General features: G+C 71.9%; 199 protein-coding genes, 1 tRNA gene and 1 pseudogene (1 of these 201 cut by a window edge). 83 read left to right on the forward strand and 118 right to left on the reverse strand.

Going from position 1 to position 230,686, the window contains the following annotated elements:
* Positions 1–123 precede the first annotated feature (123 nt).
* Positions 124–2,220 (reverse strand): DEAD/DEAH box helicase, encoded by a 2,097-nt coding sequence (locus AB0N84_RS06650; RefSeq protein ID WP_363544557.1) that lies wholly within the window; start codon positions 2,218–2,220, stop codon positions 124–126.
* Between the two features lie 266 nt (positions 2,221–2,486).
* The gene (locus AB0N84_RS06655; protein ID WP_069712458.1) at positions 2,487–3,341 is read right to left on the reverse strand and encodes a PPK2 family polyphosphate kinase; all 855 of its coding nucleotides are present in this window, start codon (positions 3,339–3,341) and stop codon (positions 2,487–2,489) included.
* A gap of 115 nt (positions 3,342–3,456) precedes the next feature.
* Here AB0N84_RS06655 and AB0N84_RS06660 point away from each other — a divergent pair, with 115 nt between their 5' ends.
* Complete coding sequence (locus tag AB0N84_RS06660; RefSeq protein WP_363544560.1) at positions 3,457–4,476, forward strand: alpha/beta hydrolase; 1,020 nt, start codon at positions 3,457–3,459, stop codon at positions 4,474–4,476.
* Positions 4,477–4,554: 78 nt separating this feature from the next.
* Positions 4,555–4,809, forward strand: coding sequence for a hypothetical protein (locus AB0N84_RS06665; RefSeq protein ID WP_069712456.1), 255 nt, complete (start codon positions 4,555–4,557; stop codon positions 4,807–4,809).
* 48 nt (positions 4,810–4,857) lie between these two features.
* Here AB0N84_RS06665 and AB0N84_RS06670 read toward each other — a convergent pair whose 3' ends face one another.
* Complete coding sequence (locus AB0N84_RS06670; protein WP_363544562.1) at positions 4,858–8,304, reverse strand: efflux RND transporter permease subunit; 3,447 nt, start codon at positions 8,302–8,304, stop codon at positions 4,858–4,860.
* A 52-nt stretch (positions 8,305–8,356) separates the two neighbouring features.
* Positions 8,357–9,799, reverse strand: a complete 1,443-nt coding sequence (locus AB0N84_RS06675) for a PLP-dependent aminotransferase family protein (RefSeq protein ID WP_363544564.1) — start codon at positions 9,797–9,799, stop codon at positions 8,357–8,359.
* 62 nt (positions 9,800–9,861) lie between these two features.
* Between AB0N84_RS06675 and AB0N84_RS06680 the strand changes: the two genes are divergently transcribed.
* Together AB0N84_RS06680 and AB0N84_RS06685 are read left to right on the forward strand one after the other, a co-directional pair.
* On the forward strand, positions 9,862–10,590 hold the full coding sequence (locus AB0N84_RS06680; RefSeq protein ID WP_363544566.1) for a hypothetical protein: 729 nt from the start codon (positions 9,862–9,864) through the stop codon (positions 10,588–10,590).
* Positions 10,533–11,402 (forward strand): sugar phosphate isomerase/epimerase family protein, encoded by an 870-nt coding sequence (locus AB0N84_RS06685; RefSeq protein WP_289459404.1) that lies wholly within the window; start codon positions 10,533–10,535, stop codon positions 11,400–11,402. Before AB0N84_RS06680 ends, AB0N84_RS06685 begins: the two co-directional genes overlap by 58 nt.
* A gap of 130 nt (positions 11,403–11,532) precedes the next feature.
* On the opposite strand, the gene AB0N84_RS06690 is transcribed toward AB0N84_RS06685, so the two are convergent.
* Genes AB0N84_RS06690 through AB0N84_RS06705 form a run of 4 tightly spaced genes read right to left on the reverse strand, consistent with a single transcriptional unit; the run spans position 11,533 to position 15,789 of the window.
* The gene (locus AB0N84_RS06690; RefSeq protein WP_363544568.1) at positions 11,533–12,564 is read right to left on the reverse strand and encodes a Gfo/Idh/MocA family oxidoreductase; all 1,032 of its coding nucleotides are present in this window, start codon (positions 12,562–12,564) and stop codon (positions 11,533–11,535) included.
* A complete protein-coding gene (locus AB0N84_RS06695; protein ID WP_363544570.1) occupies positions 12,561–13,574 on the reverse strand; it encodes a Gfo/Idh/MocA family oxidoreductase in 1,014 nt (337 codons plus the stop codon). Before AB0N84_RS06695 ends, AB0N84_RS06690 begins: the two co-directional genes overlap by 4 nt.
* Entirely contained in the window at positions 13,571–14,572 is a 1,002-nt protein-coding gene (locus AB0N84_RS06700; protein ID WP_289459407.1) for an ROK family protein, read from the reverse strand. Before AB0N84_RS06700 ends, AB0N84_RS06695 begins: the two co-directional genes overlap by 4 nt.
* Positions 14,569–15,789: an ROK family transcriptional regulator gene (locus AB0N84_RS06705; RefSeq protein WP_289459408.1), complete on the reverse strand. Its 1,221-nt coding sequence runs from the start codon at positions 15,787–15,789 to the stop codon at positions 14,569–14,571. The genes AB0N84_RS06700 and AB0N84_RS06705 overlap by 4 nt, the downstream gene beginning before the upstream one ends.
* A 139-nt stretch (positions 15,790–15,928) precedes the next feature.
* On the opposite strand from AB0N84_RS06705, the gene AB0N84_RS06710 reads away from it, so the two are divergent.
* The 9 genes from AB0N84_RS06710 to AB0N84_RS06750 all read left to right on the forward strand — a co-directional run bounded on the left by AB0N84_RS06710 (position 15,929) and on the right by AB0N84_RS06750 (position 22,993).
* Entirely contained in the window at positions 15,929–16,885 is a 957-nt protein-coding gene (locus tag AB0N84_RS06710) for a sugar ABC transporter permease (protein WP_083263861.1), read from the forward strand.
* Between the two features lie 10 nt (positions 16,886–16,895).
* A complete protein-coding gene (locus tag AB0N84_RS06715; RefSeq protein ID WP_363544573.1) occupies positions 16,896–17,798 on the forward strand; it encodes a carbohydrate ABC transporter permease in 903 nt (300 codons plus the stop codon).
* A gap of 84 nt (positions 17,799–17,882) precedes the next feature.
* Positions 17,883–19,187 (forward strand): ABC transporter substrate-binding protein, encoded by a 1,305-nt coding sequence (locus tag AB0N84_RS06720; protein WP_363544575.1) that lies wholly within the window; start codon positions 17,883–17,885, stop codon positions 19,185–19,187.
* A gap of 145 nt (positions 19,188–19,332) precedes the next feature.
* Positions 19,333–20,178, forward strand: coding sequence for a DUF4097 family beta strand repeat-containing protein (locus AB0N84_RS06725; protein WP_182047431.1), 846 nt, complete (start codon positions 19,333–19,335; stop codon positions 20,176–20,178).
* The gene (locus tag AB0N84_RS06730) at positions 20,175–20,756 is read left to right on the forward strand and encodes a PadR family transcriptional regulator (RefSeq protein WP_363544577.1); all 582 of its coding nucleotides are present in this window, start codon (positions 20,175–20,177) and stop codon (positions 20,754–20,756) included. The genes AB0N84_RS06725 and AB0N84_RS06730 overlap by 4 nt, the downstream gene beginning before the upstream one ends.
* Positions 20,757–20,874: 118 nt before the next feature.
* Complete coding sequence (locus AB0N84_RS06735) at positions 20,875–21,639, forward strand: hypothetical protein (protein WP_069712446.1); 765 nt, start codon at positions 20,875–20,877, stop codon at positions 21,637–21,639.
* Between the two features lie 84 nt (positions 21,640–21,723).
* Entirely contained in the window at positions 21,724–21,993 is a 270-nt protein-coding gene (locus AB0N84_RS06740) for a DUF3072 domain-containing protein (RefSeq protein ID WP_289459412.1), read from the forward strand.
* 157 nt (positions 21,994–22,150) lie between these two features.
* Positions 22,151–22,591, forward strand: coding sequence for a DoxX family protein (locus tag AB0N84_RS06745; protein WP_363544580.1), 441 nt, complete (start codon positions 22,151–22,153; stop codon positions 22,589–22,591).
* Between the two features lie 180 nt (positions 22,592–22,771).
* A complete protein-coding gene (locus AB0N84_RS06750; RefSeq protein ID WP_069712443.1) occupies positions 22,772–22,993 on the forward strand; it encodes a DUF3073 domain-containing protein in 222 nt (73 codons plus the stop codon).
* A 648-nt stretch (positions 22,994–23,641) separates the two neighbouring features.
* Here the strand turns inward: AB0N84_RS06750 and purM are convergent.
* Positions 23,642–24,742, reverse strand: a complete 1,101-nt coding sequence (gene purM / locus AB0N84_RS06755) for a phosphoribosylformylglycinamidine cyclo-ligase (protein WP_363544582.1) — start codon at positions 24,740–24,742, stop codon at positions 23,642–23,644.
* 71 nt (positions 24,743–24,813) lie between these two features.
* On the opposite strand from purM, the gene purF reads away from it, so the two are divergent.
* A complete protein-coding gene (gene purF, locus AB0N84_RS06760; protein WP_069712441.1) occupies positions 24,814–26,271 on the forward strand; it encodes an amidophosphoribosyltransferase in 1,458 nt (485 codons plus the stop codon).
* Positions 26,272–26,358: 87 nt separating this feature from the next.
* On the opposite strand, the gene AB0N84_RS06765 is transcribed toward purF, so the two are convergent.
* On the reverse strand, positions 26,359–26,802 hold the full coding sequence (locus AB0N84_RS06765; RefSeq protein ID WP_363544584.1) for a hypothetical protein: 444 nt from the start codon (positions 26,800–26,802) through the stop codon (positions 26,359–26,361).
* Between the two features lie 200 nt (positions 26,803–27,002).
* Here AB0N84_RS06765 and AB0N84_RS06770 point away from each other — a divergent pair, with 200 nt between their 5' ends.
* On the forward strand, positions 27,003–29,609 hold the full coding sequence (locus tag AB0N84_RS06770; protein ID WP_363544586.1) for a LuxR C-terminal-related transcriptional regulator: 2,607 nt from the start codon (positions 27,003–27,005) through the stop codon (positions 29,607–29,609).
* Between the two features lie 287 nt (positions 29,610–29,896).
* On the opposite strand, the gene AB0N84_RS06775 is transcribed toward AB0N84_RS06770, so the two are convergent.
* Positions 29,897–30,259, reverse strand: a complete 363-nt coding sequence (locus AB0N84_RS06775) for a sterol carrier family protein (protein ID WP_182047438.1) — start codon at positions 30,257–30,259, stop codon at positions 29,897–29,899.
* A 57-nt stretch (positions 30,260–30,316) separates the two neighbouring features.
* Between AB0N84_RS06775 and purD the strand changes: the two genes are divergently transcribed.
* The gene (gene purD / locus AB0N84_RS06780; RefSeq protein WP_182047439.1) at positions 30,317–31,585 is read left to right on the forward strand and encodes a phosphoribosylamine--glycine ligase; all 1,269 of its coding nucleotides are present in this window, start codon (positions 30,317–30,319) and stop codon (positions 31,583–31,585) included.
* Positions 31,582–32,451, forward strand: coding sequence for a phosphoribosylaminoimidazolesuccinocarboxamide synthase (locus AB0N84_RS06785; RefSeq protein WP_182047440.1), 870 nt, complete (start codon positions 31,582–31,584; stop codon positions 32,449–32,451). Before purD ends, AB0N84_RS06785 begins: the two co-directional genes overlap by 4 nt.
* A gap of 81 nt (positions 32,452–32,532) precedes the next feature.
* Here AB0N84_RS06785 and AB0N84_RS06790 read toward each other — a convergent pair whose 3' ends face one another.
* Positions 32,533–33,729 carry a GAF domain-containing SpoIIE family protein phosphatase gene (locus tag AB0N84_RS06790; RefSeq protein WP_363544588.1) on the reverse strand — a complete coding sequence of 399 codons (1,197 nt, stop codon included), beginning with the start codon at positions 33,727–33,729 and terminating at the stop codon, positions 32,533–32,535.
* Between the two features lie 79 nt (positions 33,730–33,808).
* Here AB0N84_RS06790 and AB0N84_RS06795 point away from each other — a divergent pair, with 79 nt between their 5' ends.
* Complete coding sequence (locus AB0N84_RS06795) at positions 33,809–34,129, forward strand: hypothetical protein (protein WP_141718912.1); 321 nt, start codon at positions 33,809–33,811, stop codon at positions 34,127–34,129.
* A 51-nt stretch (positions 34,130–34,180) separates the two neighbouring features.
* Here AB0N84_RS06795 and lepB read toward each other — a convergent pair whose 3' ends face one another.
* Together lepB and AB0N84_RS06805 are read right to left on the reverse strand one after the other, a co-directional pair.
* A complete protein-coding gene (gene lepB, locus AB0N84_RS06800; protein WP_363544590.1) occupies positions 34,181–34,804 on the reverse strand; it encodes a signal peptidase I in 624 nt (207 codons plus the stop codon).
* The gene (locus AB0N84_RS06805; RefSeq protein ID WP_182047443.1) at positions 34,801–35,355 is read right to left on the reverse strand and encodes a hypothetical protein; all 555 of its coding nucleotides are present in this window, start codon (positions 35,353–35,355) and stop codon (positions 34,801–34,803) included. The genes lepB and AB0N84_RS06805 overlap by 4 nt, the downstream gene beginning before the upstream one ends.
* A 110-nt stretch (positions 35,356–35,465) precedes the next feature.
* Between AB0N84_RS06805 and AB0N84_RS06810 the strand changes: the two genes are divergently transcribed.
* From AB0N84_RS06810 to AB0N84_RS06820, 3 genes are all read left to right on the forward strand, one after another.
* Positions 35,466–36,257: an SDR family oxidoreductase gene (locus AB0N84_RS06810; RefSeq protein ID WP_363544592.1), complete on the forward strand. Its 792-nt coding sequence runs from the start codon at positions 35,466–35,468 to the stop codon at positions 36,255–36,257.
* Between the two features lie 52 nt (positions 36,258–36,309).
* Positions 36,310–37,182, forward strand: a complete 873-nt coding sequence (locus AB0N84_RS06815) for a VOC family protein (RefSeq protein WP_363544594.1) — start codon at positions 36,310–36,312, stop codon at positions 37,180–37,182.
* Positions 37,183–37,314: 132 nt separating this feature from the next.
* On the forward strand, positions 37,315–37,881 hold the full coding sequence (locus tag AB0N84_RS06820) for a GNAT family N-acetyltransferase (protein WP_363544596.1): 567 nt from the start codon (positions 37,315–37,317) through the stop codon (positions 37,879–37,881).
* A gap of 72 nt (positions 37,882–37,953) precedes the next feature.
* Here AB0N84_RS06820 and AB0N84_RS06825 read toward each other — a convergent pair whose 3' ends face one another.
* Positions 37,954–39,477: a catalase gene (locus tag AB0N84_RS06825; RefSeq protein WP_363544598.1), complete on the reverse strand. Its 1,524-nt coding sequence runs from the start codon at positions 39,475–39,477 to the stop codon at positions 37,954–37,956.
* A gap of 51 nt (positions 39,478–39,528) precedes the next feature.
* Complete coding sequence (locus AB0N84_RS06830) at positions 39,529–39,972, reverse strand: Fur family transcriptional regulator (RefSeq protein WP_182047447.1); 444 nt, start codon at positions 39,970–39,972, stop codon at positions 39,529–39,531.
* A gap of 248 nt (positions 39,973–40,220) precedes the next feature.
* Here AB0N84_RS06830 and AB0N84_RS06835 point away from each other — a divergent pair, with 248 nt between their 5' ends.
* A complete protein-coding gene (locus AB0N84_RS06835; protein WP_363544601.1) occupies positions 40,221–41,081 on the forward strand; it encodes a cytochrome c oxidase assembly protein in 861 nt (286 codons plus the stop codon).
* A 252-nt stretch (positions 41,082–41,333) separates the two neighbouring features.
* On the opposite strand, the gene AB0N84_RS06840 is transcribed toward AB0N84_RS06835, so the two are convergent.
* Together AB0N84_RS06840 and AB0N84_RS06845 are read right to left on the reverse strand one after the other, a co-directional pair.
* Positions 41,334–42,974 (reverse strand): DHA2 family efflux MFS transporter permease subunit, encoded by a 1,641-nt coding sequence (locus AB0N84_RS06840; RefSeq protein ID WP_363545012.1) that lies wholly within the window; start codon positions 42,972–42,974, stop codon positions 41,334–41,336.
* Positions 42,975–42,994: 20 nt separating this feature from the next.
* The gene (locus AB0N84_RS06845; protein ID WP_363544603.1) at positions 42,995–43,609 is read right to left on the reverse strand and encodes a PadR family transcriptional regulator; all 615 of its coding nucleotides are present in this window, start codon (positions 43,607–43,609) and stop codon (positions 42,995–42,997) included.
* 145 nt (positions 43,610–43,754) lie between these two features.
* On the opposite strand from AB0N84_RS06845, the gene purS reads away from it, so the two are divergent.
* Genes purS through AB0N84_RS06865 form a run of 4 tightly spaced genes read left to right on the forward strand, consistent with a single transcriptional unit; the run spans position 43,755 to position 48,072 of the window.
* Entirely contained in the window at positions 43,755–44,006 is a 252-nt protein-coding gene (gene purS, locus AB0N84_RS06850; protein WP_363544604.1) for a phosphoribosylformylglycinamidine synthase subunit PurS, read from the forward strand.
* A gap of 5 nt (positions 44,007–44,011) precedes the next feature.
* Positions 44,012–44,707: a phosphoribosylformylglycinamidine synthase subunit PurQ gene (purQ, locus tag AB0N84_RS06855; protein WP_182046108.1), complete on the forward strand. Its 696-nt coding sequence runs from the start codon at positions 44,012–44,014 to the stop codon at positions 44,705–44,707.
* A gap of 17 nt (positions 44,708–44,724) precedes the next feature.
* On the forward strand, positions 44,725–47,106 hold the full coding sequence (gene purL / locus AB0N84_RS06860; RefSeq protein WP_363544606.1) for a phosphoribosylformylglycinamidine synthase subunit PurL: 2,382 nt from the start codon (positions 44,725–44,727) through the stop codon (positions 47,104–47,106).
* A gap of 45 nt (positions 47,107–47,151) precedes the next feature.
* On the forward strand, positions 47,152–48,072 hold the full coding sequence (locus tag AB0N84_RS06865) for a 2-hydroxyacid dehydrogenase (RefSeq protein ID WP_363544608.1): 921 nt from the start codon (positions 47,152–47,154) through the stop codon (positions 48,070–48,072).
* 38 nt (positions 48,073–48,110) lie between these two features.
* On the opposite strand, the gene AB0N84_RS06870 is transcribed toward AB0N84_RS06865, so the two are convergent.
* Genes AB0N84_RS06870 through AB0N84_RS06880 form a run of 3 tightly spaced genes read right to left on the reverse strand, consistent with a single transcriptional unit; the run spans position 48,111 to position 49,977 of the window.
* Positions 48,111–48,587, reverse strand: a complete 477-nt coding sequence (locus tag AB0N84_RS06870; protein WP_363544610.1) for an N-acetyltransferase — start codon at positions 48,585–48,587, stop codon at positions 48,111–48,113.
* A complete protein-coding gene (locus AB0N84_RS06875; RefSeq protein ID WP_363544612.1) occupies positions 48,551–49,660 on the reverse strand; it encodes a beta-propeller fold lactonase family protein in 1,110 nt (369 codons plus the stop codon). The genes AB0N84_RS06870 and AB0N84_RS06875 overlap by 37 nt, the downstream gene beginning before the upstream one ends.
* Positions 49,657–49,977, reverse strand: a complete 321-nt coding sequence (locus AB0N84_RS06880; RefSeq protein WP_069712421.1) for a chorismate mutase — start codon at positions 49,975–49,977, stop codon at positions 49,657–49,659. The genes AB0N84_RS06875 and AB0N84_RS06880 overlap by 4 nt, the downstream gene beginning before the upstream one ends.
* A gap of 112 nt (positions 49,978–50,089) precedes the next feature.
* Here AB0N84_RS06880 and AB0N84_RS06885 point away from each other — a divergent pair, with 112 nt between their 5' ends.
* The gene (locus AB0N84_RS06885; protein ID WP_182046034.1) at positions 50,090–50,497 is read left to right on the forward strand and encodes a DUF1304 domain-containing protein; all 408 of its coding nucleotides are present in this window, start codon (positions 50,090–50,092) and stop codon (positions 50,495–50,497) included.
* Here AB0N84_RS06885 and AB0N84_RS06890 read toward each other — a convergent pair.
* The 6 genes from AB0N84_RS06890 to AB0N84_RS06915 form a co-directional block, all read right to left on the reverse strand.
* Positions 50,410–51,750, reverse strand: coding sequence for an O-antigen ligase family protein (locus AB0N84_RS06890; protein WP_363544615.1), 1,341 nt, complete (start codon positions 51,748–51,750; stop codon positions 50,410–50,412). The genes AB0N84_RS06885 and AB0N84_RS06890 overlap by 88 nt on opposite strands.
* Positions 51,747–53,003: a hypothetical protein gene (locus tag AB0N84_RS06895; protein WP_363544617.1), complete on the reverse strand. Its 1,257-nt coding sequence runs from the start codon at positions 53,001–53,003 to the stop codon at positions 51,747–51,749. The genes AB0N84_RS06890 and AB0N84_RS06895 overlap by 4 nt, the downstream gene beginning before the upstream one ends.
* Positions 53,000–53,524, reverse strand: coding sequence for a glycosyltransferase (locus tag AB0N84_RS06900; RefSeq protein WP_182046037.1), 525 nt, complete (start codon positions 53,522–53,524; stop codon positions 53,000–53,002). Before AB0N84_RS06900 ends, AB0N84_RS06895 begins: the two co-directional genes overlap by 4 nt.
* A complete protein-coding gene (locus AB0N84_RS06905; protein ID WP_220456192.1) occupies positions 53,521–53,994 on the reverse strand; it encodes a UDP-N-acetylglucosamine--LPS N-acetylglucosamine transferase in 474 nt (157 codons plus the stop codon). Before AB0N84_RS06905 ends, AB0N84_RS06900 begins: the two co-directional genes overlap by 4 nt.
* A complete protein-coding gene (locus AB0N84_RS06910) occupies positions 53,973–55,079 on the reverse strand; it encodes a glycosyltransferase (protein ID WP_363544620.1) in 1,107 nt (368 codons plus the stop codon). Before AB0N84_RS06910 ends, AB0N84_RS06905 begins: the two co-directional genes overlap by 22 nt.
* Before the next feature lie 185 nt (positions 55,080–55,264).
* Positions 55,265–56,281 carry an iron-siderophore ABC transporter substrate-binding protein gene (locus AB0N84_RS06915; RefSeq protein WP_363544622.1) on the reverse strand — a complete coding sequence of 339 codons (1,017 nt, stop codon included), beginning with the start codon at positions 56,279–56,281 and terminating at the stop codon, positions 55,265–55,267.
* Between the two features lie 60 nt (positions 56,282–56,341).
* On the opposite strand from AB0N84_RS06915, the gene AB0N84_RS06920 reads away from it, so the two are divergent.
* Both AB0N84_RS06920 and AB0N84_RS06925 read left to right on the forward strand, forming a co-directional pair.
* Positions 56,342–57,208, forward strand: a complete 867-nt coding sequence (locus AB0N84_RS06920; protein ID WP_363544624.1) for a shikimate dehydrogenase — start codon at positions 56,342–56,344, stop codon at positions 57,206–57,208.
* A gap of 35 nt (positions 57,209–57,243) precedes the next feature.
* Positions 57,244–58,365: a hypothetical protein gene (locus tag AB0N84_RS06925; RefSeq protein ID WP_363544626.1), complete on the forward strand. Its 1,122-nt coding sequence runs from the start codon at positions 57,244–57,246 to the stop codon at positions 58,363–58,365.
* On the opposite strand, the gene AB0N84_RS06930 is transcribed toward AB0N84_RS06925, so the two are convergent.
* Positions 58,356–58,742: a YchJ family protein gene (locus tag AB0N84_RS06930; RefSeq protein WP_363544628.1), complete on the reverse strand. Its 387-nt coding sequence runs from the start codon at positions 58,740–58,742 to the stop codon at positions 58,356–58,358. The two genes, AB0N84_RS06925 and AB0N84_RS06930, sit on opposite strands and share 10 nt — an antisense overlap.
* Before the next feature lie 54 nt (positions 58,743–58,796).
* Between AB0N84_RS06930 and AB0N84_RS06935 the strand changes: the two genes are divergently transcribed.
* Genes AB0N84_RS06935 through AB0N84_RS06945 form a run of 3 tightly spaced genes read left to right on the forward strand, consistent with a single transcriptional unit; the run spans position 58,797 to position 60,918 of the window.
* A complete protein-coding gene (locus AB0N84_RS06935; RefSeq protein ID WP_363544630.1) occupies positions 58,797–59,429 on the forward strand; it encodes a hypothetical protein in 633 nt (210 codons plus the stop codon).
* Complete coding sequence (locus AB0N84_RS06940) at positions 59,426–60,121, forward strand: hypothetical protein (RefSeq protein ID WP_363544631.1); 696 nt, start codon at positions 59,426–59,428, stop codon at positions 60,119–60,121. The genes AB0N84_RS06935 and AB0N84_RS06940 overlap by 4 nt, the downstream gene beginning before the upstream one ends.
* A 53-nt stretch (positions 60,122–60,174) precedes the next feature.
* Positions 60,175–60,918 (forward strand): SOS response-associated peptidase, encoded by a 744-nt coding sequence (locus AB0N84_RS06945; protein ID WP_363544633.1) that lies wholly within the window; start codon positions 60,175–60,177, stop codon positions 60,916–60,918.
* A 138-nt stretch (positions 60,919–61,056) separates the two neighbouring features.
* On the opposite strand, the gene AB0N84_RS06950 is transcribed toward AB0N84_RS06945, so the two are convergent.
* Together AB0N84_RS06950 and AB0N84_RS06955 are read right to left on the reverse strand one after the other, a co-directional pair.
* Complete coding sequence (locus AB0N84_RS06950) at positions 61,057–66,477, reverse strand: Ig-like domain-containing protein (RefSeq protein ID WP_363544635.1); 5,421 nt, start codon at positions 66,475–66,477, stop codon at positions 61,057–61,059.
* Positions 66,478–66,763: 286 nt separating this feature from the next.
* A complete protein-coding gene (locus AB0N84_RS06955; protein ID WP_289459437.1) occupies positions 66,764–67,093 on the reverse strand; it encodes a hypothetical protein in 330 nt (109 codons plus the stop codon).
* Here AB0N84_RS06955 and AB0N84_RS06960 point away from each other — a divergent pair.
* Complete coding sequence (locus AB0N84_RS06960) at positions 67,092–67,220, forward strand: hypothetical protein (RefSeq protein ID WP_259346089.1); 129 nt, start codon at positions 67,092–67,094, stop codon at positions 67,218–67,220. The genes AB0N84_RS06955 and AB0N84_RS06960 overlap by 2 nt on opposite strands.
* On the opposite strand, the gene AB0N84_RS06965 is transcribed toward AB0N84_RS06960, so the two are convergent.
* Positions 67,201–67,527 (reverse strand): hypothetical protein, encoded by a 327-nt coding sequence (locus AB0N84_RS06965; protein ID WP_069712411.1) that lies wholly within the window; start codon positions 67,525–67,527, stop codon positions 67,201–67,203. The two genes, AB0N84_RS06960 and AB0N84_RS06965, sit on opposite strands and share 20 nt — an antisense overlap.
* Before the next feature lie 271 nt (positions 67,528–67,798).
* Here AB0N84_RS06965 and AB0N84_RS06970 point away from each other — a divergent pair, with 271 nt between their 5' ends.
* Positions 67,799–68,659, forward strand: coding sequence for a VanZ family protein (locus tag AB0N84_RS06970; RefSeq protein WP_289459438.1), 861 nt, complete (start codon positions 67,799–67,801; stop codon positions 68,657–68,659).
* A gap of 252 nt (positions 68,660–68,911) precedes the next feature.
* Here the strand turns inward: AB0N84_RS06970 and AB0N84_RS06975 are convergent, their stop codons facing one another.
* The 13 genes from AB0N84_RS06975 to AB0N84_RS07035 all read right to left on the reverse strand — a co-directional run bounded on the left by AB0N84_RS06975 (position 68,912) and on the right by AB0N84_RS07035 (position 84,243).
* The gene (locus AB0N84_RS06975) at positions 68,912–69,478 is read right to left on the reverse strand and encodes a hypothetical protein (RefSeq protein WP_069712410.1); all 567 of its coding nucleotides are present in this window, start codon (positions 69,476–69,478) and stop codon (positions 68,912–68,914) included.
* A 449-nt stretch (positions 69,479–69,927) separates the two neighbouring features.
* Entirely contained in the window at positions 69,928–71,670 is a 1,743-nt protein-coding gene (locus AB0N84_RS06980; protein WP_363544639.1) for a DUF4012 domain-containing protein, read from the reverse strand.
* Positions 71,671–71,781: 111 nt separating this feature from the next.
* Positions 71,782–72,750 carry a GDP-L-fucose synthase gene (locus tag AB0N84_RS06985; RefSeq protein WP_363544641.1) on the reverse strand — a complete coding sequence of 323 codons (969 nt, stop codon included), beginning with the start codon at positions 72,748–72,750 and terminating at the stop codon, positions 71,782–71,784.
* Entirely contained in the window at positions 72,750–73,778 is a 1,029-nt protein-coding gene (gene gmd / locus AB0N84_RS06990; protein ID WP_363544644.1) for a GDP-mannose 4,6-dehydratase, read from the reverse strand. Before gmd ends, AB0N84_RS06985 begins: the two co-directional genes overlap by 1 nt.
* Before the next feature lie 96 nt (positions 73,779–73,874).
* Complete coding sequence (locus AB0N84_RS06995) at positions 73,875–75,203, reverse strand: O-antigen ligase family protein (protein WP_363544647.1); 1,329 nt, start codon at positions 75,201–75,203, stop codon at positions 73,875–73,877.
* 199 nt (positions 75,204–75,402) lie between these two features.
* Positions 75,403–76,605 (reverse strand): oligosaccharide flippase family protein, encoded by a 1,203-nt coding sequence (locus tag AB0N84_RS07000; RefSeq protein WP_363544650.1) that lies wholly within the window; start codon positions 76,603–76,605, stop codon positions 75,403–75,405.
* A 160-nt stretch (positions 76,606–76,765) separates the two neighbouring features.
* Positions 76,766–77,884, reverse strand: coding sequence for a glycosyltransferase (locus tag AB0N84_RS07005; RefSeq protein ID WP_363544653.1), 1,119 nt, complete (start codon positions 77,882–77,884; stop codon positions 76,766–76,768).
* On the reverse strand, positions 77,881–78,231 hold the full coding sequence (locus AB0N84_RS07010; protein WP_363544656.1) for a hypothetical protein: 351 nt from the start codon (positions 78,229–78,231) through the stop codon (positions 77,881–77,883). Before AB0N84_RS07010 ends, AB0N84_RS07005 begins: the two co-directional genes overlap by 4 nt.
* A gap of 212 nt (positions 78,232–78,443) precedes the next feature.
* The gene (locus AB0N84_RS07015) at positions 78,444–79,553 is read right to left on the reverse strand and encodes a glycosyltransferase (RefSeq protein ID WP_363544659.1); all 1,110 of its coding nucleotides are present in this window, start codon (positions 79,551–79,553) and stop codon (positions 78,444–78,446) included.
* A 17-nt stretch (positions 79,554–79,570) separates the two neighbouring features.
* A complete protein-coding gene (locus AB0N84_RS07020; protein ID WP_363544662.1) occupies positions 79,571–80,236 on the reverse strand; it encodes a WecB/TagA/CpsF family glycosyltransferase in 666 nt (221 codons plus the stop codon).
* A gap of 137 nt (positions 80,237–80,373) precedes the next feature.
* Complete coding sequence (locus AB0N84_RS07025) at positions 80,374–81,858, reverse strand: sugar transferase (protein ID WP_363544665.1); 1,485 nt, start codon at positions 81,856–81,858, stop codon at positions 80,374–80,376.
* Positions 81,837–82,727: a hypothetical protein gene (locus tag AB0N84_RS07030; RefSeq protein WP_363544668.1), complete on the reverse strand. Its 891-nt coding sequence runs from the start codon at positions 82,725–82,727 to the stop codon at positions 81,837–81,839. The genes AB0N84_RS07025 and AB0N84_RS07030 overlap by 22 nt, the downstream gene beginning before the upstream one ends.
* Positions 82,728–82,797: 70 nt before the next feature.
* Positions 82,798–84,243 (reverse strand): polysaccharide biosynthesis tyrosine autokinase, encoded by a 1,446-nt coding sequence (locus AB0N84_RS07035; protein WP_363544670.1) that lies wholly within the window; start codon positions 84,241–84,243, stop codon positions 82,798–82,800.
* A gap of 153 nt (positions 84,244–84,396) precedes the next feature.
* On the opposite strand from AB0N84_RS07035, the gene AB0N84_RS07040 reads away from it, so the two are divergent.
* Positions 84,397–85,116: a CPBP family intramembrane glutamic endopeptidase gene (locus AB0N84_RS07040; protein WP_363544673.1), complete on the forward strand. Its 720-nt coding sequence runs from the start codon at positions 84,397–84,399 to the stop codon at positions 85,114–85,116.
* Positions 85,117–85,143: 27 nt separating this feature from the next.
* Here the strand turns inward: AB0N84_RS07040 and AB0N84_RS07045 are convergent, their stop codons facing one another.
* Entirely contained in the window at positions 85,144–86,094 is a 951-nt protein-coding gene (locus AB0N84_RS07045) for a hypothetical protein (protein ID WP_363544675.1), read from the reverse strand.
* A gap of 138 nt (positions 86,095–86,232) precedes the next feature.
* Here AB0N84_RS07045 and AB0N84_RS07050 point away from each other — a divergent pair, with 138 nt between their 5' ends.
* Positions 86,233–87,231 carry a nuclease-related domain-containing protein gene (locus tag AB0N84_RS07050; RefSeq protein WP_363544678.1) on the forward strand — a complete coding sequence of 333 codons (999 nt, stop codon included), beginning with the start codon at positions 86,233–86,235 and terminating at the stop codon, positions 87,229–87,231.
* Between the two features lie 26 nt (positions 87,232–87,257).
* Here the strand turns inward: AB0N84_RS07050 and AB0N84_RS07055 are convergent, their stop codons facing one another.
* Both AB0N84_RS07055 and AB0N84_RS07060 read right to left on the reverse strand, forming a co-directional pair.
* On the reverse strand, positions 87,258–87,815 hold the full coding sequence (locus AB0N84_RS07055; protein WP_363545015.1) for a low molecular weight phosphatase family protein: 558 nt from the start codon (positions 87,813–87,815) through the stop codon (positions 87,258–87,260).
* A gap of 2 nt (positions 87,816–87,817) precedes the next feature.
* Complete coding sequence (locus AB0N84_RS07060; protein WP_363544681.1) at positions 87,818–89,122, reverse strand: adenylosuccinate synthase; 1,305 nt, start codon at positions 89,120–89,122, stop codon at positions 87,818–87,820.
* 319 nt (positions 89,123–89,441) lie between these two features.
* Between AB0N84_RS07060 and AB0N84_RS07065 the strand changes: the two genes are divergently transcribed.
* From AB0N84_RS07065 to AB0N84_RS07075, 3 genes and pseudogenes are all read left to right on the forward strand, one after another.
* Positions 89,442–90,782 (forward strand): hypothetical protein, encoded by a 1,341-nt coding sequence (locus AB0N84_RS07065; RefSeq protein ID WP_182046069.1) that lies wholly within the window; start codon positions 89,442–89,444, stop codon positions 90,780–90,782.
* Between the two features lie 77 nt (positions 90,783–90,859).
* On the forward strand, positions 90,860–91,738 hold the full coding sequence (locus AB0N84_RS07070) for a L,D-transpeptidase (RefSeq protein ID WP_363544685.1): 879 nt from the start codon (positions 90,860–90,862) through the stop codon (positions 91,736–91,738).
* Positions 91,739–91,789: 51 nt separating this feature from the next.
* Positions 91,790–91,873, forward strand: a pseudogene (locus tag AB0N84_RS07075) (Rv0909 family putative TA system antitoxin); the annotation flags it as partial.
* A 284-nt stretch (positions 91,874–92,157) separates the two neighbouring features.
* Here AB0N84_RS07075 and AB0N84_RS07080 read toward each other — a convergent pair.
* Together AB0N84_RS07080 and AB0N84_RS07085 are read right to left on the reverse strand one after the other, a co-directional pair.
* Positions 92,158–92,328 (reverse strand): hypothetical protein, encoded by a 171-nt coding sequence (locus tag AB0N84_RS07080; RefSeq protein ID WP_189319565.1) that lies wholly within the window; start codon positions 92,326–92,328, stop codon positions 92,158–92,160.
* A 132-nt stretch (positions 92,329–92,460) separates the two neighbouring features.
* Positions 92,461–96,144 (reverse strand): S8 family serine peptidase, encoded by a 3,684-nt coding sequence (locus tag AB0N84_RS07085; RefSeq protein ID WP_363544688.1) that lies wholly within the window; start codon positions 96,142–96,144, stop codon positions 92,461–92,463.
* Between the two features lie 148 nt (positions 96,145–96,292).
* On the opposite strand from AB0N84_RS07085, the gene AB0N84_RS07090 reads away from it, so the two are divergent.
* The 4 genes from AB0N84_RS07090 (at position 96,293) to AB0N84_RS07105 (ending at position 101,034) form a co-directional block, all read left to right on the forward strand.
* Positions 96,293–96,970, forward strand: coding sequence for a TetR/AcrR family transcriptional regulator (locus AB0N84_RS07090; protein ID WP_363544691.1), 678 nt, complete (start codon positions 96,293–96,295; stop codon positions 96,968–96,970).
* Entirely contained in the window at positions 96,967–97,743 is a 777-nt protein-coding gene (locus tag AB0N84_RS07095) for a hypothetical protein (protein WP_363544694.1), read from the forward strand. The genes AB0N84_RS07090 and AB0N84_RS07095 overlap by 4 nt, the downstream gene beginning before the upstream one ends.
* Positions 97,740–99,809: a YhgE/Pip domain-containing protein gene (locus tag AB0N84_RS07100; protein WP_363544697.1), complete on the forward strand. Its 2,070-nt coding sequence runs from the start codon at positions 97,740–97,742 to the stop codon at positions 99,807–99,809. The genes AB0N84_RS07095 and AB0N84_RS07100 overlap by 4 nt, the downstream gene beginning before the upstream one ends.
* A 205-nt stretch (positions 99,810–100,014) precedes the next feature.
* On the forward strand, positions 100,015–101,034 hold the full coding sequence (locus AB0N84_RS07105; RefSeq protein ID WP_182046077.1) for a LacI family DNA-binding transcriptional regulator: 1,020 nt from the start codon (positions 100,015–100,017) through the stop codon (positions 101,032–101,034).
* 113 nt (positions 101,035–101,147) lie between these two features.
* On the opposite strand, the gene AB0N84_RS07110 is transcribed toward AB0N84_RS07105, so the two are convergent.
* The 3 genes from AB0N84_RS07110 to AB0N84_RS07120 form a co-directional block, all read right to left on the reverse strand.
* Entirely contained in the window at positions 101,148–101,777 is a 630-nt protein-coding gene (locus tag AB0N84_RS07110) for a TrmH family RNA methyltransferase (protein ID WP_363545018.1), read from the reverse strand.
* 115 nt (positions 101,778–101,892) lie between these two features.
* Positions 101,893–102,549, reverse strand: coding sequence for a hypothetical protein (locus tag AB0N84_RS07115; protein WP_363544700.1), 657 nt, complete (start codon positions 102,547–102,549; stop codon positions 101,893–101,895).
* Positions 102,550–102,588: 39 nt separating this feature from the next.
* Positions 102,589–103,245: a TetR/AcrR family transcriptional regulator C-terminal domain-containing protein gene (locus AB0N84_RS07120; protein WP_289459145.1), complete on the reverse strand. Its 657-nt coding sequence runs from the start codon at positions 103,243–103,245 to the stop codon at positions 102,589–102,591.
* Positions 103,246–103,378: 133 nt separating this feature from the next.
* Here AB0N84_RS07120 and AB0N84_RS07125 point away from each other — a divergent pair, with 133 nt between their 5' ends.
* Positions 103,379–104,176, forward strand: coding sequence for an HAD-IIA family hydrolase (locus tag AB0N84_RS07125; RefSeq protein ID WP_069712381.1), 798 nt, complete (start codon positions 103,379–103,381; stop codon positions 104,174–104,176).
* A gap of 92 nt (positions 104,177–104,268) precedes the next feature.
* On the opposite strand, the gene AB0N84_RS07130 is transcribed toward AB0N84_RS07125, so the two are convergent.
* A complete protein-coding gene (locus AB0N84_RS07130) occupies positions 104,269–106,086 on the reverse strand; it encodes a phosphatase PAP2 family protein (RefSeq protein ID WP_363544705.1) in 1,818 nt (605 codons plus the stop codon).
* Positions 106,087–106,248: 162 nt separating this feature from the next.
* Entirely contained in the window at positions 106,249–107,130 is an 882-nt protein-coding gene (locus tag AB0N84_RS07135) for a CPBP family intramembrane glutamic endopeptidase (protein WP_182046081.1), read from the reverse strand.
* Between the two features lie 22 nt (positions 107,131–107,152).
* On the opposite strand from AB0N84_RS07135, the gene AB0N84_RS07140 reads away from it, so the two are divergent.
* Complete coding sequence (locus tag AB0N84_RS07140) at positions 107,153–107,842, forward strand: metal-dependent transcriptional regulator (RefSeq protein ID WP_363544708.1); 690 nt, start codon at positions 107,153–107,155, stop codon at positions 107,840–107,842.
* A 209-nt stretch (positions 107,843–108,051) separates the two neighbouring features.
* On the opposite strand, the gene AB0N84_RS07145 is transcribed toward AB0N84_RS07140, so the two are convergent.
* Positions 108,052–109,329, reverse strand: a complete 1,278-nt coding sequence (locus AB0N84_RS07145) for a sodium:proton exchanger (protein WP_289459148.1) — start codon at positions 109,327–109,329, stop codon at positions 108,052–108,054.
* A 351-nt stretch (positions 109,330–109,680) separates the two neighbouring features.
* Entirely contained in the window at positions 109,681–110,325 is a 645-nt protein-coding gene (locus tag AB0N84_RS07150; protein ID WP_182046083.1) for a HEAT repeat domain-containing protein, read from the reverse strand.
* Between the two features lie 82 nt (positions 110,326–110,407).
* Here AB0N84_RS07150 and AB0N84_RS07155 point away from each other — a divergent pair, with 82 nt between their 5' ends.
* A complete protein-coding gene (locus AB0N84_RS07155) occupies positions 110,408–111,361 on the forward strand; it encodes an aldo/keto reductase (protein ID WP_289459149.1) in 954 nt (317 codons plus the stop codon).
* Between the two features lie 68 nt (positions 111,362–111,429).
* Here the strand turns inward: AB0N84_RS07155 and AB0N84_RS07160 are convergent, their stop codons facing one another.
* Positions 111,430–113,583 (reverse strand): hypothetical protein, encoded by a 2,154-nt coding sequence (locus AB0N84_RS07160; RefSeq protein ID WP_363544713.1) that lies wholly within the window; start codon positions 113,581–113,583, stop codon positions 111,430–111,432.
* Positions 113,580–114,131 carry an orotate phosphoribosyltransferase gene (pyrE, locus tag AB0N84_RS07165; protein WP_069712374.1) on the reverse strand — a complete coding sequence of 184 codons (552 nt, stop codon included), beginning with the start codon at positions 114,129–114,131 and terminating at the stop codon, positions 113,580–113,582. The genes AB0N84_RS07160 and pyrE overlap by 4 nt, the downstream gene beginning before the upstream one ends.
* A gap of 96 nt (positions 114,132–114,227) precedes the next feature.
* Here pyrE and AB0N84_RS07170 point away from each other — a divergent pair, with 96 nt between their 5' ends.
* The 3 genes from AB0N84_RS07170 to AB0N84_RS07180 all read left to right on the forward strand — a co-directional run bounded on the left by AB0N84_RS07170 (position 114,228) and on the right by AB0N84_RS07180 (position 118,327).
* The gene (locus tag AB0N84_RS07170; protein WP_363544716.1) at positions 114,228–115,904 is read left to right on the forward strand and encodes a hypothetical protein; all 1,677 of its coding nucleotides are present in this window, start codon (positions 114,228–114,230) and stop codon (positions 115,902–115,904) included.
* 73 nt (positions 115,905–115,977) lie between these two features.
* Positions 115,978–117,342, forward strand: a complete 1,365-nt coding sequence (locus AB0N84_RS07175) for a M23 family metallopeptidase (protein WP_363544719.1) — start codon at positions 115,978–115,980, stop codon at positions 117,340–117,342.
* Positions 117,343–117,490: 148 nt separating this feature from the next.
* Positions 117,491–118,327 carry an exodeoxyribonuclease III gene (locus AB0N84_RS07180; RefSeq protein ID WP_069712372.1) on the forward strand — a complete coding sequence of 279 codons (837 nt, stop codon included), beginning with the start codon at positions 117,491–117,493 and terminating at the stop codon, positions 118,325–118,327.
* Positions 118,328–118,444: 117 nt separating this feature from the next.
* On the opposite strand, the gene AB0N84_RS07185 is transcribed toward AB0N84_RS07180, so the two are convergent.
* Positions 118,445–119,368: an AEC family transporter gene (locus AB0N84_RS07185; RefSeq protein WP_069712371.1), complete on the reverse strand. Its 924-nt coding sequence runs from the start codon at positions 119,366–119,368 to the stop codon at positions 118,445–118,447.
* A gap of 107 nt (positions 119,369–119,475) precedes the next feature.
* On the opposite strand from AB0N84_RS07185, the gene AB0N84_RS07190 reads away from it, so the two are divergent.
* Positions 119,476–120,060, forward strand: a complete 585-nt coding sequence (locus tag AB0N84_RS07190; RefSeq protein WP_259346093.1) for a nitroreductase family protein — start codon at positions 119,476–119,478, stop codon at positions 120,058–120,060.
* 93 nt (positions 120,061–120,153) lie between these two features.
* Positions 120,154–120,912 (forward strand): HAD-IIB family hydrolase, encoded by a 759-nt coding sequence (locus tag AB0N84_RS07195; protein ID WP_182046089.1) that lies wholly within the window; start codon positions 120,154–120,156, stop codon positions 120,910–120,912.
* A 79-nt stretch (positions 120,913–120,991) separates the two neighbouring features.
* Here AB0N84_RS07195 and AB0N84_RS07200 read toward each other — a convergent pair whose 3' ends face one another.
* Together AB0N84_RS07200 and AB0N84_RS07205 are read right to left on the reverse strand one after the other, a co-directional pair.
* The gene (locus AB0N84_RS07200) at positions 120,992–121,615 is read right to left on the reverse strand and encodes a phosphoribosylanthranilate isomerase (protein ID WP_182046090.1); all 624 of its coding nucleotides are present in this window, start codon (positions 121,613–121,615) and stop codon (positions 120,992–120,994) included.
* 61 nt (positions 121,616–121,676) lie between these two features.
* On the reverse strand, positions 121,677–122,729 hold the full coding sequence (locus tag AB0N84_RS07205; RefSeq protein ID WP_289459154.1) for a serine/threonine-protein kinase: 1,053 nt from the start codon (positions 122,727–122,729) through the stop codon (positions 121,677–121,679).
* A 199-nt stretch (positions 122,730–122,928) separates the two neighbouring features.
* Between AB0N84_RS07205 and AB0N84_RS07210 the strand changes: the two genes are divergently transcribed.
* A complete protein-coding gene (locus tag AB0N84_RS07210) occupies positions 122,929–123,132 on the forward strand; it encodes a DUF2945 domain-containing protein (RefSeq protein ID WP_069712366.1) in 204 nt (67 codons plus the stop codon).
* A 3-nt stretch (positions 123,133–123,135) separates the two neighbouring features.
* Here the strand turns inward: AB0N84_RS07210 and AB0N84_RS07215 are convergent, their stop codons facing one another.
* From AB0N84_RS07215 to AB0N84_RS07285, 15 genes are all read right to left on the reverse strand, one after another.
* A complete protein-coding gene (locus tag AB0N84_RS07215; RefSeq protein ID WP_363544726.1) occupies positions 123,136–123,894 on the reverse strand; it encodes a DedA family protein in 759 nt (252 codons plus the stop codon).
* A 309-nt stretch (positions 123,895–124,203) separates the two neighbouring features.
* Positions 124,204–126,330, reverse strand: coding sequence for a fructose-specific PTS transporter subunit EIIC (locus AB0N84_RS07220; protein WP_363544729.1), 2,127 nt, complete (start codon positions 126,328–126,330; stop codon positions 124,204–124,206).
* Positions 126,331–126,404: 74 nt separating this feature from the next.
* Positions 126,405–127,430, reverse strand: coding sequence for a hexose kinase (locus AB0N84_RS07225; protein ID WP_363544732.1), 1,026 nt, complete (start codon positions 127,428–127,430; stop codon positions 126,405–126,407).
* Positions 127,427–128,215, reverse strand: coding sequence for a DeoR/GlpR family DNA-binding transcription regulator (locus AB0N84_RS07230; RefSeq protein WP_182046095.1), 789 nt, complete (start codon positions 128,213–128,215; stop codon positions 127,427–127,429). Before AB0N84_RS07230 ends, AB0N84_RS07225 begins: the two co-directional genes overlap by 4 nt.
* 140 nt (positions 128,216–128,355) lie before the next feature.
* Positions 128,356–128,910: a DUF2231 domain-containing protein gene (locus AB0N84_RS07235; protein ID WP_363544735.1), complete on the reverse strand. Its 555-nt coding sequence runs from the start codon at positions 128,908–128,910 to the stop codon at positions 128,356–128,358.
* Between the two features lie 93 nt (positions 128,911–129,003).
* The gene (locus AB0N84_RS07240) at positions 129,004–130,248 is read right to left on the reverse strand and encodes an ABC transporter permease (protein ID WP_363544738.1); all 1,245 of its coding nucleotides are present in this window, start codon (positions 130,246–130,248) and stop codon (positions 129,004–129,006) included.
* Entirely contained in the window at positions 130,245–130,952 is a 708-nt protein-coding gene (locus tag AB0N84_RS07245) for an ABC transporter ATP-binding protein (protein ID WP_363545021.1), read from the reverse strand. The genes AB0N84_RS07240 and AB0N84_RS07245 overlap by 4 nt, the downstream gene beginning before the upstream one ends.
* 77 nt (positions 130,953–131,029) lie before the next feature.
* On the reverse strand, positions 131,030–132,076 hold the full coding sequence (locus AB0N84_RS07250) for a peptidoglycan-binding protein (RefSeq protein WP_182046096.1): 1,047 nt from the start codon (positions 132,074–132,076) through the stop codon (positions 131,030–131,032).
* Positions 132,073–132,552: a hypothetical protein gene (locus AB0N84_RS07255; protein ID WP_363544741.1), complete on the reverse strand. Its 480-nt coding sequence runs from the start codon at positions 132,550–132,552 to the stop codon at positions 132,073–132,075. The genes AB0N84_RS07250 and AB0N84_RS07255 overlap by 4 nt, the downstream gene beginning before the upstream one ends.
* Positions 132,553–132,612: 60 nt before the next feature.
* Positions 132,613–133,119 (reverse strand): hypothetical protein, encoded by a 507-nt coding sequence (locus AB0N84_RS07260; protein ID WP_363544743.1) that lies wholly within the window; start codon positions 133,117–133,119, stop codon positions 132,613–132,615.
* 48 nt (positions 133,120–133,167) lie between these two features.
* Positions 133,168–134,337, reverse strand: a complete 1,170-nt coding sequence (locus AB0N84_RS07265; protein WP_363544745.1) for a HAMP domain-containing sensor histidine kinase — start codon at positions 134,335–134,337, stop codon at positions 133,168–133,170.
* On the reverse strand, positions 134,319–134,972 hold the full coding sequence (locus tag AB0N84_RS07270; protein WP_069712034.1) for a response regulator transcription factor: 654 nt from the start codon (positions 134,970–134,972) through the stop codon (positions 134,319–134,321). Before AB0N84_RS07270 ends, AB0N84_RS07265 begins: the two co-directional genes overlap by 19 nt.
* A 23-nt stretch (positions 134,973–134,995) precedes the next feature.
* A complete protein-coding gene (locus tag AB0N84_RS07275; protein WP_284445386.1) occupies positions 134,996–135,118 on the reverse strand; it encodes a hypothetical protein in 123 nt (40 codons plus the stop codon).
* A gap of 54 nt (positions 135,119–135,172) precedes the next feature.
* Positions 135,173–137,341, reverse strand: a complete 2,169-nt coding sequence (locus tag AB0N84_RS07280; RefSeq protein ID WP_363544748.1) for an AAA family ATPase — start codon at positions 137,339–137,341, stop codon at positions 135,173–135,175.
* Between the two features lie 53 nt (positions 137,342–137,394).
* Positions 137,395–138,789 carry an MFS transporter gene (locus tag AB0N84_RS07285; protein WP_363544751.1) on the reverse strand — a complete coding sequence of 465 codons (1,395 nt, stop codon included), beginning with the start codon at positions 138,787–138,789 and terminating at the stop codon, positions 137,395–137,397.
* Positions 138,790–138,865: 76 nt separating this feature from the next.
* Here AB0N84_RS07285 and AB0N84_RS07290 point away from each other — a divergent pair, with 76 nt between their 5' ends.
* Positions 138,866–140,083, forward strand: coding sequence for a heparan-alpha-glucosaminide N-acetyltransferase domain-containing protein (locus tag AB0N84_RS07290; RefSeq protein WP_363544754.1), 1,218 nt, complete (start codon positions 138,866–138,868; stop codon positions 140,081–140,083).
* A gap of 107 nt (positions 140,084–140,190) precedes the next feature.
* Here AB0N84_RS07290 and tatA read toward each other — a convergent pair whose 3' ends face one another.
* The 3 genes from tatA to AB0N84_RS07305 form a co-directional block, all read right to left on the reverse strand.
* The gene (tatA, locus tag AB0N84_RS07295) at positions 140,191–140,475 is read right to left on the reverse strand and encodes a twin-arginine translocase TatA/TatE family subunit (RefSeq protein ID WP_069712031.1); all 285 of its coding nucleotides are present in this window, start codon (positions 140,473–140,475) and stop codon (positions 140,191–140,193) included.
* Positions 140,476–140,695: 220 nt separating this feature from the next.
* Positions 140,696–142,162: a sugar transferase gene (locus AB0N84_RS07300; RefSeq protein WP_363544757.1), complete on the reverse strand. Its 1,467-nt coding sequence runs from the start codon at positions 142,160–142,162 to the stop codon at positions 140,696–140,698.
* A gap of 72 nt (positions 142,163–142,234) precedes the next feature.
* A complete protein-coding gene (locus AB0N84_RS07305) occupies positions 142,235–144,994 on the reverse strand; it encodes a glycoside hydrolase family 2 protein (RefSeq protein ID WP_363544760.1) in 2,760 nt (919 codons plus the stop codon).
* Between the two features lie 279 nt (positions 144,995–145,273).
* Between AB0N84_RS07305 and AB0N84_RS07310 the strand changes: the two genes are divergently transcribed.
* A complete protein-coding gene (locus AB0N84_RS07310; protein WP_182046106.1) occupies positions 145,274–145,672 on the forward strand; it encodes a pilus assembly protein CpaE in 399 nt (132 codons plus the stop codon).
* 54 nt (positions 145,673–145,726) lie between these two features.
* Here AB0N84_RS07310 and AB0N84_RS07315 read toward each other — a convergent pair whose 3' ends face one another.
* From AB0N84_RS07315 to AB0N84_RS07325, 3 genes are all read right to left on the reverse strand, one after another.
* Positions 145,727–149,872 (reverse strand): hypothetical protein, encoded by a 4,146-nt coding sequence (locus tag AB0N84_RS07315; RefSeq protein ID WP_363544763.1) that lies wholly within the window; start codon positions 149,870–149,872, stop codon positions 145,727–145,729.
* Positions 149,873–150,135: 263 nt separating this feature from the next.
* Positions 150,136–152,943, reverse strand: coding sequence for a hypothetical protein (locus AB0N84_RS07320; RefSeq protein WP_363544766.1), 2,808 nt, complete (start codon positions 152,941–152,943; stop codon positions 150,136–150,138).
* Positions 152,940–154,145: a hypothetical protein gene (locus AB0N84_RS07325; protein ID WP_363544769.1), complete on the reverse strand. Its 1,206-nt coding sequence runs from the start codon at positions 154,143–154,145 to the stop codon at positions 152,940–152,942. Before AB0N84_RS07325 ends, AB0N84_RS07320 begins: the two co-directional genes overlap by 4 nt.
* Before the next feature lie 307 nt (positions 154,146–154,452).
* Here AB0N84_RS07325 and AB0N84_RS07330 point away from each other — a divergent pair, with 307 nt between their 5' ends.
* Together AB0N84_RS07330 and AB0N84_RS07335 are read left to right on the forward strand one after the other, a co-directional pair.
* Entirely contained in the window at positions 154,453–155,283 is an 831-nt protein-coding gene (locus AB0N84_RS07330) for an aldo/keto reductase (RefSeq protein ID WP_289459172.1), read from the forward strand.
* A gap of 193 nt (positions 155,284–155,476) precedes the next feature.
* Positions 155,477–157,960 carry a hypothetical protein gene (locus AB0N84_RS07335; protein WP_363544772.1) on the forward strand — a complete coding sequence of 828 codons (2,484 nt, stop codon included), beginning with the start codon at positions 155,477–155,479 and terminating at the stop codon, positions 157,958–157,960.
* Between the two features lie 57 nt (positions 157,961–158,017).
* Here the strand turns inward: AB0N84_RS07335 and AB0N84_RS07340 are convergent, their stop codons facing one another.
* Entirely contained in the window at positions 158,018–159,166 is a 1,149-nt protein-coding gene (locus tag AB0N84_RS07340; protein ID WP_363544775.1) for a methyltransferase, read from the reverse strand.
* Between the two features lie 146 nt (positions 159,167–159,312).
* Here AB0N84_RS07340 and AB0N84_RS07345 point away from each other — a divergent pair, with 146 nt between their 5' ends.
* Entirely contained in the window at positions 159,313–159,969 is a 657-nt protein-coding gene (locus tag AB0N84_RS07345) for a GntR family transcriptional regulator (protein WP_182046392.1), read from the forward strand.
* Between the two features lie 252 nt (positions 159,970–160,221).
* Here the strand turns inward: AB0N84_RS07345 and AB0N84_RS07350 are convergent, their stop codons facing one another.
* The 5 genes from AB0N84_RS07350 to dnaK all read right to left on the reverse strand — a co-directional run bounded on the left by AB0N84_RS07350 (position 160,222) and on the right by dnaK (position 166,072).
* Entirely contained in the window at positions 160,222–161,928 is a 1,707-nt protein-coding gene (locus AB0N84_RS07350) for a hypothetical protein (RefSeq protein ID WP_363544779.1), read from the reverse strand.
* Positions 161,929–161,998: 70 nt separating this feature from the next.
* The gene (locus tag AB0N84_RS07355; protein WP_363545025.1) at positions 161,999–162,409 is read right to left on the reverse strand and encodes a MerR family transcriptional regulator; all 411 of its coding nucleotides are present in this window, start codon (positions 162,407–162,409) and stop codon (positions 161,999–162,001) included.
* Positions 162,410–162,525: 116 nt separating this feature from the next.
* On the reverse strand, positions 162,526–163,527 hold the full coding sequence (locus tag AB0N84_RS07360) for a DnaJ C-terminal domain-containing protein (RefSeq protein WP_363544782.1): 1,002 nt from the start codon (positions 163,525–163,527) through the stop codon (positions 162,526–162,528).
* Between the two features lie 23 nt (positions 163,528–163,550).
* Positions 163,551–164,198, reverse strand: coding sequence for a nucleotide exchange factor GrpE (locus AB0N84_RS07365; RefSeq protein ID WP_363544785.1), 648 nt, complete (start codon positions 164,196–164,198; stop codon positions 163,551–163,553).
* A 2-nt stretch (positions 164,199–164,200) separates the two neighbouring features.
* The gene (gene dnaK / locus AB0N84_RS07370) at positions 164,201–166,072 is read right to left on the reverse strand and encodes a molecular chaperone DnaK (protein WP_363544788.1); all 1,872 of its coding nucleotides are present in this window, start codon (positions 166,070–166,072) and stop codon (positions 164,201–164,203) included.
* A 246-nt stretch (positions 166,073–166,318) separates the two neighbouring features.
* On the opposite strand from dnaK, the gene AB0N84_RS07375 reads away from it, so the two are divergent.
* The 5 genes from AB0N84_RS07375 (at position 166,319) to AB0N84_RS07395 (ending at position 174,526) form a co-directional block, all read left to right on the forward strand.
* Positions 166,319–170,461, forward strand: coding sequence for a hypothetical protein (locus AB0N84_RS07375; RefSeq protein WP_363544791.1), 4,143 nt, complete (start codon positions 166,319–166,321; stop codon positions 170,459–170,461).
* A 102-nt stretch (positions 170,462–170,563) separates the two neighbouring features.
* Positions 170,564–171,946, forward strand: coding sequence for a polysaccharide biosynthesis tyrosine autokinase (locus tag AB0N84_RS07380; RefSeq protein WP_289459180.1), 1,383 nt, complete (start codon positions 170,564–170,566; stop codon positions 171,944–171,946).
* Positions 171,947–171,988: 42 nt separating this feature from the next.
* Positions 171,989–172,423 (forward strand): hypothetical protein, encoded by a 435-nt coding sequence (locus AB0N84_RS07385; RefSeq protein WP_363544795.1) that lies wholly within the window; start codon positions 171,989–171,991, stop codon positions 172,421–172,423.
* 74 nt (positions 172,424–172,497) lie between these two features.
* On the forward strand, positions 172,498–173,400 hold the full coding sequence (locus AB0N84_RS07390) for an ankyrin repeat domain-containing protein (RefSeq protein WP_363544798.1): 903 nt from the start codon (positions 172,498–172,500) through the stop codon (positions 173,398–173,400).
* 40 nt (positions 173,401–173,440) lie between these two features.
* Positions 173,441–174,526 (forward strand): acyltransferase, encoded by a 1,086-nt coding sequence (locus tag AB0N84_RS07395; protein WP_363544801.1) that lies wholly within the window; start codon positions 173,441–173,443, stop codon positions 174,524–174,526.
* A 198-nt stretch (positions 174,527–174,724) separates the two neighbouring features.
* On the opposite strand, the gene AB0N84_RS07400 is transcribed toward AB0N84_RS07395, so the two are convergent.
* The 7 genes from AB0N84_RS07400 to AB0N84_RS07430 form a co-directional block, all read right to left on the reverse strand.
* Positions 174,725–175,909, reverse strand: a complete 1,185-nt coding sequence (locus AB0N84_RS07400) for a family 1 glycosylhydrolase (RefSeq protein ID WP_220456208.1) — start codon at positions 175,907–175,909, stop codon at positions 174,725–174,727.
* Between the two features lie 34 nt (positions 175,910–175,943).
* Positions 175,944–176,804: an alpha/beta hydrolase gene (locus AB0N84_RS07405; protein ID WP_363544804.1), complete on the reverse strand. Its 861-nt coding sequence runs from the start codon at positions 176,802–176,804 to the stop codon at positions 175,944–175,946.
* Positions 176,801–178,570, reverse strand: a complete 1,770-nt coding sequence (locus AB0N84_RS07410; protein ID WP_289459184.1) for an ABC transporter ATP-binding protein — start codon at positions 178,568–178,570, stop codon at positions 176,801–176,803. Before AB0N84_RS07410 ends, AB0N84_RS07405 begins: the two co-directional genes overlap by 4 nt.
* Positions 178,567–179,493, reverse strand: a complete 927-nt coding sequence (locus tag AB0N84_RS07415) for an ABC transporter permease (RefSeq protein WP_289459185.1) — start codon at positions 179,491–179,493, stop codon at positions 178,567–178,569. Before AB0N84_RS07415 ends, AB0N84_RS07410 begins: the two co-directional genes overlap by 4 nt.
* A gap of 120 nt (positions 179,494–179,613) precedes the next feature.
* Positions 179,614–180,594, reverse strand: a complete 981-nt coding sequence (locus AB0N84_RS07420) for an ABC transporter permease (RefSeq protein ID WP_289459186.1) — start codon at positions 180,592–180,594, stop codon at positions 179,614–179,616.
* Positions 180,591–182,300, reverse strand: coding sequence for an ABC transporter substrate-binding protein (locus AB0N84_RS07425; protein WP_363544809.1), 1,710 nt, complete (start codon positions 182,298–182,300; stop codon positions 180,591–180,593). Before AB0N84_RS07425 ends, AB0N84_RS07420 begins: the two co-directional genes overlap by 4 nt.
* Before the next feature lie 139 nt (positions 182,301–182,439).
* Positions 182,440–183,543 (reverse strand): LacI family DNA-binding transcriptional regulator, encoded by a 1,104-nt coding sequence (locus AB0N84_RS07430; protein WP_289459188.1) that lies wholly within the window; start codon positions 183,541–183,543, stop codon positions 182,440–182,442.
* Between the two features lie 205 nt (positions 183,544–183,748).
* On the opposite strand from AB0N84_RS07430, the gene AB0N84_RS07435 reads away from it, so the two are divergent.
* Positions 183,749–183,904: a hypothetical protein gene (locus tag AB0N84_RS07435; protein ID WP_182046406.1), complete on the forward strand. Its 156-nt coding sequence runs from the start codon at positions 183,749–183,751 to the stop codon at positions 183,902–183,904.
* A gap of 65 nt (positions 183,905–183,969) precedes the next feature.
* Here AB0N84_RS07435 and AB0N84_RS07440 read toward each other — a convergent pair whose 3' ends face one another.
* Positions 183,970–184,710, reverse strand: a complete 741-nt coding sequence (locus AB0N84_RS07440; protein ID WP_363544814.1) for a GntR family transcriptional regulator — start codon at positions 184,708–184,710, stop codon at positions 183,970–183,972.
* A 130-nt stretch (positions 184,711–184,840) separates the two neighbouring features.
* Between AB0N84_RS07440 and AB0N84_RS07445 the strand changes: the two genes are divergently transcribed.
* Positions 184,841–185,989: an MFS transporter gene (locus tag AB0N84_RS07445; protein ID WP_363545029.1), complete on the forward strand. Its 1,149-nt coding sequence runs from the start codon at positions 184,841–184,843 to the stop codon at positions 185,987–185,989.
* 146 nt (positions 185,990–186,135) lie between these two features.
* On the opposite strand, the gene AB0N84_RS07450 is transcribed toward AB0N84_RS07445, so the two are convergent.
* Together AB0N84_RS07450 and AB0N84_RS07455 are read right to left on the reverse strand one after the other, a co-directional pair.
* Complete coding sequence (locus AB0N84_RS07450) at positions 186,136–187,302, reverse strand: Vms1/Ankzf1 family peptidyl-tRNA hydrolase (RefSeq protein ID WP_363544817.1); 1,167 nt, start codon at positions 187,300–187,302, stop codon at positions 186,136–186,138.
* Positions 187,302–187,607, reverse strand: a complete 306-nt coding sequence (locus AB0N84_RS07455) for a hypothetical protein (protein WP_182046408.1) — start codon at positions 187,605–187,607, stop codon at positions 187,302–187,304. The genes AB0N84_RS07450 and AB0N84_RS07455 overlap by 1 nt, the downstream gene beginning before the upstream one ends.
* Positions 187,608–187,869: 262 nt before the next feature.
* Between AB0N84_RS07455 and AB0N84_RS07460 the strand changes: the two genes are divergently transcribed.
* Genes AB0N84_RS07460 through AB0N84_RS07475 form a run of 4 tightly spaced genes read left to right on the forward strand, consistent with a single transcriptional unit; the run spans position 187,870 to position 194,235 of the window.
* Positions 187,870–189,207 carry an extracellular solute-binding protein gene (locus AB0N84_RS07460; RefSeq protein ID WP_182046409.1) on the forward strand — a complete coding sequence of 446 codons (1,338 nt, stop codon included), beginning with the start codon at positions 187,870–187,872 and terminating at the stop codon, positions 189,205–189,207.
* Positions 189,204–190,292, forward strand: a complete 1,089-nt coding sequence (locus AB0N84_RS07465; RefSeq protein WP_363544822.1) for a sugar ABC transporter permease — start codon at positions 189,204–189,206, stop codon at positions 190,290–190,292. The genes AB0N84_RS07460 and AB0N84_RS07465 overlap by 4 nt, the downstream gene beginning before the upstream one ends.
* 23 nt (positions 190,293–190,315) lie before the next feature.
* Positions 190,316–191,224, forward strand: coding sequence for a carbohydrate ABC transporter permease (locus AB0N84_RS07470; RefSeq protein WP_182046450.1), 909 nt, complete (start codon positions 190,316–190,318; stop codon positions 191,222–191,224).
* Complete coding sequence (locus tag AB0N84_RS07475; RefSeq protein WP_363544825.1) at positions 191,221–194,235, forward strand: glycoside hydrolase family 2 TIM barrel-domain containing protein; 3,015 nt, start codon at positions 191,221–191,223, stop codon at positions 194,233–194,235. Before AB0N84_RS07470 ends, AB0N84_RS07475 begins: the two co-directional genes overlap by 4 nt.
* 147 nt (positions 194,236–194,382) lie before the next feature.
* On the opposite strand, the gene AB0N84_RS07480 is transcribed toward AB0N84_RS07475, so the two are convergent.
* The gene (locus AB0N84_RS07480; protein WP_182046412.1) at positions 194,383–194,808 is read right to left on the reverse strand and encodes a DUF3151 domain-containing protein; all 426 of its coding nucleotides are present in this window, start codon (positions 194,806–194,808) and stop codon (positions 194,383–194,385) included.
* Between the two features lie 284 nt (positions 194,809–195,092).
* On the opposite strand from AB0N84_RS07480, the gene AB0N84_RS07485 reads away from it, so the two are divergent.
* Complete coding sequence (locus tag AB0N84_RS07485; protein WP_363544829.1) at positions 195,093–196,667, forward strand: ABC-F family ATP-binding cassette domain-containing protein; 1,575 nt, start codon at positions 195,093–195,095, stop codon at positions 196,665–196,667.
* Between the two features lie 6 nt (positions 196,668–196,673).
* Here AB0N84_RS07485 and AB0N84_RS07490 read toward each other — a convergent pair whose 3' ends face one another.
* From AB0N84_RS07490 to AB0N84_RS07500, 3 genes are all read right to left on the reverse strand, one after another.
* Positions 196,674–197,372, reverse strand: a complete 699-nt coding sequence (locus AB0N84_RS07490; RefSeq protein ID WP_363544832.1) for an SDR family oxidoreductase — start codon at positions 197,370–197,372, stop codon at positions 196,674–196,676.
* 67 nt (positions 197,373–197,439) lie between these two features.
* The gene (locus tag AB0N84_RS07495) at positions 197,440–198,501 is read right to left on the reverse strand and encodes a YihY/virulence factor BrkB family protein (RefSeq protein ID WP_363544835.1); all 1,062 of its coding nucleotides are present in this window, start codon (positions 198,499–198,501) and stop codon (positions 197,440–197,442) included.
* A 3-nt stretch (positions 198,502–198,504) separates the two neighbouring features.
* The gene (locus AB0N84_RS07500; protein WP_182046415.1) at positions 198,505–199,026 is read right to left on the reverse strand and encodes a hypothetical protein; all 522 of its coding nucleotides are present in this window, start codon (positions 199,024–199,026) and stop codon (positions 198,505–198,507) included.
* 63 nt (positions 199,027–199,089) lie between these two features.
* Here AB0N84_RS07500 and AB0N84_RS07505 point away from each other — a divergent pair, with 63 nt between their 5' ends.
* Entirely contained in the window at positions 199,090–199,830 is a 741-nt protein-coding gene (locus AB0N84_RS07505) for an MBL fold metallo-hydrolase (RefSeq protein WP_289459198.1), read from the forward strand.
* Positions 199,831–200,187: 357 nt separating this feature from the next.
* Here the strand turns inward: AB0N84_RS07505 and AB0N84_RS07510 are convergent, their stop codons facing one another.
* From AB0N84_RS07510 to AB0N84_RS07540, 7 genes are all read right to left on the reverse strand, one after another.
* Positions 200,188–201,231, reverse strand: coding sequence for a Gfo/Idh/MocA family oxidoreductase (locus tag AB0N84_RS07510; RefSeq protein ID WP_363544840.1), 1,044 nt, complete (start codon positions 201,229–201,231; stop codon positions 200,188–200,190).
* A gap of 102 nt (positions 201,232–201,333) precedes the next feature.
* Complete coding sequence (locus tag AB0N84_RS07515) at positions 201,334–202,260, reverse strand: prenyltransferase (RefSeq protein ID WP_182046418.1); 927 nt, start codon at positions 202,258–202,260, stop codon at positions 201,334–201,336.
* Positions 202,257–202,637, reverse strand: a complete 381-nt coding sequence (locus tag AB0N84_RS07520) for a lycopene cyclase domain-containing protein (RefSeq protein WP_182046419.1) — start codon at positions 202,635–202,637, stop codon at positions 202,257–202,259. The genes AB0N84_RS07515 and AB0N84_RS07520 overlap by 4 nt, the downstream gene beginning before the upstream one ends.
* A complete protein-coding gene (locus tag AB0N84_RS07525; protein ID WP_363544845.1) occupies positions 202,634–202,978 on the reverse strand; it encodes a lycopene cyclase domain-containing protein in 345 nt (114 codons plus the stop codon). The genes AB0N84_RS07520 and AB0N84_RS07525 overlap by 4 nt, the downstream gene beginning before the upstream one ends.
* A 3-nt stretch (positions 202,979–202,981) precedes the next feature.
* Positions 202,982–204,613, reverse strand: coding sequence for a phytoene desaturase family protein (gene crtI, locus AB0N84_RS07530; RefSeq protein WP_363544848.1), 1,632 nt, complete (start codon positions 204,611–204,613; stop codon positions 202,982–202,984).
* Entirely contained in the window at positions 204,610–205,527 is a 918-nt protein-coding gene (locus tag AB0N84_RS07535; RefSeq protein WP_069711996.1) for a phytoene/squalene synthase family protein, read from the reverse strand. The genes crtI and AB0N84_RS07535 overlap by 4 nt, the downstream gene beginning before the upstream one ends.
* The gene (locus AB0N84_RS07540) at positions 205,524–206,582 is read right to left on the reverse strand and encodes a polyprenyl synthetase family protein (protein WP_182046423.1); all 1,059 of its coding nucleotides are present in this window, start codon (positions 206,580–206,582) and stop codon (positions 205,524–205,526) included. The genes AB0N84_RS07535 and AB0N84_RS07540 overlap by 4 nt, the downstream gene beginning before the upstream one ends.
* A gap of 21 nt (positions 206,583–206,603) precedes the next feature.
* Between AB0N84_RS07540 and idi the strand changes: the two genes are divergently transcribed.
* The 5 genes from idi (at position 206,604) to AB0N84_RS07565 (ending at position 212,729) form a co-directional block, all read left to right on the forward strand.
* Positions 206,604–207,146, forward strand: a complete 543-nt coding sequence (gene idi, locus AB0N84_RS07545) for an isopentenyl-diphosphate Delta-isomerase (RefSeq protein WP_363544853.1) — start codon at positions 206,604–206,606, stop codon at positions 207,144–207,146.
* 144 nt (positions 207,147–207,290) lie between these two features.
* Positions 207,291–208,310: a LacI family DNA-binding transcriptional regulator gene (locus AB0N84_RS07550; RefSeq protein WP_069711993.1), complete on the forward strand. Its 1,020-nt coding sequence runs from the start codon at positions 207,291–207,293 to the stop codon at positions 208,308–208,310.
* A gap of 405 nt (positions 208,311–208,715) precedes the next feature.
* Positions 208,716–210,239 carry a multiple monosaccharide ABC transporter ATP-binding protein gene (gene mmsA / locus AB0N84_RS07555; RefSeq protein ID WP_069712061.1) on the forward strand — a complete coding sequence of 508 codons (1,524 nt, stop codon included), beginning with the start codon at positions 208,716–208,718 and terminating at the stop codon, positions 210,237–210,239.
* On the forward strand, positions 210,236–211,528 hold the full coding sequence (mmsB, locus tag AB0N84_RS07560; protein ID WP_182046425.1) for a multiple monosaccharide ABC transporter permease: 1,293 nt from the start codon (positions 210,236–210,238) through the stop codon (positions 211,526–211,528). Before mmsA ends, mmsB begins: the two co-directional genes overlap by 4 nt.
* 85 nt (positions 211,529–211,613) lie before the next feature.
* Positions 211,614–212,729: a sugar-binding protein gene (locus AB0N84_RS07565; protein ID WP_069711991.1), complete on the forward strand. Its 1,116-nt coding sequence runs from the start codon at positions 211,614–211,616 to the stop codon at positions 212,727–212,729.
* A gap of 192 nt (positions 212,730–212,921) precedes the next feature.
* Here the strand turns inward: AB0N84_RS07565 and AB0N84_RS07570 are convergent, their stop codons facing one another.
* From AB0N84_RS07570 to dcd, 3 genes are all read right to left on the reverse strand, one after another.
* A complete protein-coding gene (locus tag AB0N84_RS07570) occupies positions 212,922–213,269 on the reverse strand; it encodes a hypothetical protein (RefSeq protein ID WP_363544858.1) in 348 nt (115 codons plus the stop codon).
* Complete coding sequence (locus tag AB0N84_RS07575; protein ID WP_182046427.1) at positions 213,266–213,787, reverse strand: helix-turn-helix transcriptional regulator; 522 nt, start codon at positions 213,785–213,787, stop codon at positions 213,266–213,268. Before AB0N84_RS07575 ends, AB0N84_RS07570 begins: the two co-directional genes overlap by 4 nt.
* A 93-nt stretch (positions 213,788–213,880) precedes the next feature.
* On the reverse strand, positions 213,881–214,468 hold the full coding sequence (gene dcd, locus AB0N84_RS07580; protein ID WP_182046428.1) for a dCTP deaminase: 588 nt from the start codon (positions 214,466–214,468) through the stop codon (positions 213,881–213,883).
* Between the two features lie 102 nt (positions 214,469–214,570).
* Here dcd and AB0N84_RS07585 point away from each other — a divergent pair, with 102 nt between their 5' ends.
* Together AB0N84_RS07585 and AB0N84_RS07590 are read left to right on the forward strand one after the other, a co-directional pair.
* Positions 214,571–215,683 (forward strand): GNAT family N-acetyltransferase, encoded by a 1,113-nt coding sequence (locus AB0N84_RS07585; protein ID WP_289459204.1) that lies wholly within the window; start codon positions 214,571–214,573, stop codon positions 215,681–215,683.
* 64 nt (positions 215,684–215,747) lie between these two features.
* Positions 215,748–217,793 (forward strand): cytochrome c oxidase assembly protein, encoded by a 2,046-nt coding sequence (locus AB0N84_RS07590; protein WP_363544863.1) that lies wholly within the window; start codon positions 215,748–215,750, stop codon positions 217,791–217,793.
* Between the two features lie 102 nt (positions 217,794–217,895).
* On the opposite strand, the gene AB0N84_RS07595 is transcribed toward AB0N84_RS07590, so the two are convergent.
* From AB0N84_RS07595 to AB0N84_RS07605, 3 genes are all read right to left on the reverse strand, one after another.
* Positions 217,896–220,199, reverse strand: a complete 2,304-nt coding sequence (locus AB0N84_RS07595) for an Ig-like domain repeat protein (protein ID WP_363544866.1) — start codon at positions 220,197–220,199, stop codon at positions 217,896–217,898.
* Positions 220,200–220,370: 171 nt separating this feature from the next.
* Positions 220,371–220,706 carry a hypothetical protein gene (locus AB0N84_RS07600; protein WP_289459207.1) on the reverse strand — a complete coding sequence of 112 codons (336 nt, stop codon included), beginning with the start codon at positions 220,704–220,706 and terminating at the stop codon, positions 220,371–220,373.
* 1 nt (position 220,707) lies between these two features.
* Positions 220,708–221,787, reverse strand: coding sequence for a DUF6177 family protein (locus tag AB0N84_RS07605; RefSeq protein ID WP_363544869.1), 1,080 nt, complete (start codon positions 221,785–221,787; stop codon positions 220,708–220,710).
* Positions 221,788–221,994: 207 nt separating this feature from the next.
* Here AB0N84_RS07605 and AB0N84_RS07610 point away from each other — a divergent pair.
* The 6 genes from AB0N84_RS07610 to AB0N84_RS07635 all read left to right on the forward strand — a co-directional run bounded on the left by AB0N84_RS07610 (position 221,995) and on the right by AB0N84_RS07635 (position 227,799).
* Positions 221,995–222,065, forward strand: a tRNA-Gly gene (locus AB0N84_RS07610).
* A gap of 119 nt (positions 222,066–222,184) precedes the next feature.
* Positions 222,185–223,237: a BLUF domain-containing protein gene (locus AB0N84_RS07615; RefSeq protein ID WP_182046434.1), complete on the forward strand. Its 1,053-nt coding sequence runs from the start codon at positions 222,185–222,187 to the stop codon at positions 223,235–223,237.
* 37 nt (positions 223,238–223,274) lie between these two features.
* On the forward strand, positions 223,275–224,384 hold the full coding sequence (locus AB0N84_RS07620; RefSeq protein WP_363544874.1) for an FAD-dependent oxidoreductase: 1,110 nt from the start codon (positions 223,275–223,277) through the stop codon (positions 224,382–224,384).
* 28 nt (positions 224,385–224,412) lie between these two features.
* Positions 224,413–225,474 carry a glycerate kinase gene (locus tag AB0N84_RS07625; protein WP_363544877.1) on the forward strand — a complete coding sequence of 354 codons (1,062 nt, stop codon included), beginning with the start codon at positions 224,413–224,415 and terminating at the stop codon, positions 225,472–225,474.
* A gap of 137 nt (positions 225,475–225,611) precedes the next feature.
* Entirely contained in the window at positions 225,612–226,658 is a 1,047-nt protein-coding gene (locus tag AB0N84_RS07630) for an NAD(P)-dependent alcohol dehydrogenase (RefSeq protein WP_182046437.1), read from the forward strand.
* Positions 226,659–226,839: 181 nt separating this feature from the next.
* Complete coding sequence (locus tag AB0N84_RS07635) at positions 226,840–227,799, forward strand: AraC family transcriptional regulator (protein ID WP_182046438.1); 960 nt, start codon at positions 226,840–226,842, stop codon at positions 227,797–227,799.
* A 66-nt stretch (positions 227,800–227,865) separates the two neighbouring features.
* Here the strand turns inward: AB0N84_RS07635 and AB0N84_RS07640 are convergent, their stop codons facing one another.
* The 3 genes in view from AB0N84_RS07640 to AB0N84_RS07650 are tightly spaced (each overlapping or abutting the next) and all read right to left on the reverse strand, a layout consistent with a single transcriptional unit that may run on beyond the window.
* Positions 227,866–229,299, reverse strand: coding sequence for a hypothetical protein (locus AB0N84_RS07640; RefSeq protein ID WP_363544882.1), 1,434 nt, complete (start codon positions 229,297–229,299; stop codon positions 227,866–227,868).
* Positions 229,289–230,182, reverse strand: a complete 894-nt coding sequence (locus AB0N84_RS07645; protein ID WP_363544885.1) for a TIGR03943 family protein — start codon at positions 230,180–230,182, stop codon at positions 229,289–229,291. The genes AB0N84_RS07640 and AB0N84_RS07645 overlap by 11 nt, the downstream gene beginning before the upstream one ends.
* On the reverse strand, positions 230,169–230,686 hold the 3' portion of the coding sequence (locus tag AB0N84_RS07650) for a permease (RefSeq protein WP_289459214.1). The gene runs 496 nt beyond the window's last position; the window shows 518 of its 1,014 coding nt (coding positions 497–1,014); the start codon falls outside the window, past its right edge — the gene reads right to left on this strand; the stop codon is at positions 230,169–230,171. Before AB0N84_RS07650 ends, AB0N84_RS07645 begins: the two co-directional genes overlap by 14 nt.

Consider the following 230,686-nt stretch of genomic DNA (forward strand, 5'->3'; position numbering starts at 1 on the left):
CCGAAGGAAGCCATCGACGCCTGCCTGTTCGAGACCCTGGGCAACGCCTGATGAGCGGTTCCGGACGTCCGATCGTGCTTCAGCCAGCTGGCACCGCGCCTCCCGTCCGTCGTCTGGTCGCGACTAGCGCGCGGCGAGCTCCGCCACGATGCCGTCACCGGGCGCCGCCTGCACGAGGTCCGCCTCGATCTCCGCGTTCTCGAGGATGCCCTCGATCTTCCGGATGCGACCGCGCGGGACGATCGTCACGACCGTGCCCTCCTTGCCGGCACGACCCGTGCGGCCCGAACGGTGCATGTAGGCCTTGTAGTCGTCCGGGGCGTCTGCCTGCACGACGAGCGACACGTCGTCGACGTGGATGCCGCGCGCGGCGACGTCGGTCGCGACGAGCACGTTCACCCGGCCGCTCGTGAGCAGCTGCAGGTTGCGGGTGCGCCGCGACTGGTTCAGGTCGCCGTGGAGCGAGGTCGCCCGGATGCCGGCGTCCTCGAACTGGTCGGCCAGACGCTCGGCGTAGGCGCGGGTGCGGGCGAAGACGATCGTCTTGCCGTCACCGGCCACGAGCTCCTCGAGGACCTGGTCCTTCTGGCGCTGCTCGACGACCAGCACGCGGTGGTCGATGGTCGAGGAGGCCTGGTCCTCGCCGGCGACCTCGTGGACGCTCGGCTCGTGCAGGAACTCGGACACCAGCGACGCGACCTGCGCGTCGAGGGTCGCGCTGAACAGGAGCTTCTGCGCCCGGTTGCCCTGCGGGGTGACCTCGGCCGTGGCCGAGAGGATCTCCCGCACGGGCTCGAGGAACCCGAGGTCGCACATGTGGTCGGCCTCGTCGAGCACGGAGACGACGACCTCGCTGAGGTCGAGCTTCCCCTTGTTCATCAGGTCCTGCACGCGACCGGGGGTGCCGACGATGATGTCGACACCGCGCTCGAGGGCACCCTCCTGGCGGCCGTAGGGCACACCGCCGTAGATCTGCGTCGTGAAGAGGCCCACCGAGCGGGCGATCGGCTGCACCGTGCGGTCGATCTGCAGGGCGAGCTCGCGCGTCGGAGCGAGGATGAGCGCACGCGGGGCGCGGCCCATCTTCCGCTTCGTGCCGCCGCCGTGCTCCATGAGCTTCTCGACGAGGGGCGCACCGAAGGCGATGGTCTTGCCGGAGCCGGTGCGGCCTCGGCCGAGCACGTCCTTGCCGGCGAGCACGTCGGGGATCGTCGCGGCCTGGATCGGGAACGGGCTCGTGGCGCCCATCTCGGCGAGGGTGCGGGAGATGTTGCCGCCGATCCCGAGGTCGGTGAAGCTCACACCCTCGACGTCGGCCGCGACGGTCGCCTCGGCCTGGAGCTTCTCGAGCTTGACGTCGTCGGCGGGGACGTACGAGCCGCGGGAGTCGTCGCGGTCGCGGCGGGGAGCGCGGTCCTCGTCGAACGAGCGGCGCTGGGGGCGGTCGTCGCGGTCGGAGGAGCGACGCGGGGCGCGGTCGTCGCGGTCGAAGCGACGGGGAGCACGGTCGTCGCGGTCGAACGAACGGCGCGGACGATCGTCCTGGTCACGACGGGGAGCACGGTCGTCACGGTCGAAGCGGCGGGGCGCGCGGTCGTCATCACGACGGGGCGCACGGTCGTCACGGTCGAACCGGCGGGGCGCGCGGTCGTCATCACGACGGGGCGCACGGTCGTCACGGTCGAACGAACGGCGCGGAGCACGGTCGTCGCGGTCGAACCGACGCGGAGCACGCTCGTCGTCACGGCGCGGGGCACGCTCGTCACGATCGAAGCGACGCGGAGCGCGGTCGTCACGGTCGAACCGACGGCCACCACGGTCGTCGTCACGACGCGGGGCACGGTCGTCGCGGTCGAAGCGACGCGGGGCACGGTCGTCACGGTCGAACCGACGGCCACCACGGTCGTCGTCACGACGCGGGGCACGGTCGTCACGCTCGAACCGGCGCGGGGCGCGTTCGTTGCGGTCGAACCCGCGACCACCGCGGTCGTCACGGCGCTGACCGCCGTCGCGCGGCTCCCAGTTCGGGCGGGCCGGACGCTCGCCCTGCGCCTCGCGGCCGCGGCGCGCATCGGCGTCCCAGCGCTGCTTCTGCCGCGGCTGCGACGGGTCGGCGGCGCGGTAGCCGCGGTGCTTGCTGGACCGAGCGGCGGGGGTGCCGTTCGCGTGGCGGACTCGGTCGTCGGCACGCTGACGCGCGCCCTTGTCGTACGGGGCCATGACTTCTTTCCGGGGTGCAGACGTCCGCGTGCCCGGCAGCGACGTCGGCGCAGGCTCTTGAGGCGGAGAGGGGGTTCTTCCCGTCGCGGTTCGACGTGAATCCAGCCCTCGAACAACACACACCCGAGCAAAGGCCGTGATCACAGTGTCACGGCGTCGAAGGCCGACCGAGTGAGTCTACGCGACCAGGCACGCGCCCGCCAGCCCCGGGGCGGACGTGAGCCGCGGGGACGAGGTGGGGCGGGCCTCCCGACCGGAGCCCGGGATCAGGACTCCGCGAGCCGCTGCCGCTGCTCGGCCACGTCGAAGTCCGCCGCGGGCCAGCTGAGCTGCATGTCCTCCAGGGCACGGAGGAGGAGCTGCTGGACGGCGAGGCGGGCGTACCACTTGCGGTTCGCCGGGACGACGTACCAGGGTGCACGCGCCGTCGAGGTCCGGTCGAAGACCGTCTGGTAGGCCTCCTGGTACTCGTCCCAGAGGAGCCGCTCGTCGATGTCGCCCGGGTTGAACTTCCAGTGCTTGTCCGGGCGGTCGAGCCGGTCGCCGAGCCGCTCGCGCTGCTCGTCCTTCGAGATGTGCAGCATCACCTTGACGACGGTCGTACCCGCGGCGACGAGCCGGTCCTCGAACTCGACGATGGCGCCGTAGCGGCGTTCGATCTCCTCGGGCGGGGCCATCGACCGCACCTTCTGGATGAGGACGTCCTCGTAGTGGGACCGGTCGAACACCCCGAGCTGCCCGGCCCGCGGGAGCTCGCGCTCGACGCGCCAGAGGAAGTCGTGCTCGCGCTCCTCGGCGGTGGGGGCACCGAAGCCGGCGTAGTGCACGCCGTTCGGGTCGACCGCGCCGACGACGTGCGAGACGATGCCGCCCTTGCCCGCGGTGTCCATCGCCTGCAGCACGAGGAGCACGCGGCGCTCGTCCCCCGCCGTGCTCGCGGCGTGCAGTCGCTCCTGCAGGGCCGCCAGGCGATCAGCGCCGGTGGCGAGCGACTCGAGCCCGTCGATCTTGCGCCCGGGGAAGCCCGGGGTGCCGTCGGGGTCGACGCGGTCCAGGCGGAAGCCCTCCTCGACGCGGAGCAGCGGTTCGGGGTCGGTGTTCCAGGCCTTGCGACGGCTCACGGGTCCTCCTGCGGGTCTCCTCCATCCTGGCACCGCGGGCCCGTCCTGGCACCGGAGGCTCGGCGGCGGACGCGGCGGACGCGGCGCACGGGACCGCGGGTTAGCGTGGACGCCGATGAGGACAGGCCGCCGGACACTGCTCGCACTCGTCACCGCGGGGGCGGTGCTCGGTGCGCTCGTGTCGTGCAGCGGCGCCCCCGCGGCGGACCGGGACGAGACCGTGACGGCCGAGCCCGTGATCTACCCGCTCTCGCTGCGCTACCCGGGGATCGACGTCGTGGCCGACGTGCCGTACGGCTCCGCGGACCTGCAGCGACTCGACGTCTGCCTGCCGCCGGACAGCGCGCCCGACACCACGGCGACACCGACACCGACGCCGACGCCCTCGCCCTCGCGCTCGCCCAGCACGGCGGCGGACCCCCGCCCATCGTCGGGCCGCCCGACCGTGATGATGATCCACGGCGGCAGCTGGTCGCACGGCGACAAGGCGACCGCGGCCTACCGAGCGGTCTGCCAGTACCTGGCGTCCGAGGGCTTCGTGACCGTCAACGTCGACTACCGCCTGGCCCCGACCGACCCGTGGCCCGCCGGGTACGACGACGTCCGCCGGGCACTCGACTGGGTGTTCCGCCCGGCGACCCTGGAGACCTACGACATCGACCCCGACCGGGTCGGCCTGTTCGGCGGCAGCGCCGGCGGCAACCTCGCCGCGCTGCTCGCCGTCCAGGACCACGAGTCCGCCGCCTGGGCCGCCGGCGACCGGGTGCGCGCGGTGGTGGACCTGAGCGGTCCGACGGACCTGACGGCACGGTCGACCGAGCCGGACGGGGTGTCCGCCTCGTTCCAGCGCAAGCAGCTGCTCTACCTGGGCTGCCGGACGTACGCCGACTGTCCGGCGGCGCAGCAGGCGTCGCCCGGGTCCCACGTCACCGCGGACACCCCGCCGTTCTTCGTCGGGCACTCGACCGACGAGTTCATCCCGCTCTGGGAGTCGCAGGAGTTCGTGGCGACGCTGCGTGCCCACGACGTGCCCGTGACGTTCGTGGCGGTCGAGGGCACGGCGCACTCGATCGCACAGCTCGACCGGGCGATGAGCGAGCGGGTCGTGGCCTTCCTGCGGGCGCGGCTCGGGTAGTCGCGGGCGCCGTGCCCCGTGCGGGTGGCACCCGGATTCGGGTGTGCGGCAGCTGAGCGCTCCGCGCAGACTTCCTGTGTGACCGACACCATCGACCGTCCCCTGAGCGTCCCGACCGAGTGGCCCCACCGCAGCTCCGTCCGGACCTACGCGGAGCTCCTCCTCGGGCTGTCGTTCACGGCCGCGGTGGCCTTCGGGGGCTACTCGGCAGCGACCGGCCGCATGGCCGTCGCCGCGCAGGGGGCCGCGATCGTGTTCCTCGTCACGCTGACCTGCGTCGTCGTCTCGTGGTTCCGCGAGGTCGACGCCGAGGAGTCCGGCTCCCGCGACTGATCGGACGGCCGCCGGCCGCCCGGCCGACGCGGCCCGTCCTGCGTCCCGCTACGCCTCCGCCGTCCCGGCCCCGTCGCGCTCGGCGGCCCCGTCGTGCTCGGCCCCGTCACGCTCCGCGGCCCGCGCCGCCCGTCGGTCGGCCCGTCGCTCGAAGAACCCCTCGACCACCGAGTAGAGCACCGGCAGCACCACGAGGGTCAACAGCGTCGAGGACACCAGCCCACCGATCACGACCAGCGCGAGCGGCTGCGAGATGAACCCGGACTTCCCGGTGAGCCCGACCGCCATCGGCAGCAGCGCGAAGATCGTCGCCAGTGCCGTCATAAGGATCGGCCGGAGTCGCCGGGTCGCGCCCTCGACCAGGGCCTCGCGCACGCGGAGTCCCCGGCGCCGGTACTGGTTCACGAGGTCGACGAGCACGATGGCGTTCGTCACGACGATGCCGACGAGCATGAGCAGGCCGATGATCGACGCGACACCGAGCGGGATGCCCGTGACGATCTGCAGCAGGACCGCACCGGTCGCCGCGAACGGGATCGAGACGAGCAGCATGAGCGGCTGCCGCAGGCTGCGGAACGTCGCGACCATGATCACGTAGACGATGAGCACGGCCACCAGCACCGCGAGCAGCAGCTGACTGAACGCCGACGACTGGCTCGAGGCCACACCGCCGATCGTCGCCGACGCGCCTCGCGGAAGGTCGAGCCGGTCCACCGCCGCCGTGACGTTCTGCACGGCCTCGCCGAGGTTCGTCGAGTCCGGCGTCACCGTGATGGTCGCGGTGCGGACCGCGTCGGACGTCGTGATCGTCGTCGGTCCGTCGGACTGCTCGATCGTGGCGACGTCGGACAGCGGGACGTCACCGCTCGCGGTCGGGATCGACAGCGCCTTCAGGGCGTCGATCGTCGTGGGCGGCTCCGGGTCGGCGATGTAGACGTCGAGGGTGGCGTCGTCGATCTCGACGCTGCCGGTGTCGCGCGGGGACACCGACGCGGCGACGATCCCGCCGACCTGCGTCTCGGTGAGCCCGCGCTCGGCCGCCTTGCTCCGGTCGACCTTCACGGCCAGGTACGGCTCGGCGGCGGAGAGGTTGCTCGTCGCCCCGGTCGTGCCCGCGACGCCGCGCATCTGCGTGAGGACCTTGCCGGCCGCGGTCTCGAGCTCGGCCTGGGTCGGCGCGGTGACGTCGACCTCGATGTCGCTCGACCCGCCGAACCCGCCGCCGCCCGACGACAGGCTGACCTCGCCGACGCCGTCGATCCGCCCGATGCGGTCACGGGCCGCCGACTGGATCGTCGTCTGGTCGGCAGCCGCGTCGGTCGTCACGTTGTACTGCACCGACGCCGAGGCGCCACCGCCGAACGCCGCCTGGATCGACTGGCCGCTCGACCCGATCGTGGTCTGGACGGTCTCGACGCCGGAGACGTCGCGCAGGACGCCCTCGACCTTGCGGGCGGCGTCCGACTGCTCGTCGAGGCTCGTGCCCGGCTCGAGGTCCTGCGTCACGGTGAACGTGTTCTGCCCGGAGTCGCCGAGGTAGTTCGTCTTGACGAACGGGACGGCCGCGACGGTGCCACCGAGCACGAGCAGGGCGAGGACGAGCACGAGTGCCGGACGACCGATCGCCCAGCGGAGCACGGGCAGGTACCCGCGGCGCAGCCGGTCGGAGGCGCCCGCGTCGTGCAGGTCGTCGGCGGAGGCCAGGGCACCGGTCGCGGCGGCCGGGGCGGAGGCGGCGGGCTGCGGTCCCCGGGCACGGCCGGCGTCGGCGTGCCGGTGCGTCCGCGGCGCACGGAGGAACCAGTACGCCAGGACCGGCACGATCGTCAGCGACACGAGCAACGAGGCGATCAGCGCCATCGTGACCGTGAGCGCGAACGGCCGGAAGAGCTCGCCCACGAGCTCGGCGACGAAGGCCACGGGCAGGAACACCGCCACGGTGGTGAGGGTGGACGCGGTCACGGCGCCCGCGACCTCGCGCACGGCGTCGAGCACGGCCCGTCCGCGGTCGACCCCGGGCTGCAGGTGCCGCTTGATGTTCTCGATGACCACGATCGAGTCGTCGACCACGCGGCCGATCGCGATCGTCAGCGCGGCGAGCGTGATGATGTTGAGCGTGTAGCCGGCCGCCTGCATGCCGATCGCGGCGAGCAGCACCGACGTCGGGATCGAGATCGCCGTGACCAGCGTGGAGCGCCAGGACAGCAGGAACACGAGGATGACGACGACCGCGAAGCCGAGGCCGAGCAGCCCCTCCTCGGCCAGCGAGTCGATGGACTGCTGGATGTAGGGGGCCTGGTCGAAGACGACGGTGAACTGCGGGGAGCCCGCGACCTTCGCCTCGATGCCGGGCAGGGCGGCCTTCACCGTCTCGGAGACGTCGACGGTGTTCGCCTCCTGCGTCTTCGTGATGGCGATGGTCAGCGCGGTCTTGCCGTCGACACGGCTGATCGACGTGCGCGGCGACTCCTCGATCTGCACGGTCGCGACGTCACCGAGCGAGGTCGGCGTGGAGGCCGTGCTCGCGCCCGTCCCGCCGGTCGCGGTGGTCCCGGCGCCGGTCTGGCCCGCGCCGGTCTGGCCCGCGGCGGTCCCGCCGGCCGTGCCGTCACCGGAACCGGCGGCTCCGGTGCCGGTCCCCGTCCCCGTGCTGCCCGGTGCGCCGGCCGCGGCGCCGCCCTGGGTCGCGGCACCGCCGGCGCCCGAGGTCGAACCGGACGAGCCGGACCCCGACCCGGAGCCCGACGACCCCGACCCGCTCGACGCGGTCAGCGGCAGCCCGCGGATGTCGTCGAGGGACGCGATGCGCGCACCCGTCTGCACCGAGAGCGTCCGGCCGTCCTGCGTGATGGTGCCGCCCGGGATGAGCGTGCCGTTGTCGTCGAGCGCGTCCGAGATCGACTGCGTCGTCAGCCCCCGCGACGCCAGTTCGTCCTCGTTCGGTGTGATGACGACGCGACGCCCCGGGTTGCCGAACACGTCGGCCTGCCGGACGCCGTCGAGCTTCTCGAGGTCCGGCACCGCGGTCGCGTTCAACCGGTCGACCAGCTGCTCCTGGTTGCCGGAACCGGTCACCGCGAGCTGCAGGACCGGCAGGTCGTCGAAGGACCCGGTGACGATCTGCGTCTGCACGGTGTCCGGCAACGAGAGCGCGTTCACCGCGGTCTGGATCTTGTCCTCGGCGCTCGCCAGGTTCGAGCCGTAGTCGAACGAGGCCGAGACGACGCTCTGCCCGGTGGACGAGGTCGCGCTCGTCGACTCGAGGTCCGGCACCACCTGGATCGCCTGCTCGATCTTCGTCGAGACGTCGTTCGACACGACCTCCGGCGTCGCGCCCGGGTAGGCGCTCACGATCGCCACCTGGGGGAACTGGACGCTCGGGATGAGCTCCTGCTTGAGGTTCGTCAGCGCGATGCCGCCGAACACCGCGACGACGATCGTGACGAGCGCGATGAGGGCACGGTTGCGGAGGCTGAAGACCGAGAGGAAGTGCACGAGCCGATCCTCGCAGTTCCACCTGCGAACAGAACCGGCCGCCCGACACCGCTCAGACGACCGCGGCGAGCGACCCGCGGACGCCCGTGCCCTCGCCCCCGACGCGGGCCCACGCTCGCTCGAGCACCTCGACCATGCGCTCCCGGTCGGCCGCCCCCATCGTGTACGGCACCCGCAGGAAGCGCTCGAACCCGCCGTCCGGGCCGAACACCCCGCCGGAGGCGAGCACGACGCCCTCGGCACGCGCCGCGAGCACGAGCGCGCTCGACACCGGCCGGCCGAGCCCGACCCACGTCGTCAGGCCGCCGTCCGGCGACGGGACGTCCCACTCGGGCAGGCGCGCGCGCAACGCGGCCACGACGTCGTCGCGACCGGTGCGCAGGGCGGTGCGCCGCGCCTCCAGGACGGCCGCGGTGCGCGGGACGAGCTCGCGCGCGACCAGCTGGTCGAGCACGGGCGTGCCGAGGTCGCCCGTCGGGCGGGCGAGGAGCAGCCGCTGCAGCAGGTCCGGGTCCGCGCGGATCCACCCGATCCGCAGCCCACCCCAGAACACCTTGGCCGCCGAGCCGATCATGACCACCGCCGGGTCCGCCGCGGCCAACGGCGGCGCGGGCGTCCCGTCGATGCGGAGCTCGCCCATCGTCTCGTCGGCCACCACGACGGTCCCGGTCGAGGCCGCGACGGTGAGCAGGCGTTCCCGGGTCGCTGCGGACATGGTCGCCCCGGTCGGGTTGTGCAGTTCGGGCATCAGGTAGGCGACCGCGGGCGCGGTCCGGCGGAGCGTCGTCTCGAGCGCCGTGGCGTCCCACCCGGTGCGCGCGTCGACGGGGACGCCGACGAGTCGACCGCCGGCCTCGCGGAACGCCTCGTGCGCGTGCGGGTAGGTCGGGGACTCGACGAGCACCGTGTCGCCGCGGCGGACGAGCACACGGGCGAGGAGCGCGATGGCGTGCTGGGCACCGATCGTCACGACCACCTGCGACGGGTCGGTCGGCAACCCGCGCTCGGTGTACCGGTCGGCGATCGCGGAGCGGAGCCCGGGATCGCCGACCGTGTCGTAGCCGATCCCGGCGAGCGCCGCGGGCACGTACCGGACCGCGCGCTCGACGGCCTCGGCGACCTCGGGTGCGGCGTGCATCGCGGCCTTGCGGAGGTCGAGGAGGTCGTCCCCGACCACGCCGCCGGGCCGCTCGGGATCCGGACGCCCGACGAGGTCCCGCGGCAGGTGCACGACGCTCCCGGAGCCCCGGAGCGACACGAGGAAGCCGTCGGACCGGAGTCGGGCGTACGCGTTCGCGACCGTGGTCCGGGACACCCCGAGGGCATCGGCGAGCCCGCGTTCGGCCGGGAGCCGGACGCCGAGCGGCACCCGCCCGTCGATCACGAGCACGCGGAGCGCGTCGGACAACGCCTCGTACGCCGGGGCACCGCTGGCAGCACGCCAGTCGGGAAGCAGGAGGGCGGCGGCGCGGGCGCTCAGCGAGACCGGGGACACGGGTCCACCGTAGTGCGATTGGCTCTCGACCAACAGGCCAATCGAGGACGAGCATCGTCGGCATGCACCGCACCCCCGCCCTCGTCCTGCGTTCCGTCCAACTGCTCGTCGGCCTGTTCCTCTACGGTGCGTCGACCGCGCTGCAGGTCCGCGCCGTGGTCGGCGTCGGGTCGTGGACGGTCCTGACGCAGGGCCTGGAGAACGTGCTGCCCTGGTCGTTCGGCGTCATCACCGTGGTGTCGAGCGTCGTGATCCTGCTGCTCTGGATCCCGCTCCGCCAGCGGCCCGGCATCGGCACGCTCTGCAACGTCCTGGCGATCGGCCCCGCCGCCGACCTCGTGCTCTGGCTCGTCCCCGAGCCGGACGGGCTGGTGGCCCGGGTCCTGCTCTTCGCGGCGGGACTGGTGCTGCTCGCGGTCGCGACGGCGTGCTACATCGGCGCGGGCCTCGGCACCGGTGCGCGCGACGGCCTGATGGTCGGCGTGCACGAACGGTTCGGCTGGCCGCTCTGGCTCGCGCGGACCGTGATCGAGGTCACCGTCGTCGTGGTCGGGTGGCTCCTCGGCGGCGACGTCGGCGTCGGCACGGTGGTCGCCGCGTTCGTGATCGGGCCGATGGTCCAGCCGCTCATGCCGCTCTTCCGTCGGCTGCCGTGGTCCCCCACCCGCACGAGCGGCGCGGGGGCCGCCCGCACCCCTGGTGGCGGCGAGACCGGAGCGGCTAGGGTCGCGCCATGCGCCTCGGAGTGTCCTCCTACAGCTACGCCCGCTCCCTCCAGCGCGGTGCGCTGACGATCCTCGACGTGGTCGACCGGGTCGCCGACGCCGGCGGCGAGCACCTGGAGATCGCGGCCGGCGGCTTCGGCGACGACCTGCCCCGGCAGCCCGACCTGGTCGACCGCATCCGCGAGCACGCAGCTTCGCGCGGCATCGGGCTCGCGAACCACGTGATCGGTGCGGACTTCTCCGACCCCGCCACCGTCGACGCCGAGGTGCGGCGCGTGCACGAGCACCTCGACGTCGCGCACCGGCTCGGGATCACCCGGTTCCGCCACGACGTGGTGCCGTGGGCCTGGCGGGACGCGGACCACGCCGAGTTCGAGCGGGTGCTCGCGCAGGTCGTGCCGGTGTGCCGTGCGGTCGCCGAGCACGCCGAGACGCTCGGCATCACCACCATGGTCGAGAACCACGGGTTCGCGTTCAACGACAGCGAGCGGATCCTGCGGCTCGTCCACGAGGTCGACCGACCGAACTTCCGCACCCTGCTCGACGTCGGGAACTTCGTGTGCCTCGACGACGATCCGCTCCGGGCGGTGCAGCGGACGCTGCCGGTCGCGGCCGTCGTGCACCTCAAGGACTTCCTGGTGCGCGAGACGCCGCCCGCCGCGGACGGCTGGTTGCCGACCCTCGCCGGTCGCGCGGTGCTCGGCACGGTGGTCGGGCACGGGGACCTGCCGCTCGGTCGGATCGTGGAGCGGATCGTCGCGAGCGGCTTCGACGGGCCGGTGTCGATCGAGTTCGAGGGGCTCGAGGACGACGTCGACGCCGTCGAGCGCGGGCTCGCGAACGCGCGCCGGCTCTGGGCGGCGGCCGGCGGTTCCTGAGACCGCCGCGAGACGGACTGGGCCCACACCGCCGGTTCCGGGGCGACGCGCCAGCGGCGGACCGGCCGTGCCGGTGGGGAGAGGCGCGGCGCCAGCTGGCACCGCGCCTCCCGACCGTCATGTGGTCGCGTCAGACGGACCGCACCCGCACCGTCTCGCCGCTCGCCGCCGACTCCTGCGCCGCCAGCACGACCGCGAGCGTGCGCAGCCCCACGGCCGCGTCGGGCTGGGGCTGTTCCCCGCTGCGGACGGCCGCCACGAACGTCTCGAGCATCGCCGCGTCGAAGTCCGGCCCGTAGGGCAGCACCACCGACCGACCGCTCGCAGCGTCGAGCCCGCGGACGCTCGGCCGGAAGAAGTCGACGTCCACCGACCCCTCGGTCCCGACGACGGTGAGGGCCAGCCCGCCCCACGTCGGCGACGTGTCCGGCCGGCTCCACGAGCAGTCGATCGCGGCGATCGTGCCGTCGGCGTAGGTGATCGTGACCAGGCCCGCGGTCTCGGCCCGTGCGCGTGCCGCGTGCAGCACCCGGTTCGTCACGGCCGTGACGGTGACCGCGGGCGTGCCGTCGAGGAGCGCGTCGAGCAGGTCCGCGATGTGCACCACGTGGTCGACGATCGCGCCGCCGGCGGAGAGCTCCGGCTCCGTGAACCACGACCGCGTCAGCGGGAGCATGCCGTTGTTCGCGCCGCGCACCGAGAGGACGTCGCCGAGCCGTCCGGCACGCTTCGTCGCGCTGAGCCGGGCGAAGGTCCCGGCGAACCGCACCGGGAAGGCGACCATGAGGAGCACGCCCGCGGCGTCGGCGGCGGCGCGCATGGCCAGACCGTCCTCCCACGTCGTGGCGAGCGGCTTCTCGCAGAGCACGTGCGCCCCGGCGGCGGCGGCCTGCTCGACGAGGGCACGGTGCCGGGCGTTCTCGCTCGTGACCACGACCGCGTCGACACCCTGGGCGAGGAGCTCCTCGACGGTGTCGACGTACGGCACGTCGAGGGCCTCGGCGAGCTCGCGGCCGCGGAGGTCGACGAGGTCGGTGCCGGTCGACGTGCCGTCCGGGTCGGTGCCGACGACCTCGACGTCCGGCATCGCCCGGAGCGCGGCGAGGTAGGAGATCGCGTGCGTGTGCGCGAAGGACAGCACGCCGATGCGCAGGGGGCTCATGCGCTGACCGTCCCGTGCGCGCGGCCGGTAACGGGCTCGAGGTCGACGGGCTGGCCGGTCTCGACGGAGCGGAGCGCGGCGTTGACGATCCGGACGGCGGTGGCGCCGTCCTCCGCTGAGACGCGCGGCACCGCGCCGCCCCGGAACGCCCCGAGGTACTCGCGGATCTCGAGGAAGTAGGGGTCCTCGGTGGGGTCGAGCTCCGGCAGGTCGCCGCCGACGGCCTCCTCGTCGAGGAGCTCCGCCGTGTAGTTCCGCTCGTCGCGGGAGTCGTGCGACAGGGTGCCGAGCGTGCCGGCTGCGGAGAACTCGGTGACGAACGGCAGGTGTGCCGGGCCCCAGATGCCCGCGACGTGGCTGATCGCGCCCGAGGCGTGGGTGAGCAGGACGTGCGCGGCCTCGACGGGGTGGTCGACGGTGCCCTTCCGCACGTGCACCGCGCTGACCCGGACGACGTCGCCGGCGATCCAGCGGGCGATGTCCAGGTCGTGGATCATCTGGTCCATGATGATGCCGCCGGAGAGTGCGGGGTCGGCGAACCAGGCCGAGCGGGTGGGGAACGCGCCGGACCGCACGAACCGCAGGACGGCGAGCTCGCCGAGCTGCCCGGCCTCGACGGCGGCCTTCAGGCGGACGTACTCCGGGAAGTACCGCACGACGTGCGCCGGGTAGAGCTGCCGCCCGGCCTCGTGCGCCAGGCGGACCAGGTCGTCGGCGTCGGCGTCGGTGCGGGCGAGGGGCTTCTCGCTGATGACGTCCTTGCCGGCGGCGAGCGCGGCACGGACGACCTCGGCGTGCGCGTAGGTGGGGACGACGACGTCCACCACGTCGACGCGGGCGAGGAGCTCGTCGAGGGAGCCGACGACCTCGCCGCCGTGCGCGGCCACGAGTTCCTCGGCACCGACCTCGGAGAAGACGACGACGTCACCGATGCGGAGCAGGTTCGGCAGGTGGGCGTGGGCGATCACCCCCGCGCCGACGAGGCCGATCCGGAGTCGCTGTTCGGTCATGGGTTCCTCCTGGTTCCGTGGTCTGGTGCTGGTGCCGGTGCGGCGGCGGCCGTGGCGAGCAGGGCGGCCCCGGCCAGTCCCGCGCCGGCGCCGGCGAGCGACTGCTCGATGCGGGGCGACGGTCGCCAGCCGAGCCGGGCGTCGACGGCCGTCCGCAGCGGGGCGAGCAGTCGCTCGCCGGACTCCCCGAGTCCCCCGCCGACGACGACGACCGCGGGGTCGAGCACGGCCGCGAGGATCGCGACACCGGCGGCGAGGGCGTCGACCGCGTCGGCCCACACCGCGGCGGCGACGGGGTCGGTGTCCACGGCGGCGACGATGTCCTCGGCGCCGCCGTCGATGGTGCCGCCGGCCTCGCGGTAGCGCCGCGCGACGTTCCGGGCGGAGGCGTACGCCTCGACGCAGCCGCGCTGTCCGCATGTGCACTGCTCGCCGCCGGGTCGGACGCAGACGTGCCCGACCTCGCCGGCACCCCCGGCGGCGCCGACGACGAGCCGGCCGTCGACGACCAGGCTCGCGGAGATGCCGGTACCGATCGGGATGAAGACGAGCTCGGTGACGTCGCGCCCGGCCGCGGTCCGTGCGGCGATCTCGGCCGTCGCCGCGGCACGGGCGTCGTGTGCGACCGCGACGGGGACGCCGTACCGGTCGCCGAGGAGCGCGACGATCGGCAGGTCGCGCCAGTCGAGGTTCACCGCGACGACGACCGTTCCCGCCGGGGAGTCCACGACGCCCGGGGTGCACAGGCCGATCGCGGCGAGCGGGTGCCCGGCCCGGGCAGCGGCGGCAGCGAGGCGGTCGACGACCGCGGCGATCGCGGCGAGCGCCGGGCCACCGGCTGCCAGGGCGTCGACGACCGGCGCAGCGCCGAAGGTCGGGACGACGACACGGTCGAGCACGACGTCGCCGACCCGGACCATCCCCTTGACCGTGGTGCCGCCGACGTCGACGGCGACGACCGCGCCGTGCCGCTCGGACGTCCCCACCGCGGCGCTCACGCGGTCTGCTCCGCTGCCGTCCGGACGAGGTCGTCGATCCGTGTCGGCGCCAGGACCTCGTCGACCGCGAGCACGGTGGCGCCGCGGATGCCGGCGTCGCGCGGCGCGGCGCTGGCCCGGACGTCGAGCGCGTCGGCGACCATCGGCAGGCACGACCGGTAGAGCTCCCCGCGGATCGTCGCGACGAGCACGGACGAGGCGGACATCGCCCCCGCGAGCACGACCTCGCTCGGGTTGCAGAAGTTCACGATTCCGGAGAGCACCCGGCCGATGTGCTCGCCCGCCCGGCGGAGTTCGTCGAGCGTGTCGGTGTCGCCCTGCGCGGCGAGCGCCAGGACGTCGCTCGTCCCGCCGACACGGTGTCCGGCGGCCCGGAGCCGCGCGACGATCGCTCCGCCGGACGCCACCGACTCGAGGCAGTCCGGCACGCCGCAGGTGCAGCCGATGGCGGCCTCGCCGTCCACCGGCGTGTGGCTGATCTCCCCCGCCGCACCGCTCACGCCGCGGTGCAGCCGACCGTCGAGCAGGACCCCGGAGCCGATGCGGGTGCCGAGCTTCACGGCGACGAGGGTGCCGACGCGGTCCGGGCCCGGACGCTCGGCGAGGGCGATGAGGTTGGCGTCGTTCTCGACGAGGACGGGGACGTCCGTGTACTCCGCGAACAGCTCGGGCAGCACGGCCCCGTGCCAGGACGGCTCGAACGAGGGCGTCGCCACGCTCCCGCCCGGGTACGACACCGGCGCGGGGACGCTGATCGCCGCACCACGGAAGCGCGCCATGTCGAGCCCGCTGTCCGCGGCCAGCTCGACGAAGCGCTCCCACAGCGCGGCGACCGAGGCACGGGGTCCGGCCGCGACCGGCACGGTGCCGGCACCGTGCTCGAGCGCGTCGGTGTCGGCGAGCACCGTGCCGGCCAGGTCGGTCAGCACGATGCGCACGTGGTGGGCGCCGAGGTCGGCCGCGGCGACGAAGCCGGCGTCCGCGACGAGCTCGAGCCGTCGTGCCCGGCGGCCGCCGCGCGACCCCTCGGCACCGCTCTCGCGGACGAGACCGAGGGCCATCAGGGCATCGACGCGGGCCGAGGCCGTGGACGGCGCGAGGCCGGTGCTGCGGGCGATGCTCGAGCGCGAGGTCGTGTCCGAGACGCGGACCAGGCGGAGGACGTCCCCGACCGATCCGGGGCTCCGTGCCATGTCCTGGAAGTGCTGCTCGTGCATGCCGTCACTGTAGCGACGAAACGGTCGATTGCCGAACGAAGTCGTTGCAGAATCGACTGTTTACTTTTGGTGATCGAACGGTAATGTGCTCGAAACAGCCGATTCCTAGCGTTCAACGACGAGCCAAGAGGAGGTCCGCATGACGAGTGCGGTTCAGAACCCGACCAGGGTGACCGTTCCCGGTCGACGGTCGTCCACCGCGGACGCCAGCCGGATGGAACGACGCGAGGGCCGCGCGGGCTACGTGCTGATCGCCCCGACGACGGTGCTGCTGGCGCTGTTCTACCTGTACCCGCTGGCACAGACGGTCTTCTACTCGTTCACGAACTGGAACCCGGCGTCGGGCGAGACCAACGGCTTCGTCGGACTGTCCAACTTCACCGGGCTGTTCCGCGACGGCGAGTTCGTCCGCGCGGCGGGCAACACCGCGCTCTACGTCGTCGTGGTGGTCCCGGTGACCATGGCGATCGGGCTGTTCTTCGCCGCGCTGCTCGCCCAGCCCTTCCGCGGCCGCGGCGTCTACCGGGCACTGCTCTTCGTGCCGTACATCGCGCCGATCGTCGGCAGCGCACTGATCTTCAGCTTCATCCTGTCGCCGCTCGGCGGCCTGGTGAACGGGGTCGTCACCGCACTCGGCGCACCCCCGATCGGCTTCCTGACGTCCGAGCCGTGGGCGCTGGTCTCGGTCATCGTGTTCTCGATCTGGCAGGGCGTCGGCTACACGATGATCATCTACTCGGCCGCGCTGACGAACATCCCGCAGTCCTACATGGAGGCCGCGACGCTCGACGGCGCCGGCCCGATCCGCCGCTTCTTCACGATCTCGCTCCCCCTGGTCGCCCCGACCACGGGCTTCCTCGCGATCACCGGCGTGATCGGCGCCCTGCAGGTCTTCACCCAGGTCTACGTCCTGACCCAGGGCGGTCCGATCAACTCGAGCGAGACGATCCTCTACTACATCTACAACCAGGGCTTCGTGTTCTTCCACGGCGGCTCGGCCAGTGCCGCCGCCGTCCTCCTGCTCATCGTCGGCATCCTCGTCGCGGTCGTCCAGCTGCGGGTCATCAACCGCCGCGACCCCATCGAGCTGAACTAGGACCGCCACCGTGACCCAGATCGCTCCCCGCGCCCTCCCGTCGGACGCGCACCGTGCCTCCCGTCCGCACCGCAGCCGCCCCTTCCGGGTGCTGTTCCGCAAGCACTCGCCGGCCGTCCTGCGCCACGTCGTCCTGCTCGTCGCGGTCGTGCTGTTCTTCGGCCCGTTCCTCTGGATGCTGCTGACGAGCTTCAAGTCCTCGGAGGAGGCACTCGCCTTCCCGCCGAGCTTCCTGCCGCGGCAGTGGGAGCTGTCGAACTACGCGGACATCTTCACCGTCGCGCCCTTCGGGCTGTACTTCTTCAACTCGACGGTCGTGGCGATCGCGACGACCGCCGGCCAGATCGTGACGAGCCTGGCCGCGGGCTTCGCGTTCTCGCGCCTGAAGTTCCCCGGCAAGAACATCGTGTTCGTCGTCCTGCTCGCCGCGCTGCTCGTGCCGTTCGAGGTCGTGTTCACGCCGCTCATCACCCTGCTGTCCTCGCTGCACTGGCTGAACAGCTACCAGGGCCTCATCGTCCCGAACATCCCGTCGATCCTCGGCACCTTCCTGTTCCGGCAGTTCTTCACCTCGTTCCCGAGCGAGATCGAGGACGCCAGCCGGGTCGACGGCGCCGGCGTCTGGCGCCGGATGTGGTCCGTGGTGACGCCGATGGCGACCCCGATGATCGGCTCCTTCGCCGTCCTGTCCTTCGTCTACAACTGGAACAACTTCTTCTTCCAGTTCCTCGTGGCGTCGCGGACCGAGTTCTTCACCGTGTCGGTCGGCCTCACGCAGCTGCAGTCGGCGAACGCGAGCCAGAGCTTCAACCTGCTGATGGCCGGGTCGACGCTCGCGATCCTGCCCGTCTTCATCGTCTTCGTCATCTTCCAGAAGCAGATCGTGTCGGCGATGGCCGGCGGGCTCCGCTGACCCCAGACCCCCCTCGCACCACTCCCTGCTCCACTCCTCGCTCCACTCCTCGCTCCACCCAGATGTCCGAGAAAGGACGACCTCATGCGCAAGCGACTGCTCGGCGCCACGGCCCTCGCCGTGGGTGCCGCACTGGCCCTGGCCGGGTGTTCCGGCGGCTCCGTCACCGGCAACTCCGGCGGCAGCGGTGGGAAGACCACGATCACGGTCTGGCACAACTACACCGGCCCCCAGGCCACCGAGGTGAAGAAGCTCATCGACGAGTACAACTCCTCGCAGGACGGGATCCAGGTCCAGGCGCAGTACGCCGCCTCGTCCGACCAGTTCGACGCGAAGCTCATCAACGCGCTGAAGAACGACACCGGGCCCGACATGGTGCTCGGGGACAGCACCCCGCAGCAGACCGGGCAGGTCATCGAGACCGGCAAGGTGCTCCCGCTCGAGGACTACCTGTCCAGCGGTGACATCACGAAGGACAGCTTCACCGAGGGCATGCTGTCGACCGGCGAGTTCGACGGCAAGCAGTACACGCTGCCGACCGACATCGGCGACTACGCGGTCGTCTACAACAAGCAGATGTTCAAGGAGGCCGGGATCACGGACACCCCGACCACCTGGTCCGAGTTCCAGGACGACGCGAAGAAGCTCACGAAGGGCACGACCCAGTACGGCGCCTACCTGCCGATCGGCACCGGCGAGTGGCCGGTCTTCACCTGGCAGTCGATGCTGTGGGGCGCCGGCGGCGAGTTCCTCAACGAGGACAACACCAAGGTCGAGTTCAACAGCGACGCCGGCGTGCAGGCCCTGACCGGCTGGACGGACATGCTCGAGGACGGCACCGCCTACCCGCAGTCGCTGCTCACCACCTCGACCAACGGCGCCGTCCCGGCCCTGACGTCGAAGAAGGCCGCGATGGCCATCACGGGCGCCTACGACCTGTCGACGATCGACAGCACGCTCGGCAAGGAGAACGTCGGCGTCTTCGCCCTGCCGGGCATCAAGGAGCCGGCGATGAACCTCGGGACGAACAACTCGTACATCATCAAGACGTCGACGAAGCAGCAGGACGCGTCGTGGAAGTTCCTGCAGTGGTGGCTCAGCCCGGACACCCAGGCGAAGTGGGACATCGCCACGGGCCTGCTGCCCGCGAACCAGGCCACGGCGGACAACGCCACGTGGAAGCAGTACCTGGAGGAGAACCCGCGGCTCAAGGCCTTCGCCGACGAGCTCGAGTACGCCAAGGCCCGTCCGTCCATCACGGCCTACGGCGAGGTGAGCGCCGCCCTGTCGACGCAGCTGCAGACCGCGATGCTGCTGAAGACGAGCCCGAAGGAGGCGCTCGACGCCGCCGCCGAGCAGGCACAGGCCGCGCTCGACAAGGCGAAGTAGGCACGACCGTCCGACGGCCCCGCTCCCCTTCCGGGAGCGGGGCCGTCCGTCGTCCCGGGAACGGGACCGGCCCCGTGACATCCACCGACTCGCGATGTATCGTGACACCACCAAACGCGATGCATCGCGAGTTCGAGGAGGCAGCATGGCCCAGGAGAAGTGGCTCGTCGAGGAGCCCAAGGTGATCGACACCGGCATCGTCCGCGCGCTGCGCGTCGGACTCGCCGGCGGACAGGTCGACGTCGTCGCGCACGACGAGCCGACCGCCCGGGTGGAGGTGCACAGCGTCTCCGGCAAGCCGCTCAAGATCGAGCTCGACGGTGACACGCTCACGATCGACCACCCGCAGATCCGCTGGGACGACCCGCTCGGCTTCCTCAAGTCGTTCAGCGGGCGCGCCACGGCCGACGTCAGCGTCCTCGTCCCCCGCGATGCCCGGGTGACGGTCGGGGTGGTCTCCGCCGGCGCCCTGCTGTCCGGCACGAACCGCGGCGCCTCGGTCAACTCGGTCTCCGGCGACGTCGTCGTCGACGGGCTCGCGGGCGACCTCGCCGTGCACGCGGTCTCCGGCACCACCACGGTCCGCGACCTCGACGGCGAACTGACGGTCCGCACCGTCTCCGGTGACGTCGTCGCGACCGGGTCCATCCCGCGGTTCACGGCCGACGGGGTGAACGCCGACGTCGTCCTCGACCTGCAGGGCACCCCCGACTCCGCCCGGGTGAACACCGTGTCGGGCTCGGTCAGCGTCCGGCTCGAGGACGGCGTGCCCTACCGCTGCACGGTGGGCACGGCGACCGGCAAGCTGCAGTTCGACGACTCCGAGATCCGCGGGGTGCGCGGTTCGTACGTCAAGCAGGGCGGCGACCTCTCCGGGCAGTGGCTCGACCTCAAGGTGAACTCGGTCTCGGGCGACATCGCGGTCCTGCACGCCCCGCCGGCGCAGCCCGCACCGGCATCCGGAGCCGACGAGACGGTGGTCCCCGAATGAGCCCGGTGTTCGCGCACGGTCACCTGCGCCTGTCCCTGCTGTCGATGCTCGCCGACCGCCCGATGCACGGGTACGAGCTCATCCAGGCCCTCGGCGAGCGCTTCGGCGGCGCCTACGTCCCGAGCGCCGGCACGGTCTACCCGCGCCTGGCGAAGCTCGAGGCCGAGGGGCTCGTCACCAAGACCACCGACGGCCGCAAGACCGTCTACGCCATCACCGACGCCGGCCGGGCCGAACTCGACGCCCGCGCCGAGGAGCTCGCCGCGATCCAGTCCGGTGTCGCCGACTCGGTCCGGACGCTGGCCGACGGGGTCCGCGCCTCGGTGGGCGAGGCCATGCGGTCCCTCCGCGCGGACCTCGCCGCGAGCGCCCAGGCACCCCGCGGACAGACGGCCGACGAGCCCGAGGACGTCCCGACCGCCGGCGCCGGCGCACTGCGCGAGGTCGAGATGGCCGTCGCGTCGTTCCGGCAGCAGGTGCGCGCCGACCTGCGCCGCCGCGCGACGCGCGGCACGCTGACCGACGACACGGTGACGCGTCTGCGGGACGGGCTGGAGGCCCTGCGCCGCTCCCTCTGACGGCCCGCAGCGGACGGGTGGAGGCGATGCGCGCCTCCCGTCCGCTGCACCCGTTGCTGCCCGTCGTCCCCGCCCGCCTGGGCCGACCCGGGCAGACGGTCGTAGCATCGTCGGCGACATGACGATCTCCGACCTGCGCACCTTCGCGACGTTCGACGGCCACGGCGGCAAGGTGTCGAAGCGCGTCGAGGTGCTCGACCACGAGCCGCCCGCCGCCGGACCGTACGCGGGCCTCGTCGCCGTGCGCGGGGAGCACCCGATCGGCGCGCTCGACGAACGACCTGCCGCCGACGGCGACGACCTGACCCGCGGCGTGCCGAGCATCGGCTGGGTGGACCCGGCGACCCTCCGCGACTGGTACCGGCCGGACCGCGTGGTCGTGTCCCGGCTCGAGGCGCGGCGCTCCGGCCTCGAGCCGGGCCTGTACGCCGACTCGCGTGGCCGCGGTCGCGTCCGGATCGACGGCCTGGAGGCGCGGCTCGCCCCCGACGGCCGGCCCGCCTTCCGCGCACTGGCCGGTCCCGCCGACGCGCCGGTCGTCGACGTCCCCCTGCCGACCGACCAGGCCGTCCGGCTCGTCGCGGTCCGGGACGTCGCGGACGGGCTCGAGGTCGTCACCACCCCGGTGTCACCGTTCCTCTCCCCCGGCCGGTACGCCGCGTACGACGCCGACGTGGTCGGGCTGCCGCCGCGACCCACGACCGGTGCGGTGGACGTCCGTGCCGCGGTGCTGATCGACGGCACCCTGCACGAGGTGGTGCGGATCGACGAGCGCGCCGCGACCGTGTGGCTGCGGCGCGGCGACGACGAGGTGCCGATCGCCGCGAGCGGCATCGGGCCGGACCTGGTGCGGTACACCGGCACGCCGGTCCCGCCCGCTTGACCCGGGGTGCGGGGTGCTCGGCTCTGGATCCGGGGGACGGGCACGCTGCGTGCAGTGTCCGACCCCGCGCGTAGGTTCGGCGCCATGAGTGATGCAGAGCAGCAGCAGACCCCGGACGCCGGGCACCAGGGCGAGACCCTCGGTGGGGAACGTCCCGACCCCTCGACGACGGCCAGCAAGGACCCCTCGCAGTGGGTGACCGGCGACGAGCCGATGACCGGCCCGCAGCGCAGCTACCTCGACACCCTGGCCCGCGAGGCCGGCGAGGAGCTCCCCGCCGACCTCAACAAGGCCGAGGCGTCGGAGAACATCGAGCGTCTGCAGCAGGAGACCGGGCGCGGCACCGACTCCTGAGTCCGTCCCGACCGGGCACCGGTCCGTCGTTCGGCGGACCGGTGCTGCGTGGCGGTCCGCCGTTCGGTGGACCACAGCCTGAGGGAGTCCTGGCGAAGTCCGGGCAGTCCTCCGAACCACCCTGGTCGATGACGCGTCACCGGTTAGCGTCTGCCGCATGCGAACGACATCGACCTCCATCGGCCTGACCGCGCTCCGCATCGTCCTGGGCGTGGTGTTCATCGCCCACGGCGCCCAGAAGTTCGCCCAGGGCATCCCCGGCGTCGCCCAGGGCTTCGCCGGCATGGGCGTCCCGCTCGCCGAGGTGGCGGCCCCCGTCGTCGCCGGCCTCGAACTCGTCGGTGGCGTCCTGCTCGTGCTCGGCGTCGCGACCCGGGTCGTCGGCCTGCTCCTCGCGGTCGACATGGTCGTCGCGGGCCTCCTCGCACACACGACCGCCGGGTTCTTCGCCCAGGACGGCGGCTTCGAGTACGTGCTCGTGCTCGCCGTGGCCTCGCTCGCCGTGGCCCTGACCGGACCGGGGCGCTTCTCGATCGACGCCCTGGTGCTGCGCTCCTCGCGTCGCAAGCGCGGCGTCCCCGAGCCCCTGCCCGCCTGAGTCCTGATCAGGTCTTCGGTGCTCCCCCGGTCGATCTCCGGGGGACGCCGGTGGCCGAGTCGGGAACGGGGTACATGGTAGAGTTATCGGCAGATTTCAAACCACGAATCGTTCGGTTCCCCGGGTGGCAACCCTGCACCCGCCAGGACCGGACCAGAGCCGATCACGAGGGGGTCACGCATGGGGCGCGGCCGTCAGAAGGCAAAGCACACCAAGGTCGCCCGGGAGCTGAAGTACTTCAGTCCGGAGACGAACTACGGTGCGCTCGAGCGAGAGCTCTCCGCCGGGCAACACTCGGACGAGAACTCCTACGTCGACCGCTGGGCTGACCAGTACGGTGAGGAACCCGGCGACGACGAGGACGACTTCGAGACCCAGCAGGACCAGAACAAGTCCGCCTGACCCACATCGTCGACGCCGCGCGCCCCGTGGGGCCGCGCGGCGTTTCCGTGTGCGCGGGCGGCGGTGCGGTCGTGCTGCGTGCCGAGTGCGGCGTGCGGCGTGCGGCGTGCTGAGCGTGCACGATCCGTCACGCTCGGCGCCGCCTGGCGACTGATCACGCGCGCTCGGAGAACGTGAGCGGCACGTCCTGCCCACTCGGCAGGGGCGACGGCGGCTGCGGCGCCCGCGACACCGGCTCCGGCTCCGGCTCCGGCAGCGTCGCGCCCGAGCGTCCACGATCAGCGCCTCCGGGCCAGGTCCGCCCTGGCGAGCGTGCAACATCCGTCACACTCGGCGCCGCCGGGCGACCGATCGTGCACGCTCGACGAACGTGAGCAGCCCGTCCTGCCCACTCGGCAGCGCGACAGCGGGACCGGCGGCTCCGGTCGAGCGGCACGTCCTGCCCGCTCGGCAGGGCGCCGGCGGGCGCGGCGGCTCCGGTCGAGCGACCCGCGCGGTCCCGGACGCCGAGGTCGCACGACTCGCCGCGCGCGGATCACCGAGGTCCCACGACCGCAGGCGTGGCAGCGCGAGAGTGCAGGATTGCGGAACCTCGGCGCATGGCGCCGAGCGCGGGCAGCGTCAGCCCCCGCGCCGGACCGCCCCGCGTCAGCCGGCGTAGGCGCCGACGAGCCGTACCGCGCCCCCGTCGACACCCTTGGCGCCCTGCTCGAACCCGTCGAGGTCCCGCGCCGAGGTCGACACCGTGCCGACCGTCCACGCGGGCAGCCCCGCGGCACGCAGGTCCCCGAGCACGTCGGACGCCGCCGAGGCCGCGACGACCGCGAACATCCCGATGCCGAGGTTCCACGTGCCCTCGGTCTCCTCGATCGGCGTGCCCGCCATCGACGCGAGCACCCGGAACACCGACGGGGGCGTCCACGTCGTGCGGTCGACCTCGACCCAGGTGCCGACGGGCAGCACTCGCGCCAGGTTCGCCGCGATGCCGCCACCGGTCACGTGCGAGAGCGAGTGCACGACACCGGGACGCGCGTCGAGCAGGGCGAGCAACGGCGACGTGTAGAGGCGGGTCGGCTCGAGCAGGGCCTCGCCGACGGAGACCCCGGTGCCGAACTCCGGCAGCTGGTCGGTGTACCCGACACCCTTGCCGGCCAGGATGTGCCGGACGAGCGAGTAGCCGTTCGAGTGCAGCCCTGAGGACTCGATCGCCACGACGACGTCGCCGTCCTCCACCAGGTGCGCCCCGAGCTGCCGGTCCGCCTCGACGACGCCGGTGGCGGCACCCGCCACGTCGTAGTCGTCCGGGCCGAGCAGCCCCGGGTGCTCCGCGGTCTCCCCGCCGACGAGCGCCGTGCCTGTCGCCGAGCAGCCCCGGGCGATGCCCGCGACGATGTCGGCGATGCGGTTCGGCACGACCCGGCCGCACGCGATGTAGTCCGTCATGAAGAGCGGCTTCGCACCGACCACGACGATGTCGTCGACGACCATGCCGACCAGGTCCTGCCCGATCGTGTCGTGCTTGTCGATCGCCTGCGCGATCGCGACCTTGGTGCCGACGCCGTCGGTGGACGTGGCGAGCAACGGCCGTGAGAACTCGCGCAGGAACGAGACGTCGTAGAGCCCCGCGAAGCCGCCCACACCCCCGAGCACCGAGGCGTTGTGCGTCGCCGAGACGGCGGACTTCATGAGTTCGACGGCCAGGTCACCGGCTGCGGTGTCGACGCCGGCGGCTGCGTACGGGTTCGGCATGCGTGGTCCTCCGCGGGGCGTGGCAGACTTGTTCGGTACCACCCGATCCTACGGTCTGGAGCACACCGCGAATGTGCGGCATCGTCGGCCTCGTTGCGCAGGGGCCCGTCAACCAATCCATCTACGACGCCCTGTTGCTCCTGCAGCACCGGGGTCAGGACTCGACGGGCATCGCCACGGTCGAGGGTCGCGTCCACCACATGCACAAGACGCGCGGCCACGTGCGGGAGTCCTTCCGCACCCGTGACATGCGGGCCCTGCTCGGCACCATGGGCCTCGGCCACGTCCGGTACGCCACGAAGGGTGCCGCGAGCAACGAGGAAGAGGCCCAGCCCTTCTACGTGAACGCGCCGTACGGCATCGTCCTGGTGCACAACGGCAACCTCACGAACACGCGGGAGCTCACCCGTGAGCTCTTCGACATCGACCGTCGGCACCTCAACACGACGAGCGACACCGAGCTGCTCGTCAACGTCCTGGCGCACGAGCTGCAGGGCCAGGTCCGCGGCAGCGAGCTCGACGCCGGTCAGGTGTTCGACGCCGTCGAGCGCGTGCACGAGCGCGTCGAGGGCTCCTACGCCACGATCGCGACCATCGCGGGCCACGGCCTGCTGGCGTTCCGTGACCCGTACGGCATCCGTCCGCTCATCCTCGGGCACAAGTTCGACGAGGCCGGCCAGCCCGAGTGGGTCGTCGCGAGCGAGTCGCTCGTGCTCGAGTCCGGCGGCTACGAGATCGTCCGCGACATCGCCCCCGGTGAGGCCGTGTTCATCGAGATGAACGGCCAGATGCACGCCCGGCAGTGCGCGAAGGACCCGCGCCTGGTGCCGTGCTCGTTCGAGTACGTCTACCTCGCCCGGCCCGACTCGGTGATGAACGGCATCTCGGTCTACGACGCCCGCCTCCGCCTCGGCAACCGCCTGGCGGACACGATCGCGCAGTACGCCCCCACGGGCGACATCGACGTCGTGATGCCGATCCCGGACTCGTCGCGCCCCGCGGCGATGCAGGTCGCGCAGAAGCTCGGCATCGACTACCGCGAGGGCTTCTTCAAGAACCGCTACGTCGGCCGCACGTTCATCATGCCGGGGCAGGCGGAGCGCAAGCGCTCGGTCCGGCAGAAGCTCAACGCCATGTCGTCGGAGTTCAAGGGCAAGAACATCCTCATCGTCGACGACTCGATCGTCCGCGGCACCACGAGCCGCGAGATCGTCGAGATGGCCCGCGCGGCCGGAGCGAACGAGGTCACGTTCACGAGCGCCGCTCCCCCGGTCCGGTACCCGCACGTCTACGGCATCAACATGCCGACGCGTGCGGAGCTCATCGCCCACGACCGGAAGATCCCGGAGATCAACCGCGTGCTCGGCAGCGACCACCTCATCTACCAGGAGGTCGCCGACATGCGCGACGCGATCATCGAGGGCTCGGACGTCACCGACCTCGAGATGAGCTGCTTCACGGGCGAGTACGTGACCGGCACGGTCAGCCCGGAGTACCTCGCCTGGGTGGAGGCGAACCAGCTCAGCTGAGCGGCGTCGCCCCGGCGACCACGCGACGGACGGGAGGCTCCCCACCAGCTGGTGGGGAGCCTCCCGTCCGTCTGCTGGTGGCGACCGTCAGCGGTCGGTGCGCTCCACGGGTCCGGTCGCGTCGCCCTGGTCCTCGACCTCGCCGTCGACCGTCTCCTCCGCGGGCTCCACCGCGACCCGCTCCGCCGTCAGGCGAGCGGCGCGACGGGCGAGGACCCGGTCGAGGACGATCGCGGCGAGGGCGCCGGCGAACGCACCGATGGTGACGCCCCAGAGCGAGAAGTAGCCGACGAGCGTGCCGAAGGACGCGTCCTGCTGGTCGCCGCGGTCGATGTCCATGGTGAGCGTCACGATCACGAGGGTCGCGAGGAACCCGAGCACCGCACCGCCGAGGATGAACACGCCGAACTTCGGCGCACGGCGGATGGTGACCTCGTCCGGTGACTCGACGGCGTTCGGCGCCGGTGCCGGAGTCGGTGCCGCAGCCGGGGTCGGTGCCGGGCGGTCCTCGGGTCGGTCGGTGTCGCTCACCGTCCCATTGTCCCCCACTGTGGGACGTGCTCCGGCCTGTTCATCCCCGTGCGCGACGGTGCAAGATGTGACGACCGGCCGGTATCCACTGCGCGCAGCGCGTCGGGTGCCGGTCGCCCGGTCGAGGACGATGTGCGAGCCCGGACACCGGACCCGCTCGACCGGGGACGTGCGGGCGACCACGAACGGGAGGTGACGGGGTGCGCGAACAGTCGATCAACGGCCGTCGTCGTCCCGCCGCGCCCGGACGCGTGATGTGGACGATCGTGCAGCGTCGCGAGGAGGACCGCGCCGTGTCCGTCGTCGCCGAGCACCGGTGGAGCGTCGCGCTCGTCGGTGCGCCCGGTCTCGGGAAGACGTCCACGGCCGAGAGGGTGACCGACCGGGTGGCACGTCGCGACGCCTCGGGTCGGACGGTCGTCGTGCCGATCACCGCCGTGGCGTCCGGTCGGACGATGCCGTTCAGCGCCGTCGCCGACCGCTTCGGCGACCTGCCCGCCGGTCTCGCCGACCTGGTCGACGACGCGGGCGCCGCGCAGCGCCTGCGGGAGGTCGACGACCTGTCGGACCGTGACGTCGTGCTCCGGGTCGACGACGCAGACCACCTCGACGCCGTCTCCGCCCGCTACGTCGCTTGGCTGGTCCGCGACCAGGGCGCTCGGCTCGTGCTGACCTGCCGCGACTTCACCGCACTGCCGGAAGCGCTCCGCGCGCTGTGGCAGGACGACCTGCTCGAACGCATCGACCTCGCCCCGCTCGACCTGCACGAGACCGGTGAGGTCGTGGCCCGGGCGCTCGGTGCCCAGCTCGAGACGGCCTCGACCGAACGGGTGCACCGGGCGACCGCGGGCAACCCGCTGTACCTGCGCGAGGTCGTCCGTGCGGCGCTGGCGTCCGGCGCGCTCGAACAGACCGCGTCCGGGTGGTACTGGCGCGGTCGCATCACGGCGTCGAACAGCCTGGCGGACATGTACCGGACCGAGCTCGGCGCGCTGCCCGAGGACCTCCGCGACGTCGTCGACATCGTGGCCCTCGCCGACCCGATCCCCCTGGCCCGGCTGCTCGGCATGGTCTCCGGCGGGGACGTCGACCGCGTCGTCGCGCTCGGCCTGGTCGCCGTCGACTCGACGGAGGACGGCACCACCGTCGTCCGGCCGTCGCACCCGCTCGTGGGCGAGGTCGTCCGCGGCCTCGTGCCGGTCGCCCGACGGACCACCCTCTTCGCCCGCGCGAACGCCTTCCGCACCACCCGTCCCGAGGGCGCGCCGCCCGCCGCCCGTCTGCGTGCGGCGCTGTGGTCGCTCGAGTGCGGCGTCCTGCCGCCGGTCGGGCAGCTGATCGACGCCACCCAGGTCGCGGTGCGGCTGCAGGAGCACGAGAGCGGCGTGACGCTCGCGTCCGCCGCGCTCCGAACCGCGCTGACCGCCACCGAACGGGTGACGGTGCACTGCCTGCGGTCGCTCGCGCACTCGTACAGCACCGGGCGCGAGGCCGGCCGGTGCGACGCCGAGGCGGCTTGGGGCATCGCGACCGGGCGGTCGACCGAGGTGGACGACGCCGCGATCGTCGAGGCGTGCGAGACCCTGGCCAACATCCGGCAGTTCCACGACGACGACGTCGACGCGGCGGTCGCGCTGACCGACGCGGCGATGCCCCTGGTCGACGCCGCGACCGCCGAGCGGCTGCGGCTGCTGCGGCTCGCGCACCTGGGCTGGGGCGGGCGCTTCACCGAGGTCCGCGCGGAGATCGAGCGCTCCCGGGTGCTCGAGCAGCCGACCGTCCCGGTGTCCTTCCTCTGCGTCGCCCCCTGCGCGGTGACGGCGCTGGCCACCGCCGGTCGGCTCGAGGACGCCACCGTCCTGGCGAAGCGCTCCCTCGCGACCGCCGTCGAGCACGTCGAGGAGGCGCCCTGGAGCGTCGGCGAGATCGTCTCGGTCCTGCACCAGGTGCAGGTGTGGCGCGGGGACATCGCCGACCTGCTCACGGAGATCCCCGTCCGGCGGTCGAGCCCCTTCCTGAAGTACGACTTCACGCTCGAGCTCATCGGCGTCGGCAACCAGGCGATCGGGCAGCGCCGGTGGGCGGACGCGGTCACGGCGTTCTCGGCCGCCTGCGAGCGGTACGACGTCGCCGACCACGGGGGCTTCGCCGCCTACCCGTGGGCGCGGCTGGCGTTGTCGCTGGCGTACTCCGGCGACGCCGAGGGTGCGACCGCGGCGCTCGAGCGCGCCCGGACCACCCCGCTCCGGGCGATGCGGATCCTCGGCGAGCAGGTCGCGGTGTCGATCGCGTGGGCGGAGTCCGTCCTCGGCAACCCGGCCGGGCTCCGGCACGCCGACGAGATCACCGAGCGGTCGACGGCGAGCGGGGCGTGGTTGCCCGTCATGTACGCCCAGACGCTGCACTACGCGAACGACATGGTGACCGGGCGCGACACCTCGGCGTCGCTCGCGCGGATGCGCGGTGCCGCCGCCCGCGTCGACGGTCCCCTGGCGCACGCGATCGTCGCGTACGCCGACGCCGTCCGGTCCGGGGACCGCGTGCGGATCATCGCCGCGCAGGGCGTCCTGGCTTCGCACGGCATGGCCGTCTCGGCCGGGCACGTGCGCCCGCCGCTGACGAACCGGGAGCACGAGGTCGCCGAGCTCGCCGCGAGCGGGCTGAGCAACCGGCGCATCGCGGAGTCGCTCGGCCTGTCGGTCCGGACGATCGACGCGCACATGTCGCGGGTGTTCGCGAAGTGGGACGTGCACGCGCGGTCCGAGCTGGCCGAGATGCTCGGCGGACCGCTGCGCTCCGACCGCTGACTGCCGGAAGACGTTCCACCCCGGTACGGAATCACGTCGTCGACCACGCAAGGACGTTGCAATCTGCGCCACGACTCGCCGGAACGGTTGACAGACGACGGCACATGTCGCGTACCTTTGACCCTGTCGCCGGGTTCGGACCCGTTCGGGTCGGGTCCGAATCCCGGCGACACCCACGTTACGCAGGGGCTCGTGTCCACCACATCGGTAGGACCTACCTACCCCGCAGCGGTCGGCCAGTCGCGCTCCGCCGGTCGGCCCGAGGGCGTCAGGCGGCCGTGCGAGCGTCAGGCAGTCGTACGGACGGGCAGGAACGCCGCCAGGTCCGCTCGTGACCCGGACGCACTGACCCGGGACTGCGCCACCGCGTCGTCCCACCGGAGCACTCCGGTGGCGAGCGCCAGCCACGTGGTCGCGTCCGTCTCGACGACGTTCGGCGGGGTCCCACGGGTGTGCCGTGGACCCGGCACGGCCTGCACGGCCGCGAAGGGCGGCACCCGCACCTCGACGCTGTTGCCCGGCACGTCGTCGGCCAGTCGCTGGAGCGTCCACCGCACCGCGGTCGCGACGGCGGTCCGGAGCGTCGACCCGCCCTGCACCGCGGCGAGAGCGGCGAGACCGTCGGCGTCCTCGATCCTCTTCGGCGGCATGTCCCCAGGCTAACCGTCGCATCGCGAGCGGCGTGTCGACGTCGGTAGGGTGATCGCGTGCGAATCCTCGTCCTCGGTTCCGGTGCCCGCGAGCACGCGATCACCACGGCCCTCCTCGCGGAAGGAGCCGGACACGTCATCACGGTGGCCCCGGGCAACGCCGGCATCGCCGCCGACGTGGAGACGGTGTCGCTCGACCCGACGAACGGCCCCCTCGTCGCGGAGTACGCGATCGAGAACGGCATCGAGCTCGTGGTCGTCGGCCCCGAGGCCCCGCTCATCGCCGGTGTCGCCGACCCCCTGCGCACCCGGGGCATCCCCGTCTTCGGGCCGAGCGGCGCGGCCGCGCAGCTCGAGGGCTCGAAGGCGTTCGCGAAGCGGATCATGGCCGAGGCCGGCGTGCCGACCGGCCGTCCCCTCCCCGCCGGCACCGTCGAGCAGGCGGTCGCCGCGATCGACGAGCTCGGCGCCCCGTACGTGGTGAAGGCCGACGGGCTCGCCGCGGGCAAGGGCGTCCTGGTGACCGAGGACCGTCAGGCCGCGGTCGACCACGCCACCTACTGGCTGCAGCACGGACCCGTCGTGGTCGAGGAGTTCCTCGACGGCGAAGAGGTCTCGCTGTTCTTCCTCAGCGACGGGCACGACGTCCGCGCGCTCAGCCCCGCGCAGGACCACAAGCGCCTCGGCGACGGCGACACCGGGCCGAACACCGGGGGCATGGGCGCCTACTCGCCGCTGCCGTGGCTCACCGACCGGTGGGAGTCCGAGCAGGCCTTCGTCGCCGAGGTCACCGAGCTCGTCGCGCTCCCCACGGTCCGCCGGCTGGAGCACGAGGGCACCCCGTTCGTCGGGCTCCTCTACTGCGGGCTCATCGTCACCGAGCAGGGCGTGCGGGTCATCGAGTTCAACGCCCGCTTCGGCGACCCGGAGACCCAGGTGGTGCTCCCCCGTCTCACGACGCCGCTCAGCGCGCTGCTGACCGCCGCCGCGACCGGGCAACTCGCCGGCGCCCCCGAGCCGACCTTCAGCGCCGACGTCGCGGTCACCGTGGTGCTCGCGAGCGAGGGCTACCCGGAGAACCCGCGGACCGGGCGCGTCATCACCGGGGTCGACGCCGCGAACGCCCGCGAGGGCGTCTCCGTCGCGCACGCCGCCACGGCGGTCCTCGACGGCGACCTCGTCGCGACCGGGGGCCGGGTGCTCAGCGTCGTCGGTACCGGCTCCGACTTCGCCGAGGCCCGCGAGCGCGCCTACGCGGGCATCGCCGACATCACGCTCGAGGGCGCGCAGTACCGCACCGACATCGCCGCGAAGGTCGCCCGGTGACCGCCGCTCCGGAGCTGCCGGGCTGGCGGCACGTGTCGTCGGGCAAGGTCCGCGAGCTCTACGTGCCCGAGGGCACGGCCGACGTCGCGAGCGCCACCGAGCTGCTCCTCGTCGCCTCCGACCGCGTCAGCGCCTACGACTTCGCGCTCGAGCCGCCGATCCCGGGCAAGGGCGAGCTCCTCACCCGGCTGTCGCGCTTCTGGTTCGACCGGATCGCCGACGTCCCGAACCACCTCGTCGACCCCGCCGGCGGCGGTACCCCGGTGCCCGCGTCGGTGGCGGCCCGGTCGATGCACGTGCTGCCGCTCGACATGTTCCCCGTCGAGTGCGTCGTCCGCGGGTACCTCGTCGGCAGCGGCTGGGCGGAGTACCGCGAGACGAGCAGCGTCTGTGGCGTCCCGCTCCCCGCGGGGCTGTCCGAGGGCGACCGGCTCCCCGAGCCGATCTACACGCCGGCGTACAAGGCCCCGCAGGGCGAGCACGACGAGAACATCTCCTTCGAGCAGACCGTCGAGCTCGTCGGCCGCGCGGACGCCGAGGCGCTCCGCGACCTGTCCCTCCGCGTCTACGCCGAGGCGGCCGCGATCGCGCGGGAGCACGACGTCGTCATCGCGGACACGAAGTTCGAGTTCGGCCGCGACGCCGACGGCACGATCCGGATCGCCGACGAGGTCCTGACGAGCGACTCGAGCCGCTACTGGGACGCCCGCTCCGGCGGCCGCACCGACTCGTTCGACAAGCAGATCGTCCGCGACTGGCTCACCGCGCACTGGGACCGGCAGGGCACCCCGCCGGTGCTGCCGCCGGAGATCGTCGAGCGCACCGCGGCACGGTACGCCGAACTGATCGAGCGCCTGGGCGCCTGAGCGGCGACCACCGGACGGACGGGAGGCCCGTGGCGACGCCGCCACGGGCCTCCCGTCCGTCCGCTGCCGTCGTGACGGCCGTCAGTCGCGTGCCAGGACCACGACCGTCAGGTCGTCCCCCGGGTCGTGCTCGAGCGCGCGGGCGCGCACCCGGGCGAGGAACGCGTCGATGTCCGGCTCCTGCCGCCAGAGCGCCCCGAGGCGCGAGAGCGACGTGAGCGTCGAGTCCCAGAGCTCGAGCGCGCCGTCGCTGACCAGCACGAGCACGTCGCCGGGCTCGAGCACGAGCGACCCCGTCGACCGGGACAGCCCAGCCGGGTGCAGCCCGATCGGCAGGTCACTCGAGAGCAACGTGCGCTCGGCACCGTCCGCCCGCATCTGCAGCACCAGGCCGTGACCGGCGTCCACGAAGTCGAGCTGCCCGGACGCGGGGTCGAGGCGGCCGGTGAACATCGTCGAGAAGGACTCGGCGCGACCGAGGTCCGGCGCGACCTGCTCGTCGAGGGCGGCCACCACCCGCTCGGGGTCCTCGTCGGGACGTGCGAGCAGGGCTCCGCGGATCGTCGCGGCGAGCAGTCCGGCCGCCATGCCCTTGCCCATCACGTCCGCGATGGTCAGGTGCAGCGCGGTGCCGGACAGGTGCCACTCGTGCAGGTCGCCGGACACGACGCCGTGCGGGACGGACATCCCGCCGAGGCGGTACCCGGGGACCTCGACCGGCAGGGGCTGCAGCCCGGCGAGGACGCCGCGCAGCCGGTCCTCGTCGGCACCCGTGGCGAGCTCGCGCTCCGCCCAGACGCCGAGCTCCTCGAGCAGGGCGACGTCGTCGTCGTCGAGCGTGCGCGGCTGCGGGTCGACCAGGCAGAGCGTGCCGACCTTGACTTGGTCCTCGCCGACGCGGAGCGGCACCCCGGCGTAGAAGCGGACGTTCGGGTCCTCGACGACCATCGGCATGTCGGCGTACCGGGCGTCGGCGCGCGCGTCCGGCACGACCACGGGCCCGAGCTGGTCGAGCGTGCGACCGCAGAAGGTGTCCTCGAGCGGGATGGTCGGGCCGTACACTGCGTCGCTCTGCTGCGACTTGATCGTCAGGACCTCGGCGCCCGCGATGTTGAGGAAGGAACCGGAGACCCCGAAGGCCTCCCGAGCGATGCGGGTGATCCGCTCGAAGCGCTCCTCGGGCCCGCCGTCGACGACGTCGAGCGCGGCGACGAGTGCGGCGCGACGGACGGCCTGGGCCGAGGTGCCGGTGGAGGTCGGTGAGGTCCCCTGGTACATGGTCCAACGCTACCGGTCCGCCGGGATCGCGCCCGTCCCCAGTACGGAGGACGCCGCGGCGCGGCGTAGCCTGGTCGTCGTGCTCCGCCGCCCCCTGCTCGCCCTCGCCGTCGTCGTGCTCGGCGCCGTCTCGCTGACCGGCTGCGGCGCGCACGACTCGACCGGACAGATCGCCGTGACGGTGTCCCGGGACGCCGCCGACCACCCGTACGAGGTGAAGGTCTTCGCGGCGACGGGGAAGCTCTCGGAGCACCAGCGCGTGTTCCCGGGCGGCACGGCGGACTTCGCGGGGGTGCCGCTCGGCGACGTCACGGTGCGGGCGGGGGACCTGTGCCCGGTGCGGACGACGGTCTCCGGCGAGGACGTCGCACGGGTGACCCTCACGACCACCGGCTGCTGACGGCCCGGCCCTGCTGACGACCGGCTCCGCCCTCCGGGTGGGCACCGCCGGTCAGCGGGCGTCGGGCACCCGGTCCCACTCGTCCGCGTACCGGCCGAGGACGCTCCAGTGGTCGACCGGCCACGTGACGACGAACGCCCGACCGACGACGTCGTCCGACGGGACGGTGCCGTGCACGCGCGAGTCCGCCGAGTCGTACCGGTTGTCGCCCATCACCCAGATGCGCCCGGCCGGCACCCGGACCGAGAAGTCCTCGGCCGCCACCCGGTCGGACCCCGGCGCACGCACGACGTACGGCTCGTCGACCGCGTACCCGTTCACGGAGAGCCGTCCCCGGTCATCGCAGCACGAGACGGTGTCGCCCGGCAGGCCGACCACGCGCTTGACGAGGTCGTCGCCCTGGTCCGCCCGGAGCCACCCGCCGGGGTCCCGGAACACCACGACGTCGCCCCGCCGCAGCGGCACCACACCGGGGACGAGCTCGTTCACCAGGATCCGGTCGCCGACCAGGAGCGTGCGCTCCATCGACCCGGACGGGATCGAGAACGCGCGCACGAGGTAGGCCTTGACCAGGAAGGACGCCAGCAGCGCAACGACGACGATGATCGCCAGGTCACGGACGAACCGCCACCCGGACCGCTGCGGACGCTCCCGCTCGGTCGGCGTCCCACTCAATGCGTCAGCACCACCTTCACGAGCCCGATCGCGAAGGCGACGGCGGCCAGGACGACACCGCCCCACAGCCCGAGGAACGACGGCCGCCGTCCGCTGAAGCGCTGCAGGAACACCCCGACCAGGCCGATGCGCACCACGAGGATGACGATCGCAGCGGTCTGCGCCCACGGCGCGGGCAGCCAGCCGACCCAGGCGGCGGCGTAGAGCACGGCGGGGATCAGGCCGGACGTCGCGATGGGGTTCGCGTCGCGGACGATCGCGCCGAACGTCTCCCGGTGTTCCTCGTCGTCCCCGCTGTCGCCGACGGCGTGCGCGACGAGGTGCGACAGCACGTGCGCCAGGTAGGTCAGCACGGCGGTCGCCAGGACCGTGAGCACGGCCGAACCGTGCCGGATCGCCTCCGGGTCCACCGCGATGGCGACGGCGAGCACGGTGATGTTGCCGTAGATGTACGACGACAACCGGTCGCGCAGGCGCTCGACCGGGAACGTCGACAGGTCGGGTCGGCCGCGCCGCTCACGGGGCCGGACGGGCGGGCGGGAACGAGGCATCCTCCCATCCTGGCCCTGCTGCGGCGCGTACCGCCGACCGGACACCGGGTGCGGTGCCATCCTGGGCGGGTCGGCGCACGGTCGCGTCGCACGGACGGGAGGCACGACCCATGACCCACGGACCGCTCACCAGCCGACCCCTCGCCCTGGTGACCGGCGTCGGTCGGCACGCCGGCATCGGCGCTGCGATCGCGTCGCGACTCGCATCCGACGGGTGGGACCTCGCCCTGTCGTGGTGGGGCCCGTACGACGAACGCGTGCACGGCGCGGCCGACCCCGACGGGGTGGACGCGGTCGTCGCCGAGGCCGAGCGTGCGGGGGCAAGCGTGACGCGCCTCCCGGTCGACCTGGCCGACGCGGAGCAGGCGGCCGCACTCGTGGGCCGAGCCGAGGCGGAGGCGGGCGTGCCCGTGACCGCGGTGGTGCTGTCGCACTGCGAGTCGGTCGACTCGGACTTCGCGACCACGACGGTCGAGTCGATGGACCGGCACCTGGCCGTGAACGTCCGCGCGCCGTTCCTGGTCGTGCAGGCGTACGCCAGACGCCTCCGCGAGGGCGCGGCCGCGCCGGAGGACCGTCGTCGCGTCGTCGCGCTGACGAGCGACCACGTCGGCTTCAACCTGCCGTACGGCACGAGCAAGGGCGCACTCGACCGGTTGATCGTCGGGGCAGCGCTCGAGCTCGGCGACGTACGGGTGAGCGCGAACCTGGTCAACCCGGGACCGAACGACACCGGGTGGATGACCGACGAGATCCGCGCGGCCGCGGTCGCACAGACGCCGCTCGGACGGCCCTCGATGCCGACGGACACCGCCGCCCTGGTCGGGTTCCTGCTCGGTCCGGACGGCGGGTGGGTGAACGGGCAGCTGCTGAAGACGGACGGCGGGTTCAGCGCGAAGTAGCGCGATGACCCATTTGGTTGACGCGTCAACCATTCGGGCGCACACTGGTGACATGCACACGCAGGACCTCCTCGCCGCGGACACCGGGATGGGCGCCGTCACGCTCCGGGTCGCCGACCTCGACACGATGGTCGCCTACTACCGGGACGGCGTCGGGCTGCAGGTCCTGACGAACGACGGCGGCACCGCGGTGCTCGGCCGCGGCGCGACGCCGATCGTGGTGCTCGAGCACGCCCCGGCGATGCGGCACGCGTCCCCGCACGAGGCCGGACTGTTCCACACCGCGATCCTGTTCGACACGCAGGCCGACCTGGCGGCGGCGCTGTACTCCGTCGCGACGCGGTACCCGCGGACCTTCACGGGCAGCGCCGACCACCTCGTGAGCAACGCGTTCTACTTCCAGGACCCCGAGGGCAACGGCGTCGAGCTGTACTGGGACCGCGACCGCACCGAGTGGTCGTGGACGCACGGCATGGTCGACATGGCCACGATCTACGTCGACCCGAACGCGTTCGTGCAGGAGCACCTGACGTCCTCGGCGCTGGAGTCCGCAGCGTCGCGCCCGGGGCGGGTCGGCCACGTGCACCTGTCGGTCGGGGACGTCGCCACCGCGAGGGCGTTCTACGTCGACCGGCTCGGCTTCGCGACCACCGCGGCCATGGGTGACCAGGCGCTGTTCGTCAGTGCGGGCGGCTACCACCACCACATGGCGATGAACACGTGGAACTCCCGCGGTGCGGGGCGTCGGCAGCTCGGGCTCGGCCTCGGGCTGGTCCGGATCGAGGTCCCCGGCGCGGACGACCTCGGCGCGCTCGTGTCCCGCATGCACGACACCGGCGTGCAGACCGCAGACGACGGCCGGACCGTGGCGTTCGAGGACCCGTGGGCGAACCGCATCGAGGTGACCGCGCCCGGTCGCGGCTGACCCGGCACGGGCAGGGGCGGCTGCGCCGAGGCTCGGCTCCGCGGACACTTTCGTGGTCGAGCAGACGCGAAACTGTCCGCCTGGCCGAGCCTCGGGCCACCGCTGCGCAGACGGAACCGGCAGGATGGGCGCGTGAGCGAAGACATCCGGTGGGAGGTGGTCGAGGAGAGCGCGCTGACGCTCCCCGACCACGAGGCGATCGCGGCGATGCTGGGGCAGGCGTTCCCGGACTGGTCGCACTGGTACGTGGGCGGCCGGGACTACGCCGGGATGCAGCCCGAACGACGGGTGATCGGGTGGGGTGCGGACGGCGTCGTCCTCGCGCACCTCGGCATCCGCCGGATGTACGTCACCGTCGGCGGTGAGGACGTCCTGGTCGGCGACACCGGCATCGTCGCGGTGTCGCCGTCGCTGCAGGGCACGGGCGTCGGGCGCGAGTTGCTCGTCCGGACGCGCGCCGTCCTCGAGGGGCTCCGCGTGCCGTTCGGCTTCCTCGGCACCGGCGAGGACCGCGTCCCCTTCTACGCACGCTGCGGCTGGCACGAGCTCGAGGGCGCCGTCGGCACCTTCTCGGCCTTCACCGCGGACGGCGCCGGCGTGACCGAGACCGAGCAGGGCGGCTGGATGGTCCTGCCGATCGAGGCCCGGCTCGAGGACTGGCCGGCCGGGCCCATCATGCTCAACGGCCAGCAGGTCTAGGACCGACCGGACGACGGACGGGAGGCCCGGTGCCAGCTGGCACCGGGCCTCCCGTCCGTCTCGTGGTCGCGACTACGCCTCGACGGCGACCTTCTCCGGGTCCTCGTTCGAACCCGGCGCGCTCGGCGCGACCGCGGCGCGCACGCGCGCACCCAGGTCGGCGTCGACGTTCGTCCAGTAGGCGAACACGCGCTCGAGCAGGTCGTCTCGCGTCACCTTCGAGACGTGCCCGGCGATGTTGCCGACCAGGCGCTCGCGGGCGGCGTCGTCGAGGACCTCGCGGTAGAGCGTGCCGGCCTGGCCGAAGTCGTCGTCCTCCGGGTGCAGCGTCGCGGCCGCGCGCTGCAGGGCACCGTCGGACTCCCAGCCGGGCACGTCGTCCGTGGCGTTCGGGTCGGCGTGGGCACCGCCCTGGGTGTTCGGCGCGTACACCGGCACCTCGGCCTTCTGGAAGTCGAAGCGCATGGCGCCGTCCTTCGAGTACGAGTGGACCTCGTTCTTCGGGGCGTTCACCGGCAGCTGCGCGTGGTTCGTGCCGACGCGGTAGCGCTGGGCGTCCGCGTAGCTGAAGATGCGCGCGAGGAGCATCTTGTCGGGGCTCGCCGCGATGCCGGGCACGAAGTTCGACGGCGCGAACGCGGCCTGCTCGATCTGCGCGAAGTAGTTCTCCGGGTTGCGGTTCAGCTCCATCGTGCCGACCTCGATGAGCGGGTAGTCCGCGTGCGGCCACACCTTCGTCAGGTCGAACGGGTTGAAGCGGTAGCTCGCGGCGTCCTCGTACGGCATGACCTGCACCTTGAGGACCCACTTCGGGAAGTCACGGCGCTCGATCGCCTCGAAGAGGTCGCGGATGTGGAAGTCCGCGTCCTCACCGGCGATGCGGTCGGCGTCCTCCTGCGTCAGGGTCTTGTGGCCCTGCTGCGTCTCGAAGTGGTACTTCACCCAGAAGCGCTCGCCCTCTGCGTTGATCCACTGGTAGGTGTGCGAGCTGAAGCCGTCCATGTGGCGCCAGCTCGACGGCAGCCCCCGGTCGCCCATGAGCCACGTGACCTGGTGGGCCGACTCGGGCGACAGGGTCCAGAAGTCCCACTGCATGTCGTGGTTGCGCAGGTGCGAGCCCGACAGGCGCTTCTGCGAGCGGATGAAGTCCGGGAACTTGATGCCGTCGCGGATGAAGAACACGGGGGTGTTGTTGCCGACGAGGTCGTAGTTGCCCTCCTCGGTGTAGAACTTCAGCGCGAAGCCGCGGGGGTCGCGCCAGGTGTCCGGGGAGCCCTGCTCGCCGGCGACCGACGAGAAGCGGGCGAGCATCTCGGTCTGCTTGCCCGGCTGCAGGAACGCGGCGCGGGTGTACTGCGACACGTCGTTCGTGACGGTGAAGGTGCCGAACGCACCGCCGCCCTTCGCGTGGACGACGCGCTCCGGGACACGCTCGCGGTTGAACTGGGCCAGCTTCTCGACCAGGTAGTGGTCGTGCAGGGCGAGGGGGCCGTCGGCGCCGACACCCATCGAGTGCTGGTCGCTCGAGACGGGGGCGCCACTGTTGGTCGTGGTGGTGGGGGTGCCGGCGGGGCCGGTCGTGTTCTGGTCGGACACGGTTCCTCCTCAGGTGGAACGGTTGGTTCGGTCAGGGATGCTCGGGTTGCTTCAGGCGGGGACGGCCGCGGCGTCGTCGCGCTCGGCGGCGGCGCAGCGCTCGCAGATGCCCCAGTAGGTCACCTCGGCAGTCGTCACGGCGAAGCCGTGGGTCTCCGAGGGCGTCAGGCAGGGTGCGTGACCGACGGCGCAGTCGACGTCCTCGATCGCGCCGCACATCGTGCAGACGACGTGGTGGTGGTTGTCGCCGGTGCGTCGTTCGTACCGCGCCGGGCTGCCGGCGGGCTCGATGCGGCGGACGAGCCCGACACCGGTCAGGGCGCCGAGCACCCCGTACACCGCCTGGTGGCTCGTCGTGGGGAGCTCGGCCGCGACCGCGCCGAGGATGTCGTCCGCGGTGGCGTGCGGCATCGCGGCGGACGCGCGCAGCACCGCGAGGCGCGGTGCCGTGACCCGCAGACCCGAGGCCCGCAGCAGATCCGCGTCGGCGTCCATCGCGTCCCCTCTCCCGCATCGGTTCGCTTGCATGGATTTTCTTGCATCGATCAAGACAACGTCCACCGTACACGGTCGTCGTCCGAACGTGCGCGACGCGCGCGTGTCGGAACACCCGCTCACCGACCACCTGTGCCGATCCTCACCGGTCCGGCCCCGGCGCGGGAGGCTCCCGAGGGCCTCCGGGCGGAAGATGACGACGCCCGTCCCACCGCGTCACCAGGAGGCACCCCACGCCCGAACCCGACGTGTTCTGGAGCACCTGGCACCTCGACCCCCTGGCCGCGGTGCTGCTCGTGACCGCCGCCGTGGCCTACGCGTGGTGGCTCGTGGGGGCACGGCGACGCGGGGCACGGTGGTCGGCCTGGCGGACGACCTCGTTCGTCGCCGCGCTCGCGCTCTTCGCCGTGCTGCAGTTCGGCATCGTCGGCCGGTACGACCAGGAGCTCCGGTGGGCCTTCACGCTCCGGCTCGCACTGCTCTTCTTCGCCGTGCCGACGTTCGCCGCCCTCGCCGCCCCGGTGTCGCTCCTGCGGGTCGGTGGACCGGCGCGGTGGTCCACGACCGCCGACCGGGTGATGGGCTCGCGACCCGTGCGGGTGCTCGGGAACGCGATCGTCGCCCCCGTCGTCGGCCTGGTGCTCTTCGCGGTGCTGCTCACCCCGCTGTCCGCCGCGATCCGGCAGTCGGGCGTGTGCGCGACGGCCATCACGGTGCTCGTGCCGGTGCTCGGGTTCACGCTGCTCGCGCCGCTGTTCGAACCCGGGGTCCTGCGGAGCTCGACGTTCGTGACGATCGAGTTCCTGCTCGCCTTCGTGGAGCTGCTGCTCGACGCGGTGCCCGGCATCGTGCTGCGGGTGTCGAACCACGTGCTCGACGGGTCGCTCGTGCAGGCCGTGGGGCAGCCGTGGTTCCCGTCGCCGCTGCGCGACCAGCACCTGGCGGGTGACCTGCTGTGGTTCATCGCCGAGGTCGCCGACGTGCCCGTGCTCGTCATGCTCTTCGTCCGGTGGCAGCGGACCGACCGCCGCGAGGCCCGCTCCGTCGACGCCCTGTCCGACGAGGAGATGGCCGAGCTCACCCGGGCGCACCTGCAGCGACGGGGGTAGCGCGGGCGGCGTGCGGCGTGCGGCGGGCGGCGGGCGGGCCGGCCGGCGTGCGGGTCGCGCGCGTTCTGCGACGAGACGCGCGTCGATCGACACGTGCGACGTCGCACGATGCACGCGCACCGGTTGCGTGCGCATCGAACGACACGGCACACGTCGATCGACACGCGCGATGTCGTGAACGTCGACCACGCCGCGGGCCGGCGGGACGACGACCACGCCGCCGGCGGCCGGGACGACGGCGCCCCGGCCGGACTAGGCGTCCGCGTCCGCGTGTCGGCCGTGGTGGTCGACCGCCGCGAGCTCGTCCTCCGCGGTCGCGGGCGCGGCACCGGCAGCGTGCGCACCGGCCGGCCGACCCGCCGCGGCGTGCTGGTCGCCGTCGGCCGCGGGCGCTGCGGCACCGGGCTGCGTCGCCGCCGGGGCACCCGAGCCCCATGCCGCGGTCTGCTTCGGCTTCGCCAGGAACAGCGCCGCCACGATCGCCGCGACGAGCACGACGGCCGGCAGCACGAGCGACTGCCCCATGGCCGTGGCGAACGGCTGCTGCAGGAACGCGGGCAGCGCCCCGACCTGCTGCTCCGCGCCGCCGCCGGAGGTGGAGCCCGCCCCGGACGGGAACTCCGCCGTGATCCGGGCCTCGATCAGCGCGGCGATGCCGGCCGAACCGAGCACGGCGCCGATCTGCCGCGTGGTGTTGTAGACGCCCGACCCTGCACCGGCGAGCGCCGGCGGCAGGTTGCGCGTCGCGGAGACCGAGAGCGGTCCCCACATGCAGGCGTTCGCGAGCCCGAGGAGCGCACTCGGCAGGAGCGTCCAGCCCCAGTCGGCGCCCGACCAGAGCAGGGACCCGAACCAGAACAGCGCACCCGAGAAGCACGCGAGACCGAACGAGCCGACCCACCGCGGGTTCCACTTGTTGAGGTTCTTGCCGACGTACGGCGCGAGTCCCGCGGAGATGACCGCCTGCGGCACGAGCAGCAGGGCGGCCTGGGTCGGGCTGAAGCGCAGCACGTCCTGCGCCCAGAGCATGATCGGCAGCGCGAACGACGAGATCGCGACGCCGACGGCGGTGATGGCAATGTTCGCGAGCGTGAAGTTGCGGTCCTTGAACAGCCCGAGCGGCAGCAGCGGCTCGCCCTTCTGCACACCCTGCCAGACGACGAACGCGGCGAGCACGACGATGCCGGTCACGATGAGCGACCAGACCGAGATCGGGCCGGTGATGGTGCCCCAGTCGTAGGTCTCGCCCTCCTGGATGCCGAACACGAGCAGGAACATGCCGACGGCCGAGAGCACGATGCCGAGGTAGTCGAAGCGGTGCCCGTTGCGCTCGAACTGCGGCACGAAGCGCTGCGCGAGCACGAACGCGACGATGCCGACGGGGACGTTCACGAAGAAGATCCACTCCCAGCCGAACCCGTCGACGAGCAGCCCGCCCACGATCGGGCCGACGAGCGAGGCGACACCGGCGACGGCGCCCCAGAGGCCCATCGCCGCACCGCGGTTCTGCGGCGGGAAGATCCGGGTGATGACCGCCATGGTCTGCGGCGTCATCATCGCGGCACCGAGGCCCTGCACGACACGGGCGACGATGAGCACCTCGATCGACCCGGCGAGCCCGCACCACAGGCTCGCGAGCGTGAAGACGACGAGTCCGGCCTGGTACAGCACCTTCGGGCCGAAGCGGTCACCGAGACGGCCCGTGATGAGCAGCGGCACGGCGTACGCCAGCAGGTAGGCGCTCGTCACCCAGATGACGGCGTTGATGTCGGCGTCGAGGGCCTGGGCGATCGTCGGGGTGGCGACCGACACGATGGTCGAGTCGACGAGGATCATGAAGAAGCCGACGACGAGCGCCCAGAGCGCGGGCCACGGCTTCTTCCCGTGCTGCAGGTCGGCGGAGGGTGCGGTGGTCATCGAGTGGGGTCCTTGCTCGTGCTGGTCGGTTCGGTGTCGGTGGGGAGCGCCGGGCCGTCCCAGGGGACGTCCCCACGCTCGATGCGGTCCGCGGTCGCGGTGAGCCACTCGAGTTGCGCGGCGAGCATGGCACGGACGTACGACACGTCCAGCCAGTACCGAGGCGCCAACCCCTTGGCCTGGAGGCCCGTGGCGGCTTCGTCGTACTGCTCCAGTCGTGCGCGGATCGCCTCGGTGCGGGCGCGGAGGGCCGCGATGGCGTCCTGGTCGCTGAGGTTGTCGACGTGCGAGACCGCGAGGTGGAACTCGGGGTACTCGTCGGCGGGCTCCGCGACCATGCGCCGCAGCCCGGTCAGGAGCGCGTCGCGACCGGCGTCGGTGATGGCGTAGGTCGTGCGTTCGGGACGGTTGCCCTCGCGCGCGGTGCCGAGCTGTTCGGCGTACCCGAGGTCGACCAGGCGGCCGATCTGGTGGTACAGCGTGCCCGGACGGACCTTGACGTTCTCGTCCTCACGCCGTCGCAGCATGAGCTGGAACATCTCGTAGGGGTGCATCGGAGCCTCGGCCAGCAGACCGAGCGCGGCGTACGCGAGAGGCGTGAGCGACGTCATCCGCGCCTCCAGTCCCGTCTTCTGCTCCGACTATTCCAAATGGAATGTACGCCTTCGACCACTTCTCCACAACCGGCCCGGCGCGCCGTGCGCGCCACCTAGACTGGTCGCGTCCCACCCATCCCCGAAGTGCTGGAGTGAACACGTGCCAACGATCGTCGTCGAGGTCATGCCCAAGGCCGAGATCCTCGACCCGCAGGGCAAGGCGGTGGGCAACGCGCTCGCCCGTCTCGGCAAGGCCGACCTGACCAACGTCCGCATCGGCAAGCGCTTCGAGGTGACCGTCGACGGCTCTGTCGACGACGCGAAGCTGGCCGAGGTCCGCGAGATCGCGGCCGACGTATTCTCGAACGCCGTCATCGAGGACGTCGTGTCCGTGACGGTCGAGGGCGCGTGACCGCGATGCGGATCGGCGTCATCACGTTCCCGGGCTCGCTCGACGACCGCGACGCCCAGCGCGCCGTCCGTCTGGCCGGCGCCCAGCCCGTCGCCCTCTGGCACGGCGACCACGACCTGCAGGGCGTCGACGCGATCGTGCTCCCCGGCGGGTTCTCCTACGGCGACTACCTCCGCGCCGGGGCGATCGCGGCGAAGGCCCCGATCATGGCCGAGGTCATCGACGCCGCCGGCAAGGGCATGCCCGTGCTCGGCATCTGCAACGGCTTCCAGATGCTCGCCGAGGCACGCCTGGTGCCCGGTGCGCACACCCGGAACGCGCACCAGCAGTTCATCCGTCGCGACCAGAAGCTCCGCGTCGAGACCGCCGGTACCGCATGGACCTCCGGGTTCAGCGCCGGGCAGGAGATCACGATCCCGCTCAAGAACGCCGACGGACGCTTCGTGGCCGACGCCGACGAGATCAAGCGCATCGAGGACAACGGCCAGGTGGTGTTCCGCTACGTGGGCGTGAACCCGAACGGATCGATCGACGACATCGCCGGCGTCTCGAACGAGCGCGGCAACGTCGTCGGGCTCATGCCGCACCCCGAGCACGCGACGGAGGCGGGCTTCGGCCCGGACACCCCCGCCGCCATGGCCTCCGGCACGGACGGCCTCACCTTCTTCACCTCCGTGATCGAGTCGACGCTCGTCAAGTGACAGGGAACAACACCACCGTGACGACCTCCGTTCGCCCGAAGCCCGACACCGTCCAGGACGCCGCCGCCACGCCCGACAAGGAGCAGCCGTACGAGGCGCTCGGGCTCAAGGCGGACGAGTACGCGAAGATCCGCGAGATCCTCGGTCGCCGCCCCACCTCGGGCGAGCTCGCCATGTACTCCGTGATGTGGTCCGAGCACTGCTCGTACAAGTCGAGCAAGAACTACCTCCGGCAGTTCGGCAAGAAGGTGACGCCGGAGATGACGAAGAACCTCATGGTCGGCATGGGCGAGAACGCCGGTGTCGTCGACGTCGGCAACGGCTGGGCGGTGACCTTCAAGGTCGAGTCGCACAACCACCCGTCCTACGTCGAGCCCTACCAGGGCGCCGCGACCGGTGTCGGCGGGATCGTCCGCGACATCATCTCGATGGGCGCCCGTCCGGTCGCCGTGATGGACCAGCTCCGCTTCGGCGCGATCGACCACGAGGACACGCAGCGCGTCGTGCACGGCGTCGTCGGCGGCATCTCGTTCTACGGCAACTGCCTCGGCCTGCCGAACATCGGCGGCGAGACCTACTTCGACCCGGTGTACCAGGGCAACCCGCTGGTCAACGCCCTCGCGGTCGGCGTCCTGCGCCACGAGGACCTGCACCTCGCCAACGCCTCCGGCACCGGCAACAAGGTCGTGCTCTTCGGCGCCCGCACGGGTGGCGACGGCATCGGCGGGGCGTCGATCCTGGCGTCCGACACCTTCACCGAGGGCGGCCCGACCAAGCGCCCGGCCGTCCAGGTCGGGGACCCGTTCGCCGAGAAGGTCCTCATCGAGTGCTGCCTCGAGCTGTTCCGGGAGGACCTGGTCGAGGGCATCCAGGACCTCGGCGCCGCGGGCATCTCCTGCGCGACGAGCGAGCTCGCGAGCAACGGCGACGGCGGCATGCACATCTCGCTCGACGACGTCCTGCTGCGCGACCCCACGCTCACGGCGGAGGAGATCCTCATGTCGGAGAGCCAGGAGCGCATGATGGCGGTCGTCCGCCCCGAGAAGCTCGACGCGTTCCTCGCGGTGGTCGGCAAGTGGGAGGTCGAGACGAGCGTGCTCGGCGAGGTCACCGGCACCGGCCGTCTGGTCGTCGACTGGCAGGGCCAGGAGATCGTCAACGTCGACCCGCGCACCGTCGCCGTCGACGGCCCGGTCTACGACCGCCCGGTCGCCTACCCGACGTGGATCGACGCCCTGCAGGCCGACGGCGCCGAGTCGCTCGAGCGCCCGGAGACGGGCCCGGCACTCAAGGCGCAGTTCCTGCAGCTGCTCGGCTCGCCGAACCTCGCGTCGAAGAACTGGGTGACGAACCAGTACGACACCTACGTGCTCGGCAACACGGCGCTGTCCTTCCCCGACGACGGCGGCATGATCCGCGTCGACGAGGAGACCGGCCTCGGCGTCACCGTCGCGACCGATGCGAACGGCCGCTACTGCCAGCTCGACCCGAAGCAGGGCGCCCGGCTGGCCCTGGCCGAGGCGTACCGGAACGTCGCCGTCACCGGTGCGGTCCCCGCCGCGGTCACCGACTGCCTGAACTTCGGCTCGCCGGAGAACCCCGAGGTCATGTGGCAGTTCTCCGAGGCCGTGGAGGGCCTCGCGGACGGCTGCATGGAGCTCGGCATCCCGGTGACGGGCGGCAACGTGTCCTTCTACAACCAGACCGGCACGACCCCGATCCACCCGACGCCCGTCGTCGGCGTGCTCGGGATCATCGACGACGTCGCGCTGCGCGTGCCCTCGGGTTGGCAGGACGACGGCCACAACGTGTACCTGCTCGGCACGACGAGCCTCGAGCTCGACGGGTCGGCGTGGGCCGGCACCGTGCACGGGCACCTCGGCGGTCGTCCGCCGGCGGTCGACCTCGCGCAGGAGAAGGCCCTGGCGGACCTGCTGCACGCGGCGTCCGGCGAGCAGCTGCTCACGAGCGCCCACGACCTGGCGGACGGCGGCCTCGGCCAGTCCCTCGCCGAGTCGGTCCTGCGCTTCGGCATCGGCGCCCGGGTGGTCCTCGACGAGCTCGAGGAGCGCGACGGCGTGGACACGGCGACCGCGCTGTTCTCCGAGTCGACCGGCCGCGTCATCGTGACCGTCCGGCGCGAGGACGACGTGCGGTTCCAGGGCCTGTGCGACGGCCGCGGCTTCCCGGTGCTGCGCATCGGCGTGACCGACGCCTCGTCGGGCACGCTCGAGGTGCAGGGCGCGTTCGAGGCGTCGATCGAGGAGCTGCGCGGCACGCACGCCGCCACGCTCCCGGCGCGCTTCGGCGACGTCATCGTCGAGGACGTCACCGAGGGCTACGTCGGGCGCGGGCCGCTCGACGACCACGGCTCGTTCTCGCCGCGCACCGACAGCTGACGCCGACCGCCCCGAGCGCCGGCACCGCAGGAAGGCACCGACCGCATGCCGATCGTCACCCTGCCCTTCGTCGAGCTCGTCGACCGCTTCGGCCCCGTGCCGGACGGCGTCGAGCTCGACGTCTGGGACGTCGAAGGCCCGTACGCCCGACCGGACGACGTGGCGATCACGCTGCTGCCGTTCTACTTCGCGGGCCGACACCGCTGGGAGTACGTGCACGACCTGCCGAACCTACGGCTCCTGCAGCTGCCGAGCGCCGGGTACGAGCACGCACTCCCGCACGCTCCGGCGCACGCGCAGGTCGCGAACGGCCGCGGCATCCACGACGACGAGACCGCCGAGCTCGCGGTCGGTCTGGCGCTGACCTCGCTCCGCGAGATCCACACGTTCCAGGCCGACCGCGCCGCCGGGGTGTGGGACGTCCGCACCACGCGGTCGCTCGCCGATCGTCGGGTGACGATCGTCGGGTACGGCGCGATCGGAGCCGCGATCGCCACGCGGTGCGAGGCCATGCGCTGCGACGTCACGGTGGTCGCGCGGACCGCCCGCGACCAGGACGGCCGGCACGTGCACGCGTTCGGCGACCTGCCGACCCTGGCGGCGGACACGGACGTCCTCGTGCTCATCACCCCGCTCACCGAGGAGACCGAACACCTCGTCGACGCCGACCTGCTCGCCGCGCTGCCGGACGGCGCCCTCGTGGTGAACGTCGCCCGCGGACGGGTCGTCGACACCGACGCCCTGGTGGCGGAACTCCGGCGCGGTCGGCTGTCGGCGGCGCTCGACGTCACCGACCCCGAGCCGCTCCCGGCCGGGCACCCGCTGTGGACGACGCCGAACACCGTGCTGACCCCGCACGTCGGCGGGAACACGGACCTCAGCGTGCCGCGGACCCTCGAGCTCGTGCGCCGGCAGGTGGCCGCGCTGGCCGAGGGTCGCCCCTTCGCCAACGTCGTCCACGGCTGACCGCCCGGAGCCGCTGCAGCGGACCCGGGCCGCCCGCGTCAGCGCAGCGGCAACGCCATCCCCAGGCTCGGCGCGACGTCCTCGAACCCGAGCGACCGGTACAGCCGCTGCCCGGGCGGGTCCCCCACGAGCGTGACGTACGCCCCTTCCGGCGCGCGCGACCGGATGTCCGCCACCAGCCACTCGACGACCGCCCTCCCGAGTCCGCGGCGCTGGTGGCCCGGGTCGGTCGCGATGTCGGCGATGTGGAAGTACCAGCCGCCGTCCCCGATGGTCCGGCCCATCGCGACGGGGACCCCCTCGGCGTCCACCACGTGCACTGCGGACCAGCTGCCCGCGACCGCGCCGGCGCCCTGCTCGGTCGTCTTCGGCGACAGTCCCGAGTCCTGCCGGAGCCGCAGGTAGTCGTCGAGCGGCGGCGGCCCGGCGACGAGTCGGTACCCCGCCGCGACCGGTGCCGACGTCGACGACCCGGCGGTCACGAGCGCGCGGGAGTCGGCACCGGGACGATGCACGTCGGCGTCCCGACGGCGATCTGCGCCACCGCCGCACCGGGCACGCCGTCGTCGCCCACGGGCAGGACGGCGATCGCGTCCGACATCTGGTTCGCGACGAGCAGGTACCCGGGCACCTGCGCGAAGTGCCGCGGCCACGTCCCGCCGCACGACGCCGACCCGACGACCGCGAGCCCGTCGTCCGCGGTGTCGAGCACCACGATGACGTCGCGGCCCCGGACGGCGACGACGACCCGGCCGGCGGCGTTGACCTCGACGTGGCTGAGGAGGGACTCCCCCACCGGGCCCGCGAAGGCCGCCACGGAGGCGATCGGGCGGAGCGTCCCGGAGTCGTCGCGACGCAGGCGGTGCACGCGCCCGTCGAGCTCGCCGGCGACGACCAGGTCGGCACCGGATCCGTCGCCGTCACCGTCACCGAGCCACACCATGTGCCGCGGTCCGACCCCCGGTGCGAGGTGGTGCACACGGACGAGGTCGATCGCGGGTTCGGCGGTCACGTGGAACTCGTGGAGGGCGTCGCCGCCGAGGTCCGCGACGAGCACGGTGCCGTCGGGCGTCGCGATCGACTGGTGCGCGTGCGGCCCCTCCTGCCGGTCCTCGACGGGCCCCTCGACGTCGGGCAGCACGCCCGTGACGATCGCGGCCTCGGGGACGACCACGCGGTCGCCGCTCCCGTGCGTGCCGACGACGGCGTCGCTCGCCGTGACCGACGCCGCGTGCGACTCGGCGGCCTCGAGCGAGACCGCGGTCACGGTGCCGGACACGTAGTTCGCGACGACGAGCGCGCCCGACGGGTCGACCCGCACGTGGCACGGTGCGTCGCCGCCGGCGTCGGCGTCCCAGCGGTGCTCGAGCGTGCCCCCGACGTACCGGAAGGCGGAGACGCTGCCGTCGGCCACCTCGGACACGGCGTAGACCCGGTCACCGGAGACCGCGAGGAACGACGGGTCGTCCATCACCGCGGCGGTGTGGGCGGTGGTGCCGTGCACGACCGAGATGCCGGTGGCGTTCCCACCGCCGGTGGCCGTGTAGGACCCGACGAGCAGGTGCAGGTCGTCCAGCGCGGCGCTCACTCGGCACCGCCGGCGATGCGCTCGTGGTGGTGGATGACCTCGGCGACGATGAAGTTCAGGAACTTCTCCGCGAACGCCGGGTCGAGGTGCGACTCCGCCGCGAGCTGCCGCAGGCGGGCGACCTGGACCTGCTCGCGACCGGGGTCGGCTGCGGGCATGCCCGCCGCGGCCTTCAGGTAGCCGACGCGCTGCGTGTACTTGAAGCGCTCGGCGAGCATGTGGATCACGGCGGCGTCGATGTTGTCGATGCTCTGCCGGATGCTCGCCAGCTCGGCGACCGCATCGTCGTGGACGGGCGTGGACTCGTCGGCACTCATGTCCCGAGCCTATCCGCGCACCCGGTCGACGAGCACTGGTGTGACGGACCCGGGCCGGCACTCTCCCTGGGCGGGACCTGAGCACCACCCAGGGGCTGCGAGAATGGAGACCATGTCGGTCCTGCTCGTGATCTCGGGTGTGTGTGCGGTCCTCGCGGGCCTCGTGCACGTGTACATCTTCTTCCTCGAGTCCGTGGCGTGGACCAGTCCGCGTGTCCGCCGGATCTTCGGTCTCGCCTCGGAGTCCGAAGCGCTGGCCACCCGCTCCCTCGCGTTCAACCAGGGCTTCTACAACCTGTTCCTCGCGATCGGGGCGATCCTCGGTGTCGTCCTGGTCCTCGCGGGCAACGGTGCGACGGGCTGGACGCTCGTCGTGTTCTCGACCGCGAGCATGCTCGGCGCCGCGGTCGTCCTCGCCGGCACGGGCCGCCGCTACCTCAACTCGGCGTTCGTGCAGGGCTCGCTCCCCCTGATCACCCTGCTCTTCGCCTTCATCGGCTCCACCTTCTCCGCCGCGTAGCCCGCGCCGTCCGCACTTCCGACGGCCGTCGGTCGTCCTGAGATCGCCATGGCCGCGAGGAGCCCGAGGTAGAGCATCGACGGCCTGTCGGCCTCGATCCAGTTGAAGCCACCGACGGCGACACACAGCGCGGCGAGGGCGCCGACGGCGGCCCCGGCACGACGTTGCAGTCCCAGGCAGAGAACGGTCGCGATGAGCCCGACGAACAGCGACAGTCCCGGAAGACCGAGGCTCAGGAGCAGTTGGTAGTAGGAGTTCTCGACGATCTCCGGCGTCCCGAGGGCCTGGAGGAGACCGTTGGACGTGCCGGGTCCGGACCCGAGCCAGTGCATCGACGCCGCGGCGCGGAGGACGACCGGTCCGATCTCACCACGCTGTTGCGCAGACGCGATGCCGCTCCACGATTGCTGACGCTCCTGGAACTCGGGGCTCGCGAGGATCGTCAGGCCGCCCGCCACGAGGGTGAGGAGGCCCACGGCACGACGACGTGACGTACCGTGTCCGCCGCTCCCGACGTCCTCACGGGTCGACGGCGACGACAGGACCACCGCAGCCCCCACGGCGACGGCGATGAGTCCGCCTCGGCTCACCGTGAGCAGCAGACCGACCAGTCCGAACGCGGCTCCCAGGAGCGATCGACGGCTCCCCTCGTGGACGTAGCGCCCGAGGGCCAGGGTGACGCCGATCGCGAAGAACAGCGAGTTGGACAGCGGGTGCCCGAGCGTCGTCGTGATCCGGTAGGAGCTCCAGTGCTGGAGGATCGGGTACTCGCCGCTCAGGAACAGGGTGCCGTAGAGGGGATTCGACTCGAGCAACCGTTCCATGACGCCGAACCCCGTGAGTCCGACGACCAGCACGATCCAGGTCGTCGTGATCCTCCGGACCTCCCGTTCGGAGAGCGACCTGCTGAGGAGCGGAACGAGCACGAGCACGACGAGCGAGGTGCTCCACCCGACGGACCGGACGAGTGAGATGCTCGTGATGGCCCCGACCGTCAGCCACACGAGCAACGCCAGGGCCAGGACCACCACGAGCTTCGGGACGCCGGACTGCCGCGGCCCGCCCCGCACCGCCCACACGAGCACGACGACCGCTCCGGGACTGCCGACGGTGAGTACTTCGGGAAGACCAGTCCAGCCGATCGGGACGAGCGCGGTCACCGCGAGCCCGATCGGCAGCAGCAGATCGACCTGCACGAGCAGGAGCAGGACGACGAAGAGGACCGCCGTGGTCATCAGCAGGATCGCGGTCATCGCGTGTTCGTCATCTCGGGAGTCACGTCAGACCGGTTCGGCGCGCGGTGGGGCGCACGGAGCGCGACCCACCACGCCAGCGCCGCAGCCGCGGTCGCTCCTGCCGCTCCGTCGGCGCCCAGCCATGCGGTCGCCACCGGCGTGCACACCGCAGTCATCACCGCGGCGAGGACGCTCGCGAACACGATCCGCTGGTGTCGCCGGACCAGGAACAGTCGCTGGATCTCGGCGGCGCTCATCATCGTGCAGAAGTACGCGGGAACCAGCGCCATCGCGACCACGACGTCGAGGTCGTGCCCCGGCCCGAGGAGCACAGGAAGCGCCCACGGTGCGACGAGCAGCACCACGAGGGTCGCTGCGCCGAACGAGGTCGCGAGCAGACCGACCACCCGCACCGGCACCTGCGGGCGGGACAGGTCGACAGCACGACGACTCGCCACGAACTGGTAGCCGACGCCGACCGCGGTGATCGCCTCGCACACCCGAGCCGTCGGGACGAACCTCCCGGTGGCCGGGTCGCCGAGGAAAGCGCTCAGGGACAGCGGCGCCGCCTGACCCACGAGCGTGAACGCGATCGCGACGGCGACCCCGGCAACCAGGGCGAGCGGTGACGGCGCGACGATCGGCCCGCCGGTCTCGGGTTTCCGGTGGCCGCTCGGGCGGTCACACCAGACGACAGCGCAGGAGAGCAGGGCGCAAGCGATCGCCGCCCACAGGAGCGCCGTGAGGACACGTCGCAGGTCACCGCCACCGCTCGCTGCCAGGACCACCACTGCTCCCAGCCGGACGACTGGCGACACGACGAACGCGAGGCAGGCCCCGAGTCCGGGACGTCCTGATCCGCGGAGGAGGTGCATGACGATGAACGGTGCCAGTCCCGTCGTCGCGAGCAGCGCGGTGGTGAGCCAGACCGCGACGTCACCACGGACCAGAGCGACGCAGACTGCACCGACGAGCCCCGATGCAGCCAGCGCTGCGGTGCACAGTGCGATTCGTCGCCAGGTCCGGACCGGGTGCAGGACGGCGCCGCTCGCGACGAGGTCGGCGATGGCCGAACCCACCACGCCGCCTACGGAACCCGACACTCCGATGACGAGGACGAACGCGCCGAAGTCACCGACGTTCAGGCACCGGGCCGCGGGGGCGAGCACGGCGAGCGCCAGGAACCGCGACACGAGTGACGACCCCGCGACGACGGCGCCCGTGGTCAGCGCGCGACGTGCGGCGGGAACCCGAGCAACCACACCGCTCACGGTGTGCACCCCAGGACGCCCCAGACCGCATCACGGAACTTCCGCTGGTTGCGGATCGCCGACGCACGAGCGGTCCGTACCGCCGCCAGGCGTTCCTCCGGATCACGTCGGTCCTCCGCTTCGAGGGCGGCGAGCAGCGACGTCGGGTGGGTGAGCGCGGTCGCCCGGCCAGCCACGTGCAGGTGCCTCGCGAACCGCATCTGGTGGTCGTCCACGTGCTCTCCGGCAGCTCGACTCCGGCCCGCGACGATCGGCCACGTGCCGGCGTCGAGTGCGCCGAAGACGTTGCCCGGGCTGGCCTGGGAGACGAGGACGTCCGCCCACTCGAGGTGACGCCGCATCGAAGGGGCGTCGAAGTACCGTTCTGCAGTGAGGACGCCGGGTACGTCGTCGGGGAACGAGCCCACCCCGTACTGCACGACCCACTGGTCGGAGGACCGGAGCCGTCCGGCGCGAGCGACTTCGTCGAGCAGACGTTGGAACGTCTGCTCGTGTGTCCCGACGGACACCATGATCTTCATCGGCTCGGGCTCACTTCCGTGCGGCGGGGGAACTCGACGAGCTGCTCCGGCCACTGCGCGACGAACGTGTGCGTCACCGGCCGGACCAGGCGAGCAGTCAGCGTCGGGTTGTCGAGTCGGTCGATGCACTCGATGAAGACGTTGCGCGTCCGGAACAGGAGGCGCCCCACCCAGAAGAACGGGACGGCGCCGGCAGCACCGCTGCTCACGATGATGTCGGGTCGCTCGGTCCTGAGCACCCGGAGCGCGATGCGCAGGTTCTTGAACAGTGCCGTGACGCTCCGGTTGGTCGGCCAGTGGAGCCCGTGGACACGGAATCCCTCGAGCTTCGCCACCGCGTCAGGCTTGAGGAAGGTCGCGACGGCGACTTCGACGCCCTCCGGCGGGGGGACGAGTGCCAGCAGTTGGTCCAGGTGACCCCCACTGCTGCAGACGAAGAGCACCCGCTTCACCGCGAGACCTCCGCCCATGCGGCGGAGCGCTGCTCCCACTGGACGACGGCCGCGTCCACACCGAAGGGCGCCACGTACGCGGCACAGTCCTCGGGCGTGGGACGCGGACTGTCGAGTCGGGTCTGCAGGATCCGTGCGAGGTCCCCGACCCTGCCGACCGGGTACAACTCGAGCAGGTCAGGCCGCACACCGAGACGGGACCGCATCTCGACGGGCCCGATCGTGTCGGAGGCGACCACCGGTGTACCGATGGCGAGTGCTTCGAGCACCACGGCACCCCAGGCCTCGCTCCGCGAGCTGTGGACGAGGAGGTCGGCTTCCCGGACGAAGCGGTGCGGGTCCCGCACGCCACCCGTGAGACGGACGGTCAGCCGGCCGGTCGGGTCGTGGAAGCCGGCGAGCTCCGCGGCCAGGGGCCCGTCGCCCACGACGGTCCACCGTACGGGCCGTTCGAGCGTCCGCAGGGCTGCGAGCGTGACGTCGAGCCCCTTCAGCGGGACGAGACTGCCGACCGAGACCACCTCGGCTCGACCGGTCGGCCGGGCTGCTCGGTCGAGGAGTGGTTCGTCTCGCAGGGCCGGGTCGACCACGACGGGGGTGACCACGGGGCGCCGTGGGAGACGGTAGGTCCGCTGCATCCGCTCCGCGACCGGGCTCGAGTTGGCGACGACGTACTGCCTGGAGCGGAAGACGGCACCGACCAAGTGTCGCTTCAGCCGCCCGAGAGGGATGAATTCGTGGTGCGCGGTGGGGTCGAGGTCTTCGCAGTAGACGAAGGTGTGTCGGACGGCACGTGCCCGCCGGTCGATGAGGGCACACGTCAGCACAGCGGACCACAACTTCACGATGACGAGGGCCGGCGGGAGGTCGGCGAGGATGCGTTCGAGGCGGAACGCGACCTGGAGCGTGCGGACGTGGCGCTCGATACCGAGCACGTGCAGGCCGATGCGTTCGTCGAGGTCAGCGGCGAGGCCGCCGCCGGATCCGAAGAGGACGACGTCGACCTCGTGCCCTCTGCTGACGAGCGCGTTCGCGACGATGACGGTCTGTCGTTCCGCGCCGCCGAAGCGCAGATGTGGTTGGACGAAGATGAACCGGGACATACCCCTCCTGACGTTTCGTATTTCAATACTACACGTCAGGAATATCACCCGGGACGGGAGGCGCATTGCCGGCCCGCACCGCGCCTCCCGTCCGTCAGCGGCACCACGGAACCACCGCACACAGCAGGAGACGCCGGGTCGCGGTCGCGACCCGGCGTCTCCCGGCGTTCCCCCTGCGGTCGGCGTCAGCCGACCTTCTTCGCGAACTCCTCCGGCAGCCGGTCGAGTGCCCACTCGATCGCGGCGGTCGTACCGAGCGAGAACGCAGCGGACACGTCCGGGTCGTCGACGACGATCGAGTGCCCCGCCTGCACGGACGGCACCTTCTGGAACAACGGGTCGGACTCGGCCTTCGACGCCTCGACGTAGATCGGCAGGATCACCGTGAGGTCGGCGTCGAGCAGGTCGAGGTTCTCCTCGGACAGGCTCACCGAGAACGCGTCGCCGGCCTGCTGGTCGATCGCCTTCGGGATGGTGAAGCCGAGCTGCTGCATGAACGTCGAGCGACTGTCCTTCGAGGCGTACGCACCGAAGCCGTCGGCCGTGTAGGCACCGACGACGGCGGTCTTGCCGTCGAACTCGGGGTGCGCCTTCCGCGCGGCGGCGTAGGCGTCGTCGAGGTCGGTGAGCAGCTTCTTGCCCTCGGACTCCTTGCCGAGCGCCTTCGCGACGAGGTCGACCTGCTGCTCGGTGGTGGTGAGGTAGTTCTCGCCGCCCTTCGGGATCGCCACCGTGGGGGCGATCGCCGAGAGCTTGGCGTAGCGGTCCTTGTCACCCGAGCTCTTGGTGTCGAGGATCAGGTCCGGCTTGAGCTTCAGGATCTGCTCGTAGCTCGGCTCGAGCGTCTGGATGATCGCCGGCTTCTTCGTGTACGCGTCCTCGAGCCACGGCCCGACGCCGTCGCCACCGAAGGCGAGCCAGTCGCTCGCCCCGACGGGCTGCACGCCGAGTTCGAGCGCCGTCTCGGCGTCGCCCCACCCGAGGGCGACGACGCGCTTCGGCTGCGACGGGATCTCGGTCGTGCCGAGAGCGGTCTGGATCGACACGGGGAACGCGCCGCCCGAGCCGGACGCGTCGTCGGAGGCCGCAGGCGAGGACGAGCCGGAGCTGCAGCCGGCGAGGACGAGGGACGCGGCGACGACGGCGCCGGCGGCCGCGAGCACGCGGCGGACGCGGCGCGCAGAGGGGGAGGTTCGGATCACACAGGTAAGGCTACCCTAAGCAGGGCCCCCGCGGAGGGTGGGCCGCTAGGCTCCGGACCCGTGGAGTACACCGACACCGACCGCACCCGGCTGGCCGTCCTCGGCTCCCCCGTCGCGCACTCGCTCTCCCCCACGCTGCACCGCGCGGCCTACGACGTGCTCGGGGTCCCGTTCTCGTACGGGAGGCACGAGGTCACCTCCGGCGGGCTCGACGCGTTCGTCGCGGGGCTGGGCCCCGACTGGCGCGGACTCAGCCTGACGATGCCGCTCAAGCGCGAGGTCCTCCCGATGCTCGACCGCACGACCCCGCTCGTCGACGAGCTCGGGGTCGCGAACACCGTCGCGTTCCGGCAGGAGGGCGACCGAGTCGTCACCGCCGGTGCGAACACCGACGTCGAGGGGATCGTCCGTCCCGTCGAGGCCCTCGGGCACCTGCCGGGCGAGGCCTCGATCCTCGGCGGCGGCGCCACCGCGGCGAGCGCCCTCGCGGCGGCGGTGCGGCTCGGGGCCGTCGACGTGCGCGTGTTCCTCCGCGACACCGCGAAGGCCGGGCCGCTGGTCGACCTGGCCGTCCGGCTCGGGGTCACGCTCGAGGTCCTGCCGTTGGACGCCCTGCCGGGGACGCGGCACGGGTTCCTCGTGTCGACCCTGCCCGGCGGTGCGGCCGACGAGCTCGAGCTGCTGCCGTCGGGGTCCGACGCGGTGCTCTTCGACGTCGCGTACGAGCCGTGGCCGACCGCGGCGGCGAGCCGGTGGAGGACAGCGGGCGGGCGCGTGCTCAACGGGCTCGACATGCTGACGGAGCAGGCGATCGGGCAGATCCGCTTCTTCCTGATCGGTGACGACGCCGAGATGCTGCCGGACGAGGCCGCGGTCCGCCGGGCGATGCGGCTGTCGGTCGGGCTGCCGGAGACCATCGGCGTGTGAGCGGATGACGGTGCGTCGTATCTAGAATATTGGATGTGCACTCCCGTCCTCGCCGTCGTCGCCGGCTCCGTCGCGTCCGTACCGTCCTCCTCGCGCTCCTCGCCGTCGGCGCACTCGTCCTGACCGGAACGGTCACGTGGCGGCTCGCCGGGCCCTACCCCTCCGGGTCGTGGGCGTCGCTCGACGACACCGACCGGACGATGTTCCGGCAGCTCTCCGAGCAGTTCGAGCGGGCGCAGCGGGACCCGACGGGGATGTGGACAGAGGACTACCACTACGAGGAGCAACCGTTCGTGCTGCTCCGCACCTCGGGCCCGTGGAAGCTCGACTGGTCGTACGCGTACCTCGTGAACATGAGCGACCGGACCGACGTCTCCGGGATGCGCCGCGTCGAGCTGCCCGGGATGCCGCTCCTCGACGACGTCCGCGTCAGCAAGCGCTTCGCCTTCACCGAGCCGTGGCTCCACGTGAAGTCGCAGTTCGGGAACATCGAGGTGGACGGGAACCGCGTCCTGGCGTTCAAGTTCCACCCCGGGATGTTCGGCGACGACGTCCCGACCAACGAGGACTTCCGGCACTTCGCCGCCCACGAGCACTTCCACGTGGCCGTGCAGGGCATCGAGCCCGGAGACCCCGGCTACTGGGACTACGACGACGGCGGCCGGCTCGAGGTGCCCGCATCGTCGGAGCACCGGCGGCTGCTCCGCGCCGAGATGGCCGCCCTGACCGCGGCGACGGCCACCGACGACCCGGCGGCGGTCCGCCGCGCGGCGACCGACGCGGCACGGCTGCGGCTCGCCCGGTACGAACGGTGGCCGGGGCTCCGGCAGCAGGACGGCATCGAGACCGTCGAGGGCACGGCGGTGTACTTCGAGGAGGCGGTGAACGACGATGCTGCGACGGCCGACGCCCCGACCCTGCTCGACGTCTTCGACGAGTACGCAGACGTCATGGTCGACCGGGACCTCTACTACTCCAGCGGACTCGCCGTCGGATGGGCGCTCGACGTCCTCGCTCCCGGGTGGCGGGCCGAGCTGAGCGAGCGGGCGCCGACCGACCACCCGACCCTGTTCGACCTGCTGACGGACGCGCTCGGCGGTCGGCCGGCCGTCCCGGGTGCCGCCGAGTTCGACGAGCTGGTCGCGCGCTACACCTGACCGTCGACGTAGAACCAGCGGCCCTGCTCGCGCACGAACTCGCTGGTCTCCTCGAGCGTGCCGCGCTCGTCCTCGGAACGCCACCACGCACGGAAGGCGACCGTGCCCCGGGTGTCGAACGGGCCTCCCGACCGGGTCGACACGATGTCCAGCCGCGTCCACCGCTGCGTCGGGTCGAGCGTCAGCTCGTCCGGGCGGGTGCTCGGGTGCCACGTCAGCAGCAGGTACTCGGGCAGTCCGAGGGCGAACGCGGTGAAGCGGGAGCGCATGAGCCGCTCGGCGGTCGGTGCCGCGGCACCGGCGTGCAGGGGGCCGCAGCACTCGCCGTAGGGGTTGCCGCTCAGGCAGGGGCAGCGCTGGTCGTGGTCGGGGAGCACCCCGGCACGGTAGCAGCGGCGGACGCCCGCAGACCCGGCGAGTACAAGTGACAGGTGTTCATGCTCGGCTGGCGGGTCTTCCGCGCGCTCCTCGGCGACGTCGTCGACCCTGCGCGAGCACGGCGAGCCGCGTGGATCGCCGGCGCCGTCGCGGTGGTCGTGCTCGTGGTGTCCGTCGTGACTGATCGCGCCACCGGCTGGGCCGGGTCCGGTGGCGTACGCCCGGTGCTCACGGTCTCCTTCGTGACGATCGGGGCCTTGGCGCTCGTGTTCGCGTGCTTCCCGACCGCTCGCGCGGCTGGTCCCGACCTCCGCATCAACGGGCGGCAGGTCCGACCTGACCAGCAGCTCTCCGCACGGTCGACCGTGCAGCCGTACCTGTCCCGCCGGCAGCGTCCCGTGGCGCCGGAGGACCGCGCGATCGTGCTCAACGACGTGCCGCTCTTACAGCGCGGGCTGGTCTGGCGGCTGTCACGGCTCACGCCCCTGCTCGTCGGCCTGGCTTGCGGCAGTGCAGCGGTGCTCGTCTCCGGAGAGCGGCAGCCCCTCGTCTTCCTCTGGCCGTTCTTCTACCTGTTCCTGCTGCCGGACCTGGTGGTCCGCATCGGCCGGGCCGAGCGTGCCCGCCTCGCGGCGCTGGCAGCGGACCCGGCCCCGACGACGACGACGACGGAGGTCGCCCCGTGACCCGATCGGCGTACGAACTCGGGTGGCGGGTGTTCCGCGACCGCTTCGACACCGACGTCCCGCCGGACCGCCTGCGACGCGCGGTCGGGATCGGGATCCTCGTCGGGGTCGCGGCCCTGGTCGTCCTCGTCGTCGTGGGGCTGTCGGTCGGCTGGCCGGACCTCGCCGGTCCCGCGGGGTGGATCGGCGCCGTGCTCCTCGCGGTGGGGATCGGCGGCTTCGCCGTCGCGTGCGTCCCGCTCGTGCCGCGGCCGCCCGACGCGACGAAGCTCTTCTGGTCGGGTTCGGTCATGCAGGCCCCGGAGCGCACCGAGCGGTACTTCGGCGGAGGACCGGCACCGACGATCGCGCCCGCCGATCGCGACGAGGTCCTGCGGGACGCCGAACTCGTGCAGTCGGGTCAGGTGCCGGACACCTTCCGCGGCTTCGTCGTGACGGCAGCCGGTGTGCTGGCGGCGGTGTCGCTCCTGGTCACCGACACACACGTCCAGCTCTTCAGCTTCGTCTCCCTGTTCCTGGTCGTCCGGCTCGTCCTCGGGCTGGTCCGGCTCGGGCGGGTCGAACGGGCCCGCATCCTGGCAGCGTCGCTGCCGGAAGTGCCACCGGCGCCCTCGCCGGGCGGCACCGCCGGGAGCCGGCGGACACACCGTCCGGCACCTCGCGGCTCGAAGCTCGGCCTGCCCGACGACTGACCCGGCCCGGCCGTCCCCGGCCCGCTGTCGGCCCCGCCGGGCACACTGGTCGCATGTGTGGAAGGTTCGTCGTCTCCGACACCACGGCCGATCTGCTGCCCGAGCTCGTGGGTGAGCTCGCCGCGCGCACCGAGCACGTCGACGAGGACACCGGCGAGGTCCAGGCCGGCCTCGCCCCGAGCTGGAACGTCGCCCCGACCGACCCCGTGTACGCCGTCCGGCAGCGCCACGGGCAGCGCGAGCTCCCGCAGATCAGCTGGGGCTTCGTGCCGAGCTGGGCGAAGGACTTCCGGAAGCAGCGTCCGAAGCCGATCAACGCCCGCATCGAGACGGTCGCCACGAGCGGCATGTTCGGGCGGGCGTTCGCGACGAACCGCTGCATCGTCCCGGCGCTCGGCTACTACGAGTGGGTCGTCCGCGAGGACGGCAAGGAACCCCACTTCGTGCACGAGCCCGGCGGTGCGCTCGCGATGGCGGGCATCGTGAGTGCCTGGCCCGACCCGACCAAGCCCGAGGACGACCCGGACAAGTGGCTGCTGTCGCTGGCGATCATCACGCGGGACGCCCACGTCGCGCCGGGCGAGGTGCACGACCGCATGCCGGCGTTCCTCACCCCGGACGGCTACGACGACTGGCTCGGCACCGGGTCCGGCGGCGGCCTGGGCTCGGACGACCTGCTCGCGCTGCTCGACCACGAGTCGCTCGCGGTCGCCGCCGGACTCGAGCAGTACGAGGTCTCGCGCGCGGTGAACAGCGTGCGGAACGACGGCCCGCAGCTCATCCAGCCCATCGCCTGAGCGCTCCGAGCCACGGGACCGCGACCTGAACGCACCCCCCGGACACGGCCGACGGACGGGAGGCCCGGATCACGTGCGCCTGTCGGCTGACGTGATCCGGGCCTCCCGTCCGGTGCGCGGGCCGGGCCGCTCAGGACCTCAGTCCTGCGAGCGTCGACGCACCCCCGTCGTCACCGCGACGTCGTCGCCGCTCCGGCGACGGACCACCAGGAACGCACCGGCGAGGACCATCGCGAGGGCCGAGAGCCCGAGCCCGACGAGCCCGGTGGTGCCGGTGAAGGCCAGCTTGGCGATGTGCGTGGCGGCGGCGAGCCCGGTCGGGTAGTACACCTCGAGCGTGGCGCGGACCACCTGCGCCGCAGTGTCGGCGACCGTGTAGTCGATCGACGTGCGGGCTGCCCAGCCGTGCTCCGGGGTGAAGACGACCTGCCCGCGCTCGACCTGCCAGGTGCCCATCCCCCGCACGACGACCCGGTCGGTCTGGGCGCCGCTGGTGGGGTCGACCAGGTGCAGCGTCGACGGCACGAAGTGCGCTCCGCCGCTGGCGTGGTCGTTGTCGATCGGGCGGATGGTGACCGCGTGGTCGACCTTGCCCGTTGCCGAGTCGTCGGTGGCGGTGGCCGCCGCGACGACGGTCATGGTGGCGGTCGCGGTCGTCGTCTGCCCGGAGGCGTCGGTCACCGTGTAGGTGAACCGGTCGGTCCCGGTGAAGCCCTCGGCGGGCGTGTAGACGTAGGAGCCGTCGCGCTGCACCGTGACCGTGCCGTGGGCGGGCTTCCGGTCGAGTGCGGCGGTCAGGCCGGTGCCGCCGTCGTTGCCGAGCAGGCCGTGCCGGGCGTCGCGGGCGACCGCGGTGCCGGCGACGGTGCGGGCGCTGTCGGCCACCGCGTCGATGCCGACCGTGACGGTGACGACCGCCTCGGCGTGCTGGCCCTCGGCGTCGACCACGTCGTAGGTGACGGTGTCGACCCCGGAGAAGCCGGCGGCCGGGGTGTAGACGAACGTGCCGTCCGCGGCGATCCGCACCGTGCCGTGCTGGGCACGACCGACCGAGGCGACGCGGAGCGCCGAGCCGTGGTCGTTGCCGAGCACGCCCGGTCCCGCGACCGTGACCGACTTGCCGGCCGTCGTGCGGGCGACGTCCGCGCCGGCGGTCGGCGTCACCGTGATGGTGACGATCCCGGTCGCGGTCGAGCCCTCGGCGTCGGTGGCGGTGTACGTGAACGTGTCGGTGCCGGAGAACCCGTCGGCCGGCGTGTACACGTACGAGCCGTCTGCCGCGAGCTCCACGGTGCCGTGCTGCGGCTTCCGGTCGAGCTCCGCCCGGAGACCCGCGCCCGAGTCGTCGGCCAGGACGCCGGACGAGGCGGGCACCCGGAGCGTGCCGTTCGTCGTCGTCGCACCGCGGTCGGCGGTCGCGACGGCACCGACCAGCACCGTGACCGTGGCGGTCGCGGTCTGCCCGGAGGGGTCGGTCACCGTGTAGGTGAAGGTGTCCCGGCCGGACCAGCCCGCGGTGGGCGTGTAGACCAGCGAGCCGTCGGCTGCCTGCGTGACCGTGCCGTGGCGCGGCGCCGTCGTGCCGGTGACGGTCAGGCCCGAGCCCGCGTCGTTGCCGGTGAGGGTGCCCGCGGCGATCGGCAGCGGGGTGCCCGAGGCGGTCTGCAGGACGTCGTCGGCGGCGGTCGGGGCGACGCGGACCGTTACGGTCGCCGTGGCGGTCGAGCCGGCACCGTCGGTCACCGTGTAGGTGAACGTGTCCGTGCCGGACCAACCCGCTGCCGGCGTGTAGGTCACGCCGGCGTCGGTGACGCGCACCGACCCGTTCGCGGCCGCGCCGACGCCGGTGACCCGGAGCGCGGTGCCCTTGTCGTTCGCGAGGACGGGGACGTCGACGGGGGTGTCCGTCGTGGTCGTCACGCGGTCGTCGACGGCCTTCGGTGCGACGGTGATGGTCACGGTCCCGGTCGTGGTGGTGCCGGAGCCGTCGGTGATCGTCACCTCGAAGCCGTCCTTGCCCGAGAAGTCGGGTGCGGGCGTGTACGTGTACGAGCCGTCCTTCCCGACCTCGACGGTGCCGTGCTGCGGCTGCGTGTTGTCGGTGACCGACAGGTCGGTCCCGGTGGCACCGGCGAGCGGGCCGCGGTCGGCGGGGACCACGAGGGTGCCGTCGGCCGTGGCGTCGGCGTCGGACGCGGCGACCACGGGGGTGATCGTCACGGTGACCGTGCCGGTCGCCGTGTTGCCGTTGGCGCCGGTGACCTGGTAGTCGAACGTCGCGCGGCCCGAGGTGCCGGGCGCCGGGGTGTACGTCACGGTGCCGTCGACGTTGCGGACGACGGTGCCGGCGCTCGGGTTCCCGACCGCGGTGACGGTGAGACCGGTGCCGTGGTCGTTGCCGGTGAGGTCGGCCGAGGTGACGGTGACGGGCTGGCCGGCCGCGGTGCGGATCCGGTCGTCCTCCGTGCGGGGCGTGACCGTGATGGTCACGAGACCGGTGGTCTTCGCGCCCGATGCGTCCGTCGCCGTGTAGGTGAAGCGGTCCGAGCCGGACCAGTCAGCGGTCGGCGTGTACGAGTACGAGCCGTCGGCGGCCAGGTCGACCGTGCCGTGCAGCGGCGGCTCGTCGAGCTCCGCGGTCAGGCCGGTGCCGGAGTCGTTCGCGAGCACGCCCCGCTCGACCGGCACGGTCAGCGTCGTCGAGGCCGGGACGGTCGCGCGGTCGTCGGCTGCCCGCGGTCCGACCACGACGACCACCCAGGTGGAGTCGGTGCGGCCCGCCGCGTCGCGGACGTCGTACCAGAAGGTGCCGCTGCCCGAGAAGCCGTCGGCGGGGGTGAAGACGGCGTTGCCGTCCGCGTCGAGCGCGACCGAGCCGTCCGTCGCCCGGCTGACGCCGGTCACGGCGAGCCCGGTGCCGGAGTCGTTGGCCGTCAGGTCCGCCGCCGCGACGGTCACCGGCGTGCCGGCCGACGTCGAGGTGGTGTCCGGACGGGCGCGCGGCGCGACCGCGACCGTGACGGTCGCCGGCTTCGACGTACGGCCGGCGCCGTCGGTCACCGTGTAGGTGAAGGTGTCCGTGCCGGACCAGTCGCGGGCCGGGGTGTACGCCAGCGTGCCGTCGTCGTTCCGCACCACGGTGCCGTGGGCCGGAGCGGTCGCCACCGCGGCGGTCAGGCCCGAGCCGGTGTCGTTGCGCAGGACGTCGACCGCGACGGGGGCGTTCGCGCCGGTGGCGGCGCTGTCGTCGGCCGCCGTGGGCACGACCACCACGGTGACGGAGCCGCTGACGACCGTCCCGGTGCCGTCGGTCGCCTGGTAGGTGAAGGTGTCGGTGCCGGAGAAGCCGGTGGCGGGCACGTAGGTGTACGTGCCGTCGGGGTTCAGCGTCAGCGTGCCGTGGTCGGGCTGGCTGTTGGACCGGACCGTCAGGTCGGTGCCGCGGTCGTTGCCGAGGACGCCGTCCGCGCGGGTCGTCGCCGTGGCGGTGCCGCCGGCGGGCAGGGTGATCGTGTCGTCGACCGCCGCGGGCCGCACGAGGACGGTCACGGTGACGGTGTCGCTCTTCCCGTTCGCGTCGGTGACGGTGTAGTCGAACGAGTCCCCGCCCGAGTACCCGTCGGCCGGCGTGTACGTGTACGAGCCGTCCTTCCCGACGGTGACGATGCCGTGCGACGGCTGGGTCGACCCCGTGACGGCGAGGCCGCTGCCCTGGTCGTTGCCGAGCAGACCCGGTGCTGCGCCGGTGGCGGGGCCGCCGGCGTCGACGGTGATCGAGTCCGCGCCCGCTGCGGGCAGGACCGTCACGGTGACCGTGGCGGTCGTGGTCGTCCCGTTGCCGTCCCGCGCCGTGTAGGTGAAGGAGTCGGGGCCGGAGTAGCCGGTCGTCGGCGTGTACGAGTACGAGCCGTCCTTGCCGAGCACGAGGGTGCCGTGCGACGGGTCGGTGTGGTCGGTGATGGTCAGGTCGCTGCCGCCGTCGTTGGCCAGGAGGCCCGTGGCTGCGTCCGCCGTGGCGGTCTGGCCCGCGCGGGCGGTCACCGTGTCGTCCGCCGCGGACGGCTTCACGGTCACGGTGACGGTGCTCGTCGAGGTCTGCCCCGAGGAGTCCTTCGCCGTGTAGGTGAACGAGTCGGTCCCGGAGAACCCGGCGGCCGGGGTGTACGTGTACGAACCGTCGGCCGCGACGCTCGCGGTGCCGTGCGCGGGCTGCGTGTTCGAGACGACGCTGACGCCGGTGCCGCTGTCGTTCGCGAGCACGCCGTCCGAGGCGCCCTTCGTGACGGCGGTCCCCGTGGTGGTCGTGGCGGTGTCCGGGGCGGTCGCGACGTGCGTGGCCCGCACGCTGTTCGCGAAGGTCACGACGACGTCGGTGCCGTCCGCGCTCGTGGCGCTCGGGAAGTCGAAGCTCGCCGTGTTGCCATCGCCCTGGGCGATGACCGCGCCGGAGTTGACGTTCTCGGCGCGCCAGGTGGTCGCGTAGTTCGCCAGGTCGGTCGTGCCGGCGGCGGTCTGGGTGACGGTGTACTTCGTCTTCGGGGTCGTCAGGATCGCACCGGCCCGCTGGGGCTGGACCCCGTCGGCCGAGCCGTCGGTGATCGTGCTGTTGCCCTCGGTGGCCTCCCCGACCGCGCCGGTCTTCGGGTCGACGGCGGCGGCCTTCAGGGCGAACTGGTCGCCCGACGCCCAGCGGTGGTCGACGCTCGACTGCGCCGCGAGCGTGTTGGCGTAGTTGCACGAGGCGAGGTCGCTCGGCGTGTAGCCGCCCGCGATCGGGATCGTCGTCCCGACCTGGTTGCCGGTCGCGGGGTCGACCTTGTAGACCGACGAGCCCACCGACGCGAAGAGGTAGCCGTCGGCGGAGAAGGCGATGCCGGGGCTGCCGGCGGCGTTGGCGTCGATCGGCAGCGTCGACACCAGGGTGGTCTTGAGCGCGGCCGTGCCTGCGGTCGCCGGGACCGTTTCGACGCGGCGGATCTGGTTGCCCGTCACGACGAAGAGCAACCCGCGGGTGCTGAACGCCATGTCACCGTTCTTGCCGGCCAGCAGGCCGTCGATGGTGCCGACCTGACCGATCTTCGTACCGGTCTTCGTGTCGTACGCGCCGAGGTACGCGGGGGTCGCACCGCTGGCGTAGTAGTAGATGCCGGTCGCCGGGTTGATCGCACCGCGGAGCAGCTGGCGGTTGCCGCCCGGGTCGGCGTTCGTGACGTCGGCCGTGCGCGCCCCGTTGACGGCGTCGTACCCGGTGATGGTGTTGCCGCCGTTGACCCCGGCGTAGGCGGCGACACCGTTGCGGGCGACCGCGAGGGCGTTGTTCGCCGGGTCCATCGTCGCGATGTTCGTGACCGCACCGGTCGTCGCGTCGATCGCCGCGAGCTGGTTCTGCGTCGTGTTGATCGCGTAGAGCGTGTTCTGGTCGCAGGACAGCGCGGACGCGGCGACGGCCGGGTCCGCCACGACGGCCTGCGTCACGCCGACGGCGCCGAGCAGGGCGACGCCGAGCATGGCGACGGAACGGATGCCGGGACGGCGGCGCGCGCGAGAGCGCGCGGGCACGGCGGTGCCCTGGTGCACAGGCAGCATGAGTCACTTTCGGGTCGAGACGATGCCGACGCCGCTTGCATGACGGTCCGTGCAGAAGGACGGTCGCTGACGTCCCCTCGATCCTGACAGGAACGGGCGTTCTCATGGGGTCACTTCCGGTCCCCAGTAGGGGGGACCACTCGTTCTGGGGGTGGGCCCGTACCGGTCCGAGGGGGGCCACGCACGAAACGGGAGGCCCGGATCACGTCCGCCGTGTGGCGGAGGTGATCCGGGCCTCCCGTCTGTGGATGTCGCGGTGTCAGTCGAGCGTGCGCCGCACCGACGGCAGCAACTGGTGCAGCCGCTCGGCGAGGCGGTCCTGTGCCTCGTCCAGCGAGCGGAAGTCACCGACGTACGAGCCGTAGGTGTCGGACACGAAGAAGTGCGTGCCCTGCTGGTCGATCACGCCGCCGTAGTAGCCGCCGTAGTTGGCGGCCCAGAGCCCCGTGTCAGCCTCGGACCAGACGACGTGCGCCCGGGCCGGTGCGTCGGGGGACACGACGCCGGCAGCGATGCCGGTGATGACCTCGATGGTCGCCGTGTCCACGGTCACCTCCGCCTTGTGGCTGCTGGTGACGATGCTGCTCATGGTGTTGCTCCTCGTGCTGCTCTGGTACTCGGCGGTGCTGGTGGTGCCTGCGGTGCTGGTGGTGCGGGCAGTGCTGGTGGCCGTGCGGCCGGGATGGTCGTCGGGCACTACGCGACCGGACGGATGACGGACGGCAGCATCACGTGGAGCTGGTCCGAGAGCTTGGCCTGGGCCTCCTCGAGGGTGGCGAAGTCGCCGACCACGAGGCCGAAGGTGTCGGAGGCGACGTAGCGGCCGTCGCGCTTGTCGACGCTGCCGCCGAAGTAGCCGCCGTAGTTGGCGATCCACTCGCCGTCGTCCTCCTGCGTCCACGTGGTCTTGGCACGTGCTGCGCGGCCGGACTGCTCGGCTTCTGCCTCGAGGATCGCGATGACGTCGACCGTCTCGGTGTCGAGGGTGACCTCGCGGGTGTCGGTGGTGACCGTGGTGCTCATGTCGCTCTCCTTCGCGATCCGGGGTACAGCTGTTGACGAGACGAATCTACGAGAGCGTCCCCCGACCGCGCCACCGATGCCCGTCGATTCACGGTTTCCGTGCATACGGATCGGGGTACACCCCCGGAAACCCGGGGGTACGCGACCTCAGAACGGGGTACAGGGGTACGAACGGGGTACTCGTTTCGTGGATGAACTGGTTCGTCGCGTCCTGCACGCACTCCGGCACCCTCCCCCGGCCGGGAGGCGAGCCCCGCTAGCGTCCATTCCCGTGACCACCGCGACCAGGACCGCGATCGTGCGGATCGTGCTGTCCGTCGCGGTCGTGCTCGTGGTCGCGGTGCTCCTGGTGCCCGGCCTCGCGGACCGGCTGCGGTCCGGCGTGGTGGCCGGGGTGGGCGCGCTGCGCGCGCTCGGGCACGGCACGCTCGCGTTGGGTGACGGGTTCGTGCTGGCGATGGGGGTGACGGTGGGGACCGCCCTGCTGCCGGTGCTGCTGGCGGGGGCGTCCCGTGCCTCCCGTCCGGATGCGATCCGACGTCGTGCCGTCACGAGCGGTGTCGTCGTGCTCCTGCTCGCGGTGGGCGCGGCCCTGCCCGCGACGTACCCGAGCGACCGGTTCCGCTCGGTGGCGCTCGCGGGGCTCGTCGGGGTGGGCATCGGCGCGCTCGCGGATGCGGCCTGGCACGCCCGTGCACGAGCGGCTCATGCTTCGGGACGAACTCGGCGGGTGGCGTGGACGCTGGCGGCCGCCTACGGCCTGGTGGTGGTCCTGGTGGCGACGGCCGGGTCGCCCGTCGACGGCGGCGCGTACCCGACGCTGGTGCGGGCCATCGCGGCCGGGCAGCGCCTCGGAGCGCCGGGGTGGCTCGGGTACGACGCGGTCGAGTTCACCGCGAACGTGCTCTTCTTCGTGCCGTTCGGGTTCTTCGTGCTGCTGCTCTTCGGGGCGCGGGCGTGGTGGGTCGGCATGCTCGGCGGCTTCGTGGCGAGCTGCGCGATCGAGACGGTGCAGGCGCTGTTCCTGCCGGCGCGGTTCGCATCCGTGGACGACGTGCTGGCGAACACCTCGGGGGCGGTGCTCGGCGTGCTGGTGGGGGTCGTGGTGCTCGGGCGGGTGCGTCGGTCCTGAGCGGACTCGCTCCTCGTTCGCCCGGCTCCCTCAGGCGTGTGGCCGTACGGTCAGCGCATGGCCCGACCCGAACGCCGCCGGTACCGTCCGCCCTCGATGTTCCCGTGGTGGTTGTGGATCGCCGCGCCGCTCGCCGTCGTCGCCGTCGTCGCGATCGCGTTGATCGTGACCTGACGTCCCCCTTCCCCCTCGTACGACGAGAACGACCCCCGGCACCGAGGTGCCGAGGGTCGTTCTGCAGGAGTGCTGTGCTCAGGCGGCGTCGCGCTGACGACGGACCGACTTGCGGACGACCAGCAGGCCGCCACCGAGGACGAGCGCGCCACCGGCAGCCCAGAGGCCGAGGGTGGAGATGGTGCCACCGGTGAAGGCGAGCTCACCGGGGGTGCCGGTGCCACCGGTCGAGCCGACCGTGGTGCCGGTGCCGCCGGCGGCAGCCGGGACGATCGAGAAGAAGCCGGTACCGGTCTGGCCCGAGGTGGCGCCGGTCGCGGTCAGGTTGTAGGTGCCCGAGCCGCCGGCCGGGAAGGTGACGCGCACCGACAGCGAGCCGTCGGCGTTCGACGTGTAGTCCTTCGAGACCGTGGTGATGGGCAGCGCGCCGAGCGTGACGGCACCGGCACCGGTGACCTGCACGCGGACGGGCTCGTTCGGCGCGAAGACGTCCGCGGCGAAGTTGGCGGAGACGGTGCCACCGGCGACCGGGGCACCCGTGACCGTACCGGCCGACTCCGGGGCGTACCCGGCGGCGTTGGCGGCGGTCGGGACCGCGACGAAGGCTGCGCCCGCGATGAGGGCAGCGGCGATGAGCTTCTTCATGAAGTGTTTCCCCTAGTGATCTGATCCTGCAGACCCTGACACCCAGAGCCCGTGGCACTCCCCTACCCACGGGCCACTGTGGTTCAAGCGGTCGCGATGGCGAAGTTCCCTCAATCTAGCGGGATCTCCCAGGGTGTTGCCACGCTCCGTGCAACATTCGTGTGAACTTTCTTCGCCATCGCGCCGTGCGGACAGGGTGAGAGGGCCTCTGTTTCAGCGGTCCGAGGCGGATTTGCCCTGATGAGCGGCGGGATCCGCTCGTTCTCGGACTCGCTGAGCGCCCGCTCTGCACGGTGGTCCCGTCCGTACAGGAACGGCACTGACCCCCCGGTCTGGGGTAACGCGACGACGCTCGCTGAGCCGACACGGGGTGCTAATCGAGGATGCCGGGATGCCGCCGACATACACTCCGCGCTGCTCTCCGCCCCTCAGTGCCGTTCTCAGGCCCGTCAGTTCGGGATCGGAGTGGCGCAGTCGAAGGACAGGGCCTCGGTCTTCGTCTGCTGGACGCCCGGGGTCGACAGTGCCTCCACGCCCGCGCGAGCGTGGTCCGCGTCACCGAGGAAGGCGACCCGGAACGTCGTGCTCTGCCCCGGAGCGAGCAGCGTCTGCAGCTGCGCGACCGGGTGGTCGCCGTCCATGACGGTCTGGACGCCGACCTGCTTGCCGTCCTGTGACGAGCCGAGGTAGATCGACTCGGCCGGTGCGTACACCGCGACCAGCGTCTTCACCTTGCCGGGCTCGGTACCGGCGAAGCCCCCGCCGGTGACGTACTCCGGCAGACTCGTCCCCGCGTCCGCCGGCGCGGTGTTCTTGAGCGTCACCTCGACCACCGACGTCGGGCGTCCGTCCGCCCGACAGACCGACGACCCGACCGACACCGTCTTGGCCAGGTAGTAGTCCATCTTCGACGCGGTCCCGTCGTTCAGGTAGACGCCGAACTGCCGGGTCTCGCTGCTCGCCGTCGGGAGCTCGCCCGCGAGCGGCGTGCCCGCGATCTGCTCCTGCTCGTCCTTGTCCGCGCTCCACAAGCGCAGGCGCCCCTCGTCGGTCCCCTGCGTCAGCGCGCCGATGAACTCCCTCGCGTCGAACGACCCGCTCGCCACCTTGTCGAAGACCGCCTTGGCCGCCGACGCGAAGAACAGGTCCTGCACCGCCGGGTCCGGGTACTTGGCGTAGACCTCGCTGAGGAGCAACGGCACGGCGTTGTCCGAAGTCAGGGTGTCGCCGGTCGGCAGCTGCACCGGTCCGGTGGCGCGCAGGAGGTAGCTCAGCGTGACCGGGTCCATCGCGAGCACGCCGTCGACCCGCTGGCCGAACTTCTGCTGCCACATCGCCTGCGCGAGCTTCGCGGACACGTCGAAGCGTGGCGTCAGGGTCACGTCCTGCATGTACCGCCCAGTGATCTCCCCGTACAGGCTGCTGGTGCCGGCGTCGAGCGGGAGCACGGACTTCGCGTAGGGGCCGAAGGTCGAGCCGGCCGCCTGGTTCTCGAGCGCGATCGACCCGTCCCGCACCCGGAGCAGGGCGACCGCCCCTGGGATGCCACCGCCGGCACGGAGCTCGGCGTTGTTCTGGAAGAGCAGCACGTAGTCGCGCTCGCCGTCGTGGCCGAGCATGGCGGGAGCGATCTGCACGAAGCGATCGGCGGTCGCCACCTGCTGGGACGCCGAGAGCACGGCGTTCCGCAACTGGTTCACCGCGGATGTGACCGGGGACAGCGTGTCGCTGGTGTCGATCGCCTGCACGTCCCGGTCCGCACGCTGCAGCGTCGTCACTGCCTGCGCAACCGCGGGCTGCGCCTTGACGAGCGGCTCGAGGTCGACCTTGCCGCCCTTCGGCGCGAAGGACTCGGTGCTGAGACCACCGACGGCCCCGGCGACGGGGCTGACCGCCCCCGTCGCGATGTCGTCGACGACCACGGAGATCTGGCGGACGGCGCGGAGGTTGGTGCCGAAGAACGGCACGTGCTGCGCGGCACTCCAGACCGGGTCGCCGGTGAGCGACCGCGCGGACGCGGCTTCGTCCTCCAGGTGCTGCGCCGTCCGCTGCGCCGCCGTCGTGTCCGCACCGCCGAGCTGCGAACGCAGGGTGCTCACGTCGGCGACCGCGCGCTCGAGGTGCCCGCGCGCGAGCAGACCACGCGCGCCGACCCACACAACGGCGAAGATCAGCAGAAGGACAGCGGCCAAGACGACCCACAGGACGACCCGGGTCCAGGACATGCGGCGTACTGATGCGGGTCCCGTCTCGGCCCGTCCGGAGCCGCTCGTGGCCCTACTCTCGCTCATGTCTGACCGAGGTCACTGCCGGACCGAGTCCGCGTGAGCGCGGTACCACTCGATGGTGCTGCGCAGACCGTCCTCGAGCCCGATCTGTGCGGTCCAGCCCGCGTCGGCGAGCTTGGACACGTCGAGGAGCTTCTGCGGGGTGCCGTCCGGCTTGGACGTGTCCCAGACCGTCTCGCCCTCGAAGCCGACCACCTTCGCAATCGTCTCGGCGATCTCGCGGATCGTCACGTCGGAGCCGGTGCCGACGTTCACCTGGTCGGGGCCGTCGTAGTGCTCGATGAGGTGGAAGACCGCCGCCGCCATGTCGTCGACGTGCAGGAACTCGCGACGCGGCGACCCGGTCCCCCAATTCTCGACCTGGTTGGCACCCTGCTGCACGGCCTCGTCGTAGCGGCGGATGAGCGCCGGCAGGACGTGCGATCCCTTCGGCGAGAAGTTGTCGCCCGGCCCGTACAGGTTCGTCGGCATCGCCGAGATCCAGGGCAGCCCGTGCTGTCGGCGGACCGCCTGGACCTGCAGGATGCCGGCGATCTTCGCGATCGCGTACGCGTCGTTGGTCGGCTCCAGGTGCCCGGTGAGGAGCGAGTCCTCGTGGATCGGCTGCTCGGCCAGCTTCGGGTAGATGCAGGACGACCCGAGGAACACCAGGCGCTCCACGCCGTGCGCGACCGCAGCGTCCATGACGTTGACCTGGATCTGCAGGTTCTCGCTGAGGAAGTCGTGCGGGTACGTGTCGTTCGCCAGGATGCCGCCGACCTTCGCCGCTGCGAGGACGACGTGCTTCGGCCGCTCCTGCGCGAAGAAGTCGAAGACCGCGCTGCGGTCCTTCAGGTCGAGTTCGGACGAGGTCCGTCCGACCAGGTCGTTGAAGCCCTCTATCTCGAACTTCCGCTGCACGGCCGAGCCGACCAGCCCGCGGTGACCGGCGATGTAGACCCGGTCGTCGCGATCGAGCGGCGCGGGGGTGAAGTCGACGGCCATCAGGACTCCCAGCTCGCGAGCTTGACCGTGTCGATCCACGGCCGACCCTCGTGCTCGAGGGCCTCGACGTCCGCGTCGACCATGATGCGGGCGAGTTCTGCGGTGTCGACCGTGGCCTCCCACCCGAGCTTCTCCTTGGCCTTCGACGCGTCGCCGACGAGTGCGTCCACCTCGCTCGGACGCAGGTACCGCTCGTCGAACCGCACGTGGTCCTCCCAGTTCAGACCCACGTGCGAGAACGCCGTCTCGAGGAAGTCACGGACTGTGAAATTCCCGCCCGTCGCCAGGACGAAGTCGTCGGGCTCGTCGGCCTGCAGCATCCGCCACATGCCCTCGACGTACTCCGCGGCGTAGCCCCAGTCGCGCACCGAGTCGAGGTTGCCGAGGTAGACGTGGTCCTCGAGCCCCGCCTTGATGCGGGCGACCGCCCGTGTGATCTTGCGCGTGACGAACGTCTCGCCGCGGCGAGGTGACTCGTGGTTGAAGAGGATGCCGTTGACCGCGAACATGTCGTACGCCTCGCGGTAGTTCCGCGTCACCCAGTAGCTGTAGACCTTCGCGGCGCCGTAGGGCGAGCGCGGCCAGAACGGGGTCTCCTCGTTCTGCGGCGGCGGCGTCGCGCCGAACATCTCGGACGACGATGCCTGGTAGAAGCGCGTGTGGATGCCTGACATGCGGACCGCCTCGAGCATGCGCATCGAGCCGACACCGGTGACGTCGCCGGTGTGCTCGGGCTCGTCGAAGGACACACGCACGTGCGACTGCGCGGCGAGGTTGTAGACCTCGTCCGGCTTCAGCTCCCCCAGGAGGCTGACCAGCCGAGCTCCGTCACCGAGGTCGCCGTAGTGCAGGAAGAGCTTGGCGTCCGGGTTGTGCGGGTCAACGTACAGGTGGTCGATCCGCGAGGTGTTGAAGGTCGACGCACGACGGATGACCCCGTGCACCTCGTACCCCTTGCGGAGGAGCAGCTCTGCCAGGTATGACCCGTCCTGTCCGGTGATGCCCGTGATGAGCGCGCGCTTGCCCAAAAAATACTCCCCTTAGTCGAGCCACTCTCGAAACACGAGCAGCGTACGAGATCGTAGCTCGGATCGTTCACGTCACTCCACAAAGTCCGGGTTCGATCACCGCACCGCACGCGCCCGTCGACGTCCTTCAGCCAGCTGGAACCGATTAGACGCGGTTCGCCGCTGAGCACCCCGCACAGCAACAGTCACGGACGTCGGGGGAGCAGAACGCAGACCGTAGAGGACACCGATCGACCACCAGAACGGGACCGCACCGAAGGGCGCCTCAAGAACTACCCCTAGGTTCGCGACGGGAAGAATGCCAAGGAACAGTAGCGCCGCCGTCGCGAATAGAGGATCCGAGCCAACGGAAGCACGCTTACGCCAAAGGAGTATCAGAACCTCCAGACAGATACCGGCGGAAAGGAGCAATCCAACGGTTCCCATGCGGGCGTAGATACCGACAAACCAGTTGTGCGGACTTCGAACGTTATCGTAAGTCGAACCCTCAAGGAACGCGAGTGTCCCGGATTCGGTCAGGAAATCGTTGCCGAACCCACTTCCGAAAAGCTGCCGGGCCGGCTCCTGATTGACCCAGGAAACAACCCCGGACCAGACCAGACGCCGAGCGTTCTCCGTCCCCTGCGCACTGTACTGCGCCTGGCTAGACGCGGCCCCCGGCGTCAGAGTAGCGATCAAGCGCTCGCCCGCGGTTGTCTGCGGAATGATGATTAGCGCAGCGATCACTGCGACAGGTACGGCAACCTGCGCCACGAGTCGTTTTCCAGAGCGACGGGGAGTCGAGGAGTAGTGGAAAACAAAGGCGAACACGAGAGTGATCACCATACTGATCAGCCCTGCACGGGCATAAACAGACAGGACACCGAAAAGTGACAAGATCATCGCAAGGGCTGGCCAAAATGGCCTTGGCGCCTTCGCAGCACGGATGAGGAAAACTCCTGCGCCGACCCCGAGGACGGCGGCATCGATGTCTGGCCTGATACCGAACAACGGAGCACCAAGACTGGGGATGTTGAAGCCGACTCCTCCCACAGCGATGGAGGCCAGACACCACAGGAGATGGAAGGTCAATGCAAGACGAAGGATGCCGGCTGTCCTGGCTCGGCCGGCCGGCGTTGCCCTCGAAAGCGACCAAGCGCTCAGGAAAGCGATGAACGCGTAGAGGAACGGTGCCGCGTCTCGGACCAGCATGGCGATCGACGGCGTTGCGGTCAGGGACCACCCGACTCGCACGATGACGAATGACACGAAGAGGAACAGGAGCGGACTTGTGTTTGAGCGCGACGAGGTGTACTCGGGCGAGAGCGAACTCCGAGGGTACTTCGCCGAGCGAACGAGGGCTGCGATGAAGGCAGCAGCGAGCAGTAGATCGGTCAGGAACAACGGCGGACTACCGATGTAGGAGCCCCAGCGCGTCGCCCCCACGAGTAACACAGTTGCGGACACTCCAGCCACAGCAGCCGGATGCGCTCGGCGCTCGTTCAATTCGATCCTCCTGCAGATAGTGTCCAGCAACACGGACCTCGGAACGAGGCCTGTGCAGGTTGGCCTTGCTTCAGCTGGCCTGTCTGATCACGCGCTAAAAACTCCTTAAAAAGGTGAATTGCGGACTCAGGCATGCGTCTCAGACCCACCAGAGGGCCGCCAGAGACAGCGCAGCTGTGACCACGCTACAGAAGGCAAGGGCCTTTACGGGTACCGCCCGACCGCAGGCGACAGCGAACAGCGCAAGCATCACAAACTCCCTCGCGAGTAGCAGCCAGGCCGCTCCTTCCAGACCGTCCGCTGCCGCGAACGCAATCGGGATCGCCGCAACGATCCCGACAACCCTTACCCAGGCCGCCCACTTCATTCGCCCCACCGTCAGCATGACGATCGGCAAAGCCCAAGACAAGACGGTGGGGATGATGCTGATCAGAGCAATCATTGAGGCCCGCAGGGGTGTCCCCCACTCAGAACCGAGAACAGGAACGAGTACCGTCCGCACCGCGAAGGCGATCACGAGGACGACGACGGTCGCGATGGCAAGCGCTTTCACCATTAGCTGGTCCGTGACGCGTGCGATCTGTGGAGAGGTGGCGTCTCGCGCTTCCGCCAGCCGCACCCGGAGAACGTTTGACGTGGAGGCCGAGATGGCGTCCCCGGGATTGCGCGCGACGGCGAGCGCAAAGTTGTAAGAACCGAGAACGTTCGTGCCCGCCAGGACGCCGACGAGCACCTTGTCCACTTGAGCCTGAGCCCAGCCACCAACGAAGAAAACCGAGGAGTGCGCGAACTCTCTCCCGTAAGTGGCACCTTCCGTCAGAGCGCTTCGCGCCTCATGCATTCCAAGCTTGCTGGCCTGCCGCTGAGCAGCGAAAGCGAACATCGCCTCAGTGAGCAGAACTTGCAGTGAAGCGCCAAGCAGGCTCTGAGTTAGCACGAGCGCGGGAACGGACACCAGCAGCGAGACTGCCGCCGCGACCACCTGCATCCGAGCTAAGGATCGCCATTGATTCAGCTTTTGCAGGAACCCAAGCGGAATGAGAGCGAACGAGTTGAATACGGGCACGAGCAGTAGCGGCGCCAACGAGAATATCTGATTCGGTTCCTCCGGGAACACCACAAACAAGACGATTATGGTGCCCAGCATTGCGAGGATGCCCAGCAAACTCGCCAAAGTCCGGTATCGCAACAGGAAGCGGAAGGCGGTTGCTGAGTTCCAGCTCGGCACGACGATCTGTCGAACAGCGCCATCCAAGGCTGAGTAGTAGAAGGTCAGGATAAGCATCGGCCAGACGTACAGGCCGACCTCGAAGGGGGTCATGTAGAACGCAAGAAGCACCATGAGCAATGCATTCGCCGCTCGTGGGAGTACACGTTCCACGAGCGACCAGATTAGATGGCGCACAGGTCCGAGTCCTGCTCTAACCGATTGTCGATCCTAACCACGGCTTCCTGCCACCTCGGCTTGCCGTTCGACGCCCGATAGTGGGACGACGTGGTCCTCACCGCTCAGACACCAAGTACTCTGCCCACTTCGCCGCACCGTGACCAATGGTGCGATTGGCATCGAAGAATCGGGCGGATCGCCGCGCCATCTCCTCAATGACTTTGGGCCGAGACACAAGATTATCCAGAGCGTCGTTAATCGAGGCTCCGTCACGAGTACCGACAACAACACCGGCCCCTGACGCGAGGACATCTACCGCAGCCTGCCCAGTTGGCGATCCCAGGTAGAACACGCCGCGGCCGGCCCCCATTGCCGCGTACACCTTCGATGGCACGCACGTCCCCGTCAGCTCTTCCGCGAGAGAGACGATGTGCAGGTCCGCTCCGGCATACATGGCCTCGAGTTCATCCTCAGGAGCGAATTCACGGATCGTGACATTACCAATCCCTCTACCAGAGACGTCCCGACGGGCCGCCTCGACCTCACTCCCCGATCCACTGATCGTCAGTTCAACGTCATCGCGTTCAGCCACGACAGCGACCAGGTCACGCAACGGATGAACCTCGCGGGCAGAGCCGGAGTAGAGAAGACGAAGGGGCAGTTCAGCGTTCACGGGTGAATGCCGCTCGATAGGACGATGCCATAGAGGGATCACGTGCACTTGTCGATCGAGCAGACCTTGAATGGTTTGTGCCATGCACGACCCGATGGTTACGATCGACCCACTTTTCTGCAGCGCGAAGAGCTCGACGGCTGATCGTGTCTTCGTCATGAGACCGGAGTCATGCGCCGCCAGCCGGTACAGGTCCATCACCCACGCAGCGTCTCGAACCCGACCGGAACTAATGATCCTGGCGAGTGCGCCCACCAAGGGAAGGCCCGACGGCACGTCGACGCTCACGAATGCCCGCATTCGTCGATGACCCGCGAATACCACTCCTACCGTTCTGAGGAGGAAGGTCGTCTCGCTCAGCATTCGTCGAACCCTATCCGCCGGACCCCCGCCGGACGCAACGATCGAGCCGGCCGGGATGCCCAACACACGCACAGGCATGCCCTGCCCGCGCAGCTCGGTGGCGAGCTCGCGGACGACCCGCGCAACGGCGTCGCGTTCCGACTCCGCGTATGCATATGCGAATACGATTTCGTTCCGCTCGTCACGCGACTTTCTCATTTCCTCACGCTCCTAGCAGGATTCCCGACGACCGTATCGCCCGGCGGAACGTCGCGGACGACGACAGCTCCCGCGCCGATACGCGCTTCCCGTCCTAGGGTGATTGCGCCGATGATCAGGGCGGTCGTTCCGACATCAACCTTGTCGCGCACGAACGGCGCGTGCTCAGTTGGACTCTTGTGCCCGATGACCACGCCGTTCCTCAGGACGACACCCGACCCGATCAGAGCCCTATCGTTTACGACCAAGCCAACACCATGAAAAATTGTCAACCCTGGACCGATTCGTGTCTTGGGGCGCAACTCGATCCCAAGCACGAATTCAGTAATGAAGCGGTACGCCGCCACAGCAACCAAGGATCGCCGACGCGGTCGCGCTCTGTCTCGTATCAGGTATTGGCAACTTCTGAGTCCAATAAGCACCGACTTGGCTTTTGGGTCCCCACGATTTGCTCGCAAATCGGTCCGAAGTGTCCGAAGCATGCCTCGGAAAGAGCTGAAGGGTTGCATCGCGGCCCGCTCTTCCTCGGTGCCAACGCCGATGAGGTCCTCTGTCTGGTTCACAATGCATCCTCTCGCGTCAGTGCGAAGACGTCCTGCCACGCCTTCCGGAATGCCACCCGCGAATGCCTCATCTCGTACGTTCGCCTCGCGCCGTCTGCCAGACGCGTTCTTTCCGCAGGATCTGCCATCAGGGACGCTACAGCGGCGCTCGCTGCCTCCGCAGTCGGTTCGGGGAGAAGGTATCCGTTTTCCGGTCCAACCATCTCGCGTATCGCGCCGACGTCCGATGCCACCACCGGAAGCCCAAGACTAAAGGCCTCGATGATGGTGAGCGGTTGGGCTTCGAACCGGTATCTCGACGGGAAAATCAGCAATTCTGCACGGGCAATCTCGTCCCACTTCTCGTGGCCGAATCTTGCACCGCGGAATACCACCCGGTCACCGTACCCAGAGCGTTCGACTCGGAGCCGAAGCTCATCGGCCAGCCCGGGATCTGCATCCTGGCCGACGAGCGCGAAGGTCAAGTCTCGAGAGCGGGCGCAGAGGTCAACGGCCATGTCGACAAAGACGTCTGCTCCTTTTTCTTCTAGAAGGTTCGAGAGGAAGAGGACGTGCCCGCCAGACGTTCGTCTCCGCCGCTCGGCCTGCTGACCAGGCGGCACCAACGGCGGCTCTTCGATGGTATTAGGGATCACGCTAATGGAGCCGGGCTTCACAAACGGTTTGATGTCGACCTTCAGTGACTCTGCAAGACAAACTGTTCGGACTCCGTTGGAAAGCAGGCGGCGGACCAAATACCGCCAGACGGACCCGCGAGCGGCGAGATCCGCGTAACCACTTGTGTGCACGTAGTTGATCGTGCGCACCTTGAACATCCGGAGCACCTCACCCAGAAGCACGTCGACGAGGAAGGAGAACGGCCTGTTCGTACAGAAGAATATACACATGGCGGGGCGACTGACGACCGCGCCCATCAATCGGAGGACAATCGACGGAACTGCAAGGATCTTGCGGAGCGAAAACGATCCGACCTCCGCGACAGATCGACTGAAGCGCCGATCTACGAGCCGAACAGGGACATTGCTCTCGGCGAGAATTTCGAGGAGGATCTTTGTGACTATGGTGGAGCCGTGGGTCGGAGGGGGCACCTGGCTGATGACAATCACTTTATTGGGCGCCACGGTCAATGGTCCCTAAGCACTGCGCGGAGGAAGATGAAGTTGCCTATGAGGTAACGACGCCACAGACGCTTCGGCTCGGCCAACAAGCGGTACAGCCACTCCAGGCCCACCTTCGTCATCCATCTTGGCGCTTCGCGCTTCGTGCCTGCTGCAAAGTCGAAAGCTGCTCCGACCGCGCAGGCGACAACCCCGAGCTCACGTGCGAGACGTGCGACTTCGAAGTCCTGTTTTGGAGTGCCGAGTCCCACCCACACGATATCCGCGTCGGAGGCGCGGATGAGCGCGTCCTGTTGCGCGATGTCCGAACTGGTCAGCGCGCGGAATGGAGGACTGTGGGCACCAACGATCGACAAACCTGGATAGCGAAGGTGCAGGTTCTCCTGAAGTCTGACAAGCAGGTCGTCCGAACCCCCGAGAAGGAAGTGCTTCACCGCGGTGTCACGGCCCTGATCCAACACGTCCGCAAAGAACTGTGGACCGCGTACCTGGTGCAGCCGCTCGGTCGACCACCGGGTGACCCAACTCAGGGGCTTACCGTCTGGGAAATTGCAAGAGTCTTCCGTGAGCGAAGCACGAAAGGCAGTGTCGCTCTGCGCGAGAGCGATCGAGTAGGCGTTTAGGAGATGAATTGCAGCCCCCTCGTGCTGAGTCTGGCTCAGGGCGATCACCGACCTCGATGCCATCCCTGGCGTCGAGATGAGGAAGGGAATGCCCCCGAGGGAACGGACTCGCAAGTGCCTCAGCGGGGCAGAGCGGCGTGGCGGCATGTCGCTTTTTCTCTTACGGATAAACATCTCGGGGTCCTTCAGTAGGCGCCATCGCTGTGTACGACGGCTTTGACGGTTCGCCAAAGAATGACCAGGTCTCCAACCATCGACCAGTTCTCGACGTAAAATAGGTCGAGACGAACCGAGTCTTCCCACGACAGGTCTGAGCGACCGCTGACCTGCCACAGTCCGGTCATTCCTGGCTTGACCAGGAAGCGGCGGTGGACGTACGACTCATAACGCGCCACCTCAGCGGAGAGCGGCGGTCGGGGTCCGACGAGGGACATGGTGCCGATCAGCACGTTGAACAGCTGCGGCACCTCGTCGAGGCTGTACCGCCGCATGAAGGCGCCGACGCGAGTCACCCGCGGATCGTTCTTCATCTTGAACAACACCGCATTGCCCTCGGCGCGGTCGAGCGCACTGAGCTCCTGCAGCCGCTCCTCGGCGTCCACGACCATCGAGCGGAACTTGATCATGTGGAACGTCGACCCGTTCAGCCCCACGCGCTCCTGCAGGAAGAACACCGGCCCCGGCGACGTCAGCTTGACCAGCAGGGCGAGCACGAGCAGGACCGGGGACAGGACGATGATGAGCGCCGCGGACCCGACCAGGTCGAAGGCCCGCTTCGTGTAGAGCTTCCGCCCCGAGTAGGTCGGCGTCTCCACGTGGATGAGCGGCAGGCCCTGCACGGGGCGGGTGTGGATGCGCGGACCGCCGATGTCGGTCAGGCTCGGCGCGACGACCAGGTGCTGCCGTCCGGGCTCGAGCGACCAGCTGAGCTGACGGACGCGCTCGGGCGGCAGGTCGTCGGAGCTGGTGATCACGACGGTGTCCGCGCCGGTGGCGACGAGCGCTGCGGCGACGTCGTCGAGACCGCCGTGGCTCTCGACGGTCGACCCCGGCAGGAGTCCGCGACTGCCGTCCGCCACGGCGGCGCCGACCACGCGGTAGCCGGCCTCGGGCGACCGGGCGAGCTCGCGCGCGATGTGGAGGACGCTCGGCGTCGAGCCGACCAGGAGCACCTTGGCGGAGTACCCGCCGTGCTTCCGCTCGGCGACGAGCCACTGCCGCCAGATCCAGCGCGAGAGCAGCAGCACGAGGATGCCGATCGGGAAGGCGATCAGGACGTACCCGCGCGCCAGGTCGACGTGCAGCAGGAACGCGACGATCGCGAGCAGGCCGAAGACACGGACGCTCGAGTCGGCGACGAGCCGGTACTCGGTGCTGCCCACGCCGATGACGCGACTGCCCCGGGTGTCGTAGAGCGCGAGGGCGGCCATCCACACGATGATCACCACGAGGGAGATCCCGGTGTAGCTGAGCCGCAGGTCTGCGGTGTTCGTCGCCAGGTTCGAGTCGATGCCGAGCCACGCGATCTGCACGCCGAAGACGACCCAGATCAGCGCGAGCAGGTCCGTCACCAGGACGCGTCGTGAGTACGTGCGGCTCCACTCCTGCGTGCTGCCGGTCGCCACACCGGGCCGGACCGCCTCGGCCGTCACGACCGGGACCCGCTCCACGTCGCCCCGCCGTCCGACGACACGTCGACACGGTCCCCGGCCCACATCCACACGTCCTGACCCGAGCGGTCGAGCGCGATCGGCACGTCCGTCGGCACGTCGTTGCAGCCGATCGGCGTCGTCGCCGTCGCGGCCGTCACGCCGGACGCCGGCATGGTCTCGATCTGCACGCCGTCGCACGTCGCCGTGCCGATGCGGGCGAGCGTGTACTCGCCGCCGTCCACCGCGATCGCCCGGACACCGTCCACCGGCACGTCCACCCACGCGCCGGCGCCGGAACGCCAGTCCAGCTTGTCCGTGCAGGCCACGAGCGTCGTGGTGGTGCCACGGAACGCATCCGACGGTTCCTCGCACGGCGACGGCACGAGGGCGTCACCGAGCACGAGCCCCTGCTCGGTGATGCCGGCCCCGGCAGCGCCGGGCTCCCCCGGCGTCCACGTGGCACCGTCGTCGGTGCTGGTGCGGACCTCGGTCGCGCACTCGTCACCGACCCCGACGAGCACGGACACGCCGTCGGAGGTCGCGCGGAGCGCGTCGATGGTGCGGACGTCGCCACCCAGGTCGACGGACTGCCAGTCCCCGCCACCGTCGGTGGTGCGCTCCAGCACCACCTGCGAGACGTCACACGACGTACTGGAGGCGCGCCATGCCTCCCGTCCGTCGACTGCGGACAGCAGGTGGCTGGCGGAGCCCGCACCGCCGGTCGCCGACGCGGACGGGCGCGATGTCGGCGTGCCGGACTGCGTCGTCCCGAAGGTGGGCGCCGGACGGGGCTCGCCCTCGTCCTGCGGTGCCGTGTGCGCGAGCGCCAGGGCGACGAGGAGGACGTCGATGACGACGAGCGCGACGACGACCACGGCGACGCCCACCAGCGTCGTGCGCGGAAGTGCTCGACCGAGGCCTCGGGCCCCCCGGCTCGGACTCATCTGCGGGCCGGCCTCAGCGGTCGGCCCGGCGGACGACGCCGACCCCGCCGCGTGCCTTGGACGACCTGGGGGTCTTCTGCGACGGCTGCTCCTCGTCGAGACCGTACCCGTAGCCGTACCCGTAGCGGCCGTAGCCGTAGGCGCCCGGACCCTTGAGCGGCATCATCGTGATGACGAAACCGGCGATGGGGGCGCCGACGTTCTCGAGCGAGGCGACGGCGGCGGCGAGCTGGCCCTTGTGCGTCTTGCCCGAGGCGACCGCGAGGATGGCGCCGGACGCCTTCTTCGACAGGATCGCCGCGTCGGTGACGGGGAGCAGGGGCGGTGCGTCGAACAGGACGTAGTCGAACTGGTCCTCGAGGGTGCCGATCAGGTCCTGCATGGCCTTCGAGCCGAGGAGCTCGGACGGGTTCGGCGGGATCTGCCCGGCGGGCAAGACCACGAGGTTGCCGCGGCCCCACGGGTGCGCCACGTCCTCCAGGCCGGCGCGGCCGATGAGCACGTCGGTCAGCCCGGCGGAGCCGTCGACGTCCATGTACTCGCTCACGCGCGGACGACGGAGGTCGGCGTCGATGAGGATCACCTTGAAGCCGGCGCTGTCGAGCGCGATCGCGAGGTTCGCGACCGTGGTGCTCTTGCCCTCGGACTGCATCGACGACGTCATCACGAAGGTGCGGGAGCCGGTGCCGATGTCGAGGAACTGCAGGTTCGTGCGGAGCGTGCGGAAGGACTCGGCACGCGGGCTCCGCGGGTCGACCTGCACGATGAGCGGTCGCTCCGAGGCCTTGCTGTCGTAGGCGATGCCGCCGACCACGGGCTTGTCGCTGATCTTCTCGACGTCCGTCTCGGTGCGCACGCGGTTGTCGAGCGTCTCGCGGAGGACCGCGATGCCGACGCCGAGCGCCAGGCCGACCAGGAGTCCGAGGGCGATGTTGACGGGGACGTTCGGGCTGACCGGCGTCTGCGGCACGTCGGCCTGCTTGACGCGGGTGAGCTTGACCGTGCTCGTGCCGTTCGCGTCCGTCGCCTCGATGTTCTGCACGACGTTCGTCAGGCTCTGCGAGGTCGCGTTCGCGATCTCGGTGGCCTGCACGGCGTTCGTGCCGTTCACGGTGATCGTGATGAGGGTCGTGCTCGTCGGCGCGGTCGCGGACACCATCGTCGCGAGCTGGTCGGCGTTCATGTCGAGCTTCAGCGACGAGATCACGGGCAGGAGCACGATCGGCGTCTGCACGAGGTTCGAGTACGTCAGGACCCGCTGCTGCGTGAACGTGTTGCCCTGCGCCAGGTCGCTCGCGCTCCCGGACGTCTCGGTGGACACGAACACCTGTGCCGAGGCGGAGTACACGGGCTTCTTCAGCAGGGAGAACCCTGCGGCAGCCGCGACGCCCACCAGGGCGAGCACCACGATGAGCACCCACCCCTTCCGGAGCACAGTGATGTAGTCGCGCAGTTCCACGCGGCCCGCCTTCCCCGATCCTCGCCGTTCCTGTGGTCCCGACACAGGTCTGCGGAGGTTGTCCCAGCAGACGGCATTCAAATAGTGCCACACGGATGAGTCACGCTCGGGAGTTGTTCCCGATCCGTGACGGCGGTCCTCTACGCTCGCCCCATGACGACCCAGCCGGAAGCGGCCCCCGCCGAGCCGTCCACCGCTCGCCAACGCGACCTCGTCGCCCTGCTCGCCGCCCTGGCGCTGGCGGTCGTGCTCGCCCGGATCGTGAGCACGCTGACGCTCCGCGGTGCGGTCCCGGGCCCGGTGCTGCAGGTGCTCGTGGGCGACGTCGCGGTGTGGGTACCGCTCGTGTTCGGCATCGTGTGGGTCGTCCGGCGGACGGGGCGCGACCTGTTCGGCCGGTTCCGCGTCGAGCTCGGCGACCTGGTGTTCGCGCTCGGGATCGTCATCCTGACCCGGGTGTTCGACGCGGTCCTCGCGCTGGCGTTCACCGGCACGACCGGGCTCGTCCCCCCGCCGTCACTCGGCACCCCGGACGTCGGACTGCTGCTCGTGTCGGCGGTCGGCATCGTGCTGGTGAGCCCCGTGCTCGAGGAGACGTTCTTCCGCGGGTTGTTCCAGCGCCTGCTCGCCACCGAGCTGACGCCGCGGACGCGGTGGCTCGCGGTGCTCCTGACCGCGTTCCTGTTCGCGCTGGCGCACCTGTTCCTCGGGTCGGCGACGACGACGCTCGGTGGGTTCCAGGTGTTCCTGACGACGTTCGTGCTCGGCGTGCTGACCGGCACCCTGGTCGCGATGACGAACCGTGTCGGTGGAGCGATCGTCGCACACGTGCTGTTCAACCTGGTGGCGGTCGTCGCGACCTGGCCGCGCTGAGTCGGACGGGCCGGACGTGCCGGGCGGTCAGACGGCGGCCGGTCGACGGTGGCGCTGCGTCCACCAGCGCACGGCGACCACGCCGACGACGCCGATGACGACCGCGACCGCCACCGGCAGCAGGGTCGCGCCGGCCGGTCCCATCGCCATGACGAAGACGGTCGCGCCCGCCGAGACCATCTCGACCGGGTAGGGAAGGAGGACGCGCGAGCCGAGCGCGTAGGACACGGCGGTGACGAGGGCCGCCCCCGTCCACAGGATCCCGAGTGCGACCACCGCGCCGATCCCCTGCCCGATCGTCCGGAGCCCGGTCCACGCGATCGCCGCCCCGACCGCCACGGCAGGGAGCCACCGCAGCACCGCGAGTACCGGGGCCGCGCCCGCACCGACGGCCTCCACGGGCGGCACCACGAGTGCATCGGCCCAGACGCCGAGCGCGACGGCGGCGAGCGCGAGTGCGACGAGTGCGCCGCCCGGTGCGGCCCGGGCGACCAGCGCGGCCGTCACCGCCGCGACCGCGACGCAGACGAGCGACCCGACGGTGAGCGCCACGACGTACAGCTGCGACGCGCTGATCTCCCCACCCGTGCCGGGCGTCCCGTCCATGCGCATCCCGGCTCCCGTGACGACCGCGGTCTCGACGACGGCGACGACCTGCAGCCCGACGAGCCCGCCGAGCGCGGCGAGCGACCCGCTCCGGCCGAGGACCCCGCGCCCGCGCAGCACCCGGACGACGATGCCGGTGACGGCGCCGCCGACGAGCAGCACGGCGGCGATCGTCGTCACGGCGTACTGGCTGAAGGGCAGCAGGGCGATCGGCATGTCCGACGGGTCGGTGGTCGGCGTCGCCCAGGTGTTCTGCAGCGGCAGTCGCATCCCGGTGACGATCCACGGCAGCAGGCCGACGACTGCGGAGCCGACGCCCGCTCCGGTTCCGACGACGACCTGCTGCGCGCTGCTGCGCTCTCCCCCGTGCATCCGGACACCGTACCGACCGGGACCCGTCCGCTCCGGCCCACCACCGCCCGGTGTGCCGGAGGGCACATCCCGGTCCGGTCCTCGGGACGCGCCGCGCCCCCGCGGCCGACTCCGCCGTCCCTGTGGTGAGGTGATGCCATGACCAGCGATCTCGTACCGTGGTTGGTCGCCGGGGGGCTCGCGGTCGTCGTGGTCGTCCTGGTGATCGTCCTGCGGCGGAACCAGTCCTCGAGCCGTACCGCCCTCGCCGACGCCGAGACCCGGTCGGACCACCGGATCGGCACACTCGAACGTGAGCAGCGCGAGCGCGCCGCAGCCGCCGAGGCCGAGCACGCACGTCGACTCGCCGACGCGGACGCCGCACAGCAGCAGGCCCGCACCGAGGCCGAGCACGCGCGCGACCTCGCCCGGACGGGCATGCGGTGGGAGGAGGCCTCGCAGCGCACCATCCTGGCGGCCTGCAAGGCGGCCGACGTCAACGGTGCGCTCTGCACCAACGTCGTCTTCGTCCCGGTGGCCCAGGGCGAGCGGGCGCACGACCGCAGCTTCGCGGCACAGGTCGACCACGTGCTCGTGCTCGAGTCCGGGCACGTCCTCGTCATCGAGAACAAGCGGTGGAACGGCATCGTGTTCGACGGCCGGAAGCCGAGCTCCGTGCACCACGCCTTCCGGAACCTGCTCGACGAGTCGTCGCTGACCGGGTCCTTCGCGATCCAGGTCCGGAGCCGGCGCGTGCTCGACACCGCGGACGAGGTCGAGCACTGGTGGCAGGTGCGGGTGCAGGCCGGTGGCACCGCCCCCACCCGTCAGGTGCGGCAGCAGGCTCGCCGGCTGCAGCGCTTCCTGACCGACGCGGACGGCAACGGCCCGCAGTGGATCGACTCGTGCGTGTTCTACTCGGGCGACGCCGCCGCGTACGTGAACCCCGAGGACCGCAGCTCGAGCACGACCCCGACCGGCCGCTCGGCCACGACCGCGGTGGTCACGGACGAGAACGAGCTCCGCGTCCTCGTGACGGACCTGGCGCGGAAGCACGCCGTGCCGAACCGGGCGCGTACCGACGCGGTCGTGCGGAAGCTGGCGGGCCAGGGCGCGCACACGATCACGATCGGCACGTACCGGCTCCCCGAGGCCTGACCGCGCCCTAGCGCGCCCGAGCGCGCTCAGCGCAGGGCGCGCAGCGCGTCCGCGATCGGGGTGAGCGCCGCGTCGATCTCGTCGGCGACCCGCACGTGCGTGGACTCCGACCGACGGTAGGGGTCGTCCACGTCGTCGTCCGCCGGGTCGGCGGGCGGCGGCACCGTTCCCCGCAGGCGGGCGACCCGCTCCACGAGGTCCTGCGCCGTCTCGATGCCGGCGAGGTCGCCCGGCTCGAGCCCGTCGAGCACGCGGGCGAACTGCTTGATCGTGAACGCCCGCTTGGCGGCCCGCGGCGCGAGCGACACGACCGCCGCCCGGTGCGAGCGCTCGGCCGTCAGCACGAGGTCGGCGGACGCGGCGATCTGCTCGGTCAGGTACCGCGACCGGTGCGCCGCGGGGTCGCCCCCGAGGCGCGAGGACTGCGCGGCCGCGGTGTCGTCCATCGCCGCACCGTCGTCGGCGATGGTGCCGGCCGACTCGACGACGAAGGCCGACGCGTCGGAGCCGAGCCGGGCCTCCAGGACCTGCGCGCCGAGCGGTGACCGGCAGATGTTGCCGCTGCAGACGAAGAGGATCCGCATGCTCACGCAGCGGCCTCGCCGGTGCCGAGCAGGTCGTGCCGGACGACGATCGCGTCACGGCCGGGGCCGACGCCGATGGCCGAGATCCGGGCACCGGACATCGCCTCGATCGCCAGGACGTAGTCCTGCGCGTTCTTCGGCAGGTCGTCGAACGAGCGGGCGCCGGTGATGTCCTCGGTCCAGCCGGGGAAGTCCTCGTAGATCGGCTTCGCGTGGTGGAAGTCCGACTGGTTGACCGGGACCTCGTCCACGCGGACGCCGTCGACCTCGTACGCGACGCAGACCGGGATGGTCTCGAGGCCCATCAGGACGTCGAGCTTCGTGAGCACGAAGTCGGTCACGCCGTTGATGCGTGCGGTGTAGCGGGCGATCGGGGCGTCGTACCAGCCGCAGCGACGCGGGCGACCGGTCGTGGTGCCGAACTCGAAGCCGTTGGCGCGGAGGAACTCCCCCGACTCGTCGAACAGCTCGGTCGGGAACGGACCGGCGCCGACGCGGGTCGTGTACGCCTTGACGATGCCGATGATGCGCTCCAGCTTGCCCGGGCCGATGCCGGAGCCGGTGGCCGCGCCGCCGGCCGTGGCCGACGAGGACGTCACGAACGGGTAGGTGCCGTGGTCGACGTCGAGCATCGTGGCCTGTCCGGCCTCGAACAGGACGGTCTCGCCCCGCTCGAGCGCCCGGTGGATCTCGAGCGCCGTGTCGGCGACCATCGGACGCAGGCGGTCGGCGTAGGAGAGCAGCGACTCGACGACCTCGTCGACGTCGATCGCGCGACGGTTGAAAACCTTCACGAGCAGGTGGTTCTTCTGGTCGAGCGCGGCCTCGACCTTCTGCCGCAGGATGTTCTCGTCGAAGATGTCCTGGATGCGGATGCCGACGCGGTTGATCTTGTCGGCGTAGCTCGGTCCGATGCCGCGACCGGTGGTGCCGATCTGGCGCTTGCCGAGGAACCGCTCCGTCACCTTGTCGATGGTGCGGTGGTAGTGCGTGATGACGTGCGCGTTCGCGGACACCAGCAGCTTCGAGACGTCGACACCGCGGGCGCGGAGGGCGTCCAGCTCGTGGAACAGGACCTCGAGGTCGACGACGACGCCGTTGCCGATGATCGGGGTCACGCCGGGCGTCAGGATGCCGGACGGCAGCAGGTGCAGCGCGTACTTCTCGCCGCCGACCACGACGGTGTGACCGGCGTTGTTGCCGCCGTTGAACTTCACGACGTAGTCGATGCGCGAGCCGAGGAGGTCGGTTGCCTTCCCCTTGCCCTCGTCACCCCACTGGGCACCGATGATGACTGCTGCGGGCATGGAGGTTCTCCTCACGTTGGCGGAGGACCGCACCGGCGGGCTGGGCCGATGGTCCACCCGAGTCTATCGGACGGCCACCCCGACGGGGCGGCGGGGGACGTTCCTGTGGAATCACCGGTGCCGGGGGACAACTCCTCAGTTCCGGTGTCGAACGATCTTCACGAAGACGTACGCTGCACCAGTGCGGTTCCCTGACCGCACACCCGGGTTCCCTGCCCGGTCCTGCGTCCGTGAGATCCACGGACCGCGTCCGTCGTCGTGCGCGCACGTCGACCGCATCCGAGACGTGCCCTCATGCAGCACGAGATTGAGTTCGACGATGAACAAGGCTCTCTGGAGCAAGAAGGCGCTCGCCCTGCCGGCGTGCGCAGCCATCCTGGTCGGGGGCATCACCCTGACCGCAGCCCCTGCCAACGCCGACCCGGCAGACCTGTCGATCACCGGCCAGACGGTCTCCGGCCGTGTGCTGACGGTGTCGGGCACCGGTACGCCCGGCGAGTACATCCAGCTCGACGAGGACTTCCGCGGCACCCGGCAGATCATCGCCGACAGCGGCAAGTGGACCATCACCTACACGATCCCCGGTACCGGCTACGAGTCGAACACCTACACGATCGAGCAGCTCCGCACGGGCGGCTTCGCCCAGGACGGCTCGAAGCAGTTCACCGCCGCTGCACAGGCGCCGCAGGCCGACTTCGCCGTCACGAGCCCGGCCAACAACTCCGACGTCTCGTCGCGCACCGTCACCTTCACCGGCACCGGCCGTCAGGGCGACACGATCAACCTCCTCGACACCCAGGACAACCGGCTGACCGGCCCCGTGGTCGTGGGCGCGGACCAGACCTGGTCCGCCACGATCACGTTCCCGAACACCGCGGCGCGCTCGCAGGCCGTCCGCGTCACCGACGTCCGCGGCGCCAGCGGTGCCGGCGACACGACGGTGAACATCACGCTCCCGGCGGTCGCCCCGGCGGACCAGTTCTCGCTGACCAGCCCGAAGAGCGGCTCGACCGTCGACTCGCGCACGGTCACGTTCACCGGTACCGGCACCCCCGGCGACCTGGTGAACACGCTGGACGCCGACGGCAACCGGGTCGCCCCGCAGGTCCTCGTCGCCGCCGACGGCACGTGGACGACCACGGGCACCTTCAGCGACTCGGCTGCCGTCGTGCAGAACCTGTCGGTGAACCAGATCGGTGGCGCGCAGGGCCAGGGTGAGGTCAACTTCACCATCAACCTGCCCGCAGTCACCACGCCCCCGGCCGCGACGCCGCTGACGCTCATCACCCCGAAGGACGGCTCGACGGTCGACTCCCGCACCGTCACCTTCTCGGGCAAGGGCACCCCCGGTGACGCGATCGCCGTGGTGAACGCCGAGGGTGACGTCGTCGCACCGGCGACCATCGTCGAGGCGGACGGCACGTGGACCACCACGGGCACGTTCTCCGACTCGGCCGCGCGGACGCAGGACCTGACCGTGGGCGAGGTGGACAGCAACCTCGACGTCGTGGACACGATCGACTTCACGATCACGCTCCCGGCCGTGAGCACCGGCACCGGTACCACCACCCCGGGTGCGGGCACGGGCACCACCACCCCGGGTGCGGCCACCGGCACGGGCGCCCGTCCGACCGGTAGCCTCCCGGTCGTGGCCGGCTAGTCGTCACACCAGATCAGCAGACGGGGGCACGACCATCGGTCGTGCCCCCGTCCCTGTTCCACCGGAGGAACCCCCGCATGACCCGCACCCGCACCGTCCGGGCGACGAGCACCACGCTCGCGGCCGCGCTGCTCCTGACGCTCGGGCTCACGGCCTGCACGGCACAGGACACCACGACGAGCACGAAGCCCTCGGCATCGTCGTCCGCCACGGCCACGGACGACCCGTACGCAGCTCCGAGCGCCGCCCAGGTCGCGATCCTGCCCGAGGCCCGGTACGACGCCGTCATCGGCGGCCTGCTCCCCTACTACGGGTCGACCGTCCCGAAGGTGGCCGACGAGTCGTACACCATCAGCTCCGACGCGCCCCTCTACGGCGACGACCGCTCGAAGCCGGTCGCACGGCTCGCGGCGAAGAACTTCCTGGACCAGCCGACGGTCGTGGTCCCGGTGCAGGTCTCCGGCGACTGGGCGATGGTCCTGACACCCGCGCGACAGGCGCTGCCCTCGGCCACGAAGGGCGGTGCCGCCGCACAGAGCGCCGCGTGGATCCGCCGTGACCTGCTGCGGAAGAGCGGCGCGCTGCCGGACCACGTCGTCATCGCGGTGGGCAAGCAGACGGTCTCGATCGTCGGCTCGGACGGGAAGACCGTGCACGAGTTCCCCGCGGGGGTCGGCGCCGGTGGCACCCCGACCCCGACCGGCGTGATCGGCTACATCCAGGCCCGCTACCTCGACCCGGCGCAGGACCAGACGGTGCACCCGATCCAGTTGACGACGCTGCACTCGGCCGCCGCGGACGAACCCTACGGCGGGAAGGACGGCGGCCTGATCGGCGTCCACTACCAGTCGGTCGCGCGAGGAGCGGTGTCGCACGGGTGCGTCCGGCTCGACGGCGACGCGGTCGACGCCGTGAACGCCCTGCCGCTCGGCACCGTCGTGCAGATCGTCGCCTGACGCGCCTGCCCGGCCCGGGAAGGCGCGGCCTGGGAAGGCAAGGCCGCGGACGCGGCCGACAAGGCCACTGGCGGCGCCCACGGCGACCAGATCGACAAGGCCGAGCAGGCCGCGGACGACAAGATCGGTCAGTAGTCCGCACCACGGAACGGACGGGAGGCGCGGGGGGCGCGGGCCCCCCCCCCCCCCCGGGGGGGGGGGGGGGGGGGGGCGCGGACGAGCCGCGGCAAGGGAAGGAGGGTGGGTGAGACACGAAAGGGCAGGTCGGCCCCGGGGGGGCCCCCCCGGCCCCCCCCCCCCCCGGCCCGCCCGGCCCCCCCCCCCCCCCCGCCGCCCGCCCCCCCCCCCCCCCCCGGGGGGGGGGGGGGGGGCCCGCCGCCCCCCGCGCCTCCCGTCCGTCGTGTGGTGGCGTTCCGCAGTCAGCCGCGGAAGAAGTCCTGGTACGAGGGATCGCCGACGATCGGCGAGTGGCCCGGCTGGGCGAGGCGTTCCTCGACCATGGCCTGGAGGGCGTCCGGCGGGGTGAGCCCTCGGCGTCGCCACTCCATCGGGTTGGCCCGGAGCTGCATCAGGGTGCTCTGCGTTCGCATGTCGCAATGCTCGCACCCACTGCCTAGTTTGCCTAACTACATGTCCCCTTGACGCACACCGCTCGACGGTCCGCGCACCGGACACGACGAGAGCGGGCGGCCCGCGAAGGACCACCCGCTCCCGTGGTGGTGCTACTTGGTGATCGTCCCCGTCTGCGCGGAGGTGATCGAGGTGCTCTCGTACCCCGACTTCTTCGCGGTCACGACGACGGACAGCTTGTGGCCGATGTCCGACTTGGACGTCTTGTAGGTCGCGGCCGTGGAGCCGACCTTCTTCCCGTCACGGAGCCACTGGTACGAGAACGTGATGCCGTCCGTGTTCCAGGTGCCCACGTGCGACCGCAGGTTCGTGCCGACCTTCGTCGAGCCCGTGACCGTGACGTTCCCCGACACCAGCGCGAGCTTCGGGGTCACCGAGGTCGTGCTGAGCACGTCCGCCTGGTCGCCCGGGGCGTTGTGCAGGTGCAGGAGGAGGACCTTCGCGGCCGTCGAGGTCGCCGAGGAGCGGATGACCTTGATCGCCGTGTCCGGGTAGGTCAGGGCCGAGGCCCCGTTCTGCGTGAAGGACACCGCGGGCTGGAAGGCGTTGAACGTCGCCGTCTTCGTGTCGTCCACCACCGAGGAGGCGGCGGTCGGCAGCGTCGGCGAGTAGGCCGACTCGGTCACGACCGCGTAGTCGAAGACGCCCGAGGTCGACTTCGCCGTGTACCCGAGGGCACCGAGCGAGACCGGGAGCACCTTGACGGTGGAGTCGAAGGTGTTCGTGTCGACACCGGCGGCGGCGCCACCGAGGAGCTGCGTGTCGACGAGCTGCTTCTTCGGGTCCGTCTGGTTCAGGTCGATCGTGCGGACGAGGGTCACGTCGGCCGTCGTCGACTTGACGTCGTACGTCAGGAAGTCGGGCTCGCCGTCACGGTTCGTGTCGATGAGCACCTCGACGTTGTTCGAGACGCCGGGGTTCGCGTCCGGGCCGTCCGTCTGGACACCGAAGGACACGAGGCCCTTCGACTTGTCCTTCAGGCCGAGCGCCGTGGAGTTCGCCCCGAAGGCACGGATGTCCGCGGCCGCCAGGGTCTGCTTCGCGGTGCCGTCCGGGAACGACTCCTTCGGGTCGGTGCCGCCGAGCTGGAACGGTGCGACGAGCGCCTGGTACGCGGTCGAGCCGGTCCCCTGCGAGACGCCGGTGCCCTCGGGCGTGATCGTTGCGGTGCGGGCGCTGCCACCGAAGACGACGTCGTCGGCGTGCAGCGTGCTGACCGGCTCCGGTGCGGCGTAGACGCCGAGTCGGAGCGGCGAGACACCATCGGTGGCCGGGGTGAACGTGACCAGACCGGTGGCAGCCGGCACGAACTCACGCTGCGTGCCGCCCTCGACCGCGGCCTGCGTCGGGTCGATGACCTTCCGGAGGAGCGTCGGGTCGGCGATCGTCATGGTGACGGTGACCGTGGCGGTCCCGCCGGCCGTGACGGTCACGGTGTCCGAGCTGAGGCCGAACACGACACCCGGCTGCGCGATCCGCGACTCGTACGCCACCTTGTAGGTCTGCGTCTGCGCCGTGGTGTTGCGCACCAGGAGCGTGCGCTTCTCGGTCGTCGGGGCGCTGACCTCCACGACACCGAACGAGGCGGTGACGAGCTGGTCGTTCTCCTGGCTGCGGACGGTGGTGCCGTCCTGCACGGCCTGCAGGGCGTCGACACGGCCGGTGCCCTGTCGGAGCTGCGTCGCCAGCTGGTCGCTGCCGGCCTGCTGCTTCACGTCGTGGGTGGCCGTGTTCATGAGCAGGGCCTTGATCTCCGGCGCGCTCCAACCCGGGTGGGTCTCGAACGCCAGGGCGGCGATGCCCGCGGTGTGCGGGGTGGCCATCGACGTGCCGCTGAGCGAGAGGCGACCGTTGCCGGTGCCGTTGTAGGCGGAGATGACGTTGACGCCCGGTGCGGCGATGTCCGGCTTGACGACGTCGCCGTACGCACCGTGGTCGCCGCGGCTGGTGAACGGCGCCAGGGTGTTCGTGGTCTCGGCGTCCGTCGCGAGCTCGACGCCCTTCAGCTCGTTCGCGAAGCGCACGTGCAGGGTCCCGGCGGTGGCAGCGGCCTGGAGGCCCGTCACGCTGTCCCGGGTCAGCTCGGCACCCGGGATGGCCGCGTTCCCGGCGATGCCCGAGTCGAAGGTGTTGACCGTGCCCGCGAGGAGCACGCCGATGCCGCCGGCTGCCTGGACGTTGTTGAACCGGACACCGGAGCCGCACTCGAGCGCGCCGTCCGTCCACTTCAGCCAGGCCACCTTGCCCTTGAGCGCGGCGGCCTCGTCGCCGGTGAACGGCGTGCAGCCGTCCACGTCGACCGTCGGCACGAACACGTCGCCCTCGACCGGGAGCGTGCCCTGGAAGTTCTGCGAGTACTGCGCGCGCCAGTTCTTCGCGACGTCCGCCGGGGCGGTCGCCTCGACGGCGTCGAACAGGCTCTGACCGGTCGACGCGGCGGCGACGGTGAGGGCGCCCTCCGCGTTGCCCGGCGAGCCACCGACGTCGGTGAAGTCGTCGGCGTTGCCCGCGGCGATCACCGGGAGCACCCCGCGTGCCGTGAGCGCGTCGATCTTCGCGTTGTCGGGGTCGTCGGCCGCGCCGTAGTCGGAGCCGAGCGACAGGTTGATGACGTTGATGCTCCTGCCCTCGGTCAGGGACTGCCCGACCCAGTCGAGCGCGGCGCCGGTCAGGTCGGTCGAGCCGCCGCCGTCACCGAACACCTTGAGGGCGTAGAGCCCGGCCTGCGGGGCGCTGCCCGGGCCGACCCACATGTCCTGGACCTGCTGCGGGGTGAGCTTCGTGTAGTCGCCGCGGAAGGTGCTCTTGTCGGCGTTCAGGCCGAACCCGGCGGCGGTGCCGGCCACGTGCGTGCCGTGGTCACCGCCCTTGCCGTCGATCGGGTTCGCGTCCGGCTCGGGGACGGGCTGGTAGGCGTCCGGGTCGCTCGGGTCCGCGTTGTACGTGGGACCGGCGAAGTCGTAGCCGCCGAGGAACTTCGACGGGTCGTACGAGCCCGCGGTGGGCGTCCCGGTGCTGGCGAGGGCGTCCTGGTAGGCGGACGTGGTGCCCGGGCCGCCGAAGTCGGCCTGCGTGTAGTCGAGGCCGGTGTCGATGACGGCGACGTTGATGCCCTTGCCGGTGTGCCCGGTCTGGGTCCAGGCGTCGTAGGCCTTGGTGTAGAGGTCGCTCGCGGCGTTCTTCGGCGCGACGCCGTCGGCACCCGCCTTCGCCAGGCTGGGGTCGACGCCGGAGGGGGCCGCATCGGCCGAGGCGTTCCGCTGCGGCTCGACGACCTTCTTCGGTCGGAGCGGCACGATGCTCTCGACGTCCGAGCGCTTCGCGATCTCGGCGAACGCCGCGGCGTCGGCGACGACCGCGACGCCGGGGACGGTGTACTCGGTCGCGTAGAGCTCGGCGGCCTTGCCGTCGACGCCCTTGACGGCGTTCAGGACCTTCGCGTTGGTCGAGCGGATCGTCGCGATCCGGCTCTTCGCGGCGGACGAGGGCGCCTTGGAGCGGTTGAGGTTCCCGCCCTTCGCCTGCGCGTCCACCTCGAGCGCACCGGCACCGGTCGTCCGGACGAAGGCGCTGACCTTCTTGTCCGGCGAGGCCTTCCGCAACGATGCGGAGAGCTTCGAGTCGGCCGAGGCCGAGGTGCTGGCAGGTGCTGCGGAGGCGGTGCCGCCGACGGCGAGTCCGCCGCAGGCGAGGGCCGCGACGGCGACGATCGAGGTCAGCACGCGCTGGGCGCGGTACCGACGTGGTGGATTGTTGGGCGGTGTTGCACGGGTCACGCAGCACACTCCTGGCTCGGTCAGACTTCCGGTGAAGTTCTGATGAAGCTATGTGGTCCTTCTCAGGGCACGTAGTCGGCACTTCTGCGGACAGACAGCTCCGCCGCCCGATCTTGCACAGCGGTGTGCAAGTTATTACGATGGTGGCGTGAGCAACTCTGCACCCCCCGTCCGAGCGCCACGACGGGACGCCACCGCCAACCGCGCCGCGCTCGTCGAGGCCGCGAAGACCCTCCTGCAGCGCGACCAGGACGCCTCGCTCGAGGCGATCGCCGCCGCCGCAGGGCTCTCGCGGCGTGCGGTCTACGGACATTTCCCCTCCCGCGACGACCTCGTGCGCGAGGTCGTGACCGCCGGAGCGCAGCGGGTCCTCGGCGCGATGCCGAGCACCGCCGACCTCGTCGACCTGCCGCCGGCCTCGCGGCTCGCCGTCATCGCGGTGACGCTGTGGTCGGAGGTCACCCACGTCCGCTCCATGGCGCGCATCGCGGTGCACGAGCCGTTCGTCGCCACCGTCGCCGCCGTGTTCGAACCCCTGCGCGCCCAGGTGCGCGAGGCGTGCGCGCTCGGGATCGCCGACGGGTCGATGCGCGACGACGTCGACGCGGCGACGCTCGGGCGGCTCGTCGAGGGGGCGTGCCTGGCCGTGCTCGACGAGGCGACCCGCTCCGGCACGCCCGACGACGCCGGCCACCGCATGGTCGTCGTGTCCGCACTCGGCATGGCCGGCGTGGACTGGCGGACGGCACTGCTCGCCGAGCCCACCGTCACCACCACCGACACTGCTCCCGCGGCGCACCGCACCGGACCGGAGGACCGCGCATGACCCTCGAACTCGACCACGTCGGCATCGGCGAGGAGCCCGGCGCCGCGCTGCCCGTCGTCTCCGCCGTCGCCGCACCGGGACACCCTGGTGTCGTCGCCGTGGAGACCGAACAGGCACCGGTGCTCGCGTCGCTCATCGCCGGCGGGCGGATGCGGCCCGACACCGGACGGGTGCTGCTCGACGGGCACGAGGACGCCGCGGCGGTCCGCGCGGCCGTCGCGCTCGTGGACACCCCCGGCGTCGCCGAGCCGTTCCCGGTGATCACCCTGCGACGGATCGTGCGCGAGGAGCTCGCGTTCGCCTCGCGGCGACCCTCCCGTGCCCACGTCGACACCGTGCTCGACGAGCTCGGTCTCAGACAGTGGGCCGACACCGCCGTGCAGCGGGTCCCGACCGACGTGCGGGTACGGCTGCTCGTGGAGCTCGCGCTGCTGCGGGACGGGGTCACGGGCGTCGTGCTCACCTCGCCGGAGCGGCACGGGGGCGCCGTGAGCGACTGGTTCGCGGTGGTGCGCGAGGTCGCCCGGCGCGGGGTCACCGTCGTCCTCGTGACGTCGAAGGCCGCCGCCGAGACCGTCGAGCAGCTGCTCGACACCATCCAGACCGAGGGTCCCGAGGACGTGACCTTCCCCACTGGCTCGGCCGCCACACCGCTCCGCAAGCTCCGCGGTGCGTCGGAACCGGCCAGCGTGGGCCCAACCGACGGCGGCGACCCGCGCCTCCCGTCCGACCCCGAAGCACCAGCAACCGTCCCGACGGAGGCACCCGCATGACCGTCCCCTCGCTCGTCCGCGCCGAACTGGCGCGCCTCACCGCCACGCCGCTCGCCCGGCTGGCGTTCATCGCCCTCATGATCGTGCCGCTCCTCTACGGCGGCGCGTACCTCTGGGCGAACCGCGACCCGTACGCCAAGCTCGACCAGGTGCCCGCGGCGATCGTCGACCAGGACGCCGGCGCGACGCTCGACGGCGACCGGGTCGACTACGGCAAGGACGTCGCGAAGGAGGCGATCGACGGCGGCGACTTCGCGTGGAAGGAGACGACCGCGGCCGACGCGCGCTCCGGCGTCCGGAACGGCACCTACGACTTCGTCGTGACCATCCCGCACGACTTCTCCGAGTCGCTCGTCTCGGCGCAGTCGGACGACCCGAAGCGCGCCGAACTCGTCATGACGACCGCGGACACCAACTCGTACCTGGCGTCGACGATCGCCGAGCAGGCGGGCAAGACCATGCGGACCGCGGTCGCCGAGCGGGTCGGCAAGCAGGCTGCCTCGACGCTGCTCCTCGGGCTCGCCGACGTGCGGGACAGCCTCGGCGACGCCGTCGACGGGGCCGGACAGCTGGCGTCGGGGGCGACCTCGGCGGCGGACGGTGCGGCATCGCTCGCCGACGGCACGGCGAAGCTGTCCGCCGGGGCGTCGGAGCTGGCATCGGGTACGGCGTCGCTGCCGTCGCAGACCGCGCAGCTCGACAGCGGCGCGCAGCAGGTGGCGTCCGGGGCGTCGACCCTGGCATCCGGGCTGCAGACGGCACAGCAGCAGACGGCGGCGCTGCCGGAGCAGACGGCGCAGCTGGCCGACGGTGCATCGCGAGTGGCTGCGGGCAACGCCACGATCGCGGGCATCGTCGACTCGGCGAACCAGCAGGCATCGGCCGTGCAGCCGATCGACGCCGCCGCCCTGCTCGCGCAGATCAAGGCGAACCTGCCCGAGGGCGTCACCCTGACGCAGGAACAGCAGGACGCCATCACGGCCGAGGTCGTCAAGGCCAACGCGCTCGGTGCACAGACGAAGGCCACGCTGGGCGACGCGCAGACGAAGGTCGACGAACTCGCCACCGGGTCGCAGCAGGTCTCCGACGGTGCAGCGCAGCTCGCGGCAGCAGCGCCGACGCTGTCGAACGGCATCGCGTCGGCGTCCACCGGGGCGTCGAAGCTGGCCTCGGGCTCGTCGCAGGTCGCGGCCGGCACGTCGAAGCTCGCCGCGGCAGCGCCCACGCTGTCCTCCGGCGCCGCGTCCCTCGCGGACGGGTCGGCGTCGGCGGCGTCGGGGGCGGCCCGGCTGTCGACCGGGCTCGACGAGGTCGAGGACGGGTCCAAGCAGCTCGCGACGAAGCTCGACCAGGGCCGCACGAAGATCCCGGCGTCCACCGCGTCGCAGCGGAACGACCAGGCGTCCGTCATCTCCGATCCGGTGAAGGTCGGCGACGACAACATCGCCGCGGCCTCGAACTACGGAGCGGGCCTCGCGCCGTTCTTCATCTCGCTGGCGGCCTGGATCGGCATGTACGCGCTGTTCCTCATCCTCAAGCCGATCTCGAAGCGCGCGATCACCGCGGTGCGGAAGCCGCTCCGCGTGGTGCTCGGCGGATGGCTGACGCCCGCACTGCTCGGGGTCGTGCAGATGGCGGCGCTGTTCCTGATCGTGCGGTTCGCGCTCGACCTCGACGTCGTGCACGCCGGCTCGACGGTGGCGGTGATGGTGCTCGCGTCGGCGACCTTCGCGGCGATCATCATGGCGCTCAACGTGCTGCTCGGGTCGGTCGGGCAGTTCCTCGGCCTGGTGCTCATGCTCGTGCAGCTCGTCACCGCCGGCGGGACGTTCCCGTGGCAGACGCTGCCGGGACCGTTGGCGGCACTGCACTTCGCGCTCCCGATGACGTACTCGGTCGACGCCCTGCGGCAGACGATGTACGGCGGGTCGTTCGCGGCGGTGTGGTCGGACGCCGGGGTGCTCGCGTGCTGGCTGCTCGGCGCGCTGCTCGTGTCGTACGTCGTCACGTCGCGGCAGACCCGCTCGCGGACGCTGCGCGACCTGCGGCCGAGCCTGATCGGGTAGGGCGGGGCGGCCGGGCGGGCCGGCTGCGTCGCACAACCGAAGGCACGTCGTGCCACGACAACACGTGGCGCGGCGTGCCTTCGGTTGTTCGCGAGCACGCTGCACCGTCGAACCGCCGCCGCGCGCCTCGCACGCTCCACCGCCGACGCGACCGCCAGGCGGGCCGACTACGATCGACGTACGCCACGACAGGTCGAGGGAGATCATGGGGAACGGCACGCCCGCCACCGCCGACGGCAAGCCCGCGACCATCTACGACGTCGCCGCCCGCGCCGGGGTGTCGAAGTCCCTCGTCTCCCTCGTGCTCCAACGCTCACCCAAGGTCAGCGAGCAGCGCCGCGAGGCCGTCCTCCGCGCCATCCAGGAGCTCGACTACCGCCCCTCGACCGCGGCCGTCTCCCTGGCCGGCACCCGCAGCCGCACGATCGGCGTCGTGCTCGACGACTTCCGCAACCAGTGGTTCGTCGACCTGCTGACCGGCCTCCGCGAGGCGCTGCAGGACCAGGGCCACCGCCTCGTCGTCGCCGACCGGTTCCTCAACACCGGCCTCGACGCCTCCCCCGTCGAGGGCTTCCTGTCCATGCGCGTCGAGGGCATCGTCATCGCCGGCGAGCCCGACACCGACCTCGCGATCCCGGCGAGCATGCCCGTCGTCGTCGCGGGCGGGCGCGCCGTGCTCCCCCGCGCCGACACCGTCGCCAACGACGACCGTGCCGGTGGTCGGATGGCGGCCGAGCACCTGCTCGCGCTCGGGCACACCCGCATCGGCTTCGTGGGCGGGCGCTCGGCGGCGTCCGCGGAACGGCTCGCCGGCCTGGAGGCACGGGTCGCCTCCGCCCCGTCGCCCGCCTCCCTCGTCACCCACGTCATGCCCGTGGAGCCCACCGAGGAGGCCGGTGCCGAGGCCGTCGGGCACCTGCTCGACGCCCACCCCGACGTGACGGCGGTGTTCGCCGCGAACGACGTCATGGCGCTCGGCGCGATGTCCGGCCTCGCCGCACGGGGGCTGCGCATCCCCGAGGACGTCTCGGTGATGGGCTACGACGACACCCCGCTCGCCGCGTCGTCGTACGTGGGGCTGACGAGCATCGACGACCGCAGTGTCGACATCGGCCGCGGCGCCGGCGAGCGGCTGCTCGCCCGCATCGCCGATCCCTCGGCCCCGGCCCACGAGACCCTGGTCGAACCGCGGCTCGTGACCCGACGGACGACCGCCCCGCGCTGACAGGCGCCCCGCGGCGCACGCGAGGCTCGCGCTGGCGGACACTTTCGCGGCTGCGGCCCCGCGAAAGTGTCCGCGGAGCCGAGGCTCGCGCCCGCACCACCGCCCCGGCGGGCTCAGGCGCCCGGCAGCTCCGCGTGCTGCACGACCCACGCGTGCATGACGATCGCCGCGGCGGCCGACGCGTTGATGCTCCGCGTCGACCCGAACTGCGTGATCTCGAGGTGCGCGTCCGCGCCGGCGACGGCCTCGTCGGTGAGCCCGGGTCCCTCCTGCCCGAACAGGAACACGCACCGCTCCGGGATCGCCGCGGTCTCGATCCGCTCGGCACCCGGGGTGTTGTCGACCGCGACGACCGGCCGGTCGTCCTCCCGCATGGCCGCGAGGAACGCGGCGACGTCGGGGTGGTACCGGACGTGCTGGTAGCGGTCGGTGACCATCGCCCCGCGCTTGTTCCACCGCCGCCGACCGATCACGTGCACCGTCCCCGCGAGGAAGGCGTTGGCGCTCCGCACGATCGACCCGATGTTGAGGTCGTGCTGCCAGTTCTCGATCGCGACGTCGAACGCGTGCCGGCGGGTGTCGAGCTCGGCGACGATCGCGTCCATCGACCAGTACCGGAACCGGTCGACGACGTTCCGGGTGTCCCCGGCCGCGAGGAGCTCGGGATCCAGCCGCGGGTCGTCCGGCCACGGCTCGGGGTGCGGTCCGACGCCGTTCGTGGTGGCCTCGTGCGTCGGCGGCAGTGTCGGGACCGCGTCCGGTCCCGACGGCTCGGCCACGGGGTCGGACGGGAGGCGCTCGGTCACGTGACCAGCGTAGGGCGCGTGCCCCGCGCCTCCCGTCCGGAGCACGTGGCACTCAGCCGAAGGGCAGCGGCCTGGTCGGGTCGGTGTGCGCGAGCACGACGACGGCGGCGGTGACCGCGACGGCGAGCAGCACGGCGACGACCCACCGCCGTCGGAGCAGCACGGGCACGATCGCGAGCACGCCGAGGAACACGACGGCGCCGAGGCCCGCGGCGACCGTGACCTGCGCGGCCTCGTGCGCCCGGCCGCCGGTGAACGCCTCGACCATCGTCACGAGGACGCCGACCGCGAGCCCGACCACGGCGAGGCACCCGACCAGCGCGAGCGCGGGGTCGAACGCCGACGCGATGCGCTCGGCGCGACGACGGCTCCGCTCCCGTGCCGAGGGCAGGAGCGCGACGAGCTCGGCGGGGACGGTGCGCAGCGCGAGGTGACTCCGCAGTGCGCCTTCGCCGTCACTCCGACGGGCGATGCGGGCGAGGAGCACGCGTTCGCGGTCGGTCAGGACCTCCGGGACCGACGCGCCCCACCGCGCAGCCTGGTCCGGGTGGCCCGCCGCGCGGTAGGTCTCGACGAGCGCGAGCCGGTACGCGGGCTCGTCCGGGTCGCGGACGGCGTGCGTGCGGAGCGAGTCCCACGCAGCGCGACGGTCGCCGCGGGCGTAGGCCGCACGGGCGTCCGCGACGACCTGCTCCGGACTGCGACCCACGGGACGATCATGGCAGCAGTCCGTCGGGGCGCGAGGCCGTCAACCAGTCGCGGTTCCCGCCCCGGCCACCCGGGCCGCGAGTCCGTCGACGATGATGTCGAGGCCGATCGCGAACCGCTCGTCGTAGGAGTGCTCGCCGAGGACGTCGGCGACGACCCGGTGCCGCTCCGGTCGCGCCGCGTCGGAGTCCCCGCGGCCGACCTGCACGCCGGCGTGCCCGACGACGAAGTCGTAGACGACGAAGAACGCGTACATGGCCTCGCGCTCGGGCAGACCCGCCCGATGCAACGCGCCGACGACCTTCGCCACGACGGCGTCCGACTCGGTGGACGTCAGCGGACCCCGTCGGCTGTGCGACTCGAGCACCAGGGGGTGGGTGCGCATGAGGTCACGGAAGGTGCAGGCGAAGACCCGGACGACCGAGCGCCAGTCGTCCGGCCAGACGAAGGTGGCGGTGAACTCGTCGACGGTGCGCCGCACGAGTTCGGCGTGCAGGTCGTCGAGGCCACCGATGGTCCGGTGCACGGTCATCGGGGCGACGCCGAGCCGCGCACCCAGGGCACGGAAGGACAGGCGGTCGAGGCCGTCCTCGTTCGCGATGGTCGTCGCCGCGTCGATGACCTGCTGGCGGTCGAGCACCCGCGGCCGTCCGCGACGGCGGGGTGCGGCGGACGGGGTGCCAGGGTCGACGAGCACGGGGGGCCTCCTTGATCCGGTACGTGTCCCGAAAACCGTAGCCGAAACCCGAGTGCCGTTCGGTGTCCGGTCGGCCAGGCCGCCTTGGTCACCCGGCCAGCGGCGTCCCGAGACCCCCCGGTACGCTGTGGCCATGGCGACCCGTGACGACGTCGAGTGCTGGCTGACCGACATGGACGGCGTGCTCGTCCACGAGAACCAGGCGCTGCCTGGCGCCCCCGAGCTCATCCAGCAGTGGCTCGACGAGGGCACCGAGTTCCTCGTCCTGACGAACAACTCGATCTTCACGCCGCGTGACCTCAGCGCCCGGCTCCGCGGCTCGGGGCTGCACGTGCCCGAGGAGCGGATCTGGACGTCGGCGCTCGCGACGGCGGACTTCTGCCGCTCGCAGATGCCCGGCGGCTCGGCGTTCGTCATCGGCGAGGCGGGCATGACGACGGCGCTGCACGAGGCCGGCTTCATCATGACCGAGACCGCACCCGACTACGTCGTCGTCGGCGAGACGCGGAACTACTCGTTCGAGGCGATCACGAAGGCCGTCCGGCTGATCCGCGACGGTGCCCGGTTCATCGTGACGAACCCCGACGCGACGGGCCCGAGCGCCGAGGGCGTGCTGCCCGCGACCGGTGCGATCGCCGCGATGATCGAGAAGGCCACGGGCAAGCAGCCGTACGTCGTCGGCAAGCCGAACCCGATGATGTTCCGGTCGGCGATGAACCGCATCGGTGCGCACTCCGAGAACACGGGCATGATCGGCGACCGCATGGACACCGACGTGCAGGCCGGGATCGAGGCGGGGCTCCACACCGTGCTCGTGCTGACCGGCATCAGCGACCAGGCCGAGATCGACCGCTACCCGTTCCGCCCGAGCGAGGTCATCCAGGGCGTGCACGAGCTCGTCCGCCCCGAGCCGATCGAGGTCGAGCTCTAGCGCCCCCCGCGGAGACGCCGGACGGGAGGCGCGTGGCGGCCTGGCCACGCGCCTCCCGTCCGGCGGGGTGTCCCGTCAGGACGTCGCGACGATCAGCCGCTGACGACGGGCAGGTGCACGCCGGCCGGCACGGTGCCGGTGCTGCCGGCCCCGGTGCTGGTGCCGGACCCGCCGGTCCCGGTGCTGCCGGTCCCGGTGCCTCCCGTGGCGGGCGCGGCCGTCACGGTGATCGCGAGCGGCGACACGAGCACCGAGGCGCCCGACGCGTCGACCAGGTCGAGCGTGTGCGCGCCCGCGGTGGTGCCCGCGGGGATCGTGACCGAACCGGTCGCGGTGCCGTCGGCCCCGACGGTCAGCGTGCCGACCACGACCGGGTCGGAGCGCAGCACGACCTGCAGGGTCGAACCGGCGGGCAGACCGGTGCCGGCGAGGGCGATCGGCTTCCCCGCCTCGACGGAGGTGCCCTCGGGGGCGGTCAGCACACCCGAGACGACGCGGGCGTCACCACCGGTGGACACCACGGTGGCGGTGCCGTCCGCGGCGACCGCGACGGTCGCGCTCGTGGCGGCGGCCAGGTCGAGACGCTCCCACGAGCCGTTCGCGGTGCCGGACTGGTCGAGGGGGTACCCCGACGCGATCTCGGTCTGCGCGAGCACCGCGGTGCGCTGCGCGTCGGTCAGGGTCGGGAAGGTCGAGAGCAGCAGGTTCGACGCGCCGGTCGGGACCGACGGGGCCAGGCCGGCGGTGCCGGTCTTCGCGAAGCCGTAGGTCATGCGCTCGCGGTAGACCTTCGCGGCCGAGGCGCGGTCGGTGACGACCTGGGCCGTGCCGCCGGGCATCGCCTGGCCGCCGTACGGGTCGTCCGTGTAGGGCTTCTCCGCCGCGATGCAGTCGGCGAGGGTGCCACCGCACTTCGCCTCGAGGTACCCCGTCAGCTCGGCGCGGGCCGGCTCGAGGACCTCGGTGCGGTACTGGGTGTCGGACCACCGGGCAGCCAGGGCCGCCTCGCCGTCGATGCGGCCGCCCATGATGTCGAGCGGGTAGTGCACGCCGAGGACGATCCGGTCGTTGCCGGCCTCGGAGGCACGCGCGAGGATCTCCGGCGCGAGCTCCGGCACGAGCGTGGCGAGGGCGATGCCCGCCTGGTAGGCCGTCGTCGTGTGGCCCGAGGGGTACGAGCCGCCGGTGCAGATGCCCTTCTGGCCGTAGCCGGCGTCGAGCACGACGTCGTTCGGCGAGAACTGGTGCGTGGTGTCGGTCACCGCGGGCACGCGCGTGATCGTGAGGTTGCCCTTCGCGTCCGCCCAGGCCTTGCCGGTGCGGTTCGCGGCGAGCGACGACGCGTTCACGGTCGCCGGGTTGCAGCTGGCCGTGTCGTCACCGGCGGGCAGCGTCGCCGCGGTGTCGGTCGGCAGGTACGGCCGCGGGTAGCTGTAGTGGGCCTTCGCGTCGCCGGTGCCGACGTAGGCGCCGCTCGTGCCGTTCGACGAGTTGATGAGCGCGTTGACGAGCGGCAGGTCGCCGTCGTTGCGTCCCTGCACGAACAGCTTGCTGAGCGCGTCACCGAGGCCCTCGGAGACCGTGAAGGACTGGTCGTAGGCGGTGTTCGTCGCGTTGTCGTACTCGGCGTCCTGCAGGGCCGTGAACTGCTGCGCCTTCGTCGCGTGCTGGTTGATCCACGACGTGAGCCGGTCGTTCGTCGCCAGGGTCGCCGGGTCGTTCACGGTGCCGTGCAGGTCGTTCTTCCCGGTCGACGTCCAGTACTGGTCGTAGCCGTTCAGCAGCGACACGAGGTCGGGCTTGGTGGAGTCGCTCGGGTACGTCGCGGCCTGTGCGGCGAGCGGCGACCCGACGACGAGTGCGGTCGCGACGGCGGCGACGGTCACTCCGCGGAGGGCGGATCTGCGCATGTGTGGTGGTCGCCCGGCGGGCGACGCCCCTTCCTGTAGTTCCGGTCTGGAAACAGGCTGAACCTAGGGAGGGGTGGTTGCCGGACGGCGAACAGTCCCCCACGCGGGGGTGAACCGGGACGCAGGCTGTGGGCATTCGCAGCGCCGCCGTCGCCTGAGCGATCAGACGGCGGACGGGAGGCGCGGCTCGCTCGCCGACACCGCGACCGCCCCCATGGGCGGGACCGTCCGCCACCGGCGTCGCAGGCGACGGGGCCGGTCGTCCCGCCAGGCGACCACGCCGCCGGCGACGACCCCGAGCGCGAGCACCGCGAAGGCGAACAGCCCGATGACACCGGCGGGCACCAGGCGCGCGAGGTCCTGCGTCTGCACGGTGCCCGAGACCGCGATGGACCCGAAGTCCCAGAACGCGTGGAGCAGCACCGGCGCGAGCAGGTTCCCGGTGAGGCGTCGGGCGAGGTACAGCGTCGAGCCGAACGAGGCCGCGAAGACCACCTGCACGACCGTGACGCCGACACCCGCCCCGGCCAGGACGTTGAGGAAGTGCAGGAGCCCGAACAGCACGCACGAGGCGATCCACACCCCGAACTCGGGCAGCCGGCGACGGAGCCCGACGACGAGGACCCCGCGGGTCAGCAGCTCCTCGAACACCCCGACGAACAGCACCCCGACGGCGAGCAGCAGGAAGTAGCGGACCGGCTGCGCTCCCCAGTCGACGAGCGGCAGCCGCGCGACGCAGACGACGGCGATGAGGACCGGCGCGGTCAGCGTCCACCGCAGCGCCGTGCGGCCGCGGTCGACGGTCGCGATCGGCCACCAGCCCAGCGCGGTCACGTAGGCGCAGAGCACGAGGACCGCGATCCCCTCCGGCAGCACGAGCGCCCGGACGACGCTGTCGACGGTCTGCCCGAGCGTGCCGTAGTCGTCGCTCGGCCGGGAGCGCCAGGCGCTGACGGCGGCGAAGGCGACGAGCGGGGCGAGGCCGAGCAGGAGCGACGGCGGCACCGGCCAGCGGCGACGCCGGACGGGGGCTGTCGTGGTCACGTGCCGTTTGTACCATTGACGCATGCGCCTGCCCTCCCTGTCCGTGATGGCAGAGGACTACGTGAAGCTCGTCTGGAAGTCGACCGAGCGCGGCGGGCAGGGGCTCGCGACGCGGGACATCGCCGCAGCCCTCGGCGTCTCGGCGTCCACGGTGTCGGGCAACCTCCGGAAGCTCGACCGCGACGGCCTCATCGAGCACACCCCGTACTACGGCGTGGTGCTCACCCCGCTCGGGCAGCACGTCGCCGTGGCGATGGTCCGACGGCACCGGCTCATCGAGACGTTCCTGGTGCAGCGCCTCGGGTACTCGTGGGACGAGGTGCACACCGAGGCCGAGGCGCTCGAGCACACCGTGTCGGAGACGTTCCTCGACCGGGTCGACGCCGACCTCGGCCACCCGACGCACGACCCGCACGGCGATCCGATCCCGGCCGCCGACGGCACCGTGCCCGCGTCACCGGGGACCCTGCTCGCGACGATCGAGCCCGGCGCCTGCGGGGTCGTCGACCGGGTGTCCGACGACGACCCGGCGCTCCTGCGGTACTTCGACGAGCTCGGGGTCGGGCTGGGGACGCACCTGCGCGTCGAGCGGGTCCGCGACTACGCCGGGGTGGTCGCCGTCGCCCGGCGGGACCCGGCCGGCGAGGAGTCCCTCGTCGACCTGCCCGCCGCCGCGGCCGCCGCCATCTGGCTCGCCCCCGACGACGACTGACCCGGGTCCGGAGACGCTCCACGCCGCGCGCCCGCCGGCAGCACCGCTCCCGCCGCTGCGCTCGTTCTGACCCACTCGCCGAGGTCCCACGACTTGCCGCGCGCGTTGCGTCCGGGTTCCACATCGTGCCCGTGGTGACGCCGAGGATGCAGAATTGTGCGACCTCGCGCAGTCCAACCGCGCGCGCCGAGTCCCGCCGACGACCGCCGTCAGACGGCCTGCCGGCGGAACGGCGCCCGGAGCGTCGGCACGATGTCCCGGCGGTGAACCCAGGCCACGACGACGGCGACGACGAGGTGCACGATGCTGAGCACCCACCGCCCGCTCGTGTCGGTCACGACGAACTGCACGGCGAACAGCGCCACGAGCGCGATCGCCGACCACCGGTGGAACCGCAGCGCGATGATGATCGCCACGCCGAGCACGGTCTGCGACGCGGTGAGCACGAACTCCTCGACCTGCCGCCCGTCGAGCGGCAGGCCACCCGTGGTCCCGCCGCCGAGCACGTGCGCGATCGGCAGCGACCCGACGAGCAGCGACCACTGGTTGACCTTCGACGCGATGAGCGTCCCGATCGCGGCCCCGCCCATCCCCCGCAGCGCGAACAGCGCGGCGACGATGAACTCGGGGGCCTCGGTCGCGAGCGGCGCGAGCCACTGCACGAGGAAGTAGCTGTCGATGCCGAGCGCGCTGCCGGACTCGACGAGCGCGTCGGCGAACGGCTCCGCCGACGACAGGATGACCGCGGCCGCCACGACGAAGAGCGCGACGATCGTCCAGCGGCGCGCACGCTGCGGCATCGAGGCGATGTTCCCCGCCATGCCGACCATCTCCTCGTCGTCACCGTCGTCGTCCGACACCTTCGACGCACGCCACAGGTACGCCACGAAGGCGGCGAGCAGCACGAACCCGAACCAGAGCGGGATCGAGCCCATCAGCGGGATGAGGAACGCGACGACCGCGAGCAGGGCGAGGAAGCCGATGTCCAGCCGCGAGGACTGCTCGAGCTGCAGCACCTTCGTCGCCGATGCCGGCAGGGAACCGGCTCGGACGTACCGACGGGCGACGAGCAGCGAGATGATCACGACGAGCGGCCAGCCGAACCCGAGCAGCAACCGGTTCGAGCCGGTCATGTTGGCGGCGGCGAACTGCTCGTACGCCGGGTCGGAGCCGGACCGGAACGCGTAGTACAGGTCGACCGCGTACTCGGGCAGCACCGCGATGAGCGCGAGGATCGCGATGGCGAGCGCACCGGAGATGTCCTTCTGCGCGGCCTCGGCCGCCCAGGCGAGCAGGAACGAGGCGGCGACGACCGCGCCGCCGAACACGAGCAGGTCGACGAGCGGGTCCGGGGCGAAGCCGCCGATCCGGAAGACGACGGCGGGCAGCGCGAGCACGATGCAGATCGCGATGCGGCCCCAGGCACTGCGGCCCATGCGGGGCGGCGGCGCCGTCACGGCGGTGGGGGTGGATGCGGTGTCGATCACGGGTTGGTCCCTTGGTCGGGGCCGCACCGATCGCGCAGGGGTGGGGAGCGCTTCGGCACGGCAGGACGGCCGAAGGTCTCGCTCGCCCGGCGGGTGGGACCGCACGGGTGGTGCACCGGGCCGATCGTCGTGATGGCCAGTGTGTCGATGCACGCGCTGGGAGCTACTCCCCTTCGGCACCCACCCTGCCGTGCCGCGATCCGCACACGCAAGCCGATCCGGCCTGTTCGGCGGCCCGAATCCGGGTCTTCCGCGGCCCGCCCCGGAACCGTCCGCGCGTGGTCGGCGTGACCCACCGACGGACGGGAGGCCCGTGGCGGCGTCGCCACGGGCCTCCCGTCCGTCGGGTGGTCACCCGGAGGCGCGCTTCCCGCGTCCCAGCGCCATCTCGCGTCGTGCGCGTTCCAGCGCGAGCGCCGATCCGGCGTCCGGGTCGGCGAGGAGCCGCTCGGTCTCGGCGACGTGCTCGCGGACGGCCTCGCCGCGACGGTCCGACGCGTCGGTCAGGACCGGGGCGACCACGTCCTCGCCGAGGGTGACGAGTGCGCGGCTCAGCGCCAGCCGGGTCTCGCGGTCCCCCTGCCCGAGCTCGCGGGCCAACCGTCGGGCGAGGGCGGGACGCTCCTCGTCGGGTGCGAGCAGCACCGCGGCGCGCCAGGCGGTCCGGCGGACGCCCGGGTCGTCGTCACCGAGCCGGTCCGCGACCTCCGGGTACACGGAGCCGTCGCGGATCTTCGACAGCGTGTGGAGGGCCTGCGACCGCGCCTGCGCCTCCGGTCGCCCGAGCTCGCCGACCAGGCGCGGGACGACGACCTCGGCGGGCAGGCGGACGAGGGACCACGTCAGTGCCTCGCGCACCTGCAGGTCCGGCTCGACCGCGCACCGTTCGACGAGCACGTCGAGGTCGGACGGGTCCGCCTCGGTGCCGGCAGCCATCACGGCACGGAGTCGGGCGGACGAGCGGGGGTCGGTGAGGGCGTCGGCGAGGGCGGTCATCCGTCCATCGAAACCCCTCAGCCTGCACGGCACCCGCAGGCATAGCGTGGACGGGATCCGTACCGCAGTGAAAGGAATCGCCATGCCCCGCATCGGAACCAGCGACCTGCACGTGTTCCCCCTCGCCCTCGGCGGCAACGTCTTCGGCTGGACCGCCGACGAGCAGACCTCGCACCGGGTGCTCGACGCGTACGCCGGTGCCGGCGGCGACTTCGTCGACACCGCCGACGTGTACTCCGCCTGGGCCCCCGGCAACGAGGGCGGCGAGTCCGAGCGCGTCATCGGCTCGTGGCTCCGGGCGTCGGGCAAGCGCGACGACGTCGTGGTCGCGACGAAGGTCTCGCAGCACCCGCAGTACAGCGGCCTGTCCGCCGCGAACGTCGCCGCGGCGGCCCGCGCGAGCCTGGAGCGTCTCGGCACCGACCGGATCGACCTGTACTACGCGCACTTCGACGACCAGGACACCCCGCTCGAGGAGACCGTGCGCGCGTTCGACCAGCTCGTGCAGGAGGGCCTCGTCCGCTACACGGCGATCTCGAACTACTCGCGCGCTCGGGCCGAGGAGTGGATCCGCATCGCGAAGGAGGCCGGCCTGGCGCTGCCCGTCGCGATCCAGCCGCACTACAACCTCGTCACCCGCGAGCCGTACGAGTCGGACATCGCCCCGCTCGCCGCGTCCGAGGGGCTCGGGGTCGTGCCGTACTTCGCCCTGGCCGCCGGGTTCCTCACCGGCAAGTACCGCACGAAGGAGGACTTCGCCGGCAAGGACCGCGAGGGGCAGGTGTCGGGGTACTTCTCGGACGAGGGGCTCGCGGTCGTCGACGCCCTCTCCCGCATCGCCGAGGCGCACGAGGCCGAGATCGCCTCGGTCGCCCTCGCCTGGCTGCAGGCGCAGCCGGACGTCGTCGCGCCGATCGCCAGCGCCCGGAACACCGAGCAGCTCCCGGCGCTCCTGGCGTCGGCCGACCTCGAGCTCAGCGCCGAGGAGCTCCGGACGCTCGACGAGGCATCCGCCGCGGTCCCCGCCGCGTCCTGACCCGCGCGGGCCTCGCGCGGGTCAGGCTCGCGCGGGGCTCGGAGGGAGGGAGCCCGGTCAGGTGCCGGTCAGGTGCCGGTCGGGGCGAGGGAGCCGGTCAGGGGCTGCCCCGACGAGCGGGTGGCGAAGCACGAGATGAAGGTGTTGCCGCGGTCCCACGTGCTCTGGTCCGGCGCGTACGAGCCCTGCACCTGCACGTCGCCGAACCCGGCAGCGGCGGCGGTGTCGATCGCCTGCGAGCTCTGGCACACCTGGGAGGCCTGGGCGGCGAGCGCCTCCGGGCCGGGCCACTGCCCCGCCTCCACCTGCACCCGGGCCGTCAGCTGCGCGGCGTGCGCGGCCGAGCAGTCGACGACCGTGAAGGTCTGCGCCCACGCGTCCGTGAAGGGCGACAGGCACTCCCCGCCGGCCAGCTCGGTCCACGCGTGCTCGCCGGGCGTCGCCGGGGTCGTCGCGAACTGCAGCGTCTGCGACGGCGCCGACGGGGCCGCGGCCTCCTGCGTCGGAGACGGGGTCGTCGACTCGGCGGGAGCGGACGCGGCCGAGGTCGCGGTCGCGGTCGGTGCGGCAGCGCGCTCCTCGCTGATCGAGCTGCCGAGGATCCACTTCGTCAGGCCGAAGACGGCGACGAGCAGGACGACGATGAGCACGACCGCCGCGACGACGAGCAGCTGCTTGCCGCGCTTGCCCTCGTTCCGCAGACGGCCGAAGCCCTCGTTGATGAAGTTGTCGCGGTCCGGGCCGGGGGTCGAGCCGCTGGAGGCGCCGTCCGGGTCCGCAACGCGGGCGACGGCCGGGTCACGGTGCTGGTCGGCACGGACGGCGGGCATCATGCGCGTCCCGGAGTCGTGCGGGTCGTAGCCGGTCTCGCCGAGCTGCCCGACGGCCTCGGTGCCGAACAGGTCCTTGATCGCGCTCGTGTCGCTCGTCTCGCGCCCGTCCCACTCGGACTGGTCGAGGTCCTCCGGCGCCGCGGCCGGCAGTCGCTCGGCGGCCGGTCGCTCGGCGGTCGGTCCCGCGGCGGTGGCGCCCACGGCAGCAGTGGGCTCGACGGACGGCGGTGCGGCGGACGGCGGTGCGGCGGTCGGCGGCACGGCGGCGGTGGCAGGCTCGGCCCACCACGGGGTCGCCGCTGCCGAGACGGGGGCGGGGGTCGCCTGGTCGGTCACCGAGGACGACGGCGACTCGGACGTCCGGGCCGCAGCGACAGCTGTGTCAGCAGCGTCGGCGGTCTCCCCGGGAACGACGTCGTCCTCCGGATCCGCCTCCGCGGACAGCGACCACGACCCGGCCCCGCCGGCCGCAGCCCCGGCGGCCGCAGCCCCGAGGGCCGTCGTGTCGAAGCGATCGGTGGTGAGCGCCGTGGGGACCTCGCCGGCCTCGTCGTCCCGGACCGCCCAGTCGAACGGCCGATCCGTCCCGCCCGCCGCGGCGGGGTCGTCCTCGCCCTGCAGTCGCAGCAGCTCGGTGAAGCTCGGCGGCTCGTTCGTCGGCGCGGCGGGCGTCGGCGGCAGCACGTTCCCGACACCGATCGGCTGCGCCACCGGTCCGGTCGGGGTGGGGGTCGGCGCCGCCGGTCCCGGCCCGGTCGCCCGGCCGAGCCAGTCGACGTCCGTGCGTCCCTGCCCGAACGGGTCGAGGCGGCGGCGTTCCTCGTCGACCGCGCGGTTCTCGGCGGCACGCTGGTCGCGGCTGTGCATCGCGGTCGGCAGCGAGATCGACGACGGGTGCGACGCCGTGGTCGACGGCGGCACGGGGGCGGCGGGCGGGATGCGCTCACCGAGGGTCTCGCGCTCGTGCTCGGCCGCGGCCTGCGGGTTGAGCGAGGCCTCGCGGAGCTCGTCGCTCATCGGGATCGCCTGGGTGGCACCGGTGTCCTCGGGGTCGGACGCACCCGGGGCGGCCGGCGCAACCCCGACCCCGGCCGCAGCCCCGTCGCCAGCCGCAGGCGCAGCGGCGGCCTCGTCGGCCACCGGCTCGAACGGCTCCGGCAGCGGTGCACCCGTCTCGCGGGCGGCCCGCTCCGCCTCGCGCCGCTCGCGGCGGGAGGGCCACTCGTCGGCACCGCGCGGCGCACCGAAGATGTCGGCTGCGCTGCGCAGTCCGCGGAACGGAGCGTCCGGGGCGGACGCGCCACGGGCCTCCCGGCCGTCGTCGGACCCGTCTGCCGGTCCGGCGCCGTCCTCGGGCCCGCGCGCGTCCTCCGGACGCTCCCCGGTCACGCGCTCAGCCCCAGGTCGGCCAGTCCGATCGCTGCGAAGTAGGGGTAGCCGGCCGCCTCGATGCGCTCCTTCGCGCCCGTGTCGCGGTCCACGACGACGGCGACGGCCGCGATGACCGCACCCTCGCGCTCGAGCGCCTCGGCGGCCTTGAGCGGCGAGCCGCCGGTGGTGGAGGTGTCCTCGAGCACGACGACGCGCTTGCCGCGGACGTCCGGGCCCTCGACCTGCCGACCGCGACCGTGGTCCTTGGGCTCCTTGCGCACGACGAAGGCGTCGTAGGACAGCCCCCGCGCGGCGGCCTGGTGCAGCACGGCGCTCGCGATCGGGTCCGCGCCCATGGTCAGCCCTCCGACGGCGTCGACGTCGGGCACCTGCTGGAGCAGGTCCGTCATGACCTGGCCGATGAGCGGTGCGACGCGGTGGTCGAGGCTCACCTTGCGGAGGTCGATGTAGTACGACGCCTGCTTGCCACTGGTCAGCGTGAAGTCGCCGTGGAACACCGCATCGTCGGAGATGTGCTGGATCAGCTGGTCGCGCGTGTCGGTCACAGCGCACAAGGGTAGTCGGTCGGCCTCGGATCGCACCCGAGGGCCCCGCAGCGCCACCCGCAGGCGGCGCTCCGGCACGCTCGGTACGCTCCGGGCATGCCACCAGTCGTGCCCGGACCGACCGGCCACGACACCGCCGTGGTCCCGTCGGACGGCCGGCCCGCGCACCGTGCGTGGCCCGCGGTCGGACGGGAGGCACTGGGCGCCGCCGTCGCGCTGGCCCTGTCCGTCATCGCCCTCGGACACGTCATGGCCACCGACCGGGTCGCCCTGCTCTGGTACGACGGCGACTCGGTGCTGCTGCCGCTCGTCGAACGCTCGATCCGGCTCGGTCAGCCGTTCGAGTGGGCGATGTCCCCGGCACTGTTCTTCTTCCCGGAACTGCCGGTCTACCTGCTCTGCTCCCTGGTGACGGGGACGCCCCAGCAGGCCCTGGCACTCAACGGCGTCCTCGTGCTGCTCGCCGTCTACGCCCTGGTCCGTGCCGCCGCGAACGAGCTCATGCCGGCCGCACGACGGTCCGCCCGGATCACGGTGTCCGCCCTCGCGCTCGGGTTCGTGACGGCGCTCGTGCTCACGGAGTACACCGCGACCGCGACCTCGCTCGAGCTCGGGTCGCTGCTGCTCACCACGACCTACTACTACGGCGCCCTGCTCGCGATGCTCGGCACGGCCGTGCTCGTGCTGCGGACGGTGCGGACCGGTCGCGCGACGGTGACCGTCCTCGTCGTCCTCGGACTCGTCGCGGCCTGCACGACGGCGTCGAACCCGCTGTACGTCCCGTGGTCGGCGGCCCCGGTGGTCGTGACCCTCGCGCTGCTCTCCCTCGCCCGTCGGGTGCCGTGGCGGCCGGCGGCGTGGACCTCCGGCGTGCTCGTCGCCGGCGCCGTCGTCGGATACCTGCTCCGGATCCCGCTCGCCCCGTTCGTCTCGCTGGACCCTTCGACGTACGTGCACCCCGACCAGGCCGGGCGGACCCTGGCCTTCTTCGCGGCGCTCACCGACGACCGGGCGGGGTCGGCCCGGGGCGACGCCGAACTGCTGCTGCTCTTCGCGGGCCTGGTGCTCGCGGTGGGCGGAACGGTCTGGTCCTGGCGGGTCCGGACCGCGCGGACCGTCCTCGTGGCGACCCTGCTGCCGCTCGTGACGATCGTGGCGGTGTCGGTCGGCGTGGTCGTCGCCGGGTCGCAGACGCCGCGCTACCTCGAGCCGATCGTGACCGCGCCGCTGCTCGCGCTCGTCGCGGTCGCCGAGCTCGTCCGCTCGGCCGTGCGCCGGACCCGGGTGCACCGACCGCGACGGGGCGTGCGGCTCGTCGTGGCGGTCGCGGCCGCCGTCGTCCTGGTCGCCGGGGTCGCGGTAGCCCCGGGCACCGTCGCGGCCGTCGCGAGCGCCCGGTACGCGCCCGCCGCGTGCCTGGACCGCTGGGCCGACGGACGGCACGTCACCGGCGTCGGGCAGTTCTGGACCGTCCGCCCCCTGGCTGCCTACGCCGAGAGCGACGTCGACCTGCTGCAGGTGCGCGACACCTTCGAGACGTACCCGTGGCTCGTCGACCTCGGTGCCTACCGGGACGCGACGCCGACCTTCGTCGTGATCGGCGCGAACGACCTCTGGACCACCGCGGTGGAGGACTCCCTCGGCGCCCCCGCGTCGATCACCCACTGCACGGGCTTCGACGTCTACGACTACGCCGGGACCGCCGGTGCCGCCGTCCTGCAGCGCGACGTGGTGGGCAGCGCCGACCGGATCCGGCGCGAGCGCGGCTTCTGAACCGGACGGGAGTTCTCCACAGTCGGCGCGGCGGCGTGTCGGATCGCCTGTACGGATGTATAGGCTCGTGCCCGTGACTCGTCCCACAAGCCACAGCGCCCTGCGTCCGACCGTCCGTCTCCGTCTGCTCGCCACCGGGCTCGCCCTGACCGGTCTGCTCGCGACGGTGCTCGTCGACGCCCCGAGCGCGAGCGCCGCGAAGTACCCCTCGTGGGACGACGTCATGGCCGCCCGCGGTCAGGAGTCGGCGAAGCAGGAGCAGATCACCGAGATCCGGGGCATCATCTCCGGGCTCGAGGACGAGGTCGCAGCGGCCGAGGCCGAGGCGAAGCGCCTCGGCGACGAGTTCTTCGCCGCCCAGAGCGAGGCACAGGACGCCGCCGCGAAGGAGCAGCGCCTCCGCTCCGACGCCGACGAGCACGCCGAGGTCGCCGAGCGCAGTGCCGCCCAGGCCGGGCAGTTCGCCGCGCAGATGGCACGGCACGGCGGCGCGGACGTCACCGCGTCCGTGCTGGCCGAGGGCGAGGACGCCCGTGACCTGCTGTACGACCTCGGGGCACTCAGCAAGCTCTCCGAGCAGGCCGAGCGCGTGGAGACGGCGGCGACGGCCGACGCGGCGGTGGCCCGCTCCCTCACGGCGCAGGCGGACCGGGCGAGCGAGGCGCTCGAGGAGCTCGCCGCCGAGGCCGAGGAGAAGATGCAGGCGTCCCAGGCCGCTGCCGACCAGGCGCAGGACGCCTACGCCGAGCAGCAGGCCAACAAGGCGCGACTCGACGCCCAGCTCGCGACGCTGACCTCGGGTCGGGTCCGGACCGAGGCCGAGTTCGCAAAGGGCGAGGCCGAGCGCAAGGCGGCGGAGGAGAAGCAGCGGCGCGAGGCCGAGGCGGCCCGCCAGCGTGAGCTCGAGCGGCAGCGCCAGGCGGCGGCCGCGGCCAACTCCGGTGGTGGCGGTGGCGGTGGCGGCGGCACGAGCGCCCCGGTCGGTGGCACAGGCGGTGGTGGCGGCGGTGGCGTCGGATCTGGTTCGGGTACCGGCTGGGTCCGTCCCGGCGGCGGCTACGTCATCAGCCCGTACGGCTACCGCATCCACCCCATCACCGGCGTCGGGACGATGCACGACGGCCTCGACCTCACGAGCGGCTGCTCGACGGCGATCGTCGCCGCCTCGGCCGGCACGGTCGAGTACGCGGGCTGGTACGGCGGCTACGGCAACTACGTGCGGATCAACCACGGCGGCGGTGTCGCGACGGCCTACGGGCACATCGTCAGCGGCGGCTTCCGCGTGACGCCCGGGCAGCGCGTGTCGGCGGGGCAGCTGATCGCGCTGGTCGGCTCGACCGGCAACTCGACCGGCTGCCACCTGCACTACGAGGTGCACATCAACGGTGCGACCACCGACCCGGCGCCGTTCATGGCGGCGCGCGGCGTCCGCTTCTAGCCCGCGCGGTCCGCGCGGGAGCGGCGGCGGGGCGCGGTCGCTCCGCGATCACGACACCCCGCCCGCCGATCGACACGTGCGGTGTCGCACGACGCCACGGGCCACCGCGCCGACCCCCGTGCCAGCCGCCACCGGTAGGTTCGATCCCATGCGCGTGGCGACCTGGAACGTGAACTCCGTCCGCACCCGAGTGGGCCGGATCGTCGACTGGCTGGTGCGCGAGGACGTCGACGTCCTCGGCATGCAGGAGATCAAGTGCAAGCCGGAGCAGTTCCCGGTCGACGCCTTCGAGGCCGCCGGCTACCAGGTCGAGGCCCACGGGCTGAACCAGTGGAACGGCGTCGCGTTCGCCAGCCGGCTGCCGATGGAGGACGTCACCCGCGACTTCCCCGGCCAGCCGGGCTTCCTCAAGGGCCACGAGGGCCCGGACCTGCCGGTCGAGGCCCGCGCGATGGGCGTCACCGTCGACGGCGTCCGGCTGTGGAGCCTCTACGTGCCGAACGGCCGCGAGCTCGGCGACCCGCACTACACGTACAAGCTCGACTGGCTGGCCGAGCTGGCCGACCGTACGACGGAGTGGCTCGACGCCGAGCCGGAGACACCGCTCGCGCTCATGGGCGACTGGAACGTCGCGCCCCTCGACCGCGACGTGTGGGACGTCCGGGCGTTCGAGGGTTCGACGCACGTCAGCGAGCCCGAGCGTGCGGCCTTCCGCGAGTTCGAGGCCCGCGGGCTGCAGGACGTCGTCCGTCCGATCGTCCCCGAGGGCTACACGTACTGGGACTACAAGCAGCTCCGCTTCCCCCGCAACGAGGGCATGCGGATCGACTTCGTCCTCGGGTCCCAGGCCTTCGCCGACGTCACCGTGGCGGCGACGATCCACCGCGACGAGCGGAAGGGCGACGCGCCGAGCGACCACGTGCCGGTGTCGGTCGACCTCGACCTCGAGACCTCGCTCGACGACGACCGCCCGATGATCTTCTGACCCGGCGGCCGGTCACACGGCCGCCGGTCGCACGACCGCCGCGAACGAGCACGACGTGCCGTGCGTCGACCGCCGAGCGGGCTCGATCCGTCGCGCCCGGCCCCGGGCCACGCGCCGCTACGGGTGCAGCAGCGCCGCGACGAGCACCAGCACGGGCACCGACCCCACGGTCGTGATGAGGACCACGTCCCGCGCCACCGGCACCGCCGCCCGGTACCGCTGCGCGTAGTTGAAGACGTTCTGTGCCGCCGGCAGCGCCCCGAGCGTCGTGAGCACGAGGACGTCCTCGTCGTCGAGCCCGAAGACGAACCGGGCGAACACGTACGCCACCGCGGGCATCAGGATCAGCTTGAGCCCCGAGGCGACGAGCACGTCCGGCCGGGTCGAACGGTCCCGCAGCGGTGCGGCGCCGTGCAGGCTCATGCCGAAGGACAGCAGCACGAGGGGCACCGCCGCTGCGCCGACGAGCGCGAACGGCTCGAGCACCGGGGTCGGGATCTCGAGGCGGAGCGCCGAGCAGACGAGCCCCACGAGCGAGGCGATGATGATCGGGTTGCGGAACGGTCCGACAACACGCGCCCGCCACCCACCACCGTTCGCCGTCGCCGCATCGAGCACGGTGAGCGCGAGCGGTGCCAGCACGACGAGCTGCAGCAGGATCACCGGCACGACGGCCGTCGCCTGGCCGAGCACGTAGACGGCGACCGGCAGACCGATGTTGTTGGCGTTCACGTAGCCGGACGCCAGGGCACCGACCGTCGTCGTGGCCAGGGACCGGCGCAGCACCAGGCGGAAGACCAGCACCGCGACGACCGCCACGGTCACGGCGCTGACGAGCGAGACCCAGAGCATCGGTGACAGCAGCGTCTCGATGTGCGCCGTCGCGATGGTGTGGAACAGCAGGCACGGCATGAGGACGAAGAACGCCAGGCGGCTCATCACGAACTGCGCGTGCGGGCCGAGCAGGCCGGTGCGCCCGACGACGTACCCGGCGGCGATGATCGCGCCGATGATCGCGAACCCGGTCAACACGCCACCCATCGGGTCCATCCTCGCACCCCGGCCGCGGACCCGAGGCCGTTTCATGTGAACGCACTCAGCCCCGAAATGCGTTCGCATCGAACACCGTTGCACGCACCATGACCTCGATGCCTGCCACGCTCAGCCGTTCGACCGATTCCAGCCAGCCGCTCGTGCCGCTGCTCGAGGAGCGCTGGAGCCCGCGTTCCTACGACGAGTCCGCGACGATCTCGGACGCGCAGTTCGACGCCGTCCTCGAGGCCGCTCGCTGGGCGGCGTCCGCCATGAACCACCAGCCGCGCCGCTTCATCGCCGGCCGCCGTGGCACCGAGACCTTCGCCAAGATCAACGAACACCTGCTCGGCTTCAACGCCGCGTGGGCCTTCCGCGCCAGCGCGCTGGTCGTCGGGATCCTCGAGATCGCGACCGAGGACGGCGACGAGCGCCCCTTCGCGCAGTACGACCTCGGTCAGTCGCTGACGGCGCTCACCGTGCAGGCGCACGCCGAGGGCCTCCACGTGCACCAGATGGCCGGCATCGACGCCCAGGGCCTCCGCGCCGCGTTCGACCTGCCCGAGCGGTTCGTGCCCTACACCGTGACCGCGATCGGCACCGTGGCGGACCCGTCGCAGCTCGACGAGAAGGCCGCCGAGCGCGAGGTCGCCCCGCGCACCCGCCTCCCCCTCGACGAGGTCGTGCTCGTCAAGGAGTAGTCCCCCGCAGCGAGGAGTCTCCCGCAGCAGCACGACGGCCGGGTCCCGACGGGGCCCGGCCGCCTCTGCACGGGCGTCTGGCAGGATCGACCCATGACCACGCCCCGCCTCGTCGCCTTCGACCTCGACGACACGCTCGCGCCGTCGAAGTCCCCGCTCGACCCGCGCATGCTCGAGACCTTCGCCGCCCTGCTCGCCACCGTGCCGGTCGCGGTGATCTCGGGCGGCAACTTCCAGCAGTTCGAGCAGCAGCTCGTCCACCCGCTGCGCGACCGCGACGGACTCCCGCTCGACGACCTGCACCTGCTGCCGACCTGCGGCACCGCGTACTACCGCTGGTCCGGGTCGGACTGGGCGCTGCAGTACGCCGAGGACCTCACCGACGACGAGAAGACCCGCGCGCTCGCCGCCGTCGAGACCCAGGCGAAGGCCGCCGGCTACTGGGAGTCCGAGACCTGGGGCCCGATCCTCGAGGACCGTGGCTCGCAGGTGACCTTCTCCGCGCTCGGGCAGTCCGCCCCCGTCGACGTCAAGAAGCGCTGGGACCCGACCGGCGAGAAGAAGGACCACCTGCGCCGGCTCGTGCAGGCGGAGCTCCCCGACCTCGAGGTGCGCTCGGGCGGCTCGACCAGCGTCGACATCACCCGGAAGGGCATCGACAAGGCGTACGGCATGCGCCGCCTCGCCGAGCTCACGGGCATCGACCTCGACGACATGCTCTTCGTCGGCGACCGCCTCGACCCCGAGGGCAACGACTACCCGGTGAAGGCCCTCGGCGTGCCCTGCCACGCGGTGGAGGGCTGGGAGGACACCGACGCGTTCCTGACGGAGCTCATCCCCACCCTGCGCTGACGCGCACCTGACGGACGGGAGGCGCGGTGCCAGCTTGCACCGCGCCTCCCGTCCGTCGCATGGTGCGTCGCGTGGTAGGTCAGGGGATGCTGCGGACCGCCTCGACGAACGACCGGATGCGTGCGACGTCCTTGACCCCGCGCTCGGACTCCACCCCGCTCGACACGTCGACCCCGTCGGGGTCGAGCGCCTGCACCGCGGCGACGACGTTGGCGGGCGTCAGCCCGCCCGCGAGGATCCATGCCTCGTCGATCCTGCCCGCGATCGTCGCCGGGTCGACGAGCTGTCCGCTCCCCGGCACGGCGGCGTCGAGCAGGAGCAGGTCGTGGTCGAAGGCCGCCCGCTGCTCCGGGGTCTCGCGGAGGTAGTCGTCGGTCGAGACGGCACGGATGGTGAAGAACCCGGCGTCCCGCGCGCGGGCGAAGTCGCTCGCGGACTCTCGGCCGTGCAGCTGGAGGGTGGTGAGCCCGACCTCGGACGCGATGCCGACCACCTCGTCGATCTGCTGGTCCCGGAACACCCCGACGGCGTCGATCCCCTCGGGGATGCGCTCGACGAGCTCCTTCGCGAGGTCCGCGGTCACGGTGCGGGGGCTGCCGGCGGCGAAGACGAAGCCGACCGCGTCCGCGCCGGCGTCCACGGCGGCGTCCACGGTCTCGGGCGTCGACAGGCCGCAGATCTTGATCCAGCGCTGATCGCTCATGCGTCCATCCTGCCAGGGCCGGCGGCCGCTCGGACCCGGTCCGCGCACGGCGGGACCGACGTCAGTGCAGGGTCCCCGCGACGTACGCGGCGGCGCAGGCAGCCAGCACACCGAAGGTCGCGAAGGACCCCACCAGGACGTTCCGTCGACGCCAGCGGCGGACCGCGCTGAACGTGCCCCGCTTGGCGTGCCGGTGCGCGGCGCGGTGCATCTTCGTGTCCCGCTTGTGCTTGATGCGCTCGGGACCGAGCGGCACCGGACCGGTGACCTGCGTCGACCCGCCGCGGAGCGCGCTCGCGACCGCCACCGCCGTCGGCCGCTTGGCCGGGTCGCGGTGCGTCATCTTGGCGAGCAGGTCCTTCCAGTCCGGACCGACCTCCTCGGGGACGTGCGGGTCGTTGCGGAGCCGCGCGAGCGCCGCCTCGATCAGGGTGCCGGAGTACTCCTGCTTGCCGGTCAGCGACTCGAGCAGCACCAGGCCGAGCGAGTACACGTCGGTGGCGAAGCCGATCGGTTCGCCGGCGACCTGCTCGGGGCTGAGGTAGGCGGCGGTGCCGATGATCGTGCCGTCGTTGGTCAGGCGCGAGCCGTCGACGAAGTGGGCGACGCCGAAGTCCGTCAACTTGACCGACCGGGCGAACCCGGAGGCACCCTCGTCGTTGATGAGGATGTTCGCCGGCTTGACGTCCCGGTGCACGATGCCGCGGGAGTGCACGTAGGCCAGGGCGTCGGCCAGCTGGGCGCCGAGGTCGGCCACCTCGTAGTTGTGCAGGGCCCCACCGGCGAGACGACGCAGCAGCGTGGTGTCGGCGATGAGCTCCATCACGATGAAGCGGTGCGGGCCGTCCTCGAACTCGTGGGTGCCCGCGTCGTAGAGCGGCACGAGGCCGGGGTGCGAGAGCATGCTCAGCAGCCGGATCTCGCGCTCCTGGCGGACGCGGTCGGCCGTCGTCATCGAGTCCGGCGTCGCGAAGAGCTTCACGGCCACGGCGCGGTAGGTGTGCTCGTCCCGGGCCTCGTACACGGACCCCATCCCACCGGTTCCGATGAGCTTGACGAGGCGGTACCGGGCCGCGAGGACCGTGTCCGCTCGTGCGCCGTCGACCAGGGTCATGGGGTACATCGTTCCGTCCGGAGCCATCGGGACCGCGGCAGGCGCCTGCGTGGTGACTCACGGGCAACGGTACGCGTCCCACCTCGATCCCGCAGGGGCGTTACGACATCGTGATGGGGGACAGATCGCCGGAGATCCGCGGATGCGTGCGGGTAGCGTCCGGACTCCGCGATCTCGAGGACTACGCAAGGAGGACATCATGGCGCTGTCGAAGGGCGACGAGGTGCACTGGAACACCTCGCAGGGCAAGACGACCGGGACCGTCGTCGAGAAGAAGACGAAGGACTTCACGTTCGACGGGCAGCACTTCAAGCCCACCGACGACGACCCGTACTGGATCGTCGAGTCGGAGAAGTCCGGTAACAAGGCCGCCCACAAGGAGTCGGCCCTCACGAAGAAGTGACCGTCAGTCGTTCGCGGGTGTCGCACGTCGGCGCCCGCGAGCGGCCTCGGCCGGTGCCTCGCTCTGCCGCTCCGCACGGTCGGATCGCGCACGGCGGACCCGGCGGACGACGAACGTCACGACGACCACGGCGATCGCGACGTACAGCACCCGGTCGATCCACTCCGTGTACTGCTCGACCTTGTCGTACTGCGTGCCGAACGCCGCTCCCAGGAGGATGAGCGCGCTGTTCCAGATGCCGCTCGCGATGATCGTGAAGAGCGAGAACGTCGCCAGGTGCATCCGGTCTGCGCCGGCCGGCAGCGAGATGAGGCTCCGGACGATCGGCACGAACCGGCCGAAGAACACCGCGCTCTTCCCGTGCCGGTGGAACCAGTCGGCGGCCTTCCGGAAGTCGTCCTCGTCGACGAGCGGCAGCCGGCCGAGCCAGCGCACGGTCCGCTCGAAGCCGATCGCCGCCCCGAGCCAGTAGAGCACGAGCGCCCCGAGGTACGACCCGAGCGTGGCGAGCAGCAGCACGAGCACGAGGTTCATCCGCCCGGCACCGGCGAGGAAGCCCGCGAGCGGCAGGATCACCTCGGACGGGATCGGCGGGAACACGGTCTCGACGAAGAGCATGAGTGCGACGCCCCACTCCCCCAGGGCGTCGATGAGCTGGAGCACGAGGCCGGACAGGCCGCCGAGGTCCTCCGTCCCCTCCGTCCGGGACCCCGCCGTGATCGTGGCGGGCAGGGTCGGCGGCAGCGTCAGGGCGGTCGTCATGCCGCCAGTGTCCCTGAGTGTCCTGACAGACCGCGGTGCGTGCGCCCGACCGTCTCCAGGTGCCGACGTCGCCTCGAGACGCCGGTGTCGACCCGAGACGCCTCCGACGTGCCCGGCCGTGGGTCGCCGAGGTTCCGAGACTCGCCGTTCCAGGGCCGTCGAGGTTGCACGGGTGGGTGTGCAGGCGCTCGAGGTTCCGACATTGCGGAACCTCGACGACCAGTCACGGGCGCTGCGCGCGCACACGACGGACGGGAGGCCCGTGGCGGATCCGCCACGGGCCTCCCGTCCGTCAGGTGGTGACGACCGCTACACGGCGGCCGGTGCGCGCTGGCCGACCGTCTCGCCGGCCACGGCGGCCTGCTCGGCCGACGCCGCCTCGGCGGCGGGCGCCCGACGCACCCACTTCTTCAGCCCGACCAGGACGAGCGCGGAGACGACCGTGCCGGCCAGGATCGCGACGATGAACATCGCGATGTCCCCGATCGCGAAGAACACGAAGATGCCACCGTGCGGAGCGCGCGACGTGACGCCGGCACCCATCGAGATCGCACCCGTGACCGCGGCACCGATCATCGAGGCGGGGATGACGCGCAGCGGGTCGGCCGCCGCGAACGGGATCGCCCCCTCGGAGATGAAGGACGCGCCGAGCAGCCAGGCGGCCTTGCCGTTCTCGCGCTCCGGCTTCGTGAAGCCGTTGCGGTACAGCACGGTCGAGGCGAGCGCCAGGGCCAGCGGCGGGACCATGCCCGCGGCCATCACGGCCGCCATGATCTCGAACGGCACCACGTTCGTGGCGGTGCCCGCACCGAGGCCGGCGACGGCGAACGCGTAGGCGACCTTGTTGACCGGGCCACCGAGGTCGAAGGCCATCATCAGGCCGAGGATGATGCCGAGCAGGATCGCCGAGGCACCGGAGAGCGAGTTGAGGAACCCGGTCAGCTGGGTCATCAGCCACGCGATCGGGCCGCCGAGCACGAGGAGCATGAGGCCCGAGGCGATGATCGACGCGAACAGCGGGATGATCACGACCGGCATGAGGCCACGGAGCCAGCGCCAGGTGGGGATGCGTCCGATCCAGTAGGCGGCGGCACCGGCGATGAGACCGCCGACGAGCCCGCCGAGGAAGCCGGCGTTCATGAAGACGGCGATCGACCCGGCGACGAAGCCCGGCGCGATGCCCGGCCGGTCGGCGATCGCGTAGGCGATGTACCCGGCGAGGGCGGCGACGAGGAACCCGAGGGACACCCCACCGATCTGGAACGCGGCGGCGCCGAGGTAGTAGCCGAGGCCCTCCGGCGGCAGGTTGAGCAACGTGTAGTTCGTCAGCGTGTAGACGGCGTTGTTCTGCCCGGAGTCGCCGTGCGGCAGCGCGATCGCGTAGCCGGAGAGCAGGAAGCCGAGCGCGATGAGCAGCCCGCCGCCCGCGACGAACGGGATCATGTAGCTCACACCGGTGAGCAGCCAGCGCTTGAGCGCCTGGCCGAAGTGCTCGTCGGTCTTGGTGGACTCCGACGTGCTCGCGGCGCCGCCCTGCACGCGTGCGGCGTGCGGGTCGTCGGCCGCGCGGATGGCCTCGGCGATCATCGCGTCGGGCTCGTCGACACCGCGCTTGACCGGTCCGGAGACGAGCGGCTTGCCGGCGAAGCGCCCGCGGTCGCGGACGTCCACGTCGACCGCGAAGACGACGGCGTCGGCACGGGCGATGATCGCCGGGTCGAGGGGCTCGACCTGCGAGGACCCCTGCGTCTCGACGTGCATCTCGGCACCGGCGCGCTCGGCCGCGGCGACGAGGGCGTCGGCGGCCATGTAGGTGTGCGCGATGCCGGTCGGGCACGCGGTGACGCCGACGATGACCTTGCGCGCACCGGTGGTGCCGCTGGTCGCGCCGCCGGCTGCGGCTGCCTGCGCGGGCTGCGTGGTCGGACGGGAGGCACTGCTCGCGTTCCCGACGCCGGCTGCGGCGACCTCGCCACCCACCTCGCGCTGGACGAGGTCGACGACCTCCTGCGGGGTGGACGCGGCACGCAGCGCGGCGGTGAAGTCCTCGCGGATGAGCGCTCGCGCCAGGGTCGACAGGACCGTGAGGTGGTCCTTGTCGGCCCCCTCGGGCACGGCGATCATGAAGACGACGTCGGCGTCGCCGTCGGGGGCGCCGAACGGCACCTTCCGAGCGAGGCGCGAGAACGCCAGCGTCGGGCTCGACACCGAGGCCGACCGGGCGTGCGGGATCGCGATACCGCCGGGCACGCCGGTGCCCACGCTCGCCTCGCGCTTGATGGCGTCCTCGGCCAGGGTGGCGCCGTCGGCCGCGCGGCCGGTCGCGGCGACGCGGTCGGCGAGCACGCGGATGACGTCGGACGACGTCCCGCCGAGGTCCTCGTCGAGGCCGACGAGCTCGGCGCTGATGAGGCGCTGCGTCGTGTCTGCGGACATGGGGTTGCTCCTTTGCAAGGGCGCCGTGGCGCGGGCAGTACGGGTGGTGGGGTGGCGCAGGGGTGGGTGTCCGGTCAGGCGATCGGTGCCGGGACCTGCGTCGTGTGCAGGGTCCGGACGGTCACGCTGCCGGGGTCGGTGTGGTCGAGTGCGGGGACGTCGCTGCCGGGGAGGGCCGCGGCGGCAGCTCCCGTGGCGACGGCCTGGGCGAGGCGGTCGGCGGCGGACGCCCCGGCGACCTCGGCCAGCAGGTAGCCGGCGAGGGACGAGTCCCCCGCGCCGACCGTCGAACGGGCGACGATCCGGGGTGCGGCGGCGGCGAAGGCGCCCTCGTCCGACACCAGGACGGCCCCGGCGCTGCCGAGCGTCAGCAGCACCGTGTCGACGTGCTTGTCGCGAAGCCGGTGCGCCGCGGCGACGGCGGCCTCGAGGTCCCGCTCGTAGACCTCCGGGTCACCACCGACGACCTCGGCGAGCTCCTCGGCGTTCGGCTTCACCAGGTCGATCCGCACCCCGGACTGCAGCAGCGCGGTGAACGGGACGCCCGACGAGTCGACCGCGATCCGGACGTCGTCGCCGTGCCGCCGGCGGACCGCGCGGACGAGCACGGCGAGGGCGTCGTCGGGCAGACCGGGCGGGAGCGAACCGGCGAGGACGACCCAGCGGGCGGCCGGTCCGGTCGGCGTCGGGCCCGCGGCGTCGGCCACGAGCGCGGCGAGGTCGTCGAGCCGTCCGGCCAGCGAGGGGCCGGGCTCGTTGAGCTTCGTCGTCGTGCCGGTCGGCTCGGTGACGGTCACGTTCGACCGCAGCGGCGCACCGATCGGCAGCGCGAGGGTGGGGATGCCCCGGGTCGCCAGGCCGAGCAGGACGGGGTCGAGCTCGTCGCCCGGCAGGACGGCGAGGGTGTCACCACCGCTCGCGACGACCACGCGGGACACGTTGACGCCCTTGCCGCCGGGCTCGGCCGTGGTGCGCACGGCACGCTGGACGGCACCGCGCTGCAGCTCGCCGCCGAGCTCGATCGTGCGGTCGAGGGACGGGTTGGGCGTCACGGTGACGATGCGGGTGCTGTGCTGGACGGTGCCGTTCTCGGGCCTCATGCGACCACGACCTCCACGTCGGCGTCGGCGAGCGCGACGGCGAGGTCCGCCGGGGGCTCCTGGTCGGTGACGAGCGTGTCGATCTCGTCGAGGCGTGCGAAGCGCATGAGCGCCTCCACCCCGTGCTTCGCGGCGTCGGCGAGCACGACGCTCCGGCGCGCGGCGAGGACGTACGCGCCCTTCACGCCGGCCTCGTACTCGTCGGGCGTGCTCAGCCCGAAGCCCGCGGACAGGCCGTTCGTGCCGACGAAGGCGACGTCGGGACGCAGCCCGGCGATCTGCTCGACGGTCGCGGTGCCGACGGCGGCGCTCGTCACCCCGCGGACCCGGCCGCCGAGCAGGTGGAGCTCGACGTGGGCGCTGTGCTGCAGGACGGCGGCGATCGGCACGGAGTTGGTGACGACGGTCAGGGTCGCCCCGGGCGTCGCGGGTTCCCACCGTGCGAGCTCGGCGGCGACGGCGGCGCAGGTCGTGCCCGCGTCGAGGGCGATCGAGCCGGTGAAGGTCGACGGCACGAGCCGCATCGCGGCGCGCGCGATCGCGGTCTTCGCGGTGCCGTGCTGTCCCTCGCGCTCGGCGACGCTGAGCTCGACGACGCTCGACCGACCGACGGGGACCGCTCCCCCGTGCACCCGGCGCAGGACACCGGCGGTCTCGAGGGCGTCGAGGTCGCGCCGGACGGTCTCGGTGGTCACGTCGAAGTGCTCGGCGAGGTCGGCGACCGACACCCGCCCGGCCGACTGCAGCGCGGCGGCGATGGCGTCCTGCCGCTCCGTTGCGTACATGCCCGAACTCCTTCGTTCCCGTTGGTTTCAGGAACTGTACGTCCAGAAGCAACACGAATGCAACTGTTCCGCAGGTGAACCAACACGAACGCAACGAACGCCCGATCCGCAGCAGCGGATCGGGCGTCCAGGACGGCGGGTCAGGCGTCGAACGGCACGCGGTCGCTCGACCCGACACCGGCGCGCTGGCGGTACGACAGGTGGCCGCCGAGGTACCCGCCGACGCCGACGACGGTCGGCCCGACGAAGCCGAGCGCCTTGCCCGCGGCGGTGTTGCCCTTCCGGCGCTGCCACCACGACAGGCCGAAGAACGTGATGCCGACCCAGTTCACGGCCTGGTGCACCCACCCGGTCCGACGCTGCTCGAGGGACAGTTCCGCCCAGTCGACGTACCCGGCGATCGAGGCACTGCCGGCCGAGGCGATCCCGACCCCGGTCAGCGTCTGCGCGGCCCGCGCGTTGCCCTTCCCGCCGATCGTGTCGAGGACCGCCGCCGAGATCCAGGCACCCAGCGGCACCTGCACCATCAGCGGGTGCAGGGGGTGACCGAACGGCACGCCGTGCAGCAGCTGCCGCAGGGCCTTCGGCTTCGCGACGGCACGGACGACGCGCGTGTCGAGGTCGACGGCCTTGTCGAGCACGCTCGCGTGCTCGATGGAGTCGGTCAGGCGGCGGATGATCGGCAGCTCAGGCATGCCCTGGACGCTAGGCCGGGAGGCCCGGTGCCGGTTCCAGGAACCGGCACCGGGCCTCCAGACCGGTGCGCTGCGCGGATCACGCGCCGCCGCTCAGACGGCCGCCAGTGCCGACGTGGGTGGGATGCGCGCAGCGCGCGCAGCGGGGTAGAGCCCGGAGACGCCGCCGATCACCACGGTCGCCGCGAGGCCACCACCGACCGCCCAGAGCGGGATCGCCACCGGCCAGCCCTGACCGACCGCGAAGGTGATGGTCACCGCGAGCCCGATGACGACGCCGGCCACGCCCCCGAGGAACGACAGCAAGAGCGACTCCACCAGGAACTGGTCGCGGATGTTCCGTCGACGGGCACCGAGCGCGCGGCGGACGCCGACCTCGGCCCGGCGTTCGAGGACGGTGATCACCATCGTGTTCGCCACGCCGATGCCCCCGACCAGCAGGGCGACCCCGCCGATGCCGACGAGGAGGCCCGTGAAGGAGTCGTCCGTCGCGTTCTTCGCCGCGAAGGCGTCGGACGGACGGGTCACGCCGACCTCCTGCGGCCGATCGGGCCGGACCGCGTTCGCCAGGACGTCCCGCGCCGCTGCTACGCGCTCCGGGTCCACGCGGGTGTAGACCGCCGTCGGGTGCCCGTCGAAGCCGAGGGACGCCGCGAACCCCCGCGGGACGAAGACCTGGTTGTCCAGGTCCTCCGCGAGCTGCATCGGCGCGAGGATCCCGACGACCTGCACCCGCTGCCCGCCGATCCACACCGCGGTGTCCGGGCGGAGCCGGTCGATCCCGAGGTTCTCGGCCGCCGCCGCACCGAGTACCGCCTGCGCCGGAGCGTCCGGCGACGGGTCGACCCAGTGGCCAGCCGCGAGCGACCCGCCGAGCACCGCGGGGATGTCGCCCCACGTCGTCATCACGCCGACGCCCTTCGTCTCCGCGGCCGGCACGAAGGGGCTGCGGTAGACCCGGCCGTCCTCCGCCTCGCCGACGCCCGCGGCGGCCTGCACGTCGGGCTGGCGGAGGACGGACTCGACGGCGGTCGTGGGCAGGGGCGCGACCTCCCCGAACCCCTGCGCCTTCGTCACGGTCAGGACGTTCGTCCCGAGCGCGTCGAGCACCCGGTCGAGCGCCGCCTTGCTCGACGACGAGATCCCGACGACGGCGATCATCGCGGCGATGCCGATCGCGATGCCGAGCGCCGACAGCACGACCCGGCCCGGCCGCGTCCGGAGGCCGAAGACCCCGAGCCGGAGGAGGTCACCCGGACCGACCGTCCGTGTCCGCGGCCCCGCTGGGCGCACCGTGTGCGCGCTCGTCGTGCGCGGGCTCGTCGAGTGCGCGCTCACCGGGCGACCCCGGCGATCGCGTCGGCGAGCGCCCCGGCGTCCGACGTGCTGGAGTCCTCCTCGACGGCGCCGTCCCGCATGCGCACCTGCCGCGGCAGCGAGGCCGCCAGGGCGAGGTCGTGCGTGATGACGAGCACCGTCGTCCCGCCGTCGTTCAGCTCGCGGAGCAGTGCCAGGATCCGCTGCCCGCTCGCGCTGTCCAGCGCTCCGGTGGGTTCGTCGGCCAGCAGGATCGTGGGGTCGCCGACGACGGCGCGGGCGATCGCGACGCGCTGTTTCTCGCCGCCAGACAGCTCGGTCGGGCGGTGACCGACACGGTGGCCGAGACCGACCCGTCCGAGGGCGTCCTCCGCGCGCTCCAGGCGGGTGCGCCGCGGGACCCCGGCGTAGAGGAGCCCGTCGGCGACGTTCTCCGCCGCCGTCGCGCCCGCCTGCAGGTGGAAGTGCTGGAAGACGAACCCGATGTGCTCGGCGCGGAGCCGCGAGAGGTCGTCGTCGCGCATCGACCCGACGTCGTGCCCGGCGATCCGCACGGTGCCGGACGTCGGTCGGTCGAGCGTGCCCACCGTGTTGAGCATCGTGGACTTGCCCGACCCGGAGGGGCCGACGACCGCCACGAGCTCCCCCGCGGTGACGTCCAGCGAGACGCCGCGGAGTGCCTGGACGTCGCCGTAGGTCTTCACGACGTCACGGAGGTGGACCACCGTCGCCGCCGCGGTCGGCCCGGCGGTCGGCCCGGCGGTGGGCCCGGCGGCTGTTCCCTCGGCGAGGGGCGCGACGCTCACGAGGGCACCACGACCTCGTCGCCCTCGTGCACGGCACCGGTGACCGCCGCGCGTCCGTCGGCGACGAGTCCGACCTCGACGCGGACGCGCTTCGTGGTGCCGTCACGTCGGACGACCTCGACGCTGTACTCGCCGCCGCGGCCGCCGGCGGCGAGCGCCTGCACCGGCACGGACAGCACGTCCGTCGCGGTCTGACCGGGCGCCTCGACCTGCACGGACGCCGCAGCCGGCAGCTGTCGGTCGCCGGCGTCGAACGCGATCGTGGTGACCACGGTCTTCCCATCGCCGTCCGCCTCGCTCGTCTCGGCGTCGACCACCTCGCCGTCGACCGGGGCACCGCCACCGTTGATCCGGACGCGCACCTTCGCCCCGACGGGCAGGCGCTCCGCGTCGGTCTGCGACACCGAGGCGTTCACGACCCGCTTGGTGCTGGTCACCTCGAGGACGTCGCCGGCGGCCGGCTGCCCGAGCTTCGCGACCACCGAGTCGACCCGCACGGCCCCGTCGACGAACACGACGTCGTTCGCCGTGATCGTCCCCGTGCGCTCCAGGCCCCGGTCCCGCTGCCACCGCTTCACGGCGGCGAGCGTGCGCTTCCCGAAGACCTCGTCGACGGAGACGTCGTACCCGAGCGCAGCGAGGTCCTCGTTGAGCTGCCGGACGTCGGCACCCTTGTCGCCGTACTCGAGCGTCCGCCAGAGCGGCGTCGTGCCGTACATCGCGCGGACGGGCCGCTCGTCGACCGCGTAGAGCGGCTGGTCCTGCTCGACGACCTGCCCGGGTTCCGGCAACCAGGTCACGGTGCCGGATGCTGCGCCGGGCACACCGGTCGGGGCGCCGTACCCGAGGGTGCCGGCGAACACCTTCGAGTCGGTGAGGTCGCCCTTCGTGACGGGGGCCGTGGCGTGGTGCGTCCGGCCCTGGGCGGCGGACGACTCCTGCGGCGCACCGCCGACGACCGCCCACGTGCCGAGGCCAGCGGCCAGCACGGCGACCAGGCATGCCGAGAGGACGGCCGTGCGCTTCGTCGTGGTGCTGTTCACTGCGTCACCACGCTCGCGCCGGCCCCTTCGTAGCACTTCCGGAGCACCTCCCCGAACTCTGGGTCACCCGCGGGCGGGGAGTACGCGTCGGCGTCGCGGGAATCGTCCGGGTAGTCGGCGTACCCCGCCTTCCGCATGCACTTCCCGACCTTCGTCTGGATCGCCAGGAACTCCGGATCGTTCTGGGCCTCCTCGGCCTGACGCGCGGTCTCGGGATCGTGCTCCTTCGTGCACTTCTCCAACACCTCCTGCCGATCGGAGATGTCCCCGTCGGTCGGGAAGCGCTGGTAGTCGTCGTCGGTCACGTCGTAGCCCGCGTCGCGCATGCAGGACGCGACGGCGTGAGCGACGCTCGACCGGGCAGATCCGGACGACGAGGATGCAGGGCCCGGTCCGGCTGCGGAACAACCGGCGAGGACGCCGGCGAGGACGAGGATCGCGGCGGCGATCCCGGTGCGGGTGGCGATGGTGGTCATGGTGGTGTCTCCGATGCTCGTCGTGCTGGTGGTCAGGTGCCGGTGGTCAGGTGCCGACGATCACCGGCCCAGCTGCTGGGTGTCCGGGGCGTGCTTGCTCAGGCAGGACGAGAGGGTGTCCTGGAACTCCGGCTCCTGTGCGCGCGGGTAGTCGCTGTAGTTGATGAGGCCCGGTTCCTGCTCCGGCGCATCCGGGTACTGCTCACGGACGCAGGAGTCGACCGCGGCGTACTGGCGCTTCCACTTGTCCTTCTGCGCCGAGTCGGCACCCGTGATGCCGAGGTCCGATGCGCACTTGCCGGACGCCTCGGTGAAGCGCTGCGCGTCCACGCCGGCCGGCGAGGTCACCGCCCCGCTCCGGACCTGGTCGTCCGACGGGTCCTCGACCTGGAAGCCGGCGGTACGCATGCAGTCGCCCCACTTCGCGCCGACCGATGCCGCAGCGTTTCCGGTGGACGGCGAGGTCGGCGTCGAGGAGCAGGCGGCGAGGGCGGTCGGCCCGACGAGCGCGAGGGCGAGGACGGCGGCGGCGCGGACCAGTCGGGGGGTTCGTGTGGTGTCGTTCATGTGCTCCAGCACATCGCACACGGTGTTTCGCCAGCGTGTGGCGGAGGGTTACACCGACGAAACAGCGGGCGGGCGGACGAGCACGGCGACACGCAGCCCGCCACCGGGACGCGGTTCGATGCGGACGTCCCAGCCGTGCGCATCGGCGATCGCGACGACGATCGACAGCCCCAGACCGCTGTGCCGCTTCGATCCGGCGTGCCCACCGCGGTGGAACGGCTCGGTCAGCGTCGCGACGTCTGCCGACGGGACGAGCGGCCCGGTGTTCTCCACGGTGACACCGCACGGCCCGGTCCGGACCAGCACCGCGCCGCCGTCGTGGTTGTACTCGACGGCGTTGTCGACGAGGTTGGCGACGAGCTGCCGCGCCAGGAGCGCCTCGCCGGTCAGCCCGACCGGAGCGGAGGCGCTCTCGGTGTGGATCGTCACCCCGACACCCTCGGCCTGGGGTCGGGCCTGGGCGACGACGTCGCGGACGATCGTGTCGAGGTCCACCGGCGCGCCGCGGTCCTCGAGCCCGCGCTCGGCCTCGGCGAGCACGAGCAGCGACTCGACGAGGTGCTCGGTCCTCCGGTTCTGCTCCAGCAGCTCGCTCCGGACCGACGCGACCTCCCCAAGCGAGGCGTCGTCGGGCAGGCCGATCTGCAGGGAGGCCCGCTGGACCGCGAGCGGGGTCCGGAGCTCGTGCGCCGCCTGCGCCACGAACCGCCGCTGGCTCGCGAACGCCGCCTCGAGCCGGTCGAGCAGGGCGTCGATCGTCGCCGAGAGCCGTCGGAGCTCGTCGTCGGGTCCGTCCAGGGCGACCCGCTCGTGCAGCGTCGACGCCGAGATGCGGTTCGTGGTGGCCGTGATGCGGTCGATCGGGCGCAGCACCCTGCGGCTGAGGATCCATCCGAGCACGCCGGCGAGCACGCCGGCCGCGACGATGCCGACGGCGGACCACTGCCACTGCTGGGCGGCGACCACGCGGACGAACGCGGCACTGCCGCTCACGCCGGTGGACACGCGTGCGGTCGCGTCCGGATCGGGCGCGATGGACGCGACGTGCGACCACGTCGAGGTCGGACCGGAAGCGTCGGCGGTGACGCTCAGCGATCGCTGCGACGCGAGGTTCACGAACACCAGGACGCCCGCAGTGAGCACCATCGACGACACCGCGAACCCGACGGCCGTCCGGGTGCCGATGCTCCAGAGCCGCGTCACAGCGCGTACCCGCACCCCGGCACGGTCCGGATCGGGTCGGGGGTCCCGAGCTTCTTGCGGAGCTTCGACACCGTCACCCGGACGGCCGCGGTGAACGGGTCGATGTTCATGTCCCAGACCTTCTCGAGCAGTTCCTCGGACGACACGATCCGGCCGTCCGCGCGGAGCAGCACCTCGAGCACCCCGAGCTCCTTGGAGGTCAGGTCGAGCGGGCGGCCGTCCCGCGTCGCCACCCGCCGGTTCGAGTCGAGGACGAGACCGTCCCGCTCCAGCACCGGCGCCACCGGCGGCACGCTCCGCCGCCCCAGGGCACGCACCCGGGCGACGAGCTCCGGGTACTCGAACGGCTTCGCGAGGTAGTCGTCCGCGCCGAGCTCGAGCCCGTGCACGCGGTCCGCGAGCGCGGTCGCGGCGGTGAGCATGAGGATGCGGGTGAGCGAGCCGCGGGCGGCGAGCCGACGGGCGACCTCGTCCCCGTGCAGCCCCGGCAGGTCGCGGTCGAGCACCACCACGTCGTAGTCGTTCACCGCGAGGAGTTCGTCCGCCTCGTCGCCCCGGTAGGCGACGTCGACGGCCATGTCCTGGCGGCAGAGCCCCTTCGCGACGAGGTCGGCCAGGGAGGTCTCATCGTCCACCACGAGTACACGCACGCGTGACATTTCACATGCATTGCTTAGGAGTCGGCTGAGTCGAGGTGCACCGTCCCCCGCCGTTCGTCGACCCGCACGACGTACTCGGTCGCACCCGCGGACCGGGCGATGAACAGGGGGACGGTGTCGACGGTCTGTGGTTCCATGCGCCCACCGTCCCGCCTGCGCTGTTTCGCCGCCGTAACGCTCCCGGCGTCGACCTACTCCTCGACGATCTCCGCCAGCTCGAACGGCTCCACCGTCAGTGCGTCGCCACCCGCGGCGACGTCGACCCGGACGGTGTCGCCGTCGCGCACGTCGCCCGACAGGATCGCCCGCGCCAGCCGGTCGTCGATCTGCCGCTGCATCAGGCGGCGGAGCGGGCGGGCCCCGTACACCGGGTCGTACCCGCGCTCCGCCAGCCACCCGCGGGCGGAGGGCGTGACGGCGAGCTCGAGTCGTCGGTCGGTGAGGCGTCGCGCCAGCCGGTCGACGTCCAGCGAGACGATCTGACCGAGGTCCTCGGTGGTGAGCGCCTGGAACACGACGATGTCGTCGAGCCGGTTCACGAACTCGGGTCGGAACGCCTGCTGCACGAGCTCCCGCACGGCCTCCTCGCGCTGGACCTCGGTCAGCGTCAGGTCGGTCATGAACTGCGAGCCGAGGTTCGACGTCAGGATCACGATCGTGTTCCGGAAGTCGACCGTCCGACCCTGCCCGTCCGTGAGCCGGCCGTCGTCGAGCACCTGGAGCAGGACGTCGAAGACCTCGGGGTGCGCCTTCTCGACCTCGTCGAGCAGCACCACGGAGTACGGGCGCCGACGGACGGTCTCGGTGAGCTGCCCGCCGGCCTCGTACCCGACGTACCCGGGCGGGGCACCGATGAGCCGCGCGACCGAGTGCTTCTCGCCGTACTCGCTCATGTCGATGCGGACGAGGGCCTTCTCGTCGTCGAACAGGAACTCGGCCAGCGCCTTGGCCAGCTCGGTCTTGCCGACGCCGGTCGGGCCGAGGAACAGGAACGAGCCCGTCGGACGGTCCGGGTCCGAGATCCCGGCGCGGGTGCGACGGACCGCCTCGGACACGGTCGACACCGCAGCGCGCTGCCCGATGATCCGGCGGCCGAGCTCGGTCTCCAGGTGCAGGAGCTTCTCGGTCTCGCCCTGCAGCAGGCGGCCCATCGGGATGCCCGTCCACTGGGCGATCACGGCGGCGATGTCCTCGTCCGCGACGCTGTCGTTCACCATGCGGTCCGCGCTCTCGGCCTGCTCGGCGGCGGCCAGCTCGGCCTCGATGCGGGGCTTCTCGCCGTACTCGAGCCGCGAGACCGTCTCGTAGTCGGCCTCGCGCTGAGCGCGCTGGCTGCGCATGTTGAGCTCGTCGAGCTGCTGCTTGAGCTCACCGATGCGGTTGAGGCTCGCGCGCTCGGCCTGCCAGCGCTGCTCGAGCTCGTCGAGCCGCGCCTGCCGGCTGTCGAGCTCGGCGCGCAGGGTCGCGAGCCGCGCCTTCGAGGCGTCGTCCCGCTCCTGCTTCAGCGCGAACTCCTCGACCCGCAGGCGGTCGACGCTGCGCTTGAGCTCGTCGATCTCGACCGGGCTCGAGTCGATCTCCATGCGGAGCCGGCTCGCCGCCTCGTCGATGAGGTCGATCGCCTTGTCCGGCAGCTGTCGACCGGAGATGTACCGGTTCGAGAGGCTCGCGGCGGCCACCAGCGCGGAGTCGTTGATCGTCACCTTGTGGTGCGCCTCGTACCGCTCCTTGAGTCCGCGGAGGATCGCCACGGTGTCCTCGACGCTCGGCTCCCCCACGAACACCTGCTGGAAGCGCCGCTCGAGTGCGGCGTCCTTCTCGATGTACTCGCGGTACTCGTCGAGGGTCGTTGCGCCGATCAGCCGCAGCTCGCCGCGTGCGAGCATCGGCTTGAGCATGTTCGATGCCGCGACGGAGCCCTCGCCGCCGCCGGCACCCATGAGTGTGTGCAGCTCGTCGATGAAGGTGATGACCTGGCCGTCGGAGTCGTCGATCTCCTTGAGGACGGCCTTGAGCCGCTCCTCGAACTCGCCGCGGTACTTCGCCCCGGCGATGAGCGCGGACATGTCGAGCGACACGAGTCGCTTGTCCTTCAACGAGTCGGCGACGTCGCCGGCGACGATGCGCTGCGCCAGGCCCTCGACCACGGCGGTCTTGCCGACACCCGGCTCGCCGATGAGGACCGGGTTGTTCTTTGTCCGGCGCGTCAGCACCTGGGAGACGCGGCGGATCTCGGCGTCACGGCCGATCACCGGGTCGAGCTTGCCGCTCCGCGCGATCGCGGTCAGGTCGACGCCGTACTGCTCGAGGGCGGTCTTCTGCCGTTCCTGCGAGTCTGGGGCGCCCTGGAGGTTCGCCATGCGGTCCGTCCTTTCCGTGCGGTGGTGGTGTACTTGAGTCTACTGCACTCAACTTACGAGCGCAGCGGTGCATTCCGGATCCCGACCGCGCTGACGACGGCGCCGGCCGCCAGCAGCAGCGCCATCACGACCATCGCGCGGTGCAGTCCGTCGACGCTCACCCCGCCGCCCAGGACGACGCCTGCCAGGGCCACCGTCACCAGCCCGGCGATGCGGGCGACCGCGTTGTTCACGGCGGATCCGGCACCAGCCTCCGCCTGCGGCACCGATCCGAGCACGGCACTCGTCAGCGGCGTCACCATGGTCGCGATCCCCGCGCCGATCAGCACCAGCCCGGGCAGCACCGACCACCAGTAGCCCGCCGGGTCGTCGCCGGCGAGCAGCATGAGCAGCGCGCCGACCGCGGCCACGGCCGGCCCGGCGGCCATGAACCACCGCGGACCGTACCGGCCGGAGAACGAACCGACCGTGGTGGACAGCGCCAGGAGCATCAGCGTGGGCGGCAACGTCGCGAGTCCGGCGACCCAGGCGGGGAAGCCCCACACCTCCTGCAGGAACAGGGTCACGACGAAGAACACCATCCCGAGCGCCCCGTAGATCGAGAGCGTCGCCAGGTTGCCGACCGTGAAGTTGCGCGCCCGGAAGAGCTCGAGCGGCACCAGGGGCGAACCGGCGGTGCGGGTCACGCGGAGCTCCCACGGCACGAACGCCACGAGGGACGCCGCGCCGAGCACGAGTGCGGCGACCACCACCGGGGCGCCCCACCCGAGGCGCTCCTGCTCGATCAGGCCGAGGACGACACCGCCGACCCCGAGCACGGCGAGCACCGCGCCGACGACGTCCACCCGGGGGCGGTCGCCGGTCCGGACGTCCCCGGAGATCCGCCGGACCAGGGGGATCGTCACCGCGATCGGCACGGCGGTCACCACGAAGATCCACCGCCAGCCGATGCCGTCGACGATCAGTCCGCCGACGACCGGCCCGAGGATGGACGCCGCACTCGACCAGGCCGTCCACGACCCGATCGCCTTCGCCTGCGCGGCGCCCCGGAACGCCGCGACGATGAGCGCCAGGGCACTCGGGGTCACCAGCGCCCCGCCGACGCCCTGGAACGCCCGGGCGACGACCAGCACCTCGCCGGTCGGTGCGATCGCGCACACCACCGAGGCGACGCCGAAGACCACCAGGCCCCACCGGATGATCCGGACGCGGCCGAACAGGTCGGAGAGGGAGCCGGCGACCAGGATCAACGAGCCGAGCGTGACCAGGTAGGCGTCCACGGTCCACTGCTGCACGACGAGACCACCGCCGAGCTCCCCCCTGATCGCCGGCAGGGCGACGTTGACGACGCTCGAGTCGAGCCCGACGACGAAGGACGCCAGGATCGCGACCACGAGGACCACCCGGCGGTCGTCGCGGAGCGGAGCCGTTGCGGCCGGAGCGGTCATGCGCCCATCATCCTCGCCGGCGACACCCGGCGACCGGTTGCACCGACGAAACAGCGCGCTCGCGAGCATCGTCGACATGCAACATGTCCTCGCCCCCACTCGTCCACGTCTCGCCGGCCTCGACGCCGCTCGCGGGCTCGCCGTCCTCGGCATGTTCGCCGCCCACGTCGGGGCAGCGGACCGGCTCTTCGACTGGACGGATCCGTCGAGCTGGCCCGACCTCGTGAACGGCCGGTCCTCGGTCCTGTTCGCCCTGTGCGCCGGCGTCTCGCTCGTCCTGCTCACCACCGGACCGCGTGCCGATCCCGAGACCACCGGACGCGCGACGACCGGCCGTCCCGGAGGCGGTCTCCTGCGCGACCGTCGGCACGTGCTGGCTCGCGCCGCGGCGCTCTTGACGATCGGCGCGCTCCTCACGCTGGTCCCCGGGGGCGTCCTCGTCATCCTGCCGACCTACGCGGTCCTGTTCGTGGCCGCGCTGCCCTTCCTCCGACTCCGGCTCCGCTGGGTCGTCCTCGCGACCGCGCTCTCCCTGGGCGTGGGACCCGTGCTCGCACTCGTCGGTCAGGCCGTCGTCGAGATGAGCGGGAGCGGCATCGCCGATCTGCTGTTCGTCGGTTACCCGGCGGTGTCCTGGTTCGGCGTCGTGCTCGCCGGGGTGCTCGTCGCACGACTCGGCCTCGACCGCGCAGCGGTGCTCCGCCGGATGCTGGTCATCGGCACCGCGATGGCCGTCGTGGGGTACGGCGGCGGTGCCCTCCTCGGATCGGCGCTCGGCGTCGTCGGCCCGGTCGGGATGCTGGTCCCCGCGACGTCGGGCGGCGGGGCAGGACCCGTGTCGAAGACCGTGCCGAGCGGCGGCCCCGACGTGGTGCAGCTCCGACCGGAGTTCCCGCCGTTCCCGCAGATCCAGTGGGCGCGGCTGCTCGACGTCACGCCGCACTCGGGGTCGTCGTTCGAGCTCGTCGGAGCGCTCGGGATCGCGCTGGCCGTCCTCGCCGCTCTCTGCCTCGTCGCCGTCCGGCTCGCGTCGGTCCTCCTGCCGCTGCGCGCGGTCGGTCGCCTCGCCCTGACGCTGTACTGCGGGCACATCCTGGCGATCGGTGCCTGGTTCGCCGCGGGCAACCCGGACCCGGTGCCCGCGCTCCACGGGTGGTTCCCGTTCGCCGTGCTCGCCGTCGTGGCGGTCGTCGCCGCGCTGCTCGTGGACCGCTCGGGTCGACGGGGGCCGCTCGAGGCCCTCACCCGCCGCGCGTCCCGAGCGCTCGACGATCCGCGGCCGGCGACCGCCTGACCGCTCCGCACCGACCCCGACCGCGCGACAGCCGGAACCCTGCGAACGCCGAAGCCCCCGCGACCGAGGTGGTCGCGGGGGCTGCCGACAGGACGGGGCTGGGTGTCCTAGTTCTTGGGCTCGGCGCTCGAGTGCGCGTTGGGCTGCACCGAGGGGCCGGGGTTGACGACGGGCTGCGCGGTCGGCTGCGCCGTGTGCTGGGCGGCGGGGTCGGTCACGACGGTGTTCACCGTGCCGTCGTCGTTCTTCTTGTCGTCGCCCATCTCCTTCTTGAAGATGTTGATCGACTGGCCGAGGCCCTTGGCGAGCGCCGGCAGCTTGGTCGCACCGAACAGCAGGATGACGATCCCGAGGATGATCAGCAGGTGGAGCCCTGTGAGGCCTGCGAACATGTTGACTCCTTGTCCTGGTTCTGGCGTCACTGGCCTGATCGTCGTCGATCGGGCCAGCGGAAGAGCGTGTCCAGACATGGTAACTCCCCCATCGCACCGAAGCCCAGGCCGGAGCAGGAACGGACACCGTTCACACAGGCAGCACCCCCGGAGGCCGTTGCTCTCCGGGGGTGCGCCGTTCCGGCCGCGGGTCAAGGCACGGCCGGGGTCGGTGGGGCGGCTAGTAGGCGCCGCGGGACCGCAGGACGGACGGGATCGTCCTGGCGAGGATGACGAGGTCGTGGAGGAACGACCAGTTCTCGACGTAGTGCAGGTCGAGCCGGACCCCTTCTGCCCAGTCGAGGTCCGAGCGGCCGCTGACCTGCCACAACCCGGTCATGCCGGGGGTCACGAGCAACCGTCGATCGGCGAAGTCCTCGTAGACGGCAACCTCGCTCGGCAGTGCGGGACGGGGACCGACGAGGCTCATCGACCCGGTGAGGACGTTCCACAGCTGCGGGAGCTCGTCGAGCGACGTCCGACGGAGGAACGCGCCGACCCGGGTCACCCGGGGGTCGCGCTGCAGCTTGAAGAGGGGCCCCGAGCCCTCGTTCTCGGCGGCGAGCTCGGCGATCCGCGCCTCGGCGTCGACGCACATCGTCCGGAACTTGAGGATCGAGAACTCCTGCGACCCCCGTCCGACGCGGCGCTGCCGGAAGAACACCGGCCCGCCGTCGTCGAGTCGGATGACCAGGGCGATGGCCGCGAGCAGCGGTGCGAGCACGACCAGACCGGCGGTGGCGCCGACCACGTCGAGCAGCCGCTTGCCCCGGCGGCAGCGGTAGTCGGGGGTCTCGACGTGCATGAGCGGCAACCCGTCGACCGGTCGCTCGTGCACCCGCCCAGCAGCGATGTCGGCGAGCGGCGAGGAGACGACGAGCTCGACGCCCCGCTCCTCGAGCTGCCACCCGAGTCGGCGCAGCCGTTCGTGGCCGCCGCGCACGGAACCGGCCACCACCACGGCCGCCACGCCCGTGTCGGACGCAACGTCGAGCACGTCGTCGATGCCGCCGACGACCTCGGCCTCGGCCGTTCCGAGGTCGACCCCGGTGCCCACCTCGGCGCAGTCGGACACGACCGCGGCGACGCGGTACCCGGCAGCCGGCGTGGCAGCGATGCGCCGCCCGACGTACCGGACGTCGTCGAGGTCGCCGACGAGCAGGACGTCGAGCAGCTGCTGCCCCAGGGCGCGGCGGTGGGCGAGGACCGTCCGGACGCCCTTCCGCCCGAGGGCGAGCAGGACGAGGCCGAGTGGGAGCGCGATGGCGACGTAGCCCCGGGCGATGTCGATTCGTGCGGCGTAGGCGACCACGGCGACCGTCGCTCCGGCGACGAGACTCGCGGTGACGAGCCGGCGGTACTCCTCGCTGCCGATCCCGGCGATGCGCGGGTCGCGCGTCCGGAAGCCCGAGAGCAGGAGCATCCAGAGCAGCATGATCGCCGGAGCTGTCACGACCTCGGTCCAGCCGGGGCCGGCGGCGAGGCCGGAGACCTCCCACGGGAACCGGAGGGCGTGCGCGACCCCGAACGCGACGACGAGCATCCCGAGGTCGAGCATGCCGACGGAGAAGGAGAACCCGGACGTGGCCCCGGCGGGGGCGGCCCGTCGCGGCGTGCTCGACGACGGCTGGCGCACTGCGAGCGACATCGAGCACCTCCGGACGGTGACCGGCTGGCGGGTTCCGTGCCGGGCCCGGGAGCACCGGACCCGGCCAGTATATCAGTACGGTGTGCGATCTTCCAGCGTGTGGAGGACGTCCGCGAGCGACCACAGCACCGGCCCCTCGACCAGGCGCGCGGTCTCGGCGTCGGACAGCCCACGGACCCGGAAGCCCACACGCTCCCCCGGCAGCAGCGTCATGAACCCGCGGTCGACCGTGCCGGTCGGCGCCACGCGGTCGGGCTGCACGAGCAGGTCCCGCACGAGCGACTCCGCCTCGACGACCAGGTCGTGCCCGTCGCCGTCGGCAGCGGGTGTCACCGTCGTGCGGTACCGCGCCGGCTCCCAGTGCACGTCCTGGTCCGGCGCCGCGGTCCAGACCGCACGGCGCCAGTCCATGTCCGCCACCACGAGCTCGCGGGTCGGGTCGTCGACGACGCCGACGGACTCCGGCAGCGGGACGACGGCGACGCCGGCCTCGGACAGCCGGACGGGCAGCGTCGCCTCGGCGAGGATCGTGCCCGAGACGTGCATGCGACGGACCCGGACCACGCTGTCGCGCCCGGCACGCGCGGAGCGGACGGCGACCTCGACGGGCGAACCGCCGAAGGACCCCGGCGAGACCCCGAGCGACAGGGTGTCCACCAGACCGCCGGGCTCGCCGGTCCCGTCCGCGGCACCGGCGGGGGTGGTCCCGGCCGCCCCGTCGGCGGGAGCCGACCTACCGTCGCGGTCCGTGCCTCCCGACCGGTCGTCGGACGGAGTCGGTGCCGCACCGTCGTCGGTGGCCGCACCGTCGGCGGTGGACGGACGCGCGACGGGACGGATCGCCAGCAGGACGTCGTCGTACAGCCGACGCAGCTCGTGCGCGAGCGGCTTGAGCCGCCCCGCGGAGTCGACCGCAGACCACGAGGCCACCGGCCACAGGTCGTTGAGCTGCCAGACGACCACGCCGGTGTTGCGCGGCCAGTGCGTCCGCCAGTGCTCGACGGCCGTCGCGATCGCGCGCGTCTGCTGGAGCTGCGTCAGGTAGTGCCAGCGGTCGAACTCCCCCGGGTCGACGGTACCGAACCTCGGCGCGATGCCGCGCGCGAGCTTGCCCATCCCGTCGTCGGCCTTCTGGTGGTGCACGACGCCGGGTGAGTCGACGCGCAGCGGCTCGTCCGTCACGGCCTCGCGCAGGGTGCGCCACGCGGGCGGCGCCTGCCAGCCGAACTCCGAGACGAAGCGCGGCACCGAGTCGCGGTAGTGGTCGTCGGAGAGGCGGTTCCAGACGTCCCACGAGTGGTGCGTCTCGTGGTCGACGTCGTTCGCGGGCAGGCTCTCGGAACCCGACCAGGGCGACGCGACCGTGTAAAAGCGCGACGGGTCGACGGCGTCGACGATCGTCGGGAGCAGGTCGAGGTAGTAGTCGAGTCCCCAGCCGCGGTCGCCGAGCTCGTCGGCCCAGCCGTCGGCGTCGTGCAGCCAGATGTTCTCGTTGTTGCCGTTCCAGACGACGAGCGAGGGGTGGCCGGCCAGGCGTGCGACGTTGTCGCGGGCCTCGGCGACGACCTCGCTGCGGATCGGCTCGATCTCGGGGTAGGCCGCGCACGCGAAGGCGAAGTCCTGCCAGACGAGCAGGCCGGCCTCGTCGCACACGTCGTAGAAGTCGTCGGACTCGTAGACGCCACCGCCCCAGACCCGGACGAGGTTCACGCCGATGTCCGCGGCGACCCGGAGCCGGTCGGCCACCCGCTGCCGGTCGACCCGGGACACGATGACGTCGTCCGGGATCCAGTTCACCCCGCGCACGTCGATCACGGTGCCGTTCACCACGACGGTGAAGGGCTTGCCGACGGCGTCGTCGGCGGTGTCGATGCGGGCCGAGCGGAAGCCCGTCCTCGCCGTCCGACGGTCGAGGACCTCGCCGTCGACGGTCTGCAGCTCGACGGTCACGTCGTAGCGGGGCTGCTCCCCGTAGCCGCGGGGCCACCAGCGCCGCACCTCGGGCACGCGCACCGTGACGACCGTCTCGTCGTCCTTCGGCGTCAGCTGTGCCCGCGAACGCTGCCGGGTCGTCCCGCCGTCGGCCGTGGGGCCGGCGACCGTGACGACGAGCACGAGGTCGTCGTCCTCGCCGTCCTGGTCGAGGTCGTTCATCCCGGAGCGCTCGACGCGGACGTGGGCGTCGAGGACGCCCTCGCCGGCCTCGACGTCGACCAGCGGCTTCACCTCGGCGAGGCGGGCCGTCGACCAGCGCTCGATCGCGACGGGACGCCACGGTCCGCTCGTCACCGCGGTGAGTCCCCAGTCCCAGCCGAAGTTCGACGCCTGCTTGCGGACGTAGGGGAACGGCTCGTCGTACGGCCCGGGCATCGACCCGGCACGGGCGGCGACCCGGCCGGCCTCGCGGTACGGCGACTCGAAGAGCAGCTCGAGCTCGCGGTCGCCCGCGGCACCCGGCACGTCGTTGAGGTCGAACCGGTACCGCCGGTGCATGTTCCGGGTGGTGCCGATGACCACGCCGTCGAGGCTCAGCTCCGCGACGGTGTCCAGCCCCTCGCAGACGAGGTCGACGCGCTCGTGGCCCCGCGGTGCGACGTCCACGGTGCGCCGGTAGACCCAGTCGGCCCGTCCGACCCACTTCGCGCCGTCCTCGTTGCGGTCGAACGTCGGGTCGGCGACGAGTCCCTCGCGTTCGAGGTCCGTGTGCACCTGCCCCGGCACCGTGGCGGGGATCGTGCGACCCGCGATCCCGGCCGGCGCTCCGGCCGGCACCTGGTCGCCGGCGATCGCCACGGTCCAGTCGTCGCGGAGTTCCTCGCGCTCGAGGGTCATGCGGGTCCTTTGCTGGGCGGACGGGATGGGGCGGACGGGACCCGGACCGGCTGGTCGCCGACCCGGACCGGGACGCCGGCCGGCGGTCGTGCCCGTGGTCGCGGCAGCGGCCGGGAGGCGCGGCACCGGTCGCCCGGGCGTCGTCGCGTCCGCGCGCGCGGACGACTGCTCGCCGCGCGCGGGGGTGCTCGGCGATGCTAGTACGGCGACCTTGCCGGCACCTACGCCGCGGCCCGGGACCGCGCGACGCGCACCGTCGGTGCGTGGCAGGGTGGTGCCGTGATCACCGTCGAACTCGCCCGGTCGCTCCGCGACGCCGGACTCCGCTGGCACCCGGCGACCGGCGACCGCTTCGTCATCGACAAGCCCGGGGTCGACGACGACGTCTACACCGTCTCCGAGATGACGGTCGAACGGCACGACTACCCGAGCGGCACCGTGCTCGGCTTCAACGGGACGACCGAGTGGGCGCTCGACTCGGTCGAGGCGTCCGAGTCGCTGTGGCTCCCGCGCGAGGACCAGCTGCGCGACCTGCTCGGCCCGGCGTTCGTGTCGCTGACCGCCGGGTTCGTCGTGACGGCGACGATCGGCGGGACGCCCCGCGAGTTCCGGAGTGACGACGCGGCCGAGGCCTACGCCGCCGCACTGCTGGAGTACGTCACCGCCGCCCTGGCGTGACGAGACCGCCCCCGTCCGGCTGGTGGGCCGGGCGGGGGCGGTCGTCCGGGCGGCTCAGTCCTCCGCGGGGTGGGACGCGTCCGCTCCGTCACGGCGGCGCTGTGCCCGGACCAGGAGGATCACGCCTCCGAGCAGGAGCACGGCAGCGGCAGGGAGCGCGACCCGCAGGACCGTGGAGCCGGTGAAGGCGAGCTCCGACGGCACCGGCTCGGCCTCGGGCTCCGTCGGCACCGACGGCACCGACGCAGCGCGGAGCACCGTCCGCAGCTGCTCCGACGACACCGCAGCACCCTGCGGGGCCTCGTCCGCACCCGCGCTGGCGGGTCCCGCGGTCGCGGGTCCGGTCCGGATGATCGTGGTCGGCCCACCGGTCTGTCCGGTGGTCGCGTCGCTCTCCACGACCGAGTCACCGTCTGCGCGTGCGACGTGACCCGTGACCTGGCCGACGAGCACGACCTCGCCTGCCGCGGCCTCCGCGTCAGTCACGGTGTGCGGCGCCGACGTCGCAGCCGTCCGGGCGCCCGGTTCGAGGACCGTGTGCTCGAGGTCCATCGCCACCGAGCCGTCGTGCGGCGCGAGCCCCTCGGCGGTCAGGTTGCCGGTGTTGACCACCGTGTACCGGATGCTCACCTGGTCGCCGGGACGCAGCACCCGATCGGCGGGCGGAGCCACCGGCCGTCCTGCGCTGTCCTCCACGACGGCGGTGCCGGTCAGGTCCAGCGCACTCGCTGCGGTGAGTCCGACCCGCACCTCGTCGCGGGCGTCGGCGGCGAGCTCGTCCGGGCCCGCCGCGTCGACGACCGCCGCCACGGTGACCTGCCCACGCTCGACGTCGCTCTGCGTGAGGACGTACTCGGGCACGGTGCACTCGACGGACGCGCCGGGCGCGACGGGTGCCGCACCACAGTCGACGGCGAGGTCCGGGAGCTCCACGACCTCGCCGGTCACGGACGCGATCGTCACGTTCCCGGTGTTCGTCACGCGGACGCCGACCGTGACGCGGTCGCCGGCTCTGGGCACAGCGGACTCGGAACCGGCGAGGTGCGCGAGCACCTCGGCGTCGACCGCCGGCGCTCGGTCGACGTCGACACCGGCGCCTGCCGATGCCGTCACGCGACGCCCGTCAGCGCCGGTGGCCGCAGCGGTGACCGCGAAGTCCACACGACCGCCGTCGACGTCCTCCTGGGTCAAGCGGTACCGCGACGCCGTGCAGGTCGCGTCGGCTCCCGGCGCGAGCGTGTCGTCGGCGCAGGTCACGACGAGGCCCTCGCGGCCCTCGACCGCTGCCGTCAGCCCGTGCAGGGTCACGTTGCCGGCGTTGTGCACCAGCACCTCGACCTCGGCCTCGTCGCCGGCGACCGGCGCCGCGTGGGCGCCGTCGACGAGCGCGGCGGTCGCGCGCGAGGTGATCGCCGGGGCCCGCACGACGGTCAGCGTCGTGGACGCTGCGGCCTCGGCGCGCTCGCGGTTCGTCCCGGTGGCGGCCACCGTCGTGTCGAAGCGCACGGACCCGGCGTCGACGTCGGCCTGCGTCAGCGTGTAGGACGCGCCCGCGCACGTGGTCCGGGCACCCGGTGCGAGGACGTCGTCCCCGCAGTCCATCTCGAGGCCCGCACGGTCGACCACCGCGGCGCGGACCCCGGTGACCGTGACGTTGCCCGTGTTCCGGACCGTCATCCCGACCGTCGCCGTGTCCCCGGCGAGGGGCACCTCGTGCTCGGTCGCGTCGAGGACGCTCGTCGCCGAGGCCGTCAGGGCCGGCACACGGGCGAGCGTGACCGACGCGCTGTCGGTCGTGCTGGCGTCGCCGCCCGGGCCGGTGGCGCGGACCTCGACGGTGTACTCCACGGCTCCGGCGTCGACGTCCCCCTGCGTGAGCACGTGGTCGGCGAGGGTGCAGGTCACCTCGGCCCCGGGTGCGAGCGCGTCCTCGGGGCAGTCCGTGGCAGGGCTCCGGCCGTCCACCTCGGCGACCACGTCGCGGAGGGTGACGTTGCCGCTGTTGCGCACGAGGACGTCGAGCGCGACGCGGTCCCCGGCGTGGGGTGCGGAACCGTCGTCAGCGAGGGCGGCGTGCGCGACGGCGGCGAGGCCCCGGTGCTGGTCGACGGTCACGGTGGCGGTGTCCGAGGCGGCGACGTCCTGACCCTTCGGCCCGTGCGCCGTCACGTCGGCGGTGACGTCCACCGTGCCGCGGTCCAGGTCCGCCTGCCGGATCGTGCCGTCCTCGACGGTGCACTCGACCTCGGCTCCCGGTGCGAGCGGCCCGTCCGGGCAGTCCACGGCGTGTCCGGCGTGGTCGGCGACCGTCGCCTCGAGGTCCGACAGCGTGACGTTGCCGGTGTTCCCCACGACGAGGGTCGAGGTGATCGGGTCGCCCGCCGCCGGACGGTCACCCGTCGGCTCGACGGAGGACGTGAGCGTGGATCCGACCGCCGGGGCCTGCGCCACGGTCTCCTGCGTCGCCGAGGCGTTCGCGGTCACCGTGTCGCCGCTCGCGCCGGTGCCGTGCAGGACCGCCGAGAAACCGAGTGACCCCGCGTCGACGTCGTCCTGCGTCACCGTGTGCGTGCCCTCGACCGCACACGCGATCGACGCACCCGGCGCGAGGGGGCCGTCCGGGCACGCTGCAGCGAACTCGGGGCGGTCCGCGACGACGACCGTGAGGTCAGCGATCGAGACGTTCCCGGTGTTGGTGACGACCGCCTCCAGACCGACGTCGTCCCCGACGCCCGGACGCCCGTCGACCTCCGGGGTGACGGTGAGGACGGCTGCCGGCTGACCGACGGTCGTCGCGACGGATGCTGCGGCCGACGCCGACACGTCCTGTCCGAGGCGGGAGGACGCGTGCACCGCGACGGAGTCGGTCACGGTGCCCGCGTCGAGGTCTGCCTGGGTCACGGTGTGAGCCGGCTCGGCACACTCGGTCCGCGCGCCGGGCTGGAGTTCCCGTACCGTGCACGCCCCGGTGCCCCACTGGCCCTCGACCGTGAGGTCACGGACGACGACGTTGCCCTGGTTCTCGACCGTCGTGACGAACGTCACCGTCTCGTCGAGGTCGGCGACCGCGTCGCCGTTCCCTCCGCTGAGGTCCGCGCGCTCGGACGCCGCGAGGACGTTGTGCTCGGGCTCGAAGGTCACCGAAGCGTCGACGTCCACGTCGAGACCGGACACGCCGGAGACGTCGGACGACGACGTGGCGTACGTTCCGGGGCTCGCCGCGACGACGTCGAAGGAGACCTCGCAGTCTGCGGAGTCGATCGCCAGGTCACCGCGTACCGACACCGAAGCAGCGCCGGCGGCGATGTCCGCGTCGACGTTCGCGCAGGTGGTCTCGGTCTTCGCGTCGTCGGCGACGGTCAGGCCGTCCGGGAGGCGCTCCGAGAAGGCCCAGCCGGGCTTGCCGCCGCGCTCGGTCGTGTTGACGACGCGCATGGTCATCCGGGTCGGGTCGCCGATGACGGGCGTTCCGCCGAAGGAGCTGACGAGCGTCGGGGTCGAGTCGACGATCGTCACCTGGTCGATGGCGCCGTCGTTGCCCTCGGAGGCCGTCTGCTTGTTGACGAGTCGCCAGCGCAGCTGCTCACCCTGGAACAGCACGCCGCCGCTCGAGACGAACTCACCGCCGCGGTAGGCGTTCCCATCGATGTCGTAGTCCTTCGAGCGTTCGTCGTCGCACGGGTCGATGGGGCGCTCCGACACCGGCCGGTCCTCGTTCCCGTCGACGAGGCGGAAGTCGAGCAACGGGTGCGCGTACCCCTTGCACGCACCGGCGGCCGCGTTCACGCCGAAGGACACGAAACGGCCGCTGGCGCCGAGGGAGAACGGGTCCTTCGACTCGATCTGCACGCCGTCGACCGGCAGGGCCTTCGACGCCGTCCAGGCGCTGATCACGTGGTTGTTCGTCGGGTCCTGCCCTGCGATCATGCCGAGGACGCGACCCAGCTCTCGGAGCGGGTCGTTGCTGCGACAGCCCGGCATGTCGGCGCTGGCGGCGCTGGTGATGATGCCGTTGCACTGCGCGGCATCGATCCAGGCGGGGTCGGCGGTGTAGGTCTCCCCGGCTGCGCCGGTGTAGGCGTCGAGCATCACCGGGGTCTTGTCGAGACCGTTCTCGAAGTCCTCGACGAAGAACGGGCGTGGATCGTGCGCGACGACCGCGGAACCGTGTCCACCGTCGGGGGCCGAACGGGGTGCCATGGGTGCAGCCGATGCGGCTGACGCCGGGACCGCACCGATCATCGGTGCGGCGACGGCAGCGAGCGCGGTCACGGCTGCGGAGAGGGCGGGCAGCGTGGAGCGCCCCCGAGAGCGGATGAGCAAGAGTCCTCCTGGATCAAAGCAAACGCATATCAGTATATTGTATACGTTGGATATGCTCCGCCGGAGGGTGGCAGCGGGACCGCCCGGTGCCCAGCACAGGCTGAACGGAGCGGTCCCGCTGCCGGGGGCGTCCGGACGACTCAGTCGCTCGGGCGCACCGAGCCCCCCGCTCCCCGCGAGCGGCGCCGTGCCCGGGCGAGGAGCAGGACGCCGCCGAGCAGGAGGGCGGCGCCCGCGGGGAGCGCGGCTCGGAGGACCTCGGTCCCCGTGAACGCGAGCGCACCGGGCTGGGCCTCGACCGGCACCTCGTTCGGGACGACCTGCGACACGACCCGGACCGGCCGCGCCTCGACCGAGGCCGGGCTGTCATCGTCCGGCTCCACTCCCTCCGCCGTCGCGGCGAGCGGTGTCGCCCCGTGTCCCTCGGTCTGCCCGGTCGTCGCCGACCCCCGGACCTGCTCGGTCGCGCCGTCGGCACGGGTGACCCGACCCGCGGCCTGCGAGCGGAACAGCACGTGACCGGCGCGCACGTCCGCATCGGTCACCGTGTGGAAGCGCCCCTCGCAGGTCGTCTCCGCACCCGGGGCCAGGGTCGCCGCCGCACAGGACACCGGCTGCCCGTCGCCGGTGCGGATGCCGTGGACCTCGAGGTTGCCGGTGTTCTGCAGCGTGCCGCGGACCGCGACGACGTCTCCGACGTGGAACACCTCGTGCGCGCCGGCCGCACGGACCGTGCCTGATCCGGTGCGGACCACCGGGGACATCCGCAGGTCGAGCCGGTTCGCCGCGAGCAGCCCCACGCGCACCTCGTCGCGGTCGGTCGCTTCGTGGTCGTCGGGCCCGGTACCGGTGCCGACGAGGACGAAGGGGACGACACCCTCCTCGATCTCGCTCTGCGTCAGGACGTGGTCCGTGACGGTGCACACGATCGACTCCCCCGGCGCGAGCGGGTCCGCGGGGCAGTCCACCGCGCCGTCGGCGAGCTCGACCATCTCGGCGTGCGGGTCACGCAGCGTGACGTTCCCGGTGTTCCGGAGCGTCGCGGCGAGTTCCACGAGGTCACCCGGTCGCGGGACCTCGTGCTCCGAGGCCGCGAGGTGCGCGGACAGCTCCGCGTCGAGCAGGGCGCGCCGCTCGACGTCCACCCCGGCGGTGGGCGAGGCGATGGCCTGCCGGTCGTCCGCCCCGGTCGCGGTGACGGTGAAGGCGAAGTCGACCCGTCCGGCGTCGACGTCGTCCTGGGTCAACGGGTACCCGTCGACCTCGCAGGCGACCTCCGCTCCGGGTGCGACCGGTCCCGCGGGGCAGCGCACCGTGGTGCCGGGTCGGTCGACGACGAGCGCCGAGGTGTCCCGGACCGTGGTGTTGCCCGTGTTCCGGACGACCAGGGTCAGCGCCGTGCCGTCGCCGGCGCGCGGCAGCGCGTGCTCGACGGGGGTGAGGACCGCCGATGCCGACGCCGAGATCGCCGTCGCCCGCGGCAGGGGCAGGTCCGTCGGCGCGGTGGCGGTCACCTCGGCGTCCGACGGCGCGGAGCCGCGGCCGTCGACGTCGAAGTGGACGGTGCCCGCGTCGATCTCGGCCTGCGTCAGCGCGACGCGGTCCACGGTGCAGGTCGTCCGGTCGCCGGGCGCCAGGTCCTCGTCCGGGCAGTGCACGCGCGTGTCCCCACGGCCACGGACGACCGCGGTGACGTCGTGCAGGGTGACGTTGCCGGTGTTCTCCACCGTCGTCGTGAGCTGTGCGTCGTCCCCGGCGAACGGCACCTCGTGCTCGCTCGGTGCCAGGGCGCTCGTCGCGCCCACCGCGATCGACGGCGCCGCAGCGAGCGGGACGGCCGTACGGTCGTCCGCCTCGACGGATCCGCCGTCCGGAGCGGTCGCGACGACGTGCAGCGCGAAGCCCACCGACCCCTCGTCGATCTCGCGCTGGGTGAGGACGTGGTCCTCGACCGCGCACGCGAGCTCGGCGCCCGGCGCCAGCGCCCCCTGCGGGCAGGTCGCCTCGACACCGGTCGGCCGCGGGTCGTGCACGGTGACGTTGCCGACGTTGGTCACGGCCGCCGTGAGCCGGACGTGGTCGCCGGCCCGGGGCGCCCGGTCCTGGTCCGCCCGAGCGGCGGTCAGGGTGGTGGTGATGCGCGCCTCCTGGGCGACCGCGAGCGTCGTCGCGTCCGTCGCCGAGACCGTGGCGCCGTCCGGTGCGACGCCCGTGGACCGCACGTCGAACCGGACCGCGCCGGCGTCGACGTCCTGCTGGGTGAGGGGGTACCCCGACGTCGCACAGTCGACGGAGGCGCCCGGTGCCAGCGGGCCGGGCGGACACGTCGCGGTGATGCCCTCGGGACGGGTGAAGGTGCTCGCCGGGTCCGTCAGGGTGACGTTCCCGGTGTTCGTGACGCGCACGGACACGTCGGCGACGGTGCCCGGCGCGGACGCCGCACCGTCGGGCAGGGCTGCCGTCACCCGCGTCCCGACCGCCGGAGCCGGTGCGATCGTCGGCTGGTCGGCCCGTGCGACCCCGCGGACGTCGCCGTCCCGCGGGTCCTTCGCCACGACGGTCGACGCGAACGGGACGCTGCCCCGATCGACGTCCTCCTGGGTGACGGTGTACCGCCCGTCGACGGCACAGTCGACCGCGTCACCCGGCGCGAGCGGCCCGTCCGGGCAGTCGACCCGGAACCCGGGGCGGTCGTCGATCGTGGCCGTGGGGTCGTGGAGCGTCACCGTGCCGCTGTTGCGCACGCGCAGGCGGAGTCCGACGGTACCGCCGACGCCCGGGGGTCCGTCGTCGACGACGGTCCGCAGGGTGGCCTCGACGGCCGGAGCGGACGCGGTCGTGTCGACGGACGCCGAGGCCGATCCGGTCACCGTCGCTCCCCCACGCGAGACCGCGGTCGCGTCGACCGTGTCGTCGATCCGCCCCGCGTCGAGGTCCGACTGGGTCACCGCCCTCGCCGGTGACGTGCAGGACGTCGAGGCACCCGGAGCGAGCTCGTCGTCACCGTGCCGTTCCGCCCGGTGACCGCGAGGTCGTGGACCGGGACGTCGCCGTCGTTGCGGACGGTGCTCGCGAAGGCGACCTGCTCGCCGAGGTCGGCCACGTCGTCGTCGTTCCCGTCCGTGAGGACCGCGCGGTCGGTGACCGCGAGGGCGTTCCGCTCGGCGCGGAAGGTGACGCTCGCGGGCTCCGGCAGGTCGACACCCACGTGCTCGGTGACGTCGTCCGCGGTGATCGTGTACGTCCCCGCGCGGTCCGCCACGACGTCGAAGGAGACCGTGCAGTCCGCGGCGAGGCGGGCGAGGCTGCCGTTCCGCACGGCGAGCGCGTCGCCACCCGCCGGGGCGGAGACGGTCGCGCCCTGGCACGTCGTCTGCACCTTCGGGTCGGGGGCGATGTGCAGTCCCTCCGGCAGGTCCTCGGCGAACGACCACCCCGGCTTCGATCCCCGCTCCGCGGTGTTGACGACACGGGCGGTCATGCGCGCGGTGTCCCCGACGAAGGGCTCACCGGCGTAGGCGTTGGCGAGCACCGGGGTGGAGTCGAGCACGGTGACACCGTCGATCGCACCGTCGTTCCCGCTGTACGAACCCTGCTGGTTCCGGAGCCGCCACTGCACGGTGTCGCCGCTGAAGAGCAGCCCGCCGCTCGACGTGAACCTGCCCGCCCGGTAGCTCTGCCCGCCGAACGAGTACGTCGCACTGCCCTGCTCCGTGCAGGGGTCGATCGCGTGGTCGGACACGTTCCGCTCCGTCGCGCCGTCGACCAGGCTGAACGCGAGCTTCGGGTGCGCCCACTCGGGGCCGCACGACCCGGCCGCGGCGACGACGCCGAACGAGATGAAGCGCCCTGACGCGCCGACGCGCGTCGGGGTCGTCGGCTCGACCTGCACCGCGTTCACCGGGACGTTCCGGTCCTCGGTCCAGGCACTCACCGCGTGGTTGGTGCCCGGGTCCGTCCCGCCGGCCTGTCCGAGCACCGAGGCGAGTCCGCGGATCTCGGCGTTCCGCCCGCAGGCGCTCACCGCCGTGCTGCGCGCGCTGGTGACGATGCCGTTGCACTGCTGGGCGTCGATCCACTGCGGCGCCGCGGTGTAGTGCTCGCCGTTCCGCCCGACGTACTGGTTCAGCATCACTGGTCGGGTGCTCATGCCGTTCTCGAAGTCCTCCGAGAACAACACCCGCGGCTGCGCTCCCGGGACGACGTGGACGCCGCCCCGGGACGCGACCGGTGGGAGGGGAGCCGCGGGAGCGCCCTGGGGGGACAGGAGCGCTCCCGCGACGACCGCCGCGACCGCACCGACGGCCGCGATGGTCCTGGTCACCGTTCGGCGACAGGCGCCTCGTCGTGATCTTTGGTATGTGAAATGCACAACTCCTTCGTACCGGGTGGGCGTCGACCTGTCCGCCTGAACGTTCCCGGGAAGCACCCTGGGGGCGCTTTGGTTGCATGGGGACATGACCGTTCCGAACATCACCCTGAACGACGGCAAGACCATCCCGCAGCTCGGCTTCGGTGTCTTCCAGATCGACCCTTCGGACACGAAGGAGGCCACCCTCACCGCGCTCGAGGTCGGCTACCGCCACATCGACACCGCCGAGATGTACGGCAACGAGAAGGAGGTCGGCGAGGCCATCGAGGCGTCCGGCATCCCGCGCGAGGAGATCTTCGTCACGTCGAAGCTCAACAACGGCTTCCACGACCCGGCCCTCGCCGCCGAGAACGGCAAGAAGTCGGCCGACCTGCTCGGCGGGTACACCGACCTCTTCCTCATCCACTGGCCGCTGCCGACCGTGTCGGACTTCGTCCCCACCTGGAAGGCGATGGAGGAGCTCTACCACGCCGGCACCGCCCGTTCGATCGGCGTGAGCAACTTCCAGGCGCACCACCTCAACCGCCTCGCGGCCGAGACGACGATCACCCCGGCCGTCAACCAGATCGAGGTCCACCCGTACCTCGTACAGGACGAGCTCCGCGCCTACGGCACCGAGCACGGCATCGCGACCGAAGCGTGGTCGCCGATCGCCCAGGGCCTCGTGCTCGACGACGAGACCATCACCCGCATCGCCGGCGCCACGGGCAAGACCCCGGCGCAGGTCGTCCTCCGCTGGCACATCCAGCGCGGCGACATCGTCTTCCCGAAGTCGGTCACGCGCTCGCGCGTCGAGGAGAACTTCGCCATCTTCGACTTCGAGCTCTCGGACGACGACATGACGGCGATCACCTCGCTCGACAAGGGCCACCGCACCGGCCCGGACCCGGACACGTTCGACTACGTCCCGGCCTGAGTGCCGACGGTCGCGGAACGCGACCGCACGACGGACGGGAGGCCCGTGGCTGCGTAGCCACGGGCCTCCCGTCCGTCGTGTGCGGACGTACCGGCCCGCCCGCGTAGTGCACGCGCTCGACATAGTTTCGGTATTCAACATACAACATGGGTCCTCGACCGCGACGTCTCCGATCGCGGACAGGAAGGAACCCATGCGCAAGATCACCCGCGCCGCAGCCGGCACGGCACTCGGCCTCGTCCTCACGTCCTCCGGTTTCGTGGCGGCGACCGCCGCCCACGCCGACACGGACCTACCGGCCATCCCCGGCGCGTCCGCCGAGCGCCCGATCCCGGACAGCTTCACCGGCTTCTCCGAGATCCAGGGCGCACCGAGCACCAGCGAGCGCGACGGGCTCAGCGTCTTCGGGGCGGACCGCTCGAACCCGTCGATCGCCGTCACGAGCTCAGTGACGAAGGGTCGCCTCAAGGTCGTCGACCAGCGCGGTCGTCTGCTCTGCAGCGGTAGCAGCGCTCCCGCCAACGCACACCTGTACTCGTGCGACCTCGCGGCGATCCCGTCCGGGCCGCAGGTGATCACCGCTGCGGTCGTGAAGCCGAACGGGCACTACAGTGAGCCCGACCAGGCGCTGCTCGACGCGTACGCCGCTGCTCCGGTCGTCACCGCGACCGAGCGCAAGGGCGACGACCTCGTCCTGCGCGGGAACGCCAACCGGGGCATCCGCGTCGAGGCCTCCCTCGACCGCAAGGAGATCATCGCATCCGGTGACGCGGGCACCGACGGCCGTTTCGAGGTCCGGGTCCCCGGCGGCGCCTCCGCGAAGCAGGTCGCACTGCGTGCGGTGAACGACGACGTGCCGGCGAGCACCCCCGACCACGACCACTTCGCCGTCAGCGGCTGGACGGACGTCACGCCGGCGACCGGCGGCGAGCAGCCCGGCGAGGGCCAGTCACCCGTCGAAGCCGTCACGAACCTGCACGACGGGGACACGGTCGACACCGCGGAGCCGGTCTTCGAGGGCACCGCTCGCCCCAACGGCCGCGTCCGGATCGACACCGGTTCACTGAGCGGCCTGGCGATCGGCATCGCGACGGCCGACGAGCACGGGAACTGGTCGACGAAGGCCAGCTTCCTGCGTCCCGGTGACAACGCGCTCTCCGTCTCCTACGAGCGTCCGGACGGCACGTGGCGCACGGCGCAGAGCCTCCTCGTCCACTACGTCCCGAAGGTCGACCGGTTCACCGTGCAGACGCCGGCGAACGGCAGCACCGTGACCGAAGCCCGCCCGAAGATCACCGGCGCCGGCGCGCACGCCTACTCCCCGGTCGATCTGCAGACCGCTGACAGCTACCGCCCGATGGGGCACGCCCGGACCGACGCGAGCGGCGAGTTCGTGCTCGACGTCTCCGAGGACCTGAAGCCCGGCGTCAACGAGCTGACCGCGTCCTACCAGGACCTGAACGGCAAGTGGAAGACCGAGTCCTACACGCTGACCTACGACGACGGCAAGGGCGGCGAGCAGCCCGGCGACGGCCAGTCGCCCGTCGCGGCCGTGACGAACCTGCACGACGGCGACACCGTCGACACGGCGGAACCGACCCTCGAGGGCACCGCTCGTGCGAAGAGCCACGTGCGGGTCTCCATCGACGGTCTCGCGGGTCCGATCATCGTCGACACCACCGCCGACGACCACGGGAAGTGGTCCGCGAAGGCCAGCTACTTCCGCCCCGGCGACAACTCGGTGGTCGTCGCCGCCGAACGCGCCGACGGCACCTGGCAGCGGACGCAGGACCTCCTCGTCCACTACGTCCCGAAGGTCGACCGGTTCACCGTGCAGACGCCGGCGAACGGCAGCACCGTGACCGAAGCCCGCCCGAAGATCACCGGCGCCGGCGCGCACGCCTACTCCCCGGTCGATCTGCAGACCGCTGACAGCTACCGCCCGATGGGGCACGCCCGGACCGACGCGAGCGGCGAGTTCGTGCTCGACGTCTCCGAGGACCTGAAGCCCGGCGTGAACGAGCTGACCGCGTCCTACCAGGACCTGAACGGCAAGTGGAAGACCGAGTCCTACACGCTGACCTACGACGACGGCAAGGGCGGCGAGCAGCCCGGCGACGGCAACGGCGGCGAGCAGCCCGGCGACGGCGGCACCGAGGAGCCCGGCGACGGCGCGTCCGACACCGCCTTCAGCGCCGATGCGCTCCGCGTCAGCGACCGCCAGGTCGACGTCGGCGTCCACGGCCCGAAGGGCACCGAGGTCACCGTCTCCGCCAACGGCGAGAGCAAGAAGGTGACGCTCGGCGACACCGACTACGGCAACACCCTGGTCACCGCACCGAAGAAGCTCACGACGACCGTGACGATCACCGCCACGATCGCCGGCGAGCAGGTCGAGCGCACGCTGACGATCGGCAACGGCGACCACGCCGCCGACGCGCTCGAGGCCGAGGTCACGAGCACCAGCGCGCTGCTCGGCTCGGCGAAGATCACCGTCTGGGGCCTGCCCTCGGGCATCGGCGGCCTGCAGGCACGTGAGGGCGACCGCGCGCTGGCCACCGGCGTGATCAAGGACGACGGTGAGGGCAGCATCTCCGTCTCCGGCCTGACGAAGGGCGACCACGTGATCACCCTCGTCTCCGGCGGCAAGCAGACGCAGGTGTCCGTGCACATCTGACGCTGACCGCACAGCGAGGCCCCCGTCACCACGGTGACGGGGGCCTCGTGCGGTCCCTCAGTCCGAGCGTCGCGACGCGGTCACCGTGAACTTGTCGGTCCGGACCACCTGTCGCGTCGGCCCGACCAGACGCTCCAGCACCGGCCGGTAGCGCAGGTGCGAGTTCCAGACGCACCACAGTTCGCCGCCGGTCTGGAGGACCGTGGCCGCGTTGCGGAACATCGCCTCCGCCGCGTCGGTGCTCACCGTGGTGCCCTCGTGGAAGGGCGGGTTGCACAGCACGAGCCCGGCCGAGCCGGCATCGAGCTCGTCCCCCGCGTCCGACCGGACGACCCGGACCCGGTCGGCCACGCCGTTCGCCGCAGCCGTCGCCCGCGTCGACGCGACCGCGATCGCCGACACGTCGGTCGCCACGACCCGCACGGACGGCCGCCGACGGGCCAACGCGGTCGCGATGACCCCGTTCCCGCACCCGAGGTCGACGGCGACCCGCGCCGACGGCACGGCGTCGTCGACGACACCGAGCAGCACGCGCGTGCCCTGGTCGAGCGACGTCCCCGCGAACACCCCGCCGTGCGCGACGAGCGTCATCCCGAGCTCGTCGACGTGCACCGAGCGCGGCCAGGGGTTGGTGGCGTCCGCGCGCACCGCCGTCGCGCGGAGGGGGTCCTGCGCCACGAGCAGCCGCGACTTCCCCCGCCCCCGCGAGGCGGTGACCTCCCCGAAGTACCGGCGGAGCACGTCGTTCTGCGACAGGTTCATGTGCTTCGAGACCCCGCCGCAGAGCAGTACGACGTCGGGCGCCGCCCACCGGGCGACCGCCCGGGCGAGCTCGTCGAGCCGGTCGTTCGACTTCGACAGGCGCAGCAGCACCAGGCGGACGTCGCGGAACGCCTGCTCGAGCGTCTCGGTGAGCACGAAGCCGCTCCGCCCGAAGGTGCCGGCGTTGGCCTGGAGTGCGCGCACGCCCACCAGTGAGTCCTGGACGACCCGGACGCCCGAGGCCCCGTGCACCGTCATCGCCCCGAGGGTGAGCACCCCGTACCGGTCGTCGACGACGGCGACCTCGCCGGGCTGCCGGAGCGCGTCCCCGTGCACGTGCGGCGCCTCGTCGAGCAGGAAGCGGTCGGTGCCGTCGATGGCCACGAGGTCAGGCTCCTCGCTGGCCGGGGAGCGCCGGAAGTGGTCGGCGAAGTCGAATGGCACCGCCCCAGGGTACCCAGCGCCACCCGCACGCCCGCGCGCCGGCGGGACCCGGCGGTATATCACCGGGGTCACTGGTATCCCAGCGTCGTACGCTCGGAGGAGACCGCCGGACGGACGACCAGCGGCACGACGAGCGAGAGGGGCCGATGTTCGCTTCGCCAGACGCCGTCCTCCGTCCCCGCCTGCGGGACCAGGCACGGGAACGACTGCGTACCGAGATCATGAGCGGTGTCCTCGCCCCGGGCACCCTGCTCGACGACGAGCAGCTCGCCCTGCGGCTCCGGTGCTCCCGGACGCCCGTCCGAGAAGCACTGTCGGACCTCGGGCACCTCGGACTCGTCGAGTTCCGGCCGAACCGCTACACCCGCGTCACGGTGCCCCGTCGCGACGAGCTCGTGCCGACCCTGCAGGCGCTGGGTCTGCTCTTCGGCGGCGTCGTGCGGACCACCATCGGCGACATGGAGGACCGTGACCGTGCAGCGCTCTTCCGCCGCGTCGGCCTGGTGCTCGACTGCATGGCGATGCCCACGTGGCAGTGGGGTGCCGACGCGATCACCCCGGTCTACCGGACGTTCATCACCGCGTGCGACAACCCGCTGCTGGCGTCGACCCTGAGCGGCGCCCTCGACGGCCTGACGTACCGCCTCCGGCACGACGAGATCCGGACCGCGCTGCCGTGGGAGCACATCCGCAACGGGCTCGTGGCGCTCCGGGTCGCCATCGACTGCCGTGACGGGCGTCTGGCGGAACGGGCGACCTGGACGGTGCACCTGCTGCAGGACCCCGACCGCGGACGGGCCTGACGTGTGCGGCACCTGCCTCCGAGCCGTGATCGCCGACGTGCGGTCCCGCCGGACGGCGCGCTGCCTACCCGAGGACGAACGACCGGCACCGCGCCGGTGCCCGGTGGTCGATGCCACCCTCGACGACGTCCGCTCGGACCCGGAGCCCTGACGATCCCCCTCCCCGACCCGCGGTGGGTGCCGGACGAGGACGGGCCCGGGAACGCACCGCTCGGTGCGCTCCCGGGCCCGTTGCGACGGTCGGGTCCTCGATCAGGACGTCGACACGACGAGCACCCGGTCGGTCGTCGTGTTCGCGCCCTTCGAGAGCGCGGTGGCGACGAGCCGGTGATCCTCGATGGTGAGCGGTGTCGTCGTGATCGCCCACCTGCCGTCCGCGTCGGCGGTCACCGTCCCGTACCGGTCCGCGTCGCCGTCCTCACCGAGGCTGACCCGGGCACCGGGCTCCGCCGTGCCGCTGACCCGGACCGTGTCCCAGACCGGGGTGATCTGGAACCCGTCGGCGGGCGAGTAGATGCGCACGCCGTTGCCGTAGTCCACCGGGACCTCGACCGAACCGGTCGGCTGTCCCGAGGTCGTCTGCGTGACCGTCAGGGTCTTCGCTCCCGAGGCGTCCGGCGCCGGGATCGTCACCGACCACGTGCCGTCGGACGCCACCGTCACCGGCTGGGGCACGAACCACGCTCCGCCGATCGAGACGGTGGATCCCGCCTGCCCCGTCCCCGAGAGCGTCGCACGCTGGGTGACGTCCTCCGAGAAGCGCACGGCGGCGGTGAACGGCCTGCCGACGACGGTCGTCGTGGTGCGCGCCGTCGTGTCGAAGGTCGCGTTCGTGAAGCTCCCGGCGAGCGTGCCGGTCATCGCACCCGAGGTGGTGGCGACGTCCGCCGGCGTCTCGACCCGGAAGGTGAAGCGGAACTGCTGACCCGCGGCCACGTTCCAGTTGCGGTTCCCCAGCTGGTACTCGTACCGGGTCCCGTCGGGCGAGCGCTCGCCGCCGACGATCGAGTTGCCGCCGAAGGTCCGCCAGGTGTCGCCGTCGAGGTACTCACCGCGCTGCTGGTCCTGCCCGGGTGCGAAGGCCGTCCCCGCCGGCGCCTGCACCGTCAGCCGGCCGTTCGGCGTCGTGAACGCAGACTTCGCCGTGTAGGTCACGGACACGTCCGACGTCCCACCCCGCGTGAGCTCGGCCGTACCCGTCTCCCCGACGATCTGGTCCGTCTTCACCGGGTCGACGATCGTCACCGTTGCGCTCTGCTCGTCCACGAACTGGCCACCGACGTACTGCTGGATCGTCCGCGTGTTCGACCCGAGCGAGAGCCCCCCGATCGTCGCCGACCAGAGCCCCTTCGCGTCCGCCGTGGCCAGCTCGCCGCCGCCCTGCAGCCGGATCGAGGCGTGCTTCGTCGCCTGACCGGCGACGGTCATGGTGCGGGCCGCGTCGTTCTTGCCCGTGGAGTTGATCCGCAGTGGAGCGGTCTCGTACGGCCTGGTCACGTTGCCGAGCCGGACACCCTTGTTCGAGTTCCAGTACCACCACAAGCCGTCGTACACCGAGCTGTACACGGTCCCGGCATCCCGGGTCTGGCCTTCCGCCCACGACGCCGGCCACGGGACGAAGTAGCCGCCCGTCGTGTCGACCCGGTCCGCGATGCGCTCGCCGTCACGGTCGATCAGGCTCTTGACGTTCCAGCACGCCCCGGTGCACTGCGGCTTGGCGAAGACGTAGTAGCCCGAGGCCGCTGACCGGACGCTCACGCCGGACGGTGTCTGTGCGAAGGCGAACTCGCGCGGCTGCACGTGGTGGTCCGGAGACGTCCGTGCGCCGGTCGCGGCGTCGAACAGCTGCTCGGACGACGCCTCGGGCACCGCAGAAGCGCCCGTGGCAGGGCTGACGAGTACGAGGGCGAGCGCGGCGCAGGTGATCGCGGCCAGACGCCGCAGGGACGGTGTTCGCAAGGGTCCTCCTGGTGGTCGGTAGGGTCCGGAACGGACGCCTCCACTGAACCAGAAGGTGGAATACGGTGTTTCAGTGCTGCGGTCGGTAGAGCACCACCGCGGTGTTCCGCTGGGGGCGCATACCCGCCCGCAACGGCACGGCGCCGCCGGTCGTCGTCGCTGCGAAGACGCGAGCGCCCGGCCGGGCGATGAGCTGGTCGGCCAGCGCCCGCTCGAGCTCGCGGACACGATCACGCAGCAGCTGGTTCTCGTTCTCGAGGTCGAGCACCCGCCGGATCCCCTCCAACGACACGCCCTCGGAACTGAGCCGCGCGATCTCGCGCAGCTGCGCGACGTCGCGCATCGAGTACCGGCGGGAGCCGCCGCGAGTGCGGCCCGGAACGACCAGGCCGAGCCGGTCGTACTGCCGCAGCGTCTGCGGGTGCATCTCCGCGAGCTCCGCCGCAACCGCGATCGCGAAGACGGGCGAGTTCTCGTCCATGTCGGTCATGGTTCGTTCCTTTCCGTCGTCCGCGTGGTGCAGGACCAGCCTGGAGGCTCGGCGAGCGCCCGTCAGGAAGCCGCGCCGAGCCTCCAGGCTGGCTCATGCGAGCAGCGCTAGCTGCGCGCCTTCGCGAGGAGGTCCTCGCGGGGGTCCTCGTCGGGCAGGGCCGCGCGGAGGGCCTCGACGGCCTCGCGCTGCTTGTCCGACAGGTGCGACGGCACCGCGACCTGCACGGTCGCGAGGAGGTCGCCGGTGCCGCTCTTCGTCGTGACCCCGCGTCCCTTGATGCGCAGGACGCGACCGGACGGTGTGCCGGGGGCGACCTTCAGCTTGACGGGCTCGCCGCCGAGCGTCGGCACCTGGATCGTTGCGCCGAGGGCGGCCTCGGCGAACGTCACGGGGACGTCCACCCGCAGGTGCTGCCCGTCGCGCTCGAACACCGGGTGCTTCCGGACGGCGACGCTGACGACCAGGTCGCCGGCCTCTCCCCCGTCCGGGCTCGGCTCGCCACGCCCGCGCAGGCGGATCTTCTGCCCGTCGGCGACGCCCGCGGGGATGCGGACGTTGACCGGCCGGCCGTTGCCCTGCGAGAGCTTGACGGTGTCGCCGGCGATCGCGGTGGTGAAGTCGAGCGTCGTCGACGCCGTGACGTCGCGCCCCTTGCTCGGACCACCGAAGCCGCGGAAGCCGCCGGAGTTCTGCCCGAAGCCGCCGCCACCGAACATGCCGCCGAGGATGTCCTCGAAGCCGCCGGCACCGCCGCCGCCCTGGCCGAAGCGGACGCGCTGCCCGCCACCGCCCTGCTGCCCGAACATGCCACCGAAGACGTCCTCGAAACCGCCCTGGGCGCCCGGGCCGCCCGCGGTGAAGCGGGCGCCCGAGCCCATGGCGCGGACCTGGTCGTACTCGGTGCGCTGCTCCTTGTCGGAGAGCACCGAGTAGGCCTCGCTGATCTCCTTGAAGCGGGACTCGGCCGCAGCGTCACCCGGGTTGGAGTCCGGGTGGTACTGCCGGGCGAGCTTCCGGTAGGTCTTCTTCAGCTCAGCGTCGCTCGCCGTCTTGTCGACGCCGAGGACCTTGTAGAAGTCCTTGTCGAACCAGTCCTGACTGGCCATGAATCCCTACCTCCTCCCGGGTGTCAGGCCGGGACCGCGACGGCGACCTTGGCCGCACGGAGCACGCGGTCGCCGAGCTTGTAGCCCGGCTCCACGACGTCCGCCACGGTCTGGTCGGTCGCACCCGGCGTGGGCAGCTGCACGATCGCCTCGTGCACGTTCGGGTCGAAGGGCTCGCCCTTCTCGCCGATCTGCACCAGCTTGAACTTCTCGAAGCCGCCGCGGATCTTCTGCCCGATGACCTGCATCGGGCCCTCGGTCAGGTCACCGTGCGCCTCGGCGCGGGTGAGGTCGTCGAGGGCCGGCAGCAGGGCGCGGACGACCTCGGCGATGACGGCGTCGCGGTTCGCCTCGCGGTCGCGCTCGACGCGCTTCCGGAAGTTCACCAGCTCCGCCTGCGCCCGGAGCATGTCCGTGCGCATGTCGGCGACGAGGTCGCGGTCGGACTGCGACAGCTTGTCCTCCTCGATGCCTCGGGCGGCGTCGTCGAGCAGGGCCTGGTCCTCCGGCGACAGGTCGTTGTCCGGCCCGCCGGCGGCGGGGGCGTCCGTCGGCACTTCGACGTCCGGCCCCTCCGCCTCGACGAGGTCCTCGGGCTCCTGCGCGTTGGTGGCGTCGCCCTCGACCTGGGGCTCGCCGTCCTCGGGCACGTTGTCCTTCGGGTCCGTCATGGCTACTTCTTGTCCTTGTCGTCCTCGTCGTCCACGACCTCGGCGTCGACGATGTCCTCGTCGTCCGCCTGCTGCTGGCCCTGGTCGCCGGCCGGCTGCTCACCACCGGCCGCGGCACCCGCGTCCTGCTGGCTGTAGATGGCCTGGCCGAGCTTGCCCTGCGACTCGTTGAGCTTGTCGAAGGCGCTCTTCACGGCCTCGTCGTCGTCACCCGCGAGCGCGGACTTGAGGGCGTCGACGTCGCCCTGCACCTCGGACTTGACGTCTGCGGGGAGCTTCTCGTCGTTCTCCTTGATGAGCTTCTCGATCGAGTAGACGAGCTGCTCGGCCTGGTTGCGACGCTCGTTCGCCTCGCGACGGGCCTTGTCCTCGGCCGCGTGCTCCTCGGCCTCGCGGACCATGCGCTCGATGTCCTCCTTCGGCAGCGAGGAGCCGCCGGAGATGACCATCGACTGCTCCTTGCCGGTGCCCTTGTCCTTCGCGGACACGTGCACGATGCCGTTGGCGTCGATGTCGAAGGTGACCTCGACCTGCGGGACGCCACGGGGAGCCGGCGCGATGCCGGTGAGCTCGAAGGTGCCGAGCGGCTTGTTGTCACGGGTGAACTCGCGCTCGCCCTGGAAGACCTGGATCGCGACCGACGGCTGGTTGTCGTCGGCGGTCGTGAAGGTCTCGCTACGCTTGGTCGGGATCGCGGTGTTGCGGTCGATGAGCTTCGTCATCAGCCCGCCCTTGGTCTCGATGCCGAGCGACAGGGGCGTGACGTCGATGAGCAGGACGTCCTTGCGCTCGCCCTTCAGCACACCGGCCTGCAGCGCGGCGCCGACGGCGACGACCTCGTCCGGGTTGACGCCCTGGTTCGGCTGCTTGCCGCCGGTCAGGCTCTTGACGACCTCGGCCACGGCGGGCATGCGGGTCGAACCGCCGACGAGCACCACGTGCGCGATGTCGTTGACGCTGACACCGGCCTCCTTGATGACGTCGTTGAAGGGCTTCTTCGTGCGGTCGAGCAGGTCGGAGGTCATCTGCTCGAACTGCGCGCGCGAGATGGTCTCGTCGAGGTTGAGGGGGCCGTCGGCGGTCAGCGTCAGGTACGGGAGCTGGATGTTCGCCGACATCTGCGACGACAGCTCCTTCTTGGCCTGCTCCGCCGCTTCCTTCAGACGCTGCTTGGCGATCTTGTCGGTCGACAGGTCGACGCCGTGCTCGCTCTTGAACTTCTTGACGAGGTGGTCCACGATGCGCTGGTCCCAGTCGTCGCCGCCGAGGCGGTTGTCGCCCGAGGTCGCACGGACCTGGATCGTGGAGAAGTCGTCGTCCTTGCCCACCTCGAGCAGGGAGACGTCGAACGTGCCGCCACCGAGGTCGAAGACCAGGATGAGCTCGTCCTCCTTGCCCTTGTCGAGGCCGTAGGCGAGCGCCGCAGCGGTCGGCTCGTTGATGATGCGGAGGACGTTGAGGCCGGCGATCTCACCGGCGTCCTTCGTGGCCTGGCGCTCGGCGTCGTTGAAGTACGCCGGGACGGTGATGACCGCGTCCGTGACGTCCTCGCCGAGGTACTGCTCGGCGTCGCGCTTGAGCTTGCCGAGGGTGCGCGCCGAGATCTCCTGCGGCGTGTAGCTCTTGCCGTCGATGTCGACCTTCCAGTCGGTACCGATGTGGCGCTTGACGCTCGCGATGGTGCGGTCGACGTTCGTGACGGCCTGGCGCTTCGCGGTCTCGCCGACCAGGACCTCGCCGTCCTTCGTGAAGGCGACGATCGACGGCGTGGTGCGGAGGCCCTCGGCGTTCGCGATGACGGTGGGTTCGCCGCCCTCGAGCACGCTGACGACCGAGTTGGTGGTTCCGAGGTCGATGCCTACTGCACGTCCCATGTTGTGGTGCTCCTTCTGTTGGTTCGTGGTCTTGCTGAAGCCTACGCGGAGTTGCGTCCGCTGCACTCAAGTTTACTCGGGATGGGCGGCACGTCAAGCGCGGAAGGCGAGAGTTGCGTCGACTCCTGTCAGGTTCCGCTACCTCTCGCGTGTGGCATGTTTTCAGGAAATTGGTGCGATATTCCACATGTACATGTCGGAGCCGTGTGTCTGCACGGCTGACCTCGGAAAGACAACTCCTCGCACATGAAGAAGACACTCCGCGCAGTAGGGGCCACCGGCCTGGCTGCTGCAACCATCGTCACAGGGCTGAGCTTCGGGCCAGCCGCGAGCTACGCCGCCGCAGATGCCGGGACGACCACCCGGAAGCTGGTGTTCAAGGCAGACGGCAAGTTCTGGGCGGTCGGCTCGTCGAACATCCCGACGGACGACCGCGTCGCGGCCACCCCGTTCGACACCGTTGCGGCGGCTCGCGCAGCCGCTGCGAGTTACGACGTGCCGACCAGCGGGTCCGCCAAGGTTCGTCTCTCCGGCACGAAGGACTGCCTGAGGGACACGGGCACCTACAAGGTCCGCCTCGAGTCGTGTGACACCGCACAGGTGTGGGAGGTCGAGGGCGGCACCAAGCTGCGCCGCGTCGACAACCACGCCTACATGGGTGTGAACGCCACCGCCAAGGGCCTGCGCGCGAGCCTCAGCGCCAGTCAGGGCGATGCGATGGACCTCGGTCCGGCGGAGTTCATGCCGTTGTTCGCCACCCCGACCGCAACCACCATGGAGCAGGGGCAGAGCGAGGTGGAGGTGCCCTTCCTGTTCCAGACGACGGCGAACTTCCAGGTGCGGAACACCACCTTCACGTTCCGAGCGCCCACCGGGACACACTTCGCGGACCAAGACGAGGTCCCCGTCCTGTACGACTCCAAGCTGAGCGCGAAGGGTTGCGCTCTCAGTCTCGGTGGGACGGTCCTGACGTGCACGTCCGACGACGTGACCGGCAGCTACATCCGCAAGGGCCAGTGGTGGGAGTTCAGGCCGAAACTCGTCGTCGACGACTCCTTCAGCGGCACCGCCACGGCAACGATGCAGTGGAAGGGTGATTTCGCCCCACCGTCCAGCAGTGACTTCTGGACGGGCTCCTCGACGAACTCGACCGCGATCACCCGGGGTGCCCTCCCCGAGGCACTGACCGACGTGCACGTCGTCGACAGCGACGACAACGGAGCAGTGCTCGAGGCCACACTGCCCGACACCGGCGGGAAGACGACCGCTGCCTTCGCCTACACGCAGGACCGCACCGGGTTCTCGCGCGATGCGTCCCAGCGCGACCTCTGGAGCGTCGGCTCGTCGGCAGACACGACCGGCTCCCAGAAGGTCCAGTTCCGCGTCGACTTCGACGAGATGGGGCTCAAGCCCGGCAAGAAGGGTGCCGTCTACGTGTACGCCGGTGTCCGCGTCGGCAACGAGTGGGTCAACGGCAAGTCCTGGGGCCTCTTCTTGACCCGCCCCTCCATCTTCTCCGCCACGACGTCCTACGACGAACGCGACGACTCCTTCACGCTCAGCGGGACCACCACGAAGGACGCCAGCCTCATCGAGGTCAGTGCCGACAACGGGGAATCCTGGCGCGCCGTCACCGCCTCGGTCAACAAGGAGTACGAGATCCAGTTGGAGCGGGACCTCACCGCCGGCACCAGCTTGCTCGTCCGTCCGGCGGGCAGTCCCGCCTTCACCGCGGTCCCGCTGCACAGTTCCCCGCTCACGAAGGTCGCCGTCGGCAAGAGCGGCAGCCGGCGCACGCTCACGGCGTTCGCGGACGCCCCCGACGCGACGATCCACGTGTCGCGCGGCGACACCAGCAAGCAGGACTACCAGATCATCAAGGCCGACGACTCCGGATGGATCCGGCGCGCGGTCCTCGAGCTGCCGTCGGACGTCACCAGCGCCACGATCTGGTCGGACGACCGCGGGCAGCGCCAGGAGGTCGCCCTGCCGCTCGCTCTGGACGCGAACGCAACGGACATCAACGTCGAGGAGGGCACGGCACTCCTGACCGGCTCCACCCCGACGAACGCGGACCGAGTCGAGGTGGCCTGGGGCGACCAGCAGCGCAACATCTCCCTGCAGGACGACACCTTCTCGCTGCCGCTCGACAAGCTCGCCCTCGGTGAGAACACGGTGACGGTCCGCGCCTACGACGGTGAGGAGCCGCTTGGGAGCATCGACGTCCCTGTCGACCTGCGGGTGCAGGAGGTCACCGCGTCTGCGAAGTTCGACCCGGACCCTCGGACGGTCGTGCAGCTGAGCGGTAAGGCCACCCCTCATACGAAGGTCGAGATCCGTCGCGGGGGGAAGGCCGTGAACAAGGTGCCGGTGGACGCCGACGGTACGTGGACCGCCGGCGTGAACGCACCGAACAAGGCCGGTGTCGACACCCTCGACATCGTGCAGGTGATCCGGGGTGCAGACAACGGCAAGCAGACCCTGCCGGTCGACTACGGCACGGGCACCGAGATCACCTCGCCGGAGGACGGCGCCGCGCTCGAGCCCGGCAGCACGCTCGACCTCGAGGGCAAGTCACAGCAGGGCGCCCTCGTCAAGGTGTTCGAGAAGGGCAAGCCGGGCTCGATCCTCGGCTCCGCCGAGGCGAGCAAGCAGGACGGCACCTGGGACATCGCGGTCAAGGACCTCGAAGACCGTGAGTACCAGCTCGTCGCGTCGACGGTGAGCAAGGGCTACAACACCACCACCACCGAGATCACGATCAACCCGGGCAAGTCCGCCGTCGCGAAGCCGACCGCTGAAGCCAGCTTCCTCAGCGACATCACGAAGAAGGCAGTAGTGAGCGGCACCGGTGCGAACGGTGGCGAGATCACGGTGAAGAACAAGGCCACCGGCGAGACGATCGCCGGACCGGTGAAGGTGGTCGACGGCAAGTGGTCGACGGAGATCGACCCGATCGGAGCCGGCTCCCACGAGCTGGTCATCGAGCAGACCGGGGTCGACGACGGGACCCAGACCGCCGAGACGACGATCGACTACGGCGCCAGCGTCGCGATCACCGGCCCGTCCGGTACGGTCTCGCCCGGGACGGTGACGGTCTCCGGAACGGGCCAGGACGGAGCCGAGGTCACCGTCCAGGCCGGTGACGAGCAGGTCGAGACGACCGTGTCCGGCACGACGTGGTCCGCCGACATCGAGATCCCGGGCGGCACCTCCTCCGTCAAGATCACCGCGACCCAGCAGTCCAAGGGCGCGCTGAGCACGTCCTCGTCCACCGACGTCGTGCCGAACGGCTCCCAGGAGGCGACCGCGGTCGCCATCACCGAACCCACCGACGGCTACTACACGCCGGGCGAGATCACGCGGATCGCCGGTACGGCGACGCCGTACGCACAGGTCACCGTGCGCTCCGACTGGGACACGCTCGCACCCGTCACGGCGGACCGCAACGGGAAGTGGGAGGCCTGGGGCTGGTACGGCCCGTCGTCGTCCTACAACCTCGTCGCCTCGCAGGAGCGTGTCGACGGCAGCACGTCCGAGTCGGCCGTGTTCAAGCTCGCGCCGAAGGGTTCGTCCGAGCACAAGGAGGTCGCGATCACGACGCCGAGCGGCTTCTACTCGCCCGGGGAGACGACGCTCGTCCGCGGAACCGCGACGCCGTTCGCCCGCGTGGACATCTCCGCGTCGTTCGGGTACCTCGACACCGTGTACGCCGACCAGAACGGCGACTGGGCATGGTGGGCGCACATCGGACCGAGCGCGATCTACGAGCTGACGGCGACGCAGACCCGCGGCGACGGCTCCACGAGCAAGTCGAACACGATCGTGCTCAAGCCCGAGGCCGACCAGTCATCGCCCGTCGTGATCGACACGCCGAGCGGCACGTACAACCCGGACGGCCAGACGAAGGTCTCCGGCACCTCCAGCCCGAACGCCGTCATCACCCTGAACGCGAGCTGGGGCCCGCTGGAGCCGACGGTGACCGCGGACGACAACGGTTCCTGGACCTTCTGGGGTGACCTCGGCCCTTCTGCCGAGTACATCCTGACGGCACGTCAGGAGCGGACGGACGGGACCTCGAGCACGTCGAACACGATCACGCTGAAGCCCGTGGTGCCTGCTGATGCTCCGGTGGTGATCGACACCCCGAGCGGCACCTACGTGCCCGGCGCCTGGACCACGATCTCCGGCACCTCCGCGCCCGGGGCAGAGATCACGATCAGCGCCGACTGGGGACCGTTCGGGACGACGCAGGCTGACAGCCGCGGGAAGTGGTCCTACAGCGACAACATCGGACCGAGCGCCGTGTACAACCTCACCGCGACCCAGAAGCGCGCGGACGGGACGTTCAGTGACTCCAACACGATCACGCTGAGCCCCGCGAACTGAGTCCATCGGCGGACGGCCCTCCCACGGGCCGTCCGCCGATCACTCTTTTGCATAACACATGTGATATACTGCTACGGTCGTCATCCACGATCGGAGTCCCTCTTGACCTTCACCGACATCGCCCGCGCGCTCCGTCGCTCCCGAGCCCTGGTCGCCATCGCGACGCTCCTCGGAGCACTCCTCGGAGGGGGTTGGACGTGGTTATCGACCCCGCAGTACGACGCGATCACAGAACTCTTCGTGGCCGTGGAGCCATCGGGCACAGACGTGACGCAACTCGCGCAGGGGAACAACGCCGCACAGCAGAAGGTCACCTCCTACCTCGCGGTGATCACCAGTGCGAGCGTGCTCGAACCGGTCATCGAGGACCTCGGTCTCGAGCAGGACGTCGAGGAACTCGCAGAGCAGATCACCGCGATCTCGCCCGCGAACAGCGTGCTCGTCGACATCACGGTGCGAGACCCCGAACCGAAGACGGCGCAGCACATCGCCGACGCGGTGGCCCGCTCGTTCATCGACGTGGTGACGGAGCGCCTCGAGAAACCAACCGACGGCGGCACCTCGCTGGTGCGCCCCGAGGTCATCCAGCCTGCGGAGACGCCCAGCGCTGCCGCAACGCCGGGCCTCGTCGTCAACGTCCTCCTCGGACTGGTCGCCGGCCTCACGACAGGCATCGGGGGCGCCCTCCTCCTCCAGGCCCTGGACACCAGGCTGCGAACGATCAGCGACCTCGAGCAGGTGTCAGATGCGCCGCTGCTCGGGACGATCAGCGTCGAAAATTCGCTCGAACGTCGACCGCTCATCGTGCACACCGATCCGCGCAACCCCGTCGCCGAGGCCTTCCGGGCCCTCCGGACCAACGTCCAGTTCATCGATCTGCAGAGTCCGACACGGACACTGACCATCACCTCGGCTCTGGCCGGCGAAGGCAAGAGCACCATCGCGGCGAACCTCGCGATCGCGATGAGCGAGAACGGTGGACGTGTCGCACTGGTCGACGCCGACCTCCGTCGCCCCCGCGTCGCGGCGTTGATGGGCTTGGAGGGGTCGGCAGGCCTGACCGACGTCCTCCTCGGACGAACGGAACTCGATGACGTCATGCTCCCGTGGGGTGTCGGCGGACTCAGGATCCTCCCCGCCGGGCAGGTCCCGCCGAACCCCAGCGAGCTGCTCGGGAGCTTCGCGATGTCGAAGTTGGTCGAGCAACTCGCGGCCGACTTCGACACGGTGATCTTCGATGCACCACCGCTGCTCCCCGTGACGGATGCCGCGGTGCTCAGCCGCATCACCGACGGCGCCGTGCTGGTCATCGCCGCAGCACGAGCCACCCGCCATCAGGTCGCCACCGCACTCCAGGCCCTGTCCAACGCTCGCGCGGCGACGCTCGGGCTGGTCATGAGCAAGGCCTCCCGCAAGGGGTCCGACTCCTACGGGGCCTACAGCACGTACCACGAGGACCCGTCCCGATCCGGTCGGACGCCCTGACCCCCACCAACAAACCGAAGCACCACGACACAAGGAGAGCCAATGTCCACCAAGAACACACTCGTCGCCCTGTCCCTCGGTCTCGCACTCGCGGCGACGCTCACCGCCTGCTCGGGTGCCGCGACGAACGACAAGGCGTCGAAGTCCACGTCCCCCGCACCGACCCGTTCGCCGTCGACGGAGTACAACGTCTGCAAGGACGGAGTCGCTCGGATCCTCGCTTCCGATCTCCCTGCCGACGACGAGTTCTCCCTCGACTGCGACCGTGTCTCCATCGTGGGAGCAGCGACGCCAGGTTCGACGATCGAGCTCGGCACGGTGTCGAAGCTCGTGGTCGAGGGCGACGGCGTCACCGTCCATGCAGCGTCGGCGAAGGAGATCATCGTCCCCGGCAGTCGGAACACGATCACCCACGGGGGCGAGAGCACCGTCCAGGACATCGGGCAGGACAACACCATCGAGCAGCAGGAAAGCTGACCGATCCCCGCGACGCGTCGCTGCTCCTGTCACCCAGACCACTCGGGAGCAGCGACGCCCGGTAGCCTCGAACCGTGCGATGGAGTCGAGTGGGTTGGCCCGCGGCCGGGTACGTCTCACTCGAGGACGTCGAGGGGTACCCGCAGTACCTCGCCCGTCTGGTCGTCGACGCACCGCCCTCGGTCGCGGCTCTCGCATCGATCACCTGGAACGAGGCTCGGTTCGCCGAGTGGCAGGTCAGCGGTGTCCCCGATGACGCCGCCGGCGCGGGCTCGGCGCCGGGGCAGACCCTGCACGCGACCGTGGTGGTCCGGACGGACGAGGTGCTCGACACCCCGGACGGACTGTGGCGCCGGTGGAACCACGCCAGGGTCACGCTGCGATTCTCCCGCGCAGTGCTGGAGCCGGAGGACATCGAGTCACTCGCTCTGCTCTCGGGCGACGTGCAGGTCTCACGAGGCGAGATCGCACACGTGGACGCGGACGTCTGGGAGCTCCGTCTGCTGGTCTCGCCGACGGGTGAACTAGCGGTGCACTTCCGCGATGTGGCGATCGAGGTCTGTCCCGTCGACGGAGCGGCCTGGTCCGAGCTGGAGGGACGGCCACCACACGGCTGGCACGGGCCGGTGCCGGACGGCTGGGTGGAGTGGGCCTCCCCCGCGGTGCGCGCGGCGGCGCACGGTGACATCGGCGGACTCTCACTCGAACTGGACGGGTTCACTTCCGCGTCGTCCGGCATCGACGATCTCGACCCGCGCTGGGGGCTGGCGCCGCTGCACGCTGCCGCCTGGTTCGACCGACGGAGTGCAGCCGAGGCGCTCCTCGAACGCGGAGCCGATGTCGACCTGCGGGACGCGACCGGCCGCACGGCGCTCGACATCGCACGTGAGCGCGGCGCCCGCGGCACGGAACTGCTCCTGCGCGCCGTGATCACGAGTGGCTCCCCGCAGCGGGAGGATGAATCCACAGGCATGTGAAATGTCTTGCGCTGGAACTCTCGGGCGGCAGACTGGGTGGGTGTTCATCGCCCCCGCCACCGAAGCGCCGTCCACGACCTACCGAGGTGTGCAAGCGCTCCGCTTCCTGAGCGCACTCCTCGTCGTCGCCCTCCATGCTTGTTACTGGGTCAACCGCGACGCCGGCTCCGGCGCACAGGCGCCGTCGAGCGCACTCCTGGGCGATGTCTGCGTCTCTGTCTTCTTCTTGATCAGCGGCTTCGTCGTCGTCCTCGTCATCGACTCCGGCCGTGAGCCGGATTGGCAGACCTTCGCCCTCCGACGCGCGATCCGGATCCTGCCGCTCGCCTGGCTGATGACGACCACCAAGATCGTCGCGGCCGTCGTCGTGCCCGGTGCCATGTTCGACGGCGCGCTCACTCCGGTCCGCGTCCTCACGTCGTTCTTGCTCGTGCCGTCCCGCGGTCAGCACGGCATCGCCCCGATGCTGTGGGGCGTCGAGTGGACCCTGGTCTTCGAAGCAGCGTTCTACTTCCTGGTCACGGCAGCCATGGCGGTCCGGATCGATCCGGTGCGCTCCGTCTCAGCGGTGTTGGTGCTCTTCGCGATCCTCGCCGCATGGCGACCGGACGAGGGCAGTGCGATCTGGTTCTACGCGAATCCCCTCGTCCTCTTCCTGGTCGCGGGCATGTCGATCGCGCGGGCTGTCCGATCCGGCCAGGTCCTCGCCCCGATCGCGACCTGCTCGGCGCTGACAGCACTGATCATCGCGATCGGAGTTGTCCGATCCGGCCCTGCCGCCGTCTCGGCCGTCGTCTTCGCGCTCCTGACGATCACCTTCGCACTCGTGGTGTCCGTCGAGCGGCGGTACGGCTCGAGGCTTCCCGACTGGGTGGTGATGTGCGGGGACAGCGCCTTCGCCTTGTACCTCACCCACCCGCTCGTCGCCCAGGTGCTCCCGCGCGCCCTCGGGTGGTTCGGCGTACGTCAGGTCCCGTGGCTCCCCGTCGTCGTGGTGTCGGTCGTCGCATCCGTCGGCCTGGGCATCGCAGTACACCGCTGCATCGACCGCCCGGTGGGTCGATTCCTCCGTCGTCGCCTGATCCGCGCCGATGCGGCCCGCGATCATCGATCCGCGGATGCATGACACGCATCCGGTCGTATCCGGGCAGCGGAGCACACCGAGGGCACGGCGGTACGACAGCATGCGCCGGAACTTCGGCGGCCACGCGGACGCGGCTCCGACGACGCTCACCGATGTCTCCGGAGTCCGCGACGGACGGGAGGCCCGTGGCGGACCCGCCACGGGCCTCCCGTCCGTCACAGGGTCGCGTCGGGGGTCGCGTCAGTCGCGCCGCGTCTCGAGCGCGTTCGCCTGCGCGACCTTCCCGTACCAGCGCGCCGAGTCCTTCGGCGTCCGCGCGAAGGTCTCGCGGTCCCACGCCACGAGCCCGAAGGTCGGCCGGTACCCGGAGGCCCACTCGTAGTTGTCGAGGAGCGACCAGTGCTGGTAGCCCAGCACCTCGATGCCGTCCTCGATGCAGCGGTGGATGCCCTCGAGGGCGCCCTGCGTGTAGGCGATCCGGCGGGAGTCGTCGGCGGTGGCGATGCCGTTCTCGGTGATCATCAGCGGGACGTGGCCGGACAGCTCCCACGCGCTGCGGAGTCCGTCGGCCGAGGCCTCCGGGTAGAACTCCCACCCGGTCAGGGTCGTTTCGACGTCCTCCGCGACCGGCACCGGACCGGTGGCGCCGATGAACGTGCGCGTGTAGGCCTGCACCCCGAGGAAGTCGTCACCGGCGGCCTGCTCGAGGTACCAGTCGTCGCGCGGGTAGCCGTACTCGCGGAGCATCTCCTCGGACCCGGGCTCACCGTTCGCGCGGAACGCCTGCGTCGCGATGGTCCAGCCGGACTGCAGGCCGGGGACCTGCGACAGGACCTCGCGGGAGCGCCGGTGCGACGCGAGCAGCTGGTCCGCCACGTGCAGGTCGGGGTTCGGCAGGCCGTACGCCACGAGGTTCGCCGCGTCCTCTCCCCCGGCGAGCATCGCCGCGATGTTCGGCTCGTTGATCGTGCAGACGTAGCGGACGCCGTCCTGCACGACGGGGAGCGCGGCCTCGGTGTAGCGGGCGAACAGGTCGGCGGCGTCGGGCGCGCGCCAGAAGCCGTCGCGCTCGAACCAGCGCGGCACGGTGAAGTGCATGAGCGTGACGATCGGTTCGATGCCGGCCTCGTGGCAGGCCTCGACCATGCGGCGGTAGTGGTCGACCTCGGCGCGGGAGACGAAGCCGCGCTCGGGCTCGATGCGCGCCCACTCGATGCTGAACCGGTAGGAGTTCAGGCCGAGGTCGGCGGCGATGCGGATGTCCTCGCGGTACCGGTGGTAGCTGTCCGCGGCGTCGCCGGAGGGTTCGACGATGGTGGTGTCGGGCTCGTGCTCGTGCGCCCACCAGTTCGCGTTGACGTTGTTGCCCTCGATCTGGTGGGCGGCGGTGGCGGCACCCCAGAGGAAGCCGTCGGGGAACTGCAGCGTGGTGATGATGGGTCCTTTCCGTGCGCCGACGTCAGTGCGCCGACAAGAAGTCGTCGAAGAGCGCGATGGTCGCGGCCGGGTTCTCGACGTGGGGGCCGTGGTAGCTCGTGGGGACGACCTCGTAGCGGGCGCCGGTGTCCTCGGCCATCTGCCGCTGCCACGGGATCGGCCAGGCGCCGTCCCACTCACCGTGCGCCACGAGGACGGGGAGCCCGGTCGCGCGGAGCTCGGCGGACGAGTCGGTGTGGTCCTCGAGGATGTGCCCGCCGGCGACGACGCTCATCGGGCTCGTCGCGTCGAAGCGGTCGCGGACCATCCGGACGTCGTCGGGGAGCTCCTCGTCGGGCCGGTACGCCCACAGGGGGTTCGTCGAGTCGAACAGCTGCCGGTTGTTCCCGCCGGTGTCGTGCAGGATCGTCAGCTCGGTGACCTTGCGGTAGGGCCAGCCGTACGGGCCGGAGCAGAACTGCACGACCGACCGGAAGGACTGCGGGGACGCGATCGCGGCCTCGCGGGCGATGACCCCGCCGAGCGAGTGCCCGATCAGGTGCACGGGCGCGCCGTCGTCGAGCAGCGCCGCGACCCGGACGACGTCGGCCGCCTCCTCGTCGAGGGAGTAGTCGGACGGCGAGGTCGGCGCCACCGAGTCGGCCTGGCCGCGGCGGCTGATCGCGACCGCGGTCCAACCGGCCTCCCGGAGGAGCGGCATGAACGTGCGCCAGTCCTCCTTCGACCCGGTGTACCCGGGGACGATCAGGACGGTGCCCTTCGAGGGTCCGTTCGGGACGACCCGGTAGGCGGTGAGCCGACCGACGGGCAGGTCGATGCCGACGACGTCGACACCCACGGGTGTGGGGAGGTGGCCGAAGGGAGCAACAGCGGGGAACGTCATGCGAGCAGTGTCCGCCGCGGGTTCGGCACCGCGTCCAGCAGCGCGACCGTGTAGTCGTCCTGTGGGTGCTGCAGCACCTCGGCCGTGCGGCCCCGCTCGACCACGGCGCCGTCGTGCAGCACCATGATGTCGTCGGTGATGAGCCGGGCGCTCAGCAGGTCGTGCGTGATGTAGAGGAGCGAGACGCCCCACTGCTCCCGCAGGTCCTCGAGCAGCGCGAGCACGCCGGCGCGCAGCGTGACGTCGAGCATCGACACCGGCTCGTCCGCGATGATCACCTGCGGGTCGCTCGCGAGCGCCCGGGCGATGACCACGCGCTGCCGCTGCCCGCCGGAGAGCTGGTGCGGGAGCTTCTGCGCGAACTGCTCGACGGGCGTCAGGCCCACGGTCTCGAGGATCTCGAGCATCCGGCGTCGGGCATCGCGCCCGCGGAGTCCGGTGTAGTTCGCGATCGGTCGGGACAGGATGTACTCCACCGTGTGCAGCGGGTTGAGCGCCGCGTACGGGTCCTGGAACACCATCTGCACCTCGGAGCGCAGGTCCTGCAGGCCGCGCCTCCCGAGCTTCGCCACGTCGGTGTCGCCGAACCGGACGGTCCCGCTCGTCGGCTGCTCGACGCCGGTGAGCATCTTCGCGATGGTCGACTTGCCCGAGCCGGACTGGCCGACCAGGGCGAGCGACTGCCCGGGTTCGAGGGTGAACGACACGTCGCGGACGGCCTGCACGGGCTGCTCACCGCGGCGGGGCGCCGGGTACGTCTTGACGAGGTGGTCGACGACGATCGGGTTCTTCGCGGCGCTGCGCTCACGCGACCCGACGGTGGCGAACGACGACGTCGTCTCCTGCCGGGTCTGGTCCGTGCCGCGCAGTGACCGATCCGGGAACCCCGGCAGGCTCACGACCGAAGCACGCGGGTCGGCGTAGTGCGACAACAGCATCTTCGTGTAGTCGTCCTGCGGGTCACGGAGGACCTCGAGCGAGCGGCCGTCCTCGACGATCCGCCCCTCGTGCATGACGAGCACGCGCTCGGTGGCCTCGAGGACGATGCCGAGGTCGTGGCTGATCAGGATCGCCGTGAAGCCCTCGGAGCGCTGCAGCTCGATGATCGTGTCCATCACGGCGTGCTGCACGAGGACGTCGAGCGCCGTGGTCGGCTCGTCGAACACCATGAGCTGCGGCTCGAGCGACAGCGCGATCGCGATCGAGACGCGCTGCCGCATGCCGCCGGAGAGCTCCCCGGGGTAGCGCGCCAGCATCGTCTCCGGCAGCTTCACCTTGCCGATCAGCTCCCGCATCCGGGCGTCCCACCGCTCGCGCGGCACGTGCCCGTGCGCCCGGAAGACGTCGATGAAGTGGTTGCGGATCGTGCGCACCGGGTTGAGCGCGTTCATGCCGGACTGCAGGACCATCGCGAAGCCGCCCTGGCGCTGCTGGCGGAGCGCTTCGTCGTCGAGGTCACGGATGTCCGCCCCGCCGAAGACGATGCTGCCGCCGTTGGTGCGCGCCGGCGGCTTCTGCAGCCGGGTCAGCGCGTAGCCGAGGGTCGACTTGCCCGAGCCGGACTCGCCGACCAGGCCGACGAACTCGCCCTTGCGCAGCTGGAAGGAGACGTGGTCGACGGCCTGGACGGCCGTCTGGCCGGCCGACTCGTAGACGACCGACAGGTCGCGGACGTCGAGCAGGACGTCCTGCTGGGTCGTGTCGGACGGGAGGCGCGTGGCGGCGCCGTCCCGCGCCTCCAGGCCGTCGGTGGTTGCACCGCTCATGCGGTGACCTCCTTGCGCTTGCGGCGCGCGCCCTCGCGCAACCGCGGGTTGGACACGGCGTCGACGCCGAAGTTGATGAGGGTCAGGCTCATCGCCAGGAGGGCGATGCAGAGACCGGGGGCGAACAGCAGGATCCACTGGCCGGTGAGCAGCGCGTTCGAGTTCTGCGCCCAGTAGAGGATGGTGCCCCAGCTGACGATCGACGAGTCCCCGAGGCCGAGGAACTCGAGCCCCGCCTCGGCCAGGATCGCGCTCGTGGCCGCACCGAAGAAGCTGCCGACGATCAGGGACGTCATGTTCGGCAGGATCTCGCGGAAGACGATGCGCGTCGCGCCGTCGCCGGAGAACTGGGCCGCGGTGACGAAGTCGCGGCTCCGGAGGGACTGCGTCTGGCTGCGGAGGACGCGCGCACCCCAGGCCCAGCCGGTGACGACGATCACGGCGATGATCACCGTGATGCCGCCGTTCTGCAGGTAGGCGGCGATGACGATCATCAGGGGCAGACCGGGGATGACGAGGAACAGGTTCACGATGAAGCCGATGACCTCGGCGACCCAGCCGCGGATGTAGCCCCAGCTCAGGCCGATCGCGACGGCGACGAGGGTCGACAGGAAGCCCGCGACCGCACCGACGAGCACGGACACCCGGGCGCCGTAGATCAGTTGGGAGAGGACGTCCTCGCCGGCGGCGGTGGTGCCCATCCAGTGCGCCCAGGTGGCGTCGGCGTTCCGTGCGAAGCCGTTCTGGCTCGCGCCGTAGGGGGCGAGGAGCGGGGCGGCGATCGCCACGAGGACGAAGAAGGCGAGGATGCAGAGGCCGATGCGGGCCTTGGTGTTGCTCCAGACGACGCCGAACTGCCGGGCGGCGGCGCGCCACTTGGACGGGGCAACTTGTTCTTGTGTTCTCACTGCGACAGTGCTCATCGTCGAGTCCTCGGGTGGTGGTTGTGGGCAGAGCACGCCGCCCATCGCGAGTTGGTCGTCATCGGCGCGTCCTCGGGTGGTGGTTGTGGGCAGAGCACGCCGCCCATCGCGAGTTGGTCGTCATCGGCGCGTCCTCGGGTCCAGGACGCCGTAGAGGACGTCCACGATGAAGTTGGCGATGAGCACCGACACGGTGATCATCAGGAAGAGGGCCTGCATGAGCGGGTAGTCCTGCCCGATCACGGCGTTGAACAGCAGGTAGCCGATGCCCGGGTAGCCGAACACCTGCTCGACCAGCACCGAGCCGCCGACCACGCCGCCGAGTGCCAGGCCGAAGCCGGTCAGGTTCGGCAGGATCGCGTTCCGCGCGGCGTACCGGACGGCGACCGTGCGACCGCGGAGGCCGTTCGCCTCGGCGAAGGTGACGTAGTCGTCACCGAGGGTGTTGATCATCGCGTTGCGCATGCCGATGATCCAGCCGCCCAGGCTCGTCACGAGGATCGTCACGGCCGGCAGGACCGCGTGCCGCAGGACGTCGCCGATGTATGTGCCGTTCCAGCCCGGGACGCTCGTCGCGGACGACGCCCCGGTCGTCGGGAACCAGTGCAGGACGTAGCCGAGGAAGAACAGCAGCAGGAGTGCCGTCCAGAAGTACGGGAACGTCGACATGAACGAACCCGACAGGGTCGGGAGCGAGTCGAGCCAGGTTCCGCGCTTCCACGCAGCGGCGACGCCGATCAGCGTGCCGATGACGAACGCGAGGACCGTGACCGTCCCGACGAGCACGAGCGTGTAGGGCAGGGCCCGGCCGACCAGGTCGCCGACCGGCTGCGGGTAGAACGTGTAGCTCGTGCCGAAGTCGAGGGTGACGACCTGGTGCAGGTAGCTGACGTACTGGTCCCAGAGGTTGCCGGAGGGGACGCCGAGCTGAGCCTCGATGGCCTTCTTCGTGGCGTCGGTGACCGGGCCGTTCTGGCTGAGCTTGGCGAGCGCCGCGTCGGACGGGCTGCCCGGCATGAGGCGCGGGAGCAAGAAGTTCAGCGTGACCGCGGCCCAGAGGGTCAGGACGAAGAGGACGAGTTTCTGGAGGACGTACTTCACTTGGCCTGCTCCTCCACGATCTTCTTGCCTGCGGCGCTGTCACGGAGTCGGAGCTTCGTGAAGATGAGCAGCGGAGCCGAGTCGTAGTTCTGCGGCGCCATGTACGGGTCCTCCGCGCTCGGCCACCCGACGAACTTGCCGGTGTTGAACAGGCCCCAGAGGCCGCCGTAGTACATGCCGATCACGGGCAGGTCGTCGTACACGATCGCCTGCAGCTGGTCGAGGATGCGCTGCTGCTCGGCACGGTCGGTCGTCCCGCGGTACTCGTCGAGGAGCTTCTGGGTGTCCGCGTTCCGGTAGCGCTCGAAGTTGTTCACCGTCGACTTACCGACCGGCTGGTAGAAGTCGCTCGACAGCAGGGAGTTGTAGGCCTGGAAGACGTCGCCGTTCCCCATGCCGCCCATCGCCATGTCGAACTTCCCGTTGTTGATGTTCTGCTGGTAGCCGGCGGGCTGCGGTGCCTGGATCTGCACCTTCACACCGATCTTCCCGAGGTCGCGCTGCACCTGCTGTGCGGCACGGAGCCAGTCCGAGTAGCCGTTCGCGGTCATCAGGTTGATCTCGAGCTGCTCACCGTCCTTGACGAGCTTGCCGTCCTGCTGCTCGTAGCCGGACTTGGCGAACTCCGCGAGGGCACGGTCGGTGTCCTGCGTGATCATCCCCTCGTCCGGGATCGACGGGTCGAGGTACTGCTCCTGGTTCGGCAGGATCAGGCCGGTCTGACCCGCGGCGCTGAGGTTGCCCTCGGAGGCGGTCTCGGCGATGCCGTCGCGGTCGAGTGCGTAGGAGATGCCCTTGCGGACGTTGACGTCGTCGTACGGCGCCTTCGTCAGGTTCGGGATGAGCCCGATCACGCCGCCGGCCGGGAACCACCACTGGTTCGTGTCGGACGCGGCACCCCAGGTGCCCTTGACGTCCGAGATGAACGAGTACGCCCAGTCGTAGCCACGGGTGACGGTGTCGAGCTGCGTGTTCGTCGCAGGCAGGACCAGGTGCTCGATCGCGATCTCGTCGGCCTGCCAGTACGTCGGGTTCTTGTCCATCGAGTACTGCTGGTCGGAGTAGTTGCCGAGCACGAACGGGCCGGTGCCGACCGGGTTCGGGTCGCGCCAGGTGACCGGGTCCTGCACCCTGCCGTAGTGGTGCTCGGGGAGGATGTACGTCGCGCCGATGATGTTGAGGCTCGGCACGTCCTCACCCTTGAGGTGGAAGACCAGGTGGTCGCCGTCCCGCTCGATCCGGTCGATGTGCTGCCAGGCGCCCTTGACGTCCATGGCGGGGAACTTCTTGAGCAGGTCGAACGTGAAGAGGACGTCCTCGGGCGTGAACGGCGTGCCGTCGGACCACTCGACGCCCTTCCGGATCGTCATGTCGATCGTCCGGGCGTCCGGCAGGTCCCACGAGCTCGCGAGCCACGGGGTGCCCTTGCCGTCGAGCGGGTTGATCTCGATGAGGGGCTCGTACATCCACTTGCTCGCGGTACGGGCATTCGGGATGTACGGGTTGAAGTTGCGGTCGAACAGCGGGTTGCCGCGGTCCGCGTTGATGAGCATCGTGTCCTTGCCGATGCTCGGGTCCGGCTCCGAACGGACCTGGATGCTGCAGCCGGTGGCGGCGAGGGCCACGACGGCGATGCCGGCGAGCGCGGTCAGCAGCCGGCCGCGGCGGCGCGGGCCGTGCTGCGTGCGCTGTGGGGGAAGCGTCATTGCTCGGTCGACCTCCGTGTCGAGTGTGTGCTGCGCCCAAATGTATGCGCTTACATCACGTCGCGCAACACGAGGTTCCCGTTCCGAGACGGCGGGTGGCCGGCCTGGCAGCGACCGGCGGGCGAGCCGTGCACCGCCGCTAGAGCACCGGCGGGCAGCTCTCCCGCAGCAGCACCTCGACCGGCAGCCGCACCGCACGCGGCGCTCCGTCCGGGCGCTCGAAGCGGTCGACGATCGCCCGGACCGCCGCGCGCCCGAGCTCCCCCATCGGCTGGTGCACGGTGGTCAGCGGCGGCGCCGAGAACCGCCCCGCGTCGATGCCGTCGAAGCCGGTGACGACGACGTCCTCCGGCACGCGGAGCCCGCGGGCACCGGCGGCGTCGAGCACACCGAGCGCGGACTGGTCGTTCGAGCAGATCACGGCGCGCGGGAGTTCGGGTCCCTCGAAGAGCACCGCGGCGAGCTCCCGTGCGCGGACCCGACCGAAGTCTCCGTGCACGGTCCGGACCGCGGACGGCGGCACCTCGTGGTCCGCCAGCGCCTGACGGAACCCCGCCGAGCGCTCGATGTCGTCCGGGGAGTCGATCGGGCCCGCGACGTACGCCAGCGACCGGATGCCGAGCCGCCCGATCACGTGCGACGCGAGGGTCCGCATGCCCGCGGCGTTGTCCACGCTCACGGAGTCGAACCCGTGCGAGCGCCGGTCGTCGGCGAGGACCACGACCGGGATGCGTCGGGCCACGTGCTCGAGCAGGTCGTCGGGCACGGTCTGCGCGAGCACCGCGAGGCCGTCCACCCGGCCGGCGACGTCGTTCACGATGACGTCCCGCGAGGACCCCCGGCCGGCGGCGACCATGAGCGCGAGGCCGCGCTGCCACGCCTCGGTCTCCGCGCCGCGGAGGACCTCGTCGAAGTACAGGTTCGACGAGAACGGCTGGGTGACGTGCCGGCGGTCGTCGACCACGCGGACGCCGCCGTCGGTCACGAGGTCGGGCCGCTCGTCCGGCACGACGTCGAACCCGGGCAGCAGGAGTCCGACCACGCCGGTGCGCTTGCCGGCGAGGGCCCTGGCGTTGCCGGACGGCACGTAGCCGAGGGTCCGGATCGCCGCCTGGACGCGGTCGCGGGTGCCCTCGCGGACGGCGTCGGGCGTGCGGAGCACGCGGGAGACGGTGGCGATCGAGACGCCGGCCTCGGAGGCGACGTCGTAGACCGTGGGCGGTGCGGTGCGCTGCCCGCTCATCCCGCGCCTCCCCTCCGACGTCCGTCCGGCCGCCGCACCCGTGCGCGGCCGGACCATCCTAGGCACGCCCCCGGGACCGATCCCTCCACAGGTCGGCGGTGGTGCTTGCGCGCCCCGGGCGGGCGGGCGCACACTGGGGCGACCTCAGAACGTCCCGTGAGGAAGCGCATCACCACCCGATGCCCACGCACACAGGAGGAACACGATGTCCCAGTCGACGCGGTCCGGCAGCAAGCACGCCATCCGACTCACCACCGACGAGGCCGAGGTGCGCGACGCACTCCTCGACCACACCCGGCACGGAGCGGCCGACGCCGCCCAGGACATCGACGGGTCCGAGGAACCTTCGACGAGGGGCTGATCCCGCGGGAGCGGGCGCCGGCCGCGTGCAGCCTGCTGCGGTCAGCGCCCGGCTGGGCGGAGCGGTCAGCGCCCGACGTGTTCGGCCTGCTCCGCCTCGGCGAGCAGTCCGGTGCTCCCGACGATCGCCATGCCCGCGCCACGGAGGCGTCGGCGCTCCTGCCCGATCCACGCGAGCAGGCGGTCGTTCGTGCCCGCGACGTGCGCCGCGAGCAGCTCGGCAGCCCGGTCGGCGTCCCCGGCACGGACGGCGTCGAGGACGGCGCTGTGCTCCTCCCACGCGGCCTCGCGGGCCGCAGCGGTGCGCACCTCGATCCACCGGGTGCGCTCGAGGCGGGTCAGGGCGTCGGCGATGGCATCGGTGACGAACCGGTTCCCGCCGAGCGCGGCCAGGTCGAGGTGGAACGTCGACCCCATCCGGATGCCCGTCTCGCGGTCGGGGCTCCCCCGCAGGCCGTCGAGGTGTGCGCGGACCTCGTCGAGCTGCTCGGCGGACGCGCGCTGGACGGCGAGTCGTGCCGCTGCGGGCTCGAGCACACCGCGGAGCTCCGCGAGCGACGCGATCTCGTCGAGGTCGATCGGCGTGACCGTCCACGAGCGCCCCTCGTGCAGGATGAGTCCCTCGCGCTCGAGGCGCGACAACGCGGCCCGGACGGGCGTGCGCGATGCGTGGAAGCGGCCCTCGAGGCCGCGCTCGGAGATCCGCTCGCCGGGCGCGATGTCGAGGGTCAGGATCGCCTCGCGCAGGTTGTCGTAGAGCTGGCTCGTCTGCGACACGGGCACGGCGTTCTCGGTCGTCTCGGTCACGGCGGACCAGCATAGTGCGGCTGGGTGACGGTTGGTATACCGTCGTGGTACACCAACCGCACCCAGGACGGGACCCGTGCCGCCGACCACCGCTGCTGCCGCGACGACCGTCCCGCGGCGCGCCTGGACGATGCTCGGGCTCGGGGTGGCCGCGCAGGCCGCTGGCACCCTGGTCGTCTCCGCTCCGGCGCTGCTCATCCCGCACCTGCTCGCCGGGGGCATGCCCTTCGCGTCGGCCGGACTGTTCGCCGCCGCCCCGACGATCGGCCTCGTCCTGACGCTCATCGCCTGGGGCGCGGTGACCGACCGGGTCGGTGAACGCGTCGTCATCGCGGGCGGCCTGGCGCTCACCACCCTCGCGGTCGTGGCGGCCTGGGTGAGCGCCGGCGACCCGCTGCTGCTCGGGATCGCCTTCCTCGCCGCGGGGATGACGAGCGCCTCGACGAACGCCGCGAGCGGACGGGTCGTGGTCGGCTGGTTCCCGAAGGAGCGCCGCGGACTGGCGATGGGCATCCGGCAGATGTCGCAGCCGCTCGGGGTGACGCTCGCGGCGGTCACGGTCCCGGTGCTCACCGAGACGCACGGCATCCGCACCGCGCTCGTCCTGCCCTTCGTGCTGTGCGCCGTGCTCACCGTGCTGTGCGCCGTCGGCATCACCGATCCCCCGCGAGCACCGCGACCCGAGGGCACGACCACCGTCCGGGCCGCGAACCCGTACCGGACGTCCGGCTTCCTCTGGCGGGTCCACGCGGTGTCCGTGCTGCTCGTGGTCCCGCAGTTCACGCTCTCGACCTACGGACTCGTCTGGCTCGTCGGCCTCGGCTGGTCGACACCCGCGGCGGGCCTCCTGGTCGGGGCGTCGCAGTTCGTGGGTGCCGTGGGGCGGATCCTGGTCGGCGCGTGGAGCGACCGCGCCGGGTCACGCGTCGGACCGCTCCGGCTGGTGGCGGTCGCCGCGGCGGTGGTGATGGGCGTGCTCGCACTCGTCGACGTGTCGCACTGGGGAGCGGCGGCGGTGTTCCTCGTCGTCGCGACGAGCGTCACGGTGGCGGACAACGGGTTGGCGTACACCTCGGTGGCCGAGGCCGCTGGGCCAGCGTGGTCGGGTCGGGCGCTCGGGACCCAGAACACCGGGCAGTTCCTCGCGGCGAGCGCCGTCGGACCGGGCGTCGGTGCGCTCGTCGGGGTGCTCGGCTTCGCGGCGTCGTTCGCGATCGTGGCGGCGCTGCCCCTCCTCGCGCTGCCGATCGTCCCGCACGCCGACCGCTCCCACGACTGACTCCCGCCCGTTCGTTCCCAGAACGGCCGCGGTGGAAGGCGGGAACGGGCGTACCTGGTCGTTCGGGACGACCAGGTACGCCCGAACCGGCCAGGTACGCCCGGAGAGACCGGGTACGCCGGCGGGCGGAAGGTCCCGGCGGCAGGTCAGGCGGGGACGGCGGGGCCGACCGGCCAGCGCAGGAGCGCGGACGCCGGCGCACCGCTCGGCAGCGACGCCGCGTTCACCAGGACGAGCTCGGCGTCGGTGAGCACCACCGCGCGCACGAGGGCGCACACGGCGGGCACCGGTCCGAGGACCGTCGCCCCCGCGGCCTGCTCGGGCGCGGTCGCCACCCACGGTGCGGCGTCGAGCGCCAGGAGCGTGCGATCGCCGAGCGCGCCGGCGTCGAGCGCGACCACGGCGGCCTGCGCCTGCTGGAGCGCCGAGACCACCGCGCCGAGCCCGCTGACGCTCTCGTTGTCGCCGCGGCCCTCGTGCGTCCGGAGCAGGTCCTGCACGTCGTGCCGGTGCGACGCCAGGATCCGCGCGAGCGCCAGGTCGACGTGCTGCACGAGCACCTTCTCGGACGCGTCGTCGGCGCGGGGGTCGACCGCGACCTCGGTGACGAGCGCGCGGGTCGACGTCGAGAGCTCGCCGCGCAGCAGTTCCCGGGCCCGGATGTCCCCCGCGACGACGACGAGTCGCGGCGACGTCGCGCGGACTGCCTCCTCGATCGACGCGGCGACCTCGCCCGCGGTCTGCTTCCAGATCTCCTCGGCGTGCTGGTGCCAGTGCGGCTGCTTCCACCCGGCGCCGGACTTCGCCTTGTGCAGGGTGTCGGTCCGGCCCTGGATGCGCTGCTCGTCCTCGGCCGCGCCGCTCGGGGCGTGCCCGAGGCGGTAGGTGCGGAAGCCGCCGCCCTCGCGGCCGACGGTGACGACCAGGAAGGGCAGGTCGAACGGACGGTGGGCGAGCAGGGGCAGCAGGTCGGGCACCGCTCCGGTCCCGACGGACTCCTGGCCGTGCAGGTGGCCCGGCAGCACCTCGCTGAGCACGAGCTCGTCGTCGCGGACGAGCACGTAGCGCGCGACCGGTGCGGGGGCGCCGGGCTGCTCGGCGAGCTCGTCCTCGACGACCCGGACCGCCCGGTCGGACGTCCCCTGCTCGCGGAGCGCGTCCGAGACGGTCCGGCGCTGGAGTGCGGCGAGGCGGCGGGGGTCCTCGCGGTTGCCGGAGGCGTCGACGTACGCCCACGTCCAGGTGCCCGGTGCCTGCAGCGCCTGGACGACCTCGGGCTGCAGGGCGCTGGCCTCGCGGGTCGTCTGGGCCATCAGCGGCCTCCGTCCGCGTCGGTCCCGCTCGGCGGGACGTCGTCCGCGTCGGTCTCGCTCGTGAAGACGGCGTCGGACCCGCCGTCGAGGACGGACCCGTCGTCCTGCAACGAGCCCTCGACCTCGCCGTCGTACCCGGACGCGGCGAGCGTCTCGGCGTCGTCGGTGTCGTCGGGCACCGCCTCGGCCTGCCGGAACTCCTCGACGTGGGCGTTGCTGCCGTGCCCCTGGACGATGCTCTGCGCCTCGTGCGCGAGCTCGTCGTCGATGCGGGGTCCGTTCGTGCTGCTGCCGCGATCGGTCATGGTCGGTCCTCCCGTTCGTGCCGCCGACGGCGCTGTCGGGCCGCTCGCGGCTTCGGTGTTCTGCGTGGTTCCCACGCTGCGCGCCCGGCGCTGGTGGCGCTCGGAGGTCGGAGCGAACACGCAGGCACGGGCATCGACACGCGTCGCCGTGAAACCTTCGTGAATGCACAGCGTCGCTCGGTTTCGTGCTCTACTGGCAGGGAACCCGATCCGACGACGAACCGGAGCGCAGGCAATGACGCCGACACCATCCCGACGTGTGATGACGAGAAGGAACCTGCTGGGCCTCGGGCTCGGCACGGCCGCGGCGGGGTTGCTCGCCGGGTGCGCCGTCCCGGGTTCCACCAACGTGAACAAGGCACCCCTGGTGCCGGCCGCCGCCGGCAGCGGGACCGTCCAGATCACGTACTGGGCGTGGCTCAAGGACCTGCAGAAGGTCTGCGACGTGTGGAACGCGAAGAACCCCCGCATCCAGGTCACCGCGAACTGGATCCCCGGTGGCAACGCCGGCGGGTACCAGAAGATGTACTCGGCGCTGGCGGCCGGGGGTGGCCCGGACATCGGCCAGGTCGAGTTCCGGCAGATCCCGGAGTTCATGCTCGCGAACGGGCTCGTCGACCTCGCGCGCTACGGGGCGAAGGACGTGCAGTCGAAGTACGACGAGGCCGCGTGGTCGCAGGTGCAGTTCGTCGACGGCGTGTACGGCATCCCGCAGGACACCGGCCCGATGGGCTTCTACTACCAGACCGCGATCCTCGAGCAGGCCGGCGGCGAACCCCCGACGACCTGGGACGAGTGGCGCGACCTGGCGGACAAGGTCCGGAGCACCGGCAACGGCAACTACCTCGAGGTCTTCCCGGTCGCCGACGCCTCGCCGTTCGCCGCCTACGTGCAGCAGGCAGGCGCCCGGTGGTTCCGCACCGACGGCGACGAGTGGGTCGTGGACATGACCGACGACAAGACGATGATGGTCGCCGAGTTCTTCGACGGCGTCATCGACGCGAAGCTCGTCGACACCAGCGCCGGGGCGTACACCCCGGGCTGGTACGCCGCCGCCGCGAGCGGGAAGATCGCCGCCGTCACGAGCGCGAGCTGGGGTGACGCCCTCATCCAGTCGGTGCAGGGCGGCGAGGGCAAGTGGAAGGTCGCGCCGATGCAGACCTGGGGCGACACGGGCTACGGCTCGAGCTCGATCGGCGGCTCGACGGCGGCCGTCCTGGCCAACGCGAAGCACCCACGGGAGGCGCTCGAGTTCATCACGTGGATGACCACCTCGAAGGAGGGCGTCGACGCGATGATCAAGTACTGCGGCATCGGCTGGTCACCCGCCGCCGACTACATCGGCGCGGCCCGCCAGGAGCCGTCGGCGTGGTTCTCCGGGCAGAACTACAACGAGGACGTCTTCGTGCCGTCGGCGCAGGAGCAGAACCTCGACTGGTCGTGGTCGCCCGTGACGCAGTCGGCCTTCACGAGCCTGCAGAACCAGTTCCGCCGCAAGCTCACCGGCGGGCTGAAGCTCACCGACGCCGTCGAGCTCGCGCAGCGGGAGATCGTCCAGTCCTTCAAGGACAAGGGCCTGAGCGTGAGGACGGCACGATGAGCACCACGACCCGCGACCGCACGACCGGCTTCCGCACGTCGACCAAGGCCACGAGCGCCCAGAAGCGCGCGCCGTGGATCCTGCTCGCCCCGTTCCTCGCCCTGTTCGTGCTGACCTTCGTCATCCCGATCATCAGCGCGCTGTTCCAGAGCTTCACCACCGTCGACCGCGAGGGCCTGTTCGGCGAGGACGGCGTCACCGGGCGGTTCGCCGGCTTCGACAACTACGCGATCGCCCTGCAGGACTCCGGCTTCGTCGCGTCGATCGGCCGGATGCTGCTGTTCGGCATCGTGCAGGTGCCGGTCATGATCATCGCGTGCACGATCCTCGCGCTGCTCCTCGAGTCCGCCAGCGCCCGGTGGCCCGCCTTCTTCCGAGCGGTCTACTTCATGCCGTACGGCGTCCCGGGCGTCATCGCGACGATCCTCTGGTCGTTCCTCTACGTACCCGGGCTGTCGCCGATCGTGGCGCTGCTGCAGTCGATGGGGTTGCAGCCGGACTTCCTCGGCGCCAACAGCGTGCTGTGGTCGATCGCGAACATCGTCACGTGGACCTACACGGGCTACAACATGCTCATCATCGTGGCGCAGCTGAAGTCGATCCCCGGCGAGGTCTACGAGGCGGCGAAGATGGACGGCGCCGGCCCCTTCCAGGTCGCGTGGCGCATCCAGATCCCGCTCATCGCGCCGGCCCTGGTGCTCACGACGGTCTTCTCGATCATCGGTACGCTGCAGCTCTTCGCCGAGCCGCAGATCCTGTCGACGGTCGCGCCCGCGATCGACACCGAGTACACGCCGAACTACGCCGCGTACACGAACGCCTTCGCGTTCAACGAGTACGGGGTCGCGAGCGCGCAGGCCGTGATCATCGCGCTGGCCGCGTTCGTCCTGTCGTTCGTGTTCCTCGCGCTGACGAACCGTCCGCCGAAGGACGAGCGAGACCGCCGCAAGCGGGCGAAGCGCGACGGCCTGGAGGCGCGGCGCGCGCTCCAGGGGCGCGCGTCCACCCGACCGGTGGTCACCACCCAGGCCGACCACGGCCTCCAGTCCGGTCGCGTCGCGACGACGGAAGGAACGGACCGATGACCAGTGAAGCCATCGAGGCGCCGGTGACCAAGCGGGCCGCAGAGCCCGTCGACACCACGTCGATCACGGCGCACCAGCGTCGAAAGCTCGACCGCTCACCCCGCTCGCAGATCGTCGTGACGGCGATCCTCGTCGTCGTCGCGGTCTACTTCCTCGTGCCGCTCTACTGGGTCGTCATCGCGGCGACGAAGACCACCGGCGCACTGTTCAGCACGAACGGGTTCTGGTTCGGCGGCGAGTTCGCCCTGTTCAGCAACATCCAGCAGGTCTTCTCGTACGACGGCGGCATCTTCGTCCGGTGGATCGCCAACAGCGTCCTGTACTCGGGCGTCGGTGCGGTCCTCGCGACCTACTTCGCGGCGGCCGGCGGCTACGCGCTCGCGAAGTACGAGTTCCGGGGGCGCCAGCTCGTGTTCGGGACGATCCTCGGCGGCGTGCTCGTGCCGGGGACCGCGACGGCGCTGCCGCTGTTCCTGCTGTTCTCGACGATGGGCCTGACCGACACGTACTGGAGCGTGCTCATCCCGAGCCTCGTCTCCCCGTTCGGGCTGTTCCTCTGCCGGGTGTACGCCGCCGCCTCGGTCGACACGGCGCTCCTCGAGCAGGCCCGCATCGACGGCGCCGGCGAGCTGCGGATCTTCCACACCATCGTGCTCCGGCAGCTGACCCCGGCCCTGGTGACGGTGTTCCTGTTCCAGGTCGTCGGCATCTGGAACAACTTCTTCCTGCCGCTCATCATGCTGGCCGACCAGAAGCTGTACCCGATCACGCTCGGCCTCAACAACTGGCGAGCACAGGTCGATCGTCTGCCAGAGTTCTACCAGCTCACCACCGGCGGGGTGCTCGTCTCGGTCATCCCGCTGGTGATCGCGATCATCGTCCTGCAGCGCTTCTGGCGCGGGGGCCTCACGGAAGGATCGGTCAAGGGTTGACCATCGCTGCACTCGCCTCCACCACCCCCGGCTCCGGTTCGCGGCTCGCCCCGCGGGCCTCGCTGCACACGGACGCCCCGAGCGCGTCGCTGAACGGCGACTGGGACTTCCGGTGGTCGCCGGTCGCCGACGTGCCGCTCCCCGGGGCCGACGACACGTGGGGCAGCATCCCGGTGCCGTCGCACTGGGTCCTGCACGGGCACGGCGCGCCGAGCTACACGAACCTGCAGTACCCGTTCCCGATCGACCCGCCGCACCCGCCGGAGGAGAACCCGACCGGTGACCACCGGCGCACGTTCTCGCTGCCCGCGTCGTTCGACGGTGCCGCCCGGGTGCTGCTGCGCTTCGACGGCGTGGAGTCGCACTTCCGCGTGTGGCTGAACGGCACCGAGGTGGGGTGGTCGACCGGGTCCCGGCTCGCCACCGAGTTCGACGTCACCCCGCTGCTCGTGCCCGGCACGAACGAGCTGCTCGTCCGCGTGCACCAGTGGAGCGCCGCCTCGTACCTCGAGGACCAGGACCAGTGGTGGCTGCCCGGCATCTTCCGCGACGTCACCCTGCTCGCCCGCCCGACGGCACCGATCGACGACGTCTTCGTGCGCGCCGGCTGGACCGCGACCCTCGGTGACGCCGCGACCGCCGGCACCGCCGCCTCGGGACGACCGGGCACCGGCACGGGGACCATCACGTTCCCGACGCTCGACGCCGCGTTCCCGGTGCGGTTCGCCGTGCCGGACCTGGGCGTCGACGTGACCTGGCGGTCGGCCGACGACGTCGCGCCGATCACCGTCGAGGGCGTCGAACCGTGGAGTGCCGAGGTCCCGAGGCTGTACGACGCCACCGTCGCCACCGGCACGGACGCCGGCGGTCGCGACGGCGGCGAGACCGTGTCGCTGCGGCTCGGCTTCCGCACCGTGGCGATCGAGGGCGACCGGTTCCTCGTGAACGGCGAGCGCGTGGTCTTCCACGGCGTCAACCGGCACGAGACCCACCCCGTGCGCGGCCGGGTCTTCGACGAGGAGCACGCCCGCGCGGACATGGTGCTCATGAAGCGGAACAACGTCAACGCGATCCGCACCTCGCACTACCCGCCGCACCCGCGCGTGCTCGACCTGGCCGACGAGCTGGGGTTCTGGGTGGTGCTGGAGTGCGACCTCGAGACCCACGGGTTCCTCTTCACCGACTGGGTCGGGAACCCCTCTGACGACCCGGCCTGGCGGGACGCGTACCTCGACCGGATCGCCCGCACCGTCGAGCGCGACAAGAACCACGCGTCGATCGTCATGTGGTCGCTCGGCAACGAGTCCGGCACCGGGCGGAACCTCGCGGCGATGTCGCAGTGGGTGCACGACCGCGACGACGAGCGCCCCGTGCACTACGAGGGCGACTACACCGGCGCCTACACGGACGTCTACTCGCGGATGTACCCGACGCTGCAGGAGACCGAGTCGATCGGCGGCGGTCCCGAGACCCCGCTGCTCGGGTGCGGTCCGGCCGAGGCCGCACGGCAGCGCTCGAAGCCGTTCCTGCACTGTGAGTACGTGCACGCGATGGGCAACGGCCCCGGGCAGATCGCCGAGTACGAGGCCCTGGTCGACCGGTACCCGCGGCTGCACGGCGGCTTCGTGTGGGAGTGGCGGGACCACGGTCTGCTCGCACGGACCGCCGACGGCCAGGACTACTTCGCGTACGGCGGTGACTTCGGCGAGGTCGTGCACGACGGCAACTTCGTGATGGACGGCCTCGTGCTGCCCGACGACACCCCGACCCCGGGCCTGGCGGAGTTCGCGGCCGTCGTCGCCCCGGTCCGGGTCGCGCTCGGCGACCGCACCGTGCTCGTGGAGAACCGGTACCACTCCGCCTCCACCGCGGGGCTGCGGTTCTGCTGGACCCTCTCGCGGAACGGCGTCGTCGAGTCGTCCGGCCGCTTCGCCCCCGGCGTGGTCGCCGCCCGGCAGTCGGCCACGGTGCCGGTGCCGGACGAGGTGCTCGCCGCCGCGACGGCCGAGCTCGCACCCGCGGACGAGCTGTGGTTCGAGGTCACGGTGGAACTGGCGGGGCCGACCGCGTGGGCGGACACCGGCCACGTCGTGGCACGCAGCCAGCGGCTCGTGGCGTCGCGGGCTGCGGACGTGCCCCGCGCCTCCCGGGAGGGCTGGGACGGTGACGTGCTCGGCGACGGGACCTTCAGCGCCCGGGGTGACCTGGTGTCCTGGAAGGGGCACGAGGTGGCCGGGCCGCGCCTGGAGCTGTGGCGTGCACCGACGGACAACGACAGCCTCGCCTCGCAGGGCGGCTACGAGACCGCCGACCCCGTGCTCACCGGCGGCGTCGGTGATCCGGACGCACCGGCGTCGGCCGTGCGGTGGCGGGAGCGGGGGCTCGACCGGCTGACGCACCGGCTCGTGTCGGTGGACCGGAGCTCGTCCGGACTGGTCCAGCGGGTCCGGGTCGCTGCGGCCAACAGCGGGTGGGGCGTCGACGTGACGCACCGCTGGACGCTCACGGACGACGGACTGCTCCTGCAGACCGACGCGGTGCCCTTCGGCGCCTGGGACGTCACGTGGCCGCGGGTCGGCGTGCGGTTCGACCTGCCGGCGTCGTTGGTCGACGGCGAGGCCTCGTGGTTCGGCACCGGGCCGGCGGAGTCGTACGCGGACTCGTCGCGGGCTGCACGCGTCGGGCGCTTCTCGGCGCCGGTGCGTGCGCTGACCGTCGACTACTCGATGCCGCAGGAGACCGGGCACCGGCCCGGGCTGCGTGCGCTGTCGGTGGGTCCGTTCACGGTGTCGACCGTCGGGGCGCACCGGGCGGGGTTCACGCTCACGCCCTGGACCGCGCAGCAGGTCGGGCGGGCGATGCACCCGTACGAGCTGCCGACGCCGGACCACACGTACCTGTACCTCGACGCGGCGCAGCACGGGCTCGGGTCGCGGGCGTGCGGGCTCGACGTGCTGCCGGAGCACCAGCTGTGGCCGCAGGCGTTCTCGTGGAGCGTGGTGCTCGGGTAGGGCGGGGCGGGCGCGCGGCGGGGTGCTCGTGGCGCGGCTCGCTCGCGCACGACCGAAGGCACCTCGCGCCACGGACTTCCGTGGCGCGAGGTGCCTCCGGTTGTTCGGGGTGCGTGGGGCACGGTGCAGCGGGCGCCCCGCCCCGCGCTACTCCCCCGCGGTGAGGGCGCGCAGCGCCTCGGGGTCCGACGCGTCGAGGAAGTCCGTCAGCCGCTCGGGCTCGCCCGGCTCGTCGATCGCCTCGGCCGCGCGGCGCAGGGCGAACAGCGCCCGGAGCACCCCGCGGTTGGGCTCGTGCGACCACGGCACCGGACCGGCTCCGCGCCAGCCGGCCTTCCGCAGCGCGTCGAGGCCGCGGTGGTACCCGACGCGGGCGTAGGCGTACGACTCGAGGGTGGCGCCGCGTTCCCAGGCCTCGTCGGCGAGCAGTGCCCACGCCAGGCTCGAGGACGGGTGCGACACGACGACGCTCGACACGGGGGCGTCGGCGGCGAGCGCGGCGGTCACCTCCGGCTCCTCGGGCAGCAGGGTCGCGGGGTTCGCGGTCGGGTTCGGCAGCAGGTTCTCCGGCATGCGTCCAGCCTGTCACCTCTTGCCCCCGGCCGGGTCCGGTCGTACCGTGGATGACACCTCGTCGTCACCGCGGGGCCGCCGGGGCGGGAGACCGACCGGCAGCACGGGTGGCGGTCACGGGGGTCCCCGACGGAAGAGCCGCATTGCTGTCGATCACCGGTACCGCGCAGTCCTCGCGCTGACACCGTGATCGTCGCGCCCCGTCGGGCGCTCCGCGCGCCGACCCCTCCGGTCGCCGCGGGTCCGGTGTCGTGCGCCCAGCTCACGATCCGGGAGGCACACCCATGCCCGCAACACCGTCCGTCGTCCTCGACGATCTCACCTTCACCTGGCCCGACGGCTCCGTCGCGCTCGACCACCTCACAACCGCCTTCGGCCGTGGCCGCACCGGCCTGGTCGGGAGGAACGGGGCCGGCAAGTCCACGCTGGTCCGGCTCGCCGCGGGCCGGCTCCACCCCACGTCCGGCTCGATCCGCACCTCCGGTCCGGTGGACCACCTGCCCCAGCGGCTGCACGGCCGCCCCGGGGACACCGTCGCCGACCTGCTCGGCGTCCGAGCGACCCTGACCGCGCTCCGGGCGGTCCTCGGCGGCGATGCCTCGCCGGAGCACTTCGACGCGATCGGCGACGACTGGGACGTCGAGGAGCGGGCCGCCGCCGCGCTCGCGGGCGTCCCCGGGCTCGGCGCCGCCGACCTCGACCGGCCCGTCGGGACGCTGTCCGGCGGGCAGGCGGTCCTGACGGCCGTCGCCGGCATCCGGTTGCGCGGCCGGCCGATCGCGCTGCTCGACGAGCCCACGAACAACCTCGACCGACGGGCCCGCGCCGCGCTGCTCGACCTGGTCGACGGGTGGAACGGCACGCTCGTCGTCGTCAGCCACGACCGCGAGCTGCTCGAGCACGTCGACGAGACCGTCGAGCTGCGTTCGGGATCGGCCACGGTGTTCGGCGGGACGTTCAGCGCCTACGAGGAGCACCTCGCCGTGCAGCAGGCCGCCGTCGAGCGCGAGGTCCGGGTCGCCGAGCAACGGCACCGTGCCGAGCAGCGGCAGCGCATCGAGGCGGAGACGAAGATCGCCCGCCGTGCCCGGGCCGGCCGCGAGGCCGCACGCTCGATGCCGAAGATCCTGGCGAACGAGCAGCGCAAGCAGGCCGAGCAGACCGCCGGTCGGTTGCGTGCGGCACACGGCTCGGCAGAGGCGCAGGCACGGTCTGCGGTGCAGGAGGCCGAGCTGCGACTCCGCGACGACGAGTCGCTGCACGTCACGCTGCCCGACCCGCGGGTCCCCGCATCACGGCGCATCGCGACCGTCACCGTGCGTGGCCGGTCGGTCGTCGTGCAGGGGCCCGAGCGCGTCGCGGTCACCGGGGCGAACGGTGTCGGGAAGACGACGTTGCTCGAGCAGCTCGTGGGGCTGCCGGGCGCGCGCGAGCACCCGCTCCCGGACACCGCCGCGGCCCCGCACGTCGACCCGATCGGGTACCTGCCGCAGCGGCGGGACGCCCTCGACGACGGCGCGACCGTGCTCGAGAACGTCCGTCGGGCGGCGAGCCACGTCCCCGATGCCGAGCTCCGCAACCAGCTGGCGCGACTCCTGGTGCGCGGGGACACCGTGGACCGCCCGGTGGCGACCGTGTCGGGCGGCGAGCGCTTCCGGGTGGCGTTGGCGACCCTGGTGCTCGCGGACCCGCCCCCGCAGCTCCTGGTGCTCGACGAGCCGACGAACGACCTCGACCTGACGAGCGTCGACCAGCTCGTCGACGCGCTCCGGGCGTACCGAGGAGCCCTCGTCGTGGTCAGCCACGACGAGGTGTTCCTCGACCGCCTGTCGCTGACGGCGCGGCTCGAGCTCGTGTAGCCCGGGTCAGCGCTTCCGGGTCGGGCGGATCGCCAGGGACTCGATCGTGCCGCGCTCGGGCAGGTCGACCACGGTGCGGACGGCTGCCGCCACGTCCTCCGGCGCCAGGTAGTAGGCGGTGTCGTAGTCCTCGCCGAGCTTCTCGGTCAGGGCCCGCTGCATGTCGGAGTCCGTCCGGCCCGGGTGCACGCTCGACACCCGGACGCCGGACGCCCGCTCCTCCTCGCGCAGGGCATCGGCGAACGCGCGGAGGGCGAACTTCGACGCCGCGTACACGCCCCCACCGGGACCGGCGACGAAGCCCGACCCGCTGTTCACCGGCACGACGATGCCGCGCGCCGCCCGGAGCGCGGGGAGCGCCAGCCGGGTGAGCTCGGCGACCGCGAAGACGTTCGTCGCGAAGACCTGCTCCCACACGTAGCGCGGGGTGTCCGCGATCCGGGTGCCCTGCTCGACGCCGGCACTGTGCACGAGGACGTCGAGCCGATCCGGCAGCGCGGGGACGTCACCGGCACCGAGGTCGCCGACGAACGGTGCCGCGCTCGGCAGCTCGGCCACCAGAGCATCGACCGCGGATGCCGTCCGGCCACCGACCAACACGTGGTGCGTACGCCCGAGCTCGATCGCGATCGCGCGGCCGATCCCCCGGGTCGCCCCGGTGACGAGTGCGGTCGGACGGGTGACGGGAGGCGCGGTGTCGGTCATGCGTCCCACCCTACGAAAGGAGGCGGGGCGGACCCGCACCGCGCCTCCAGGCCGTGGCGGTGGTGCGTCAGTCCTTCGAGCGTCCCGCGCTCTCGCGGATGCGGATGCCCTCGAGGACGTCCTGGGCGTGCTTCTCGTCCTGCTTCTCGATCTGGCGGGTGTCGCGCTCGGGGAGCTGGATGTCCTCCTCGGCGCGGATGCCGGCCTGCAGCTGGCGGCCACGCTCGAGCTCGGCGTCGAACTCGGCGCCGAAGAGCAACGCGTTGTTCGTGATCCAGATCCACAGCAGGAACACGATCACGCCACCGAGCGACCCGTACGTGGCGTTGTAGTTCGAGAAGTTCCCGACGTAGAAGCCGAAGCCGACGCTGGCGATGATCCAGATGCCGATACCGACCAGGGCACCGCCGCTGACCCACTTGAACTTCGACTGGCGGACGTTGGGCGCCCAGTAGTACAGGACCGCGACGACGACGATCATCACGGCGAGCAGGATCGGCCACTGCACGATCGACACCACGAGCGCGGCGGCGTCACCGAGGCCGATGACGTCACCGAACGTCCGGGCGAGCGGTCCGGAGACGAGCACGAGCAGGCCGATGACGAGGAGCACGACAGTGAAGACCGTGACGCCGAGCATGGTCGGGCGGAGCTTCCAGATCGGCCGGCCCTCGCGCACGTTGTAGATGCGGTTCATCGCGCGGCCGAAGGCGCCGACGTAGCCGGAGGCCGACCAGAGGGCACCGAGCACACCGACGATGAACGTGATCGGGGCGGCGGGCGAGCGGACGAGACCCTCGACCGGGCTGCGGAGCAGGTCGGCGACCTGCCCGCCACCGACGTTGGTGATGATCTCGAGCAGGCTGTCGATCGTGTCCCGCGGGTTCGACACGAGCCCGAGGATCGACACCACCGCGAGCAGCCCGGGGAAGAGCGCGAGCACCGTGTAGTACGTCAGGCTCGCGGCGAGGTCGGTGCACTGGTCGCTCGAGAACTCGCGGAGCGTCTTCTTGAGCGTGTACGTGAACGACGGCTTGGTGAGGTCCGTCGGGCTGTCCGGCTTCCGGGGGTCGTCCGGCGCCGGCTTGTGCTGCATGTCCTGCCGCAGGTCGTGGTCCTTGCGCGCCATGGTCTAGCCCTTCACCTTCGCCGCGGCCTTCGCCGCCGCCTTGGACCGCTTCGCGGCCTGCTTGCGGTTCTTGGTGGCGCGGCGCTGCACCGCGGCGATGCCCGCGCGCTGCTTGACCCGGTTCTTGTGCACCGGGTCGCGCTCGAGGGACTCCTCGGCGGCCTTCCGGCGGGCCTTGCGACCCTTGCGGCCGTCCTTCGTCTGGTCGGTGTCGAGCTCGCCGCGCGGGCCGAACGGCAGCAGCGCGGTGAACGCCGTCGATGCCGCGGGACGGTCGAGGTGTCCGGCGTCGGTGCGGCCGATGCGCGTGCCGAGGACGATCGCGGCGATGCCGGCCGCTGCGGTGACCCCCATGGCCACGAGCGGGGTGGGGTCGCGGTGCCAGCGCTGCCGTGCCTTCGCGACCGCGAGCCGGGTGCGCGCGGGCACGTCCGAGCGCCGCCGGATCTCGGTGACGCTGTCGGTGAGGCGCTCACGCGTGCGCACGTTCGCGAGTTCCAGCTCGGGGATGCTGTCCTTGGCCATGCATCGTGCCTACCAGGCGGGGGCCGGACCCGCCTCCAGCGGCCGCGGTCTACGGTGCAGGCCATGCTGTTCCGGGACGTCGCCGAGGGGATCCACCGCCTCGAGATCGCACACACCAACACCTACCTCGTCGAGACCGGCGACCGGTTGCTCGTCGTCGACGCGGGACTCCCCGCCGCGTGGCCGCACCTGCTCCTCGCCGTGCACGACCTCGGCTACACGCCCGCGCGGGTCGAGGCACTGCTGCTCACGCACGGGCACTTCGACCACGTCGGGACCGCCGCCCGCATGCACCGGGAGTGGGGCACGCCGGTGTACGTGCACCCGGGCGACCGGGACCTCGCGGCGCACCCGTACTCGTACCGTCCGCAGACGAACCGGTTCGGCTTCGTCGCGGTGCACCCCGGCGGGCTCGCTCCCCTCGGCCGGATGCTGCTCGCCGGGGCGGCGACGGTCGACGGGATCGACGACACCGAGCCGATGGTGTCCCGCGCGGACGTCCCCGGCAACCCGTGGATCATCGAGACGCCCGGCCACACCGACGGCCACGTCGCGCTGCACTTCGCCGACCGCGACGCAGTGATCGCCGGCGACGCACTCGTCACGCTCGACCCGTACACGGGCGGGATCGGTCCGCGGATCGTCGCGCCGGCCGCGACGGCCGACGTGGACACCGCGGTCGCGTCGCTGTCCCGCCTCGAGGACACCGAGGCGCGGCACGTGCTGCCCGGCCACGGCCCCGCGTTCTCGCGCGGGGTGCGTGCGGCGGTCGCGCAGGCGCGTCGCGCCGCCGGCGCCGCGTAGCGCGCGGGTCAGGCCGAGTCTCGGGCCCAGCGACGATCCTCGCGCTCGCACGCACGAGGGCTGTCGCCCAGCGCGGGTCTCGTGCCCACCCGCGGGACGGGAGGCGCGGTGCGGGCCCGCCACGCGCCTCCCGTCCGTCGGGTGGGACGTCCGTGCCGCGGGTGCGCGCGCAGGTCGGCGCGCCCGTTCCTTCCCAGGACGGCCGCGATGGCAGGTGCGATCGGGCGTACCTGGTGGAACCGTCCGACCAGGTACGCCCGATCCGACCAGGTAGGCCCGATCCGACCGGGCGCACTCGGGAGCGCGCGCCCGAGCGGCCCGGCTCGGCGCGGCTCGGCCCGGCTCGGCCCGCACGGGCTACTCGGGCAGGACGACGTCCTCGGGGACGCCGGACACGGCCGAGCGCCCCGCTGCCTCCATCACCGCGAGGCTCCGCAGGTTGTCGCGCCCGCTCGTCTCCGGCGCCGGGCCGCCCTCGACCGAGCGCGCGAAGGCCTGCAGCCCGCCCTGCCGGTCCGTGTGCTCGAGCGTCGGCAGTTCGACGGCCTCCGCCTCGGCGTCCTGGTCGGCCCGCAGCGTCACCCGGTCGCCCGCGATCTCGCTCGGCGACCCGTCACGGCTCGTGAACCAGAGCTCGCCGTCCTCGCCCTGGATGCTCCACTCCCCCGCCCACGCGGTCCGGGGTGCGCGCGAGAGCCAGCTGCCGCGGTAGCTCACGACGAGGCCGTCCTCGAGCTCGATGATCATCGACGTGACGGCCTCGTCCTGGTACTTGCTGTGCTCCGGGTACGAGGCGCGGGCGTACACACGGACGGCCTCGAGCCCGGTCACCATCCGGATCAGGTCGAAGTGGTGGATCGCCATGTCGTTGATCATCGGGTGCGGGAACCGGTAGTGCGGGTAGGTCTCCACCGGGGCGTCGTTGTCCCACTGCCGGAAGTCGATGTTGATCGCGGAGAGCTCGCCGAGCGTCCGTGCCGCGAGCAGGTCCTTGACCGCCCGGGGCGCCGGGTACCAGCGGTAGTTCTGGCTGACCTGCAGCACGAGGCCGAGCTCCTCGGCACGGCGGACGGCCTGCAGGGCTTCGTCGGTGGAGTTCGCGAAGGGCTTCTCGACGAGCACGTGCTTGCCGGCGTCGAGGGCCTCGAGCGCGAGCGGCACGTGCGTCACCGCCGGCGCGGTGATGACGACGGCGTCGGCCTCGACCCCGGCGAGCGCCTCGGTGAGCGAGGCGAAGGCGGCGGTCGCGGGCAGCCCGAGGTCCGTGCGGACGGCCTCGAGCGTCGCGGGGACCGGGTCGACGAGCCCGACCACCTCCACTTCGGTGACCTGCGGGATGGCGGTGCGGGCCCAGTTGCCGCCCCACCCTCCGAGACCGACGTGGATGATGCGGACCGTCATGCGTGCACTCCTTCGTGACCGGCGCACCACGGCTCCCGTGGCGCGTCCCTCCAGTCTGTCAGGGGCCTCGGACGCTGCCCGCAGGCGCGGCGCGGACGGCCGTCAGTGCGTGAAGGCGTACCCGATGAGCGCCATCGTGACGACGGCGCCCGCGACGTAGTTGATCCACAGGAAGCGCTTCCAGCCCGCGTTCGCCGACTCCGCCCCCTCGTCGGTGACGTTCCACCACGGCAGCACGTTCAGCGCGTAGGGCACGACGACGACCGCCGCGATCGGCCCCGGGAACGCCGAGAACAGCAGCGCGACCCCCGCGACGAGGTACGCCACGAACGCCAGGCGGACGGTCGCCCGCGCCCCGATGACGGTCGCGACGGAGCCGATGCCGCCCGCGCGGTCGGCGAGCACGTCCTGCACGGCACCGAACGCGTGCGAGGCCACCCCCCACAGGAAGAACGCCACGCACACCGCGACGAGCTGCCCGGTCCAGTGCGGACCGGCGAGCGTGAGACCGAACACCGCGGGCGACACGAAGTGCGTCGACGAGGTGAGGGAGTCGAGGAACGGCCGCTCCTTGAACCGCAGGCCCGGCGCCGAGTACGCGACGACCGCGAAGACGCTGATCGCCAGGACGGCCCACGACCACGGACCGTTGCCGCTCAGCGCGCCGAGCACGACGAGCGCGACGAGGAACGGCACGTTCGTGACGACGACCGCCCACAGCGTGGCGCGGTGCACGCTCTTGTCGAGCAGGGCCCCCTCGACGCCGCCCTTCCGCGGGTTCCGCAGGTCCGACTCGTAGTCGAAGACGTCGTTGATGCCGTACATCGCGAGGTTGTACGGCACGAGGAAGTACACGACACCGACGATGAACGCGACGAGCGAGAACCCGCCACCACCGTCGAGGCCGACCCCGCTGCCGAGCAGGTACGCGGCACCGAAGGGGTAGGCGGTGTTCACCCAGCTGATCGGCCGCGACGACACGAAGAGTGCGCGCAGGGTCGACGGTCGGGAGGCACGGCTCACGGTCACGGGGTCTCCTCCGGTCGGTGGGTGGGCTGGCCCGGGCGCTCCGACCGTACCGGGCGCTCGAGCAGCACCCAGCAGCTCGGCAGCAGCAGGGCGGCCCCGATCGAGTACGCGAGGTCCTCGACGGGGAACAGCCCGATCCGCGCCCCCGAGACGAGCGCGGGGTCGTACGCGACGATCCCGAGCCCGACGATCACGTTGTTGAACACGCCCGTCATGACGAGCAGGACGGCCCCGGCGACCACGGCGCTGACGATCCCGACCCGGCGGCCGCCGGCACCGCGACGACGGGCGGCGACCGCGCCGGCGGCCACCGCGACGAGTGCGGCGGTGGCCAGGAACGGCACCGCGAGCAGCGCGTACGTCGCCGTCCCGGTCACGAGCGGGACCCCCCGTCGGTCCGCTCCAGCCGCCGCGCGACGACGGGACGCAGGGCGCCGAAGAGGTCCATCGTCGTCCAGCAGAGGAGCACGAGGAAGAAGACCTCCTCGAGCGGCACCTCGGGGGCGAGCAGCACCCCGGTGAGCAGGTCGTTCCGGCCGATGAAGAAGACGCCGAGGTGCACGCCGGCGACGTCCCACACGAGGAAGAAGACGAGCCCGACGACCATCACGGCCGCCGCCCGCAGGGGGCTCCGCCAGAAGAACAGTCGGTACCGGGCGTCGAGCACCGCGATGCCGGCGATCGACACCACGAGTCCGATCAGGTAGACGCCCGGCATCGGCTACGCGACCGGGGCGGCCGCCGGCGCCGGCAGCGGCGTCGGGAGCGGCTCGGTCGAGGTGTCGCCGTGGATGCGCTTGAGCAGCACCTCGGCGCTGATCAGGCACATCGGCAGACCGATGCCCGGCGTGGTCGAGGCGCCGGCGTAGTAGAGCCCCTCCACCTTGCGGGAGACGTTCGCCTCGCGGAAGAACGCGCTCTGCGCCAGGGTGTGCGCCGGCCCGAGCATCGAGCCGCTCCACGCGTTGTAGTCGTCCGCGAAGTCCTGCGGGCCGATGGTGCGCCGGACGCGGATGCGGTCGCGCAGGTCGGTCACGCCCGAGCGCTCGGCGATGACCGCGATCGCCCGGTCGGCGATCCGCTCGACCTCGGCGTCGCCGGCGCCGTCGATGCCGCCCTTCCCGATGGACAGGTCGGCGGGCAGCGGCACGAGGACGAACAGGTTGCTCGACCCCTCGGGCGCGACGGAGTCGTCGGTGAGCGAGGGCGCGCAGACGTAGATCGACGCGGGGTCCGGCACGTGCCGGTCCTTCCCGAAGATCGCGCCGAAGTTGGCCCGCCAGTCGGCGGTGAACACGAGCGTGTGGTGGAGCAGCCCCGGCACCTCGCCCTCGACGCCGAGGTAGACGAGCACGGCGCTCGGCCCGGGGTCGCGCTTCCGCCAGTGCGGCTCGGGGAAGGTCCGGTGCTCGGCGTCGAGCAGCTGCAGCTCGGTGTGGTGCAGGTCGGCGGCGCTCACGACGAGGTCGGCGGGGACGGTGTGCGACGAACCCGCGGCGTCGCGGTGGACGACCCCCGTGACGTGCCCGTCCTCGACGACGATCCGCTCGACCGGCGCGCCGGTGGTGATCGTGACGCCCTCGCGGCGGGCGACGCGCTCGACGGCGGCGATCACCTCGGTGATGCCGCCCTTCGGGTAGAGCACCCCGTCGGCCAGGTCGAGGTGGCTCATCAGGTGGTACATGCTCGGCGCCGCGTACGGGCTCGTGCCGAGGAACACCGCCGGGTAGCCGAGGACCTGCCAGAGCCGACGGTCCCGCACGGCCTTCGACGCGAAGGTCGACAGCGGCTGGAGCAGCAGGCGCGCGAGCTTCGGCAGCCGCCGGAGCACGTCCGGGGCGGCGAGCTTCGTCAGGTCCTGGAAGGTCGTGTAGAGGAAGCGGCGCACCGCCATGGCGTAGGTGTCCTCGGCGGAGTCGAGGTACTTCCGCAGCCGGTCGCCGGCACCGGGCTCGATCGACTCGAACAGCGCGATGTTCGCCTCGCGGTCGGCGAGCAGGTCGATCGGCTCGTCGTGGCCCTCGCTGTAGACGCGGTAGCCCGGGTCGAGCTTCACCAGGTCCATCTCGGCGTCGGCGGTGGTGCCGAGCAGCCGGAAGAAGTGGTCGAAGACCTCGGGCATGAGGTACCAGCTCGGCCCGGTGTCGAACCGGAATCCGTCCTGCTCCCACGACCCGGCGCGGCCACCGAGCTGGTCGCGCTGCTCGAGCACCGTGACGGCGTAGCCGTCGCGGGCGAGCAGCGCGGCGGACGCCAGTCCGCTGATGCCGCCGCCGACGATCACCGCACGACGGGCCGGCACCGTGCGCTTCGGGGCGGGTGCGGTCGGACGGGAGGCGCGTTGCGGGGTCATGCGGAGCCTCCCGGCCGGTGGGCGGTCGCCCGGGACCGCAGCGGCGCGCGTCCGGCGAGCACCTGCGCGGCGAGCCGCGCCTTCACCGGGTTCGGCACCCGGACCCGGGTGGTGACGAGCCGCTCCGCCGGGCAGGCAGCGATGCGGTCGTTGAGCTCCTGGAACAGCGCGTGCGCGAGCCCGACGGCCTTGCGGGCGTCGGCGGGCAGCAGCGGCACCGTCAGCGCGGCGCGGTCGAGGTCGGCCTGCACGTCGGCGACCAGGCGGCGCTTCGTCGCCTCGTCGAACGTGCGGACGTCGACGCCCGGGAAGTACGAGCGACCGAGCACCTCGAAGTCGGCGTGCAGGTCGCGCAGGAAGTTGACCTTCTGGAACGCCGCACCGAGGGCCCGCGCGCCGTCGACGAGGACGGCGTCGTCGAACGTCGGTCGACCGGCGCGGTGCACGAACGCGCGCAGGCACATCAGGCCGACCACCTCGGCGGAGCCGTAGACGTAGCGGTCGAACGACTCCTGGTCGTGCTCGGTGCGTTCGAGGTCCATCCGCATCGACGCGAAGAACGGCTTCGTCAGCTCGGGGCCGAACCCGGTGACGCGGGCGGTGCGGGCGAACGCGTGCACGACCGGGTTCACCGAGAAGCCGAGCGCGATCGCACGTTCGGTGTCCGCCTCGAGCTCGTCGAGCACGGTGCGGGCGAGGTCGTGGTCGAGCCCCGCCTCGGTCGCCGGGCCGTCCACGACCTCGTCGGCGACGCGGACCAGGGCGTAGACGTTCCGGATGTGCTCGCGGGTGTCCTTGGTGAGCAGCCGGCTCGCGAGCCCGAAGGACGTCGAGTAGCGCTCGATGACGACGCCGGACGCAGCCTCGGCCGTCGCGTCGTACAGGGGCAGACGCGGTGGTGCGGTCTGGGTCACCGCACGCGCTCCAGCAGTTCGGACACCAGGTGCTCCAGTCGATCGGCGAGCTCGTACGGCAGCGCCGACAGCTCGGCACGGGCCAGTGCGGCGTGCTCGGCGATCCGGGACTCGGCCGCCGACCGGGCGCCGCAGGTCTCCAGGGTCGCACGGAGTTCGGTCGCGCGCTCCTCGGTCAGGTCCGGGTCGCCGAGGTACGGCGCGATGTCGTCCCAGCAGTCGGTCGTCGCCGCGTAGGCGATGAGCATCGTGCGCTTGCCCTCGCGGAGGTCGCCGAGCACCGACTTGCCGGTGACCGTCTCGTCGCCGTACACGCCGAGCAGGTCGTCGACGATCTGGTACGCGATGCCGATCTCGCGGCCGAACGCGCCGAGCGCCTCGACCACCTGGTCCGACGCGCCTGCCAGGACCGCCCCGGACTGCAGGGGCGCCTCGAACGAGTACACGCTCGTCTTCGCCCGCTCCATCGCGAGGACCTCGTCGACCGACGGCATCACGCCGAGCGCCAGGTCGACGTCGGTCATCTCGCCCGCGGCACTGGCGAAGACCGCGTCGTCCAGGATCTCGAGCAGCCGCGTCCGACGGTCCCCGGTGACACCCGAGGCCTCGACGAAGCGCGTGGTGGCGGCGAGCGCGAGGTCGCCGGCGATGACGGCGGCGCTCATCCCGCGGTGCTCGGCGGTCGGGAGGGCGAGGCCGCCGGTGGTGCCGGTGTCGCGGAACGACCCGGCCACGTTCGGCTCGCCGCGCCGGGACCAGTCACGGTCGATCACGTCGTCGTGCACGACGAGCGCGGTGTGGAGCAGCTCGTAGGCGGCGGCGACGTTGGCCGCCGCGTGGGCGTCGGTCCCGCCGAGGCCGCTGTACGCGGTGAGGACCATGCGCGGCCGGAAGCGCTTGCCGCCCATGCTCGCGCGACGGAGCACGCGCCACAGTTCCTCGGACGGTCGACCGAACCGACGGGCACGAGCCGACGACACCACGAAGAAGCGTTCGATGCACTCGTCGACCAGTGCGAGGTCGATGTGCGTCACGGTGGCCGCTTCCTCGCTCATTGGCCTAACCTATCGGGGCAGATGAACACTTTCCCGGAAACCGTCGTCCTGCTGGCCGAGGACCGCACCCCGGTCGGCACCGCGGACAAGTTCGCGGTGCACACCGACCACACGCCCCTCCACCTCGCGTTCTCGTGCCACGTGCGGAACACCGACGGCCTGGTCCTCGTGACCCGCCGCGCGCTGTCCAAGAAGACGTGGCCGGGGGTGTGGACGAACACGTTCTGCGGGCACCCCGGCCCCGACGAGGCGTTCGAGGACGCCGTCGCGCGACGCGCCTCCCGCGAGCTCGGCATCACCGTCCGCGACGTCGAGCTCGTGCTCCCCGACTTCCGCTACCGCGCGGTCGACGCCTCGGGCATCGTGGAGAACGAGGTCTGCCCGGTGTTCCGCGCCGTGACGGACGACGTGCCGACCCCCGCAGACGACGAGGTCGCCGAGTACGCGTGGGTCTCCGAGGACGACCTGCGCGCCTCGGTCGCAGGCACGCCCTTCGCCTGGAGCCCGTGGCTGGGCTGGCAGCTCGCCGAGCTCGAGCAGCAGGGCCTGCGCGTCACGCGCTGACCCCTCGGCACCACTCCCGCCCCGTCCGCCGCGGGCACCGCCGGACCACGGCTGGTGCGCAGGCCGCGGACGTGCATAATGATCTGGCTCGGAATGTGAACGTGCACATCGAGGTGCCACGGCCCCGGGCGGGAGAGAGCAACGATGGCGTCACCGCGGACAGAACAACCGCGCTCGCCCAGCATCCGCGACGTCGCGCGGGTCGCCGGCGTCTCGCACCAGACCGTGTCGCGGGTGCTCAACAACTCCGGCGCGATCCGCGACGAGACCCGCGAGCGCGTGCGCGCGGCGATGGAGCAGCTGCAGTACCGGCCGAACCGGGCCGCGCGTGCCCTCGTCACGAGCCGGACGCACACGATCGGCGTGCTCACGGCGCAGCGGTCGCACTACGGGCCGGCGGCGACCATGCAGGCGATCGAGGACGCGGCGGTCACCCGCGGGTACTCCGTCACCACCGCGAACATCGCCGACGCCACCGACGTCGCGGTGCGGGACGGCCTCGGCCACCTGCTCGACCAGGACGTCGAGGGCATCATCGTCATCGCCCCGCAGCAGCGCGTGTTCGACCTCATCGAGGAGCTCGGCATGCGGACGCCCTACGTGGCACTGCGGACGAGCATCGGTGACGGCCCCACCACGCTCTTCGTCGACCAGATGGAGGGCGCCCGACTCGCGACGGCCCACCTGCTCGACCTCGGGCACGAGTACGTCCGGCACATCGCCGGGCCACGGGACTGGATCGAGGCCGAGGCCCGCATGCAGGGCTTCCTGCGCGAGATGAGCGACCGGGACATGCCGGTCGTCCCGCCGATCCTCGGTGACTGGACGGCAGACTTCGGCTACCACGCGGGCCGAGAGCTGCTGCGGTACCGGGACTGCACCGCGATCTTCTGCTCGAACGACGCGATGGCGCTCGGCGTGATGCACGCCGCCCGCTCGTACGGGCTCGACGTCCCCGGCGACCTGTCGGTCGTGGGCTACGACGACATCCCCGAGGCCAAGCACCTCTGGCCGCCCCTGACCACCGTGCAGGTCGACTTCCCCGAGCTCGGTCGACGCTGCGTCGAACTGCTCCTGCCCGCCGCGGAGCAGGCGCTCCGCCCGGTCGACCTGGTGCCGCAACTCGTCGTGCGCGGGTCGACGGGCGCACCCCGCCGCCGCTGACGCGACCCACCGTCGGACGGGAGGCGCGGGACGGGCCCGCCACGCGCCTCCCGTCCGCTCCGGGCGACGCCCGACCACCCCACCTCGGGGGCCGTCAGCACGCGGATCAGGCCGGATCACGCGGGCCGTTACGAAAACGCGACCGAACCGAATTGACAGCCGCGACGGGGCTGTGCGTAAATTACCTCCGTTCCGCCGATGTGAACGGTCACATGACCGTCACACGAACGGGACACCGGACGCGACAACGGGGTCCGCACAGGACTCCTGTGCCCCCGATGCCGCAGCTCACCACCCGAAGGACTGCCGCACCGCAGCGGCAGAAGGAGATGCACCGTGGCGTCAACCCCACAGGGACCGGACCTGGCCACCAGGTCCGTCACCAGCGCCGAGACCCTGCTCGAGATGCGCTCGATCACCAAGGAGTTCCCTGGTGTCAAGGCGCTCTCGGACGTGTCGCTGAGCGTCCGCGCCGGCGAGATCCACGCGATCTGCGGCGAGAACGGGGCCGGCAAGTCGACCCTCATGAAGGTGCTGTCGGGCGTCTACCCGTACGGCACCTACAGCGGCGAGATCGTCTACGAGGGCGAAGAGGTCCGCTTCAAGGACATCAAGCAGTCCGAGCAGGCCGGCATCGTCATCATCCACCAGGAGCTCGCGCTCATCCCCGAGCTGTCGATCACCGAGAACCTGTTCCTCGGCAACGAGCCCGGCCGCTTCGGCGTCATCGACTGGACCGCCGCCCAGCTGCGCGCCCAGGACCTGCTCGCCCGCGTCGGCCTGAACGACGACCCGGACACGCAGATCAAGAACCTCGGTGTCGGCAAGCAGCAGCTCGTCGAGATCGCGAAGGCCCTGCACAAGGACGTCAAGCTCCTCATCCTCGACGAGCCGACCGCCGCGCTCAACGAGAACGACTCGCAGCACCTGCTCGACCTGATCGTCGGGCTGAAGTCCCGCGGCATCGCGAGCATCATCATCAGCCACAAGCTCAACGAGATCGAGCAGATCGCCGACGAGATCACGATCATCCGTGACGGCAAGGCGATCGAGACGCTCAACGTGAAGGGCGACGGCGTCAACGAGGACCGCATCATCCGCGGGATGGTCGGCCGTTCGCTCGAGAGCCGGTTCCCGGACCGCACGCCGAAGATCGGCGAGGTCTTCTTCGAAGTCAAGAACTGGACCGTCCAGCACCCGCAGGACTCGTCCCGCCTGGTCGCCAAGGGCTCGAACTTCCACGTCCGTCGTGGTGAGATCGTCGGCTTCGCGGGCCTCATGGGCGCCGGCCGCACCGAGCTCGCCATGAGCATCTTCGGGCGCTCGTACGGCACCTTCATCGACGGCCAGATCATCAAGGACGGCCGCGAGATCAAGGTGGCGAACGTCCAGCAGGCCATCGCGAACGGCCTCGGCTACGTCTCCGAGGACCGCAAGGCCCTCGGTCTGAACCTGCTCGACACGGTCAAGCGCTCGACGGTCGCCGCCGACCTGCCGAAGATCTCGAAGGCCGGCGTCGTCGACTCCCTCGAGGAGTACGACGTCGCCGAGCGCTACCGGAAGATGCTCCGCACGAAGGTGCCGACCGTCGAGGAGAACGTCGGCAAGCTGTCCGGCGGGAACCAGCAGAAGGTCGTCCTGTCCAAGTGGATGTTCACCGACCCGGACCTGCTGATCCTCGACGAGCCGACCCGCGGCATCGACGTGGGCGCGAAGTTCGAGATCTACGGCATCATCCAGCAGCTCGCGGCACAGGGGAAGGGCATCATCCTCATCTCCTCCGAGCTCCCCGAACTCCTCGGCCTCTCCGACCGGATCTACACGATCTTCGAGGGCCAGATCACGGCCGACGTCCCCGCTGACCAGGCCGATCCCGAAACCCTCATGCGCAGCATGACCTCCGCGCGGAAGGGCGCACTGATCTCATGAAGAACCTGAAACTGCTCTTCGGCAAGGGCAACAGCATCGGCCAGTACGGCATGATCATCGCGCTCATCGCGATCTTGATCCTGTTCTCGATCCTGACGAACGGGCTCATCCTCGAGCCGACGAACATCATCAACGTGTTCCTGCAGTACTCCTACATCCTCATCCTGGCGCTGGGGATGGTCATGGTGATCATCGCCGGGCACATCGACCTGTCGGTCGGTTCGGTGGCGGCCTTCACCGGCATCATCGTCGCCCAGTCGATGGCGCAGTGGAACTTCCCGGCATGGGCCGCGATCATCCTCGGCCTCGCCGTCGGTGCCGCGGTCGGCGCCTGGCAGGGCTTCTGGGTCGCGTTCGTGAAGGTCCCGGCCTTCATCGTGACCCTGGCCGGCCAGCTGATCTTCCGCGGTGCGAACCAGATCATCGGCAACTCGACCTCGCAGCCGGTGCCGGATGACTACGCGCAGATCGGTTCGGGCTTCCTGCCCGACTTCGGCCCGGACTTCGGGTTCTCGAACGGCACGCTCATCCTCGGCATCGTCACCTGCCTCGTGCTGATCTTCCTCGAGATGCGCGGCCGTCAGCGTCGCAAGAAGATGCAGGCCGAGCTCGTCCCGCTCTGGGTCTCGATCGTCCGCACGGGCGTCCTGGTCGCCGTCACCCTCGTCGCGACGTACCTGTTCGCCGCCGGTCCCGCCGGCACGTCGATCCCGATCGTCGCGATCATCCTCGGCGTCCTGACCATCGTCTACGGCTTCCTCACCAAGAACACGATCTTCGGCCGCCAGGTCTACGCCGTCGGTGGCAACGCGAACGCCGCCGTCCTGTCCGGCGTCAGCGCCCGCAAGGTCAACTTCTTCGTCATGATGAACATGTCGGTCCTCGCCGCGATCGCCGGCATGGTGTTCGTCGGCTACTCGGGCGCCTCGGGCCCCGCCGACGGCACCGGCTGGGAGCTCGACGCGATCGCCGCCGTGTTCGTCGGTGGCGCCGCGGTCGCCGGTGGCATCGGCACGATCTCCGGGTCGATCATCGGTGGTCTCGTCATGGCCCTGCTGTCCAACGGTCTGTCGCTGGTGGGCCTCGAGTCCAACCGCGTCCAGATCATCCGCGGTCTCGTCCTGCTCGTCGCCGTCGCCTTCGACGTCTACTCGAAGTCGCAGGGTCGTCCGTCCCTGATCGGCGGGATGTTGAAGCAGTTCCAGCGGAAGGACACCGAACAGAACACGGTGGCCGCGCAGCAGCCGCGGACCATCGAGGACCAGCCCGAGAAGGTCAACGTCCAGTAACACGTGGCGGGTGGCCACCCCGGTGGCCGCCCGCACGATCCCCGCACCACACAGCACCACTCCTCAACGAAGAGAAAGCAATCTCATGCGCAAGAAGCTCATCGCCGGCATCGGTCTGGCACTCGTCGCGGGCCTGGCCCTCAGCGGCTGCTCGGCCCGCGGCAACTCGGACGCCGGCTCCGGCTCGACCGGCGGCGCCTCGAACGTCCAGATCAAGAAGGGCGACCTGATCGGCGTCGCGCTCCCCGCCAAGACCTCGCAGAACTGGGTGCTCGCGGGCGCCGCGTTCGAGAAGTCGATCGAGGACGCCGGCTTCAAGGCCGACATCCAGTACGCCAACGCCGGCAACCCGGTCCCGGACCAGCAGGGCCAGATCCAGTCGATGGTCACCAAGGGCGCGAAGGCGATCATCATCGGTGCCGCCGACGGTTCGCAGCTCGGCACGCAGGTGCAGGCCGCCAAGAAGTCCGGCGCCGTCGTCATCGCCTGGGACCGCAACATCCTGAACACCGAGAACGTCGACTACTACGTCGCGTTCAACAACTTCAAGGTCGGCCAGCTGCAGGGCCAGGCCCTGCTCGACGGACTCAAGGCCAAGAAGCCGAACGGCCCGTACAACATCGAGCTCTTCTCCGGCTCGCCCGACGACGCCAACGCGAAGGTCTTCTTCAACGGCGCCATGGACGTGCTCCAGCCGAAGATCGACGACGGCACCCTCAAGGTCGTCTCGGGTCGCACCAGCTTCTCGGACACCAACACGCAGGGCTGGCTCGCGCAGAACGCCCAGTCGCGCATGACCGACATCCTGACGAAGTCGTACACGAACACCGAGCTCGACGGCGTCCTGTCGCCGAACGACACCCTGGCCCGCGCGATCCTGACCGCCACCAAGGCGGCCGGCAAGCCGAACCCGGTCGTCACCGGTCAGGACTCCGAGACCGCGTCGATCCCGCTGATCATGCAGGGCGAGCAGTACTCGACCATCTACAAGAACACCACCGAGGAGGCCCAGGCCGCCATCGACCTGGTGTCGGACCTCGCCGACGGCAAGACCCCGAAGACCACGGACGACAAGAACAACGACAACGGTAAGAAGGTCGTCCCGGCCGTCGAGCTGACGCCGGTCCTCGTCACCAAGGAGAACGCGGTCGAGGCGTACAAGGGCAACGACACCCTCGAGGAGCTCGCCAAGAAGGGCTGATCCCCTTCCGCAGCAGCACCACAGCACCACAGCACCGCAGAAGGCCCCGTCTCGCTCCGGCGAGACGGGGCCTTCCCGCGTCCCGGGCGCGAGACGCCCCCGTTGCTGCCGGACGCCGCCGGTTCCGACGGCGTCTCGCTGCTCGAACGGCGTCTCGCTGCTCGAAGGGCGTCTCGCGCAGACACCCCACTGTCAGCTGGTCGGGCCGGTGCGGAGCGCGTGACGGTCACGGAGCCGGGCGGCCGCCTCGCGGAGCCGCGGTGCGTCCACCCGCGCGGTCCAGACCAGCACCGGCGGCGACACCGGACGTCGGCCGTTCGTCAGGCGGTCCCCGATCGCGGCGAGCCGCACCCACGGGATGCCCGGCTCCGAGGCCGTCAGGTCGTCCGGGAGCGCGGCGACCGCCACCCCGATCTCGACGAGCCGCATCCGGACGGCGTCGAGCACGAGGTCCGAGGGCGGCGAGTCGTCGACGTACCGCTCGATGGCCGCGCAGGCCTGCACGACCTCGTCGAGCAGCTCCCCCGTGCCCGGCGTCACAGCGGCACGGCCTTCCGACAGCGCTCCGGGTCGGTGCCCGCGCCGTCCAGCACCTCGACCTCGGCGTCGAGCAACCGCTCGGCCTCGTCCTGGATCCGCATGAGCGTGAAGATCCCGGCGCCCGGCTCGAGGTCGACGAGGAGCCCGACCGCGTCCCGCTGCCGGGACCGCTCGTGCGCGCGGCGCTCGGCCGGGACGAGCCGCGGCCGGGTCCCGCCGTTCCGACGCACCGCCGCGACCAGGTCGTCCCGTGCCGCGGCGACGCGGTCGTGCAGCGGCGGGGGTGCGCAGGACGGGAGCAGGTCGATGGAGGCCTCGAAGCCCGCGGCACGCACGAGGCGTTGCAGCGCGGTGAGCGAGGGCTCCCGTCGGCCGTTCTCGTAGGTGCTGATGACGCTCTGCGTGACCCCGGCGCGCGCGGCGAGCTGCACCTGGGTGAGCCCCGCGCGCGTCCGGGCGTCCCGGATCAGCTCGGACGCCGGGATCGGCCGCGGCACGGGGACGGGGACTTCGGCCATGCGGCCACGATACACAGAATGCGAAATGTTGCCCGATGATGACGTGCGCCGTGTCACGAAGGACGGCCGGGGTCCGGTCGGCCCCGGCTCGGGTCAGTCCCGGCGGGAGACGTCCGCGCGGTGGAAGTTGAGCGCCGAGCGCGACGGCGTCGGGCCGCGCTGCCCCTGGTAGCGCGACTGGTACTCGGCCGAGCCGTACGGCTTGTCCGCCGGGCTCGAGAGCTGGAAGAAGCAGAGCTGGCCGATCTTCATGCCGGGCCAGAGCTTGATCGGCAGCGTGGCGACGTTCGACAACTCGAGCGTGACGTGCCCGGAGAAGCCCGGGTCGATGAAGCCCGCCGTCGAGTGCGTGAGGAGCCCGAGACGGCCGAGCGAGCTCTTGCCCTCGAGGCGCGCGGCGATGTCGTCCGGCAGGGTCACGACCTCGAACGTCGAGCCGAGCACGAACTCCCCCGGGTGCAGCACGAACGCCTCGTCCGGGTCGGTCTCCACCAGGCGCGTGAGCTCGGGCTGGTCCTCGGCGGGGTCGATGTGCGGGTACTTGTGGTTGTCGAACAGCCGGAAGTACTTGTCGAGCCGGACGTCGATGCTCGACGGCTGGACGAGGGCGGGGTCGTACGGATCGAGGCCGATCCGGCCGTCGGCGAGCTGGGCGGTGATGTCGCGGTCGGAGAGCAGCACGCACGAAGCCTAGCGGCCGGTGGCGCGCCCCCGGTATGCTGCGAGGCTGCCCACCGGGGTGGCGGACGACGGCCGTCCGACCGGCCGCACGAGGGGGCACCCGTGACCGGCACAACCGGCACCACCGACACCTGGACCGTCGAGGAGCTCGACGTCCCGACGACGATGGACGACGACCCGGCGCGGGTGCAGGCGTTCCGGGACTGGCTCGCGGTGTCCGACGCCGCCGAGTTCGCGGTGCACGGACTCCGCGAGGTCTCGTGGACGCCCGCCGAGTACCTGCCGATGTGCCACGAACCCGGGGCCCCGAGCCGCCTGTTCGTCGTGCGCGACGACGCGGGCGAGGTCGTGGCGTCGGGGGCGTACGACTCGAGGACCGAGCCGGGCACGACGAACTGCTGGCTGTCGCTCGGCGTCCGGCCCGACCGGCAGCGCCGCGGCATCGGGACCCTGCTCGCCGACCACCTCGAGCAGCTCGCCCGCGCCGAGGGACGCACCCAGTGGAAGACCTACGCCGTCTCGCGCCAGGTCGGCCCCGGAGCCGGGCCCGGGTACGTCGCAGCACCCACGGGCCACGGAGCCGTGCCCGCGGACGAGGCCGGCGTGCGCTTCCTGACCGGCCGCGGCTGGCGCTTCGGTCAGGTCAACCGGATGAGCCGGCTCGGGCTGCCGTCGGACGGGTCGGTCGTGCGCGCCCTGCACGAGCGCGCGGCCACGGCGGCCGGCCCCGGCTACCGGGTGCACACCTGGACCGGCCCGACCCCGGACCGGTGGCTCGACGACCTCGCGCTCCTGCACACGAGGATGAGCACCGACGCCCCCGAGGGCGACATGCAGGAGCCCGAGGACGTCTGGACCGGCGAGCGCGTCCGCGAGTCCGAGGAGCAGTTGGCGACCGGCCCGCACACGATGCTCACGATCGCGGTCGAGCACGCCGAGGACACCGCCCTGGTCGGTTTCAGCCAGCTCAAGGTGCCGGAGAACCCGGAGCGCCCGGTCATGCAGTGGGACACCCTCGTGCTCCGTGAGCACCGTGGGCACCGGCTCGGGTGGCTGCTCAAGGTGGTCGGGATCGAGACGATCGAGCGGGACTTCCCGGGCCGGCCGTCGATCGTCACGTTCAACGCCGAGGAGAACCGGCCGATGCTCGACGTCAACGAGGCGGTCGGCTTCGTCGGGGTGGGCAGCGAGGGGATCTGGGAGCACCGGGACTGACGGGTCGCGTCCGCTGCCGGACTGGGATGGTGGTGTCAGGCGGCGGACCTACCATTGGACGGTCATGACCGTCACGTCAGCCGCCACGCAGCCCGGGGACACGGCACCCGAACCCGCCCCCACCACCGCACGGTCCACCACCGTCGCGACGGTCCTGGTCATCGCCGTCCCGCTCGCCGTAGCCTGCGCCGTGCTCGGCATGACGCTCACCGGCGCGTTCACCGCCTCGCAGCAGCTCGTCTCCGCCGGTGACCTCGTGGAGTACGGCCTGCCGGTCGCCCGGGTCGTGCACGACACCGCCGCGGCGCTGTCGATCGGCCTGCTCGTCGTGGCCGCGTTCGCGCTCCCCGCGAAGAAGCAGGACCACCGCACGATGTCGTCCGTGCAGCACCGGGCCGCCCGCTGGGGCGCCGCGGCCGGTGCCGTGTGGTTCCTCGCCGCGGTCGTGGGGATCGTCCTCACGGGCGCGAACACGCTGGGTGTCCCGCTCACGAGTCCGGTGTTCGCGCGCAACTTCCTGCTCTTCGCGTTCCAGGTCGAGATCGGGCAGGCACTCGTCGTCTCCGCCGTCGCGGTGCTCGTCGCGACGCTCGTCGCCGCCTTCGCCACGCGGGTCACCTCGCTGGCGGTCGCGACGGTCGCCGGACTCTTCGCGCTGCTGCCGCTCGCCCTGTCCGGTCACGCCGCCGGGGCGCTCGAGCACGCGAACGCGGTGAACTCCCTCGCCTTGCACCTGGTCGCCGTGTGCGTGTGGGCCGGCGGACTCGTCGCCGTGCTGCTCCTGCGCACCCGCACGAAGGGCGCCACGGGACGCGTGGTCGCGCGCTACTCGACGCTCGCGGGCTGGGCGTTCGCCGCGGTCGCGTTCTCCGGCATCGTCAACGCCTCGCTGCGCCTGACCGGTCCGGCCGACCTCGTGACGACGACCTACGGGTGGCTCATCACCGTCAAGGCGGTCATCCTCGTGCTGCTCGGGCTCGCCGGCGTTGCGCAGCGCCGGAAGCTCGTGCCGGGGCTCCTCCGTTCGCCGCTCGACCGCAGGCTGTTCGTCCGCTTCGCCCTGGCCGAGGTCGTGTTCATGGCCGTCGCGATCGGCGTCTCCGTCGCGGTGTCCCGCTCGCAGCCGCCGATCCCGCAGACGCCCGAGACGGGACAGGACACCCGGTCCGGCCTGCTCGGCTACACCTACCCGCCGGCGCAGACCGTGCAGACCTACCTGACGCAGTGGCACATCGACTGGGTCTACCTGGCGATCGCCGTCGTCGGAGCCGGCTGGTACCTGCTCGCGGTGCGGAAGCTCCGGCAGCGTGGTGACTCGTGGCCCGTGGGTCGCACCATCGCCTGGCTGCTCGGCTGCGCGCTCTTCATCTGGACGACCTCGGCCGGACCGGCGGTCTACGGCATGGTGCACTTCTCGTCGCACATGCTCCAGCACATGCTCCTCATGATGTTCGTGCCGCTGCCGCTCGTGCTCGGCGGCCCCGTGCTCCTCGCGCTGCGCACGCTCCCGGTACGGAACGACGGCTCGCGCGGTGCCCGTGAGTGGCTCATGCTCTTCACGCACTCGCGGTACATGCAGTTCATGGCGAAGCCCGCCGTCGCCGGGACGATCTTCGCCGGGTCGCTCGTGGTGTTCTACTTCACGCCGGCGTTCCAGTACGCCATGCAGTCGCACGAGTGGCACGTCGCGATGGTCGTGCACTTCGTACTGAGCGGCTACCTGTTCTTCTGGGTGTTCGTCGGCGTCGATCCGGGGCCGCAGCGCCCGCAGTACCCGATCCTCATCATCGCGCTGCTCGCGACCCTGGCCTTCCACGCCTTCTTCGGCGTCGCCGTGATGACCTCGCAGTCGGTGTTCGCGGCCGACTGGTTCCACGCGCTCGGGCAGACCGACGACCGGGCGCTCCTCGCCGACCAGCACACCGGCGGCGGCATCGCCTGGGGCGCGTCGGAGCTGCCGATGGTGTTCGTCGCCCTGCTCGTGGTGCGCAACTGGGTGCGGAGCGACAAGCGCGATGCCAAGCGACTCGACCGCAAGGCCGAGCGCGACGGCGACGCCGACCTCAAGGCGTACAACGAGCAGCTCGCCGCCATGAACCGACGCGACTGAGTCCTCCGCGAGGGCACCCGCCCAGCAACGAGACAGCGCCCCGTGCGGATCCGCACGGTGCGCTGTCTCGTTGCGCTGGCTCGCTGCGCTGGAGCGACCCGACTAGCCCCGGGCCGCCCGGGTGCGACGGCCGAGCAGGAGCACGACACCGGCCACCAGCAGCGCGACGGCGAGGGCGATCCCCGTCCAGAGCGCGACGGTCGGCCCGGTGAAGGCGAGGCCGCCGGGTGCGGCTGCCGCCGTCGGGGTCGCGCTCGGCGTGGCGCCCGCCGGAGCTGCGCCCGGCGCCGCCGCCGTCGGCGCCGGGGTGGTCGGCGCCGTGGTCGGTGCCGGTGCCGGGGTGGTCGGCGCGGGGGTCGGGACCGGCACGACGGCCTCGGCCACGGTCACGTCGAACTCGTCCGAGGTCGACGCGGCGTACACCGCGTCGCCGGAGTAGACCGCGACGATCCGGTGACGGCCGGACCCGAGCCCGGCGACGTCGCAGCTCGTGACCGGGAGCGTGACGGCGCAGAGCACCCGGTCACCCTCGCGGAACTCGACGGTCCCCGTGGGTGCCGGCTGACCGGCACGTGCCGCGGGTCCGTCGACGGTCAGCGTCACCGGGGCACCGGCCGCGACGGGCGCGGAGGCGTCCGGCGCGGTCGCGGTGACCGCCGTCGGGACCTTCGACACGACGAGCGACCCCGTGCCCTCGGCGGTCGCGTGGTCGGCGTCACCGAGGTACGCGGCGGTGACGACGGTCCCGCCGGCGGTCGTCGCGGGGACGGTGCAGCTCGCCGTACCGTCCGTCAGGTCGGCCGTGCACAGCTGCGCACCCGTCTGCGCGTCGGTGAACCGGACGGTCCCGGTGGGGACGGTCGCGTCGGTCGTCGCGGACGACGACACCGTCGCGCGGAGCGACGCGTCGTCGCCGACGGTGACGGCGGTGTCCTCCACCGTGACGAGGGTCGTCTGCGGGGCGACCTTGACGTCGCGGGTGACGGTGATCGCCTCGGCGTCGATCGACGACACGACCGTCGACACCGTCGCGGTGCGGGCGGTGCCGGTCACCGTGAACGGGATCGTGAGCTCGGGCAGGTCGGTGCCCGGGGTACGGTCGGCGGCTGCCTGCTCGCAGGTGACGACCTGACCCGACACGGAGCACGTCCAACCGGTGCCGGTCGCGCCGTCCGCCGACGGGGTGACGCCGGTCGGGAAGGTGGTGGTGGTGCGGACGGCGCGCGTCTCGGAACCGCCGTCGGCGGAGACGGTCGGGGTGACCGTGACGGTACCGGAGCCGGCGTGCGCGACGCTGGTCGCGCCTCCCGTCCACGCCGTCAGCACCGGGACCGCGCCCGCGGCGGTCGTCGCGACGAGGTCGGTGACCTCGTGCACGTCGGTCGCACCGCCCGTGCCCGCGGTGAAGCCGTAGGTGAGCTTGTAGGGGTACCCGGTCGCCGGGTCGATCCACGAGGGGTCGATCCCCGCGACGTTGCTGCTCGGGTCGAGCTTCGGCAGAGCACCGGTGACGACCTGGCGCGCGCCGCCCACGCTCGTGAAGACGACGGCGTACTGCCCGGCCGGTACCGACACGTCCGGGTACCGGCGTGCCGTCAGCGCCGATGCGGTCGGGTTGACGACGACCTCGACGGGCACGGCGACCTCGCTGCGGTCGGTGGAGACGGAGCCGCGGAGGGAGCGGTCGGCGCGCGTGACCGACTGGACGCAGTACCCGGAGGACCCGTTGCCCGGTCCGCGGACGGTCACCGAGTTCTCCGCACCGCCGCGGCTCTGGTCACCGACGCAGCCGGTGTAGTTCCCGGCGAACCCGCCGTAGGTGTCGAGACCGACACCGAGGTACGCGTGCTCGAGGCCGTCGACACCGCCGGCGGGGTAGGCCGCGTAGCCGAGCGCACCGCCGGTGTAGCCGGTCCTCGTGGGCACGGCGGGGTTGTACGGGTCGGTCGCCGCCAGGTAGAAGACCATGCCGTCGGCACCGCTGCCGTCGTACTGGTAGGTCGTGAACGAGGCGTCGAGGCCCTTGTCCGTCGGCACGGCCTGCACGGCACCGACGGCACCGATCAGGGCCTGCGACGCCGACGTCAGGCGGAGCGCCCCGGACCCGGCGTCGTCGGCCGTGTCACCGCAGGCGGGGATCGAGCCCGTGCCGGGACCACCCGACGCACCGGCCGTCAGGCACGCGCTGTTCCCGGCGGCGGAGGGCGTCGACGGGAGCACCCAGCCGTCGCCCGCGCTGGTGCCGCGGAAGGTCTGGTCGGCGAAGGTCGTCTGCGTCGGGGCCGCGGCGCTGGCGGCGGTGACGTCCGCGCCGAGGAGCGCGAGACCGGCGAGTCCGGCCACGGTGAGACCGGCGAGGATGCTGCGAGCGCGCGCGACGGCGCGCCGCTGAGGTCGTTGAGCCAAGGGAGCCCTGTTCGGTGAGGAGGGGTGCCGACGAGGAGCTGCCAGCCCGGCTCGTCGACTCGGGTCCTCACACCGTAGGGCGATCCGCGCGATGTGGAGCACCGAGGACGCCGGACACCCCCGTACTGGGGGCAGGACGCCTGTCCGGAGACCGCCGACCGCGAGGGACGCTCAGTCTCCGTGCACGATGCAGACCGCGTCGAGCTCCATCGAGGCCTCGAGCGCGGCGCTGACGCCGGGCTCTCCCTCGGGCCCGAACGGGGTGACGGTGTCGACCCACCACAGCGGGGTCGAGAGGGCGGGCGCATCGGGCAGGATCCGCTCGACCTCGTCGAGCGAGTCCACCCGGCGGACGCCGAGGACCGTGATCACGGGGTGCCCCGCGTCGCGGCAGACCTGCAGCACCGGGCCGTCGTCGAGCGCACGGACGCCCCACGCGTCGTCGTGCAGCAGGAGCGCCTCCGCGACGTCCCGCGCCTGCACCGGCCCGCGGCAGAGGAGTGTCACGTCACGCGGCACCCTGACCGCCCGTCCGGTGGGCGGAGTGCGCGTGCGCGCCGCGGTCGTGTCCGTCGAGGGTGCCCTCGTCGTGCGCGGGGTCGAGCGGCGCGCCGCCGACGAGCTGGAGGAAGCGGTCCTCGTCGATGCGGTCGAGGAACGCCTCGAGGGCCTCCCACCCGTCCTCGAGCCGCACGACCAGGCCGCCGCCCCCGAACACCGACGTCGAGGTCCGCGCCGGCGGCCACTCCCCCGTGCGGTCCAGGAACCCGGCGGCCTCCGGACCGACGACGACCGCGAGCGGCGACGGTTCGCCGTGTGCGACCGCGCGGACCAGGTGGTCGGCGTCCCCACGGCGCTGCATCACGACGCCGAACACCGGCTCGACCTCGGCGGCGACCCGGTGCACGGCGTCCAGGAGCTTCGCCGCGAGCGCGGGGTCGGCACCGTCCTCGGGGATCGTGAGCACGGCGGACATCGTCTCGACGACGACCCCGTCGAGCAGGTGCGCGGTCATGGTCGCCGAGAAGCCGTCGCCCACCGCGTACGACGTCGACACGTCCGGGGCGTCGTGCTTGGCGTACTGCGTGACCACCCAGCGGTCCCACGGCACCGTCAGCGGTTCGCTCGTGCCCCACCGCGTGGGACAGGTGCCGACGGTGTCGCAGAGCGCCTCGATGGCGGAGCCGAGGTCGACCGCCCGGTCGGCGTGGTGCCGGAGCGTCAGGTCGATGCTGATCTGCCGGACGGACCCGGACGCGACCGGGTGCGCGGGCGACGGCGGACCGACGAGTTCCGGACCGGCGTGCACGAAGTCCTCGACGCCGGCGGCGCGGACGCCGGTGCGGCCGTCCCGCAGCGAGCCGTCCTGCTCGTCGACGGCCCACGCGGCTCCGTGCGCGCCCAGCGCGTGCCGCAGGGCGGGGCTGAGCGACGCCTCCCGGCCGGTGCGGAGCACGACCGTCCGCCCGGAGGCCGAGGCGCGTCGCAGCAGCGAGCCGAGCGAGTCCGTCAGCCACACGACCGGCGAGGCCGAACGGACCACGATGGCGGGGCCGACCACGTCGTCGATGAGGGGATGCCTGACCATCCGGGTCCTCCTCCGGTAGGGCGTCGGAACCCCCTGGACGGTACACACGGCGACGACACGTGTCCGTCGACCCGGGGACCTCACAGGGGAGACACGGCGACCGGACGGGAGGCCCGACCCGCCCCCGCCGCGCCGCGTGCGGCGCGCGCACGGCTGGCGTCCAGCGGAGAATCCGCTAGGCTTGCCACGTCCCGCCGGGCGGGACGCGCGAGTGTAGTTCAATGGTAGAACTCCAGCTTCCCAAGCTGGTAGCGCGGGTTCGATTCCCGTCACTCGCTCTCCAGATGGACACGCTCCCGAGGGAGCCGCTTCCCGAACGCGGGGTTGCCCTCCGTGCGTGCACGGCCTTGGATCGGGTCGGAGCACGTCGGCTCCACCGGAGCAAGGAGGTGCGAGCATGCGTTCGCTCGTCTACACCAGCACGCAGACGCGTCCGATCACCGACTCGGAGCTCGCGCAGATCCTCGCCGTCGGCCGCGAGAAGAACACGCGCCTCGGCGTGACCGGGATGCTCGCGCACAAGGGCGACAACTGCATCGGGATCCTCGAGGGCGAGGACGACGTCGTGCACGACCGGTTCGAGCAGGTCCGCGTCGACCCGCGGCACACGAACGTGCGTGTCCTGCTCGACGAAGCGATCACCGAGCGCTCCTTCCCGGACTGGTCCATGGCCTTCCAGTCCCTCGACCCGCTCGTGCAGGAGGTGCCCGGCTTCAGCGACCTGTTCCGGGCGGGCCGCCCCGCCGACCCTGCGTCCGCGGCGTCGCGTGCGCACGGGCTGCTCGAGTGGTTCCGCAAGCACCCGCTCGCGCCGCTGACGTCGCAGCAGACGATCGACGACGAGGCCCCCAGGACCCGGGCGATCAACGGTGCGATCACCGTGATCCACGACCACGGTCCGGCCGGGTTCTCGGTCGAGGCCGTCGCCGAGCGCAGCGGCATGTCCGTCGCGGAGGTCGACGCCCTCTTCCCGAACCCGCACGCGCTCCTCGCCGCGACCGTGATGCGCTGGACCCGCGCGGTCTCCCTCCCGCTGCAGCCGCTCGCCGCCGAGAAGGGCACCGTCGCGTACCTCCACGCCCTGCTCGTCGCGCACGCGGAGGAACCCGCGCTGATGCGGCTCATCGCGTCGAGCCTCGTCGTCGCCACCGACCCGGAGGCGCCGGGCGCCGACTACTACCGGTCGGCCTACCTGCAGTTCCGCGAGGTCGTCCGCGAGGCACTCACCGAGGACGTCCGGAGCGGGCGGGAGCCCGCCACGATGGACCCGGTGCGCGGCACGCAGCAGCTGCTCGCGCTGTACGACGGGCTGCGGTTGCAGTCCCTCCTGACGACGGACACCGACGTGGTCGACGCCTTCGACCGCGCGGCGACCCGGATGCGCCGCGGGTGGGCCGAGCAGTACGAGCAGCCGACGTACTGGGACGTCCCGGTCGCACCGGCGCACTGACCACGGCGACGACGGCCACGCGCACTACGCTGCCGTCATGCAGCCCGACCCGACCACGTCCGAGGTCCCGCACGTGGTCGTCGGCGGCGGGATCGTCGGCGCCGCGACGGCGTACACCCTGACCGCCCGCGGCGAGCGCGTCCTGCTCGTCGAGCAGCACGGCCGCGGCCACCACGAGGGGTCCTCCCACGGTGCCACCCGGATCTTCCGGCAGGGCTACGCCGACCCGGAGTACGTCGACCTGACGACCCGGGCGCTCGCGCTCTGGGACGCGCTCGAGGCACGCTCGGGCACCACCCTGCTCGACCGCACCGGCGCCGTGGACCACGGGCGACCCGAGGTGGTCGACGCGATCGCCGCGGCACTGGCGTCGGCCGGGATCCCGCACGAGTCGCTCACCACGGACGAGGCCGCAGCCCGCTGGCCGGGCATCGCCTTCGAGGGCCGCGTCCTGACCCACGCGACCGCGGGGCGGATCCGGTCCGCCGACGCGATCGAGGTCTTCCTGACCCTGGCCGAGCGCACCGGGCTGGCCGAGCTCCGCTTCGACACCCGCGTCACCGCGATCGAGGACCACGGTGACGACGTCACCGTGTCGCTCGGCGACGGCACGTCGGTCCGGACGCCGAGCCTGGTGGCGGCCGTGGGGTCCTGGGCGCCCACGCTGGTGGGTGCGCTGCTCGCGGCACGCGGGGCGCGCCTCCCGGCCGTCCGCGTCACGCAGGAGCAGCCCGCGCACTTCCCCAGCCACCTGCCGGACACGGCGTGGCCGTCGTTCGTGCACTGGGCGGACGGCGACGACGTCTACGGGCTCCTGACCCCGGGCGAGGGCGTGAAGGTCGGGTTCCACGGCACCGGACCGGTCGTCGACCCCGACGCCCGCGACCACCGGCCGGTGGCGGCCGAGGTGGAGCGCCTGCAGGCGTACGTCGCGCGGTGGGTGCCCGGCGTGGACGCCTCGCGGCCGAGCCTGATCAGCTGCCTGTACGACACCACCCCGGACGAGGACTTCGTGATCGACCGGCGCGGGCCGCTCACGGTGGCGACCGGGTTCTCCGGGCACGGGTTCAAGTTCGCACCGCTGCTCGGCGAGCTCGTCGCCGACCTGGCGACCGGCGGGGAGCCCCACCCGCGCTTCGCCCTCTGACGACCGGGCGCCCCGCTACGGTGGTCGGGTGCGCGTCGTCATCGCTCCGGACTCCCTGAAGGGCACCGCCACCGCGGCCGACACCGCGGCGGCGATCCGTGCCGGCTGGCTCGACGAACGCCCCGACGACGACGTCGTGAGTGCCCCCACGGCCGACGGCGGCGAGGGCACGATCGACGCGTTCGCCGCGGCCGTCCCGGACGCCGTACGCGTGCCGGTCACCGTGACCGGGCCCGCGGGGACACCGGTCGACACGGCGTGGCTCCGCCTCCCCGACGGGCGGGCGGTGGTGGAGCTCGCGGCGACGAGCGGCCTGCCGCTGCTCGGCGGACGGTTGCAGCCGGGGACGGCCACGAGCCGCGGCTTCGGCGAGGCGATCGCGGCGGCACTCGACGCCGGGGCGACCGGGCTGGTGCTCGGCATCGGCGGCAGCGCGTCGACCGACGGCGGACGACCCGTGCTCGAGGCACTCGGGCTCACCGCGCACGCCGACGGCTCCGTCGACCGGAGCCACCTGCGGCCGCTGCAGGCCGGTGGTGCGGTGGTGCTGACGGACGTGACCTCCCCGCTGCTCGGGCCGGACGGCGCGGTCGCCGTGTTCGGACCGCAGAAGGGCGTCACGCCCGAGCTGGCACCGGCGCTCGAGGAACGGCTCGCCGCCTGGGCGCTGGCCCTGCCCGAGGTCGACCCGGCGACGCCCGGAGCGGGTGCCGCCGGTGGCGTCGGGTTCGGCCTGCTCGCCTGGGGCGCGACCCTCGCCCCTGGCGCGCGTGCGGTCGCCGACGTCCTCGGGTTGCCCGCGCTGCTCGACGGCGCCGACGTGGTCGTGACCGGCGAGGGTCGGTACGACGACCAGAGCGCCGCGGGGAAGGTGCCGTCCGTCGTCCGGGCGCTCGCGGCCGAGCGCGCTCCCGGGGCGCGGGTCCTGCTCGTCGCCGGCGAGGTCGACGCACCGCTCGACGGGTTCGACGCGGCCGCATCGCTCGTGGTGCTCGCGACGCAGACGACCGGGGAACCGGACGACGCCCTGCGCGAGCCGCTGCGGTTCGCCCGGATCGCGGGGCAGCGGTTGGCACGGCTCACGGGCTGACCGGCCGCGGCCCCGCGCCACGCCCGTCCCACCGCGCCTGGGGGTCCCCATCGCAACCTCCCTCGTCCAGGAGCGCTCCACCAGACTGGAGGACGGGTCGCACCCGGCCCGCCAAGCAGCACCCCACGAGGAGACCAATGCGCACCGTCAACGCGTACGCGGCACCGTCGGCCACCGAGCCGCTCGTCAAGACCACCATCACCCGTCGCGACCTCGGCCCGAACGACGTCGAGATCGACATCGCCTACGCCGGCATCTGCCACTCCGACATCCACACCGTCCGCGGCGAGTGGGGCCCGATCCAGTACCCGCAGGTCGTCGGCCACGAGATCGTCGGCCACGTCTCCGCCGTCGGCAGCGACGTCACGAAGCACCAGGTCGGCGACCGTGTCGGCGTCGGCTGCATGGTGAACTCCTGCGGCGAGTGCGAGCAGTGCGTCGCCGGCCAGGAGCAGTACTGCCTGAAGGGCAACATCGGCACCTACGCCTCGGTCGACCCGGCCGACGGCTCGATCACCCAGGGCGGCTACTCCGAGGCCGTCGTCGTGAACGAGGACTTCGTGCTCCGCGTCCCGGAGTCGCTCGACATCGAGAAGGTCGCGCCGCTGCTCTGCGCCGGCATCACGACCTACTCGCCGCTGCACCACTGGAAGGTCGGCCCCGGCTCGAAGGTCGCCGTCGTCGGCATGGGCGGGCTCGGCCACATGGCCGTCAAGATCGCCGTCGCCCTCGGCGCCGAGGTCACCGTCCTGTCGCAGACCACCTCGAAGCAGGAAGACTCGCTCCGCTACGGCGCGAAGGCCCACTTCGCCACGAAGGACCCGTCGACCTTCGAGCAGCTGGCCGGCTCGTTCGAGCTGATCATCAACACGGTGTCGGCGAAGCTCGACATGGCGGCGTACCTCGGCCTGCTGCAGGTCGACGGCACGCTCGTCAACGTCGGTGCGCCGTCGGAGCCCCTCGAGGTGCCGGCCTTCGCCCTGATCCCGCGTCGCCTGAGCTGGGCGGGCTCCGCCATCGGCGGCATCGCGGAGACCCAGGAGATGCTCGACTTCTGCGCGGAGAAGGGCATCCTGCCCGAGACCGAGCTCATCTCGGCCGACCGCATCAACGAGGCGTACGAGCGCGTGCTCTCCTCGGACGTGCGGTACCGCTTCGTGATCGACACGGCGACCCTCGCCTGACGACCCGGGCCACGGGGGTCCGGTGACCCCCACCGGACGGGAGGCGCGCTGCCGGTGAGCAGCGCGCCTCCCGTCCTTCCTCTGGCCACCCCGCGGACGTACGCTGTCCCCGGAACGCGACCGCATCGTCCACGTCACGCAGCTCGTCGCCGCCGCGGCCCGGACGCGAGAGGCTTGACGGATGGACAACACGACGAACGAGGGACTCCGTCCCCTGGTCTCGGTGTCCGGCACGGAGACCGACACCGCGATCGCCGACCTGGCCGGCATGTACGCCGGCAAGACCTGGCACTCCGGGCACGTCGACGACGATTACTGGTACCGGTACGTCGCGGTCGGTGACGACCGGATGAGCGTCCGTCGCTCGCAGATGCACGGCACCCTGCGCGGCGACGTCGCCGTCGAGGGCCAGGTCGTCGTGCAGTGGATCGACTCCGGCACCGCGACCGTGGACACCGGTCGCAACGCCGTCCGCATGCAGCCGGGCATCCCGGTGCTGTTCCCCGTCGAGCAGCGCTTCGACATGGACTACCGCGACTGGGACCAGCGGCTCGTGCACCTCGACCGCGACCTCGTGCTCGACGTCGCGTCGGAGCGGTACCTGGTGGACGGCACGCTCGCGTTCGACCGCACCACCCCGCCGACGACGGCCGCGGTGGAGCGGTGGCGTGCCTCGGTGGCGTCCTCCGTCCGCGTCCTGCGTGACGAGGGCACCGCGTCGCTCGCGTGGCACGAGTCGCAGCGCGAGGTCGTCCGCTCCCTGCTCGACCTGTACCGCTTCCACGGCGAGGCCGCGCCGGTCGGCTGGGGCGAGCACCGCAACGCCCGCATCCGCAGTGCCGTCGAGACGATCCACGCCCGCGCGCACGAACCGCTCACGGTGTCCGAGATCGCCCGTGCGGCGGACCTCAGCGTGCGGGGGCTGCAGGAGTCCTTCCAACGCACGCTCGACCGGACGCCCATGCAGTACCTCCGCGAGGTCCGGCTGCGCCGGGCGCACGACGACCTGCTCCGCGCCGAGCCCGCGACGGTGTCGGTGGCCGAGGTCGCGTCCCGCTGGGGCTTCACGCACATGGGCCGGTTCTCGGGCGAGTACCTGCGGCGGTTCGGCGAGTACCCGAAGCACACGCTGCGCCGCTGACCGGCAGGACGGGACGCACCGCGTCGCGGGGCGTCGCACCGCGTCCCGTCGGGTCGCGTCCCGTTCTCAGCCCACCTCGTCGCCGGAGGGCAGGGCGCCGCACCAGTCGACCGACGACGCGTCCACGCTCGCCTCGAGCGCCCCGGAGGTCGCGTCGACGATGCTGACGAGGGCGCCCGACGCCGACGCGGTCGTGACGGCGAGGAACTGCGCGTTCGGCGACGGGCAGACCGCGGTGACGCTCGCGTCGTCGGGAACCCGGACGGGCAGCCGGGAGGCACGGTCCCCGTCCACGCGCACGGTGCGCTGGGCGAGGGTGCCGTCCGCCCGCACGTCGCCCACGACGCGGACGTAGGTGTCGTCGGTGAGCGGGGCGATCCGACCGAGGTACGGCGCGTCGGTGCTGCCAGCCGGCGCGGTGATCGGCGTGCGCCGACCGTCCGTGAGGTCGAGGCGGACGATCCCGGTGCCGGTCTCGACGACGGCCGTGGTGCCGCTGCCGACGAAGCCGTGCAGGAACGTGGCGCTGCCGAGGCGCACCGGGTCGGTCCGCCCGCTCATGTCGACCAGGACGAGGTCGTCGGAGCCGGTGCGGACCAGGGCGCTCTCGGTGCGCGGCACGTACGCCCACTGCGCGACGGTCATCGGGACCGCACCCGTGGTGGGTCGGCCGTCCTCGGCGACGGCGGTCGGCAGGTGCGTGCCCGTCATGTCGACGACGTACAGCCCGACGTTCCGGGACTGCCCGGTCGAGGTGTCGGCGTACTCGAAGCCGAACGAGGCCCCGTCGTCGGCGACGTGCAGGGCCGTCACCCGTCCGGACGAGGTGGGGAGCGTCAGTCGCTCGACGGGTGTGCCCCGGTCCTGCACGCCACCGGCGAGCGGGACGATCTCGACGGTCGAGCTGCCGTCGCCGCCGCGGACCACGACGAGCGACCGGCCGAGGCGCGCGTACTCGGTGATGCCCCGCGCCTGGAGGACCGTCGTCGCGCCGCCGGCGTCGAGGGACCGTCGCACGATCCGGTCCGGGGCGCCCGAGGTCCCGGGCACGAGCGCGAGCACGTCGGTGCTCCCGGTGGTGATCGTCGTCCGGAGGTCCGCGGTGGCGGGCTGTCCGGGCGCGCGCACCCCGGCGACCGCGATCTCGTACGACCGGTCGTACGAGAGCGGACCGGCGAACTCGACCGCGATCGTGTTGCCGCTCGACGTCACGGTGTGCGGGGCCGACGGCGTCACCGTGACCGCGTCGGCGGACACGCGCTGGAGCGCCTGGTTCGCGGTGAGGATGACGCGCTGCGCGGGTCGCGACACGAGCCCGGTCGGGTCGTAGGTCACGTCACGGAGCCGCGGGCCCTGCTGCGACCCGACGACCGCGGCGACCGCACCGACGAGGACGAACACCGTGAGCGACGCCACGAGCCGGCGGCGGTAGCGGTCGCGGGGACGCCGCCGGAGCGGACCCTCCACCCGTGCACCGGTGGTGCGGGGATCAGTACTCATACGGGTCCGTCGGCTGGTCGATCACCCGGACGGACGCCGCACGGACGACGATCCGCGCCTCCGCCGACTGGTCGGGGTTCGCGGCGAGCTTCCCGGTGACCCGGACCCACCGGTCGGCGTCGGGCACCGCGCCGTCCGTGACGATGCCGAGGCCGACGGGCTGCGCGTCGACGGCGCAGCAGCTGATCACGAAGCGGGTGAGCGTGAAGGAGCCGTCGGCGCCGGGCACCACGAAGCCGGACAGCTCCACGGGCTTGCCGACGAGCGCCGTCGTGTCCGTGGTCTGGCGGATGAGCGCCGCCCAGTCCTTCACGCCGTACTCGGACGTGTCGACGCCCTCGCTGCCCAGCAGGGCGACGTCCTGCGTCCCGGTCGCGTTCGACAGGGTCGGGGTGTCGACGCTCCGCTGCTGGGCGGTCCGGGCGGACAGGGTCGTCGGGGGGAGCACGAGCATCGCGGCGGTGATCCCGACCGTGACCACCGCGGCCGCGACGCCGAGCACGCGACGGGTGACGCGGGCGGCCGTCGGTGCCGCGCGGCGGACGGCGCGGGCCGCGTCCGAGCCGTCCTCGTAGGAGGAGTCCGCAGCATCGTCCCGCGCGTGCGCCGGTCCGTCGTCGTGCGCGTGCTCGTGCGCCGGTCCGTCGCTGTGCGCGTGCCCTGCTCCGTCGTCGTGCGCGTGTCCGTGGCCCCGTGCCACCGCGACGAGCCCCGCGACGGACGCGGGCACCGCGACGGCGGCCAGCACGATCGTGAACAGGTCGTACCGCGGGTTGATGTACAGGTCGAGGTGCCCGACGAGCGCGAGCCACAGCATGCCGAGCGCCACCGCGAGCACCGACCCGAGCCCCAAGTACGCGGGGCCCTGCTCAGACGAGGACATTCATCACCAACCCGACCGCCGCCGTGAACAGGACGCAGACGACCGCGAGCAGCACCAGGAAGCGTGCCCGGAAGGTCGTCCGGAGCAGGGCGATCATCTTGACGTCGATGATCGGCCCGATGAGCAGGAACGCCGTGATCGACCCGGGCAGGAACGTCGACGCGAAGGACAGCGCGAAGAACGCGTCGACGTTCGAGCAGAGCGAGATCGTCATCGCCAGGAGCATCATCGCCGCGACGGACAGCACCGGGTTCGCGCCGATCGACACGAGCGTCGACCGGGGCACGGCGACCTGGATCGCCGCGGCCAGGCCGGCACCGACGAACAGCGCGGGCATCATCGTCGCGGTCTCGCCACCGAACTGCGATGCGCTCTCGCGCCAGCGGTGGCGGCTCTGCGGTGCACCGATCGCCGCGCGGCAGCGGGCTTCGAAGGTGGGGAGCAGGAGCTCGGCCGGACGACGGTGCGCCGCGACGATCCAGCCGACCAGGTTCGCGAGCACGA

The organism is Curtobacterium sp. NPDC089185 (assembly GCF_040685235.1).
In the GTDB taxonomy this organism is placed as follows: Bacteria; Actinomycetota; Actinomycetes; order Actinomycetales; family Microbacteriaceae; genus Curtobacterium; species Curtobacterium citri.

Coding starts and splice junctions, on each gene's coding strand:
- AB0N84_RS07255 (WP_363544741.1), bottom strand. CDS start 132,552: ATGACCACCATCGCCACCCGCACCGGGATCGCCGCCGCGATCCTCGTC.
- AB0N84_RS06910 (WP_363544620.1), bottom strand. CDS start 55,079: ATGTCCCGGTTCATCTTCGTCCAACCACATCTGCGCTTCGGCGGCGCG.
- AB0N84_RS07640 (WP_363544882.1), bottom strand. CDS start 229,299: ATGAGTACTGATCCCCGCACCACCGGTGCACGGGTGGAGGGTCCGCTC.
- AB0N84_RS07330 (WP_289459172.1), top strand. CDS start 154,453: ATGACCGTTCCGAACATCACCCTGAACGACGGCAAGACCATCCCGCAG.
- AB0N84_RS07315 (WP_363544763.1), bottom strand. CDS start 149,872: ATGGCACCCCGTTCGGCCCCCGACGGTGGACACGGTTCCGCGGTCGTC.
- AB0N84_RS07415 (WP_289459185.1), bottom strand. CDS start 179,493: ATGAGCACTGTCGCAGTGAGAACACAAGAACAAGTTGCCCCGTCCAAG.
- AB0N84_RS06815 (WP_363544594.1), top strand. CDS start 36,310: ATGCACACGCAGGACCTCCTCGCCGCGGACACCGGGATGGGCGCCGTC.
- AB0N84_RS06690 (WP_363544568.1), bottom strand. CDS start 12,564: ATGAGCCCCCTGCGCATCGGCGTGCTGTCCTTCGCGCACACGCACGCG.
- AB0N84_RS06830 (WP_182047447.1), bottom strand. CDS start 39,972: ATGGACGCCGACGCGGATCTGCTGCGGGCCTCGGGTCTGCGGGTCACG.
- AB0N84_RS07190 (WP_259346093.1), top strand. CDS start 119,476: ATGCCTGCCACGCTCAGCCGTTCGACCGATTCCAGCCAGCCGCTCGTG.
- AB0N84_RS06900 (WP_182046037.1), bottom strand. CDS start 53,524: ATGAAGATCATGGTGTCCGTCGGGACACACGAGCAGACGTTCCAACGT.
- AB0N84_RS06790 (WP_363544588.1), bottom strand. CDS start 33,729: ATGTACCAGGGGACCTCACCGACCTCCACCGGCACCTCGGCCCAGGCC.
- AB0N84_RS07510 (WP_363544840.1), bottom strand. CDS start 201,231: ATGACGGTCCGCATCATCCACGTCGGTCTCGGAGGGTGGGGCGGCAAC.
- AB0N84_RS07540 (WP_182046423.1), bottom strand. CDS start 206,582: ATGAGCGAGGAAGCGGCCACCGTGACGCACATCGACCTCGCACTGGTC.
- AB0N84_RS07235 (WP_363544735.1), bottom strand. CDS start 128,910: ATGCCTGAGCTGCCGATCATCCGCCGCCTGACCGACTCCATCGAGCAC.
- AB0N84_RS06805 (WP_182047443.1), bottom strand. CDS start 35,355: ATGCCTCGTTCCCGCCCGCCCGTCCGGCCCCGTGAGCGGCGCGGCCGA.
- AB0N84_RS07200 (WP_182046090.1), bottom strand. CDS start 121,615: ATGAGCGATCAGCGCTGGATCAAGATCTGCGGCCTGTCGACGCCCGAG.
- AB0N84_RS07480 (WP_182046412.1), bottom strand. CDS start 194,808: ATGCCGGAGAACCTGCTGCCGAACCCGACCGCGAACCCCGCGACCCTG.
- AB0N84_RS06885 (WP_182046034.1), top strand. CDS start 50,090: ATGTCGGTCCTGCTCGTGATCTCGGGTGTGTGTGCGGTCCTCGCGGGC.
- AB0N84_RS06720 (WP_363544575.1), top strand. CDS start 17,883: ATGCGCAAGCGACTGCTCGGCGCCACGGCCCTCGCCGTGGGTGCCGCA.
- AB0N84_RS07590 (WP_363544863.1), top strand. CDS start 215,748: ATGACCGTCACGTCAGCCGCCACGCAGCCCGGGGACACGGCACCCGAA.
- AB0N84_RS07620 (WP_363544874.1), top strand. CDS start 223,275: ATGCAGCCCGACCCGACCACGTCCGAGGTCCCGCACGTGGTCGTCGGC.
- AB0N84_RS07445 (WP_363545029.1), top strand. CDS start 184,841: ATGCTCGGGCTCGGGGTGGCCGCGCAGGCCGCTGGCACCCTGGTCGTC.
- AB0N84_RS07575 (WP_182046427.1), bottom strand. CDS start 213,787: ATGGCCGAAGTCCCCGTCCCCGTGCCGCGGCCGATCCCGGCGTCCGAG.
- AB0N84_RS07630 (WP_182046437.1), top strand. CDS start 225,612: ATGCGCACCGTCAACGCGTACGCGGCACCGTCGGCCACCGAGCCGCTC.
- mmsA (WP_069712061.1), top strand. CDS start 208,716: ATGCGCTCGATCACCAAGGAGTTCCCTGGTGTCAAGGCGCTCTCGGAC.
- AB0N84_RS07215 (WP_363544726.1), bottom strand. CDS start 123,894: ATGACGACCGCCCTGACGCTGCCGCCGACCCTGCCCGCCACGATCACG.
- AB0N84_RS07335 (WP_363544772.1), top strand. CDS start 155,477: ATGCGCAAGATCACCCGCGCCGCAGCCGGCACGGCACTCGGCCTCGTC.
- AB0N84_RS06965 (WP_069712411.1), bottom strand. CDS start 67,527: ATGAGCACCACGGTCACCACCGACACCCGCGAGGTCACCCTCGACACC.
- mmsB (WP_182046425.1), top strand. CDS start 210,236: ATGAAGAACCTGAAACTGCTCTTCGGCAAGGGCAACAGCATCGGCCAG.
- AB0N84_RS07000 (WP_363544650.1), bottom strand. CDS start 76,605: ATGGTGCTTCTTGCGTTCTACATGACCCCCTTCGAGGTCGGCCTGTAC.
- AB0N84_RS07635 (WP_182046438.1), top strand. CDS start 226,840: ATGGACAACACGACGAACGAGGGACTCCGTCCCCTGGTCTCGGTGTCC.
- AB0N84_RS07305 (WP_363544760.1), bottom strand. CDS start 144,994: ATGACCCTCGAGCGCGAGGAACTCCGCGACGACTGGACCGTGGCGATC.
- purM (WP_363544582.1), bottom strand. CDS start 24,742: ATGCCGAACCCGTACGCAGCCGCCGGCGTCGACACCGCAGCCGGTGAC.
- AB0N84_RS06680 (WP_363544566.1), top strand. CDS start 9,862: ATGCACCGCACCCCCGCCCTCGTCCTGCGTTCCGTCCAACTGCTCGTC.
- AB0N84_RS07385 (WP_363544795.1), top strand. CDS start 171,989: ATGTCCACCAAGAACACACTCGTCGCCCTGTCCCTCGGTCTCGCACTC.
- AB0N84_RS06865 (WP_363544608.1), top strand. CDS start 47,152: ATGCCGATCGTCACCCTGCCCTTCGTCGAGCTCGTCGACCGCTTCGGC.
- AB0N84_RS07140 (WP_363544708.1), top strand. CDS start 107,153: ATGCGCCTGCCCTCCCTGTCCGTGATGGCAGAGGACTACGTGAAGCTC.
- AB0N84_RS07375 (WP_363544791.1), top strand. CDS start 166,319: ATGAAGAAGACACTCCGCGCAGTAGGGGCCACCGGCCTGGCTGCTGCA.
- AB0N84_RS06880 (WP_069712421.1), bottom strand. CDS start 49,977: ATGAGTGCCGACGAGTCCACGCCCGTCCACGACGATGCGGTCGCCGAG.
- AB0N84_RS06945 (WP_363544633.1), top strand. CDS start 60,175: ATGTGTGGAAGGTTCGTCGTCTCCGACACCACGGCCGATCTGCTGCCC.
- AB0N84_RS07500 (WP_182046415.1), bottom strand. CDS start 199,026: ATGGCCAAGGACAGCATCCCCGAGCTGGAACTCGCGAACGTGCGCACG.
- AB0N84_RS07300 (WP_363544757.1), bottom strand. CDS start 142,162: ATGTCGCTCGCAGTGCGCCAGCCGTCGTCGAGCACGCCGCGACGGGCC.
- AB0N84_RS07645 (WP_363544885.1), bottom strand. CDS start 230,182: ATGTCCTCGTCTGAGCAGGGCCCCGCGTACTTGGGGCTCGGGTCGGTG.
- AB0N84_RS06960 (WP_259346089.1), top strand. CDS start 67,092: ATGGTGTTGCTCCTCGTGCTGCTCTGGTACTCGGCGGTGCTGGTGGTG.
- AB0N84_RS06750 (WP_069712443.1), top strand. CDS start 22,772: ATGGGGCGCGGCCGTCAGAAGGCAAAGCACACCAAGGTCGCCCGGGAG.
- AB0N84_RS07325 (WP_363544769.1), bottom strand. CDS start 154,145: ATGAGCACCCGACCAGTGATGCTGAACCAGTACGTCGGGCGGAACGGC.
- AB0N84_RS06705 (WP_289459408.1), bottom strand. CDS start 15,789: ATGCACGAGCAGCACTTCCAGGACATGGCACGGAGCCCCGGATCGGTC.
- idi (WP_363544853.1), top strand. CDS start 206,604: ATGAACACTTTCCCGGAAACCGTCGTCCTGCTGGCCGAGGACCGCACC.
- AB0N84_RS06745 (WP_363544580.1), top strand. CDS start 22,151: ATGCGAACGACATCGACCTCCATCGGCCTGACCGCGCTCCGCATCGTC.
- AB0N84_RS07040 (WP_363544673.1), top strand. CDS start 84,397: ATGACGACCCAGCCGGAAGCGGCCCCCGCCGAGCCGTCCACCGCTCGC.
- tatA (WP_069712031.1), bottom strand. CDS start 140,475: ATGTTCGCAGGCCTCACAGGGCTCCACCTGCTGATCATCCTCGGGATC.
- AB0N84_RS07365 (WP_363544785.1), bottom strand. CDS start 164,198: ATGACGGACCCGAAGGACAACGTGCCCGAGGACGGCGAGCCCCAGGTC.
- AB0N84_RS06985 (WP_363544641.1), bottom strand. CDS start 72,750: ATGGCCGTCGACTTCACCCCCGCGCCGCTCGATCGCGACGACCGGGTC.
- AB0N84_RS07100 (WP_363544697.1), top strand. CDS start 97,740: ATGACCGTCCCCTCGCTCGTCCGCGCCGAACTGGCGCGCCTCACCGCC.
- AB0N84_RS07280 (WP_363544748.1), bottom strand. CDS start 137,341: ATGGCGAACCTCCAGGGCGCCCCAGACTCGCAGGAACGGCAGAAGACC.
- AB0N84_RS07150 (WP_182046083.1), bottom strand. CDS start 110,325: ATGACCGCCCTCGCCGACGCCCTCACCGACCCCCGCTCGTCCGCCCGA.
- AB0N84_RS07495 (WP_363544835.1), bottom strand. CDS start 198,501: ATGGCGCGCAAGGACCACGACCTGCGGCAGGACATGCAGCACAAGCCG.
- AB0N84_RS07210 (WP_069712366.1), top strand. CDS start 122,929: ATGGCGCTGTCGAAGGGCGACGAGGTGCACTGGAACACCTCGCAGGGC.
- AB0N84_RS07345 (WP_182046392.1), top strand. CDS start 159,313: ATGTTCGCTTCGCCAGACGCCGTCCTCCGTCCCCGCCTGCGGGACCAG.
- AB0N84_RS06730 (WP_363544577.1), top strand. CDS start 20,175: ATGAGCCCGGTGTTCGCGCACGGTCACCTGCGCCTGTCCCTGCTGTCG.
- AB0N84_RS07065 (WP_182046069.1), top strand. CDS start 89,442: ATGAACAAGGCTCTCTGGAGCAAGAAGGCGCTCGCCCTGCCGGCGTGC.
- AB0N84_RS07125 (WP_069712381.1), top strand. CDS start 103,379: ATGGCGACCCGTGACGACGTCGAGTGCTGGCTGACCGACATGGACGGC.
- crtI (WP_363544848.1), bottom strand. CDS start 204,613: ATGACCCCGCAACGCGCCTCCCGTCCGACCGCACCCGCCCCGAAGCGC.
- AB0N84_RS06685 (WP_289459404.1), top strand. CDS start 10,533: ATGCGCCTCGGAGTGTCCTCCTACAGCTACGCCCGCTCCCTCCAGCGC.
- AB0N84_RS06660 (WP_363544560.1), top strand. CDS start 3,457: ATGAGGACAGGCCGCCGGACACTGCTCGCACTCGTCACCGCGGGGGCG.
- AB0N84_RS07550 (WP_069711993.1), top strand. CDS start 207,291: ATGGCGTCACCGCGGACAGAACAACCGCGCTCGCCCAGCATCCGCGAC.
- AB0N84_RS07260 (WP_363544743.1), bottom strand. CDS start 133,119: ATGAACGACACCACACGAACCCCCCGACTGGTCCGCGCCGCCGCCGTC.
- AB0N84_RS07615 (WP_182046434.1), top strand. CDS start 222,185: ATGCGTTCGCTCGTCTACACCAGCACGCAGACGCGTCCGATCACCGAC.
- AB0N84_RS07355 (WP_363545025.1), bottom strand. CDS start 162,409: ATGGACGAGAACTCGCCCGTCTTCGCGATCGCGGTTGCGGCGGAGCTC.
- AB0N84_RS07080 (WP_189319565.1), bottom strand. CDS start 92,328: ATGCGAACGCAGAGCACCCTGATGCAGCTCCGGGCCAACCCGATGGAG.
- dnaK (WP_363544788.1), bottom strand. CDS start 166,072: ATGGGACGTGCAGTAGGCATCGACCTCGGAACCACCAACTCGGTCGTC.
- AB0N84_RS07230 (WP_182046095.1), bottom strand. CDS start 128,215: ATGTACGCAACGGAGCGGCAGGACGCCATCGCCGCCGCGCTGCAGTCG.
- AB0N84_RS07405 (WP_363544804.1), bottom strand. CDS start 176,804: ATGACGTTCCCCGCTGTTGCTCCCTTCGGCCACCTCCCCACACCCGTG.
- AB0N84_RS07130 (WP_363544705.1), bottom strand. CDS start 106,086: ATGCGCAGATCCGCCCTCCGCGGAGTGACCGTCGCCGCCGTCGCGACC.
- AB0N84_RS07185 (WP_069712371.1), bottom strand. CDS start 119,368: ATGGGTGGCGTGTTGACCGGGTTCGCGATCATCGGCGCGATCATCGCC.
- AB0N84_RS07205 (WP_289459154.1), bottom strand. CDS start 122,729: ATGACCCTGGTCGACGGCGCACGAGCGGACACGGTCCTCGCGGCCCGG.
- AB0N84_RS07195 (WP_182046089.1), top strand. CDS start 120,154: ATGACCACGCCCCGCCTCGTCGCCTTCGACCTCGACGACACGCTCGCG.
- AB0N84_RS06650 (WP_363544557.1), bottom strand. CDS start 2,220: ATGGCCCCGTACGACAAGGGCGCGCGTCAGCGTGCCGACGACCGAGTC.
- AB0N84_RS07220 (WP_363544729.1), bottom strand. CDS start 126,330: ATGTCCGCAGACACGACGCAGCGCCTCATCAGCGCCGAGCTCGTCGGC.
- AB0N84_RS06810 (WP_363544592.1), top strand. CDS start 35,466: ATGACCCACGGACCGCTCACCAGCCGACCCCTCGCCCTGGTGACCGGC.
- AB0N84_RS07050 (WP_363544678.1), top strand. CDS start 86,233: ATGACCAGCGATCTCGTACCGTGGTTGGTCGCCGGGGGGCTCGCGGTC.
- AB0N84_RS07105 (WP_182046077.1), top strand. CDS start 100,015: ATGGGGAACGGCACGCCCGCCACCGCCGACGGCAAGCCCGCGACCATC.
- AB0N84_RS07275 (WP_284445386.1), bottom strand. CDS start 135,118: ATGGAACCACAGACCGTCGACACCGTCCCCCTGTTCATCGCCCGGTCC.
- AB0N84_RS06725 (WP_182047431.1), top strand. CDS start 19,333: ATGGCCCAGGAGAAGTGGCTCGTCGAGGAGCCCAAGGTGATCGACACC.
- AB0N84_RS06845 (WP_363544603.1), bottom strand. CDS start 43,609: ATGACGTCGCTCACGCCTCTCGCGTACGCCGCGCTCGGTCTGCTGGCC.
- AB0N84_RS06955 (WP_289459437.1), bottom strand. CDS start 67,093: ATGAGCAGCATCGTCACCAGCAGCCACAAGGCGGAGGTGACCGTGGAC.
- AB0N84_RS06975 (WP_069712410.1), bottom strand. CDS start 69,478: ATGAAGAAGCTCATCGCCGCTGCCCTCATCGCGGGCGCAGCCTTCGTC.
- AB0N84_RS07485 (WP_363544829.1), top strand. CDS start 195,093: ATGCCCGCAACACCGTCCGTCGTCCTCGACGATCTCACCTTCACCTGG.
- AB0N84_RS06905 (WP_220456192.1), bottom strand. CDS start 53,994: ATGGGCGGAGGTCTCGCGGTGAAGCGGGTGCTCTTCGTCTGCAGCAGT.
- AB0N84_RS07060 (WP_363544681.1), bottom strand. CDS start 89,122: ATGCCCGCAGCAGTCATCATCGGTGCCCAGTGGGGTGACGAGGGCAAG.
- AB0N84_RS07565 (WP_069711991.1), top strand. CDS start 211,614: ATGCGCAAGAAGCTCATCGCCGGCATCGGTCTGGCACTCGTCGCGGGC.
- AB0N84_RS07410 (WP_289459184.1), bottom strand. CDS start 178,570: ATGAGCGGTGCAACCACCGACGGCCTGGAGGCGCGGGACGGCGCCGCC.
- AB0N84_RS07170 (WP_363544716.1), top strand. CDS start 114,228: ATGCCACCAGTCGTGCCCGGACCGACCGGCCACGACACCGCCGTGGTC.
- AB0N84_RS07460 (WP_182046409.1), top strand. CDS start 187,870: ATGACGAGAAGGAACCTGCTGGGCCTCGGGCTCGGCACGGCCGCGGCG.
- AB0N84_RS07285 (WP_363544751.1), bottom strand. CDS start 138,789: ATGACCGCTCCGGCCGCAACGGCTCCGCTCCGCGACGACCGCCGGGTG.
- purF (WP_069712441.1), top strand. CDS start 24,814: ATGTGCGGCATCGTCGGCCTCGTTGCGCAGGGGCCCGTCAACCAATCC.
- AB0N84_RS07290 (WP_363544754.1), top strand. CDS start 138,866: ATGCAACATGTCCTCGCCCCCACTCGTCCACGTCTCGCCGGCCTCGAC.
- AB0N84_RS07070 (WP_363544685.1), top strand. CDS start 90,860: ATGACCCGCACCCGCACCGTCCGGGCGACGAGCACCACGCTCGCGGCC.
- AB0N84_RS07225 (WP_363544732.1), bottom strand. CDS start 127,430: ATGAGGCCCGAGAACGGCACCGTCCAGCACAGCACCCGCATCGTCACC.
- AB0N84_RS07095 (WP_363544694.1), top strand. CDS start 96,967: ATGACCCTCGAACTCGACCACGTCGGCATCGGCGAGGAGCCCGGCGCC.
- AB0N84_RS07430 (WP_289459188.1), bottom strand. CDS start 183,543: ATGAGCGGGCAGCGCACCGCACCGCCCACGGTCTACGACGTCGCCTCC.
- AB0N84_RS07425 (WP_363544809.1), bottom strand. CDS start 182,300: ATGACGCTTCCCCCACAGCGCACGCAGCACGGCCCGCGCCGCCGCGGC.
- AB0N84_RS07490 (WP_363544832.1), bottom strand. CDS start 197,372: ATGACCGACACCGCGCCTCCCGTCACCCGTCCGACCGCACTCGTCACC.
- AB0N84_RS06775 (WP_182047438.1), bottom strand. CDS start 30,259: ATGCCGCCGAAGAGGATCGAGGACGCCGACGGTCTCGCCGCTCTCGCC.
- AB0N84_RS07605 (WP_363544869.1), bottom strand. CDS start 221,787: ATGGTCAGGCATCCCCTCATCGACGACGTGGTCGGCCCCGCCATCGTG.
- AB0N84_RS07360 (WP_363544782.1), bottom strand. CDS start 163,527: ATGGCCAGTCAGGACTGGTTCGACAAGGACTTCTACAAGGTCCTCGGC.
- AB0N84_RS06740 (WP_289459412.1), top strand. CDS start 21,724: ATGAGTGATGCAGAGCAGCAGCAGACCCCGGACGCCGGGCACCAGGGC.
- AB0N84_RS07450 (WP_363544817.1), bottom strand. CDS start 187,302: ATGGCCCAGACGACCCGCGAGGCCAGCGCCCTGCAGCCCGAGGTCGTC.
- AB0N84_RS07180 (WP_069712372.1), top strand. CDS start 117,491: ATGCGCGTGGCGACCTGGAACGTGAACTCCGTCCGCACCCGAGTGGGC.
- AB0N84_RS06735 (WP_069712446.1), top strand. CDS start 20,875: ATGACGATCTCCGACCTGCGCACCTTCGCGACGTTCGACGGCCACGGC.
- AB0N84_RS06710 (WP_083263861.1), top strand. CDS start 15,929: ATGACGAGTGCGGTTCAGAACCCGACCAGGGTGACCGTTCCCGGTCGA.
- AB0N84_RS07155 (WP_289459149.1), top strand. CDS start 110,408: ATGCCCCGCATCGGAACCAGCGACCTGCACGTGTTCCCCCTCGCCCTC.
- AB0N84_RS07005 (WP_363544653.1), bottom strand. CDS start 77,884: ATGAGAAAGTCGCGTGACGAGCGGAACGAAATCGTATTCGCATATGCA.
- AB0N84_RS07525 (WP_363544845.1), bottom strand. CDS start 202,978: ATGCCGGGCGTCTACCTGATCGGACTCGTGGTGTCGATCGCCGGCATC.
- AB0N84_RS07455 (WP_182046408.1), bottom strand. CDS start 187,607: ATGACCGATCGCGGCAGCAGCACGAACGGACCCCGCATCGACGACGAG.
- AB0N84_RS07435 (WP_182046406.1), top strand. CDS start 183,749: ATGTCCCAGTCGACGCGGTCCGGCAGCAAGCACGCCATCCGACTCACC.
- AB0N84_RS07045 (WP_363544675.1), bottom strand. CDS start 86,094: ATGCACGGGGGAGAGCGCAGCAGCGCGCAGCAGGTCGTCGTCGGAACC.
- AB0N84_RS07055 (WP_363545015.1), bottom strand. CDS start 87,815: ATGCGGATCCTCTTCGTCTGCAGCGGCAACATCTGCCGGTCACCGCTC.
- AB0N84_RS06695 (WP_363544570.1), bottom strand. CDS start 13,574: ATGACCGAACAGCGACTCCGGATCGGCCTCGTCGGCGCGGGGGTGATC.
- AB0N84_RS07505 (WP_289459198.1), top strand. CDS start 199,090: ATGCTGTTCCGGGACGTCGCCGAGGGGATCCACCGCCTCGAGATCGCA.
- purQ (WP_182046108.1), top strand. CDS start 44,012: ATGCGGATCGGCGTCATCACGTTCCCGGGCTCGCTCGACGACCGCGAC.
- AB0N84_RS07465 (WP_363544822.1), top strand. CDS start 189,204: ATGAGCACCACGACCCGCGACCGCACGACCGGCTTCCGCACGTCGACC.
- AB0N84_RS06890 (WP_363544615.1), bottom strand. CDS start 51,750: ATGACCGCGATCCTGCTGATGACCACGGCGGTCCTCTTCGTCGTCCTG.